Raw genomic sequence first — 217598 nt, 5'->3', positions numbered from 1 at the left:
GACACGATGCGGACCATCTTCTCCAGCGCGCGGCTGGTGGCTTCCTCGGCATCGATCCCGGGCACGCGGGCCGCGACCGAACGCACGACGTTGGGCCGGTGCACCACCCAGTCGTCAATCCGTAGGTCACCCGTCGTGGTCACGCGGTCTTGACCCCCTCTGCCCATAGTGTCCGGATTTGATGCGCTGGCCAATGATCGCACCACATCTCTGGTTTCGCGCAAGTGTTCGGGCTCTTCGGGAGCGGGTTCGGCGCTGTTCATCGGTGCTCACCTCCGGTTCGTCGCGAACGTGGTCGATACGGCGTCGAGACCCTGTGGGCCGGACGTGGCGTGGATGACCGCCAGCGCGACCTCACAGGTGGCGGCGATCAGGTCGCTCGCTCCCCACGCGTCGGCGAGGCGGTAGAGGTTGACGGCATCTCCCTCCGCGTACGCGCGCAGGTATTGGGCGCCCAGACGAACGAGTTCGGGGTGCTCGGTGTGTTCCATGCAGCCCTGACGCTCGACGCTCCCGGATGTCACAGCACTTACGGGATTTTCCTTCGATTTCTCCCGTGGCGTCCGATTCGGACCCGGACGGGGGCGGAACAGGTGCCCGAGGCGGCCGTTCGACGAGCGCCGTACGCCTCCGTCCGGTAGGTCTGTGAGCCAGAACACATGTCATTGCATCAAAAAGTGCTGTGACTTCCGGGATGTCTGCGCGTCCTAGGTACGACGCGGACGAAGTTCGGACCTCGCTGGGGGCGGGCCGAGCTCCGGCGCGTCGGCGGGAGTCGTGGCTCGGAGTGCGCTGGGGGCACGCCGAACCACGCGTTCCCGTGCATCGGCGCGAGCGCCGGTTCGGACCTCGCTGGCGGCGGACCGAGCCGGCGCTCGTACCCCCGTGGCCCGGCGACGTCCGGCCCGGGATCAGCCCGGACCTCCTTTACCGGGTTCGGCCGGCCCGCGTATCGTGGTGGCATGCGCAACGCACGCTCGCTGCTTACCTAGCCGCACCGGACCGCCCTCGATCGGGCACACCCGGTGCGGCCGCCCCTCCTGTGCGAGGGGCTTTTTCGTGCCCGGACCCGATCGACGTACCGGAGAGCGACAGCGATGAGCCAGCAGCAACGCACCACAGGTCCCGCAGGCGACGGTCCGGCCGGGGACCGTCTGTTCGAGGCGTCCGACGACGGCGTGCGCCCCCGCCGCTACCTCCTGACGATGTTCCCGTACCCGTCGGGGGACCTGCACATGGGTCACGCCGAGGTGTTCGCGATCACCGACGTCGTGGCGCGGTACTGGCGGGCCAAGGGTTTCGACGTGCTCAACCCGGTCGGCTGGGACTCGTTCGGCCTGCCCGCGGAGAACGCGGCGATCCGTCGGGGTGAGCATCCCGCGGTGTTCACGGAGGCGAACATCGCCACCCAGGCGGCGTCGATCCGACGCTACGGGGTCTCGTTCGACTGGTCGCGGCGCCTGCACACGCACGAGCCGGGCTACTACCGCTGGACCCAGTGGCTGTTCGCGAGGATGTACCAACAGGGCCTGGCCTACCGCGCCGCTGCCGAGGTGAACTGGTGCCCGAGGGATCGCACGGTGCTGGCGAACGAGCAGGTCGTCGACGGCGTGTGCGAGCGCTGCGGCACCACCGTCGTCCGCCGGGTGCTGACGCAGTGGTTCTTCCGGATCACCGCCTACGCGGATCGTCTGCTGGACGACATGACGCTGCTGGAGCCGGGCTGGCCCCCGCACGTGCTGGCCATGCAGCGCAACTGGATCGGTCGGCAGGAGGGGCCGGACGGCGTCCGCTACCGCCTGCACGACTGGCTGGTGTCGCGGCAGCGCTACTGGGGCGCGCCGGTCCCTGTCGTGCACTGCCCGGGATGCGGGGAGGTACTCGTGCCGGACGACCAGCTGCCCGTCGAGCTGCCCCACCTGGAGGGCGACCAGCTGGTCCCCGGAGACGTCTCACCCCTGGCCGGAGCGCACGACTGGGTGCGGACCACCTGTCCCCGGTGCGGCGGCCCGGCCGAGCGGGACACCGACACCATGGACACGTTCGTGGACTCGTCCTGGTACTTCCTGCGCTACCTGTCGCCGGGATACGAGGGTGGTCCGTTCCGCCCCGAGGACGCCGCCCGCTGGATGCCGGCCGCGCTGTACGTGGGCGGGGTGGAGCACGCCACGATGCACCTGCTGTACGCCCGGTTCGTGACCAAGGTGCTGTACGACATGGGCCTGGTGCCCTCGTCCGAGCCGTACGCACGCCTGATGAACCAGGGTCAGGTGGTCAACCAGGGCAAGGCCATGAGCAAGTCGCTGGGCAACGGTGTGGACCTGACGGCCGAGCTGGACCGGCACGGCGTGGATGCGGTGCGGCTGGCGATGCTGTTCGCGGGTCCGCCGGAGGACGACGTCGACTGGGCGGACGTGTCGCCGGAGGCGATGCGGAAGTTCCTGGGCAGGGTGCTGCGCCTGGTCCCGGCCGTGGAGGGCTCGACCAGCGGCTCCGACGGCCTGCGACGGGCGGTGCACCGGACGGTGCACGACATCGACGGTCTGGTGGAGGCCGGGCGGTTCAACGTCGCCGTCGCCCGGCTCATGGAGCTGGTGGGCGAGGTGCGGCGGAGGCTGTCGGACGGTGGGGCCGGTGCCCGCCCGGCCGCGTCCCACGAGGCGATCGAGGCCGTCGCGGTGCTGCTGAGCCTGTTCGCGCCGCAGACCGCTCAGGAGCTGTGGAAGAGCCTGGGGCACGCGACGCCGGTCGCGGCGCAGCCCTGGCCGGTCGTGGACCCTGCGCTGCTGGTGACGAGCGAGGTCGTGGCGGTGGTCCAGGTGGACGGAAAGGTGCGTGACCGGTTGACGGTGCCGGCCGACGTCACGACGGCGGACCTGGAGCGGGCGGCCCTGGCCCGGCCGGCCGTCGCGCGGGCCAGGGGTGACCGGACGGTACGGCGGGTGGTGGTGCGGCCGCCCCACCTGGTCAACGTCGTGCTGGGCGAGGTGAAGAGGCCGACGCGAGAGCTCTAGGCGGTGCCGTCCTCGTCGAGCCTCGCGCGCAGGGAGCGGAGCTCGGCGAGGATCTCGTGGTTCTGCGCGGCCAGGTTGTCGAGGCGCTCGTCCTTCTGCTCGTCGTCCTTGCGCTCCTCCTCGGACATCTCCTCCATGCCGTTGACGATGACGGCGATGAACAGGTTCAGCACCGCGAAGCCGACCACCAGGATGTAGAGCACGAAGAAGATCCACGCCCAGGGGTGCACCTCCATCACCGCGCGGGCGATGTCGGGCCAGGCCTCGCCCGTCATGGCCTGGAAGAGCGTGAACAGCGAGGTTCCGAGGTTGCCGAAGTACTCGTCGGAGGCCTCGCCGAACAGGCCCGTCGCGATGACCGCGGACACGTAGATGACCAGCACCAGCAGCGCGCCCACGGCGCCCATGCCCGGTACCGCCCGCAGCAGCCCGTCCACGACACGGCGCAGCGACGGCACGACCGTGATCACGCGGAGCACACGGAGGACACGCAGGGCGCGCAGCGCGGAGAGAGACTCGCTGGCCGGGAGCACGGCGACGCCGACGACGACGAGGTCGAACAGGTTCCACGGGTCCCGGAAGAACCGGCGGCCGTGGGCGACGATCCGCAGGAGCAGCTCCACGACGAAGAAGCCGAGCATGGCGTGGTCGATCGTGACCAGTACGTCGTAGGCCGGGCCCGTCACCAGGGTCTCCGCACCCAGGACCAGGGCGTTCGCCAGGATCACGACCAGCACGAGGTTGACGAACCACTTCTGGTCGAGGAAGCGGCGCAGCCGTTCCCGCCACGTGCGTGGCTCGATCCGTGGCCCGGCCGGTGTGCCGATCGCCTGTTTCATGCGGTCTCCTTGCCGTCTCGTGCCCGGAGTCCTTGCTCCGGTCCTGCTCAGGCCCTTGCCCGCGCGAACTGTAGCGCGGCCGCGTCCTTGAACTGCGTTGGGTGTAATGTCCCAATATGGGAGTGATTCGGCCGGTCCGGTGGCAAGTCGGTGGAATCAGTGCTGAGGTAGTCGCAAGCAAGCCACACCACTCTGGAGGAAACACATCATGGGTTTCTTTGCCTTTCTCATTCTCGGGCTGATCGCAGGCGTGATCGCCCGTATCGTCATCCCGGGCAAGCAGCCGGGGGGCTTCTGGCTCACGCTGCTCCTCGGTGTGCTCGGTGCCATGCTCGGTGGTTGGCTGGGCGGGCTGATCTTCAACGTCAGCCTGGACGAGTTCTGGTCCTGGGAGAGCTGGCTCTTCTCGGTGATCGGCGCGATCATCGTCATCCTGATCGTCCAGGCGATCTTCGGTCGTCGTAAGACCGCTTGATCGGTCGTCGTCGGACCGCTTGATCGCAGCATCCCGCGGCCGCGCCGTCACCGTCGTCCTCCTGACGTCGGTGATCGGCGCGGCCGCGGTCGCGTGTACGGCCGGTGGTGCCGCTCACGACCGGCGGATCAGCCGATGATCGGGGCGCTCTCCGGGAGGCGGTAGAGGCGACGTCGGGCGCGGAGCGCCAGGGCGGTGCCGAGCGTGATCGGTCCGAGCCGCCCGATGAACATGAGCACCACCAGCACCACCTGGTGGTACCAGGCCAGCTGCGCCGTGATCCCGGTGGACAGGCCGGTCGTGGTGAAGGCGGAGGTCACCTCGAACAGGATCTGGTCCACGTTGAACGGCGAGAGAGCGGTGATCCACAGGGTGGGCAGCACCACGATGGCCACCGCGAGCAGAGCCACCGTGAGCGCTTGCCGCTGGGTGGCGGCCGAGATCCGGCGGTCGAAGAGGTTCGCGTCCGGCTCGCCGCGCAGCTCGGACCAGATCACCACGGCGAGCACAGCGAACGTGGTGACCTTGATGCCGCCGCCGGTGCCGCCGGAGCCGGCGCCGATGAACATCAGGATGATGGTGCCGAGCCAGGTCTCGGTGTGCATGGCGCCCGTGTCCACGGAGTTGAACCCGGCCGTGCGGGCGTTGGCCGACTGCGTGAACGACGCCAGGATCCGGTCCGCGGTACCGAGGTTGCCCATGGTGGCGTCGCCCTCGGTGACGAGGAAGAAAGCGGCGCCGCCCACGAGCAGCAGCACCGTCATGAGCAGCGTGATCTTGGTGTGCAGGCTCCAGCGCGCCGGACGCCGACGCTCCCGCAGCACCTCCAGGACCACCGGGAGGCCCAGCCCGCCCACGATCGTGGCCACGGCGATCGGCACGCAGATCCACGGGTCGGACGCGAAGTCCATCAGCGAGCCCGAGAACAGGGCGAAGCCCGCGTTGTTGTACCCGGAGACCGCGTGGAACACCCCGTCCCACAGCGCTCGACCGAACGGTTCGTCATAGGCGACGGCGAACCGGACGGTCAGCACCGCCGCGACGGCGCCCTCGACCACTGCCGCAAGGACGACGACGCGGATCAGCATCCGGCGCACGTCGCCGAGGCTCACCGTGCGGGTCGAGGCCGCGGCGACCAGCCGGGAGCTCAGGTCCAGCCGACGCGAGACCAGGACGCCGAGCAGCGAGGCGACGGTCATGACACCCAGGCCACCGATCTGGATGAGCACCAGGATCACCGCTTCGCCGAACCCGGACCAGAACACCGGTGTGTCGGTGACGATCAGACCCGTCACGCACACCGCCGACGTCGCGGTGAACAGGGCCTGCATGAACGAGGCCGGCTCACCGGAGGCCGCGACGGGCAGCAGCAGGAGCAGCGTGCCCACCGCTATGGCGCCGAGGAACCCGGCGATGACGAGCTGGCCGGGCCGCCGCTGCAGTGCGACCCCACGGCTCCGGTCACGACCCGCGGGGCTGCTGAACCGCATCTGGCTCTCGTCCTTCGTCAATCGCACGGCGCGCTGTGGCACAGGCGCCGTCCGGTGCCCGTCGGTCACCGTAGCCCGTTATCGCGGCGGACACGCGAGAGGCGCCGCCTCGGCGTCGGGCGGGAGACCCGGCGCGGAGGCGGCGCCTCGCGATGAACTGCTGTGGTTCTGGCTCTCGGCTCAGACGACGCGGATGAACGTCGGGCTGTTCTGCCACATCTCGGTGTAGCGCACCGGCATGCCGGCGGCCCAGGCCTCGATGATCATGCCGTTGCCCGCGTAGAGGGAGACGTGGCCGGGCGTCCAGACGATGTCGCCCGGCTCGGGGTACGTGACCTGGTAGCCGGAGCTGAGCATCGCGCTCGAGGAGTGCGGCAGGCCCACGCCGAGCTGCGCGTACACGTACTGGATCAGGCCCGAGCAGTCCATGCCCTCGGCTGGCGAGTTGCCGCCGAGCACGTACGTGATGCCGAGGTAGTTGAAGGCGATGTTGATGGCCTGCTGGCCGACCGGCACCGGGTCCGGGGCGTCGACCGACACGACGGCGGGCCCTTCGCCCTTCTCGCCGTCGGCGCCCGAGGAGGCGCCGAGCACCTCCATCTCGATCGGCATCTTCGCGTCGCTCGGGACGGTCACGGTGGGGGCAGCGGCGACTGCCTGCTTGGCCACCGCGGTGAGGGAGTTGAGGTCGACCGTGTTCAGCTTCGCTGACTTCACATCGGTCTTGAGGTCCATCGCGGGGGCTGCGTGGGCCGTCGTCGCGATGGTCGAGATCAGAACGCCACCTGCTGCTGCGGCGATAGCGCCACGGCGGGCAACGGTGCCGGCGTTCTCCGTGGCGGTACGAGCGAGGATGGTCAGCGGTGTCATGGCCGGCCGGCTGTCACGATGCCGGCCGCGAAGGGAGTTCGTCACCTAATGTCTCCTGTACCGCCTGCGAGGTCAGCTGTCGGGTTCGGGTAGGAGTACACACCCGGCCGAACGGCTACTGGGGGGTTCCGTCCGGCTTCACCCCGAGGACGACGATCCTGCTGTCGCCCGGGAAGTGGGTCCCCCGCTCCTGTCTCGAACGTCTGGTCATGAGCCGGTGACAGGATTCGGCGTCCGGCTCACGACTCCACCGATGTGGGGGAGCAGAAGTCAAAGTACACACCTTCATCAAAAAAGTCACGATCAGGTCACGCATTCCGGTCTGACCCATCGAAGGCGCAGATTTGCGCCGTTTCGGTCTTCCGGGGTTATGACCGACATCACATACATCGGCTACCGTTCGGCGGCATGGCCGAAAGTGCATCTCGCATCTCCGCCTGGTGGGTGCTTCCCATCAGTGCCGTCGCCTGGTGGGTGTGCGGCTTCCTGCCCTGGCTCCTGCAAGCGTTGTACGAGGTCATCGGCCTGACCGAAGCCTCGGCGGCGCGGCCCGCCGGCTTCCTGCCGCTCCCCTTCACCGCCGACGACGCGGTCGTCGGCCTGGTCGTCATGGCCCTGATCGGGGGTCTTCTCGGCGGCCTCATGTCCGGGCTCCCGGCGTCGGCGCGGGCCGGCGCGGCCGCTGCGACGACGGGGACCTTGCTCGCCATGTCCGCGGTGGGTGGCGGCTCCTGGTGGCTCGCTGTCCGCGGCAGCGTGCCCGGCGACGCCGCACCGCTCGGGATGCTCGTCGTCGCCGGTGCTGCCGGCGTCGTGGGGCTCGCGGTGGGCCTCCTGGTGGCCCTCGGTCCGGCAGCCCTGCGCGGGCTCGCCCTCGCCCTACCGGTGGTGCTCGTGGACGGCTGGCTGTGGGGCCTCCTGCCCGGCAACCCGGTGTCCCCCACCGGTACGTGGTGGATCTTCGCGGTGGCGCTCGGCGTCGCGTTCGGCCTCGCCGTGGACAGCAGGCCCATCGAGCTGTTGGGCTGGCTGCCCGCCGCCGGCATCGTGTGGGTGCTCCAGGCGGCCGGCCCGGCACTCCTGACCGTGCAGGAGAACATCTGGCCCGGCTCCGCGCTCACCGAGGACCCCCTCTCGGCGGTGGCCATCGTCGGTCACGAGCTCGGGTCTGCGGCCGTCGCGTCCGACGGGCACCAGCTCGGCGCCTGGGTGGTCGCCCTGCTGCTCGGTGCGTCCATCGCGGCGCTCCGGCTCTCCCGGGAGGCGGCGGACGAGAGCGAGCTCTCCGAGGCCTGGGCCTGACCCGGCAGCTCGCTCCGCTACTGATTGCGATCAAGCCCGCCGAGGTAGAACCGGGGCCTGGTTCTACCTCGGCGGAGTGGGCTCGGGGTGTCAGTAAGGGCGGATGTAGACCGCGTAGTCCTGCCACTGGGCGGTGTGGCGCACGGGCGTGCCGTAGTTGGCCGCCTCGACGACCATGCCGTCGCCCGCGTAGAGCGAGACGTGGCCCTGGGTCCACACGATGTCGCCGGGGATGGGGGACGCGACCTGGTAGCCCGCGGCCACCATGGACGACGAGGAGTGCGGCAGCGTGACGCCGAGCTGCGCGTACACGTACTTGATCAGGCCGGAGCAGTCGAACCCGGTGCCCGGTGACTCGCCGCCGTACGTGTAGGCGATGCCGATGTACTGCATCGCGATCGCGACCGCCTGGGCGCCGATGGAGCCGTCGGAGGCGTAGTCCGGGGTAGCAGGCTCGACCTCCTCGGCCACCGCTTCCGTCACCGCCTCCGGCTCGGGGTGGGTGGTGGTCTCCACGACGGGCTCTGGCTCTGGCTCTGGCTCCGGCTCCGGAGCGGGGGTGACCTTGACGGCCTTGCTCTCGATGTCGAGCCTGGCGTCGTTCGCCACCTGTACGGCAGGCGCCGCTGCGAGCTCTTTGCGAGCCTCTTGCGTCAGTGCGGTCATGTCGACGCTTGCCAGGCGGTTCGACCCGTCTCCCATGACGGCGTGTGCGCTGGGTGCGAACGCCGTCGCGAGAAGTCCGGACGATGCCGCGATCAGTGCGCCCGAGCGGGCTGCTGTACGGGTCACGGTCATCAGGGGAGTGCTAGGAGCGTGATCGGCGCGGTGTCGGCCGCGTCGGACGGTGGTACTCACCGAAGTTCTCCAAGTCGCCGATTGCGCGAGCCCGTACCGAACTGGGGAATGGGGCCTGCGGTTGCGCCTCCGGTGGCGCAACGGGACCGACGCTACATACGGGTCACCACCTTGTCTCGATCAGATAACGGTTGTCGTGAAGTATCAACGTGTCCGAAACGCGCGTAACTTTTCGCCCTGATGCCTTTTCCCAGCCCAAGGGCCATTCTTCACACCGAAATGGGCCTATGGAGGGCAGGGAGAAACACAGGAAGAAATGATGCGACACGCCGGTCTCCGGCGGCGTGTCAGCTCTTGTCCCGGACGCGCAGCTCCGCCTCGGCCTTCAGCTCGGCCAGCTCCGTGTCCACGAGCTCCCGTGCTCGCGAGCCCAGCACGACGTTGGTCAGGCCGGCGAGCATCCCGCTCTGCGCGACCACCAGCGTCACCTCGCACGCGGCGTCGGACAGCGGCGCGATCTGGTGCGCCGCTCCCGATCTGATACCAGGGGTGCTGCTCGACCAGGAGAAACCGCGGCCCTCCGCCAGCCCGTCCACCTCCCACACGGACCGGGGCAGGCCGGGCTGCGTCATCTCGACGCGGGAGCCGAGGGTGATGGCCGGCTCGGGGCCGAGGATCGTCACGCTGGTCATGGAGCTGGTCCAGGTGGGCATGCGCTCGACGTCGGACAGGACCTGCCAGACGACGTCGGCGGGCGCCTCGACCCGGGTGCTGGTGCGGTAGGCATGGGCCACGGGCCCCAGGCTACGCCGGGCTCGAGAGCAACCGGCGTGGCCTGGGGCCCGTGGTGAGCTACCAGGTCAGGAACCCGTGGACAGCTGGAGCGTGACGACGGCACCCCAGCTGACGAGAGCGCCGGTCTCCGGGTCCGACGAGATGATCGTTCCCGCAGGGACCGTGTCCGACTCGGTGTCCTCGAAGACGCAGGTGAGGTGCGTCTGCTGGCAGACGACCCCGGCGTCCTCGACGGTCATCGCGGTGAAGTCGGGTATCTCGATGGTGCTGTCGGCGACCTCATCGGGGAGAGGCGTGAACTCGGTCGTGACGAAGGTGTTGACGGAGTGGATCTTGCCCATCGACTCCTCGGTCTCGAGCGGGACGTCCTGCTCCTCGTCGTAGATGTAGGTCCACGTCGCGTCGAACAGCGTGAACGTCGCGGCGGTGCCAAGCCGGTCCGCGGTGTCCCGTGCTCCCTGCTGCACCTCGACGCCGGGGAGCGTCTTGAGCAGCTCCCACGCGGCGGCGCGCAGCTCCGGAGCGCTCGGTGCCGCGTTGATCAGCCTCGAGGCCGCGTAGAGCACGGCCTCCTCGCCCTCGCCGGTCGGCTCGTAGGCGGTGCGCAGCGCGTCCTCGAGAGCGGCTGGTTCGGTGGGTAGCTCGGCGAGCTCCGCCCAGGTGAGGCTCACGTTGGTCTCGTCGTGCCCGAGGTTGAGGTACGTGGGCACGTCGAGCAGCGCCGGCCCGTTCGCGGTGAGCTCGAAGCTGACGCCGTCGCCGTACCAGCGTTCGATCCCGAACAGGGCGGGGTCGGTCGCCTCACCCTGCTTCGTGGTGTCGTGGCGCGTCACCACGTGGAAGTACGTCGCGTCGCGCCAGCCCTCGGGCGGCACGGTCGCGTTCTCGACGGGGTTGCTGGGTTCGCCGGTGAGCTCGTCGCCCGCGCCCGACGTCGCCGGCGGTCCGCTCGGCGACGGAGACGGCGACGCCGCTATCGTCATCGAACCGCCAGGGAGGGCGGTGCCCGGCGCCTCCAGGGTGGTGGCCACCCAGGCCCCTCCGCCCAGCGCCAGCCCCATGGCCAGGGTGACACCGCCCACCCGGGCGGCCCGCCGCCGCCGGGCGGCGGGGACCACCCGAGTGACGTCCACATCGATCGTCGGTGCGACCTGGGACACCTGGGTGCGCAGGTTCGCTGCGAACTGCTCGTCGTTGTTCATGACCCGCTCCGCTCGTCGGTGGTGCCTGTGGGGGTTGTCGTGGTGCGCACGGCGTCGGCCGCGTCCTCCGTCTGCAGGACCTCGCGCAGGCGGGCGATGCCGCGTGACGCGGTGGACTTCACGGTGCCGACGGAAACTCCGGTCGCGTCGGCGACCTCACGCTCCGACAGGCCCTCCAGGTGCCGGAGCACCACGATCCGGCGCTGCTTGGTGGGGAGTGTCAGCAGGGCGCGGCTGAGCCGGTCGCGCTCGGCGTGCCGGTCGGCCGGGCCGGGACTGCCGTCCGACCGGTCGGGCAGCGTGTCGGAGGCCATGAGGACCTCCCGCCGACGCCGGCGCCAGCGGTCGATCCGCAGGTTGGCCAGGACGCGGCGCGCGTAGGCGAGCGGTTCGCCCTGCCGTGCCTTCGGCCAGGCCAGGTAGGTCTTCATGAGGGCTTGCTGCACCAGCTCCTCGGCGACATGGGTGTCACCGCACAGCAGCCAGGCGGTGCGTGCGAGGGCTGGAGCCGACCGGGCCATGAAGCTGGCGAACTCGGCCTCCTTGTCCCCCACCACCACGACGTCGATCGCGTGAACCTTGTCGGGGCTCGAACGCCCCGCGACCATTGGCATGCTCATGCCTCCCTCACGGTCCAGCACGACAAAAGGTTGAGTGGACGGCTCGAAGGAGCATGTCGCTGTTCTTCCGTATCCTCGCGGCATGGCCACGCATCGGCTCACCGTGCAGCAGGGGCGGCGCATCGCCCTCCGCGCCCAGCTGCTCGACGCTCGCCGTCCGGTCGACCTGATCCAGCTGGTGGAGGACCTGACGTTCCTCTCGGTGGATCCGACGTCGGCCGTGGCGCCCGCCGTCGACCTCGTCGCCTGGTCCCGGCTGGGCAACGAGTACTGGCAGGGCGCCGTCGACGACGCGATCTCCGACCGCATGCTGTTCCAGCTGCGGGGCACCGTGCGGCCGATGGGCGACCTGGCCCTCTACCTGGAGCAGATGGCCCGCTGGCCGCAGAACGAGACCATGCGGCAGTGGCTCGCCGACAACGCGGAGTTCGAGCGAGAGGTGCTGGCGCTGATCGAGTCCGAGGGGCCGGTGCTCGCCAAGGACGTGCCCGACACGGCCCGCGTGCCGTACACGTGGGGGGCCGAGGGGTGGAGCAGCCGGCGCAGCGTGGCCGAGATGCTCGAGGCGCTGAACATGCAGGGCAAGCTCGCGATGGTCGGGCGCAAGGGCAGGCAGCGGCTGTGGGATCTTGCGGAGCGGGTGTATCCACAGGTCGAGCCGGTCCCCCTGGAGGAGGCGCTGCGGGAGCGGGTCGACCGGCGGCTGGCCGCCGAGGGCATCGCCCGCAAGCGGGTACAGGGCCGCGCGGGTGACAACGCCTGGTGGGTGGAGCTGCCCGGCGAGGTGGTCCAGGTCGAGGGGGTGGACGGCGAGTGGCGGGTCGACCGGGCGCTGCTCGAGCGTGCGAACGAGGAGTTCGAGCCGCGTACCGCCCTGCTGTCCCCGTTCGACGCGATAGCCGCCGACCGGCCTCGCCTGCTCGACCTGTTCGACTACGAGTACATGCTCGAGATGTACAAGCCGAAGGGCAAGCGTCGCTGGGGCTACTTCGCGCTGCCGATCCTGCACGGGGAACGGTTCGTGGGAAAGCTCGACGCGAAGGCGGACCGCAAGGAGGGCGTGCTGAACGTCTTCGCGGTGCACGAGGACCTGCCGTTCGACGGGGCGACGATGGACGCGGTGCACGCCGAGGTGGAAGGCCTCGCCGCGTGGCTGGGGCTCGGCCGCGTCGACTACGCCAGGGACGCGTGACCCACGCGGGCCTGCTCCTGACCCCGAGTCAGGTGGTTGAAAGTTTCACGACTCCCAAGGGGTCCGAAATGCGACTATCATCCGCGAGGTGACGTCGCAGATGATGGTCGACCTGGTTCCCGTGGACGAGGACGTGCTCGAGGCCCTCCTCGCCCTGGCCGTCGCCGAGGCCGAGCCCGGCGAGGTGATGCCGCCCGCCTCCGGCGAGTCGGCCACCGAGCCGCGCACGACCTGGACCGACCTCCGCAAGGGCGCGTTCCGGGAGTACCATCGTCGGTGCCGGGTGAACCGGCACACCCCGGTCCCCGAGGTGACCTGGGCGGTCAAGGCCAGGGGCAGGGTGGTGGGCGCCGCGCGCCTGGCGCTGGTCGACGGCGACCCGACCGCGCGGGAGGTCGGCCTCTGGCTCGGTCGGTCGTACCGCGGCCAGGGCATCTCCGGCGAGGTCGTCTACTGGGCGGTCGCCGCGGCGCAGACCATGGACGCCAAGCGCCTGGTGGCACGGTCGGCGACGCGCTCGCCCGTCGTCCGGAGGTCTCTGGAGCGCATCGGCTTCGAGGTGGTGGACAGCGGCGGTCAGCTGGTCGGCACCATCGGCGTGCCCTGACGTCCTGCCCTGACCCACGCGGCTCAGTCGAGGGTGAGCGCCTCGAGCTCGGCGCGGGTTCCCGCGAAGACGTTCATGTCGATGTACGGCTCGACGCCGTCGTAGCCGGGCAGCCGGTCGCGGTGCGAGTACTGCCAGATCGTCCAGTCGCGTCCGTCGGACAGCCGGGGCGTCCACCCGACCGACCGGATCCAGATCGGCAGGTCCGGGTAGCGGCCGGCGAGGTACAGGTCGTACGCCTCCTGCGTCGCGTACACGATCGGAGCGGCGCCGTAGTGCTCCGTGATCCCGGCGACGAGCGGGTCGAGGATCGCGCGCACCGTCTTCGGTGACGGGTGGTCCTCGTGGAACGCGCCGTAGAACTCCAGGTCGATCACCGGCGGGAGGGTCCCGGGGGTCGCAGGGACCTCGGCGGCGAGCTGCGCGGCCTGGTCGGCGCCCGGGCTCTCGAAGCTCATGAAGTGGTACGCACCGACGAGCAGGTCGGTCCGGGTGGCGGCCGCCCAGTTCGCGGCGAACCGCGGGTCGGTGTGCGAGGAGCCCTCGGTGGCCTTGATCCAGGCGAAGTCGAGGTCCTGCGCGGCCAGCACGTCCCAGTCGACCTCGCCCTGGTAGTGCGCGACGTCCACACCCCGTACGTCGTACCGGGCGGCGGGGATCCGGTTGGGCCAGACGACCCCGTTCACCACGAGCACGGCGAGCACCGCCACGACGGCGACCCCGGCCGCCGTCGTCCACACGGCTGTTCGGCGAGTGCTCATTCGCCTGTCGCACCGCCGGCCAGCTCCACGGAGATGTCCAGGTGACCCGCATGGCGGGCGTACTCCTGCAGCACGTGGAAACAGATCCACGCGAGCGTGGGCGGATCCTCGGTGAACCGACCGCCCAGCGCGCCCTGCTCGTCCAGCGCGTGGGTCGCGAGCACCTCGCTGGTCGTGGCGCCACCGGCGTGCAGGGCCTGGAGCAGCTCGTCCAGCCCGACGCCGTCGGGCACCGCCCAGGGTCCGTGCGGGTCCTGGCCCGCGTGGTCGTCCCACGGCCGCTCGACGGGCTCCGCCAGGAAGCCCCACCGGAACCAGCGCTGCTCCATGTGCACCAGGTGGATCAGCAGCTCGAGCGGCGACCAGCCGGACGGGAGGCGGGACGCACGCAGGTCGGCGTCCGACAGGCTGCGCAGCTTCCGGTCCACGGCCTGCCGGTAGTAGTCCAGGTAGGCGGTGAACAGGGCGGCCGGATCGGTGGAGCCGGGTCGCGGTTCGCTGTCGGAGAGGGGCACGCTGAGAGGTTACTGCGCGACACCGACAACTCGGTCGCCGAAGTGCTGTGACATCCGTGCGGCAGGCGCGTCTGTAGTGCATGACGCAGACCATGACCCAGACGAAGAGCAGGACCTACGGCCTCGCTTCGAACCCCTCGGAGTGGGCGGCGCACCGCCGTGCCGTCGTCTTCTCGGTGCGCCGGATGTTCCCCGGGGTCGATGCAGAGCGGGCCGCCACCGAAGGGCTGGGCGAGCTGTGCCGCCAGATCGTGGCGCACGGCGCCGTCGACCGGCCGGCCGTCGTGTGGTGCGAGGCGGCCGTCGCGGCGGCCGCACGCCTGCGGTCCGGGGCCGGTTCGCCGGCATGAACCGGCGGAGGTGCGTCCCGGCCCCGTCCGCACGACGGCACGTGCGGCTGTCGGACGCACAGGTCTACGGGACCTGTGCGCCCGACGCGTTCATCAGCGCGTGCTGCAGACCTCTGCGACGAACCGCGCGGCCCGCTCGCGCAGACCCGCGATGCGCCGGTCGGTGATCAGCTCACGCATGGCGGGGTCGTTGCCCGCCTCCGTGAACGTCGGCATGCGTCGCACGTTCCGCGAGCAGCCGAACTCGGTGCAGATCAGCGTGCCGATGGTGTTCCCGTTGCGTCCCGAGGCACCGCCGCGCCGGGCGACGTAGAGGGAGACGTCGTCCGTGACGACGACGTCCTCGCACCAGGCGCAGACGCCCTTGGTGCGTGCGCGGCCCGCCTTGGCGTCGGCGGAGCGCAGCAGCACGCCGGTCGGTTCGCCGTCGAGCTCGAGCACCACGTACGCGGACAGGGGCGCCTTGCGGTCGTGCCACCCGAGGTAGTCGAGGCGCTCCCAGTCGAGCGTGTCGAGGTCGGGAAGGGTGGCCTGCGCGGCCTCCCGCTTGCTCGCGTTCACGAAGGACGCGCGGATCTGCTTCTCGGTCAGAGGGTTCATGGGGTATCGGCTTCCGGTCGTTCGGAGGCCACCGGCCGGCATCGGCCGTCGCACGGGTGTGCACGACGGCGCCTCGGTCACCGACACGTTCGGGTCACCGGGCAGGCGGGCGGCAGGGCAGGGGACGATGCCGCGCCCGCCCTCCGACGTCCGGCCGCAGCGCGCGACCGTCGAAGCGGTCCGTGCGGGATGCTGCCGTGCGTGATCAGAGAGTCGTGACGCGGGTCCGGGAGCTGCCCGAGCAGGCCGCGACGGCCGCCCCGCATCCCGCGGTGAGTTCCCGCATCTCTCGCTCCTCGTGTGTTCCGTGAGGCCGGCCGGGCCAGATCGCCGCGCAGCCGACCGTTCGATGCTACGACACCGGCCCGGCGCGGTACACGTGGTTCTTGCCACAGGCCACAGCCGGCCCGCGCCAGGACGCATGCCGCCTCGGCTCAGGTCCAGGTCGCGGTCGCGGGGTCGACGCCGTGGGCCAGCGCGTTGGCGTCCACGATGTCGCGGAGCCAGCCGGCGAGGCCCACCTCGATGTCGTCGTAGAACGTCAGGAAGCCCGGGTCGTCGACGAAGGAGCGGGCCAGGCAGGCGTGCATCGAGCGGGTGCAGTCGAAGTAGGTGCTCATCGACGCGCGGTGCCGCTCGGCCAGGGCGTTCGCCCGCTCGCTCCCCGGCCGCACACCCTCGCGGACGGCCGTGGCCAGATCGCCGTGCAGCGCCTCGACGTCCGCCATGATCCGGCGCCAGTCCTCGGGGCTCCGGTCCGCGGCACGTTCGGCGTACTGCGCCCACTGCTCGCTGTCACCCCAGCGGTCCCTGGCCTGGAGCTGCTGGGACGGGTCCCACCGCTCGCCGAAGATCTCCACCTGTTCCTCGGGGGAGAGCAGGATGCCGGAGCGGCGAGCCTCGATCAGCCGGTCCAGTGCGTCCGCCGAGCGTTCCAGGCGCCTGATGTGCTCGCGCACCTGGTCCAGCTGCCTGCGGAGGGAGTCCTCCGCATCGTCGGTCGGCGCGGAGAGCAGCGCACCGATGTCGGCGAGGGGGACACCGAGCTCGCGGTAGAGGCGCACCCGGTGGAGCCGGGCGACGTCCGCGGCGTCGTAGAGCCGGTGCCCGCCCGAGGTGCGTTGCGACGGGCGGGCCAGGCCCACCTCGTCCCAGTGGTGCAGCGTCCGGACCGTGACGCCCACGACGGACGCGGCGCCGCCGACGGTCAGGCCGTCCGGCGGCACCGCGTCGGCCGTGCCCGGGTGCGTCATCCGGCCCAGTCTCGCAGCCGTCACGGTCACCGGGCGACCTCACGCGGAGGGCCCTTCGATGCCCAGGTCGTCGCGCAGGGCCTGGGCCTCGGCGCTGGCCGGGTCGTAGGGACGGGCAGCGGTCATGACCACCCGCATGTTCTCCGGGGTGACCACCTCGACGTCCACGGTGTTCCAGGGCGTCTGCCGCGGCCCGGTGGTACTGCCGGGCAGCAGCTCCGCGCAGGCCGCGGCGATCTGGTCCACCTGGCTCAGCACGCACGAGAAGCTCACGCTCACGGCGGTCGAGCCGTCCGCGGCGTCGCCCGGGACCAGCAGGACGTCCTGGAACGCCCAGCGCCGCAGGTGGGTGACATGGCCCGGGGCGGCGAAGAGCTCGAAGAAGCCGAGGCCACGCGTCCAGAACTCGACGGAGGCGGCCATGTCCCCCGTGGGCACGTTCACGAACATCGGCATGCCGTAGATGCCGCGAAACAGCTCGGGGGGTTCGGCGTCCGGTCCGGGAAGGGGGACGGGGCCCATGTCGAAGGCAGGAAACGTATCGGTCATGGCGCCAGCGTGGCCCCTCACGTGGCGTGAGGTTCAAGTCCGGACGGGAGCTCCGGCGAGCCGGTCCGCCTACTGCGTCTGCTGCAGGTCGGCCGTCGTCCGCGCCGCGGCTTCACGGTCGGCCGGGTCGGCGAGGTGGCCGGACCGCTTGAGCCACCACTCGGCGAGCAGCGTGGTCAGCGGCGGGATCGAGGAGGCGAGGGCGACGAAGGTACGGAACCAGCCCCAGCGCAGCTTGACCCCCACGATCAGCGTCACGACCACGAACAGCACGAACGCGCCGCCGTGGAGCCGGCCGAACAGCCACACCCCGGCCTCGGTGGTCTCGGTGACGTACTTGAGGAACATCCCGACCAGGAGTCCGGCCCAGGTGAACGCCTCGATCCAGGCGACGATGGCGAACAGGCGGCCGAGGCGAGACATCGCGGGCATGCGGAACCTTTCGGAGGCGAGGCGGGTCACCCCCAGTCTGCCTGACGCCGGACGCTGCTCCGGGCCGCCCGGCTACCGCAGCCGGGACCGTACGGCAGCGCCCGCGCAGGCGATCACCGCCGCCCCGCCGAGCACCGTCGGCCACGTGAGCTGCTCGTGCAGGAGCAGCGTGGCCCAGCAGATGCTGAGCACCGGCTGGACCAGCTGGACCTGGCTGACCTGCGCCATCGGGCCGATCGCGAGGCCGCGGTACCAGGCGAAGAAGCCGAGGAACATGCTCACCACCCCGAGGTAGCCGAACAGGGCCCAGTCGAGCGGGGACCCCGTCGGCGGGCTCTGCGCCAGCGAGACACCTGTGAGCAGCATCATCGGCACGCCGGCGAGCACGAGCGCCCACGAGATGGTCTGCCACGCGCCGAGCTCGCGGGCGAGCAGCCCGCCCTCCGCGTAGCCGACGGCGCACGCGACGACGGCGCCGATCAGCAGCAGGTCGGCACCGTGCAGCCCGCCGAGCCCGCCGCCCTGCACGGCGGCGAAGCCGACCGCCGCCACCGCGCCCAGCGCTGCCGTCACCCAGAACGACACCAGGGTCCGCTCGCGTCCGCGCAGCACGGCCAGCACCGCCGTCACGGCAGGGAGCACCGCGATGACGACGGCGCTGTGGCTCGCCGACGCCGTCGTGAGCGCGAACGAGGTGAGCACCGGGAAGCCGACGACCACGCCGCCCGCGACGATCGCGAGCCGCGCCCACTGCGCGCCCCGGGGCCGGCGCTGCCGGGTGACGGCCAGGGCGACTGCCGCGAGCGCCGCCGCGACGACCGCGCGGCCGCAGGACACGAAGAGCGGTGACATGCTGCCGTCGTCGACCACCTGGCGCGTGAAGGGGACGGTGAACGAGAAGGCCGCTACACCGAGGAGACCCCACCAGAGGCCGGCTCGGGCGGACGATAGCGGCGGTGCCGCTTGGAGAGTAGCGCTACTGTTGGCTGTCATGTATGACGATAGCAGTGCGCGCATCGTCGCCGGCCTGCACGAGTGGCTGGCCACCGCGCCCCCCGGAGCCCGCCTGCCGTCCAGCCGTGTGCTCGTGGCGCGGTACGGGGCGAGCCCGGTCACCGTGCAGAAGGCGCTGCGCACCCTCGCGTCGCAGGGCGTCGTGGAGACCCGGCCGGGCGTCGGCACCTTCGTCCGGGCGGTGCGCGTGCCGCACGCCCACGACTACGGCTGGCAGACGGCGGCCCTCGGCCCGCGCACCCGGCCCGGCCAGCAGCTGTCCCGGGCCCTGCACACCGCGCCGAACGACGTGATAGCGCTGCACTCGGGCTACCCGGACCGCGAGCTGCTGCCCGAACGCCTGGTCCGCTCCGCGTTCACCCGGGCCGCGCGCAGCGATGCCGCCGTCACCAGGCCACCGACCGCGGGGCTGCCCGACCTGCAGGCCTGGTTCGCCGCGGAGCTCGGCGGCGCGGCACCCGCCGGGGTCACGCCGCCGGCCCCCAGCGACGTCGTCGTCTTCCCGGGCAGCCAGTCGAGCCTCAGCACCGTCTTCCGCGCCCTGGTGGGCGCAGGCCGGCCCCTGCTCGTCGAGTCGCCCACCTACTGGGGCGCGATCCTCGCCGCGGAGCAGGTCGGCGTGCAGCTGGTGCCGGTGCCGAGCGGCCCGCGGGGACCGGACCCCGACGAGCTCGCACGCGCCTTCGACCGCACCGGGGCGCGCGCCCTCTACGCACAGCCGAGCTTCGCCAACCCGACCGGCGCCCGCTGGTCGCCGGACCTGGCCGACGAGGTGCTCCGGCTGGCCCGCGAGCACGGTGCCTTCGTGATCGAGGACGACTGGGCCCACGACTTCGGGATCACCCAGGACGTGGTGCCCCTCGCCGCACGCGACGACGGCGGGCACGTGGTCTACCTGCGCTCGCTGGCGAAGAGCGTCTCGCCGGCGGTGCGCGTGGCCGGGCTGGTCGCCCGCGGCCCGGCCCGCGACCGCATCCTCGCGGACGCGCAGGCCGAGTCCTTGTACGTGAGCGGCCTGCTGCAGGCGGTAGCTCTCGACGTCGTGACCCAGCCTGCCTGGCGCACCCACCTGCGCGGCCTGCGCCAGCAGCTCGCCGCGCGGCGCGACCTGCTGCGCGGCGCGCTCCGGGAGCACGCACCGGCCGCTCGTGTCGAGACGGTGCCGCAGGGCGGCCTGAACCTCTGGGTGCGGCTCCCGGACACCACCGACGTCGCACGACTGGTCGGGGACTGCGATGCGGCCCGCGTCGTCGTGGCCGCGGGCGACGACTGGTTTCCCGCCGAGCCGACCGGCCCCTTCCTGCGCCTCAACTACTCCGGGCCGAACCCCGGGGCGTTCCCGGAGGGCGCGCGCGTGGTCGGGGAGATGCTGGCGCGGCAGGCGGGGTGACGGCCGGGTGGGCGGGTCGGTGCGCCGATGCTCAGCGACTCTCGTCGCGAGCGGTCGCCTCGGCCAGCGGTTGCAGGCGGAACAGGCGCACGACGCGCCCGGAGTCCCGCTCGTAGCGCCGGTAGCCGGGCCACTGCTCCTCGATCCGGGCCCACGTGGCGTCCCGCTCGTCGTCGCCGATGAGCGTCGCGCGGACCGGCATGGTCCGGCCACGCACGCTGATCGTCACCTCCGGCTGCGCCAGCAGGTTGTAGGTCCATGCTGGATGCCGTTCCTGGGCGAAGGCGGAGCCGGCGACGATGGCGCGGCCCTGCCCGTCCGGTGTGTACATGAGGTACGTGTCACGCGGCTCCCCCGACCTCGCTCCCGTCGAGTGCAGGACGAGGGACGGCACCAGCAGGGCGCTGAACTGCAGCTTCCCGCCGGAGAGCCGGTCGAGCAGTCGCTCGACCGGCGGCAGCACCTTCGGACCGACGGTGCGGAACACGCGCGTGCGCGTCAGGGGGGCGACGGCAGATCGCAGGGCGTGGAGCAGGCTGGCCATCCGTTCATGATCCACCGGCCAGGTGCTGGGCGCAGGACCTACTCCCTCTTGGGTCCCACCCAGACCTGCTGGGCGTTCACGAACTCGCGGATGCCGTGCGGGCCCAGCTCACGCCCGTAGCCGGAGCGCTTGATCCCTCCGCTGGGGAGCCGCGGGTCGGACTTCACGATCCCGTTCACCGCCACCTGCCCGGCGAAGAGGTCGCGGGCCATCGCCTCTCCCCGCTCCCTGGTGGTCCAGACGCTCGCGGCCAGGCCGTAGGGCGTGTCGTTGGCGAGGGCGAGCGCGCTGTCCGCGTCGTCGGCCACCACGACCGCCGCGACCGGGCCGAACGTCTCCTCCCGGCACGCGGGCATGTCGGGGGTGACCCCGGTCAGCAGCGTCACCGGGTAGAACCAGCCGTCGCCGTCGGGCAGCTCCCCGCCGAGCACGCACCGGGCTCCTGCGGCGACGCTCTCGGTGACCTGGCGGTGCAGGTTGTCGCGCAGGTCCGACCGCGCGATGGGGCCGACCTGCGTGCTCTCGTCCCGCGGGTCCCCGACGACCAGGGCGCTCAGCCGCTCGGTGAGCAGCTCGACGAGCTCGTCGTGCACCGGCCGCTCGACGATGATCCGCTTGGCGGCGATGCACGACTGGCCGGCGTTGATGATGCGGGACAGCGCGATGACGTCCGCGGCCTGGGTCAGGTCGGCGTCGGCCAGGACGACGCAGGGGTCCGATCCGCCGAGCTCCAGCACGGTGGGCTTGATCTCGCTCGCCGCGATCGAGGCGACGGCCGCTCCGCCGCGCTCCGAGCCGGTGAACGACACCGCCTGGATCCGCGGGTCGCGGATCGCCTGCTCGACGTCGCCCGTCTCGGCCAGCAGGGCCTGGAAGATGCCGGGCGGAGCGCCGACCGCGTCGAAGGCGCCGGCGATCGCCTCGGCACAGCCGGGCACGTGCGGGTCGTGCTTCATCACGCAGGTGTTCCCCGCCATCAGCGCCGGGGCACAGAACCGGAACGCCAGCCAGAAGGGGGCGTTCCACGGCAGCACACCGAGGAGGGGGCCGAGCGGCAGGTACTGCACGTAGCTGGAGCTCGCGTCCGAGGCGATGACCTCGTCGGTCAGGTACGCGGCGGCGTGCTCCGCGTAGTGCTCCGCCGCCCAGGCGGCCTTGTTGACCTCGCCCCGCGACTCGGTCATGGGCTTGCCCATCTCCTCGGTCATGACCATGCCGAGCTGGTCCACGTTCTCGCGCATGTGCGCGGCCACCGCGCGCAGGACGTCGGCGCGCTCGTCGAACGACGTGGTGCGCCAGCTCTCGAACGCGGCCTGGGCCCGGTCGATGGTGGCGGTGATCTCCTCCGGTGTGGCGGCAGGGACCCGGCGCACGACGGCGCCGGTGGTGGGGTCGGTGGCGGTGAGGAAGCTCATGGTTCTCCTGTCCCTGCGGCAGCGGCCTGAGCGTGGGTCGGCTCGTCGGCGGCGGTGTCGGGCTCGAGGTCGGCCACCGACGTCAGGTTCGCGGCGTCGGTGGCGTGCACGACGAAGTCCTCGTCCAGGCTGAAGAACGACTCGCACCCGTCGTCGGTGATGCGGATGGTGTCGGAGATCCCGACGGTCTTGTCGCCGTCGACTCCCCACATCCACGGGATCACGTGGAAGGTCATGCCCGGTTCGAGCACGGAGAAGTCGCCGGGGTTCAGCGACAGGATGTAGCCCTCGTCCCACGACGGCGGGAAGGCGATGCCGATCGAGTACCCGGACCGGGTGACCAGCCGTGCGCCGACGTCGTTGTCCGAGATGATGCGCCGGACGATCGAGTCGGCGTCGGACACCGTCATGCCAGGGCCCATCAGGCTCTTGAGCTCCGCCAGCGCTGCCTTCATCCGCTCCTGCGACCGGTACATCGACCCGGACAGCTCGCCGGTGACCACCGTGCGCATCATCGCCGTGTGGTAGCGCCGGTAGCAGCCGCCGATCTCGAGGAGCACGTGGTCGTCCGGCTGGATCACGCGCCCCTCCCACGTGGCGTGCCCGATCATCGACCGCGGCCCCGACGCCACGTACGGCATCACCGACGGGAACTCGCCACCGGCACGGAACATGGCGGACGAGATGGCGGCGGCGACGTCGTTCTCGGTGGCGCCGGGGAGGGCGGCCGCGAGACCGGCGGCCATCCCTGCCTCGGTGGCGCGGGCGGCCCTGCGCATCACGTCGATCTCGACGTCCGACTTGCGGAGCCGGCCCGCCTCGACGATGCCGAAGCAGTCCAGCAGCACCCCGTGCTGGAACGACGTGTGGATGCGGTCCTGCTGGTAGGCGGGGAAGAAGTAGCTGTTGCGCTCGTAGCCGACCCGCTTGTTCCCGAGCCCGGACTGGTTCAGCGCCAGCACGAGCTCCTGGATGGCGTCACCGGTGTCGGGGTACGGCCGCGTGTGCTCCACCCAGGTGCGCTCGATGACGTTGGACTCCTCCATGGCCCGGGTGATCATCAGGGGCTCGCCGTCGAGCGGGACGACCAGCGCCTGGAAGAACGAGTACCCGGTGGTCTGGTAGTCCGTCAGGTACATCAGGTTCTCCGGGTCGGTGATGACCACGGCGTCCAGCCGCCGGGCCGCCATCCGCTCGCGCAGGTCGTGCAGCCTGCGCTGGTACTCCTCCGGCGGGAAGGTCATGTCGTCGCGGGCCCGCATCACGCCACCCCCAGCGCCGTCGCCACTGCCTTGTCGAGGATGTCCAGACCCTGGGTCAGGTCGTCGTCGGGAATGGTCAGCGGCGGGATCAGCTTGATCACCTGCCCGCCGGTGCCGCACGGGCCGATCAGCAGGCCCGCCTCGAAGGCTGCCTGCTGCACCCGCTTGGCGAAGGCCCCGTCGCCGGTGTCCAGCGCCTGCATCATGCCCCTGCCCCGGACGGTCCAGCCCTGGTCGGGGTGGGCGGCGGCGATCTGCTCCAGCCGGTCACGCAGCACGGCGCCCTTGGCCCGCACCTCGCTCATCAGCACGTCGTCGGTGAAGTAGTCCAGTGCGACGGTCCCCGCGACGAACGACAGGCCCTGGCCGCGGAAGGTGCCGGTGTGGGCACCGGGCGACCAGTGGTCGTCGACGGACGGCTTGTTCAGGTTCATCGCTATCGGGGTGCCGAACCCGCCGAGGCCCTTGGCCAGGTTGATGATGTCGGGCTCGAGGCCCATGCCGTCGAACGAGAAGTAGTCGCCGGTGCGGCCGCAGCCGGCCTGGATGTCGTCGATGATGAACAGCGCTCCGACCTCGCGCGCCAGGTCCTGGATCTGGTGCAGCCAGCCGGCGGTGGCGATGTTGACGCCGCCCTCGGCCTGCAGCGCCTCGACCAGGAACGCGGCGGGCGGCGTCAGCCCGCTCGACGGGTCGAGCAGCGCTGCCCGGTACTCCGCGATGGCGGTGTCGCCACCGGGGGCGGTCTCGAACGGCAGGCGCACGACGTCGGTCAGCGGCACACCGGCCCACTGCCGGAACGCCTCGTTCGCGGTGGCGGCCAGCGAACCGAGGGTCATGCCGTGGAACCCGTGGCTGAACGCCACGATCTCGCGCCGCCCGGTGGCCAGCCTGGCCAGCTTGAGCGACGCCTCGACCGCGTTGGTCCCGGTCGGTCCCATGAACTGCATGCGGTAGTCCATGCCTCGCGGCCTGAGGATCACGTCCCGGAACTTCTCGATGAAGTCGCGCTTGGTGGTCGTGTAGGTGTCGAGGCTGTGGGCCACCCCGTCGGCCTGGAGGAACGCGATCATCGCATCCTTCATCCGCGGGTTGTTGTGGCCGAAGTTCAGCACGCCTGCCCCGGCGAAGAAGTCGATGTAGGAGGTGCCGTCCTCAGCGGTCTGCCGGGCGTTGGAAGCGGACGCGAACACGGTGGGATAGGCACGGCAGTAGCCGCGGACGCTGGATTCGGACTGCTCGAACGGTGACATGTCCATGGCCGACACCTCTTTCAGGTCGTTCAGATCGTCGTGGTGGTCTCCTCGTGGCCGGCACGCTGCCGGGTGGTGAAAATGCGAAACTTCCCGCGGTCGAGATGCCGTCACCTCGAAGCAGGAAGCCAACACGTCCAGACTGAACCCTCGCCGGACGAGGGGCAACCCCTGTGATCGCGCTGGTTTTGCGCTCGTCGGGTCAGTACCGTCACGACCGGCGCCTTGCTTGCCCGCTTCCCCGTCCGACGCCGCCTGGAGGAGTCATGACCACCGCCCACGAGTCCGTCACCCCGCCGGACGGTGTCGTCGCCCCGCGATTCCGCCCCCCGGCCGGCGCGTCCGGCTCGGCCACGCTGTCGCTCGACGGGGAGTGGCGGTTCCGGCTGTTCCCGCATCCCGACACCGGGGTGGACCGTGCCGAGCGTGGCGACGACTGGGACCGGCTGACGGTGCCCGGGCACTGGCAGCTCGCGAAGGCCCCGCACGCCTGGCCCTACGGCGTGCCCGCCTACAACAACGTGCTCTACCCGTTCCCGGTCGACCCGCCGCACGTGCCCGACGACAACCCGACGGGCGAGTACCGCACGACCTTCCGGCTGCCCGCCGACTGGCCGGAGGGCGGTCGCACCCTGCTGCGCTTCGAGGGCGTGGACTCCTGGTTCCAGGTGGCCCTCGACGGCGAGCCGCTCGCCACGTCGCACGGCTCACGCCTGCCCACCGAGGTCGATCTCACCGGCCGGCTGACGGACGGCGAGCACCTCCTCGCCGTGCGGGTCACCCAGTGGTCGGCCATGTCCTACGTCGAGGACCAGGACCAGTGGTGGCTCTCCGGGATCTTCCGCAGCGTCACGCTGGAGCACCGGCCGGACGGTGCGCTCGACGACGTCCGCGTGCACGCCGGCTACGACCACACGACCGGTGTCGGCACGCTGCGGGTGGACGCCGCGACCGTGGTGGCGACGGCAGGCGCCGTACCTGCGCGGGTGACCGTGCCCGAGCTCGGCGTCGAGGCGGCGGCCGGCGAGGAGCTGCGAGCTCCCGTCGAGCCGTGGAGCGCCGAGCAGCCGCGGCTCTACGACGTCGTCGTGTCGACGGACACCGAGACGGTGACCCTGTCCGTCGGCTTCCGTACCGTCTCCATCGAGGACGGGGTCTTCCTCGTCAACGGCCGCCCGATCAAGCTCCGCGGCGTCAACCGGCACGAGTTCGACCCGCTGCGCGGCCGTGCCGTGACGCCCGAGCGGATGCTCGAGGACGTGCTGCTCATGAAGCGCCACCACATCAACGCCGTCCGCACGAGCCACTACCCGCCGCACCCGCACTTCCTCGACCTGTGCGACCGGTACGGCCTCTACGTGATCGACGAGAACGACCTGGAGACGCACGGGTTCCAGCCCGGCGGCTGGGTGGGCAACCCCGTGGACGACCCGGCCTGGACCGAGGTGCTGGTCGACCGCGTGACCAGGACGGTGCGCCGCGACGCGCACCACGCGAGCATCATCATGTGGTCGCTGGGCAACGAGGCGGGCGGCGGGTGCAACATCCCGGCGATGGTCGACGCCGTCCGGGCCCTCGACCCGAGCCGGCCCGTCCACTACGAGGGCGACTTCTCGAGCGACCACGTGGACGTGTACTCCCGGATGTACGCCGACAGCGAGGAGGTCGAGCTGATCGGGCAGGGCATCGAGCCGCCGCTGGAGCGCGCCGACGCCGACGCCCGCCGTCGGGCCATGCCGTTCGTGCTGTGCGAGTACGCGCACGCCATGGGCAACGGCCCGGGCGGCCTCGCCGACTACGACGCCGCCTTCGACCGGCACCCGCGCCTGCTCGGCGGGTTCATCTGGGAGTGGATCGACCACGGCCTGACCCGCACCGACGCCGACGGGAACCCGTTCTCGGCGTACGGCGGCGACTTCGGCGAGCGGTTCCACGACGGCACCTTCATCGCCGACGGCCTGCTCCTGCCCGACCGCACGCCGTCACCCGGGCTGCTCGAGACGGCGGCCGTGTTCGCGCCGGTCCGCATCGACGCCCAGGCCGACGGCACGCTCCTCGTCCGCAACCGCTACGCCTTCCGCGACACGAGCCATGCCGAGCTGCGCTGGACGCTGCACCGCGGTGCGGAGGAGCTCGCCACGGGCGTCCTGGACCTGGTGCTGGAGGCGGGGACCGAGACGGTGGTGCGCCCGCCGTCCGACCTGGTGCTGCCGGAGCCGGGCGACGCCCCGGTCTGGTGGACCGTGCGCGCCGTCCAGGCGAAGGCGGAAGCGCTCGAGGAGGCGTGGCTCGAGCCCGGCTTCCAGCTCGGCGCGGGCCAGCTCCTCCTCGTCGAGCCCGCGTCGCTCCCGGCTCCCGCCGGCCGGGTGTCCACCGAGGCCGACGGCGGGTTCCGCGCCGGTCCCGCCCGGTTCGACCGTCGAGGTGACCTCCGTACCCTCGCCGGCCGGGCGGTGCACGGCTTCCGGGTCGACGCCTGGCGGGCGCCGACCGACAACGACCGCCGCCCGGCGAGGTGGCGAGGCTCGGCCGACGCGGAGAAGTGGAGCAGCGCAGGCCTGAACCTGCTGGCCGAGCGCAAGGACGGTGTCGCCGTCACCGCCGACGGGGCGCTCGCGGTCGAGGCCCGGATCGCCGGCCCGGCGACCCGCGCCGGGTTCGCCGCGCGCTACCGCTGGCAGCCCGTCACCGACGCGCCGGACGCGGTGGACCTGGTCGTCGACATCCGGCCGGAGGGTCGCTGGCCCGACAACGTGGCCCGCCTCGGGGTGCTGCTCGCGCTCGACGAGCCGGCGGCCGCCGAGACCGGCGTCCGCTGGACGGGCCTCGGGCCCGACGAGTCGTACGCGGACTCCAGGAAGGCGGCGCTCGGGGGCTCGTGGCAGCACACCGTCGCCGACTGGCAGACGCGGTACACCCACCCGCAGGAGAACGGTGCGCGCCGGGGCGTCACGAGCGCGGTCCTGTCCTTCGCGGACGGCACCGGTCTGCGGATCGACGCCGGGGAGGTGACCGTCGGCGCCCGGTCGCAGCTCGGGATCGAGCTGTCGCTGCGCCCGTGGTCCGACGAGGCGCTGGACCGTGCGGCCCACCCGCACGAGCTCGTGCCCGACGGCAGGCTGTGGCTGCACCTCGATGCGGCCCAGCACGGTGTCGGGAGCGCGGCCTGCGGGCCGGGCGTCCTGCCGAACGCACAGCTGCACGCCGCTCCCGTCCGGATGCGGCTGCGCTTCACCACTCTGTGAAGGCGCACCACTCCGTGAACACGTGCCCGCCCCGTCGGCCGGGGCGGGCATGATGTATACAAGAACGGCTATACAAGGCCGGCAACCAAGGACGACGACGAGGAGCACCCCGTGAAGATGGGCTTCCGCTGGTACGGCGAGGGCAACGACACCGTGACCCTGGATCACGTGCGCCAGATCCCTGGCGTGGAGACCATCGTGTGGAGCCTGCACCACAAGCAGGCTGGTGAGGTCTGGGAGCAGGCCGAGATCGACGCCGAGGTCGCGCGCATCACCGGCCTGTCGGCCGCGGCGCGTGCCCAGGGCGTGACGCGGACGTTCGACGCCGAGGTGGTCGAGTCGGTCAACGTCCACGAGTCGATCAAGCTCGGGCGGACCGTCCTCGGGATGAGCCGGGACGAGGCCATCGCGAACTACATCACGACGATCGAGCGGCTCGGCCGCGCCGGCGTGAAGGTCGTCTGCTACAACTTCATGCCCGTCTTCGACTGGCTGCGCACCGACCTGTGGCACCCGCTGCCCGACGGCTCGACCGCGCTGTACTACGAGAAGGCTGTGGTCGACAAGATGTCGCCCGAGAGCCTCATCGCCGACATGGAGGCGAACACGCACGGGCTCACCCTGCCCGGCTGGGAGCCCGAGCGGCTGGCGAGCTTCCATGAGCTCAACGCTGCCTACGTGGGTGTCACCCACGACGACATGTACGCGAACTACCAGTACTTCCTCGAGGCGGTCATCCCCACCTGCGAGGAGTACGACGTCAAGCTGGGCGTGCACCCCGACGACCCGCCGTTCGACGTCTTCGGCTGGCCGCGCGTGGTCTCCAGCAAGGAAGGCCTGGCCCGGGTGCTCGACCTGCACCCGAGCCCGCACCACGGCCTGACGCTGTGCCTGGGCAGCTTCTCCGCCAACCCGGAGCACGACGCGGTCGACGCCGTACGCACCTTCATGGACCGCATCCACTTCTCGCACGTGCGCAACATCAAGCACTTCGCAAGCGGTGACTTCACCGAGGTGGCCCACCGTGCCTCGGAGGGCAGCGTCGACACGACCGGGATCATGAAGGCGTACGCCGAGGCCAACTACCAGGGCTACATCCGGCCCGATCACGGCCGCCACCTGTGGGACGAGAACACCACGAACAAGCCTCGCCCCGGATACGGGCTCTACGACCGGGCCCTCGGTATCCAGTACCTCCTCGGCGCGTGGGACGCGTTCCGGTACCAGCAGGGTTGAGCAGGGTTTGCCGGCCCGACAGGGCCGGCAACCTCACCCCCGCCGGACTACCTGCCGGAGCACGCTGTGCCCCGGCAGGTAGTCCGCCGTCACTACTGGAGAGGGATGTCCTCGTTCTTCCAGAACTCCACGCCTCGCTCGTGCTCGGGGCGTGGTCCGAACCAGCGGCGGTCGGCCTCCTTGATGGTGGTGTCGTTGATGCTGGCCTCGCGGCGGCGCATCAGCCCGGACTCGTCGAACTCCCACAGCTCGTTGCCGTAGCTGCGGAACCACTGGCCGGACCGGTCGTGCCACTCGTACTGGAAGCGGACGGCGATGCGGTCGCCAGCGAAGGCCCACAGGCTCTTCCGCAGCACGTAGTCCTGCTCGCGCTCCCACTTCGCGGTGAGGAGCTCGACGATCGCCGCACGGCCCGTGACGAAGGTGTCACGGTTGCGCCACACCGAGTCAGGTGTGTAGGCGAGGCTGACGCGCTGCGGGTCGCGCGTGTTCCACGCGTCCTCGGCGGCCTGCACCTTGGTCAGTGCGCTGTCGAGGTCGAAGGGCGGAAACGGTGGCCGGGACTCGGTCATCGTGAATCTCCTCGCGGGGTGGCCGGGGTGGTTCGGGGCGGGTGGAGCGGGTCGCGTCAGACGGCGACGCGCGGGGTGACGACCGGCCAGTCGTTCTCGACCTGGCTCAGCACGTTGAAGTAGTTGGTCAGCACGTTGAGCGCTATGTGACCGACCACCTCGCCGATCTCGGCGTCGGTCACGCCGGCCTGGCGCGCGGCCTCGAGGTCCGCGTCGTCGATGGCGCCCCGGGCGGCCAGGACCGCGTTGGACAGGGCGAGCAGCGCGGCGGTGTGCGGGTCGTTCGACTGCGCCGACCGGGCCCGCTCGAGCTCGTCGGCGTCGACATGGGCGATGTTGGCGCCGATGTAGGTGTGGGCCGAGAGGCAGTACTCGCAGCCGTTGGCCTCGGCGGTCGCCACGGCGAGGCGCTCGCGCACCGCCGCCGGGAGTGCGCCGCCACCCAGGGCTCCCGACAGGGCGAGGTAGCCCTGGAGCAGCGCGGGGCTGTTGGCCATCACCTTGGTCATGTTCGGCGTGACGCCGAGCGACTTCTGCACCTGCGCCAGGAGCTCGGCGGCTGCGCCGGTCGCGGTGGCGGGATCGATCTGAGGCAGCTTCGACATCGGGGTTCCCTCTCCAAGTTCTCACGGTTAGCGGGCTCGCTAACCGTGAGAGCATCCTGCACACACGCTCGGACATCTGTCAACGGTTAAAACCGCCTCTAACCATTAGGTGCGGTAGGATGGATGCATGGCCCCCACTCCTGAGCCGACCCGGGCACCGCTGCTCGGCGAGCTGCTTCCCGTGGAACTGATGAACACCGTCTGGGCAGGCCGTGGGCACGTCCACGACGCGCTCGGCACGGACGGCGAGGCGGTCGCGTGGCTGCGGGCGGTCGGTCCACGCCTCACGGAGACGGCCCCCGGCGTGGCCGCCTGGCTCGCGACCGACCCGCCCGCCGACCTCGGTGCTACGGCCGACGGTCTGCGCCGCCTGCGTGACGCGCTGCGCCGTCTGGCGGCCGACGCCACCCAGGACCCCCGGCCCGCCGCCGCGTCCGCGACCCGCGACCGGGATGCGGCACGCGCGGTGCTCAACGAGATCGTCGCTGCCGCACCGCCGTGGCCGGCCCTCGACTGGCCGCCCGGCGGCGAGCCCGCACGCACCCTGCACGTCGCACACCCGGCAGGTCCCGGCATCGCCGCACTCCTCGCGAGCGAGTCCATCGCCCTGCTCGCCGGCGAGGGGCGGTCCCAGCTCCGTGCCTGCCTCGCGCCCGGATGCGTCCTCTACTTCGCCAAGGATCACAACCGCCGCGAGTGGTGCTCCCCGGGCTGCGGCAACCGCGCCCGCGCCGCCCGGCACTACCAGCGGCGCAAGTCCGACCTGGCCGGACGCGACGGCGGTAACGTCTGACGCCGTGTCTCCCACCTTCGTGCTGGTCCACGGCGCCTTCGCCAACTCCTTCTCGTTCGCGCCGCTCCAGGCGGAGCTCGCTCTGCACGGCCACCGCTCCGCCGCCGTCGACCTGCCCGGGCACGGTTTCGAGGCGACCTACCCTGCCGCGTACCAGGCCCCGCAGGACGCCGCGGCCCTCGCGACGGCGCCCGGCGGCATCAAGGGCGTCACGCTGGCGGACAACGCGGCGCGTGTCACCGAGGTGCTCGAGCGGGCGAAGGAGCACGGGCCGGTGATCCTTGTCGCGCACAGCCGGGGCGGCGCCACGGTGACCGCCGTCGGCAACGCCCGCCCCGATCTGATCGACCGGATCGTGTACGTCTCCGCGTGGGCCCCGGTGGACCTCGACGTGGGCGACTACTACGCGGAACCCGAGATGGCGTCGGTCGACGCCGGAGCGCTCGCGGGCGCGCTGGCGGCCGACCCGGCCGCCGTCGGCCTGCTGCGGTGCAACTTCCGCACCGCCGACCCGGCCGTGCTCGCTGGCTTCAAGGAGGCGTTCCTGGCGGACGGCACGGACGACGAGCTCCGCACCTTCCTCAACACCTTCCAGCCCGACGAGAACCTGGACGCGGGCACGTCGGCCGACCGGGCCCAGGCAGCGACCTGGGGCACGATCCCCAAGACCTACGTGCGGCTCAGTGCGGACACGAGCATCCCGCTCGCGATGCAGGACCGGCTGATCCGGGAGGGTGACGCGCTCACGCCGGACAACCCGTACGACGTGCACACCCTCGAGTCCAGCCACCTGCTGTGGCTGGTGCGGCCGCACCTGGCGGCCGAGCTGCTGGCTGGGCTGGCGGACGGCGGGACAAGCTTGGCGTGATCCCCCCGGGGGGGAGTCCACGCTCACCAGGGCCGGTTCTTGGGCACGGCCTCAAGGTCGATGTGGCCCTGCCAGCCATACCGTACCGTATGGTACGGTCCATATCATGGTGACCAAGAGCGCATGGCTCGACAAGGGGCTGATGGTGATGGCCGAGGGGGGCGTCGGCGCGCTGCGTATCGAGCGCCTCACCGAGGCTCTCGGGGTCAGCAAGGGCTCCTTCTACCACCACTTCGGCGATGGGATGCCGAGCTACCAGCGGGAGCTCCTGGCGTACTTCGAGCAGCAGCACACCTTGCGCTTCATCGACGTCGTGGAGTCGCAGGACGACCGGACGCCAGAGGAAAAGCTGCGGCTGCTGCGCCGGATCGTGATCGAGGACGAGGGCAACCAGCCGCGGCTGGAAGCGAGCATCAGGTCGTGGGCGGCGCACGACAAGGAGGCCCGGCACACGCTGGAACGGGTCGACGCGACCCGGATCGACTATCTGCGGACACTGTGGGAGGCGATCAGCGGCGACGCCGAGCAGGCGCTGCCCATGGCCCGCCTCGTCTATGTGGTGCTGATCGGCTCCCAGCACGTCCTGCCCCAGCTCGAGCCCACGGACATCGACCGGTTGTACGACATCGTGCTGGGCCCCGTCATGAAGGAGCAGCCATGAGCACCGAGCCGTCGCTCGACCCACGCGACCGACGACCCAGGAGGCGCGCACTCGTCGGCCCCGCGCTGCTGGTCATCGCGGTGGTACACATACTCACCACACCGCTGTTCTACGGCGATTCGGTGGCCAGCATCATCGATGCGGGCGTGCTCGGGGCCGTCGACGCCGACCCGGCCCTCGTCGATCTCCGCAGTGCCAGCTTCTGGTACCTCGTAGCGGGGATCGGACTGGCCTTCGTCGGCGCAGACGTCACCTGGATCGAACGGCGCTGGGGGCAGGCGCCGCCCCACGTCGGTTGGCTGCTGCTGGTGCTGGGCTGTGTTGGTGTCGTGCTGATGCCCGTCTCGCCGTTCTGGCTCTTCTTCGTGGTGGCCGCCATGGTCGCGCACTCCCACCGCACCAGGCGCGAGGACGGCAGCGTGCGGACGTGACCCGGTGGGCCACGGGCGCTACTGCGGCCTGGTGCCTGCGGGCGGGGCGAGGTCGACGTCCGTCCACACCTCGGTCATGTCGACGACGAGGCCGTCACGCACGGTGAGGAACGTCGCCACCTCGAAGTGCTGCAGCTCGCCGTCGGCAAGACCTGTGACATGGGCACGGCCGGCGGCGCGCTCCTGGTCGGCTATGCAGTCGAGCAGCCGGAAGTCCTGGAACCCGGGATAGTCCGCGTTGATCCGTACCCAGGAATCCCGGTCGAAGGTCTCGCCGGTGTGCACGTAGCGGCACGAGAACTCGGGATGGAGCAGCGCCGGGAGGTCGTCCCACCGATGCCCGTCGATGACCTCTGCGAGCCGTTCCATCATCTGTTGTGCCGTCATCCGCGCAGGATGCCAGACATTCCCACGCACGTGGGGCTTTCCTGGGCCGGCGCCGCATGCGCTGCCATGCTTCGTCCATGTCCAGCAGCGAACGGTCCCGGCCCGACGGGGATCCCGTGTCCGGCGTCGCGCTCGCGCCGGACAGGGCTGTCCTACTGGCCGGCGCCGTCGCCCCGCCCTACGCCAGGTGGCTGCAGCGCGTGGTCGCGGCGGTCCTGGACAACGCGATCCTGGCGGGAGTCACCTGGCTGGCGCTCGGCGGGGGGTCCACCCAGCCCACCCTCACGCCTGGCTACGGTCCCGTCGGCGACGCGGCCTGGCCCGACGACCCGCTGGTCCTCGTGCCGATCGGCGCCGTCGTCCTCCTCCTGACCCTGCAAGCGCTCACCGGCTGGACCCCGGGCAAGCTGGTGGTCGGCATCCGCGTCGTCCGCGAGCGGTCCGGCGGGCCTGCCGGCTGGTGGACGACGCTGGTGCGCTGGGTGCTGCACCTGCTCGACGCCATACTGCTCATCGGTTACCTGCGGCCGTTGTGGCACGCGAAGCGGCAGACGTTCGCTGACACGATCGCGCACACCGTGGTGGTGCAGCACCTGCCCGACCTCTCGCGCCGACCGAGGATCGCGGTGTACTCGGCGGCGCTGGTCGCGGTGGTCCTGGGGCTCGCCTACGGGTGCGTGCCGATCAGCAGCAGTCGTTCGGAGCCCATGGCCGGCCTCGGCGAGTGCGGCGTCGACGGGGTCGGGCCGGCTCTGACCGGTGGGGACATCAGCCTGGGCGGGTCCGTATCGATCGAGCAGGATCGCCGGATGTGGACCGTCCGGGAGACTCGGACCGCCCGTCCGGCCGCGACGCTCTCCTGGGCGAGCGAACCGGCGGCGCGCGACGTCGACTACCGCATCGTCCTCTCCGCTCGGTCGCTCTCGGAGCGTGGGACACCGCCGGTCTCCCGGTCGTGGGAGGTCGGGGCCGATGACGAGGTGGGGTGGTCCACGGACGGGAGCATCACGCACACGCGCACGGTCTCGCCGGACGGCGACGTCCATGTGGCGGAGGTCGAGCTAACCGATCCGGAGGCCATGGCGGCCCTCGGTGCCGACCTCCTCGTCGACGTGCGGTTGACCGCCGACGGCGCGGCCGTCGCGGAGTGTGGCGGTTCGACCACCCGCTGAGCCGGCGCGGAGGTCCCTACCGGCGCGTGCCGCGTGCGGATTACTCTGAAATGCGCCAATGTGTACTGCCCCGCACACTGCGTGGTCTGACGGAGGTGCACTCGTGTCCAAGAACTCGTCCGCTGATGGCGCGGCCCGCCGCGCACAGAACAGTGGCCCTGTGCGCGTCCTGGCTCGAGGCGGTTACGTGGCCTCTGGAATCCTGCACCTCCTGGTCGCCTGGTTGGCCATCCAGCTCGCGCTGGGCCAGCCCGCCGGCCAGGCGAGCGAGTCCGGAGCCTTCAAGGCGATCGCCCAGATGCCCGGCGGCGACGTGCTGCTCTGGGCGGTCGCGGTGGGGTTCGCCGCACTCGCGCTCTGGCAGCTTGCGACGGCCCTCCTCGGCGTGCCGAACGCGGAGCACCAGGCCGGCGCGCGGGCCAAGAGCGCCGCGAAGGCCGTGCTGTACGGCGTGCTGGCGGTCACCGGCGTCCGGTATGCGCAGGGCACCGCTGGTGGCGGCAGCAGCGAGGAGGGCATGACGGCCGGTGTCTTCACCGTTCCGGGCGGCCGCTGGCTCGTGGGTGCCGTCGGTGTCGTGATCATCGCCGTCGGGGTCTACCACGCGGTCAAGGGTGTACGGAAGAAGTTCATGAGTGACCTCACCGGCACCGGTGGGGGCGCCGTCGGACCCGTGGTGCTGCGGCTCGGTCAGGCCGGATACGTCGCCAAGGGCATTGCGCTCGCCGTCGTCGGTGGACTCCTCGTGGCTGCCGCGGTGAGTGCGGACGCCTCGCAGGCGGGTGGGCTCGACGAGGCCCTGCACACGATCCGGGACCAGCCGTTCGGCACCGTGCTGCTCCTGGTGACCGGGCTGGGAATCGCCGCGTTCGGCCTGTACTCCTTCGCGCGCGCCCGGTTCGCGCGCCTCTGATCGGACCGCTGGCCGGACCGATGGTCCGGCTGGCCCGCACCCTAGACCTCCTCGGAGCGCTTCTTCCGGGCGAACCGGGCAGGCAGGTCGGGTCCGTCCCACACCTGGATGGCACGCCAGATCGACGCGGCGATCGGCACGGCGAGGACGGCACCGGTGATGCCGACGAGCACCGTCCCCGCGGTCAGCGCGAACAGGATGACGAGCGGGTGCAGTCGCAGGGTCCGGCCCATGACGATCGGCTGCAGGAAGTCGCCCTCGAGCTGGTTCACGCCGACGACGATCGCGACCACGATGAGCGCCTCGACCGGCCCCACGGCGACGAGCGTCACCAGGGCCGCGAGGATGCCGGCCAGGGTGGCGCCGACCAGCGGGATGAAAGCCAGGAGGAAGACGAGCACGGACAGCGGGATCACGAGCGGCACGCCGATGATCGCGAGGCCGATACCGATGCCTACCGCGTCGACGAGAGCCACGATCGCCGTCCCCCGCACGTAGCCGCCGAGCGTGCCGATGGTCGCGGCGCCGACGCGCCGCCCCCGCTCGTACCGGTGCCCCTCGAACGGGCGCAGCAGGAACTCCCACATGGCCGGGCCGTCCTTCAGGAAGAAGAACAGGACGACGATCATGATGAAGAAGCCCGCGACGAAGTCGGCCGTCTGGGAGACACCCGCGATGGCACCGGAGCCGATGGTGTCCGACTGCAGGAGGCCCATGGCGGACTCGCGCACCGACGCGATCTGCTCGTCGGTGATCTCGAAGGGGAGGTCCTGGACATAGGTCTGCAGGGAGTCGAAACCGTCGAGCGCCTGGGCCTGGAGCTCGTCCCACTGGTCCACGACGGCCAGCACGACGAGCCACACGATCGCCGACAGCAGTGCGATCAGGGTCAGGAGCGCGATCCATGTCGCAAGGAGCGACGGCAGGCCGCGGCGTCGCAGGAACGAGACCAGCGGGTAGATCGCTGCCGCGAGCACGAGCGCGATGAGGACCGGGATCACGACGAGCGTCAGCCGCGTGCCGACGAACCCGAAGACCGCGACCACCGCGACGACCGCGAGGATCTGGAGTGACCGGGTGCCGACGCGGCCGAAGCCGTCCGACCACAGCCGGGACGCCTCGCCGCCGCCGGATATCTTGCGCTCGCCGGGCGGTAGCACCTCGACGCCTGGGCGAGCGGTGGGCGGTGTGCGGCGGCCGAAGAGTCCCATCGCCTGTCCTCCTTGTGCTCGGGTCCGGCGTGCACCGGATGTGCCGACGCTATTGCGGTCGCGACCAGGTCGCGCGGTGACGTGCCTCTTCACCCCTGTACGGATGACCTCGCGCTACGCTCCGACGATGATCGAGTTCGAAGGCAACGGAGGACTCTACGCCGCTCTCGGCCTTTCGACGCTTGCCGCCGCGCTGCTGCCGCGGATCCTCGGCCGTGCACCGGTCTCGATGCCGATGGTGTTCCTCGTCGCAGGCTTCGCGGGCTTCTCCCTGCTACCGGCTCTGCCCGACCCCGACCCGCTCACGTACGGGGCCGTCGCCGAGCACCTGACGGAGATCTGCGTGATCGTCTCCCTCATGGGTGCGGGCCTCGCGGTCAACCGGCCGCTCGGTTGGCGTTCGTGGTCGACGACGTGGCGCCTCCTCGCGATCGCGATGCCCCTGTCCATGCTCGCCGTCGGACTTGTCGGCTGGGCCGCGCTCGGCCTCGGTGCCGCGAGCGCGCTCCTGCTGGCTGCCGCTCTTGCCCCGACCGACCCCGTGCTCGCGACCGAGGTCCAGGTGAGCGAGCCGGCCACGGAAGCAGAGTCCGCGGACGACGAGGTCCGGTTCGCGCTGACGTCCGAGGCCGGCCTGAACGACGGGCTGGCCTTTCCGTTCACGTACCTCGCCATCGCCGTGAGCGCGGCGGCCGCGGCGGGCGCCGGTCCGGGCGACTGGATCCTGGAGTGGCTGGCGGTCGACGTCGCGTGGCGGCTGGGCGTCGGCTTCCTCGCCGGGATCGCGGTGGGCTGGCTGCTCGGACGCGTCTTCTTCTCGCAGATCGGTGATCGCCTGGGCCTGACCGAGAAGACCGAAGGCTTCGTGGCGCTCGCCGCGACGTTCCTCGCCTATGGGGTCGCCGAGCTCGCCGAGGGCTACGGGTTCATCGCGGTGTTCGTGTGCGCGTGCACCGTGCGGAGGGTCGAGCGGGAGCACAGCTATCACTCGGTGCTGCACACGTTCGTCGAGCAGGTCGAGCGCCTGCTGACCGTGGCGGTGGTCGTCCTCCTGGGCGGCGCCGTGGCGCGGGGCCTGTTCGACGAGGTGCGGTGGTTCGACGTCGGGCTGGCGCTGGCCTTCCTGCTCGTGATCCGGCCCATCGCCGGGTGGCTTGCGCTCACACCAGGAAAGACAGGTTCGAGGGACCGCGCGGTCATCGCGTTCTTCGGGGTGCGTGGCATCGGCACGCTGTACTACGTGGCCTATGGCCTCGGCCACGCCACGTTCGCCGGCGAGGAGCGGATCTGGGGAATCGCAGGCCTGGTGGTCGTGGGTTCCATCGTGATCCATGGCGTCGGCGCAACCCCGGTCATGGCCGCGATCGACCGGCGGCGAGCACGAGCCGCTGACGGCAGGGACGAGACCACGATCGCCGAGACGCCGGTCTGACCGACGGCTCGCCCGGCGGCCGTCAGACCTGCATGTCGACGAACCGCTGGTAGTGGCCCTGGAACGCCACAGTGATGACGTCGGTGGGGCCGTTACGGTGCTTGGCCACGATCAGGTCCGCCTCGCCGGCACGCGGTGACTCCTTCTCGTAGGCGTCCTCGCGGTGCAGCAGGATCACGAGGTCGGCATCCTGCTCGATGGAGCCCGACTCACGAAGGTCCGACATCTGCGGCTTCTTGTCGCTGCGCTGTTCCGCGCCACGGTTCAGCTGCGAGATCGCGATCACGGGCACCTCGAGCTCCTTCGCGAGCAGCTTGAGCGAACGCGAGAACTCGGAGACCTCCTGCTGTCGCGACTCCACGCGCTTGCCGGACGACATCAGCTGGAGGTAGTCGATGACCACGAGCTTGAGGTCGTGCTTCTGCTTGAGCCGCCGGCACTTGGCACGGATCTCCATCAGCGACATGTTCGGCGAGTCGTCGATGAACAGCGGGGCGTCCGACACCTTGCCCATGGTGGCGGCGAGCTTCTGCCAGTCCCCGTCGTCCATGTTGCCGCTGCGCATCTTGGTCAGCGGCACACGTGCCTCGGCGGCGAGCATGCGCATGACGATCTCGTTGCGGCTCATCTCCAGCGAGAAGATGACGGACGCCATGTCGTGGTGGATGGCCGCGTGAGATGCGACGTTGATGCCCAGCACTGAGTTGTGCGTCGGGATCATCGACCGGCTCGCCAGGTACAGGTGCGACGGGTGCTCCACCTCGACGCAGCGCACCGGAACCGACTCGATCGGCCGGACCGAAGCGAAGCCGAAGACCCTGGGCGCGCCGGCATGGCCCGGTCCGATGAAGAGGTCGGTGCCGCCGCTCAGCTTCCCGACGATCTCCTCGGTGGTCAGGATCTGGGCCTCGTCAGCTGCGCCGACGCCCCACTGGTGCTGAGCATCAGCCACGATCACCGTGCCGTCGTCGAACTCCACCTCGTAGCAGGGTCGGCCCTGCATGACCTCGGTCGCTGCGACGACTCGTGTCGGGGTGCCGTCCGCGGCCAAGAGCGTGTCGCCGACCGCGACATCACCCATGGTCGTCCAGCCGGAAGGTGTCGGCAACGGCGTGTCGAGCGCGAGTGCCTTACCGACTGCAGGTCGGGCGGCCACGACGATCATCTGGCCGCCGTGCAGGCCGTTCGTCAGCCGGTCGAAGTCGGAGTAGCCGGTCGGCACGCCGGTAAGCCCTTCACCGCGGCCCTGCGCGGCGTCGATCTCGTCGAACGTCGGCCCGATGATGTCGGCCAGCGGCAGGTAGTCCTCCGACGCCCGGCGCTCGGTCACCGCGTAGACCTCGGCCTGCGCGTTGTTGACGACGTCGTCCACCTCGCCGCCGTCGGTGGCGTAGCCCATCTGCACGATGCGGGTGCCCGCCTCCACGAGGCGGCGCATGATGGCGCGCTCACGCACGATCCGGGCGTAGTAGCCGGCGTTCGCCGCCGTCGGCACGCCCGCCATGAGGTCGTGCAGGTACGGCGCGCCGCCGACGCGCGCGTGCTCGCCGCGGCGCTGCAGCTCGGCGAGCACCGTGATGGCGTCCGCCGGCTCGCCCCGACCGTAGAGGTCGATGATCGCGTCGTAGATGGCCTCGTGCGCCGGCCGGTAGAAGTCGTTGCCGCGGATCTGCTCGATCACGTCGGCGATCGCGTCCTTGGACAGCAGCATGCCGCCCAGCACGCTCATCTCGGCGGCGACGTCCTGCGGCGGGGTGCGATCGAGGCCCGGCCGTCCCGAATAGCTCGACTCGAGCTCCTCGATCGACATCCGCACCTCCTGCTTTCCACGTCTCATGACGCCTCGGCGCACGCTGCGCATGCGCTCTACCGACGTCCTACATCTGTTCTACTCTCCACCACCCACACGCCACGGGACTTCGGGCTCGACACGCCTTTGTGTCGTGCGACCACCCCGTGAGTACCTTGGTCGGCCGGTGAGTCCCGCTGACGCTAAGCCCCTGCGGACCCGAACGCAACGAGACCTGTGGACGAGCCTGTGTACAGCCATGTGGAAAGGTGGCCCAGGCTGTGCACAGCGGGTGGACAACCCTGTCCCCAGCTGTGGATAACCCCTGTGTAAAACATCACCATGGCCTCTGACCTGCATTGACGTAACCCCCAGCCTGTGGAGGAAAGAAAGTTGGGCGAGCCGCGCCACCCCCCGGGTTTTCGGCGGTCCATCGACCGGGAGATCCTCGTCCTCGCGGTACCAGCCCTCGGGGCACTCATCGCCGAGCCGGTCTTCGTGCTTGTGGACAGCGCGGTGGTGGGCCACCTCGGCACCGCCCAGCTCGCCGGTCTGTCGCTCGCGAGCAACGTGCTGCTCACGCTCGTCGGCCTGTGCATCTTCCTCGCGTACACGACCACGGCGTCGGTCGCCCGGCTGACCGGTGCGGGCAAGGAGCGGGAGGCGCTGCAGTCGGGCATCGACGGGATCTGGCTCGCGCTCGGGATCGGCGCCGTCCTGGTCGCCGTGCTGCTGCTCGCCTCCCCGCTGACGGTGACCGCCCTGGGCGCGCGCGGCGAGGTCGCAGAGCACGCGGTGACATACCTGCGGTGGTCGGCGCCGGGCCTTGCCGGGATGCTCGTGGTCCAGGCCGCGACCGGTGTCCTCCGCGGTCTGCGCGACACGCGCACCCCGCTGGTCGTCGCGGCCTCCGGCGCGCTCCTCAACACCGGCCTGAACATCGCGCTCGTCTACGGGGCGGGCATGGGGATCGCCGGCTCCGGCCTCGGGACGGCCATCACCCAGATCCTCATGGCGGTGGTGCTCGGGGTGATCGTGGTGCGCGGGGCACGGGCACGCGGCGCGAGCCTGCGCCCGCACCGGGCGGGCATCCTCTCGGGCGCGCGGGCGGGTGTGCCCCTGGTGATCCGGACCCTCAGCCTGCGCGCCGCGATCCTGCTCACCGTGGTCGTCGCGACCGACCTCGGCGCCGTCGCGCTCGCCGGGCACCAGGTCGTGAGCTCCCTGTGGGGCCTCGCCGCGTTCGCGCTCGACGCGCTCGCCATCGCCGCGCAGGCGCTGGTGGGCCACGGCCTCGGAGCCGGCGACGTCGGCAACGTGCGCCAGGTGCTGCGCCGCTGCCTGCAGTGGGGCGTCGGTGCGGGGGCCGTGATCGGCCTCGTCCTGGCCGCGGCCGGCTGGTGGATCGCGCCCCTCTTCTCGCCCGACCCGGACGTGCGCGTCGCCGTCGCCCTCGGCATCGCGGTGTGCGGCGTGCTCATGCCGATGGCGGGCTGGGTGTTCGTGCTCGACGGCGTGCTCATCGGGGCGGGCGACGGACGCTATCTCGCCTGGGCCGGCATGGCGACGCTCGTGGCCTACCTCCCGTTCGCCCTCGCGGTCTCCACCTGGGCGCCGGACGGCGCGTGGGGCCTCGCCTGGCTCTGGCTCGCGTTCGCCGGCGTGTTCATGGCCGCCCGCGCCGTGACGACAGGGTGGCGTGCGCGGGGCGACCACTGGCTCGTCACGGGAGCGTGACGCACCGTCACGGTCAACCGCCGCGGAGCGGACTAGATCCGTACCTTGAGCCGGTAGCCCACACCGCGCACGGAGGCGACCTCCACGTCGCGGACGGGCGCCAACCGTTTGCGCAGCCGCTTGACCGCCGACGTCACAGGGTCGGAGTCGCCGAGGTAGGGCAGCTGCCACACGCGCGCCGTGAGCTCTGCGAACGACCACACCCGCCCTGCCTCCAGGGCGAGCGTCGCGAGCAGGTCGAACTCCCGCGCCGACAGGTAGACGCGCCGGCCCAGCGCCGTGACCTCCCGTCCGGCCAGGTCCACGAGAAGCGGCCCGGCCACGAGAGGTTGCAGCCTGGGCGGAGCGGTCATCGGGACGGGCCCCGTGACGGTGGGCACCGCACCGGTGTCAGCACGTACGGTGCGGGGACCGCGGCCAGGTGCCGCGCGACTGCCTGGGGCACCGGTACCGGCTGTCCCTTCCCCCGACCATGGCTGCGCGGAGACGGTCGCGTGCGGGACGGGCTGCGCCAGCATGCTGCCCGATGCCGGCCGGAACCGACCGCTGCGACCGCTGGCTCCGGCGTCGGGCATGTCGGGTGATCGAGGACGTGCGACCGAGGACAGCGCTGTCGGCGTAGGCGCCGCGGCGGCTGCGGGAGCCTCGGGGAGGTTGCCGGACTCGGGAAAGTGCTCGGTATAGCGGTCGACGGGGTGCTCGGGCAGGTGCCGGCCGTAGGCATGGTCATCTACGGGGCCAGGGTTGTCGTACCGCTCGGCCTGCGCGCCGAGACCGCGCCAGGCAGCGGTGCCGTCGGGCCGGGGTGCGGCCTGGTTGTCGAGGACGGTACGGGCACCTTCCGCGTCGGAGGTGGCGAGCACCGTTGCCCGGCCGCGGAGGAGGTGCGCGATCTCGATGATCTGGTCCGGAGGGAGGCCTACGCAGACGACGAGGCCGAGGGCGGAACCTGGTGCGGGGTCGAGCGTCACGCGCGTCACTCTCCGTGGGTCGGCCGTTCGAGTGCGAACCGGGTTAAATCCGGCAGCGCGTGCCAGTTTGCCCCCGGACCGTACCAATCAGGTCAATTTTTGATTACCTTCCCGTTGCGTGCCGGAAAGGGCACACTCCCGAGCCGGTGGGTCTTTTTGCGCCGCATCGTCACGACGAGGGTGAAATTCCCGCACTGCAGGGTGAAATGTGAGGAGAACTCTTGACAGAGGCCGTCGGCGCACCCGCCGGAACGTTGACCGAAAGATGACCCTGAACTGACCGTGAACCGACCTTGTTCCGTTGCCCTGCGCAACCGACGGTGAGGGCTGGCCCACAACCGTGGTCCGTCCAAGCGCATCCGACAGTCGTGGATGCGCCGCGTACTGGAGGGTTCATGCAACGTCGAACTGCTCTCGCACAACGCACAGCAACCGCTACAGCGGTTCTCGCGCTTGCTGCGACATCAGCGCTGAGCGTCGCCCCGGCGGCGTTCGCAGGAACGTCACCGACAACAGCCACCACAACCACGAAGGCTGTCGCGGCAGACCCTGAGGACAAGTTCACCGACTTCGCCACGGAGATGCTGACCGAGCGCAAGACCGCCGACTTCTGGGTCGAGCTGGCCGACGAGGCGGACCTGACGGATGCCAGGGGCATCAGCAGCTGGGACGAGCGAGGCAAGTACGTCTACGACGCGCTCACCAGCACCGCGAAGACCTCGCAGGCGAGCCTGGTCAAGGAGCTCGAGGCCGCAGATGCCGACTACGAGAGCTACTGGATCAGCAACCGGATCCTCGTCGAGGACGGCACGCTCGCGCTGGCGAACAAGCTCGCGAAGAGTGCCGAGGTCCAGCGGATCAGCGAGACCGTGCAGCTGAACCTGGTCGACCCGGTCAAGCGCACCAAGTCCGGTGACAAGGGGACGCACGCCACCGAGTGGGGCCTGGACGCGATCAACGCGCCCGAGGTCTGGGAGATGGGCTACACCGGCGAGGGCATCGTCGTGTCGAACATCGACACCGGTTCCCAGTACGACCACCCGGCGCTGGCCGACCAGTACCGTGGCGCGCAGTCCGACGGCACGGCGGTGCACGACTACAACTGGCAGGACACCTCGGGCTCCGCGCCCGCGCCGTTCGACAACAACGGCCACGGCACGCACACCATCGGGACCATGGTGGGTGACGACGGCGCCGGCAACCAGATCGGTGTCGCTCCCGGCGCCGACTGGATCGCCACGAACGGTTGTGACAGCTGCTCGGACTCCGCGCTGCTCTCGTCCGGCCAGTGGATCATCGCCCCGACCAAGGTCGACGGCACCGACCCCGACCCGTCGATGCGGCCGAACATCGTCAACAACTCCTGGGGCCTCACCGCTGCCGGCAGCATCGACGACTGGTTCACCGAGACCACGGAGGCCTGGGAGGCCGCCGGCATCTTCGGCACCTGGTCCGCCGGCAACTCCGGGTCCGGCTGCACGACGACGTCGTCCCCCGGCGCGAACACCGGCTCCTACTCGGTGGGCGCGTTCGACTCCTCCGGTGCCATCGCCGGCTTCTCGTCGCGCGGTGCCGGCCAGGACGGCATGGTCAAGCCCAACATCGCCGCCCCCGGCGTGAACGTGCGCTCCTCGATCCCTGGTGACGGCTACGCCGCCTTCAACGGTACGTCCATGGCAGCCCCCCACCTCGCGGGTGCGGTGGCGCTGCTCTGGGGCGCCGCTCCGGCGCTCATCGGTGACATCGAGGGCACCGAGGCGCTCCTCAACGAGTCCGCCGTCGACACCGACGACACCACCTGCGGCGGCACCGCCGGCAACAACAACGTGTGGGGCGAGGGCAAGCTCGACGTCGCCGCGCTCATCGACGCGGCCCCGATCGGCGCCACCGGGTACGTCACCGGCACCGTCACCGACGCAGCCGGCGCCCCGATCGCCGGGGCCGACGTCACCGTCGACGGTGACCGGGACCGCACCGTCAGCACCGACGAGGACGGCACCTTCACCGCGCGCGTCGCCACCGGCGACTACGCGGTGTCCGCGTCCGCCTTCGGATTCCTGCCCTCCACGCCGGCACCCGCGGTCGTCACCGAGGACGGCACCGTCGACGTGCCGATCACGCTCGAGGCCGCTCCGTCGCACGCCGTGACGGGCACGGTCACCTTCTCCGGGTCGGATGACCCGGTCGCGGGTGCCCCGGTCAGCCTCGGCAGCCACTTCGAGGACACCACCACCGGCGCTGACGGCACCTTCGCCTTCGCCGACGTCCCCGAGGGCACCTACCCGCTCACCGTCCAGATGGGTGGCTGCGCCTCCACCTTCGAGGCCGACGTCGTGGTGGACGGCGCGAAGGACGTGCCCGTCGAGATCACTGCGGTGACCGACGACTTCGGCTACTCCTGCGCCACCTCGACCGGTGACTACCTGCAGGGCGACACAGAGAACTCCCTCACCGGCGACGACGCGCAGACGTCGCTCGACCTGCCGTTCGAGTTCCCGTTCTACGGCGAGGGCTACGACACCGCGTTCGTCACCTCGAACGGCCACGTCAACTTCCTGGCCGGCAGCACCAGCTACGCCAACGGCAGCATCCCGAGCAGCGCGGTGCCCAACGCCGCCCTGTACCCCTTCTGGGACGACCTCAACCTCGACGCCGACGCCGGCCTCTACACCGGCACCACGACGGTCGACGGTGAGGACGCGTTCGTCATCGAGTGGCGCGACGTGCGCAAGTACAGCCCCGCCACCGACCGGCTGAGCTTCTCGGTCACGCTCGTCGCCGACGGCACGGTGATCTACGGCTACGGAGACGTCACCGACACGGACACCGCCAAGGGCAGCTCCGCGACGATCGGCATCGAGAACGAGTCCGGCACCGTCGGCATGGAGTACTCCAACAACACGCCCGCCGTCTCCGCGGGCCTGACCATCACCTACACGGCTCCCGTCCTCTCGTTCCTCGAGGGCACGATCACCGACCTGAACACCGGTGAGCCGCTCGAGGGTGCCACCGTCACAGCCACGGCCGACGACGTCACCCGGACCGCTACCTCGAACGAGGACGGCACGTACTCGGCGATCGCCCTCCCCGGCGACTACACGGTCGGCGTGACGGCGCCGGACTACGAGTCGGCGTCAGGCACCGTCAGCCTCGAGCCGGAGGACACCGGTACGTTCGACGCGGCGCTCGCAGCGGGCATGCTCGCCGTCAGCACCGAGTCGATCGACACCACCCTTCCGCTGGGCAGCTCCACGACCAAGCGCTTCACGGTGACGAACGAGGGCACCGCGCCGGCGGACGTCGAGATGACGGGCACCGGCGGTGGCTTCGACATCCTGGGCATGGACGGCGCCGCCGTCATCCAGCACCCCCAGGGCAAGGCCACCGTGGCCGAGAGCACGGAGCCGTCTGCCAAGGTCGGCGGGTCGTTCGGTGGCGCGGGCTCGCGCTTCCAGGCTGCCGGCAATGGCGCAGCGGCTGAGAGCGTGACACCGGAGTCGATCCCGGTCTCGCCGAACGCCACGACCATCACCCACTCTGCGTCGCAGGAGATCACCGCGCTCAACTCCGCGTCGTGCGGTGGCCTGGCGGGGACCACGGAGAACCACTTCTTCCGGACGTTCACGCTGAGCGACTTCGGTATCGACGGCGACTTCGAGGTCTCGGAGGTGTCCTTCGGTATCGAGGAGGCCACGGCGCAGACCCTGACGGTCAACCTCCACACCCTCGATGGTGACCTCACCTTCGACAACCTGACCCAGATCGGTACGACGGAGACGAGCATCCCGGCGTCGACCCTGACGATGGTCTCGGTTCCCGTGACCGGCGAGGTGCCTGCCGGTTCCACGCTGGTGGTCGAGATCGTCTCACCCAACCAGCAGTCGAGCGGCGGCGTCTTCTACATCGGGTCCAACGGCGCGGGTCAGTCCGCGCCGTCGTACCTCGCGGCGACCGAGTGCGCGCTTCCGGAGCCGGCCACGACCGACTCCATCGGCTGGCCTGACATGCACATCGTCATGAACGTCTCCGGTGACACCGTCGGCGGCGGCAGCATGGACTGGCTGACCATGAACCCGACCGAGTTCACGCTCGAGCCGGGCCGGAGCAAGACGATCACGGCGGCCATGAGCGGTGTGGTGCCCCAGCCGGGCACGTTCACCGGCGCGATCGTGGCCGACGCGGAGACGCCGTACGCCGCCCCGTCGGTGGACGTGTCGATGAAGATCAACCCGCCGAAGAGCTGGGGCAAGCTCTCCGGCACAGTGGGCGGCGTCACTCCGGACGGCGTCGTGTCGCTCGGGGACGCGGTGGTCCAGGTCAACGGCAAGTTCTCGGCCGTCACCCTGGTCACTGGGGACGACGGCGTCTACGAGTACTGGTTCGACAAGTCGGAGAAGAAGGCGCAGCTCATCGCCACGGCCAACGGGTACGTCCCACAGGTCGGTTCTGCGACCGTGAAGGCGGGCACCACCGTGGTGACCGACTTCGAGCTGGACCCGATCAAGTAGTGAGCGCCACCTGTAGCTAGCAGCACCGGACGTGTCAGATCCTCAGCTCACTCGAAAGACCTGAGGCTCTGACACGTCCGGGCGAGGCTTGTCAGCGCTCGATGTCGCCGCGGATGAAGGCCTCCAGCCGCTCGCGCCCGGCGGTGTCCTCCATCTGCACGGGCGGGGACTTCATGAAGTAGGTCGCGGCCGAGTGGAGAGGGCCGCCGACCCCGCGGTCCTTGGCGATCTTCGCGGCCCGGACGGCGTCGATGATGATGCCGGCCGAGTTGGGGGAGTCCCACACCTCGAGCTTGTACTCCAGGCTGAGCGGGACCTCGCCGAACGCGCGGCCCTCGAGGCGCACGTACGCCCACTTGCGGTCGTCGAGCCACGCCACGTAGTCCGACGGGCCGATGTGGACGTTGCGGTCGTCCTTCTTGCCGGCCAGTGCGCCCGTCAGGTTGGACGTCACGGCCTGCGTCTTGGAGACCTTCTTCGACTCCAGGCGGTCGCGCTGCAGCATGTTCTTGAAGTCCATGTTGCCGCCGACGTTCAGCTGGTACGTGCGGTCCAGGAAGACACCGCGGTCCTCGAACAGCTTGGCCAGCACGCGATGCGTGATGGTGGCGCCGACCTGCGACTTGATGTCGTCGCCGACGATCGGCACGCCCGCGTCCTCGAACTTCTTGGCCCACTCGGGGTCGGACGCGATGAACACGGGGAGGGCGTTGACGAAGGCGACACCGGCGTCGATGGCGCACTGCGCGTAGAACTTGGCGGCCTCCTCGGAGCCCACCGGCAGGTAGCAGACGAGCACGTCGACCTCGGCCTCGCGCAGGGCCGCCACGACGTCGACGGCGTCCTTTGCCGACTCGTCGATCGTGTCGCGGTAGAAGTCGCCCAGACCGTCGAGGGTCGGCCCGCGCTGGACGATGACGCCCGTGGGCGGCACGTCCGCGATCTTGATCGTGTTGTTCTCGGACGCGGAGATGGCCTCGGCCAGGTCGAAGCCGACCTTCTTCGCGTCGACGTCGAACGCCGCGACGAACTCGAGGTCCGACACGTGGTAGTCGCCGAACTGCACGTGCATGAGGCCCGGCACGGTGCCTGCCGGGTCGGCGTCACGGTAGTAGTGCACGCCCTGGACCAGGGACGAGGCGCAGTTTCCTACGCCGACGATGCCCACGCGGATGGAGGTCATCCTCGCTCCTTCTTCGTTTGATCTTGCTGCGATGGGCGGGGCTGCACCGCGGCGCGTCCCCGTTCCGTGGAGATGAGGCTGTCGAGCCAGAGCACTTCGCGCTCGACCTTCTCGAGCCCGAACCGCTGGAGCTCGAGCGCGTATTCGTCGAGCCGCGAACGCGGGTGCGTCGCGGACTCCCGGAACGCCTCCAAGCGCTCGGTCAGCCGGGTGCGCCGGCCTTCGAGAACGCGGAGGCGGGTCTCGGCGTCCGTCTGCGCGAAGAGCGCGAACCGGACGTCGAAGTTGTCGTCCTCCCAGGCCGCGGGGCCGGCGGTGGCCAGAACGGTCTGGAGGTGCTCCTTGCCCTCGGCGGTCAGCTCGTAGACGACGCGACGTCGGCCGAGGGGCTTGGGCTTGGTGGTCCGGCCGGGGATCCCCGGCTTGGTCTTGCGGGGCGGGGGCGGCGGCGGGTCGCTCTCCGTCGTCACGATCAGTCCGCGCGCGACCAGGGCCTTGAGGGCCGGGTAGAGCGTGCCGTACGAGAAGGCACGGAACGAGCCGAGCACGAGGTTGAGGCGCTTGCGGAGCTCGTAACCGTGCAGCGGGGACTCGTTGAGCAGGCCGAGGACGGCGGTCTCCAGCACGTCGGACCGGCTGCGCACGGTGGCCTCCTTCCCGGACGGTCCCGGTTGCCCGGGCGAATCAGTAATGCACGATGTATCGAGTCGATACATCGAGAGAATAAGCACGTGGTCGGCGGTGCGCAATCCGCCGCTCCGCGGGGACCGGCGTCGGCCGGTTGGTGGATGAAATGTGAAGCAGAGGCAGACGGACTGGGCTGACCCTGGGGGAGATGCCCCGGAGCGGGGTCTTGTAACAGGTTGGGGCTACTAGCGCCTGCTGGAGATCCCCTATGGTTTCGGGTTGTCCGCAGTTGCATGTGCGTCGATCGCACATGGCGGGCGCAAGTCGAACCGAGGAAGAGGCTGACGTGTCGAACTGGAGTCCCCCTCCGATCTGGCCGCAAACTCCCCGACGGCGCCAGGGAATCTGGAACTACCCCCGTCCGTACCGCACCGGGATCCGTGCCTGGGTCCCGTCGTGGCGGTTCGTCGTGGGCGCGCTGCTGACCGGTACGTCGCTCGTGGCCGGCGTGCTCATCGCCGCCTGGGTGAACGTCGGCGTGCCGGGCGAGCTGAACACCGTCCGCGACGAGGCCACCACCGTGTACTACTCCGACGGCAAGCCGATCGGAAAGTTCGCGGCGCAGGACCGGACCATCGTGCCGCTCGACGAGCTTCCGCCGCAGGTGACGAACGCGATCATCTCGTCGGAGGACCAGTCCTTCCGCTCCCACATGGGCATCAACCCGTTGGGCATCGTTCGCGCCACGCTGAACAACGTGACCGGCGGCGACCGCCAGGGTGCCTCGACCCTGACCCAGCAGTACGTCGAGAACTACTACGTCGGTGTGGAGTACGCGACGTATGCGACGAAGCTCAGGGAAGCGATCATCGCCCTCAAGGTGACGCAGCAGCAGTCCAAGGACCAGGTGCTCGAGGGGTACGTCAACACCATCTACCTCGGACGCGGCGCGTACGGTGTCGAGGCGGCCTCGCAGGCGTACTTCGGGCACCCGGCCAAGGAGATGACCATCTCCGAGTCAGCCTTCCTCGCGGGGATCATCCCCAACCCCACGTACTGGGACCCGCGCCAGGGGGAGGATGCCGAGGCGCAGGCGAAGGCTCGCTGGGAGCGCACCCTGAACCTGATGGTGGAGCAGGGCTACATCACCGAGCAGGATCGTGCCGCCGCGGAGTATCCCGAGCTGGTCGAGTACAAGCAGGGATCCGGTGACAACAAGACCGCCTACCTGATGGAGCAGGTGGCCAAGGAGCTCGCCAAGCCGCGTCCCGAGGGTGCGGGCATCTCCGAGGACCGGCTGGCGACGAGCGGCTTCGAGATCCACACGTCGATCGACCGCAAGATGCAGGCTGCCGCCTACGAGACGATGAAGCTGCCGGAGGACGCGAACGACGACGTCCGGGCCTCGCTGACCTCGATCGACCCGCAGACGGGCGAGATCAAGGCGATGTACGGCGGCCCGAACTACTCGACCAACCCGACCAACGCAGCGACCTTCCGGGCGCAGGGCGCGTCGACCTTCAAGCCGTTCACGCTGATCGGGGCGTTGGAGCAAGACATCCCGCTCACCAAGCGGTACACCGCCGTCGACGGCACGGTGATCGAGGGCTGGAAGCAGGATCCGGACGGCCCCGACGTCCCGCTGTACAACTTCGAGAACCAGTCGTGGAGCAGCCTCGACCTGGCAGCCGCGACCGCCGACTCGGTGAACGTCGTGTACGGCCAGCTCAACAAGGAGATCGGGCCGGAGACGACGGCGCAGGTCGGTTACGACCTCGGCATCCCGAAGGCCGACGACGACCCGGACACCAACGACTGCTGCAGCATCGGGGGCAACCTCGCCAACGTGCTGGGCACCGCGTACGTGACCAACGTCGACCTCGCGCACGCCTACTCGACCATCGCCGCCCAGGGCTATCGCACGACCCCGCACCTGGTGACCAAGGTGATGAACGGCGAGGACCTCATCCACGAGGGGTCGACGACGCGACAGCAGATGTTCGACGAGGAGGTCATGGCCGCCGCGACCTACGCCATGACCAAGGTGGTCGAGGACGGTTCGGGTGCGCCGGCGCAGGATCTACTCGGCCCGGACGGTACCCAGCGTCCGGTCGCCGGTAAGACGGGATCCTCCAACGACAACATGTCGGCGTGGTTCGCCGGTTTCGTGCCGCAGCTCACGACGGTGGTCGGGCTCTACGAGTACGACATCAAGGCGAACAGGTACGAACAGATCAAGCCGTTCGGCGGTTACGAGCAGATCACCGGTGGTAGCTGGCCGGTGATGGCCTGGACCGACTACATGGCCAAGGCGACCGAGGGCATGGAGATCGAGGAGTTCCCGCAGTACACCCCGCCCGCACCGCCGGAGCCGACACAGTCGCCGTCGCCGTCCATCAGCCCGTCGGAGGAAACGGAAGAAGAGAAGGTGATGGTGCCGACGGGGCTGGTCGGCCAGCAGTACCCCGTCGCCGCGTCGGCGATCGCCGGTGCCGGGCTCGTGTCGCAGCAGGTGCCCGTGGACAGCGACCAGGCGGCCGGCACAGTGCTCGCGGTCGATCGTGAGGGCCAGGAGGTCGAACCCGGGGAGACCATCCGCGTCGAGGTCTCGAACGGTTCCCAGGTCGAGGAGGACGAGACGACCACCGTGCCCTGGGGCCTGACGAACCAGGATCGCGGCTATGCCGAGGGGCAGCTCCAGGCCGCTGACCTGTCGCCGGTCGTGCAGGAGCAGCCGTCCGACACCGTGCCGGAGGGCAAGGTGGTCGCGGTCGACCCGGGCGAGGGGTCGGAGGTGCCGGTGGGCAGCGAGGTGACGCTCGTCGTCTCCACCGGGCCCGAGGGCGGCGGCGGCGAACCGTCCGACGATCCGTCGGACGACGGGAACGGGATCTTCAGGTAGGCCTGCCCCAGGGAGGCCCTCGCGGGCGCAGGCTCCTGAGCAGCGGGACGACGGGCTCGGTCCAGTTCTGGCCGAGCCCGTCGTCGGTCCGGGTGAAAGCGGCCGAAACGGCCGTTTGAACACGGGGCGTCCACACAGAAACCGCGTTTGTGCTACTTCCCGTGAACATCGATCCTCTATCGTTTCGGGGTTCAGTGCGATCACTGGGCTGATACGAGGAACGAGGAAGACGTGGCGAACTGGAGTCCTTCTCCGATCTGGCCGCAGACGCCCCGGCGCCGACGGGGAATCTGGAACTACCCGCGGCCGCACCGCACGGGCCTCCGCGCTTGGGTGCCGTCGTGGCGGGTGGTCGTCGGCACGATCCTGACCGGAATGTCGCTGGTCGTCGGACTGTTCACAGCTGGCTGGATCGGCTGGGCGGTCCCTCAGGAGCGCCCGGAGATCGGCTCGGAGACCACGACCGTCTACTACGCGAACGACAAGGTGATGGGTAAGTTCGCCGCGGTGGACCGCACGATCCGGAGTCTCGACGAGCTGCCCCCGTACGTGGGTGAGGCCGTGCTGGCGTCCGAGGACCAGAACTTCAGGGACCACTTCGGGGTCGACCCCGTAGGTATGGTCCGCGCCCTGGTCAGCAACGTGACCGGTGGCACTCGGCAGGGCGCTTCCACCCTGACCCAGCAGTACGTCGAGAACACCTATTTCGAGCCGGGCCAGACGTCCTACGCGGACAAGTTCCGCGAGGTCATCGTGGCCGTCAAGGTGGATCGGGACAAGACGAAGGACGAGATCCTCGAGGGCTACGTCAACAGGATCTACCTCGGCCGAGGCGCCTACGGGTTCGAGGCCGCCGCGAAGGCGTACTTCAACAAGCCGGCGACCAAGCTGACGGTCTCGGAGACCGCGATGCTGGTGGGGATCATCCCGTCGCCGTCGTACTGGGACCCGCGCTTCGGTGAGGAGTCGCGAGCCGTCGCCGAGGAGAAGTGGGCCCGCGTCCTGCGCAACATGGCCGAGCTGGGGCACATCACCGAGGAGGAGCGTGCCGCCGCCACGTTCCCGGAGCCCATCGAGTACAAGCCGGTGTCCCGTGCAGGCCAGGTGGGGTATCTGCTCGAGGAGGTCCGTAAGGAGCTCGCTGGATTCGGCATCAGCGAGGAGCAGCTCATGACCAACGGGTATCGGATCAAGACGACCATCAACCCGAAGTGGCAGAGGGCAGCGGTCGAGACCGCGAACACCATCCCGTACAAGGGTGAGGGCGCCGCGTCGAAGAGACTCGGTGTGTCCATCGTGTCCGTCGACCCCAAGGACGGCGCCATCCGTGCGCTCTACGGCGGCAAGAACTACGAGGAGCGGCCGTTCAACGCCGCCACCGACGGCAAGGCGCAGCCCGGCTCCACGTTCAAGCCGTTCACCCTGGTCGGCGCACTCGAGCAGGGGCACGAGCTCAACGAGTACTACACGGGCAACAGCCCGATGCAGATCCCTGGCTGGACCGAGATGGTCAACGGCGTCGAGCAGGAGAAGGAGCTCACCAACTTCGGTGCTGCGGGCTCGGGCGGTGAGTCGTTCGGGGACATCGACCTGATCGACGCCACCGCGAACTCCGTGAACACGGTCTACGCGCAGCTCAACGTGGAGATCACGCCGGAGAAGTCGCAGGATGTCGCGATCCGCGCGGGGATTCCTCCGGAGTCCACGAACGCCGAGCTCTCGAACGTGCTCGGCACCGAGCCGGTGCGCGCCGTCGACCTTGCCGGTGCCTACGCGACCTTCGCGGCACAGGGCACGCGGAGCAAGACGCACATCGTGACCTCCGTCAAGGACGGCGAGCTGACCATCCACGAGTGGTCCGACGCGCCGGTCCAGGGCGCCATCGATCCTGATGCGATGGCCAAGGCCACCTACGCGATGCAGAAGGTCGTGGAGGAGGGCTCGGGTGCGCCGGCGCAGGAGCTCCTCGCTCCCGACGGCACCCCGTGGCCGGTGGCGGGAAAGACAGGTTCCACCAACAGGAACATGGCTGCGTGGTTCGCCGGTTACATCCCCCAGCTCTCGACTGTCGTCGGCCTGTATCAGGAGACACCCGAGGGCGGTCAGGCTCCGATCACTCCGTTCGGTGAGTGGGCGGGCGGCAGCCTGACCGGTGGAACGTGGCCCGTCTGGGCGTGGACCGAGTACATGAAGCAGGTGACCGAGGGCATGGAGGTCGTGGACTTCCCGACCTACGAGCCGCCGCTCCCGTCGCCGTCACCCTCTCCGTCTCCGTCGACGTCGCCGTCGCCGTCGGCGACCCCGGAGGACAAGGTGCTGGTCCCGTTCGGGCTCGTCGGGCAGCGGTACGACGGCGTCGCACGGGTGCTGGCCGAGCTCGGCCTGCGCCCCAGGATGGTGGAGGTCGAGAGCGATCAGGCCCCCGGGCTCGTGGCGGGAGTGCAGCACGAGAACCAGGAGGTCAAGCGCGGCTCGGACATCCGGGTCGAGGTCTCGACGGGCCCGGACGAAGACACGGTCCAGGTGCCCGGTGGTCTGGTCGGCGGTGACGAGAACAACGCCAGGAACCAGATTCAGCGTGCCGGTCTTCAGCCCGACATCCAGTACCAGCCGTCCCAGGAGGTCGGCCAGGGCGTGGTCATGGACGTCAATCCAGACGAGGGCGCCGAGGTGCCTTCCGGTAGCCCGGTGCAGGTGATCGTCTCGTCCGGTCCGGGCGACGTCGGTCTCCCGACCGATGAACCGACGGACGGGAACGGCAACGGGAACGGGAACGGCAACGGGGGCGGCAACCCATAGCGACCGCCGCCACGGGCGGAGCTTGCCTGTGAGAGGGCTCTCGGCCGTTCGATTCCGTCGTTGTCCACATGGCGGGTAGGCTTGGCCCTTGCTGTGAACCCTCCTGTCACGGAACGACCGTGACCGCTGAGACCAGAGGAGGTGGGTATACACATGCGTCAGTACGAAATGATGGTGATCCTGGACCCGGAGGTCGAGGAGCGCACCGTTGCCCCGTCGCTCGACAAGTACCTGTCGGTCATCACGACCGAGGGTGGCTCCGTCGACAAGGTGGACATCTGGGGGCGCCGCCGTCTGGCCTTCGAGATTCAGAAGAAGTCCGAGGGCATCTACGCCGTGGTCGACTTCACCGCGACGTCTGCCACCGCCAAGGAGCTGGACCGTCAGCTCGGCCTCAACGAGGTCGTGCTCCGTACCAAGATCCTGCGCACCGGCGACAAGTGAGTCGTCCGAACTGAACCCTCCTACGCCCGCGCGAGTGTCGGTGGCTCGTGGTTGCATTCACCACGGACTAGATGCCGCGTACGGAACGTCGACTGAATCGAGGAATTGGCATGGCTGGTGAAACTGTCATCACAGTGATCGGGAACCTGACCGGGGACCCGGAACTGCGCTTCACCCCTTCAGGTGCTGCGGTCGCCAACTTCACGGTGGCGTCGACCCCGCGTACCTTCGACCGCCAGAGCAACGAGTGGAAGGACGGGGAAACCCTGTTCATGCGCTGCTCGATCTGGCGCGAGGCCGCGGAGAACGTCGCGGAGTCGCTGACCAAGGGCACGCGCGTCATCGCGCAGGGTCGCCTGGTCCAGCGCTCCTACGAGACCCGTGAGGGCGAGAAGCGCACCGTCGTCGAGCTGCAGGTGGACGAGATCGGTCCGTCCCTGCGCTACGCCACGGCCAAGGTCACCCGGGCCCAGCGGTCCGGTGGTGGCGGCGGCTTCGGTGGTGGCGGCGGTGGTGGCTTCAACGGGGGCGGCCAGCAGGGCGGCGGCTCCGGTGGAGGATTCAGTTCTTCCGGTGGCGGTCAGAGCAATGACGACCCGTGGGCCACGGCAGGCCCGGCGTCGTCTGGCGGTTCGTTCTCGGACGACCCGCCGTTCTGATCGGCACCTCCCAGTTCATCTTTTTTGCTCGCACGGCCCGCCAGGCCTGGTGAGCAGCACCTGACAAAGGAGCAACACCATGGCAAAGCCTGTGGTGCGCAAGCCCAAGAAGAAGATCAACCCGCTCAAGTCGGCGAAGATCCACAACATCGACTACAAGGACACGGCGCTGCTGCGCAAGTTCATCTCCGACCGTGGAAAGATCCGTGCGCGTCGCGTCACCGGTGTCTCCGTGCAGGAGCAGCGCCAGATCGCGAAGGCCGTGAAGAACGCCCGCGAGATGGCCCTGCTGCCGTACACGTCCACGGCTCGCTGAGGAAGGGATCGAGAACAATGGCAAAGCTGATCCTGACCCACGAGGTGACCGGCCTGGGTGAGCCCGGCGACGTGGTTGAGGTGAAGGACGGGTACGCCCGTAACTTCCTCATCCCGCGTTCGCTGGCGACGCCCTGGACCAAGGGCGCCGAGTCCGACATCAACGCGATCCGCAAGGCTCGCAAGAGCCGCGAGATCGCATCGCTCGACGAGGCGAAGGCCCTGGCCGACTCCCTGTCCGCGAAGCCTGTCGTCGTCGCGGCGAACGCCGGCCCCGGTGGCCGTCTGTTCGGTGCGGTGACCACGGCGGACATCGCCGGTGCGGTTGCCGCTGCCGGTGGCCCGTCGGTCGACAAGCGCAAGATCGAGATCGGTCAGTCCATCAAGACGACCGGCGACTACACCGTGTCGATCCGCCTGCACCCTGAGGTGTCGGCCAAGATCGGCGTGAAGGTCGTCGCCGACTGAGCTAGCGCTCGGTCGATCGCCTGATCGCGAGAAGGCCCCGGTTCCCCTGTGGGGAGCCGGGGCCTTCTGCTGTCCGGAGCACGGCTACCGGCCAAGGTCGGCTTCGAGCAGATCCGGCCGGCCGCGCTGGGGCGGATGCGGTGCCTATCGGGCTGGCACCCGTCGCCGTCGACCACCGGTTCTCGGCCGAGGTGGTCGACGCTCGCCTGGGCCGACGGCTGACTATTGGAGGCGGCCTCAGTGCGGGTGATCTTCGTGGCTTTACTGAGTTGTGATCAATAGAAGCGTTCCGCAGGGCACCTGCCGCCGGTACCTTCAGCGCAGACGCCCGAGACGACGGGCTTCGTGCTCGCCAACGGCGGCGGGCCCGGCGGACAGTGGCGCCGGTTGGACAACTTTTTCGCGGGGCAGCGACGCCCGCGGAGCGAGAGGCGAACCGATGACGCAGTTGCACGCATCCCGAGCAGCACAACCAGGTCCAGCACCAACGATCCTGATAGCGGTGGGCCTGGCCTTGCTGCTGGTCGGTGCGATCTTGGCCACGGCCTTCATGCTTCTGTTCCAGGGTGAGGTGGCGTCCGGCGCGGACCGGCTGGCCGACGGTGCGGGGCAGCTGAACGACGGCGTCCAGTCCGACCTGGTCTCCGGCGTCGGAGAACTCAGCTCGGGCGCGACAGAGCTCAACTCCGGCGTGCAGGGCAAGGTCGTGCCTGGTGTCGAGGCACTTGCGGAAGGCGCTGGACAGCTCGACACTGGCGCCGGCGAACTCCGGGAAGGCGTGATCAAGCTGCACGACGGATCAAAGAAGATCGCCGACGGCACCGCCGAGACAGCGCAGGACGTCGCTGATCTCGCCGATGCGTCGCTGCTGCTCACCGCTGGATCCACGAAGCTGAACGACGGTCTCGGAACACTGAGTATCAAGGCGCCCGCACTGGCCGACGGCGCTGGGCGGCTGGCAGGCGGCTCGGCGCTGGTGCAGGCAGGTGTGGTCAAGGTCAGCAGCGGAGTAACTCCGCTCGATGCGGGTGCGCAGAAGCTGGCGTCCGGGTCAGGTAAGCTGCGGGCCGGTGTGGCCAAGGTCAGCGATGGTGTGACTCCGCTGGAAGCGGGTGCGCAGAAGCTCGCCTCGGGATCTCAGGAACTTGCGGCAGGAGCTGACCAGACTGACGCAGCCGTCACTCAACTCGCCAACGGCTCCTCGCAGGTCTTCGTCGGCAGCCGGACGCTGAACAGCGGGCTGTCGCTGCTGGCCGCGAACAACAGCGCCATCCTGGGTGGGATCTCTTCGCTCCAGACGGGCGCGGGCAACATCGCCGCTGGTGCCGCATCTCTGGACGCCGGAGCCGACCAGGTTGCGGGCGGGTTGCAGCAGCTCAACGCAGGCACGGGTGTTCTCGCTGACGGCGCTGGTGCCGCAGCTACCGGGGCCAAGCAGGTCGCCGACGGCGCGGCGGCCGTGTCGGGCGGTGCCGCTGAGGCGAAAGAGGGTGCGACCAGCCTGGTGGCCGGTATTGGTGGCCTCGCTGCGGGTGCACAGAAGGTGCAGGGCGGCAACCAGGCGCTTGCAGCTCAGCTGAAGGAACTCGCCGCTGCTACCGAAGACCCGACGCTCAAGGGGCAGCTCCGGGCGTTCGCCGAATCGGCGGACAATCTTGCTGTTGGTGCCGGGGATGTCGGGACCGGGGCTATGCAGGTGCAGGATGGAGCCGCTCGTCTCGACACCTCCCTCGGTGTCCTCTCCGCCGGTGCGTCCGACCTTTCGACCGGTGCGTCCACGCTGGCCGAAGGTACGGCCGCCGTGTCCGCCGGTGTCGACCGGGCCGCGCACACGATCGGGCAGCTCTCGGCCGGTGCGAACGGTGTGGCGGGTGGCGCGCAGGGCATCAAGGACGGCAGCGCGAACCTGCACGCAGGATTTGAACAGCTCGCCCCGCGGCTGGAGCAGTACGTGGGTGGTGTCGGTTCGGCTCACGAGGGCAGCGTGACGCTCGTGGCGGGCTCGGAGCTCGTCGCAGGAGGCAGCGCGCAGCTGGCCCAGAAGACGCCTGAGCTGGCCGCGGGTGCATCGCGTGTGGCGGACGGCAATGCAAACCTGGCGGCCGGCACTGGGAAGCTCAAGGGTCGCCTGCCGGAACTCCTTTCCGGCGCGACACGGGTAGCGGACGGCAGTGCGGACCTGGCGGCCGGGACCGGGAAGCTGAAGGGTGGCCTGCCCACTCTGCTCTCCGGCGCAACGCAGGTGGCCGACGGCAATGCTGAGCTGGCGTCCCAGACTCCGGCGCTCGTCTCCGGCGTCGGGCAGCTGCACAGCGGCTCCGGAAAGCTGGTCGACGGGATCATCGAGGTCCGCGACCGCGTCGTGCCGAAGGTCGGCAAGTCGCAGCAGCTGGCCGATGGTTCGGTCAAGGTGCGCGACGGGCTCAAGGACGCCCGGCTGGGCACCCGCACCCTCGTCGACGGCACGGGTGCTCTCGACGACGGCACCCGGACGCTGGCGAACGGGGCCGCTGATCTCGCCGACGGCACTGAGCGGCTCGCTGAAGGATCGGTGGAGCTGGCGACCGGCACCACTGAGGTGGCTTCCGGCACGTCACAGCTCTCCGACGGCACGGGCGAACTCCGCACCCGGGTGGACGGATCGCCGGCGGGCGCCGTGGGCATAGGCGTCATCCTCGCCGCGGTGCTTGGCCTCCTGGCGGCCCTCGCCGGTCTCATCCTGCTGAACCGGCGTCGCGCCTGATCAGCACCGGCCGGCGCTGAACGCCACAGGTCGCCACACGTCGCCGGGGCAGAGCCAACCGCTCTGCCCCGGCGATCGTACGTCCGACGACGGTCAGGCGATGCTCACAGCTCGGCCAGCATGTTCGACATCCGGTCGATCTCCGCCATCTGGTCGGCGGCGATGTTGGTGGCCAGCTCGAGCACCCGCTCCTCGCTGCCCGAGCCCGCGACCTCCTCGCACATGGTCAGCGCACCCTCGTGGTGCTTGATCATGCCCTCGAGGTACAGCCGGTCGAACTCCGCTCCGGACGCCTTCTCGAGAGACGCCATCTCGGCGTCCGTCAGCATCCCCGGCATGTCCTCGGCGTCGTGCTCGTGCTCCGGGGCGCGCGGGCCGGAACCGTCGCCGCCCTCGGCGGTCAGCGGCACGGGGTACTCGTTCTCCTCGAGCCAGCTGGACATCAGGTCGATCTCGCTGTCCTGCACCACGTCGATCCGGCTGGCGAACTTCTTCAGCTGCTCGGAGTCGCTCCGCTCGGGTACCAGGACGGACATCTCGATCGCCTGCCCGTGGTGCAGGATCATGTCGCTCAGGAAGTCGGCGTCGGCCTTCGAGAACGGCGCCTGGGCGGGCGGGCCCTCGTAGTCCTCGGGCGCGATCGTCTCGGCGTCCTCGCCAGGCCTTCCCGGCTGTAGGACGACGGAGCTGGGCGTCGACACGGCTTCGGGCTCTTCGCCGGGACTGCAGGCGGAGAGCGCGAAGGCTGGTGCGACCACGGCCAGGCCGAGTACGAGCGCCCGGAAGCATGATCGTCGTGTGGTACCTGTCAGCATCTCCACGGGTGGTCCTCTCGCGCGCTCTGTCACGACTTCGTCATCGGTTCGCCGGAATCTACCAATACGGCATGACCTGTGTGAGTCGCAGGATGCGCCATCGGCCCCAGTAGGTGGTGATTTGTGACCACCATGTTAAAGATTGCGAAACTCCTGGCCCTGAGAGGTCGCTGTGAGTGACACTGCCTCAACCGACCTAGGAGGTGTGACGCCAGTGCGTCGTCCAACCTTTACTCGATCTCGCGCCCGGGGCGCCACTGGTGTCGCCCTGACGGCGTTCTTCGCCGCGGCGGCCGTGGCACTCGCGGGGCCCGTCGCGGCATCCGTCGCGGAGCCGGACGTTCCGCCGGGCGAGGTTGCGTCCTCGAACATGACCCATCTCAGCAACCAGCCCAAGAACGGCGCGCTGAAGGGTACGGGCTCCGACATCGCGTTCCAGGGCAAGTACGCGTTCGCCGGCAACTACGACGGCTTCACCGTCTACGACCTGTCGGACAAGGAGAACCCCGAGCAGGTGGTGCAGGTGTCCTGCCCGGGCGCACAGAACGACATCTCCGTCTACAAGGACATCCTGGTCCTGTCCACGGACTCCTCACGCAGCGACGACTCGTGCCAGTCGACGCCACTGGACGCCACCAAGAAGGAGGCGTGGGAGGGCATCAAGATCTGGGACATCTCCAACCCGCTCGCCCCGGAGTACGTGAAGTCGATCGAGACCGCGTGCGGCTCGCACACGCACTCGCTGGCTCCGTCCAAGAACGGCCGCGACGTCTATGCGTACGTGTCGTCGTACTCGCCGAGCTCGGCGTTCCCGGACTGCCAGCCGCCCCACGACATCATCTCGATCGTGAAGATCCCGGTGAAGAAGCCGACGTCGGCGAAGCTCGTCGCCACGCCGAACCTGTTCCCGGACGGCGGCTACGAGGGTGACCCTGGTCGCCGCGCCTCCACCACGAGCGGCTGCCACGACATCACCACGTACGCCAAGTACGACCTGGCCGCCGGCGCATGCATGGGTGACGGCATCCTGATGGATATCAAGGACCGTGAGCGTCCCCGCGTGATCAGCCAGGTGCGGGACACGGAGAACTTTGCGTTCTGGCACTCGGCCACGTTCAACAACGACGCCACCAAGGTGGTCTTCACCGACGAGCTCGGCGGTGGCGGTCTCGCGACCTGCACCGGCGAGTACGCGCCGGAGCTGGGCGCCAACGGGATCTACGACATCGAGCGCAAGCGCCACGGCAAGACGGAGCTGGCCTTCAAGTCGTACTACAAGATCCCGCGGATCAACACGGCCGCTGAGAACTGTGTGGCGCACAACGGCTCGCTGATCCCGGTCAAGGGCAAGGACCTCATGGTTCAGGCCTGGTACCAGGGCGGCGTCTCGGTGTTCGACTTCACCGACTCGGCCAACCCCCGCGAGGTCGCCTGGTTCGACCGCGGCGAGGGTCTGAGCACCGGCGGTAGCTGGTCGACGTACTACTACAACGGGTACGCCTACTCGAACGACCTCGGCATCGGGTTCGACACGTTCGACATCGACGACTCGATCGACGGGCCGGCGGAGCGCGTGCGACAGAAGTCGCTCAACCCGCAGATGCAGGAGCCGTTCGGCCGCTGATCCGGCTCTGCGGCGCGACGGCGCCTGGGTCACCTTCCACATGGACGGTGACCCAGGCGCCGTCGTCTTACGCGCTCCCGCTGTGATCGACGCGCAGGTGGGAGGCGGCGACATCGGCTCGGCGGACCATCGTCGACGGCGACGTCGCGCCGACACAAGGAAACTCGCGGATGAGTGTGGGGACGGTGCGTCGTCCTGAGCGCGGCCCTGGCGTCCCAGGGTTTTGTATGGAAGCCTCCCGGACATGACGCCCCAGGACTCGACGATCGAGGAGAGCACCCCGCCGTCGGGCAGCGTGCCTGAGCAGGAGGCGACGGCGCCCGGGTACGACCTCCGGCGCCGCCTCCGGCTCATGGGGGCCGTGCTCGCCGGTGGGCTCGCCGTCGTGCTGGCCCTGCTGCTCTGGCTGGGTGTGCTGGTCCCGGCCAAGCAGGAGGCCGCCGGGTACTCGGACGCGGATGCCGCCTATGCCGCCGTGGCGATCGAGCACAACGCCCAGGCGGTCCAGCTGACGGCGCTCGCTCCGGGCCGGTCCACCGACGACGAGGTGCTCGCCCTGGCGGTCGAGGTGGGCGAGGCCTCCGCGGGCAGGGTCCGGGAGCTCGCCGACTGGCTCGAGGCGCGGGAAATCCCGGTACCGGCGGCGGGCCGCGAGGCGCTCGCGCTGGCCGAGGCCGGTCTGGACACCGAGCTGCCCGACGACGGCAGCGGTCCCCGGTCGGGCGCCACCGCGCACTCGCACGAGGGCGGTAACCACGGCATGCTCACCGACGAGCAGGTGAACGGGATCGCCGCACTCCACGCGCGGGACTTCGACATCGCACTGCTCGCGGCGCTCGTCGAGCACCACTACGGCGGGCTGCAGCCGGCCGACGAGGAGATCACCGAGGGCGAGGACGCCGAGGCGAAGGCGCTGGCGCAGGCCGAGGCCGACGCGATCCGCGTCGAGGTGGAGAAGGTTCGGGACGTGCTCGCTGACATCGGCGGCCCGGGCTCCAACGACGGCTCCTGAGTCCTCGGCCGCCGGTTACCGGTGGCATGGAGCGAAGGGACGGCCGGAGCGGCGCATGCGAGTACCGACGGTGCTCCGTAGCGTGGACCGCCATGGACGGGTCATCGGTGCAGGCGGAGCTGGGCCGGGGCCACCGGTGTGAGCTCGCGTGGCCCTGACCGGCGTGGTGACCGGGCTGATGACCGGCGCCGGAATCCTTCTCGTGCTCCTCGCGCTGCGGGACGTCTTCCACACCCTGCTGAACCCCAGCGGCCGCGGCCGCATCAGCGTCCTGGTGACCAGCCTCGTGTGGTGGGTCTGTCACCGCCTCGGGGCCCGCGCGGTCAGGACGAGCGGGCCGGCGGCCATGGCGGTCGTGGCGGTGAGCTGGGTGGGGCTCGTCGTCACCGGGTGGGCGCTGGTGTACTGGCCGCACCTGGAGACCGGGTTCTCCTACAGCACCGACCTCGAGCCGGCGCGGCGCAACGACGCCGTCGACGCGTTCTACGTCTCGGTCGTCACGCTGACGACGCTCGGCTTCGGTGACGTGGTGCCCACCACCACATGGTTGAGGCTGGCCGCGCCGGTCGAGGGCCTGATCGGATTCGCCCTGCTCACGGCAGGTGTCTCCTGGATCCTGGAGGTCTATCCCGCTCTGGCACGGCGCCGCGCGGTGGCGCTCCTTGTCGACGGGCTCCGCCGGACGCGGACGGCGGAGACCCTGGGCGAGCTGGAACCGGGTACGGCGGCACCGCTCCTGGGCGACCTGGCAGCGGGCATCGACCAGGTTCGGGTGGACTTCACGCAGTACGAGGTCATCTACTACTTCGCCGACCCGCGCCCGAGCATGTCCCTCGCCGCGATGGCTCCGTATGCGCTGGAGCTCTCCGCCGCCGCCCGGGAGGCCGGCTCGACGGGCGTCCGGCACGCCGGCGGGATGCTCGATGCGGCGTTGGACGGCCTCGCGGAAGCGCTCGACTCCGGCTACCTGCACACCGGTGGGACGACGGCGGAGGTACTGCTCGCCTACGGCGGGGCCCAGAGCGCCGGGTGAACGAGTCCTTGCCGGGTGGTGGCGGGTACTCAGGGCGCGGTGACGAAGATGTCGAAGAGCTCCGGGTGGTGGCCGTGCACCAGGACGGCGAACACGACGGCGTCGAACAGCAGGTGCACCGCCACGACGTAGCTGAGCGACTTGAACTTCGCGAAGATCCAGCCCTGGACCAGCGCGAACGGCACCGTGAGCAGCGGGCCCCACTCGCGGTAGCCGAGCTCCCACAGGAACGACACGAAGATCATCGACTGCAGGAGGTTCGCCTGCCACATCGGGAAGTGCTTGCACAGCAGGGCGAACACGATGCAGATGAAGAACAGCTCGTCCCAGATGCCGACGGCGTTCACCCCCACGAACAGCCGCCAGATGTCCTGCGACCCCTCCAGGTCCGGCCAGTTCAGGTACGCGCCGGAACCCAGGAAGTAGAACGGCAGCAGCACGTAGCCCAGGGCCACCACGGCGGCCAGATAGACCCACTGCCCGCGCGTCCAGCGGCGCCCGGTCAGCACGGGGAACTGGATGGTGTCCTGCTTCAGCACGAACCGGGACAGCGCCCACGGCACCATCACCGACCCGCCGAGCGCGAGCGTGAAGCGCAGCATCCCGGCGTCGGACAGGTCCGCCTCGAGCGAGATCATCGAGATGATGCCCAGTCCCACGCCGATCAGCGCCAGGTCGCGGCCCAGCGCGCGGTCGGCCCACAGGCCGAGCGCTATGCCCAGCACCAGCGGCAGGTACGCGATCGGCCGGATGTGGATGGCGAAGAGCAGGATCGCCGATGCCGACACGAGAAAGGCGGCGGTCAGACGCGCTGGGCCGACGAGCGAGGCCGGCAGAGTGGAGGTCACGTGGACGAGGCTCCCACATCCCGGACCTTCCGTGTGCCGGGCCGTGCTGTCACTACGTCAGGTGGTCGAAGTCGCCCCTCGTCCACGCCGCGTGCCGTTCCGCGGAGCGCAGCACGATCGCCCGGGCGTCGGTCGGGATGACGCCGTCGAAGTTGTTGTAGAGCCGGTCGAACCCGAAGCGCCCCACGTGGTGCGCCACCCGCTGGACCACGGGCCCGGAGAGCGGGATCCGGTTCGGGTAGCTGCGCATGAAGGACACCGACGTCCGGTCCGGGTTGGCGAAGATGGTGTCGCCGCTCAGCAGCACGCCCTTCCCCGCCGCGCCGGAGGACCAGTGGGCCACCGAGGAGCCCGGGAAGTGCCCGCCCGGCTGGCTCAGCGTGATGCCGGGCAGGATCTCGCGGTCGCCCTTCCACAGCTCGACGGCGTCGTCGGACCGGGCGAGCCAGTCGGCGTCGGCCTCGCTGACCAGTAGGGGGACCCCGCCGAGCCGGCGGCTCCACTCGACCTGCACGCCGTACATGTGCGGGTGGCTCGCCACGATGTACGCGAGGCCGCCGAGCTCGCGGACGGCGGCGACGGCGGTGTCGTCGAGGTAGCCCGGGACGTCGAACATGAGGTTCCCCGCTGCGGTCCGGGCGATCTTCGCGGTGGGCCCGATGCCGACGTCGGGCACCGTGGTGAGGCCGAACAGGTCGGGCTCGAGCTCCTTGATCTCGATGCTCTGCCCCTCGGCGGCGAGCTCATCCAGCGTCGTCCAGTGCTGCCCGTCAGCGGGTACCCACTGGCGTTCGTCGGCGCAGATCGCGCACACGTCGGGTCGGGACTCATGCTCCACGCCGCACGTGCGGCAGATCCAGAACGTCATGCGACAGCTTCCCCTCGTCAATTCCTGTCGTCGGCCGGTGCTCCGTCACGATGCGCCCGTGCGGCGGTCGTGTCCAGCAATTCCCGTGCGCACGCGAAAACTTTCGGTGGCCCGCTCGGCGTGGCGCACGGGCGTGTCCGAATGTGAATCGATTCAGATTCTCGCGGGGCCTGGCGTGGGGCAGGCATGGTCCCTACGCTCATGACCGCTCCTACAACGTTGTAGGAGTGTCGTTCTCAAGAAGGAGTGACCATGGCACCAACGTCACAGCGCCGTCCACGGCTTCTGGCCGCAGGGGTCGCAGCACTGTCCGTAGTCGTCTCCCTGCTCGCTGCGCCGGGGGTCGCGGCCGCGCCCAGCGGTACGGCGTCCGACAGCGCCGTGGCCGGCGCGGCGTCCCGCAGCACGACGGCGGCGGCCGCACAGGCCGCGGCCTGCGGTGACGGCGCCGATGCCCTCGTCACCGGGAGCCAGTCGTCGGGGTTCACCACCACCTATCGGGGCCGGACCGTCTACCAGGGCGAGTACTACGTCACCGCGATCTGGGAGGGCATCGGTGCGCTCACCCCGGGACGTACCAGCCAGGAGAAGGTGTCGGTCATGGCCAGCGCCTGGATCGGCAACAACACGATCGACCTCCCGAGCAACACGGCGTTCGAGGTGTGCGGCACCATGGACGTCGGCAATGTCTCCGGGCGGGGCGCGATCCAGGCCGTCGGGGTCCGCAACGTCTCCATACCGAACCTGAACATGACCGGAGCACCGTACTTCGGCATGCGCTTCGCCGACGTGCACGGCCTGCACCTGGGCCAGATCAACCTGCGGATGAGCGGTGGCCTCGGCATCCGGTTCGAGCGGGACCTGCCCGGCAGCACGGACGTGCGCATGGACAACGTCTACGTCTCGGGCACCGGCAACCACGGCGTCGAGACGTGGAACGTGGACGGATTGCGGATCGGCACCGTCACCGCCCGCAACGTGGCCTACGCGGGCCTCCTGTTGAACAACACCCGCAACGCGACCATCGGCACGGTCGACGGCGAGAACGTGGGCACCGGCACCGGCTACGCCACGTTCCGGATGGCCAACACGAACGGCCCGGGTATCACCGTGGACCGCGTGCGCTCACGCGGTGGTGCCCGAGGCGTGTTCTGCGTGTCCAACTCGCGAGGTGCACGGATCAACAACGTCGACCTCGCGAACAACGGCAACAACTCGATCCTCATCGAGAACTGCTCGGACATCACGATCGGTGGCGGCACGGTCAACGGGGGCGGCGAGGTGCGTCTGGCCGCGCGGAGCGAGTTCCCCAACAACCGCAACATCAACATCACGCTCCGGGTGGACAACACCTCCGTGCGGGAGTCGCCGTGCGGGGAGAACACCAACTGGTACCTGAGCGGGAACGGGTCACGCAACATCTGCTGAACCGCCGGACCGCTGTGATCGACTCCGCCTCGAGGCGGAAGCGGCCATGCCCCCGGAGTTCCTACTCTGGGGGCATGGTCACTGCCCCCGCCCAGCCCGACGCTCGGCAGCTCGTCGTCGGCCGGCCCGTCGCAACGCCTCGCTCCGCCGAGGGTGCTGCCAGCCGTGCGCTCGACTGGTTCGGCGTCGACTCCGACTGGGAGCGGGTGCCCGCAGGCCGCGACGCCTACCGGCGGGACCTGCTGCTCGGCGCGGGGTTCGCGGTGCTCGCGGCGATCTCCGTCGAGCTCGGGCGCAGCATGGGCATCTTCGAGGAGGTGCGCGAACCACTGTGGCTCGTCTACCTGCTCGGCGTGGCCGGTACGGTCCCGCTGGCGTGGCGCCGCCGCTATCCGCTCGCGTCGCTGGTGCTCGTGTACGGGTTCTTCCTCGGGCTGGGACTGACCATCCCGGAGATCACCGTGCTCATGCCGATGCAGGTGATGTACTTCGTCGCGCTGTTCACCGCAGTGGCCTGGGCGCGGGACCGGCGCGCGATGCTCGTGGTCGTCAGCATCTGCGTGCTGGTGATGTTCACCTGGCTGATCTGGATGTTCGCGGTCCAGCAGGGTATCGAGACGATCCTCCAGGAGTACCCCACCCCTGCGGACTGGCCGGGTCTGCTCGACCCGTACCTCGCCAGCAGCGCGTACCAGTTCATCATGAACATCGCGTACTTCGGCGGTGCCGTGGTCGCGGGCCAGATGCAGTGGAACGCGGCCCGGCGACGGCGGCAGCTCGCCGACCAGACGGTGACGATCGAGCGGCAGGGCGCGGCGCTCACCGACCAGGCGATCGTGGCCGAGCGGCTGCGCATCGCCCGCGAGCTGCACGACGTCGTCGCGCACCACGTGTCCGTGATCGGTATCCAGGCGGCCGCAGCCCGCAGGGTCCTGGACCGCGACCCGGCCCGCACCGCCGAGGCCCTGGTCACCATCGAGCGCGAGTCCCGTGAGGGCGTCGCCCAGATGCGGAACCTTGTCGGCACGCTCCGCTCGGTGCCCGACGGCGGCGGCCCGGGCGGGCCGGCCGGGGCGAACCCTGCCTCCCGGGCGCCTGAGCCAGGGCTCGCCGACCTTCCCGCCCTGACCGCCGCGGACCACGACGGCCTGGACACCACGTTTCGCCAGGTCGAGGAACCGCCGGGCGCGGCGGCCGACGTGCCGGACCCGATGGGACTCAGCCTCTACCGCACCGCCCAGGAGGCGATGGCGAACGTGCGGAAGCACTCGACGGCCCGGTCCGCGACGGTCACGCTGCGCGTGGTGCGCAACCCCGGGGCTCTGGACGGGCCGCAGTTCGAGCACGGCTTCGCCGAGGTGGAGGTGCTCGACGACGGGCGTCCGCGCCATGGGACGTCCGGTTCGGGCCTGGGGCTGCTGGGCATCCGGGAGCGGGTCGCGACGCACCAGGGCGCGGTCGAGATCGGGCCGCGCGCGACCGGCGGGTACCGGGTCCGGGTACGGCTGCCGCTGCCCGCACCCGCGCCCGATCCCGTCGCGGCGTCCGGTGCCGCAGCCACCGCGGCAGCGGCCCAGGTCGAGCCGGTGACCTCGGCCGCACCGGCCGCACCGTCGGAGGCGGCCCGATGACGCGCGTGCTGCTGGTCGACGACCAGGCGCTGGTGCGCTCGGGCTTCTCCCTCATCCTCTCGGTGGAGGACGACTTCGAGGTGGTGGGCGAGGCCGGCGACGGCGCCGCCGCGATCGAGCTGACGCGCGCCCTGCGGCCCGACATCGTGCTCATGGACGTCCAGATGCCCGTCATGGACGGCATCGAGGCCACGCGCCGGATCGTCGCGGAGAACCTCGCGAAGGTGCTCGTCCTGACCACGTTCGACCACGACGAGTACGTGTTCGACGGGCTGGCAGCCGGGGCGTCCGGGTTCTTGCTGAAGAACTCCGACGCGGAACACCTGGTCGAGGCGGTGCGGACGGTCGCGGCCGGCCACGCGTTGCTCGCGCCGCAGATCACGCGGCGGGTCATCGAGCAGATGGTCGCGGGCGAGCGACAGTCGCCGGTCGAGCGGAGCTCGTCGGTGGAGCGGAGCTCGCCGGACGAGCCTGTCGAGGCCCCCGTCGTGAGGCAGCTGACGGTGGCACCCGCCGGCCTCGCGCTCCTGACCCCGCGCGAGCGTCAGGTGCTGGAGCTCGTGGGGACCGGGCTGTCGAACGCGGAGATCGCCTCGACGCTGTACCTCGGTGAGGCGACGGTGAAGACCCACGTCTCGAACGTGCTCTCCAAGCTGCACCTGCGGGATCGGGTGCAGGCGGTGGTCCTCGCCCACCGGGTGGGCCTGGTCTGAGACGAGGGACCGCCTGGGGCGCCGGGTCAACGCTGTATAAAGGAATACCCGAAACCAGTAGGGTTACCCAGTCCCCCGTCGACGACGACTCTGGAGGCCCCCCGTGAACTCCCTCGTCCTGGCCGTCATCGGTATCGCGCTGATGATCGCCGGATACCTGCTGTACTCGAAATTCCTGGCGAAGAAGGTCTACCGGCTCGACCCCGCCTTCACGACCCCCGCGCACGAGCTGAACGACGGTGTGGACTACGTCCCCACCAACAAGTTCGTGCTCTGGGGCCACCACTTCACGTCCGTCGCCGGCGCCGCCCCCATCGTGGGCCCCGCCGTCGCCGTGATCTGGGGCTGGCTGCCCGCGGTCCTGTGGGTCACCATCGGCACCATCTTCTTCGCCGGCATGCACGACATGGGTGCCCTCTGGGCCTCGCAGCGCCACAAGGGCCAGTCGATGGGCATGCTCTCCGGCAAGTACATCGGGCCCCGCGGGCGCGCCCTGTTCCTCGTCGTGATCTTCCTGCTGCTGCTCATGGTCGTCGCAGCCTTCGCGGTGGTCATCAAGAACCTGCTGATCAACACGCCGTCGGCGGTCATCCCCGTCTGGGGCGCCATCCTCGTGGCCCTGGTGATCGGCCAGATGATCTACCGCTGGAAGATCAACCTGCTGCTCACCACGATCATCGGGGTGGTGGCGCTGTACACCCTGATCATCGTCGGCAACGCGAACCCGATCGTGCTGCCGGACCCGATCCTCGGCATGACGCCGGCGACGTTCTGGATCGTCGCGCTGTTCGTCTACGCGGGTATCGCGTCCCTGCTGCCGGTGTGGGTGCTGCTGCAGCCGCGTGACTACATCAACGGCGTCCAGCTCTTCATCGGCCTGGGCATCCTGTTCGGCTCGGTGCTGCTGTCGGCGCCGGCGATCGTGGCCCCGGCGATCAACCACAACGTCCCGGAGGGTACGCCGCCGCTGGTCCCGCTGCTGTTCGTGACGATCGCCTGCGGCGCCATCTCGGGCTTCCACGGCATGGTGTCGTCCGGCACGTCGGCGAAGCAGCTCGACAAGGAGACCGACGCACGGTTCGTCGGCTACTTCGGTGCGGTCGGCGAAGGGCTGCTGGCCCTCGGCGCGATCATCGCCGCCACCGCCGGCTATCGGACCCTCGCCGACTGGGAGGCCGTCTACACCGCGTTCAACGAGGGCGGCGTCGCCGCGTTCGTCGAGGGCGGCGGCAACATCCTCAACGCCGGTCTCGGCATCCCGCTGGGCCTGTCGGCCACGATCCTGGCCACGATGGCCGTGCTGTTCGCGGCGACCACCATGGACACCGGCATGCGCCTGCTGCGCTTCGTGGTCCAGGAGGCCGGCGAGCTGGCCAAGGTCCGGATCGGCGGCGCCGTCGGCACGATCATCGCGCTCGTCATCGCCGTCGGCCTGGTGTTCAGCCTCGGCGCCGACGGTGAGGGCGGCATGCTGATCTGGCCGCTGTTCGGCACGACCAACCAGCTGCTGGCGTCGCTGACGTTGTCGGTGATCGCGGTCATCCTCCTGCGCAAGCGGATCAACCCGCTGCCGGTCATGATCCCGCTCGCCGTGGTCATGGTGATGTCGATCTACGCCCTGATCATCCAGCTCGGGACGTTCTACGCCGAACAGAACTGGCTGCTGCTGGTCCTCGACGTCATCATCCTCATCGCCTCCCTCTGGGTGGCGCTGGAGGCGTTCATCGCCATGGGCAAGGCCCGCGGCGGTGTGGACGAGGACGCCGACGATCCGGTCGCCCGGGTCGAGGGCTGACCCGTGCTCAGCCGCCGGTTCGGCACCGCCCGCCGGCGGCTGAGCGCTGTCTCCGACGGGCTGCGCGAGTTCTACGTCGCGCCGTACCGCCGCACGTTCGGGCGTGCCCGACGGGACGAGGACGACCTGTTCATGCTCCTCGTCCTGAGCGAGGCGCTCGGGGTGCCCAACCCCGCGTCGTACTACACGGCGGAGCTGCTGCCGCTCGTCTACGAGCGGGTGCACGAGTGGCACACCCGGATGGGCATGGAGCGATCGCCGCTGGAGGACGTCTCGTGCTGCTGACCGACGTCGTGCGGGACCGGCGCGTCCTGTTCCTCGGCGGGAAGGGCGGCGTCGGCAAGACGACGACGGCGTCCGCGCTGGCGCTCGCCCAGGCCCAGGCGGGCCGCCGGGTGCTGGTCGTCTCGACCGACCCGGCGCACAACCTGGGGCACCTGTGGCAGCGGGAGGTGGGGGACGCCGTCGTACCGCTGTGGCGAGGCGGCGCGACCGGCTCCGGTCTGCTCGACGGGGTGGAGATCGACCCGCAGCGCACCACGGACGCCCACCTGGCCCAGGTCGGTTCCACGCTGCGCCGGCTGATGCCGGAACACCTCGCCGCAGAGGTCGACAGGCACCTCGAGCTGGCCAGGGATGCCCCGGGGACGCACGAGGCGGCGGTGCTCGAACGGATCGCCGACGCCGTGGAGACGGGCCTCGCGGACTACGACCTCGTGGTGTTCGACACGGCACCGTCCGGCCACACCGCGCGGCTGATGGCGCTGCCCGAGACGATGTCCGCCTGGACCGAAGGGCTGCTGCGGCGGCGGGACCGCGCCGACAAGTTCGCGGGTGCGCTCTCCGGGCTGGGCGTGCGCGACCCGAAGGCGGAGCGGGACAGCGAGATCCGGCGCACCCTGCTGCGGCGCCGGGAACGCTTCGAACGGTTGCGGGCGGTGCTCACCGATCCGGAGACGACGTCGTTCCTGCTGGTCCTGGCCGCCGAGCGGCTGCCGGTGCTCGAGACCGTCGAGCTGGCGGGGACCCTGCGCGGGCTCGGCGTGCCGGTGGGCGGTCTGGTCGTGAACAAGCGCTCGCCCGACGGCGCCGGCGGGCTGCTCGCCGCCCGGCGGGCGCACGAGGACGAGTGGCTGGCCGTGCTGGACGACGAGCTCGGCGACCTCCCGCGCGTCGAGTGCGAGCTGCTGCCGGGCGAGGTCACCGGGGCCGACGGGCTGGAGCGGTTCGGGGCGGCGCTGCGGTAGACCGGGCGACCGTCTCTGCCGAATGAACGAGCCGTGCGGATGATTCTGCCGACCGATACGCGGATCGGAGCCGCAATGACCGGAGCGGCACTACCGACGCTCGCCGCTGTTCATCGGATCGGGCGCGAACGGCCGGGAAAGCGTTGATTCTGCCGAATATCCGTTTTCTAGAGCGTGCCATGAAAGTGCGAAGAAGCGAGGCCCTCGGCAAAGGGCCTCGCTTCTCCGTGTTCGGTGATCTGGAATGCCGTCCAATAAACCGGACTATTCGGTCGGTTCCGTGGAGGGTTCCGGCGAAGGCTCGGTCGACGGGTCCGGAGACGGGTTCTCCGAGGGGTCCGGCGACGGCTCGGCCGGCGGCGGATCGGTCGGTTCCTGCGACGGCGGGTCCGTGGGCTCCTCCGACGGCGGGTCGGTCGGCTCAGGGGTGGGCGTCGGGGTCGGCGTGGGGTCCGGCGTCGGCGTCGGAGTCGGCGTGGGGTCCGGCGTAGGTGTCGGGGTCGGTGTGGGTTGGGGCGACTGCGCCGGCGGGTTGGCCGGCGGGTTGGCCGGCGGGTACGTCGGCGGTCGCACCGAGTCCGCCGGGGGCCGGCCGGGGGTGCTGGTCCCGGAACCGTTGCCGATGTCGACACCCGGCACGGGCGCGTTCGTGAAGCCGCTGCCTGGCAGGTCAGGGGACGGAACAGCCATGTGCCTGGGCGTGTACGTGGACGCGGGCGGCGGGGTGTACGTGAACCGGTTCGGCTGCTGCGGGCCCGACTGCACGTCGACCGTGCCCTTCTCCCCCGGCCCGGACGCGGGCTCGCGCTTCAGCAGCATCGGCGGCAGGCCCTGCAGCGCGTCGGGTGCGGACGCGGGTCCGGCCGACGTCTCCCGGTCCAGGTCCGTCCCCGCCGGTTGCACGGCTACGGCACCGACGATCCCCGCCGTCAGCACGAAGGCTGCGGCCGTTCCTGTGACGATCAAACGATTGCGCACGCTTAGCTCCCCCTGCGGGTTCAGATACTGCCTTGTGCCCTTCTGCCATGACGTTTCGGTAGCTGAGTACCGGACCGCGAAGCATCCGCCGGAGCACTGTGCTCATTTCTCCGTGGACGGGCCGACGAACCATTCAGTGCCGCTGTTCTTCATACGGCACTCCGGTCGGGACAATACGTGGCAGAACGCCATCGGCAACCGGTACGTGTAATACCAGGTCAGATGCGGGTACACACACCGTGGTCGGCAGAATGTCGCATGATCGGCAACTCGAAATGCCGATCTTCTGACACTTTGCCGACCACACTGGGGCTGGTGCCCACCCAGAGGGTGAGGCGGGTCCCTCTTGCGGCGGATCTCATCGGTGCCCGCGCCGCCATAGCGTGGCCGCCATGAGCGATCTGGAGGTGCGGGACCTGACCCGCGTGTTCTTGTCGGGCGGTGCGCCCCGGCGAGCGGTGGACGGTGTGAGCTTCACGGCGTCGTCGGGCCTGCTCACTGGTTTCGTGGGCGGCAACGGCGCCGGCAAGACGACGACCATGCGCATGATCATGGGTGTCCTGGCGATCACGAGCGGCGAGGTGCGGTTCGACGGCGCCCCGGTCACCCGGCACGATCGCCGAGAGTTCGGGTACATGCCCGAGGAGCGCGGCCTCTACCCGAAGCAGCCGGTGCTGGAGCAGCTCGTCTACCTGGCCCGCCTGCGCGGCATCGCCCCGTCCGTCGCCCGGCGGGAGGTGCTGGAGCACCTCGACCGCCTCGGGCTCGCGGACCGCGCGAAGGAGCACGTGGAGAAGCTGTCGCTGGGCAACCAGCAGCGTGTGCAGATCGTCGCGGCGATCATGGGCCAGCCGAAGGCGCTCGTCCTGGACGAGCCGTTCAGCGGCCTGGACCCGGCAGCCGTCGACGCGATGGCCGACCTCCTGCGAGAGCACACGCGGCGCGGCGTGCCCGTGCTGTTCAGCTCGCACCAGCTCGACCTCGTGGAGCGGCTGTGCGAGCGGCTCGTGATCCTCGGTGGCGGCCGGGTCCTCGCGAACGGCACGCCGGACGAGCTGCGGGCCCAGGGTGTCACGAGGCACCGGCTGGTGCTGTCGGGCGACGCAGGCTTTGTCCGCGGTGTTCCGGGCGTGCTGGCCGTGGACGTGGACGGCCCGTCCGCACTGGTCGAGGTGCACGACGACACCGCGGCCACCCGCCTCCTGGCCGCGGCCCTGGAACGTGGCGCAGTCCGCGAGTTCTCCCCCGTGAGGCCGACGCTGGCCCAGATCTACCGTGAGGTGACGGCATGAGCAACGCATGGATGGTGGTGGCGACCCGCGAGATCGTCGTGCGGGCGCTCAACAAGGGGTTCCTGATCGGCCTCGCGGTGACCGTCGCGATGATCGGCGGGCTGATCGGCTTCACGTCCTTCATGGAGGGCCGCACCCAGTCGTTCGAGGTCGCGGTGGTCGCCGGGGACGAGTCGGCGGTGACGGCGCTGGAGTCCGCCGCGGCCGACGCGGCGTCGGACGACCGGCAGATCGAGCTCAGCATGCTCCCGGTCGACGACGCGTCGGCCGCCGAGGCCGCGCTCGACGACGAGACCGCCGACGCGTGGCTCAGCTCCGGGGCAGCGTCCGGCACCGACAGCTGGACCCTGTCCGGCTGGCGGGAACCGGACCCGGATCTCACCCAGCTGATCGGGACCACGGTGCGGGACCAGGTCCTGGCCGACCGGGCGGCCGACGCGGGCACGAGCATGAACGCCCTGACCGCGGGCAGCGAGGTAGAGACCGAGCGGCTCGACGGCAACCCGGTGGACCCGCAGGTCGTGCTCGTGGCCGGGTTCGTCCTCGCGTTCCTGTTCTTCACGGGTGCCGTCGGCTCGGGCGCGATGATCGCGGGGAGCGTGATCGAGGAGAAGCAGTCCCGGCTCGTCGAGATCATCGCCACCGCGGTGCCGCTGCGACAGCTCCTGGCGGGCAAGATCATCGGCAGCTCCGTGATCGCACTGGGGCAGAACCTGCTGCTCGCCGGCGTCGGACTCATCGGGGTCTCGTTCACCGACCTGTCAGCGATCCTGCCCGCGATGACCGCCACCATGCTCTGGTTCGTCGTCTTCTTCACCGTCGGGTTCGTCGCGATGGCCGCCCTGTACGCGGTGGCCGGCTCCCTCGCGTCGCGGACGGAGGACCTCCAGTACACGACCAGCCCTCTCATGATGCTGCTCATGGGCGTCTACGTGGTCACGTTCTCGGCCGACGGCACGTTCGAGCGCGTCCTGTCCTACATCCCGCCGGCCTCCATCGTGTCGATGCCGGTGCGGGTGCTGAACGGCGACGCGCTCTGGTGGGAGCCGCTCGTGTCGCTCCTGATCCTCGTGGTGGCCACGCTCGGCGCGGTGCTCCTGAGCGAGCGCGCCTACCGCGGGGCGCTCATGCAGACCGGCGGCCGGGTCAGCTGGAAGACGGCCATGGCCGCGGAGCGGGGCACTACCCTCGGGGCGTGACCGAACGCACCGAGCACGACGAGACCGGGAACGGGACGCCCGAGCCGTCGAAGGTACACACCTTCGACCTCATCGACGAGGTCCCCGGCGTCTCCGACGCCGGTGGCACGGACGGCGCGGAGGGCCCGGACGGCGGCGACGGCGGCGGTCCGGACACGGTCGAGCCGGACGCCGCCGCGGACCGGGCCGACGAGCCGGCGCCCCGTGCACCTGGCCGGGTGGCGCCGGCGCTCACCGGTGCCCGGGCCGCGGTCGGGCGAACCGCGCGGCGGGGTGGGGCGGCCGTCCGACGGCGGCTGCCCAGCACCCGCCGCGGCAAGGTGCTGCTGGTCGGGAGCGCGGTGTCCGTCGTCGTGCTGGCGGTGGCGGCCGGGGTGCTCGTGGACGCACGGCTGCGCGAGCAGGCGCTCCTCGCCACGCCTGCCGGGGTGCGGAGCCTGGCGACGAAGCCCACCCAGCTGTGGTCGACGGACCTGGAGAACCCGATCGCCGCGACCCTCGTCGCGATGCCGGGTGTGCTCGCGATCGCGGGCGACGCGAAGGTCCGCGGCGTGGACCCGGCGTCGGGCGAGGACCTGTGGACCGTCGACCTCGAGAAGGACCTGAGCTGCGGTCCGACGACTCACCGCGGCACCGGAGGGCCCGCGTCCGGTGCGCCGGCCGACCCGCTGGTCTGCGTCACGTCGTCCGGTGACGGCGGTGAACGGGTGCAGAACGTCACGGTCGTCGAGGCCGACGGCGCCACGCAGACCCGCGAGCTCGACCCGGCCGCCCAGGTCATGCCCGCCCCCGGCGGCGGTCTCATCCACTTCGAGCCCCTGGGCGGCGAGCAGGAGCAGCGCCCCGTGGTGGTCGACAAGCTGGGCGCCCCGCATCTCCCGAAGGCCTTCGTCGGGCCCGATCTGACGGTCCGCGTGGAGGACGCCGCGACGGGCACGGAGCGCTGGAGCGACACGGTGGCCTTCGGGGCTCCACGCCCCGACAGCTGCCTCACCTACGACGAGACCGGCGCCCCGGTCCTCGACGTCGCCGGCGCGCTGGGCTGGGACCTGCACGGTGACGTGCTGGAGGTACAGGGATGCGGGGTCTCGGCGGCGTTCCTGCTCGACGGCACGCGGCTGGACGACCCGGAGAACGCGGACGATCCACCGGCCGACGGCGTGGACACCGCATCGTTCGCGTCCCTGCCCGACGGCGGCTGGGTCGGCCCCGACACGGCGGTCACCGGTGCCGCCCCCAGGGACGTGGTGCACCTGCCGCACGGCGCGACCGTCCCGCTCGAGGGGCAGGCCCTGGTGCCGTGGGCCACCGACGGCCGTGACCCGGGCATCCTGCTGGAGCGGGTGGGCGTCCACGCGGAGGCCAGGTCCACGGTCGAGGGCGATGCCGGGGCACGGCTCTGGTCCGCTCCGCGGCTCAGGGCCACCACGCTCCTGGCCCGCGTGTCCGGTACCGCCGTCGTCCTGGACGAGCAGGGCGCCGTGCGCGGCATCGACCTCGGTACGGGAGCGGACCGGTGGACGCTCGACCCCGAGGTCCTCTCGTTCGGCGACATGGCGTGGGCGGCGGAGTCGACGATCTTCGGGGCCTACACGGACGGCGACACCCTGCTGCTGCCGGTGAGCGCCGACCCGAGCGGCAGCGCGTCCGGCCTGCGGCTGCTGGCCGTGGACCTCCGGGACGGTGCGCTGCGCTGGGAGATCGAGCAGGAGACCCCCTACACCCAGCTGATCAGTGTCGACGGGTACCTGGCACAGGTCACGCAAGAGGGCGTGGTGGGCCTCGGCTGACCGCCGGCGGATCCTGCGCAGGGTCCACTCCGAGCGCACGGGTCACGCAGGTAGGCTCCCGCCATGGCCCGGCCCGACAAGCAGGATTCCGTCGTCTTCGACCTGGTCGAGGAGAACGGGCCGGACGGCGTCGGCGACGGACCGGGCACCCCTGTCCCGCCCCCGGATCGACCTTCGCTCCTGGTCAGGCTGTCGCGGGTGCCGCGCCGGACCTGGCTGCTCGTCGCCGCCGGCGTCACCGTCGTCGCGGTCACCGTCGCCGCCGTCGACCTGGTGCGGGACGATCGGCGCGAGGACCTCATGCGCACCTCGCCGGTGGGCGTCGCGTCGCTCGCGGCCCGGCCCACGGAGACCTGGACCGTGCCGTTCGACACGCTTGCCGAGCAGGTCCAGGGCATGCCCACGGAGCAGCAGGTGGTGACGATGGGCCGGCTGCTCGTGGTGCCACCGGCGAAGGCGCAGCGGCCGTGGTCGGCCCCATCGCCGGACCGGGGCGAGCCGGTCCTGCCGGGCTTCGAGGACGTCGTGGCCATCGATCCCGAGCGCGGCGAGGTGGTCTGGCGTGTTCCGCTGGGCGAGCGCGCCACCTGCGGCCCGACCGGCTACGACGCATCGACGTCGACCGAGGCGCTGGTGTGCGTGCACGGCGCGGACGATGCGCGCGAGGTGCTCACCATCGCCCCGGACGGGAGCACCAGGGCGCGGTCCGCGGACCTGGCACCGGGCGAGCAGGTGTTCCCGGGACCGGACGGGCTGGTCGCGCGGACCAGCCGGACCGGCGAGCCCGCCCGGGCGGTGCAGTGCGACCCGGCGGTCGGCTGCTCGCCCGAGGCCCTGACCACCGGCCGTGACCTCCTCGTCGTCGCGGAGGACGCCCGGACGGGCACCGCACGCTGGAGGGCCGTCGTCGAGTTCGACCCGATGAACTCGATGAACTGCCAGGCGGCGGTGGAGCCCGGCGACTGGCCGGCCGTCGGGTCGGCCGTCGACACCGACGTGGTCGCCGTCAGAGCGGGGGCCGAGACGGTGGTCGTCGACGGGTGCGGCGTGTCGGCGACCCTGTCGGTGTCGGGCACACGGCTCGACCTGGCCGCCGACGCGGACGGCTCCGTGCCGGCGTGGGTCACGGAGCTCGGTCCCGCCCGCTTCGCCCTGGAGGGCGAGGGGCCCGGCACGACGGTCGTGGACGAGGCCGGTGAGACCCTGCAGACCCTGGACGGCTCGGTGCGGGTCGGGCCGACGTCGCCCGACGCGCCCGACGACCTGTGGTTCGTCACGACGAGGACCGACGGATCGGGGTTCGAGGCGCAGCGCGAGGACGGCTCGGTGGCCTGGTCGGAGCGGTACGGCTGGAGCGTCCTGCTCGCCGGCCGGGACGTGGTGGTCGTGGACCGCGGGAGCTCGGTGGTGGGCCGGGACCGGTCCACCGGTAGGGAGCTCTGGACGTGGGGCCGGGACGACCTGACCGGGCTCACCCGCTACCGGACCCTGACCGACGGTGAGGCGCTGGCGCTCGCGCACCTGTCGCGGGACGGTGGCGGCGAGGGCCGGCTCGTCACTCTCGACCTGGACACCGGCAGGCAGCTCTGGGAGATGCCGATGACCGGCCCGGTGGTCGCCGTCGGCGGGCGCCTCGTCGAGCTCACCCGGGAGGGCCTGCGCGGTCTGGGGTGAGGCTCGCCGGACCGGTTGAACCGCCTGGCGCTACGCTCTGCCGCATGGCGCGCGGGCCGGACGAGGGCGATGCGTTCGTCTTCGACCTGGTCGACGACGACGTGGCCGCCCGCGATGCGCCGACGAGCCCGGACGGGGCGGGTGCGCCGGCCGGTCCGGCGCCCAGCCCTGGCCGGAAGCGGCGGGCGGCCGCACAGGTCGCGGCGGTCCTGGCGATCGTGCTCGGGACCGGGCTCGCCGTCGACGACGCCAGGGACCACGCGCGGAGCGAGCGGATGCGCGACCTTCCCCGCGGTGTCACCGACGTGTCGTCGCCCCTGGCGGAGACCTGGGTGTGGGGTGGCGCGGTCGGCCGCGGCGAGAGCACCACCGACGTCGCGGTGCTCGGCGGCGTGCTGGTGCTCGAGTCCGACGGCGAGCTCGTCGCGCTGGACCCGGCGTCCGGCGAGGAAGCCTGGAGCGTCCCGCTCGGCAGGAACGCGGACTGCGGGCCGATGGTCTCGTCCGTCCGGACCGGGCCGGGGTCGGCAGCGCTGGTGTGCCTGCAGGGGCACGGCGCCGAGCGCGAGGCCATCGCGGTGCGGCCGGGCGGGGAGACGTCCGCCCCGCGTGCCCTCGACGCCGCCGACGCGCGCCGGTACGGGCAGCCCCACGTCGGGCCGGACGGCACGGTGCTGCGCGCGAAGCGGGTGGGGCTGCTCTCGGCGATCGACGTCGGCGATGCCGGGTGCACCGACGTCGGCGAGTGCACCGGGACCGTCGAGGCGGGCCGGGACCTGGTGCTGCGTGCGGAGGACGCGGCAACGGGTGCGGAGCGCTGGACTGCGACCGTCCCGTTCCGGCCGGCGGACGCCACACAGTGCTCCCGCACGTTCGGCGGGTCCTGGGGCGGCTCGGCGAATCGCCTCGTCCTCAGCGGGCAGCTCGCCCCGGACACCTTCGGCGCGCGGGTCGGTGTCGGCCTCGTCGACCTGCAGGGGTGCGGCGTCCAGGCCTCCGTCACGCCGGACGGGGTGGTGCTCGGCACGGAGCTCGAGCCGGGCGGGGGCGGTGTCACCAGGCTCGGTGCGGCCGGATACGCCGCCACGAGCTTCGAGGGCGTCGCTCGCGCCACCCTGTACGCCGCGGACGGCCGGGTCGTCGGCGAGGTCACCGGCTATCCGCTCGGCCCGTGGACCACCGACGAGGCCGGGCCGGCGACGCTGCTCGCGGTGGACGAGCCCGCTCGACGGTTGCGCGCCTACGAGCCGGACGGCACGCCCCGGTGGGACATCGCGCTCCAGTCGGGCGGCCAGCAGTTCCTCGCGCAGGTGGGTGACACGGCGGTGGTGAGCACGGGCGCCGGGAGCGTGCGCGGGCTGGATCTCGCCACCGGCGCGGAGCGGTGGGTGTGGGACGGCTCGGCCCCGGCGTCGGCGGACGACGGCGGCTACTTCGGGAGCGCCCAGGTGGCCCAGGCCTTCACCGACGGCGAGTCGGTGCTGCTGCTGACCGAGGGCGAGGCCGGCGGGACACGAGGGCTGGTGGCGCTCGACGCGGCCTCCGGAGCGGTGGTCTGGGACCGGGCGGGCGGCGGGCCGCTCACCACGCTCGACCCGACGGCCGGCGACACCGTCGAGCAGGGAGTGGTCGGTGACCTGGTGGCCGTCGACGGCAACCTGCTGGAGGTCACCCCGCGCGGCGTGCGTGGTCTCGGGTGAGTGGGACCCGAGCGGCATACGCTCGACCGCATGGCACGTGATCGGGATCCGGGTGGCGCGTTCGTCTTCGACCTGATCGACGACGGCGCGGCCGACCCCGAGGGACCGCTCGCTCCGCCCGGTGCGGGTTCCGGGGGCGAGCAGGACGGTGCCGCGTCCGCGCCCGGCGAGTCGTCGTCGGGCGAGCTGGGCCGACGGGTGCGGGCCGTCGCACCGGCCGCAGCGGTCCTGGCGATCCTGTTCGGCACCGGGCTGGCGCTCGACGGTGCGCGAGACGGCGCACGGATGGACCGGATGCGCGACATGCACGGCGGTGTCGTCGACGTGTCCTCACCGCTCGTCGAGACGTGGAGGTGGGAGGGCGCCGTCGGTTCCCGCCGTGCCCTGGCCGAAGGGCTGGGGGCCGAGGCCGCGGTGCTGGAGGACGTGCTCGTGTTCGAGACGGGCACGGACCTGGTCGCGCTCGACGCGGCGACGGGCGTGGAGGCCTGGATGGTCCCGCTCGGGGCGGATGCCGACTGCGGGCCGATGGGCTCGGCGGGCTGGGGCGAGGTCACGACGACGGGCCTGGTGTGCCTGGTGGGCTCCGGCGCCGACCGGGCGGCCACCGTGGTGGGGCCGGACGGCGTGGTCTCGTCGGAGCGCGTCCTCGATCCGGCGGACGGCCGGCGCTTCGGTGCTGCCCGCCCCGGACCGGACGGCACGGTGCTGCGCGGGGAGCGGGTCGGGCGAGCGCCGACGTCGGGCCTCGGCGACGCGGAGTGCACCGACATGGGGGAGTGCACGGGCACGGTCGAGGCCGGCCAGGACCTCGCGCTCCGTGCCGAGGACGCCCTCACGGGCGAGGAACGCTGGCGGGTGACGATCCCGTTCCGGCCCACACCTGCGAACCAGTGCGCCAACTGGTACGGCACGTCCTGGGACGGGGGACGTACCGCGGTGGACCTGAGCGACATGCTCGACTCCGGCGCCTTCGGCGCGCGGATCTCCGACATGCTGGTCCAGCTGTACGGCTGCGGCATCGAGGCGGCCGTCACCGCGGACGGCGTGCTTCTCGGCACCGAGATCGAGCCCGGGGCAGGCGGCGTGGCGCGCCTCCGCTCCGGCGGGTACACCGGATACATGTTCGACGAGGAGGTGCGGACCGTCCTCTACGACACCGCAGGGGACGCCGTCGGCGAGGTCGACGGGTACGCGGCCGAGCCGGTCGCCGTGGACGGGTCCGGGCCCGACACGTTCGTCGGCGTCGGTGGGCCGGGAGCGCGGACGAGGGCCTACGAGCCGGACGGCACCCTCCGCTGGGAGGTCGAGGAGGGGACGGACAACCAGATGTTCCTCGCGCAGGTCGCGGGGACGGCGGTGATCCTGTCCAGCACCGGGTCGGTCCGTGGGCTGGACCTCCTGACCGGTGAGAAGCGGTGGACGTGGAACGGCTCGGGTTCCGACGAGACGGCCGTGTACGTGTCCCGGGCCTTCACCGACGGCCAGTTCGTGCTCCTGCTCACCGAGAACGGGTACGGCGGTACGGGGCTGGTGTCGCTGGACGCGGTCTCCGGCGAGGTGGCCTGGGAGCAGCACGACGACGCGGCTGACAGCGGGACGGGCGGGCGATTCGGCGGCACGATGATGTCGGTCGACGGCAATCTCGTGGAGGTCAGGCCGGACGGTATCCGCGGCCTCGGCTGAGCGGGCTGCCGGGCGGCCGTTTTCCGTGATGCGCCAGCCGGCCCGGCATACGCTCAGCCTCATGGGACGTGATCCGACGGAGGGTGACGCGGTCGTCTTCGACCTCGTCGAAGGCGACGCGGTCGATGTTCCGTCACCCGCCGTGGAGGGCTCGGGGAACGGTCCTGGCGGTACCCCTGCCGGGGACAGGGCCGGTGACGAGGTCGGTGACGGGGCCTTTGACGGGGCCGGGAGCGACACCCCCGTGGCCATGGCGCCGTTCGGACCGGTCAGGTGGCTGCGCCCGCTGGTTCCGATCGCCGCCGTCGTCGCGATCGCCGTCGGCACGGGATTTGCCCTGGAGGGAGTGCGCGACGCCGAGCGGATGGATCGGATCCGCGAGGTGAACGGTGGCGTCGTGGACCTGTCGGCACCGCTCGAGGAGGTGTGGCAGTGGGAGGGTGACGTCGGTTCCGGTGGTCCCGTCGACGACTGGGGCATGGCTCATGTCGCCGCCCTCGGCGGGCTGCTGGCGTTCGTGTCCGGGGACGAGCTGCTCGCGCTGGACCCCGCAACGGGCGCGGAGATGTGGGCGATCCCGCTCGGTGACGACCCGGACTGCGGGCCGGCCGGCTACCCGGGCTGGGATGCCGTGGACACCGAGACGGTGGTGTGCCTTCAGGGCCGGGGCGGCGAACGTGAGGTCATGACGGTGGGACCGGAGGGCGTCGTGTCCGGTTGGCGCCCCCTCGACGCCGCGGACACGCGCCGGTACGGCTCCGCCCGTCCCGGTCCGGACGGAACGGTGCTGCGGGCCGACCGGGTCGGCCCTGTCTCGGCGATGAACCTGGGCGACGCCGCGTGCTCGCCGTCCGGTGACTGCACGGGGACCGTCGAGTCCGGGCGGGACATCAGGCTGCGTGCCGAGGACGCGGCCACCGGCGCGGAGCGCTGGACCGTCAGCGTTCCGTTTCGCGCCACCGCGGCCGAGGGCTGCAACGTGTGGATGGACGGCGCCTGGGGCGGGGTCTCCGACCCCGTGACCGACGAGAACCTGCTGCAGCCGGACCTGTTCGGGGCTCGGATCGGCTCCGACGTCGTGGCACTGTACGGCTGCGGCGCTGGTGGATCCGTCACGTCGGACGGTGTGCTGTTCCACGGAGCCGACCAGCCAGCACAGAGCCGCGTCACCGGGCTCAGCACCGGAGGCTACGTCGCGGCGGGGCTCGACCTCACGACGTCCTCCGTGCTCTACTCCGCGGACGGTGCGGCGCTCATGACCGCCGACGGCAGCATGACCGAGGCATTGGTGACCACCGGGGCCGGCACCTTGCTGGGCTGGGACGACGGCGCACGCGGCGTGCGCGCCTACGCACCGGACGGGACGCTGCTCTGGGACCGCGTCCTGCGATCGGAGGTCGTTCTGTTCGCCGCCGAGGTCGGCGAGACGGCCGTCGTCCTGACCGACAGCGGTGCGGCACGGGGGCTCAACCTCGCCACCGGTGAGCAGCGGTGGACCCAGGAGCTCTCGGAGGGTGCCGACGAAGCGCCGTGGGGCGCCGGGTTGTTCTTGCTCCGGGCCTTCACCGACGGCCGGCACGTGCTCCTGCTCCTGTCCGACGAGGCAGGCTCCTTCGACCTCGTGTCGCTCGACACCGTGTCGGGCGACCTGGTCTGGGAGGAGCCGATGGCGGATACCGTCAGCCTGCGTCAGAGCGCCGCCCTGCTCGCGGTGGGCGGCCACCTGCTCGCCCTGTCGCCGTCCGGCGTGCACGGCCTGGGCTGACGTGGTCGGCCGTCGCCGTGTGGGTGAGCCGTCCTATGGTGGGGCCATGGTGAAGATCGGCGCGCACGTGGACCTGACCGACGCGATCGGTGCGGCGAAGACGCTCGGCGCGGACACGGTGCAGGTGTTCCTCAGCGACCCACAGGCCTGGAAGGTCCCGGATCTGCCGTACGAGGGTGGCGCGGAGGCGCTCCGGGCCGACGCCGCAGCGGCCGGCCTGGACCTGTACGTGCACGCGCCGTACGTGATCAACGTGGCGTCCACGAACAACCGGATCCGGATCCCGAGCCGCAAGCTGCTGCAGCAGATCATGGACGGCGCCTCCGCGATCGGCGCCAAGGGTGTCGTGGTGCACGGCGGGCACGTCACCGCCAACGACGAGCCGGCCAAGGGCTTCGACAACTGGCGCAAGGCCATCGACGCCCTGGAGACCGACGTCCCGGTGCTCATCGAGAACACCGCGGGTGGGGACTACTCCATGGCCCGGCGCCTGGAGCGGATCGAAGCGCTGTGGGCCGCCGTGACCTCGGCGAACGGTGGCGATAACGTCGGGTTCACGCTCGACACCTGTCACGCCTGGGCGGGCGGCATCGACCTCGCGACGGCAGTCGACCAGATCCGGGCGATCACCGGCCGCATCGACCTGGTGCACGCCAACGACTCGCGCGACGTGGCCGGGTCCGGGGCCGACCGGCACATCAACTTCGGCGCCGGTCAGATCCCCGAGGAGCTGCTGGTCGGGGTGATCGCGGCGGCGGGTGCCCCCGTCATCTGCGAGACCAAGGGTGACATGGCACCCGACATCGCCTGGCTGCGCGAGCGCCTGGGCTGACCCTCGCGGGCGACTCCCGCCGTACCGCTGGTCGAGCCTGTCGAGGCCACCTGACAGGATCGACCCATGGCAACGACGCAGCGAGCAGTGGTCACGGGGGCGAGCGGCAAGCTCGGCCGATTCGTGGTGGAGCACCTGGTGGAGTCGGGCTACGACGTGGTCGCGACCGACCGTGTGGCGTCGCCGCCCGGCAGTCCGGGCGACTTCACCGTCGCCGACCTGACGGACCTCGGCCAGGTGATCGAGCTGCTGTCCGGCGTCGACGAGGGGCGCGCGGCCGACGCCGTCGTGCACCTGTCCGCGATCCCGGCCCCGGGTATGGCGACCAACGCCGCGACCTTCCGCAACAACGTGCCCAGCACGTACAACGTGCTGCGCGCCGCGCAGGTGGTCGGCATCCGGAACGTGGTCACGGCGTCGTCGGAGACGGTGCTCGGGCTGCCGTTCGACGTACCGCCGCCGTACCTTCCGGTGGACGAGGAGTACGACGTGCTGCCGCAGTCCACCTACTCCCTCGGCAAGTCGCTCGAGGAGGAGATGGCCAAGCACTTCACCCGGTGGGACCCGGCGCTGAAGGTCGCCGCCCTGCGGTTCTCGAACGTGATGCGTCCCGAGGACTACTCCCGTTTCCCGTCCTGGCAGGACGACGCCGAGGCGCGGCGCTGGAACCTGTGGGGCTACATCGACGGCCGCGACGGCGCGCAAGCGGTGCGCCGCGCTCTGGAGGCGGACTTCACCGGGTTCGAGGCGTTCGTCATCGCCAACGACGACACGGTGATGGACCGGCCGTCGGCGGACCTGGCCGCCGAGGTGTTCCCGGACGTGCCGCTCCGCCGTCCGCTCGTGGGCCGGGAGACGCTGCTGAGCATCGACAAGGCCCGACGCCTCCTCGGCTACACCCCGAAACACTCCTGGCAGGACAACCCCTGACCCCCGCCGAGGGGGAGGGTGATCTGGTCGCGGGTTCGGATCTCGGACCAGGCTCGGGCTCGCGGGAGGCGGTGGATGGTGATGTCCGTCGGCCGGCTGCCCGACGGCGCCCGGGGCGGCTCCGCGAGCACGTCCGCCCCCGGGAGCGGGCCGAGGCCCAAGCGGGTCAGCGCGGCGACGTCGGCAACCGGCACCTGGTAGGTCCGGAACGGGCCCAGCGGCGGGATGTCGTCCCGGGCCAGGGCCTGGGCGGTGATCTCGTAGAGCTGGGCGTCGTCGAGCTGGGGCGTCTGGTCCAGCACGAACCCCGTGGCCTGCAACGCGTCGCCCGGGCCGACCCACGCCACGATCTTCCAGAACAGGCGCGGGATGCGGACGCCGCGGTAGAGCGGGTCGTCGGCCGAGAAGACCGGTCCGGTCTGCACCGCGATGCGATGGTCATGGGCCGCGGCGTACCGGAGCACGTGGTCCTCGAGCCCGTTCCACAGCTCCTTGGACTGGTTGAACCTGTTCACCTGCGGCGCGGCGTTCGTGTAGGTGAACGTGTCGTGGTTGGCCCGTGCCGCGGTCTCGGCGTCGCCCCAGACCGGGTCGAGGCGCCGGACGAGGTGGCCGCGGTCGAGGGGGTTGCCCGAGTAGAGCTCGCCGCCCGCCTGCTCGGCGGTCGGGACGCGGCCGTCCAGCCGCCACCGGCCCGTGCGGCGCAGGGCAAGGAGCGCGGCGCCGTCGACGACGCACGCTGTCGCCGAGGCGAGCCGACGGCGCGGGTCGAGCAGCACCGAGAAGTGGGTGTAATGGAGGACACGTACCTCGACGGGCGAGACCGGGAGCGGGACGGTGAAACCGAGGAACTCTGCGTCATAACCGGTCACAGGTAGACAGCCAACCAGAGTCGGACTGGTCATGGCCAGACCAACAACCGGACAGGGTGAACGGGCATTGGCAATCTCGTCCTAGGCTCTAGCCCGTGAGTGAATCAACTCAGACCGTTCGCGGCAACGCCCGGCACGAGGTACCCGATCCGCTGCGCGAGGATGTACGCCTTCTGGGCGGACTTCTCGGCAGAATCCTCCGAGAGGACGGGGGCCAGGATCTGCTGGACGATGTCGAACGCCTTCGTGAGCTGACCATCCGTGCCTACGGTGACCCGTCGCCCCGTGCCCTCGACGAGGCGGCGGACCTGGTGGCGTCCTTCACCGTCGAGCGTGCCGAACAGGTCGCTCGTGCCTTCACCTGCTACTTCCACCTCGCCAACCTCGCCGAGGAGTACCACCGCGTCCGCGTGCTGCGCTCCCGCGAGGCCGAGACGACCACCGGTCCGGCGGTCATCGAGGACACGATCCCGGCCGCGTTCGCGCAGCTCACCGAAGAGGTGGGGCGGGAAGAGGCGCTGCGCAGGCTGGGCGAGCTGGAGTTCCGGCCGGTGCTGACGGCACACCCCACCGAGGCACGCCGTCGGGCCATCAGCGGGACCATCCGCCGCGTCTCGGATCTCCTGGCCGAGCGGGACACCCGCCGCCCTGGTGGTGTCACCCTCGTCGAGAACGAGCGGCGCATGCTCGCCGAGATCGACACCATATGGCGCACCGCCCCCGTGCGGACCAGCAAGCCTTCGGTGCTCGACGAGGTCAAGACGGTCATGGGCGTGTTCGACGCCGTGCTCGTGGACGTCTTCGGTGACGTCTATCGGCGTCTCGACGACTGGCTCCTGGCCGACGAAGCGGGTCGTGCCATGCCGGTCGCGAAGCCGTTCGTGAAGCTCGGGACCTGGATCGGCGGCGACCGCGACGGCAACCCCAACGTCACCGCGGAGGTCACCCGGCAGGCAGCGTCCCTGGCGGCGGACCACGCCCTGGCGGCGCTGGAGCGCCTCGCGGTGGAGACCGGACGCAAGCTGACGCTCGACGCCGAGGGCACGACGCCGTCGTCCGACCTCAATGCGCTCTGGCAGCGACTCCGCCAGATGTCCGAGGAGACGGCCCGGCGGGCCGAGGCGGCATCACCGAACGAGCCGCACCGGGCGGTCATGCTGGCCCTCGCGGAGCGGGTCGCCGCCACCCGGACGCGCAATGCCGACCTCGCGTACGCGAACGCCGAGCAGTTCGAGGCCGACCTGATGGTCGTGCAGGACTCGCTGGTGGCCGCCGGCGCGGCCCGCGCCGCCTACGGGGACCTGCAGCGGCTGGTCTGGCAGGTGCAGACCTTCGGGTTCCACCTCGCGGAGCTCGAGGTGCGGCAGCACTCACAGGTGCACGCGGCAGCGCTGGACGAGATCCGCGAGCTGGGTGTCAACGGAGCGCTGAGCGACAAGACCCGTGAGGTGCTCGACACCTACCGCGCGCTCGGCGCCATCCAGCGCCGGTTCGGTGAGCGCGCCGCGCGCCGCTACATCGTCTCGTTCACGCAGGCGCCGGAGCACCTCGCCGCCGTCTACGAGCTGGCGTCGTACGCCTTCGCCGACGACCCCGAGGCGGGGCCCGTGATCGACGCGATCCCGTTGTTCGAGACCTTCGCGGACCTGCAGAACTCGGTGCCGATCCTGGACTCGATGCTGACGCTGCCCGCCGTGCAGAAGCGGCTGGCCGAGAACGGCCGACGCGTCGAGGTGATGCTCGGCTACTCGGACTCGTCCAAGGACGTCGGTCCCGTGGCGGCGACGCTCGCCCTGCACGACGCCCAGTCGCGGATCGCCGAGTGGGCACGCAACAACGACCTGAAGCTCACCCTCTTCCACGGGCGCGGCGGCGCGCTCGGCCGCGGCGGCGGCCCCGCCAACCGCGCGGTGCTCGCCCAGCCGCCGCACTCGGTGGACGGCCGGTTCAAGCTGACCGAGCAGGGCGAGGTCATCCTCGCCCGGTACGGCGACCCCGTCATCGCGTCCCGGCACATCGAGCAGGTGGCCGCGGCGACGCTGCTGGCCTCCGCACCGTCGGTCGAGGAGGTCAACGAGAGCGCCACCGCGAAGTTCGCCCCGCTCGCGCAGGACCTCGACGCGACGTCCCGCAAGCGTTTCCACGAGCTGGTGAAGGCCGACGGGTTCCCGAAGTGGTTCGCGCAGGTCACGCCCCTGGAGGAGGTGGGTCTGCTGCCGATCGGGTCGCGTCCCGCCAAGCGCGGCCTCTCGGTCAACTCGCTCGACGACCTGCGTGCGATCCCCTGGGTCTTCTCCTGGTCCCAGGCCCGTATCAACCTGGCCGGCTGGTACGGCCTGGGCACGGCGCTCGCCGCGTGCGGCGACGTCGAGCTGCTGCGGTCGGCGCGCAACGAGTGGCCGCTGTTCGCGACCCTGCTCGACAACGTCGAGATGTCGCTCGCCAAGACCGACGAGCGGATCGCCGCGCAGTACCTCGCGCTGGGTGACCGCGACGACCTTGCCGCGATGGTGCTGGACGAGCTGCGGCTGACCCGCGAGTGGGTGCTGAAGATCAGCGGCAACGAGTGGCCGCTGGCCTCCAAGCGCGTGCTCGGCCGTGCCGTGCAGCTGCGGTCGCCGTACGTCGACGCCCTCTCGCTGCTGCAGGTCCGCGCACTGCGCGGCCTGCGCACGGGGTCCGACGGTGGCTCCGCGGTCGACGGCGACTACGCCGGCCGGCTGCAGCACCTGTTGCTGCTGACGGTCAACGGTGTCTCGGCGGGTCTGCAGAACACAGGGTGACCTGAACGGCCGATCTCGGCGGTGGCAAGGACCGGTGGACCGATGGGAGAGACGATGGGTGCGGTACTGGTCGGGACGTCGCACGGGACCGACGATCCTGCGGGTCAGGCGGCGGTCCGTGCGCTGCTCGACGGCGTGCGCGCGGCTCGGCCCGCGCTCGACGTGCGCGAGGCGTTCGTGGACGTGCAGCAGCCGGAGGTGGGTGAGGTCCTGGCCGGTGCGGTCGGTGACGCGGGTTCCGCCGTCGTCGTGCCGCTGCTGTTGTCCACCGGGTACCACGTGCGGCACGACATCGCGCAGGCCGTCACCGCGGTCAACGCCTCCGGCGCGGGCGCGGCGGTCGCTGCGGAACCGCTCGGGCCGCACCCGCTGCTCGTCGACATCCTCGCCGACCGGTACGCCGCCGCTGAGGCCGCGCACGGCCCTTTCCGGTCCGACGACGCGGTGGTGCTCGCCGCCGCCGGCTCCTCGGTGGCAGCGGCCGCCACCGCCGTCGAGGAGGTCACCAGCGCGCTGGCGCAGCGTCTGGGGCGACCCATCACGCCGTCGTACGGGGCGGGCGCAGAACCGCGCGTGCCGGCGGCGGTGACCGCCGCCCGAGCCGCCGGCGCCGCGGCCCGGGTCATCGTCGTGTCCTACCTGCTGGCGCCCGGGTACTTCCTGGACCGCGTGCTGGAGGCGGGCGCCGACGTCGTGACCGACCCGGTCTCCGGCTCGGCCCGAGCCGAGAAGGCCGACCCCCGCCTCGTCCAGGTGGTGCTGGACCGCTACGACGACGCCGTCAGTCCCTGAAGCCACATGTCGGACGCGCAGGTCACTCCCGGTGACCTGAGCGTCCGACGGTGCGCTCAGTCCCAGCCGAAGGCGGTGCGTACCCGCTCGACGCTGGACCTCAGGCCCCACCGGGCGGTCAGCGCTTCCAGCGCCTCCGGGTCGGCGGGAGCCTGGGGCACCGCCGGGTCGAACGCCGGCAGCGGCACGTCCCGTGCCACCTGCACCACGATCGGTGCCACCTGCAGATAGGCGTCGGCCTCCAGCAGGCGACGGCGCTGGGTGGTGGTCAGCCCCTTGTCACCGGCGTCACGGGCCGCAATGATCCCGGCCAGCGTGCCGTACTGGGCGAGCAGCTTGGCGGCCGTCTTCTCGCCGACCCCGGGCACGCCCGGCAGGCCGTCGCTCGGGTCGCCCCGCAGCGTCGCCATGTCCGCGTAGGCCTGCCCCGACGCGACGCCGTACCGCTCGGCCAGGCGCTTCTCGTTCACCACGTCGGGGTCACGGATGCCACGCGCGGGATACAGCACACGCACCCCCGCGCCGTCGTCGACCAGCTGGAACAGGTCGCGGTCTCCCGTGACGATGTCCACCGGGCCGGTGTTCTGCTCGACGGCGCGGGTGGTCAGGGTGCCGATGACGTCGTCCGCCTCGTAGCCGGGTACGCCGACCCGCGCGATGCCGAGCGCCGCGAGCACGTCCACGATGATCGGCACCTGGGCGAGCAGCACCTCGGGCACCTCCTCGATGCCGGTGGTGCCCGGGACCTCCTGCGCGACGCGGTGCGCCTTGTAGCTCGGGATCGCCTCCACGCGGAAGGCGGGGCGCCAGTCGTCGTCCCAGCACGCGACCATCCGGTCGGGACCGTGCGTGGTGGCGAGCCAGGCGACGGTGTCCAGCAGACCACGGACGGCGTTCACGGGCAGGCCGCTGGGCGCTCGCAGCGAGTCGGGGACGCCGAAGAACGCGCGGAAGTACAGCGAGGCGGTATCGAGGAGCATCAGGCTCATGCAGCGAAGCCTGCCACGGCACACCGACACGCGTACGGTGAGCACGCTGGAGGCGCCGTAGGCCGCAGTACGGGAACAATCTGGGGGAAATGGCGCCCGAGCGCCGGTTCAGGCCTGGAGTGCCCGTAGTGTCCGACCATGGAGAGCAAAGAACAGCAGGTGACCGAGGTCATCGAGGGCCTCGGCCTTGGCCTGGCGGCGATCGGCGAGACGCGAGTGACCTCTGCGAAGGCGGACCTCGAGCGTGCGCTGAGCTACGCGTGGTCGAGCTGGGAACACACCAGCGACTACCCGTTGATCGAGCGGGTGCAGAAGCCGGAGAACGAGCTCCGGGCCGGGATCAGCGGGTCGAGCCGGCGGACGAACGCCGCGGTCGTCTGGCGGGAGGGCGACGGCTCGTTCGTCGTCGACATCGCGCTGGTGAACCGGACGCCCGAGGAAGCGGCGCGGTTCGTCGGCGACCGACCGCTCAAGGAGTGGACGCTCCTGGCCGAGCTGTTCCTCGGTGCGATCACGCCTGGCGAGGCGCCGGCCTGAGGGACGACTGTGTGGAGGATGCCCGAGTAAAGAATGCGGAGCGCCGCCGGCGGCGATCGGCGGCGCTCTCGCGTGGGTCAGCCGAACAGGCCGCCCACCGCCATGCCCAGCCCGGCGGCTGTGACGGTCACGGCGAGGGTGCCCAGCGAGTTGGCCAGCGCGAGGCGCAGCCGACCGGACTGGGCAAGGCGCACCGACTCCATGGTGGCCGTGGAGAACGTGGTGAACCCGCCGCACAGTCCCACCGTGAGGGCGAGCAGCAGCACGGAGGCGACGTCTTCCGGGGCGCCCCGCTCGACGAGCGCGAAGGTCAGCGTCGCGAGCACCCCGATGAGGAACGAGCCCACGACGTTCACCACGAACGTGCCCCACGGGAACCCCCCGCTGTGCCGGGCGCGGATCTCGCCGTCGACCATGAACCGGGCAGCGGCGCCCACGCCGCCGCCGGCGGCCACCACGAGCAGCTCGATCATGGGCGTGACCTCTGCTCTCGGTGCCGGTCGGCGCGTGCGGCGATCGCGATCCCGCCGAGGCACGCCGTCGTGCCGCCGACGAGGGTGAGCACGACGTACAGCAGGGCCAGCCCGGCGGCGCCCTGGGTCAGCAGGTGCTGTGTCTCCAGCGCCAGCGCCGAGTAGGTCGTGAACCCGCCCAGGACGCCGGTGCCGATGCCGAGCCGGATCTTCCGCCGCCGGACGGTCTCGCGGCCACGCCGCGAGAGCGCCTCCAGGAGGTAGCCCAGGGCGAACGCGCCCACGAGGTTCACGACGAACGTGCCGACCGGGAACAGGAGCAGCACCGGGACGGCGCCACCGGGCGTGACGGACACCAGGTTCAGCGGAGCCGTCGACCAACCGCTCACCAGGTGGCGGGCGGCCGAGCCACCTGCTCCGCCGAGCGCGACGAGACCGATGTACCGCCAGTCGCGATGTGGCGCTCGCGTCACTCGGTGTGCCCCTTCGTGAACGGTCGACCAGTTGTGGAAGAACCTATCGCTCACGACGTCGATCCCGTCCCGGGAAGGACCACGACGGGGCGCGGCTGGTTGTGAATGAGCCGCCCGGCGACCGTTCCGCCCACGATGTTCGTGGTCCAGCCGCGCAGGCCGGAACGCCGTGCGCCGACGACGATCATGGCGGCCTCCACCTCGTCGGCCACCCGGCCCAGCTCTGCGGCCGGGTCGCCGGCGCCCCGGAGGGCGCTCCACGGCAGGCCGACATCAGCCATCGCCCGGTTCAGCCCCGCCAGGACGTCCGCCCCGTACGCGTCCGAGGACACGGCGATGTCCGGGTCCACCGACACGGTGAACCCTCGTGAGTCCGAGACGGCGGTCTCGTCGACCCACACACATACGAGCTCGATCAGGCTTCCACCCAGGGACTGGACGAGCGACGCTGCCCGCCGAGCCAGGTCCGGGTGCTTGTGGTCAACGCCGACCACCACGGATCGCACAGTCACCCTTGTGAGGGTATGTCCAAACGCCTAGTCGAGGTGGTCCGGCAGGCCGAATCGGGAGAACCACTTCTCCGTGTCGAGAAACGTGGTGATGCCGGTGACGTGCTTGCCGTCGTTCTCCAGCACCACGATCCCCCACGGGAAATGACCGCCCTTCGGGTCCGGCCGGTACTGGGCGAACCCCGGAGTGCCGTTGACGTGGATGGGCACACAGCGGGATCCCTCGCACTCGTGGCCGGGCCCGGTCATCCACGCCTGGATGTTCTCGATGCCCTCCAGCCACATGGCGTACGGCGGCATGTTCATGACCGCGTCCTCGCGGAGGAGGTTGGCCAGCGCCTTCATGTCGTAGCGCTCGAAGGCCGCGACGTACCGCTCCAGCAGCTCGGACTCGTCCGCCGACGGCGGCGCCGAGGGGCCCGACCTGTCCGGCGCCTTGTCGGCGAGCGTGGCGCGTGCCCGCTGCAGCGCACTGTTCACCGAGGCCACCGAGGTGTCGAGCAGCGTCGCGACCTCGGTCGCGGGCCAGCGCAGCACCTCGCGGAGGATGAGCACGGCGCGCTGCTTGGCCGGCAGGTGCTGCAGCGCTGCGACGAACGCCAGGCGTACCGACTCGCGCGCCACGGTCGTGTCCGCAGGGTCGCCGGCACCGGGCAGGACGTGCTCGGTCGGTACGGGTTCCACCCACGCGTACTCGGGCAGCACGGTCGCGAGGCTCTCCTCGACCGGTTCGACCGCGGCGCCGAGACCCATGGGCCGCTCCCGCTTGGCCCGGCTGGAACCCAGCTGGTCGAAGCACACGTTGGTGGCGATCCGGTACAGCCAGGTGCGCAGCGAGGAACGGCCCTCGAACCGCTCGTAGGACCGCCACGCACGCAGGAGGGTCTCCTGTACCGCGTCGTCGGCGTCGAAGGCGCCGCCCAGCAGTCGGTAGCAATATCCGGTGAGCTCGCGGCGGTAGACCTCCAGCTGCGCGGAGAGCTCGTCCGCGGCCAGGGTCTCACCTGTGCTCTGCCGAGGATGTGACGCTGTCTGTGCCATGGATCACACGGTACGCGGCACCACTGACACGCTCCCGTGGATTCGACCGTGGCCGAAGCCACCGGCCGAAAATCACCCGGCAGAGCCGCTCGGAGCCGTTCCGATCCCCGTAGAGCCGCCGATCCAGCGATCCCGGCCGGTCTACCTCAGGTCGAGCTCGAACCACACGGTCTTGCCGGTCCGCCGGCTCTCCCGCTGCCCGGTCCGCCGCTGCGTGGTGCTGGACTCGCCGTGCCGGTCCACACCCCAGCGGGACGCGAGCCGCTCGAGGAACTGCACGCCCCGCCCGCCGAAGTCCGTGACCGTCGGGTCGCGGAGCTCGGGCTGCGCGGTCGAGGAGTCGCGCACCCCGACACGCAGGCGTCCCATGTCCACCTCGACGGTGGCGGTGAACGGCGCCTGCCCGTGGTCGACGGCGTTGGTCAGCACCTCCGACGTCAGCAGCATCACCGTGCGCCGCAGCGGCATCGGCACGCCGCAGCTCTCCAGGACGTCGTCGACCCAGATGCGGGCGGGGCCGACGTCGCACAGCGACGGGGCGAGCTTGCGTTCCGCGGTGGCGGGACGTCCGGGCGATGGCGGCCCCGACGGCGCTGCCGCCCGCACCCGCACGGCGAGCACGGCGACGTCGTCGCGCTGGTCGTCCGACGCGAGGCGGCGCACGAGCGTGACGGGCAGCGCGGCCGTGGCGGTGTCACCCAGCACGCCGAGCGTCTTCTGCAGGCGGTTCAGCCACTGGTCGGGTGTCGTACCGCGCTGCTCGGCGAGGCCGTCGGTGTAGAGCAGGAGCGTGTCGCCGGGGTGGAGGGCCGCGACATGGTCGGTGCGTTTGGCCGTCGGTCGCACGCCCAGCATCATGTCCGGCAGCACCGAGAGGCGCTCTACCGTCCCGTCCTCGCGCAGCACCAGCGGCGGGGGATGGCCGGCGGTGGACCACGTGAGCTGGTAGGCCCCCGCGACCCGCTCCAGCCGGGCCACCACGGCGGTCCCGCTGGCGAGCAGCCCCAGACCCGAGTTGGCCTTGTCGAGCAGGGTCAGGAGGGCCGACGGCGACTCGTCGTGGCTCCACGCGAACGCGCGCAGCAGGGACCGGAGCTGGCCCATCTTCGCCGCGGCGCGCATGTCGTGGCCGGTCACGTCGCCGATCATGAACATCGTCGCGTCGTCGTCCACGGCTACCGCGTCGTACCAGTCGCCACCGATCTGGTCGGAGCGCGTGGCGGGGGAGTACGTGGCTGCCATGTCGAGGTGCGGCACCTCGGGCAGGCGGCTGAGCATCGCCCGCTGCAGCGTCTTCGCCGACTCCCTGCGCTCCTCCAGGAGGCGCGCTCGTTCGAGTGCGTGCCCCGTGTAGTGCGCAAGGCCGGTCTGGAGCGCGTACGAGTCCTTGTCCGGCCCACGGTCCCGCTCCCACGCCAGCACGATGACGGCGACCACGGCACCGGCCGTCACCACCGGAAGGAAGGCCCGGGCCCCGACTCCCGGGTCGCAGAGGTCCCTGACCTCGGGGAAGGCGGAGAACAGCTCCTCGCCCGTCCGGAAGAACAGGGGACGTCCGGTGCGGGCCGCCTCCGCCAGCGGTCGCTGGTCGTCCAGCTTGGCCTGCCGCAGGCGCTGCGGGAACTGCGGCTCCGCGTGGACCAGCGACCGGTAGGTGATGCCCCGCCCGTCGGCGTCGGTCACGGCGAACGCGCAGTACCGTGCGCCGATCCCTGCGGTACCGACCTCGACGATCACCTCTTCGACCTGGTCCATGGTGTTGGCGTTCGCGAACGCCTCGCTCAGGGAGAGCAGGAACCTGCTCCGGCGGTTGGCCCGGACCGCCGTCTGCTGGATCCGGCGCGCCCGCTCCCGCTCGGCCCGGAGCCGTAGCTCGGCGGTGCAGGCTGCGGCCAGGTCGGCGAGGGAGGCCAGGTCGTCCTCGGACCACTCGCGGGGCTCGTCCACCACCGCGCACAGCGCGCCGACGGCTCGACCGCGGAGGTCGAAGACCGGGTAGCCGGCCATGGCGACCAGGCCCATCTCACGGACGAGATAGTTGTCGCGCAGGAGCGGGTCCAGGCGGGCGTCCGACGACACGACCGGCTCACCGCGCGTGGCGATCATGTTCGTGAGCGTGCCTGGATACTGCAGCAGGCGGTTCGACTGCATCGGCTCCGGCATACCGGAAGCGCCGGCGAGCACCTGGCCCTGCGGGACCACGAAGTAGACGACAGCGGCCGGCACCTTCAGGTGGCGGCGAACCAGGCGGGCGAACCGGTCAAAGGCCTCATCAGCAGTGGGAGCACCGAGACCGACGTGCTCGAGGTCTCGCAACGCCTGGAGGTCCGTCGGCATCTCCTCAGTATTGCGAGAGAAGGGCGTGTGCGCGACAGATGTACCGGATGTGTCCCTTTTGCGCCGGGCAGGTAGCCTGCCGCGTTCGTGGTCAGACTTCGAGCAGACCACGCTGGTGCGCGAGGCTCACCGCTTCCGCCCGCCCCGACGCGCCGAGCTTGGCGAGCAGGTTGGACACGTGCACGCTCACCGTCTTGGTGGAGATGAACAGCCGCTCGCCGATCTGCCGGTTCGACAGGCCCTGCGCGACGAGACCGAGCACCTCCTCCTCGCGGTCGGTCAGGGTCGACGCGGTGGCACGACGTACCCCGGGCAGGTCGAGCCGGGCCCGCCGGGCCAGCGCGCGGACGGCGTCGGCCAAGGGCCTGGCGCCCATGTCCTGCGCCTCCGAGAGCGCCTCGGCCGCCTCGACCTCGGCGGCCTCCCGCTCACCGGCCCCCAGCAGGGCCTCGGCCCAGCGATAGCGGGAACGCGCCACCTCGTAGCGGTAGCCGAAGTCGAAGGCGTTGACCGTGTCCTGCCACGCCGCGGCGGCCGTGCGCCACAGCTCGCCCGCCGCCGGTGCCTCGCCCTCGGTGCCCGTCGATCCCGGGACGTTGCCGACCACGGCGTGCAGGCGGGCGTTCTCCGCGGTCGCCCGCTGCAGCCAGGCTCGGCCCTCGGGCCCGAGCACACCGCCGCGGGGGCGGCCACGCTGTGCGGTCTCCCTCGCGATGGCGAGGAGCGAGTCTCCGCTGTCGATCCGGGCGGCTGCGCGAGACCCCACGGCTGTCGCCGCGGCAGATCCTGGCGCGCCGGCGCGCCCGGCGGACCGGTCGGCCTCCGCCGCGTCGGCCAGCGCGGCGATCGCCAGCGCGGACAGCCAGATCCGGCCGAGGAACACCTCGGTCCACACCTCGCCGAGGTGGTCGGTGATGCGTACGGCCAGCGCCGCGGCGTCGTCGTACCGGCCGGCCCAGGTCAAGGCGTCCACGAGGCTGCCGCCACCGATCAGGGCGATCTGGCCGTCGCTCTGCCAGTGGTCCAGGAGGGCCTCGCCGCGCGTGATCACGTCGTCGTCGCCGCGCGCGACCGCCGCGTACATCCGGGTCGCGTCCATGACGTGCCTGGCGGTGCTCGGCACGCCCGCACTGTTCCGCTCCGCGAGGTCACCGCGGAAGTAGAGCATGACCTCCTGCAGGATCCGGAGGTTGAGGGTGGGTGTGCTCCAGGCCAGTCCCAGCTCCTCCGCCCTGGTCAGCGCGTGCTGCACCCGCTGCTCGGCGGCCTCGAGCTCCCCCGCGTAGAAGCGGTTGGCCGCACCGCTGTACAGGGTGCGCATCTCGGTGAGCACGTCGCCGGCCTCGGCGGCGGCCGTCCGGGCCTCGTCGAGGAGTGCCGAGGCCCGGTCCGGGTCGGCGACGTCCAGCACCGCGAGGGTGGACAGTGCCCAGGCGAGCGCGCCGGACTGGCCCGTGGCACGCGCCTCCTCGATGGCACAGTCGGCATGCACGCGGGCGTCGTCGTCCTGGTCCACGATCATCGCGATCCGAGCGAGCAGGGCGTTGGTCCAGATCCGCTCCGGGCTGCGCTCCGGCAGGATCTCCAGGGCGGCCCGCAGGTCCGCGATCGCCGCTTCGACCTGGCCCGGTGTCTCGTCCCAGGTCGGCAGGTCGAGATAGCGGTGCACGAGCACGTGCTGGATGCCGGCGCGTCGCACGGGGTCGTCGACCCCGTCCACCGCGCGCCGGGTCAGCTTGACCGCGCGCACCGGGTCGCCCGCCCGCGCGGCGGCCTCGCCCGCGGACAGCGCGACAGCGACCCGGTCGCTGCCGATCCGCTCCTCGGCGTCCGGGACGGACTCCCAGAGGGCCAGCACCTGTTCCCAGTGCTTCAGCTCTTCCTCGGGAGCGAGCAGCCGGCGGGCGCGCAGGGCGGCGTCACGGGACGCGCTCAGGGCGGCGGGCAGATCGTGCCCCTCGAAGGCATGGTGCGCACGCTCGGCCGCGCTGCCGATCGGCATGCCGTCGGGCCCGTCCTGCTCGATCACCGCGAGGTAGGCGCGGTGTACCGCCGAGCGTTCGCCCGGCAGGAGGTCGGCGTAGAGGGCCTCGGCCAGCAGGGCGTGGCGGAACTCCAGGTGTGCCCCGGACACCACGAGGACCTGCTGGGTCACGGCCTCGCGCAGGGCGGTGTCGACGTCCAGCGCACCCCAGCGGGCGGCGGCGGACCGCAGCAGCTCCTCCCGCACACGGCGTCCGGCGACCGACGCGATGCGCAGCACCTGCTGCACCTCGGGGTCCAGCCGTTCGAGCCGGGTGCGGAGCACCTCGGTGAGCGTCCAGGGCAGGCCCGCCGAGGACGGCCCGGCATCCAGGAGCTCCTCGGCGAAGAAGGCGTTTCCCTCGGACCGGTCCAGCACCTCGGCGAAGCTCCCGGCCGCCAGGGGCCGGCCGGCGAGGGCGGTGGTGAACTCGCGCAGCTCCTTCTCGTCGAACGGCTGGAGATCCATCCGCTCGACGTGCTCCAGCCGGGACAGCTCGGCGAGCAGGGGGCGCAGCGGATGACGGCGGTCGACGTCGTCCGACCGGTACGTCACGACGATCAGGAGGTTCTCCGAACGAGCGCGGGCCGCGAGGAAGCGCAGCACGTCGCGCGTCGAGGCGTCGGCCCAGTGGGCGTCCTCGACCACCAGCACCAGTGGCCGCTCGGGCTCGCCCGCCACCGCGAGGCTGCGCACGATGCCCTCGAACAGCTGGAGCCGCTCGTCGTGGTCGGCGTCACCGCTGCTGCCGGGTTCCAGGAGCCGCCACAGCGCAGGCCGCTCGGCCACGAGCTCCGCCACCCGGGCGGCGGCATCCGGCCCCGCGGCCCCGGTCTGCAGCTGGGTCAGCGCGTCGGTGAACGCGAGGTACGGGATGCCGACCTGCCCCAGGTCGACGCAGTGCACGACGACGGCGCTCGCCCCCGCCTGCCCGGCCGCCTCGGCGACATGACTGATCAGCCGGGTCTTGCCCACGCCGGCGTCGCCGCCGACGAGCACGAGGCCGGGCCGGCCCGCGGAGGCGCGCCCTACCGCCAGCAGGAGGGAGGCAACCTGCTCCTGCCGGGAGACCAGGGGGACCGTCGTGGAGCGTCGCACCTGCACATCGTGCCACCGCTCACCGACAGTCCCCCCAGGCTTTTGCGCCCCGCCGCCCACCTCGATCACGCGAACAGGCCGCGACGTCCGGTGGACGCCGGGCGCATGCCCGCTATGCCCTCCCTGATCTGCTCGGCACGGTCGGCGCGCACCTGGCGTTCCGAGCGACGCTCGACCGTGCGCTCCGCCCGGCGCGCGGCCCGGCGCTCCGCCCGGCCGGCACGGTCCGCACCGCTCGTTCCTCGGCCGCCCCAGGCCTTCCTGGCCTCGGCCTGCCGGTACTCGATCTCCGCCTCGACGGCGGGTCCCCACAGCGACATGATTCCTCCGGATGTCCCCGGCGGGCCGTGCGCCCGTCCGGCTGATGAGGAAGACACTCGTCCTGAGGCCGGGCCCGCCGGATCGGGCGGTCGGGCAGTCCTGGCGGGCGGGCTACCTCAGACACGCGTCTGAGGTAGCCCTGATGCCGTCTGAGGTACCCCTGAGGTGGCCGGAGGCACAACGCCGAAGCAGCTCAGGACTCCGGGCGGGACCCTGCGACGCACTGGATTCAGTGGGTTCACAGGCTCTCTATTGCGATCTACGTCACACCGGACGCACACTGGAGCAAGTAGCGAACCCAATTCGGGGGTGGAATCGTGACCGGAACCGAAGCTGGAACGTACGACATCTTGCCCATGCTGGGTCGAGGAAAGCACCGCAACCCCAAGAAGGGCGCGTGCTTCATGGAGCTCGCATCCTTTCTCGCAGGCGAGAAGTGGAGCGACCACCCCGCCTGCACACACCCGCTGATCGCCATGCTGGCCCGTGCGGTGAACGACCTCACGGCGGACCACGCCCGTCCGCAGCTCGCTCCGCTCATCCCGTCGGTCATCGGCCTGACCAGCACCGACCCGCGCTGGGACGTGCGCATCGCGCTGCGTGCCGCGCAGACGGCGCTGCCCGTCTCGCCCGCCGACCGGCAGCAGACGCTGGCCGTGGCGATCCTCGGCTCCGAGCGCATGCTCGACGTCCTGGAGGACCGGCCCTCCGGCACGCTGGCACCGGAGAGCAAGGACGCGCTCGCGGCCGTGCCGAAGACGGCAGCCTGGGCGGAGCGCTTCTGCGCCGGCACGAGCGTGCGGCCCAAGCGGTTCGTCCGTGACGCCGCACCGAGCGTGGTCTCCACCGCGGTGCAGGGCATCTCGGAGGCCTTCGTGCCCGACGTCGACGCTCGGCTGCGCGACCTGCTCGCCGCCACGATCGACGATGCGCGCCGCTGGGCCGGCAACGCGGACGACGACGCCCGCTCGCTCGACCCGCTGGCCTGGGGTCCGGTGGTGAAGGCGGCACCGACCGCCTGACGAACAGGCTGAACAGGGGGAACGGGCCGGGGCGTACCAGGGGGTCGCCCCGGCCCGAGTCATGTCCCCGCGCCGTCTCCGGCGAGTTTCCCGAACCTGTCGATCGGGTGCCCGCGAGATCGTCACCCCGGTGTCAGACAGACATCGACCGGAGGACAGAACCATGCGCTACACGTTCCTGCTGCACTACCCGGAGATGACGGCCGACGAGCTCGGCGCCGGCCAGGAGGAGGGCCAGCGTGCCTTCCACGCCTACGCCACGGCGCTCGACCAGGCAGGGGTGCTCGTCTCGGCCGAGGTGCTGCAGCCGTCGTCGTCCAGCACGACCGTCGCCGTGCGCGACGGTGAGCTGCGGATCCAGGACGGCCCGTTCGCCGACACGAAGGAGCAGCTGGGCGGCACGTTCGTCGTCGACGTGCCTGACCTCGACGCCGCGCTGGCCTGGGCGCAGAAGGCGCCGTCGGTCCAGTGGGGCACCGTGGAGGTGCGCCCGTCGGCCACTCGCTTCGAGAACGGCGCGTGGACGCGCTGACCGGGCACCCGGACGTGCGGGCCGCCGCGGAAGCGGCGGCCCGCACGTCGTACGGCCGCCTGCTCGCCCTGCTCGCGGCCCGCGACGGCGACATCCAGCGGGCCGAGGACGCCCTCGCGGACGCGTTCGAGCGCGCCCTGCGGCACTGGCCCGAGGACGGGGTGCCGCACAACCCGGACGGCTGGCTCCTGACCGTGGCCCGCAACCGGATGCGGGACCTGTACCGCTCAGCCGCCCACCGCACCGCGGCCGGGACCGACACCGGACCCGAGCCCGGGGTCCCACCCGAGGACCCCGACCCGGGCCAGATCGGCGACCACCGCCTGGAGCTCATGTTCGTCTGCGCCCACCCCGCGGTCGAGGCAGGCATCCGTACACCGCTCATGCTGCAGACGGTGCTGGGCGTCGAGGCACGGGACATCGCGGCGGCGTTCGCCGTGCCGGCGCCCACGATGGCGCAGCGGCTGGTCCGGGCCAAGCGCCGCATCCGTGACGCGCGCATCCCGTTCCGCGTCCCCGCCCGCGACGAGGTGCCCGCGCGGCTGTCGCCGGTACTGGAGGCGGTGTACGGCGCGTACGCGATCGACTGGCGCGGAGCCGCGCCGGAGGTGCGCGGCTCGCTCACCGGCGACGCACTCACCCTCGCCCTGCTGCTCGCGCACCTGCTACCCGAGCCCGAGGTGCTCGGCCTGGCCGCGCTGCTCTGCTTCTCCGTCGCCCGCGCCGACGCCCGTGAGGCCGACGGCGCGTTCGTGCCCCTCGACGAGCAGGACGTCGCCCGCTGGGACGCCGGTCTGATCGAGCGCGGGGAGGCACTGCTCCGGCGCGCGCTCGCCGGCTCCGGTCCTGCGCCCGCCGGACCACCCGGCCGGTTCCGGCTCGAGGCCGCCGTCCAGTCCGCGCACTGCGCGCGGGCCCGCACCGGACGGACCGACTGGCCGGCGCTGCTCACCCTGCACCGGGCGCTGCTCCACGTTGCTCCGATGCTCGGGGGACGGGTGGCGCTCGCAGCGGTCCTCGGCAGGGTCGACGGTCCGGAGGCCGGGCTCGCCGAGCTGGACGAGGTCGCGGCGTCGGACCCGGCGTCGGGCAGGTTCCAGCCGTGGTGGGCCACGCGGGCCCACCTGCTGGCGGAGTCCGGTGCGGCGGCCGCCGCCCGCGTCGCCTACGCCAAGGCGCGTTCGCTCACCACCGACCCCGCCTTGCGGGTCTTTCTGGCCGACCGGGCGGCCGCCGTGGCCGGGTGAACTCTGTCGCCGCGGTCACAAATCTCGGGTCAGGGCCTCCCTACCAACGAAACGAGCTCCTGGTGCGTCCTGTCCGACTGAGGGCGCCTACCGCGAGGGGCCAAGGAACGGGGATCGACCATGACGACCAGCACAGCAGCGCTCACGGGCACCGATGTCGCCGCGAGCGAGCGTGACCTGCGGCGCATGGAGCTGCTCAACCGGCGCGAGCACAGGCTTCGTGCCGCCGGTCGTGCGGTGCCGGCGATCTCGTACCTCAAGCTCGCCACGCGCCCCCGTGACCGCTGGCGGTTCCCGGACGCGTGACGTCCCCGGGCGGGGCCGCAGATCCAGGGGGTTCGGCGGCCCCGCCCACTTTCACCAGGACCCACCCCATTTCACCCAGGAGATAACACGTGCCGATCATGGCCGGGCCCTTAGGCTCCAGGGCATGAGCGGACACTCTTCACCCCATGGACCTGCGGATGGTCATGCGCCGGTCCCGCCTCCGCCAGGTGGGTATGCAGAGGTCGGGTACGCGCAGGTGCCGCCGGCAGCCGGCCCACCGCCCACCGCGCCGGCGCCCCGGCGCACGGGCAGGCTGGCGCTGATCATCGGCACCGTCGTCGTCCTGCTGCTGGCGGTCGGGTTCGGCCTGTGGTTCCTGTTCCGGGAACCGCCGATCCCCGACCCCGAACCCGCCGCCGAGGAGCTCGCGGCAGCGCTCCAGGAGGGCACGCCCGCTGACTTCCCGCTCGCGATGGACACGTCGGCGTCGCCGGACGAGCAGTACGCCCAGGTGTTCGAGCAGCTCCTGACCGCCGTCGGCGAGGACTCCGGGACCGTGGCGGTCAAGAGCGTCACGCCGGTCCAGGAAGGTGACGGCGGTACCGCGACGGCCACCGCGACACTCGCCTGGACGTGGCCCGTCGCGACGACGGCCGCCTGGGAGTACGAGACCGTCGCCCAGCTGACCTATCCCGGTGCGACGGACGGTGAGGCCGGGGAGTGGGAGGCCGCCTGGAACACCGGCGTGATGGTACCGGGCCTGGAGCCGGGTGAGCGGCTCGCTGTCGAGCGCACCGAACCGGCGCGTGGCGAGATCGTCACGACCACGGGCGAGACGCTCGTGGGCCTCACGCCCGTGCACCACGTGGGCATCGACAAGACCCGTCCGGGCTGGGACACCGCTGCCGAGAAGCTCGGGAACGTGCTGGAGTTCGACAGGGCGACCACCGACGACATCGCCGCGCAGGTCGACTCGGCCGGGGAGAAGGCGTTCGTCGAGGTCATCACGATCCGCGACAACGACCCCGAGTACGACTTCCAGGCCGCCATGGCGATCGACGGCGTCGTCGGGATCCCCGACGAGCTGCCGCTCGCGAGGGACCGCGACTTCGCGCGGCCCCTCCTCGGGTCGGTGGGTGAGGCCACCGCGGAGATCGTCGAGGAGTCGGAGGGCACCATCAAGCCCGGCGACATGGTCGGGCTCTCCGGCCTGCAGGCCGCCCACGACGAGCAGCTCCGCGGGGTGCCGGGCCTGGCCGTGACCATCAAGCCCACCGAGGGCGGTGAGGACCGCGAGGCGTTCACCATCGAGAAGAAGGACGGCGAGCCGGTGGCGATCACTCTCGACCCGGAGACGCAGCTCCGGGCCGAGGCAGCGCTGGCCGACCTCGACAACCTGGCGAGCGCCATCGTCGCGATCAAGCCGTCGACCGGTGAGGTGGTCGCGGCGGCGTCGGGCCCGGGCTCCGAGGGGTACAGCACCGCGACGCTGGGGCAGTACCCGCCGGGGTCCACGTTCAAGATCGCGACGTCCCTCGCGATGCTTCGCTCGGGCATCACGCCGGAGACCCCGCTGCCCTGCACGGCGACCATCAACGTCGAGGGCCGCCAGTTCCAGAACGTGCCCGGGTACCCCGAGTCCGCGATGGGTGACGCCGTGCCGTTCCGGACGGTGTTCGCCAACTCGTGCAACACGGGCTTCATCTCGCAGCACCAGGAGATCTCGCAGCAGCAGCTGCACGACGCCGCCGCGTCGCTCGGCCTGGGCGTCGACGCCACGGCCTTCGGTGCGGCGGCCGCGATGGGCGACGTCCCGACGGAGGCGGAGGGCACCGAGCACGCCGCGTCGATGATCGGCCAGGGTCAGGTGCTGGCCACGCCGCTCGCGATGGCGACCGTCGCGGCGAGCGTCTCCGCAGGTCACACGGTGTCACCGTGGCTGGTGGAGCCGACCGGCGAGGAGGCCGCCGACGAGGCGCCGGCGGGCGACCTGACGGCTGACGAGGCGGCCACGCTGCGCAGCCTGATGAACGGCGTGGTGCAGGAGGGCTCGGCGACCGCGCTGCAGGACGTGCCCGGGATCGCCGGCGCGAAGACGGGCACCGCTCAGTTCGGGGACGGGAACAAGGCCCACGTCTGGATGCTCGCGATCACGGACGACCTCGCGGCGGTCGTGTTCATCGAGGAGGGGGAGCTGGGCTCGACCACGGCCGGCCCGGTGATGCACGAGTTCCTCACGGGCAGGTAGCCGGCCGGTCCCCGGTCGGCTCGTCCAGATCCGACCAGCTCGACCGGGGATCGCCGGATCAGCCCGTGAAGCCGGCCTCGGTGCAGGCGGCCTTGTAGGACTTGACGGCCGCGGTGACCGCCTTCGGGCGGGCGATGGAGCCGTCGAGGGCCTGGTCGAACGGCGCGCGGACCGCCTCGAGGTGGGCGATGCTCACCTCGTCGGCCTTACCGATCAGCAGGCCGAGGGACTTGCTGATGGTGCTGAAGGCGCCGGTCCGCTCCTCGTCGAGCGGGGCCGCGACGGCCGGGGCGACATCGGTGATGTCCGAGACCAGCCGGGTGGAGAAGAAGGCGTTGCAGGACTCGACCAGGTCGTACTCGCCCGTGCTGACGGGAGCCTCGACGACGGGCGACGGGGCGCTCTGCGCCACCTCCTCGCCCGAAGGCGTGAAGTCGCTGGCCATGTCCTCGAGGGCCGCGCATCCGGACAGCAGGAGTGCGCAGGAGACCAGTGCGGCGGTCACCCAGTTCTTGCTGGTGCTCACGATCTACTTCCCTCACGTCATCGGGTCAGAAAAGTGCGTTCGGTCGCACTCGACCGCGAGTCTAGCGTCCCGGCCGCAACAGAAGACCAATCGTTGCCGTACGACGAGAAGGCTCCGAGCCTCGTACCGCCCGGATCGGCCGGGCGTGCCCCGGACGCCCCGGTCACCGAGGTGACCGGGGCGTCCGGGGCCTGCTCCGACGGCTGCACCAGGAGCCGAGCGGTGACCGTCAGCGGCCGTCAGCGGTCGCCGTCGGCCGGCGGCTGGTCCTGCGACGTCGTGGCGGCGGGCGGAGCGTCGGTCGCCGTCGGGCCGGTGCTCGTACCGGCGGCCGGGTGAGCGGTCGGGTACGGGTCCGCCGAGCGGAGCACGGTGAGGCGCGAACGGTACTCGGCCTCGTCGATCTCCCCGCGGGCGAAGCGGGTGCCCAGCAGCGTCACCGGGTCGGTGCCGGCGGCGGAGTGCGCCGCCCAGGGACCGCCCCAGCCGGCACGCGGCCCACGCCGGGCTCGCCGCGCGATCAGGATGATCACCGTGAGGAACAGCAGGAACCAGAGCAGGGGCAAGATGAAGAAGAACGGGCCGGGTCCGCCCCAGCCGTAGTGCGGCCCGTCGGCGAGGACCTCCGTCGTCGCGGTGAGCATGTCGACCTCCAGCATTCGGTTCGGCCGGTCGTTCCGGCTACGGCACCAGGCTGTCGCCGTCCGACGCCGGGGTCGTCACCCCCGCGTACCTGCTCCCCTACACCCGTGGTGCCGCCCGTCGCGGTGCGGTGTCAGCGGCCCCCACCCTGCGCTGCACCTCCGGCCCAGTTCTGCTTGTTCCGGCTGGGCCTGCGGTTCCGCTCCGGGCGGGTGCCTCGTTCCTCAGCCCCCACCCTGCGCTGCGCCTCCGGCCCAGCCGGGGCGGACGAGGCCCGCCTCGTACGCGAGCACCACGAGCTGCGCGCGGTCGCGCGAGCGAGTCTTCATCAGCACCCGGGAGACGTGCGTCTTCACCGTCGACTCCGAGAGGTACAGCCTGCGGGCGATCTCGTCGTTCGCCAGCCCGCCCGCCACCTCGACGAGTACCTCACGTTCGCGCGGGGTGAGCTCGGCGAGCGCGGGCACCGGCCGGACCGCGCGCGTCGCCTCCGCCACCTTGGCCAGCAGCCGCCGGGTCACGGTGGGTGACAGGAGCGCGTTGCCCGACGCCGCCACCCGCACCGCCCGCACCAGCTCCGCCGGCTCGGTGTCCTTGACGAGGAAGCCGGAGGCGCCCGCGCGGATGGCCTCGGTGACGTATTCGTCGAGCTCGAACGTCGTCACCACGACCACGTGCACGCCCGCCGCCCGGGGCTCGGCGATGATCCGCCGTGTCGCCTCGAGCCCGTCCAGGCCCGGCATCCGGATGTCCATGAGCACCACCTGGGGGAGGTGCTCGAGAGTGAGCGCCACGGCCTCGCTGCCGGTGGCGGCCTGGGCGACGACGCGCATGTCGTCCTCGGAGTCGATCAGCGCGCGGAACCCGCCGCGTACCAGGGCCTGGTCATCGGCGAGCAGGACGTCGATCATGCGGGTTCTCCGGTCTCGGTCGGTGCTGTCTCGCTCCTCGTGCCCGCCTGCCTCGGCGCCGGCAGCGTAGCCCGGACCTCCCAGCCGGTGCCGTCCGGGCGTGGGCCGGCGGTGAGCGTGCCGCCGGAGCCCTCGACCCGTTCGCGCATCCCGAGGAGCCCGTAGCCGGGCTCGACCGGCCCGCCCGCCGGGACGCCGTCGTCGGTCACGACGACCTCGACGCCCTCGCCCCGGGTGACCCGCAGGGTCACGCGGCGGGCCGACGGCGCGTGCCTGCGCACGTTGGTCAGCGACTCCTGCACCACGCGGTGCACGACGCCGGCTACGTGGTCGGGCAGGTCGTCGACGTCGGCGGCGAGCTCGACGGTGACGTCGAGGCCGTCGGCCCGCGCCTGGTCGGCCAGGTCCCGGAGCCCGGTGAGGTCCCAGGTGGGGGCGAGCGGGGCGGCGGCGTCGGGCAGCGCGTCCAGGGCGGGTGGGGAGGCGCCCTCGCGGACGATGCCCAGCACCGTGCGGACCTCCGCGAGGGCGTCCTTGCTGGTGTCACGGATGTTGGTCAGCGCCTCGCGGGCCTGCCCGGGATTCTTCTCGAGCAGGTGGAGGCCCACTCCGGCCTGGACGTTGATGGCCGACAGGGAGTGGGCGAGGACGTCGTGCAGCTCGCGGGCGATACGGAGGCGTTCCGAGGCGACGGCGGTGCGTTCCCGCTCCGCGGCCGTCGCCTGCGCCGCGGCCCGCGTTGCCACGCGTCGTGTGATCCGGTCCCGCGCGGCGCTCGCCATCAGCAGCACGACGGCGAGCCACGCGGCCGCCGCGATCAGAGCCGACGGGGTGAGGAACCAGGCGCTGTCCCCGCCGCTCCACCTCGGACCGCCGGAGCCCGGCCCCCAGTCGTCGTGCGGCCACTGCGGCCGCTCGACCACCAGCTGCTCGACGCGCGGTGCGATCAGCGAGGCCGCGGCGCCGATGCCCCCGGCGAGCAGGGCGGCGCCCGACCACGCGATCAGCCGGGCCCTGCGCATCTCGCCGCTGAGCATGACTGCGGCGAGCACGGCGAGCGGGCCGAGGAACACCGGTCCCCACGGGAACCCGAGCAGCAGGAACGTGACGGTCGCCGCGACCGAGAGCACTGTGGCGAGCGCCGGCCGTAGCGGCAGGAGAAAGAGCAGCGCCGCGGGCGAGACCAGCAGGAGGAGGAACCCGACGAGGCCGGGTTCCGCAGCCCAGGTCTGACCGTGCGCGGCACCGATCGAGCCCAGGTTGGTGGCGAGAACGGTGGCGACAGCGACGAACACGCGGGGCCGCGCGCGGTCGAACGGACCGGGGGCGTGCGGGTCGGTAGGGACGTCGCTCGTGGGACGGGGGGTGCCCAGCATGCTCGCACGCTACGCCGCGCCGCTCCCGAACGCCTCGGCCTCCGGTACCACCTCACCCGGCACCGGGGTGCCCGCCCGAGCAAGGTTCTACCGACCATCTGAGGTTCTGGCGGCCCGGAGAACCGCGGTGGGTACCGCAGACCGGAGGCGAGGTCGGGGGGTCTGCACTACCGCTTTGTGCACCCGGTGCTCCCTAGGCTCGCAACGACAACCAGCGCCCGTACCTGAGGAGTCCCTGTGACCACCGCACCCCCAGCCGCCGTCGCCGGGCCGCCTCGAACGCCAAGGCCGATCACCAGGTCCGAGCGCTCGCTCGCCCCCGACATCGCCCGGGGCGGGATGCTCCTGTTCATCGCGCTCGCCAACGTCCCGCTCTACCTGTGGGGCAGGGAGTCCGACGCCTACGGCCACCTCTCCGGCCTCGGCACCGCCGACCACATCGGACTGTTCTTCGAGCAGCTCATCGTGGCCGAGCGCTCCCGTCCGATGTTCGCCGTCCTCTTCGGCTTCGGCATGGCCGTCATGGCCTCGCGCATGTTCACGCGGGGCATGGAGGTCAAGGACGTCCGCACGGTGATGCGGCGCCGCTCCTGGTGGCTCGTGGCCTTCGGCCTGGTCCACGCCACCTTCCTGTTCGACGGCGACATCCTCGCCCGCTACGGCGCCACCGCGCTCGTCGCCCTGTTCTTCCTGCACCTCTCCACACCCGCCCTGAAGCGCTGGCTGATCTGGAGCTCGGTGTACGTGCTCGTGATCACGGTGCCGGTGATGAGCTGGGTCACCGCGAGCGAGGGTGGCGAGTCGCCGGCCCCCGCCGAGCTGCACCCGTACCTGGAGCAGCTCGCCTTCGGGCCGCTCTCCTCGCTCATCAACATGGCCGGGGCGCTCGTCCTGGCGGAGTTCATCCCGATGATCCTCGTCGGCATCCTGCTCCAACGCTCAGGCTGGCTCGACCGCCCCGAGGAGCACCTGCGCCGACTCAAGCTCGTGTTCCTCACCGGCATGGCCGTGAACCTCGCCAGCTCGCTGCCGGTCGCCCTCATCGGCCTCGGCGTGTGGGACCCGGCGGGAGGGACCCACACGGTCGCGGTCGGGCTGACCCTCCTGGGTGGCATGTACGCCGGCATCGGGTACATCTGCGGCTTCGCGCTCCTCGCCCACAAGCTCCGCGGCTACGGACGCCGCGGCGTGCCGGGAGCACTCGCGGCAGTCGGCGAGCGCTCGCTCACCTGCTACCTGCTGCAGTCGATCATCATGGCGCCGCTGCTCACCGCCTGGGGCTTCGGCCTCGGTGACGACATGGGCTACCTGACGGCGTTCGGGTTCGCGTTCGGGACCTGGGTGCTCACCGTCGTCGTCGCGGTCCTGCTCGACAAGGCGGGCAAGCGCGGGCCGTTCGAAGTCCTGCTGCGCCGACTCACCTACGGACCCAGGCTGCTGGATGAGGGGGCCGGACCGCCCGGTGGGGCGGTCGGCAGAACGTCAGGTGATCGGCATTCCGGGGTACCGACCACCTGACGTTCTGCCGACCATGCGACGTTCTGCCGACCGCGTGGGGTCAGGCGAAGCGGGTTGAGCGTTCCAGGACGCGGCCGGCTCCGCGGCCGGCTTCCGCGGCGGGGTCCCAGGTGTAGACCTCGGTGCCTGTGATGAAGACGCGCTCGGCGCGCGCCGTCGTGTCGAGCGGGTCGCCGGACCAGAGCACGACGTCGCCGTCGAGCCCTTCCTTGATGGCGCCCACCCGGTCGTCCAGGCCGAGGAACGACGCCGGGTTGGTGGTGATCGCGGCCAGGGCCGTGGCCCAGGGCAGGCCGTCGCGCAGGGCGAAGGTCGCCTGGTGCACCAGGAAGTTGATCGGGATGACGGGGTGGTCGGTGGTGATCGCGACACGGACGCCGGCGTCGGCCATCTTGACCAGGTTGAGGATCGAGCGGTCGCGCAGCTCGACCTTGGAGCGGGACGTGAACATGGGGCCGTAGATGACCGGGATGTCCTTCTCGGCGAGGACGTCGGCGACCTTGTGACCCTCGGTACCGTGGTTGATGACGAGGCGGTAGCCGAACTCCTCGGAGAGCCGGATCGCCGTCGCGATGTCGTCGGCGCGGTGGGTGTGCTGGTCCCAGGCGAGCTCGCCGGCCAGGACGCGGGCCAGGGTCTCCTTGGCGAGGTCGCGCTCGAACGGCTTGCCCTCGGCCGCCGCGGCGTCACGCCTGGCGATGTAGTTCTGGGCGTCGACGAACGCCTTGCGGATCACCGCGGCGACGCCCAGGCGGGTCGACGGCAGCTGCTTCTTGTCCCCGTAGACGCGCTTCGGGTTCTCGCCGAGCGCGCTCTTGACCGACACCGAGTCGCTGAGGACCTGCTCGTCGACGGTACGGCCGCCCCAGGTCTTGATCGCGACGGTCTGGCCGCCGATCGGGTTGCCCGACCCCGGCTTGATGACCGCCGTCGTCACGCCGCCGGCGAGAGCGTCACGGAAGCCCTCCTCGTCGATGTGGATGGCGTCGAGGGCGCGCAGCGCGGAACCGTCAGGATCGGTCATCTCGTTGGTGTCGTTGCCGGCCCAGCCCTCGCCCTCCTCGTGCACACCGAGGTGGCCGTGGGCCTCGACGAACCCCGGCAGGAGCCACCGGCCCTGCGCGTCGATGGTCCGGATGCCGTCCGGGACGGCCACGTCCGGCCCGACGGCGGTGATGACGCCGTCCTCGATGAGGACCGTCCCGTGCTCGATCGCCTCGGTGGCGACGGGGACGACGTGGGCGTTGACGATGGCGATGGTGGAGCGGGTTGTCATGGGTACATCATTACCCGAGGTAACGAGGCGTCAGGACACCCGGCCCGGCCGGCCACTCAGCCGGACGCCGCCGGGTTGGTCGCCTTGCCGTCGAGCCAGAGGGTGTCGGACTCGTCGCGGTGCGTCCCGGCCGTGCCCACGTGCTTGGTGCTGATCTGCGGGCCCTTGGTGATGACGTGGACCATCGCCATGCCGTGCCCGCGGCCCAGACCGTAGTCCTCCTTGAGCCACTCGAGGATCGGACCGGCCTTGGTGGACGCGTCGAACCCACGCTCCTCCGCGAGCCTGATGAGCTCGCGCGGGGTGTGGCCGGTCTTGGTCTCGACGGCGTCGAGATAGGCCTGGAATGACATGGAGACTCCCTTTCACATGGACGTGCGGTACCGGCGGGCACCGCGTTCTGGCAGGACAGACGCCGCCCGACGGCGGATCTCATCGGTCGTCGCGCGGGCTGCCGCACAGCGCTCGGCCGGACGGCTCAGGCGTCGGAGGCAGCGATGAAGTAGTCGGTGAGGATCCCCATGGCCGGAAAGGATGCCAGCCACCACTGACATCGACGGTGCACGAGCTCGTGCGACGACGGGCACCCTGCGCCCGCATCCATAGACTCGAACCCGTGGACTTCTACAACGCCTACGCCCACGGGTTCGCCCGGGTCGCGGCCTGCACCATCCCCGTCGCCGTCGCCGATCCCGCGGCCAACGCCGCGATGGTGGTCGAGCAGGCGCGCCAGCTGCACGACGACGGCGTCGCCGTCGCGGTGTTCCCCGAGCTCTGCCTGAGCGGTTATGCGATCGACGACCTGCACATGCAGGACACGCTGCTGGAGGCCGTGCTCGACGCGCTCGCCGACATCCGGCAGGCCAGCCTCGACCTGACGACGATGCTCGTCGTCGGGGCACCGCTCCTCGTGGGCAGCCGCCTGCTGAACACCGCCGTCGTCGTGCACAGGGGCCGGATCCTCGGCATCGCGCCCAAGTCCTACCTGCCGAACTACCGCGAGTTCTACGAGAAGCGGCAGTTCGCGCCCGGCGACGAGCACCGCGGCACCCTCACCCTGCTCGGCGAGGAGGTGCCGATCGGCGCGGACCTGATCTTCCGGGCCGACGACGTGCGCGGGCTCACCATCCACGTCGAGGTCTGCGAGGACATGTGGGTGCCGGTGCCGCCGAGCGCGCTCGCGGCGCTCGCGGGCGCGACGGTGCTGCTGAACCTTTCGGCGAGCCCCGTCACCGTGGCCCGCGCCGAGGACCGCCGCCTGATCGTGCGCAGCGGGAGCTACCGCTGCAACGCCGCCTACGTCTACACGGCAGCGGGCCAGGGCGAGTCCAGCACCGACCTGTCCTGGGACGGGCAGACCATGGTCTACGAGGCGGGGGACCTGCTCGGCGAGACCGAGCGGTTCCCGGACGGCGCACGTGCCACCGTGGTCGACGTCGACCTGGACCGCCTGCGCCAGGAACGGCTCCGGCAGGGCACCTTCGACGACAACCGGCGTGGACTGGGGATGGTCGCGACCGGGGCCGCGACCGGCTCGACCACCGGGAGCGGCTCGGTCGGCGGAGGTGAGGTCGGCGGCTTCCGGGAGATCACGTTCAGCGTCCGGCCACCGCAGGGCGACATCGGCCTGCGCCGCAAGGTGGACCGCTTCCCGTTCGTGCCCGACGACGCCGACCGCCTCGCCCAGGACTGCTACGAGGCGTACAACATCCAGGTCACCGGCCTCGAGCAGCGCCTCCGCGCGATCGGCCAGCCGAAGATCATGATCGGTGTCAGCGGCGGGCTGGACTCGACGCACGCGTTGATCGTCGCGGCCAAGGCCATGGACCGGCTCGGCCGGCCCCGCACCGACATCCATGCGTTCACGATGCCGGGCTTCGCGACCAGCGAGGAGACCAAGGACCGCGCGATCCGGCTCGCCGAGGCGCTGGGCGTGACTTTCCAGGAGCTCGACATCCGGCCCGCCGCCGAGCAGATGCTGCGCGACCTGGACCACCCGTACGCCGACGGGACCAAGCAGTACGACGTGACCTTCGAGAACGTCCAGGCCGGTCTGCGCTACGACTACCTGTTCCGGCTCGCGAACCACCGCGGCGGGATCGTGCTCGGCACGGGCGACCTCTCCGAGCTCGCGCTCGGCTGGTGCACGTACGGCGTGGGCGATCAGATGTCGCACTACGCGGTGAACACCGGCGTGCCGAAGACCCTGATCCAGCACCTCATCCGGTGGACGATCGACAGCGGCCAGTTCGCGCCGGAGAAGGACAGCCCGGTCAACGCGGTCCTGTCCGAGATCCTCGAGCAGGAGATCACTCCCGAGCTGATCCCCACCGAGGAGGGCGAGACGCCGCAGTCCACCGAGGCGACCGTCGGCCCGTACGCCCTGCAGGACTTCACGCTGTTCCACGTGCTGCGGCGCGGCTACCGGCCGTCCAAGATCGCGTTCCTGGCCTGGCACGCGTGGCACGCGGTGGACGACGGCGAGTGGCCGCCCGGGTTCCCGTCGTCGGGCCGCACGCAGTACGACCTGGCGACGATCCGGCGCTGGCTCGACGTGTTCGTGCGCCGCTTCTTCGCCTCGCAGTTCAAGCGGTCGGCCCTGCCCAACGGCCCGAAGGTGTCCCCGGGCGGCACGATGTCGCCGCGCGGCGACTGGCGGATGCCGTCGGACGCGACGTCGGCGGCCTGGCTGGCAGAGCTGGAGAACAACGTCCCGAGAGCGTGATCGGGCCGGGTCGCGGGCGCGGTCGTCACGCTCGTGGCGGACAGACCGCGGCGACGCTCACGCCCCGGACCGGGGCAGGTAAGGTGCCACGTATGCCTGCCGTCTCCGTTGCCCTGGCTCGGCCCGGGAACCGTCGCCTCGTCCGCGTGATCACTCTGTTCGCGGCGGTGCTCACCTGTGCGGCACTCCTGCTGGTGGGCGGTCCGGCGAGCGCTCACGACCAGCTCCTGTCGTCCGACCCGAAGGACGGCGCGACGCTCGACGAGCACCCGACGAGCATCTCGCTCACCTTCAGCGCGGCGCCCCTCGACACGGGCATCGAGATCGCCCTGGTCGGCCCCGACGGCGCCACCGCGCAGGGCCAGGACATCCAGGTCGACGACAAGGTGGTGACCGCCCAGATCGCCGATGACCTGCCCGCCGGCAGCTACGACGTCGCGTGGCACGTGGTCTCCTCCGACGGCCACCCCATCGACGGCGAGTTCAGCTACGTGGTGGAGGGCGCCGCCGAGCCCACCGCGACCCCGAGCGCCGAGTCCACCGAAGAGCCCGAGATGTCCACCCAGGAGGCCGAGCCGGCCGAGGCCGGCACGTCGGCCCCCGACGGCGTCGAGCAGCCGACCGCGCCGTCCCAGCTGGCCGGTGCCGGGGACGGCGCCGGTGTCAGCGGCCTGGCCGTGACCGGTGGGATCGTCGCCGCGGTGCTGGTCGTGCTGGGGGTCGTGGTGATGATGCGCCGCAAGATCCTCGAGAACGACCGGCTGCGCCAGGCCAACGAGCCCGACCCGGACGACCTGGACGGCGAGAGGCACAACGCCAACCCGGACGACAAGCCGAAGGGCTAGCGTGCCGGGTCGTCGGCGGTCCGCGGTGTCCTCGCCGCTCGGACCGCCAGGACCACCGTCACGACGGCCGGCACGAGCAGGATGGCGCCCGCCGTGTTGACCGCCTGGAACCCGCCCCAGGCCAGGAGCGGGCCGGCGAGAGCGGCGGAGCCCGCGCCGAAGTAGTTCATCAGCGCGTCCGTCGCACCCTGCAGGGGCAGCTTGACGTGCGGCTCCGCCACGGAAGCCAGCACCGCCGACGACGCGATCACGCACGCCGACCAGCCGAGCCCGAGCAGCACGAGCGCGACCGCCGTGAGCACCTCCGTGTCGAGTGCCGGCCCGGCGCCGCCGTGCCCGGCGTGCGCACCGGCCGCCGTACCGGATTCGGGCACCAAAGCCGCCGCCGTGAAGCCCAGGACGACCGCCGCACCCTGGAGCACCATCCCGCCGACGGCGACCCGCAGCGGGCCGAACCGGTCGGCCAGCCACCCGAACACCGGGCTGAACGCGAACATCCCCAGCACGTGCAGGCTGATCACGATGCCGACGAGCTGCAGCGACATCCCGCCGTGCTGCATGTGCACCGGCGTCATCACCATCACCATGATCATCACGCCGTGCGCCACGGCGGTGGTCACCACGGCGAACCGTGCCCGCGGGTGGGCCCACGCCCACCGCAGCGCGGCCAGGGCACCGGTCCGCCGGGGCTCGGCGCGCGCGGCGCCGTCGTCCTGCGTCCTCGGCCGCCCGGCGGCGGTGGTGGCGGCCGCCACCGCGACGCTGCCCACCGGGTCCCGGTACAGCACCGCGAGCACGAGCCCGGCCAGCAGGTACGCGACGATCGAGAAGAGATAGGGACCGCCGAGCGCGGGCACGCCGAGCCCGCTGCCCACCACCGCACCGGGCGCCGCGAGGTTGGGCCCGACCACGGAGCCGACCGTGGTGGACCACAGGACGACCGACATGGTCCTGGCCCGGGCCCCCGAACCGACGTTGTCGGCGGCCGCGTACCGGGACTGCAGGTTGGTCGCGTTCGCGACGCCGTACAGGGTGAGGCCCACCAGCAGCACGACGAGCTGCCCCACCACCGCCGCCGTCACGATGAGCAGCGCGCCGATCGTGGACAGGGCGTAGCCGAGCGACAGCGCCCACCGGCGTCCGCGGACCTGCGCGAGCGTCGCGAGCGGGATCGAGGCGACCGCGGCGGCGAGCACGCCGACGGCCTGTGCCAGGCCGGCCATGGACGTCCCACCTAGGCTCTCGGCGAGCAGCGCGCCGACGGCGGCACCCGACGCGACCCCGACCCCCGCCAGCAGGTTGCTGAACACGAGCACGACCAGGTTGCGGCGGGCGTGCGGCACGTCCGCGGGAGCGGGAACGCCGGGTTCCGTGGCGTCCTGGGAGCCGTTCACGGCGCCTTCGACGGTGGCTGGGACCTCGGGCGGCGGTTTCTCCACGATTTCCTCTCATTGGCGTAGCAGTACCGGAACGGTAGACCGCTATGGGTTGCGGAAGTCATCGGATAGTGCGGGGTGACACTGCCTCGGAGGCCCTTCACCGTCGTCGTCCACAGGCTCGTACACAGGTTCGCGTCCTCTGAGAGCAGAAAGTTACCCACGACTCGCCGTAGAAGTGCCCGTTCTCCGCGAATTCCTGCCGATCTGCTGGCAGTATGGGGCCTCGTCGTCGGGCGGGTACCGCCGCACGACGTGACCGAAGAAGGGAACCGCATGTCGCTCAACAAGTCCGAGCTCGTCTCGGCCATCGCCAACAAGGCTGAGATCAACAAGACCGAGGCCGAGGCCGCGCTCAACGCCTTCCAGGAGGTGCTGATCGAGTCGCTCGCCAAGGGCGAGGCCGTCAAGGTGACGGGCTTCCTCTCGGCCGAGCGCGTCGAGCGTGCCGCCCGCACGGGTCGTAACCCGCGCACCGGCGAGGAGATCCAGATCCCGGCGAACTTCGGTGTCAAGATCAGCGCCGGCTCGCTGCTGAAGAAGGCCGTCGCGAAGTGACGCTTCGCCGCTGATTTTTACAGCGACGCGAAGGCCCGGCTCCCCACCAGGGGGTCGGGCCTTCGCACGTCCGGAGCGCGGCGCGGTCGGCGTGCGGTCAGAGGTCGCCCTTGCGCTCCAGGTACTTCATCGCGACCCAGCCCATCGGCACGCGGCCCCAGTAGGTGCACAGGCGGTACAGGATGGTCGCGGAGAACGCGATGGTGGCCGGCACGCCGGCGGCCGTCAGACCGGCCGTCAGGGCGCCCTCGACACCGCCCAGGCCGCCGGGCGTCGGGATGAGCGCACCCAGCGCGTTGCCGACGAGGTTGACGAGCGCGATGTCGACCAGCGAGAGCGACTCCCCGAAGGCTGCGAGGCAGCACCACAGCGCGACGATGTAGCCGAGCGTCATGATGAGGTTGCCCGCCACACCGAGCGCCAGCCGGCCGGGGTGGCTCAGCATCTGGGCGAGCCGGGGCCACACCTGCCGCAGCCGCGGCCCGATGTACCCCATGCCCCAGCGCCGCACGGGCGGCACCATCAGCGTCGCGACGACGACGAGCGCGACGCCCGCCAGCGTGAACAGGACCGCCGGTGACGGCAGCTCGACGAGCGCACCGGACCCGGTGAAGATCGACAGGGCCACGAGCAGCAGCACCGTGACGACGAACTGCGAGACCTGCACCAGCGCCACGGTGGCGACCGCCATCGACATCGAGACCCCGCGCTGGGTCAGGAGCCGCAGGTTCAGGGCCGCCGGACCGATCCCGGCCGGGGCCGCCAGCGCCACGAACGAGCCCGCCGCCGCAGTGAGCGTGGCGCGCCCGATCGGCACGCGGGCCGGCGAGAACGCGACGAGCGTGAGGCCGGCGCCGAACCAGGTGGTGATGGCGAGAGCGAACGCCACCGCGATCCACCAGGGGTTGGCCTCGCGCACGGCCTGCGCGATCTCGTTGAAGTTGATGGTGGTGACGATCACGGCGACCGCGATGATCATCAGCGTCGTGGTGAACACCGTGCGGGCGCTGAACCGGGAGATGCGCTGCGGCTGCACGCTGGCCTCGGGCAGCCGCTCCACCAGCGCGTCCCGCAGCTCTCCGAGGAGGCCCTTCGCGCGGCGCACCTCCTCGCGGGTGGTGCGCGGCAGGGCGATCGACTGGATCAGGGGCCCGATGGCGGCGATGTCGGCGTCGGGCAGGGCGCGGACCGCCGAGGCGACGGCGCGGCGCGGGCCGACCCGCAGCCCGATGAGCGCCAGCATCTGCACGAGGTCGAGGCGCCGCGACAGCGGTGACGACGCGATGTCGCCCTGCTCCCAGCCGGTGATCCACACGTGCGGGCCGCCGTCGGGGTCACGGTGCGTGAGCAGGACGTCCTGCGTGAGGGCACGGTGCGTGAGCCCGGTGCCGTGGGCCCGGCCGAGCTGTTCCCAGGCCTCGGCGAGGACGTCGTCGTGCACCTCGTCGTCGGGCAGGTCCCGGAGCGACCGGGCGGGGGAGGCGTGCTCCAGGACGAGTGCGATCGAGTCGCCGAACTCGCCGATCCCCAGGAGCCGGGGGGTGCGGACCCCGGCAGCGGTCGCGGCGAAGGACAGGAGGGCGGTGCGCTCGGCGACGGCCTTGAGCGAGATGGCGGCCCGGCCCTCGATGCCGCGCAGCCGCAGGGCCCGCCAGAGGCGCGTGATGAGCCCGACGACCTGACGGTCGCCGTCGAGCACCACGACGTCGCGGCGCACGTCGTCGTCGCAGTAGAGGGCGTACACGCGGTGGTCGCCCGCGCGGCTCAGCGCGAGGGCTACCGGGTCGGCCGGCGCTGCGTCCGGGGCGGCGCTCCGGGCGGCCTGGGCGGACGCCGTGGCCGGGTCGCCGGCCTGCTCCGGCTCGGCGTGCACGCGGGCCAGCGATGTCGGCACGAAGCCCGCGCGCCGCACGGCCGCCACGAGGTCCGCCCCGTAGGCCCGCTCGCTGCGGGTGCCCGAGACGTACTGCACCGACGAGCCGGCGAGCCGGCCGAGCAGCAGGGCGACGAGCACGCCCGGCAGCGACACCTGGCCGGTGATCAGCACGATGAGCAGGGCCGCGAACATCAGGTTCCACGAGATGCGGACCGTCCGACGCCGGGTGGCCGGGCCGGCGACCGTGAGCATCGCCGTCACGGCTACCGCGTACTCCGGGATGGCCAGCACGTAGCCGGTCCCGCGTTCCCACACCGACATGCCCCGCACGAGCTCGTCCGAGCCGAACTGGTGCAGCAGGACGGTGGTGAGGACCCCCAGGAGCAGGCCGAGGACGGCACCGATGATCGACTCGACGATCTGCCGGCCCAGGCGGCGGACCCCCAGCTCGATCATCACGGCGACCGGGGCGAACAGGCTGACCAGACCCTGCAGCACCGCGACGGGCACGAACAGCAGCGTGGCCAGCAGGTCGTTGAAGCTTCGGACGTCCTCGGTGACGCCCGCCGTGGTGCCGTGCGCGGCCACCGACAGGAACATGACGCCCGCGACGCCGAGCGCGCACCCGATCATCCACACCAGCGCGCGGGGGTGCCGCACGCGCTCTTCCGGCGTGTCGACGACGCGAACGAGGTCGGAGGCGGCCGGTGCGGTGTGCGGTGCGTCGGTCAGTTCGGCACCGGCGTCAGCACGGCCGGTGCGCGAGGTGGACATGAATCGGATTCTAGGGGCGTTGGGCCGCGCATGACCGGAGGTGCTGGAGTGACACCCGTTATATCCGGGTCAGGTCCGTGACGTTCTTGGTGTCTGCCTGCCCTCGTTCACCGGATCCCCAGGGCCTCTCGCCACTCGGCGGGTACGAGCGCGTAGCCGACGAACGCCACGACGTCGAGCAGGGTATGGGCGACGACCAGCGGGATGACACGGCGCCGGCCGTCGGGCTGGAACCTCGGCGAGGTGTAGAACCACGAGAAGACGACGCCCATCACCACGTTCCCGAGGAACGGCCCGATGCCCTGGTACAGGTGGTACGAACCGCGCAGGAGCGAGCTGGCGACGATGAACTTCACCCGGTTCCAGCCGAGCTCCCGCGTGCGTTCGTAGAGGTAGCCGACGGCGATCACCTCTTCGAGCAGCCCGTTCTGGAACGCGCTCAGCAGCAGCACCGGGACCGTCCACCAGTGGGTGTCCAGGGCGCTGGCCTGCACCTCGACGGTGATGCCGAGGGCGCGGCCGAGGACATAGAACGCGAGCCCCGGGATGCCGATGGCAGCGGCCAGGGCGACACCCCAGCCGAGGTCCCGGGCCGGGCGGGACCGGTCCAGGCCCAGGCTGCGGACGGCGCTGCGGCCGTGCTCGCTGAGCAGATAGAGGGCCAGGGCCACCGGGACCAGCGCGAAACCGATGCTCAGCAGCTGGTAGACCAGGTCGAGGTACGGGCGCTCGGACTGGCTCGCGTTGAGCGTGGCGGTCTGCTCCGCGAGGGGGGTCTCGGCAGTGAGGCGGGCCGCGATGTTGACGAGGGCGTACACCGCGGACTGGCCCAGGCTGAGCCCGAGCACGATCCACACCTCGGCGGCGACACGACGGCGGAAGACTGGCTGCTGGCTGACGCTCACGCCAGGAAACTTACCCGCTGGTCCTGGCAGCTCGTCGCCGGTCGGCAGGACGTCAGGTGATCGGCAGCTCGAGGTGCCGAACACGTGACGTCCTGCCGACCACCGATCAGCGGTTGGAGGCGCGGCGGACGAAGTCCGCGAGGTCCGCGGCCTGCGCCACCCGGGACTCGGGGTGGATGTACATCATGTGGCCCGCCGGGTACACCTTGGTCTCGACGCGGTCGCGGTAGGACGCCGGGATCGCCATCTGGTCGAGGCTGTACTCGATCGCCTCGACGGGCACACCGCCGTCGTAGCGGCCCATGGCGATGTGCACCCGCAGGTGCGGGTTGATGATCATCGCCGTGGCGAGCTTGTCGGCGACGTCGACCGCCTGGCCCTCGAACTCCTTGTACGACCAGGGGTGCACCTGACGGGACAGCACCTCGTAGATCGCGTCGTGCTCGTACTCCAGCTCGCCGCGCAGGTAGTGGTGCAGCGCCGCGGTGTACGGCCCGGAGATGGCGGTCATGAACGGGTCGTACGGCATCTGCTCGTGGATGTAGTGGTCGGCGGGCCCGGTGAACCGGGTGTCGAGGCGCCCCGTGACGAGACGGCGTGAGCGCAGCAGCTCCGCGTAGACGCGGGTGTGCTCGAGCCGCAGGTTGGCGCGGTCGACGTAGTCCTCGCTGAGCCCGGTCAGGGACGCGATCTTCGTGACGGCGGCGGCGCGCTCGTCGTCGGGCACGCGTGCCCCGCGAGCGAGGATGGAGGCGTAGGTCTCGGCCCAGTCCTTGGCCTCGGCGACGACGTCGTCCAGCGTGCGGTCGCCGAGGAGGCCGTGGTACTGCGCGGTCGCGGCGTAGAGCGGGAGGAACAGGGGGTGCGGCAGGTTGGAGTGCTCGCCGTCGAACAGCGCCTCCAGGTTCAGCGCCGGAGCCACGAGCATGACGCCGTTGAAGAACATGCCGAAGCGCTGCTGCAGGTACTCCGCGAGGGCCGCGCCGCGGGTGCCGCCGTACGACTCGCCGATCAGGAACTTGGGGCTCATCCACCGGTCGTTGCGGCTCGTCCACAGGCGGATGATCTCGCCGACGGACTCGAGGTCGCCCGTGAACCCGTGGAACGGCTTGGCCTGCTCGCCCTCGGTGGCGCGCGAGAAGCCCGTGGAGACGGGATCGATGAACACGAGGTCGGAGACGTGCAGCAGCGTCTCCAGGTTGTCGACCAGCCCGTACGGCGGTGCGGTCAGGTTGCCGACGTCGCCCGAGTCGACCCGGCGGGGCCCGAGCAGGCCCAGGTGCAGCCACACCGACGACGAGCCGGGGCCACCGTTGAACGCGAAGGTCACCGGCCGGTGCGTCACGTCGGTGTCCGCTGTCCTGAGCCTGTCGAGGGGTCGAGCGTGTAGTACGTGATCGAGACCTCGGCCTTGGGCTTGCGGCCGTCGTACTTGTCGTCGGTGAGGACCTCCTGGCGCAGCACGATCCGGCCGGTCGTCGCGGTGTAGGACAGGTCGCCCTGCGGCGTGCTCAGCGTGTGCGCCGTGGTGACGAGGTCGTCGGTGGGCTCGGACTTCGCCGGTCCCGGGGCGCTCGTCGCCGTGGTGTCGGTCTGCTTCGTCTTCTCGTCGTCGGTCACGCCCGGGAACCTACCCCGCCCGAGGAAGCGGCCTCCAGGGGATTCCGCGGGTGGCGTAGGCCGGGCACACCCGAGCGGAAAAGTGCTTGCGCTCGAGGGCGGCGTCCGGCAAACTGGTTTGCAGTACAAACCAAACGACGAGGCGGAGACGATGACGGACGACATCCCGGCGAGCGAGCCGGCACGAACGAGCGACGACGGCGCGGCGTCCTCCACCGGTCTGAGCCCTGCCGAGACGCTGCGGATGATCCGGCAGCAGCAGGAGGCCGCGCGGGACGCGGTCGAGCCGGACGGGCGCCTGCTGTTCGGGGCGTGGGGCCTCGCGTGGCTGATCGGCTACCTCGCCCTGTGGACGACCGCGCGCGACACGGGTCTGCCCGAGCCCTGGGCCGGCTGGGTGCTCGCCGGCTGCATCGTCGGCGCCATGGCGTTCACCATCGTGCACAGCATCACCCGGACCGCTGGGACGCGTGGCGCGAGCGCCCGGGTGGGTGCGACCTACGGGTGGACCTGGTTCCTCGCGTTCACGGCCTTCGGCGCCCTCGTCGGTGCGATGGGCGACGCCGGTGCCCCGCCGGAGGTCATGGCGATCGCCGCCAACGGCTTCGCCTGCCTGATCGTCGGGCTCATGTACATCGCGGGCGGTCTGCTGTTCGGCGAGAACCGCATGGCCGCCGTCGGCGTGTGGATGCTGGTCACCGCGGTGCTGGCCGCGTTCGCGGGCATGCCGAACACCTACCTGGTGATGGCCGTCGCGGGCGGTGGCGGGTTCCTGGCCATGGTCGCGGTGGAGCAGTGGTTCCGTGCCCGACGCCGGTCACCCGGGTCCGCCACGCGCCGGACGGAGGGCGGTGGGCGGGGTGCCTGAGGAGCTCGACCCCGTCATCCACGCGCCCGCACGACTGCGGGTGGTGGCGTCGCTCGCGGCTCTCGGCCACGGGGACGAGGTGGCCTTTCCCAAGCTGCGGAAGCTGCTCGACATGACCGCCGGAAACCTGTCCACCCACCTGCGCAAGCTGGAGGACGCCGGCTACGTGCGGGTCACCAAGACTCATGAGGGCCGGATGCCGGCGACGTACCTGGCCCTCACCGATACCGGCCGCACCGCGTTCGCGGACTACCAGGCGGCACTGATGGAACTGCTGAAGGGAACACAGGGATGAGTGCGGTAGAGGTCAGGGGGGTGACCCGTCGCTTCGGCGACGTCGTGGCCCTCGACGACGTCTCGCTGGAGGTGGGGCACGGCGAGCTGGTCGGCATGCTCGGTCCCAACGGGGCGGGAAAGTCCACGCTGTTGTCGCTGGTCAGTGGCCAGCGGCGGCCCGACGCCGGGGTGGTGCGCCTGGACGGCCGAGACCCGCGGGAACCCGCGACGCGCATGGTGCTCGGCCTCACCCCGCAGGAGACCGGGCTGCCCGCGACGCTCCGCGTGCGCGAGGTGATCGACTTCGTGGCCGGGCACTACCCCGACCCCGTGCCGACCGGCGAGCTGCTCGAGCAGTTCGGGCTCGCCGACCTGGGCAAGCGCCAGACCGGCGCGCTGTCCGGCGGGCAGAAGCGGCGCCTCGCCGTCGCGCTGTCCCTGGTGGGCAGGCCGAGCGTGGTGCTGCTCGACGAGCCCACCACCGGGCTCGACGTCTCCGGGCGCACCGCCCTCTGGGACGCCATCCGCCAGTACCACGCCGACGGGGGCACGGTCCTGCTGACCTCGCACTACCTCGAGGAGGTGCAGGCGCTCGCCGAGCGCGTGGTCGTGGTCGACCGCGGGAAGGTGCTCGCGGACGACTCCCTCGAGACCGTGCTGCGCCACGTGGGCGTACGCCGGGTCCTGCTGACGGACGCCGCCGGCACGCGTCAGGAGCACCTCGTCCCGGACTCCGACGCCTTCGTCCGCGACCTGGTCACGTCCGGGACCGTGTTCCGCGACCTGGAGATCCGGGGCGCGTCGCTCGAGGAGGCCTTCGGGCAGCTGGTCAACCACGACACCCCGGAAGGAGCAGTGCGATGAGCGCGACGGACCGGACCCGGACCCAGCCCTTCCTGGCGCTGTCCTGGCTGCACCTCAAGTACCAGTTCCTCGAGACCGTCCGCATCCCCATTGCGGTGCTCGGGAACATGCTGTTCCCCTCGCTGACCATGTTCTTCTTCGTCGTGCCGCAGACGGGCGTCGCAAACAACCCCCTGTTCGCGACCACCGCCGTCGCCGGGCTCAGCCTGTTCGCCGTGTGCTCGGCCAGCCTGTTCACCTACGGCCTCGGCGTGGCCGAGGACCGGCAGCTGCCGTTCTACCCCTTCCTGCGCTCGCTGCCCGCCGGGCCTGGCCCGCAGATGGTGGCGCGTGTGCTGAACGGCGGGATCTTCTCCCTGTTCGGCCTGCTGCCGCTGATCATCATCGGCTGGCTGTTCACGTCGGCGACCGTGACCTTGGGACAGCTGCTCGCCGGCATCGGCACCATCCTTGCCGTGTCGGTGCCGTTCGTGCTGCTCGGCATGACCATCGGGTACTCGTTGTCGGCCAAGGCCGCGCTGCCCGTCGTGCAGATCGTCCTGTTCCCGATGGCCTTCGCGGGCGGGCTGTTCCTGCCGCCCCAGATGTTCCCGGGCTGGCTCGACGCGATCTCGCAGGCCACCCCGACCCGAGCGGGCCGGGACCTGCTGGTCCAGGCCACGACGGGGGCGGAGGCCTACGCCCTGGCGCTTCCCGTCCTGGCGGGCTGGACGCTGCTGTTCGTCGTGCTGGCGACCGTCGCCTACCGCAACGACGAGGGCCGCCGCTTCCGCTGACCGCTCTCTGGTCGTGGGCGTGATCGTCGCGGCTCCGTGCCCGTTCGACGCGCAACGATCCCGCCCACGACCAAGAGGGCTACTCCGCGCGGCGGAGGCGGAGGGAGTTGGCCACCACCAGGACGCTGCTCGCCGCCATCGCACCGCCCGCGATCATCGGGCTGAGGAGGCCGGCCGCCGCCAGCGGGATCGCCGCGACGTTGTACGCGAACGCCCAGAACAGGTTCTGCTTGATGACCCGCAGAGTCTTCCGGGACAGGCGTACGGCGCTCGCGGCGGCCCGCAGGTCGCCGCGGACCAGCGTGATGTCGCTCGCCTCGATGGCGACGTCGGTGCCCGTGCCCATCGCGAGGCCGAGGTCGGCGGTCGCGAGCGCGGCGGCGTCGTTCACACCGTCGCCCACCATCGCCACCGTGCGCCCCTCGGCCTGGAGCCGGGCCACCACGGCGGCCTTGTCGGCGGGCAGCACCCGGGCGAACACGTCCGCGTCAGGGATGCCCACGGCCTGCGCGGCTACCCGGGCGGCACCCTCGGAGTCGCCGGTCAGCAGGTAGGGCCGCAGACCCAGCTCCCGGAGCTCCGCGACGGCCGGGGCCGACGTCGGCTTGGCCGGGTCACGCAGCGCGATCACCCCGCCGGCGGCCCCGTTCCAGGCCACTGCCACGGCGGTGGCTCCGGCCCGCTCCTGCTGCCCGACGGCGGTGCGCACCTCCTCCGGGACCGTGATTCCCTGCTCGGTGAGCCAGTCGACACGTCCGACCAGCACTCGGCGGGTGTTCAGCGCTCCGCCGAGAGCGAGGCCGGAGTGCGCCCGCCGGACCAGTCCTTCGACGCCGCCGCCCGGGTGCGCGATGAAGCCCGTGACCTCGAGCGGCGTCTCGGTGTCCGGCTCGCCGCCGGCTCGTCCGGCCGCCGCGATCGCGCTCGCGATCGGGTGCTCGCTCAGCGACTCGACGGCCGCCGCGTACCGCAGCACGTCGGGCGCGTCGGTGAGGTGGTTGGCGTCGTCGGTCTCGACCGGCTCGACCGGCTCGACCGGCTCGGCCTGCGGCTGCCGGGTCCCGGTGCTCCACACGTCGACCACCCGCATGCGGCCCTCGGTGACCGTGCCGGTCTTGTCGAGCACCACCGTGTCGACGCGGCGCGTGCTCTCCAGGATCTCCGGGCCACGGATCAGCACGCCGAGCTGGGCGCCGCGGCCGGTGCCGACCAGGATCGCGGTGGGTGTGGCCAGCCCCAGCGCACAGGGGCACGCGATGATCAGCACGGCGACGGCGGCGGTGAACGCCGGCTCGACGTCCCCCGTGACGGCCAGCCAGCCGGCGAGCGTGAGCACGGCGAGCACGAGCACCACCGGTACGAACACCGCGGAGATGCGGTCCGCGAGCCGCGCCACGGGGGCCTTGCCCGTCTGGGCCTGCGCCACGAGCCGCCCGATGCGGGCCAGCATCGTGTCCTCGCCCACGCGGGTGGCTCGCACCAGCAGGTGGCCCGAGGTGCTGACCGTGCCGCCCACGACGTCGTCGCCCGGTGCCACGTCGACCGGCACCGGCTCGCCGGTGACCAGGGAGGTGTCGAGGGCGGAGGTGCCCTCCAGCACGGTCCCGTCGGTGGCGACGGTGCCGCCGGGGCGCACCGCGAACACGTCCCCGAGCTGCAGTGCGGTGACCGGCACGGGGGTGGTGCGCCAGCCGCCGTCGGGCAGCCGTAGGGGGGTGCCGTCCGGGCCGAGCGCGATGCGCTCGGCATCCTTGGCGCCCAGGTCGAGGAGCGCGCGCAGGGCATCGCCGGCGCGGCGCCGCGACCGGTGCTCGGCGTACCGCCCGGCCAGGAGGAAGGTGGTCACCACTGCGCCGACCTCGAAGTACAGCCCGTGCCCGGCGCCGGCGTCCGTGGGCGAGAACGTGCCGGCGACCAGCACCCACAGCGACCACAGGGTCGCCGCGATGACCCCGATCGACACGAGCGTGTCCATCGTGGAGGTCGCGTGCCGCGCCGCTCGGGCGGCAGCGGTGTGGAACGGCCAGGCCCCCCACGCGACGACGGGGAGCGCGAGCGCGGCGAGCGCCCACTCGCTGCCCGGGAAGGACAGAGCAGGCACCATCGACAGCAGGAGCACCGGGGCGGTCAGCACCGCCGAGACGCGCAGGCGGCGGAGCAGGTCCTCGCCGCGGTACTCGGCGTCGGCGGGTGTGCCGCGGGCCTCGTCGGGTGCGCCGTCGGCGCCGGTCCCGGTCCCGGCCGCGTTCGCCGTTCGGCGCCGTGTCACGTGCGCCGTGTACCCGGCCGACTCGACGGCGCCGACCAGGTCCTGGTCGGTGACCTGCGACGAGAGCGTGACGTGCGCCGACTCCAGGGGCAGGTTCACGGTCGCGGCGACGCCGTCGAGCCGGTTGAGCTTGCGCTCGACCCGGGCCACGCACGAGGCGCACGTCATCCCGGACACGGCGAGCTCGACCTCGCCGACGGGGTACGGGGCCTCAACGGTGGTCACGGTTCTCCTTGTCGTGGGGTGGGTGCTGACCGAGACCTCTTCGAGGTCTAAGTTTCTCCGTCTTGAATCGGTTCAGAAGCGAGAAACTTAGGCCTCGAAGAGGTGTGGCGGCGGCCGGCCGGACCCAGGATCACCCGGCGGCCGGCCCGGAGCCGGGACGGTCAGGACGAGACGATCGGAAGAGTGCGGTTCGCCTGGCGGGCCGGGGCCTGCGCCGCGGACTCGGCGGCGACCGCGTTCTCGAGCACCTCGACGTCGGTCACGTCGTAGCCGGCCTCGTCGATCGCGTCCCGCAGCGGTGCCTCGGCGAGGGGCAGCCTGGAGATCACGCGGACCAGCGAGGTCTCACCGGCGTGCAGCTCGACGCTGACGTCCTGGACGTCGCGGACGCCCTTCAGCTCGTTGGTCACGGCGGACACGCAGTGCCCGCAGGTCATACCGGTCACGGCCAGCTTGGTCACGGTGGTCATGTCGTCTCCTCGGATGGCGGGCTCGTTGGCGTTCACATGCGGACGAGGCGGGCGATCGCCTCGGAGGCTTCCTTCACCTTGGCGGCGCCGCCGTCGTCGGACGCCTTGGCGGCGTCCACCACGCAGTGCCCCAGATGATCCTCGACGAGCGCGAGGCTCACGGCCTGCAGGGCCTTGGTCACGGCACTGACCTGCGTGAGCACGTCGATGCAGTAGGCGTCCTCGTCGATCATGCGCGCGATCCCGCGTACCTGCCCCTCGATGCGGCGCATCCGTTTGAGGTACGCGGGCTTGTCGGACGCGTAGCCGTGCGGCCCGTCGTGCGCGCCGTCCGTGTCATGGTGGTCATGCTGCTCGACGGCGACCACTGCCGCCTCGGTGGTCTCCGTCGCCTCGGTCATCTCTCCATCAGATACCCCGAGGGGGTAGAGAGTCAAGTGTCCAGGCTCCACGCTCCAGGGTCCATGGCGCCGAGGGGTCAGTGGGTAGCCGCCGCAGCCGCCCTCGCGGCCGCGGGGAGCGCCTCCAGGATCCGGTCCACCGCGGCGTCGTCGTGCGCCGCGGACACGAACCAGGCCTCGAAGACCGACGGCGGCAGGTTGACCCCGGACTCCAGCATCGAGTGGAACAGAGCCGTGTACCGGAAGGTCTCCTGCGCCTGGGCCTGCGCGTAGTCGCGCACCCCGGACGCGGCGGCCAGCGGGCCGAAGAACACCGAGAACAGGGACCCCGCCCGCTGCACCCGGTGCTCCACGCCCTCGGCGCTCAGGGCCGCGCCGACGGCGTCCGACAGCGTGGCGGCCACCTCGTTCACCCGGGCGTACACGGCGTCGTCGGCCAGGCGGAGGGTCGTGAGGCCCGAGGCGACCGCTACCGGGTTACCGGAGAGCGTGCCGGCCTGGTAGACGGGCCCGAGCGGCGCCAGGTGGTCCATGATCGCCGCCGGCCCGCCGAGCGCCGCCACGGGCATGCCGCCGCCGATGACCTTGCCGAACGTGAACAGGTCGGGCGTGTAGCCCTCGCCACCGGCGGCGCGGATCGCGTCGTTCTCCAGCCCCCACCAGCCGGACGGCCCCACGCGGAAACCGGTGAGCACCTCGTCCATGACGAACAGCGCACCGTGCCGGGCGGTGATCCGCCGGAGGCCCTCGTTGAAGCCCTCCACCGGGGGCACCACGCCCATGTTCGCGGGCGACGCCTCCGTGATGACCGCCGCGATCTCGCTGCCGCGCTGCGCGAACGCCGCCTCGACGGCCGCGAGGTCGTTGTAGGGCAGCACCAGCGTCTCGGCGGCGGTCGCCTCGGTCACACCGGCCGAACCCGGCAGCGCGAGCGTCGCGACGCCCGAGCCGGCCTCGGCGAGCAGGGCGTCCATGTGCCCGTGGTAGCAGCCGGCGAACTTGATGACCAGCGGCCGGCCCGTGACCCCGCGGGCCAGCCGGATCGCGGTCATCGTCGCCTCGGTGCCGGTGGAGACGAGACGCACCCGCTCGGCGGGCGGCACCCGGCGTCGCACCTCCTCCGCGAGGTCGACCTCCGCGAGCGTCGGGGCGCCGAACGACAGCCCGCGCGCCGCAGCCTCCTGTACCGCCGCCACGACCTCGGGGTGCGCGTGGCCGAGCAGCGCGGGACCCCACGAGCACACCAGGTCCGCGTACTCGCGCCCCGCCACGTCCGTGACGTACGGGCCGCGGGCCGAGGCGAGGAAGCGGGGGTCGCCGCCCACGCTGCGGTACGCCCGGACCGGCGAGTTCACGCCGCCCGGGATCGCGCCCTGCGCGCGCAGGAACGCCGCGTGGTTCGCCTCGGGCTCCCGACGCAGCCCCTGGCTCTCGATCGCTTCGCTCATGCCCGTCCTTCTCGTTGAGTGCTGGGTATCTGTGGTCTGAGTGGGTGCGGGGCAACAAATACCCAGCACTCAGCGGAGGTCAGCGGAGCCAGTCCGCCAGCTCCAGGGCCCAGTACGTCAGGATGACGTCCGCGCCCGCCCGCTTGATGCTCGTCACCGACTCCATGACCGCCCGGTCGCGGTCGATCCAGCCGTTCGCGCCGGCCGCCTCGATCATCGCGTACTCGCCGGACACCTGGTACGCGGCCACCGGCACGTCGCTCCGGTCGGCGACGGCGCGCAGCACGTCCAGGTACGACCCGGCAGGCTTCACCATCACCATGTCCGCGCCCTCGGCGAGGTCCAGGTCGGCCTCGCGCAGCCCCTCGCGGGCGTTCGCGAAGTCCATCTGGTACGTCTTGCGGTCGCCCGTGAGCTCCGAGTCCACGGCTTCCCGGAACGGGCCGTAGTACGCGCTCGCGTACTTCGCGCTGTAGGCCAGGATGCTCGTGTCGGCGAAGCCGGCGTCGTCCAGGGCATCCCGGATCGTCGCGACCTGGCCGTCCATCATGCCCGACGGCGAGATGACGTCGGCGCCCGCCTTCGCCTGCGCCACCGCCATGGAGGCGTAGCGCGTGAGCGTGGCGTCGTTGTCCACAGCCCCTGTGGACGTGAGGACGCCGCAGTGGCCGTGGTCGGTGAACTCGTCGAGGCAGGTGTCGGCCATGAGCACCGGGGTGGCCGTGCCCGCCGGGACCTCGTCCAGCACCGTGCGTGACGCCCGCAGCGCCCGCTGCAGGATCCCGTCCGCTGCGTCACCCTGCGAGCCGTTCGCGTCCTTGGCCGCGGGGATGCCGAACAGCATCACGCCGCCCAGGCCGGCGTCCCGCGCGGCGCGCACGGCCTCGACCAGGGAGTCCTCGGTGTGCTGCACCTGCCCGGGCATGCTTGCGAGCGGCGCGGGCTCGGTCAGCCCTTCCTTGACGAAGAGCGGCAGCACCAGGTCGGCGGCGTGCAGCCGGGTCTCCGCGACAAGGCGGCGCATGCCCGGTGTGGCACGCAGACGACGCGGTCGGTACACGATCCCGGTGGAGCTCAAGGTGTCCTTCTCTCTGTTCTGACGATGGAGCCTGTGCTGTGCTCAGGTCCTGACGAGTGCCTCGGTCACGGCGTCGGCCAGGGCCTCGTCCGTGGGTGCCGCGGCGACCGCGAGCACCGTGTGCCCGGCGGCGCCCGCTGCGCGAGCCGACGGCTCCCCGATCGTGACCACCCGCTGCGGGCCCAGCTGGGCGGCGACCTGGCGGGCCGCCGAGCCCGAGGCGACCACGACGACGTCGTACGGTCGCCGAAGCTCGGCGGGCAGCTCGCGCGTGACCGTCCGGTAGGCCGTCACGACGTCGACGGCCCACCCCTTGGCCTCGAGGCCGGTCCGGAGGGTGCCCGAAGCCAGGTTGCCGAGCGGGAGCAGCACGCGCGGCTGGGTCGTCGGGCCGACGTCCGAGCTGCCGGCGGTGCCGGGTGCCTGAGGGAAGGCCTCGGCGAGCCCCGCACCGGTGGCGATGCTCGGGACGAGCTCGACGAGGACACCACGCTCGGTCAGTGCGCGCCGCGTCGCGGGTCCGACGGCGGCCCACCGGGTGGTGCCCGGCGTGTCGGGGGAGGTGTCGTGGGAGGCGTCGCCGGAGGTGCGGCCCTCTGCCGGGGGCTGTGTTGCCTCCCGAGCAGCCGCGTCGCTCGGCGCCGGTCCGAGCAGTGCGTCCGCCGCGTTCACGCTCGTGATCGCCACCCAGGCGTACCTGCCCTGGGCGAGGCGGGAGCGGGCGGCATCGAGCTCCGCCGGATCATCGACGGCCGCCCGCTCGATCACGGGTGCCGCCACCGGGTGCAGACCGCGCTCACGAAGCAGTGTGAGGAGCCCGGCGGCCTGCTCCGGAGCCCGCGCGACCAGCACGTCGGGCTGGTCGTCCGCCCGGGGACGTCCGGCCGTACGAGGGTCCGGCTCGGTCACGCCTTCTCCGGGACGGTGGCGCTGAGCGGGGCGAGCCGCTCGGCGCCGTCGGCCAGCAGGTCCTCGGCCACGGAGGTGCCGAGCGCGCGCGCCGTGGCGTCGATCACGTCGGGTGCGACGTCCTGGGAGAGCAGGGCCTCGCCTGCGCTCGACATCTGCTCCGAGCCGTCCACGGCGGCGACCACCGCCCGCAGCCGGAGCACGGTGCCGGACACCGTCGCATGGGCGCCGACGGGCGCGGCGCAGCCGGCCTCGAGCCGGGCCAGGACCGAGCGTTCGGCGAGGACCGCGAGGCGGGTCGGCCGGTGGTCGAGCAGGTGGATCGCCTCGGCGAGGTCGGGCACGCGAGGTGCGGTGCCCTGCTCCTGCCCCGTCGACGGGCCGGCCACGATGTCAGCGGTCCGGACCTCCACGGCGAGGGCGCCCTGGCCCGGTGCGGGGGCGACGACGTCGACGTCGAGCACCTCGCTGATCACCTCGGTGCGGTCGAGCCGTGCGAGCCCGGCGTACGCGAGGACGACGGCGTCGAGGTCGGCGTCCGGACCGAGCGCGCGGTTGAGGCGGGTGCCGACGTTGCCACGGATGTCGACGACGTCCAGGTCCGGCCGGGCGGCGCGGATCTGCGCTGCCCGCCGCGGCGAACCCGTACCGACCCGTGCGTTGTGCCCGAGCGTCGCGAGGGTGAGGCCGTCGCGGGCGCACAGGGCGTCGCGCGGGTCGGCCCGCTCGGGGGTCACGAAGGTGAGGTCGGGCGCCGGAGTGGTCGGGAGGTCCTTGAGCGAGTGGACGGCGACGTCGCAGCGGCCGTCCAGCAGGGCTTCCCGCAGGGCCGTCACGAACACACCCGTGCCGCCGAGGCTGGCGAGGCTGCCGGTCTTCACGTCGCCCTCGGTCTTGATGTGCACCAGCTCGACCGGTCGGCCGGTCAGCTCCTCGAGGCGCTTGGCCACCAGGCCGCTCTGGGTGGTGGCGAGGGCGCTCGCGCGCGTACCGAGACGGATCGGCACGGGGTCGCCCGGTGTGCTTCCGGAGGTGCTGACGGCGAGGGGGGTCGGGGTCACTATCCCAGTCTCTACCCGAACCCCCGTCGGGGGGAAACCCGAGGGCTCATCTCACAACGTTGCTGGCGGGCTGTCAGAACGTTGGGCCAGAACCTGGCGGTCCGGCTCCCTCTCCCCGGCCCTCAGCGCCCGTCCGGTGCCGGATCCCCGAGCCGTTCCGCCGTGCGCCACGCGTGGCCGACGATCGCCGCGAGGCCTGTCCCCGCGATCCAGCCGCCCGTGACGTCGAGGCCCGGCTCGGCCCGTACTGCCTGCTCGAACTGCTTGATCGCGGCCCGGTAGGCAGGGGTCGGCGGGGGCAGCGACCCGTCCCACCGCTGGTGCAGGCTGTCGTGCACCCGGCCGGCCAGCTCGACGCCGAGCAGGGCAGACGCATCGCGGGCGGCCTCCTCGGCGGTGGGTTCGGGCGTCGGCTCGCCGATGCGGCCGTAGCTGAGCCGCACCACGTGCCACCCCGGCCCGAGGGTGGCGCGCACCCGCCGGGCCAGCCACGGCCACTTCGCCGTCGCGTGGGTCAGTGCCTTGGCGCGCACCGTGCCCGGCGCCGTGCCGGGGGCGACGAGCATCCCCGAACCGCGTGGGGCGGTATCGAGCTCGGGAGCCTCCAGGAGCAGCGTCACGAGGCGGATGTCCGCGCCGCGCTCGGGCGCCGGCGGCGGGATCAGGTCGCTGGACGGCGGCTGCGCGTCCTTCGTTTCGACTTCGGTCGGTCGCTCTGAGATCGGTCGTTCGATTGACCGATCTCGAGGCAACCGACCGAAGTCGCGATCGGCAGTCAGCAAGGGACCGAAGTCGGGGCGCGTCGCGAGCACCAACCGTGCTGCGAGTACCGCCTCGCTCCCCTCGAGGCGTACCAGCCAGCTGGCGCCACCCGGTCCGGCCAGACCGGGATCAGCGGTACCCGTTCCGGCGCCTGCTGCGGCGTCACCGGGCGCCCGCTCGACCGCCGGCACCCGTTCCACACCCACCACACGGGTCCCGAACCGCACGTCCAGCCGCTCCACCAGGGCATTCACCAGCGCGTGGATGCCGCCGTCGATCCCGCGCACGGCCGACCCCGCCGGAGCCGCCGCCCGCAGGGACGCCACCGCTCGCGAGAGGGACCCGGTCCGTGTGTACGCGTCGAGCAGCCCGGGCGCGACGGCGGCGACGTCGAGCCGGTCGAGCGGCGCCGAGTGCACGCCGGCCGCGACGGGGGTCACCAGCCGGTCCGCCACACGCGACCCGAGCCGCGACCGCGTGAGCGTCCCGAGGTCGGTGGTGTCGACGAGCCGCGCGGGCAGCACGCGGTCCAGCGAGCCGCGCAGCACGCCCGGCCAGCCGACGGCACGCCGCACGTCCGGGGCCCACGGCCGCGACGGGATGCCCAGCACCCCGGCGGCGGGCAGCGGGAACGCCCGGCCGGCCGCGTAGCCCCAGGCCGGGAGCCCGGCGGGCACCTCGACGGTCAGGCCGAGCTCCCCGGCCAGCCGCTCGACGGCGCCGCCCCGCACCGCGAACGACTCGGCGCCCAGGTCCAGCGGCACGTCCGGCAGCGAGTCGAACGCCCCGCCCCGGATCGGCCCGCCGGCCCGGTCGGCGGCCTCCAGCACGACGACGCGCAGCCCGCGGGCGGCGAGCGTGTGCGCGGTGACGAGCCCGCCGATCCCGGCCCCGACGACGACGGCGTCGGCCTGCTCGACCGCCGGACCGGCAGGATCTGTCACAACGCGTGCACCAGCTCGACCACGCGGGTCAGCACCGTCGGGTCGGTCTCGGGCGGCACACCGTGGCCCAGGTTGACCACGTGCCCGGGCGCCGTGCGGCCGCGCGCGACGACGTCGCGCACGTGCGCCTCCAGCACGTCCCAGGGCGCGCCCAGCAGGGCAGGGTCGATGTTGCCCTGCAGCGGCACCCCGGGCAGCAGGGCCGCGGCCTCGTCGAGCGGCGTCCGGTAGTCGATGCCGACGGCGTGGTCGGTGATCCCGGCCGAGACCAGCACGGACCGCATGGCGGGCAGCAGGTGCCCGGTGCCGGTGCCGAAGTGGATGCCCGGCACCCCGGTGTCCGCCACGTAGGCCAGCGCCCGGGTCGACGAGGGGGCGACGCGCGACGTGTAGTCGGCGAGCGAGAGCGAACCCGCCCAGGAGTCGAACAGCTGCACGGCGCTCGCGCCCGCCTCGACCTGCGCCCGGAGGAACGCACCGGTGAGGTCGGCGGTCCACGTCACCAGGGCGTCCCACGTCGCCGGGTCGGCGTGCATCAGGGTGCGCGCGGCCAGGTGGTCGCGCGACGGCCGGCCCTCCACGAGATAGGCGGCGAGCGTGAACGGCGCGCCGCCGAAACCGAGGAGGGGCGTCGAGCCCAGCTCGGCGACGGTCAGAGCGACGGCCTCCCGGATCGGCTCCAGGGCCGCGTCGTCGAGCGACCGGGAGACGAGCCGCGCGACGTCGTCGGCGGTGCGGTACGGCTGGTCCATCACCGGGCCGACACCCGCCTTGATGTCCACGCCGACGCCGGCGAGCTTGAGCGGCACCACGATGTCGGAGAAGAAGACGGCGGCGTCCACCCCGTGCCGGCGGACCGGCTGCAGGGTGATCTCCGACGCGAGCTCCGGTCGCAGGCAGGCCTCGAGCATGCCGGTGCCCTGGCGCACCTCGCGGTACTCGGGGAGGGAGCGGCCGGCCTGGCGCATGAACCAGACGGGCGTGTGGCCGGCACGTTCACCCCGGAGGGCCTGCACCAGGGGTGCGGCAGAGGTCCGCCCGTCAGCGAGCGGATGAACAGGGGCGATCGTGGTGGACTTCACGCTTCAAGATTCTGCCCTGCCGCGCCGGAATGCATAAAGTTGGAGCACTGTGGTTCTCCTCTCCCTCACCGCCAGCCACCGCGAGCTCGATCTCGACGCGCTGGAACGCCTGTCCACGGGTTCGTCGTCAGTGGGCCGTGTCGTCGTGGGCTCGTGCGGCCCCGTCGCGGGCGCCGTGATCATCTCGACGTGCAACCGTTTCGAGCTCTACCTCGACGTCGACGCGCCGCTCAGCGGCGACAGCGTGCGGCACGCGACGCGGCACGTGGCCGAGCTCGTGGCCCACGCCTCCGGCGTCACGGGCGACGTCGCCGCACGCAGCTTCACCGTCCGGACCGGGCCGGAGGTCACCGAGCACCTGTTCGCCGTGGCGTCGGGGCTGGACGCCATGGTCGTGGGCGAGCGTGAGATCGCCGGCCAGGTCAAGCGGTCGCTGGCGGTGGCGCGTGAGCAGGAGACCACGTCCAAGACGCTCGAGCTGCTCTTCCAGACGGCGTCGCGCACCTCGAAGCGGGTCGGCACCGACACGGAGCTCGGCGCGGCAGGCCGGTCGGTCGTCGCGCTCGCCCTGGACCTCGCCGAGCGCGAGCTGCCTCCGTGGGACGGCACCCGTGCCGTCCTCATCGGCACCGGCTCGTACGCCGGCGCGTCCGTCGCCGCCCTCCGGGCGCGCGGCTGCGACGACATCCGTGTCTACTCGCAGTCCGGCCGCGCCGAGGCGTTCGCCGAGTCGCACGGCGTGCAGCCGGTGGAATCACTCGTCGAGGCGCTGGCGGACGCCGACCTCGTGGTCAGCTGCAGCGGCGCTCGCGGCCGCGCGCTGGCCGGCCGGCCCGAGCTCGCCGACCTGGTGGTCGAGCCCGCCGAGAACCACCTCCCCGGCCTGGTCGGAGAACGTGGGCCCGAGGCGAGCCTCGGTCACGTGCTGGACGCCGCCGCGCTCGTCCGCGCGCGGGAGCGTGCCGCCGACCGGGCCGGCGACGAGCCGGAGCCCCGGCCGCTCGTGATCCTCGACCTCGCGCTGCACCGCGACGTCGACCCGGGCGTGGCGGACGTCGAGGGCGTGCTGCTCTTCGACCTCGCCACGCTGAAGGCGCACGCGCCCGCCGTGGCGCACGACGTCGTCGCGCAGGCGCAGCGGATCGTGGACGCGGCCGCCCGGCGCTTCGAGGAGACCCGGCTGGGCCGCGAGGCCGACGCCGCGGTGATCGCCCTCCTGGACGAGGCGGAGGTCCGCGTGGCCGCCGAGATCGCCGACTCCGTCGACCGGCTCACGGCCGAGCTGGCCGCGCGCGGCGAGCCCGCCCCGGACGAGGCCGACGTCGACGTCATCGCACGTCAGGTGCGCAAGCGGGTGCACGCCGAGCTGCACGACAAGATCGTCGAGGTCCGGGCGAAGGCCACCGCCGAGGCGCGGGCCGCCGAGGCCGCCCTGGTCCAGGGCGCAGAGGCTCTGACGCTGGAGGCGTCCGCACAGCGAGACGCCGATCCGTCCCGCCGCCGATAACACTTCTGGCGAGAACCGGCGGAACAAGCCGGACGGACCGGCTTCCAGGGTCCAATTCGGCCATCGTTACCTAATCGTAACAAGGGTGATTTTATTCACCCGGGGGTGAAGACTAAGTTCGGGGGCTCAAGGACCGAACGCGCTTATGCGCAACGAGATGCTGGAGCACCTTTTGAAGCACGCAGCACCCAAGAAGAAGACCGCATCGGCGGGCGCGCGGACCATCGCGACCGTCGCCATCGCGACCGCGGCCACGAGCATGGCCGCCCCGGCCATGGCCGCCGAGGCCTCGTCGCTGGACTCCCTCGGTGACCTCGGCACCACCGCCGAAGGCCTCAAGGCGGGTCTCCCCGCCCTCTCGTCGACGTCGATCGACCTGAACGAGCTCACCGCCGCCGTGCCCGCGGCCGACGCGGTGAGCAAGGCGACGAAGGCGACCAAGGCGGCCAAGGAGCTTCCCGCCTCCATCGCTCCCACCACGGCCCTCGCCCCGAACTACGAGCCGGCCCAGTTCGTGTCGGGTGCCCTGCAGGGCGCCGCACCGCAGGTCGTCTCGGGCGCCGTGGGCGGCGTGACCAACGGATCTGCCGTCTCCGGTGCGACCGGCACCGCCCACTCGGCTCTCGCGAACGTGCTCGGCGGCAGCGTCGTCGGCACCGCGACCGGTGCTGCCGGCACCGCCACCGGCGTGGCCGGCGGGGTCGTGAACGGCGCGAAGGGCGCCGCCTCGGGCGTCGTCGCCGGTGTGGCCTCCGGTGACATCGTGTCCGGCGCCACGGGCACCGTGACCGGCGTCGCGGGCGGCGTGGTCGAGGGTGCGCCCTCCACCGTCGCCGACGTGATCCGCAACGTGCCGAACGTCCTGGGCGGCGTGACCGCTCCGGTCGCCGGCCTCACGGCCAACCTGCCGGGCGTGCTCGGTGGCGTGGGCAGCGTGGTGAACAGCGTCGTGTCGCAGGTGCCCGGCGTGGTCGCCGGTGTACCGGGTGTCGTGGCCAAGGTCACCACCCCGGCCGCCGGTGCGGTCGAGACCGTCGTGGGCGACGTCGCCGTGGACGGCGTCGTCGAGCCGGTCGCCACCCAGGTGGTCCCGGGCGCCGTCGGCTCCGTGCAGGGCACCGTCGTGCCGGGCGCCACCGCGGCCGTCGGCAACGTGGCGGGCTCCGTCGTGCCGGGTGCCGTGGGCACCGTCGCGGGCGACGTCGTCCCGGGCGCCGTGAACGGCGTGGCCCGACCCGTCGTCGAGGACGTCGTCCTCGACGGTGTGGTCAAGGGTGCCGTCAAGGACAACGCGGTCGACAAGGTCGTGAAGCCGGTCGTGAAGGACACGGTCGTGGACAGCGTCGCCAAGCCGCTGGTCAAGGACGTCGTCGTCGACGGCGTCGCGAAGCCGGTCGTGAAGGACGTCGTCGTGGACGGCGTCGCCAAGCCGGCCGTGGACGCGGTGGGCGGCACCGTCAAGGGTGTCGCCGGCGGCGCCGTGACGGACACCGTCGGCGGCGTCACGGACACCGTGGACGGCCTGACCGGCGGTGCCGTGAGCGGCCTCACCGGCGGCCTGCTCGGAGGCAACTCCTGATCTGAGACCACCAAGAGGACCCCAGCCTCTTCGGACTTGACGTAGCAGGGTGGAGCGCCATTGGCGCTCCACCCTGTTTACGTTTTCCAGGGCTTTGTCAAGGTTCCATTGTTTCGACCGTTGTTATCGGATCGTTACCATCGGAACAGGTTTTTCCGATGTACCCCTTTTTCCTTCTATTCCCGATCCGGTAACGTCGTCGCGTCCCCGGGTTCCGGGCCGTTGTAGCCGATCAGCTGGAGCAGCTCCCATGAAGCACGCCGCAGTCAAGCCTTCGTCCGTCGCCAGGTCCACGGCCTCCCGTGTCGTGGCGACGATCGCGCTCGCCACCGCAGCGACCGCTGTCGCCAGCCCGGCGATGGCCCACGAGGGTGGTGGCCACGGTGGCCACCACGGCCACTCCGGGGGCAACGGCCACGGCTATGACCGTGGTGAGGGTCGCTCTGACCACGGTGACGGTCGCGGTGACGGTCGCGCCCAGGGGCACGGTGGCAACCACCGGTCCGCCGAGGCCCCGCGCTCGTACGAGCCCTCGAGCTACGCGGAGCCGAACTACGACATGCCGCAGTACGGCTCCCAGCAGGACGACTGCGACCGCGGCGCCCGGACGCAGAGCCAGGACCAGAGCGACTGGCAGGGTGAGTGGAAGGGCGACCGGCAGGGTCCCGGCGAGTGGGACGAGGCAGACCGCGAGCGGGTGCGCGAGGCCGTCCGGGAGCACCTGAACGAGGCAGCCGCCCCCGCAGCCGAGCCGAAGCCGAAGCCGGTCGAGACCGCCACGCAGCCCGCCGCGGCACCCGTGCAGGAGGCGGCCCCCGCAGCGGAGGCCGCGCCGGTGGTGGCCGAGGTCGCCGCTCCCGCGCAGGAGGCCGCGCCCGCCGCGGCTGCGAGCCGGGAGCCGGCGGCGGTCCAGGCCCCCGGCCAGCAGTGGCAGGGCAGCCCGACGGCGGCCGACACCGCCGGGGCCGAGCTCACCGCCTACGTGCCGTCCGAGGGTGGGAACGCCGATGGCATCGGGCAGGAGGCGTCCGCCCTCACCGAGGCCACGCTGGACGCCCCGGTCCGGCTCGCCACGACGGGCGCCGAGGCGGCTGCCCTGACGGCAGCGGCCGGCGCCCTGGTGGTCGGTGGCGCGGGCTCGCTCCTGCTCGCGCGCCGCAGCCGCGTCCAAATCTGACCTGCGGTCGGCCCGCCACCCGGCTGACTAGCCCGGCCGGCCGGCGAGCCAGGACGGTGCGTCCCGTCCCCAGGGGTGCGCCGGGTGCGGGTAGTCGTCGTGCCCCGGCAGCGCCGGGCGTGCGGTGGTGACCCGGTCGTGCGTCACCGTCTCGTTCCCTGGCGCCGGCGCCGCGGCCGGGTGCTGCGGGTCGCGCCCCGGCAGGTCCAGCAGCCAGGTGGCCGTGCGCGCCAGCGACACCGAGACGTCGTGGCCCGGCCCGTCGCCGCGGCGGGTGAGCGCGTCGACGATGCCTGCCGCCAGCAGATAGCCGGACGCGTGGTCGAGGGCCTGGGCGGGCAGCGCTCCTGGCGTCCCGTCCTGGCCCTCCAGCAGGGCGATGCCGCTCGCCGCCTGCACGATCGAGTCGAACCCGCGTCGGTCGGCCCACGGCCCGCTGGCGCCCCATGCGGAGACCCGGCCCGTCACCACGTCGTGCGGCACCTCGAGCCCGAGCGGGTCGATCGCGCCCGGCCGATAGCCGGTGACCAGCACGTCGGCCGCGTCGAGCAGGTCCTGGGCGGTGCGGCGGTCACGGGCGTCCCGGAGGTCCAGGACCGTGCTGCGCTTGCCCTGCCCCGTGTCGAGGTGCTGCCACTCGATCTCCGCGGGGTCCGGCGGGTCGACGCGCAGCACGTCGGCGCCGAGCAGCGCGAGCGTCCGGGTGGCGACGGGGCCCGCGATCACCCGGGTCAGGTCGAGCACCCGGATGCCGGCCAGGGGCGCCGTCCCGCCGTGCGCGGCGTCGATGGCGAGGGGCCGTCGCGCCGGGGACCCGGTCCTCGGGGCATCCGCCGCGGGCGCGGGCCGCGGCCCGGTCCGCACCAGAGGGCCCGACGCTGCCGCGCGTCCAGGCTCCGACGCCCGCCACTCCTGCTCGGTCCGCACGCGCGCCACGATCGCGCCGATGTCTGCCGCGAGGTCCTCGAGCTCCTGTCCCGGCAGCTCGGTGAGCCGTTGGGCGAGGACGGGGCGCGCGACGTCGTCGGGCAGATCGACCAGGGCGGTCAGCCGCTCCCGGTGGTGCGGGTAGTTCGCATGGGTGCGGACCCAGCCGTCGGCGGTGCGGAAGAAGCCCGAGAGGGGCGCGAACCCGTCCACGGCCCGCCCGCCGAGCGCGAAGACCCGGTCGGAGGCGAAGGCCGCGGCGAGCCGGGCTGGTTCGGGGTCGGGGGGATCGGGCCGGGCCGGATCGATCCCGTCCGCCGGGCGGCAGGCTCGCGCGGACGCGCGCTGGACCGCCCGGACGGCGTCGAGGGCGAGGTCGAGGACGGGCAGGTGTGCGGCGAGCCAGGGTTCCACCGCTCCATCATCGGCCCGGCCCGTCGGCGAGGTCTGCGTCGCGCCCCGGTCACGACGTGCTTCAGGGACCGCGACCGACCGCTCCCGAAAACATCACCGGCCGGACAGATCTGTGACCATGCGCGCGGATACACTCGCCGCATGGCCAAGAACTCCTCCCCCGACTTCGTGCTCCGGCCCTTCGAAGGTCTCCCCGGAGAGACCGACTGGGTCGCGATGCGCGAGATCGTCCCGTCGGCGACCGCGACGGCTCGCACGACCGCCGAGTACGGATCCCGCGACGTGACGATCGTGACGCTGCTGCCGGGGGCGTGGACGGCTCTGCACCGCGCCGACGGCACGATCCTGCTCGCGGTGCAGGGAGTCCTCAGCACGGGCGACGTGAGCCGTGACCTCGCCGCGGCCCTCCTCGAGGCGCTGGAGCTCGAGCCGGGCACGGCCGTCGAGTCGGGCGAGCTGCCCGGTACGGGCCCGCGCCTGCAGGACGTGCTCGACACGAGCGTCCCGTTCGAGGTCACCGTGCACGACACGTTCGACTTCTGGCTCGACCCGAGCGCCGAGATCACGCCGGAGCTCAAGGAGAACCTGGAGGACGCCGCCGACGGCGCCATCCCCACGGTCAAGGTGTCCTCGGTCGAGTCGGCGTACTGGTGCCGCATGACTCGCGAGTTCCTCCGCTGGGCGCGTCCCGAGCCGGAGGACGACCTGATCGACGCACTCTCTCGGCTGCACGCAAAGCGCGAGTCAGGGCTAGCAGGTGGGAAGTTCGTGGGAGCGTTTCGTGCGTCAGGGCTGGTCGTGCCCGTCTGGGAGCTGCCGAAGGGCACCGAGGCGGCCGATCTGGAAGGCCCGGCGACGGAGCTCGGCGAGAGGCTCACGAAAGCACTTTCCATCAAGGAGCCGCTTGATGCGAACGAGCGACGCGCAAGAGCAGGTATCGTCTCTCGGCAGGTCACCCTGCGTTAGTCCGGACCCCCTGGCTGGTCGGGCGCGAGCGACCCGGAACGCGTCGGCAGTCACCGAAGATCGCCACGAGCGGTCCAGGTTTCGGCAACTAGCGGACCAAGGGAGTAGGATTCCAGGGGTAAACCTTTGCACTCACCAAGCAAAGGGCTATCCGGTCACCCACCAAGGCAAATCGACGCTTCAGGCAGGACAGGTGTGAACGCTCTCCCGGTCGCGAAGACCACGCGTCCCGGCAATGCTCAGACAGGCAAGAACGTCCAGCGGGTGGCGGCAGTCATCCCCGCCAAGGACGAGGCCGAGCGCATTGCCGCTACCGTGCGCTCTGCGCGTGCGATCCCTCACGTCGACCTCGTGCTCGTGGTCGACGACGGCTCCGAGGACGAAACGCAGCATGTTGCGCGTGCCGCCGGGGCCGTCGTCGTGCGCCACTCGCACAATCGTGGCAAGGCCGCCGCGATGGAGACGGGCGCTGCGGTCGTGGCGATGCGCGACGCCGACGGTCGTCCTCCGCGCCTGCTCATGTTCATCGACGGTGACCTCGGCGACACCGCCGTGAACACGGCGCCGCTCGTGCGCCCCGTCCGCGAGGGTGTGGCCGACCTCGCGATCGCCCTGCTGCCCAAGCAGGCCGGCGCGGGTGGCCGCGGCATCGTGGTGGGTGCGGCCCGTCGGGCGATCGAGGCGATGACGGGCTGGAGCCCGTCGCAGCCGCTCTCCGGCATGCGCTGCCTCACCCGGGAGGCCTTCGAGGCAGCGACCCCGCTCGCCCGCGGGTGGGGCGTCGAGACGGGCATGACCATCGACCTGCTGCGCAAGGGCTACGTCGCCGTCGAGGTGCCGTGCGATCTCAAGCACCGCGCGTCGACGAACGATCTCAAGGGGCAGATCCACCGGGCGGCGCAGTACCGCGACGTGCTGCTGGCGGTGAACGCGCGCAAGATGCGTGGCGCCGTGGACGCGGTGCGGCACGCGGGCTCGAACGTCCGCAGCTGATGGGCGGTGCCACCGCACCAGCCCCGTACCCTGATCCCATGGGGTGGCAAGTCTGGTTAGGGATTGCCGCGATCGTCGTCGCCGTGCTGGCACTTGCCGTCGCCATCGGGGTCTGGACGCAGCAGGCGCGGATGCGGCGACGCGACCCGCATCGGGCGACGCCCCAGAGCGTGCAGGCCGCGCCGCAGCTCGCCGTGGTCGTCAACCCGTCCAAGCACGGCGCGAGCGGCCTGCGGATCCAGGTCCGCGCCCACTGCAGCGCCCACGGCCTCCCGGAACCGCTCTGGTACGAGACCACCGTGGACGACCCGGGCAAGGGCCAGGCCCAGCAGGCGCTCGACGACGGCGCCGACATCGTCGTCGCGGCGGGCGGTGACGGGACGGTGCGCGCGGTCGCCGAGACCATGGTCGGCTCGGACAGGCCGATGGGCGTGCTGCCCGTCGGCACCGGCAACCTCCTGGCCCGGAACCTCGAGCTGCCGCTGGCGAGCGTGGACCACGCTCTCGACGTGATCGTGCACGGCCGCACCCGCGCCATCGACGTCGGCTGGCTGCGGGTGACCGAGTTCGCGGACTCGCCCCGCAACGGGGACCACCCCAACCAGCCCGATCACGAGCCCGACACCGCACGCGAGCACATCTTCCTGGTGATCGCGGGCCTGGGTTTCGACGCCGCCATGGTCGCCACCGCCGATGCCGGCCTGAAGAAGCGGGTGGGCTGGGTCGCCTACTTCGTGGCGGGCCTGTCGCACATGCAGGCCCGGCGGATGCGCGCCACCCTCCAGCTCGACGACAGCCCGCCCGTGGAGGCCCGCGCCCGCTCGATCATGGTCGGCAACTGCGGCATGCTCCCGGGCGGCGTCACCCTCCTGCCCGACGCCGTGCTCGACGACGGCGTGCTCGACGTGGCCGCCGTCGACGTCCGCGGCGGGGTGTTCGGCTGGGCCCAGCTGACGCTCGAGATCGCCATGCAGGGCGTGGGGGTGCGCAACGACCTGCCGGAGAAGCTGGGCCGCATCGACCACACCAAGGCACGGCGCGCGCGGATCCGAGTGCCGGCGGGCGAGGAGGCCCAGGTCGACGGCGACCCGCTCGGGCGGGCGGTCGAGATAGACGTCCACGTCGAGGCGGGCGCTCTGCTGGTCCGCGCACCGTGACGGCTCGGGCCATTTACCCTGGGCGGGTGAATCCCCGTCCCACACGAGCTCTGGCCGTGCCCGCAGTCCTGGCCATGCTCGTGGCGGTCCTGCTGAGCCTGCTGGGCCCGACGACCGCGTCGGCGGCGTCCCGGACCGGCGCGGCAGGAGGGGCCGGACCCACCGCCTCCGGCTCCACCTCGACGCCGCACGCCGCCGCGCCGGTGGTCGTGGTCGGCGTGGCGGGCCTGCGGTGGACCGACGTGTCCCGCAGCACCACCCCGAACCTGTGGCACATGATCGGCGGCGGTTCGGTCGCCTCGATCAACGTCCGTACGGCGGATCCCGCGACGTGCCCGCTCGACGCGTGGCTCACGCTGTCCGCCGGCAGCCGGACGGTCTCGGCCGGCAGTGCCGAACGTGCGGAGGAGCCTGCCCGCGAGCGAGAGGACGGCCGGACGCCCGAGGCGCGCGGGGCGACGTCGTGCACACCGGTCCCCCGGGCGGCCGGCGGGGGCGCCGAGCCGGGCCCTGCGACGGTGGACCGCTGGGCGCAGCTTCCCGAGCAGGAGGAGGACCCGGACGAGGAGGAGGCCGCCGAGGCCTCCGGGACCCCGGCACCCGGGCTCCTCGGCGAGATGCTCGCCGAGGCCGACACCTGCTCGACGGCGGTCGGTCCGGGCGCCGCCGTGATGCTCGCCCGTGAGGACGGGACGGTGGGCCGGTACGTCCCCTCGCTGGACGCGCTGCTGGCGACCGACGCGCCGGGGTCGGACGAGGCACCCGGCGACCCGGCCTGGAGAGGCGTCCTCGCCGAGTGCCCGGTGACCGTCATCGACGCCGGGAGCCTTCCGGAGGGTCCCGAGCGGGCCGACGCGCTCGACGCCCTGGACAGCACTCTCAGCACCCTGCGCACCGGACTGCCGACCGGCACGCGCGTGCTCGTGGCAGGCATCGCGGACACCCCGCTGACGCAGCAGGGGCTGCAGGTGGTCGTCGACTGGGTGGTCGACGTGCCGCGCGTGCGCTGGCTGACGTCCGACGCCTCGCGCAGCACCGGGTTCGTCCAGCTCACCGACCTGACGGCGACCGCTGCCGAGGCCGGCGGCGCCCTCCCCGGCCCCGAGGCGGAGGAGCCCGACGAGGGTCCCGCCGTCGAGGAGCCGGAGATCGACGGCATGCCCATCGTGGTGGGGGAGCCGCGCCGGACCACCGTCGCCCGCACCGTCGAGAACCGGCAGTACGTCAACGTGCTCGCCGACACGATCCCGGCACAGGTGCCGGCGTTCGCGGGCGCGATCGCGCTGTTCCTGCTGATCGCCGTGCTGGTGCTCGTCCTGCCCCGCCGCACGGGGCGGCCACGCCGTGAGCCCGGTCCCTACCGCCAACGGCTCGCGCTGAGCGCCCTGCTCCTCGCGGTGTCGGCCCCGGCTGCCGCCGCCCTCGCGACCCTGACCCGCTGGTGGGTGTGGCCCGCGCCCGAGTTCGGTCTGGCCCTGTCGCTCACCGCTGCGACGGTCCTGGTCGCGCTCACGGTGCGCGCCGTGTCCCGCCTGCTCCCCCCGGCCCCGTGGCGCAACGCCGTCGCGGCGGCGGGGGTCACCTGGCTCGTGTTCACCATCGACGGCAGCACCGGCTTCACGCTGCTGCAAGGTTCGCTGCTGGGTTCCTCGCTCGCTACCGCCGACCGGTTCTACGGGTTCTCCGACGTCGCGTTCCTGGTCTACGCCGTGGCCGGGCTCGTGCTCGCCGGTGGCCTCGCGGCCTACGTGGTGCGGAGCCGTACGCGGCCCGGAACCGGCGCGGCGCCGGGCGGCGGCACGCGAGCCCCCGGTACCGAGCGGCAGTCCCGGCCCGTGTGGCGCGCGGCCGGCGTCGTGGCCGCCGTGGCGCTCGTGACGGTCGGGGTCGACGCGGCGCCCTTCCTGGGTGACCGCCTGCGCGGGCTGCTCCTGCTGGTGCCGTTCGGGCTGGTCGCGCTGCTCGCGGTCCGGTCCGACCTGCTCACCCGGTTCCTCGACGCGCGCGGCTGGCTGCCCTCCGGCAGACAGACCGAGCCGGTGCGCCGCGTACCGTCCGCCGTGCTCGGCCTGTCCGGCGCCCTGCTGCTCAGCCTGCTGTTCGCTGCGGCGGTCTTGCCGGTGCCCGGGGCCGACTCGGCGGGCGAGGAGTCCGGCTCGCTCAGCACCGCGGCACCGGTCGTGCCGCCGGGCGGCAGCGTCATCGTCGTCGGCACCCAGGGGCTGCGCTGGACCGACGTCCAGCCGTCCCTGGACACCGGCAAGGCGCCCGCACCCACCCTGTACGGCCTCCTGGCCGGAGGTGCGGACGCCGCGGGCCTCACCCTGCCCAACGGGCGTGCGGCGCGCTGCCCGGACAGCGGCTGGCTCAGCCTGTCGGCGGGCCGGCTCGCCGAGATCGCCGACGAGCGCGACGCCGACAACCACTGGATCTGCGACGACGTCTCCGTGACGCCGGCGCGGGGCGACAGCCCCGCCGTCGTCGACCAGTGGGACCGCTTCCTGGAGCTGCAGCGCGGATCGGGCTACGCCGCCCACCCGGGCACGCTCGGCGAGGCCCTGGCGGACGAGTGCACGACGGCGGTCGGGCCGGGCGCTGCGGTGGCGCTCGCCGACCGGGACGGCAGCGTGGGCCGGTACTTCGACTTCGACACGGCGGTGGCCGAGGGGTCGGGCGCGTGGGAGTGCCCGGTCACCTTCGTGGACGCCGGGTCGGCGCTCCTCGACGTCACACAGCGTGCGGAGCTGGAGAAGGAGCCGGACGGCAGGGAGCAGGTGGCGGCCCTCCGCGCCGACCTGGTCTCCGACGTGGACCTCGCGGTCTGGCGCGTGCTCGATGCCGCGCCGGCGGACACGACGGTGCTGGTGATCGATGTCGCGACCGTGCCGGAGCACGCGCTCGAGCTCGGGCTGGCGATGACGCGGCCGTCCGCGGCGAACGAGGGACTTCCCCGCTACCTGGCCAGCACCGCCACCCGCACGGAAGGCGTGGTGCGGCTGATGGACGTTCCGGCCGCGGTGCTCGACGCCGTCGGCGTGGACCTGCCCGCCGACGTCGACCCGACGCCGCTGCTGCGTGGCGGTGAGCGGCCCGCCTCCGCCTGGCTCACCGCGGACGAGCTCGCCGACATGACGGCCCGTGACCACGTGCGCCGCGACGCCTACATCTGGCTCGTGGACGTGCCGTTCTGGTTGGGTCTCGCACTGGCCGCGATGTGCTGGTGGGTGCCGCGCCGGCGCCGGGCACGCGGGCTCGGTGACGTCCCCGGCACGTGGCGGCGCGCCGCCGAGGTCGCCGCCACCGCGCTCGCCGCGCTCCCGGCCGGCGGGTTCCTGGCCTCGCTGACGGGCTGGTGGCGGTTCGACCTGCCGGGGCTCGCGATCGTGGGCGCCACGGCGCTCGTGACGGCGGCCGTGGCCGGGCTCAGCCTGCTCGCCCCGCGACGACCGCTGTGGGCCGCCCCGGCCGTGGTCGCCGGCATCACGTTCGTCGCGCTCACGGTGGACGCGCTGTTCGGCACGCCCCTGAACCGGGCGGCGCCGCTCGGCTCGGCCCCGACCTACGGCGCCAGGTTCTACGGCTTCGGCAACCCCACGTTCTCCGTGTACGCGGTGGCGGCGATCGTCCTGGCGGCGGCGCTCGCCCAGCTGCTCGTGACCCGGGGACGCCGGGTGCTGGCCGCGCTCGCGGTGACCGCGGTGGGGGTGATCGCGATGGCGATCGTCGTCTGGCCGACCCTCGGCGCGGATCTCGGCGGCGGGCTGGTGCTGGTCCCGGCGTTCGTGGTGGTCGGCATGGCCGCTTCCGGGCTACGGCTCACCCTCTGGCGGTTCCTCTGGGTAGGGGCCGCCGGCGTCGGTGTGGTCGCGCTCGTCGGGGTCCTGGACTGGTTGCGGCCACCCGAGGCCCGCTCGCACCTCGGCCGGTTCGTGGGCCAGGTGATCGACGGCGAGGCCGTGTCGACCGTGCTGCGCAAGGCTCTGTACGCGCTGAACTCGATCACCGGTGGGCCTACCGTCTGGGTCACGGTGCTCGTGCTCGTGCTGGTCGGGCTGGTGCTGTACGGCCCGGCGGCGTGGCGGCAGCGACTGACCCCCGGCTGGTTCGTGCGCGCACAGGAGCGCTGGGAGTTCTTCCGGCCTGCGCTCGTGGCGATGTGGGCGATGGCCGTGCTGGGCTCTCTGGTCAACGACTTCGGCCTGCGGATCGCGATGATCGCGCTCATCCCTGCGGTGCCGCTGCTCACGCTGGTCGCGCTGCGGACGAAATCGACGGGACAGCCCCGATAGGCTCGGGTCGTGATCGATCTCCGACTTCTGCGCGACAACCCCGACGTCGTCCGAGCGAGCCAGGTGGCTCGCGGCGACGACCCCGACCTCGTGGACGTGGCGCTCGACGCCGACGCGCGCCGCCGCTCGTCCCTGTCCGAGTTCGAGAGCCTGCGCGCGGAGCAGAAGTCCCTGGGCAAGCAGGTGGCCACGGCGCAGGGCGACGAGAAGCAGGCGCTGTTGGCACGCACCAAGCAGCTCGCCCAGGACGTCAAGAGCCACCAGGCCACGGCGACCGAGGCCGAGCAGGAGCTCGACCGCGTGCTGTACTCCATCGCCAACGTGATCGAGGGCGCGCCGGCAGGCGGCGAGGAGGACTTCGTCGAGCTCCGGCAGGTGGGCGAGCGTCGTGACTTCGCGGCCGAGGGCTTCGAGCCGAAGGACCACCTGGAGCTGGGCGAGGGACTGCGCGCCATCGACACCAAGCGGGGCGCCAAGGTGTCCGGTGCGCGGTTCTACTTCCTCACCGGGATCGGTGCGCGCCTGGAGCTCGCGCTGCTGAACATGGCGATGGACCTGGCCGTGCAGGAGGGCTTCACGCCCATGATCACGCCGACCCTCGTCAAGCCCGAGACCATGCAGGGCACCGGCTTCCTCGGTGCGCACGCCGACGAGGTCTACCGCCTGGAGAAGGACGACCTGTACCTGGTCGGCACCTCCGAGGTGGCCCTCGCCGGGTATCACAGCGACGAGATCGTCGACCTGTCGGACGGGCCGATGCGCTACGCCGGCTGGAGCGCCTGCTACCGGCGCGAGGCCGGCTCGGCGGGCCGCGACACGCGCGGGATCATCCGCGTGCACCAGTTCCACAAGGTGGAGATGTTCAGCTACTGCGCCCCGGAGGACGCGGAGGCGGAGCACCAGCGCCTGCTGGGCTGGGAGGAGGCCATGATGGCCAAGGTCGAGCTGCCCTACCGCGTCATCGACACGGCAGCGGGCGACCTCGGCTCGTCGGCGGCCCGCAAGTTCGACTGCGAGGCGTGGCTGCCCACGCAGGAGCGCTGGCTGGAGCTCACCTCGACGTCGAACTGCACGACGTTCCAGGCCCGCCGCCTGGGCATCCGCGAGCGGACCGAGGACGGCTCCACCCGGACCGTCGCCACGCTGAACGGCACGCTCGGTACGACGCGCTGGATCGTCGCCCTCCTGGAGAACCACCAGCAGGCCGACGGCTCGGTGTACGTCCCGGAGGCCCTGCGCCCGTACCTGGGCGGCCTGGAGCTCCTGGAACCCACCAAGTAGCCCCTTGGGCCGTGAGCACGACCGTTGCGCCTGTCGCGGACGCGTAGGCGCAACGGTCACGCTCACAACCATGGCGATCATCTGACATTTCGCCGATCTCGGGGCCCTGGTCGGTTGGCGTTCATGTTCGTGTCGGTAGGCTGCGATCGTGCCCAGCGACATCGACCGAAAGCTCCTCGTAGCCCTCGACATCGACGGCACGCTCGTCACCTATGACGAAGTGCTCTCCGATGCCGCGCGGGACGCCGTAGCCGCCGTCCGAGCGGCCGGGCACCACGTCGTGCTGGCCTCGGGGCGGTCGCTGATCGCCATGACGCCCATCGCGGCGGAGCTCAAGATCGAGGACTCCTGGATCGTCGCGTCGAACGGCGCGGTCACCGCGCGCCTCGACGCGTCCGCCGACATGGGATACACCCTGGAGCGTGTCGAGATGTTCGACCCGCAGCCGGTGCTCCGCATGCTCAAGGAGGAGCTCCCGCACGCGCGCTACGCGGTCGAGGACGTCGGTGTCGGCTTCCGGATGACCGAGCTCTTCCCGGACGGGGAGCTGAACGGTGAGCATCGCGTGGTCGACTTCGAGGACCTCTGGGCGGGGCACGTCACCCGCGTGGTGGTGCGCAGTCCTGGCGAGACCAGCGAGGAGTTCCACGAGATCGCCGCGCGCCTCGGGTTCGACGACGTGACCTATGCCGTCGGCTGGTCCGCGTGGATGGACATCGCCCCCCAGGGCGTGACCAAGGCGTCCGCGCTGGAGGAGGTACGCAAGGAGCTCGGCGTGGCCGCCGAGAACACCGTCGCCGTGGGCGACGGCAGCAACGACATCGACATGCTCCGCTGGGCCCGCCGAGGTGTGGCCATGGGCCATGCGTCGGACACTGTTCAGGCTGCTGCGGATGAAGTGACCGGCTCTATCGAGGACGATGGCGTTGTAGAAGTGCTCAGATCTCTGCTTTGAGGGTAAAAATAGCCAACGGCTGACGCCGTGGGTGAAAGATATCCGTGCAAAGGTATGGATCACTAGCCGAATGCCTGTACATTTGGGCGCGATCCGTCGAAGGGTGACGGCGCTCACGGTGCCATGGGGGTACGTGATGATCCTGGACGACCAACCGGTGTCCATGCGTGTGCGCAACGATGCGCCTCACCTGGTCGCTCTCGACATCGACGGGACCCTGTTGGTGACCGGGCAGCGAGTGCCCGAGCCGACGGTTCTGGCCGTGCAGCTCGTGCGCAGCCGGAAGCATCACGTGGTCCTGGCGTCGGGTCGGTCGTTGACGGGAATCCTGCCCGTGGCCAAGGAGCTGGGGATCACCGACGGCTGGGTGGTCGCCTCCAACGGAGCGGTGACGGCGCGGCTGTGCGACACCTGCGCCAACGGCTACATGCTCGAGGACGTGCTGACGTTCGACGTCGGCCCGGTCGCCCAGATGGCGCTGAGCCGGTTCCCCGACGTGCAGATCGGCGTCGAGGAGATCGGCGTCGGCTACCGCGTGAACCGGACGTTCGCTCCCCACGAGGTCAACGGCGCGCAGCGGGTGGTGCCGGTCGGCGGGCTGGGCGTGCTGCCCGCGTCGCGCGCCATCCTGCGCGGCCCGGACGTGCTGGACCTGCTCGAGCCGCTCCGCCGGCACGGCGTCACCGCCACACAGGCCGGTCCGGACTGGATCGACGTGACACCGCGGCACCTGAGCAAGGCGACGTCGCTGGAGACCATCCGTGCCACGCTCGGCGTCCCGCAGCTCAACACGTTCGCCGTCGGTGACGGCCTGAACGACATCGAGATGCTGAGCTGGGCCGCTCGGGCGGTCGCGATGGGGCACGCCCCGGAGGCGGTGAAGGCGATCGCCCACGAGACGGTCGGCGACATCTCCCAGCACGGCGTGATCCAGGCGCTCAAGACCCTGATCTGAAGTGCCGAGGTAGAACCCCAGCGGGTACTGGCGCCCGCTGGGGTTCTGTCACGCCAGGGTTCTACCCCGGCACGGGTCAGTCGCGCGCCGTCAGGACCAGCGGGCCGTCCTCCGTGATCGCGATCGTGTGCTCCGAGTGCGCGCCCCGGGACCCGTCCGCGGAGCGGAGCGTCCACCCGTCGGCGTCGGTGTAGATCTCGTCGGTGGTCTCGAGGAACCACGGCTCGACGGCGATGACGAGGCCCGGCTTGAGCGGGAAGCCGCGGCCGGCCCGCCCGTTGTTCGGCACGTGCGGGTCGCCGTGCATGGTGCGCCCCACACCGTGGCCGCCGAAGTCGGTGTTGATCGAGTAGCCGGCGGCGTGCGCGACCTCCGCGATCGCCGCGGAGATGTCGCCGACCTTCTTGCCCGGCTGCGCGGCGGCGATGCCGGCGTCGAGCGCGACCTCGGTCGTGCGGATCAGCTTCGCGTCCGCCTCGGCGCGGCTCGGGTCGGGTGTGCCGACCACGAACGACATCGCCGAGTCGGAGACCCAGCCGTTCACGGACGCGGCGAAGTCGATCGACAGCAGGTCGCCGTCCTGCAGCGTGTAGTCGTGCGGCAGGCCGTGCAGCACGCCGTCGTTCACCGAGGTGCAGAGGGTCTTGCCGAAGGGCATGGCGCCGAAGGACGGGTGGTAGTCGATGTAGCACGACTCCGCGCCGCGGTCGCGGATCATCTTGTGCGCGACCTCGTCGAGCTCGAGCAGGTTCACCCCCACCTCGGCGGCAGCGCGGACCGCGAGCAGCACGTCGGCGACGAAGCGTCCTGCCGGGCGCATCTCCTCGATCTCGCGCGGCGTCCTCAGCTCGATCATGTCCGTCCTTCCGTAGGGGCACCAGGGAACTGGCGGCACAAGCCTACGTCGCGCCGGCGACCCGCGAGCCGACGTGCTCGGCGGGCATGCTCCCGGGTTTCACCCGACGTCGGCAACTCGGGCGATTGCAACGGTTTCGTAATGCAAGGTGCTGCTGTATGGGCTTGCATTGGACGGTGAACCACGGTTGCGTTGAGGAAGGGCAACCTGGCGGTCCGCCGGGCCGTACCCGCACGTCAGAGGGTTCTGAGCCCACGAAGCAGTGGAGGAGTACGAGATGACTATCCGGACAGCTTCCAGACGTCGAGCGGTCGCCCTGGCGGCGACCGGCGCGAGCCTGGCCTTGGTCCTGTCGGCCTGTGCCGACACCGATGACGGTGCAGGCGACGGGGGCGACGGCGGCAACGCGGCCGCGCCCGAGCTCGACTGCAGCGTCTTCGAGGAGTTCGGCGACCTCGACGGAACGACGGTCTCCGTCTACACCACGATCGTCGAGCCCGAGGCGGAGACGCAGCAGGACTCCTACAAGCCGTTCGAGGACTGCACAGGCGTCACCGTCGAGTACGAGGCCTCACGTGAGATGGAGGCTCAGCTTCCGGTGCGCGTCCAGGCCGGCAACCCGCCGGACATCGCGATCCTGCCGCAGCCGGGTCTGCTGAACACCCTGGTGACGCAGTACGACGCCGTCCTTCCTGCCCCCGAGCAGGTCGAGGCCAATGTCGACGAGTACTGGTCCGAGGACTGGAAGGAGTACGGCACCGTCGACGGCACGTTCTACGCCGCCCCGCTGGGCTCGAACGTGAAGTCGTACGTCTGGTACTCCCCCACGATGTTCGAGGAGGCCGGCTACGAGGTCCCGGAGACCTGGGACGACATGATGACGCTCACCGAGGAGATCGCCGCGGACAACGAGGGCGCGACGCGCCCCTGGTGCGCGGGTGTCGAGTCCGGTGACGCCACCGGCTGGCCGGGCACCGACTGGATCGAGGACGTGGTGCTTCGCACCGCCGGGCCCGAGGTCTATGACCAGTGGTACACCCACGAGATCCCGTTCAACGACCCGCAGATCGTCGAGGCATGGGACGCCGCGGGCGAGATCCTCAAGAACCCGGACCACGTGAACGGTGGTCTGGGCGACGTCGACTCGATCGCGACCACCCCGTGGACGGACGCCGGGTACCCGATCCTCGACGGCAACTGCTGGATGCACCGCGCGGCGAACTTCTACCAGACGCAGTGGCCCGAGGGCACCAACGTGGCGCCGGACGGCGACGTCTACGCCTTCTACCTGCCGGCCGAGACGACCGACGAGCGGCCGACCCTGGTGGCCGGTGAGTTCATCGGTGCCTTCACGGACCGCCCCGAGGTGCAGGCCTTCCAGACCTACCTGTCGAGCCCCGACTGGGCCAACGCCAAGGCGGCGGCGACGCCGGCCGGTGGCTGGGTGAGCGCCAACTCCGGGCTGGACGCGGAGCTGCTGGCGACGGACTTCGACCGGCTGTCGGCCGAGATCCTGGCGGACCCCGCCACGGTCGCCCGCTTCGACGCGTCCGACCTGATGCCGTCCGAGGTCGGCACCGGCTCCTTCTGGGCCGGTATCACCGAGTGGTTCGCGTCGGACGCCAGCAGCCAGGAGGTCACCGACGACATCGAGAATTCCTGGCCGAAGAACTGATCAGCAGCAATCGGTCCTGAGTGACGCGCGGAGGCGCGGGACATCCTGTCCCGCGCCTCTGCGGGCCTGAGGACCCAGAATTCGGCCCGGGCGACGACGACCGGACCCGACAACCAGGATCTGGAGGATCCATGGACTGGCTTCTGAGTGCCGGGGACGACCCGGTGCACAAGTTCTTGCTGATGATCATCGCGATCGCGCTGTTCGTCGCGGTGATGGCCCTGATCCTCGTGGTGGTGGACCGGCGACGGAACCCGTCGAAGTGGTTCGTGGCGGGGGGATTCGTGGGGCCCGCGCTCGTGCTCCTTGCAGCCGGCTTGTTCTACCCGGCCGGCGGGACCATCGTGAACTCGTTCCAGAACCGCAACGGTTCCGAGTTCATCGGGCTGGACAACTACGCCAGGGCGTTCTCCGAGCCCGCGTTCCTGCTCGTACTGGGGAACACGGCCCTGTGGGTGCTGGTGGCGCCGGCCCTCGCCACGTTCATCGGCCTGGTCTACGCCGTGGTGGTGGACCACAGCCGGTTCGAGAAGTTCGCGAAGGCCCTCGTGTTCCTGCCGATGGCCATCTCCATGGTCGGCGCCAGCATCATCTGGCGGTTCGTCTACGAGTTCAAGCCCGAGAGCGTCGAGCAGACCGGCCTACTGAACCAGATCATCGTCTGGCTGGGCGGCTCGCCGGTGCAGTTCCTGCTGGAGCGGCCGCTCAACACCTTCCTGCTCATGGTCGTGCTCATCTGGATCCAGACCGGTTTCGCCATGACCTTGCTCTCGGCGTCGATCCGGGCCATCCCGACGGACATCGTGGAGGCTGCCCGCCTGGACGGCTTGTCCGGCCTCGGCATGTTCTGGCGCATCACGATCCCGAGCATCCGACCGGCGCTCGTCGTGGTGCTGACGACCATCGCGATGACGACCCTCAAGGTCTTCGACATCGTCCGCACCATGACCGCCGGCCGCTACGGCACCTCGGTCGTGGCGAACGAGTTCTACGAGCAGAGCTTCCGGCAGAACAACGCGGGCCTGGGTGCCGCGCTCGCGGTGCTGCTGTTCGTCATCGTGATCCCGGTCATCATCTACAACGTGCGCCAGATGCGACTGGCCGAGGAGGTCCGATGAGTACCACCCAGCCGGCCGTGGCGCCCAAGGCGGTTCCGCCGCCGTCGAACCTCCAGCAGCGAGCGCGCACGGCGAAGAAGAAGCTCACCTCACCGTGGGCGAGCATGATCGCCGTCGTGATCGCGCTCGTGTGGACGGTGCCGACCTTCGGGCTGCTGATCACGTCGTTCCGGCCCGAGATCGACATCCGGCGCAGCGGCTGGTGGACGGTCTTCGCAGACGCGTTCGCGGGAGAGGGCGTGTTCTCGTTCCGCAACTACGAGATCGCGCTGTTCGACAGCTCGACCAGCCTGATCGACTTCTTCGTGAACTCGTTCGTGATCACGTTGCCCGCGGTGTTCATCCCGATCACCGTCGCGCTGCTCGCGGCCTACGCGTTCGCGTGGATCGACTTCAAGGGGCGCGACATCCTGTTCGTGGCGGTGTTCGCGCTGCAGATCGTGCCCATCCAGATCACCCTCATCCCGCTGCTGCGGGCGTACGTGGGCACCGGGATCAACGGCACGTTCTGGCCTATCTGGCTGTCGCACTCGATGTTCGCCCTGCCGTTGGCCATCTTCCTGCTGCACAACTTCATGCGGGACATCCCCTCCTCGCTCGTCGAGGCGGCCCGGGTGGACGGAGCGGGGCACGTGAAGATCTTCTTCCGGGTCATCCTGCCGCTGCTCACACCGGCCATCGCCGCGTTCGCGATCTTCCAGTTCCTCTGGGTGTGGAACGACCTGCTGGTGGCGCTGGTCATGGGCGGTCCCCAGACCTTCCCACTGACGGTGCGGATCGCCGAGCTGGCTGGTTCCCGAGGTGGCGACTGGCACGTGCTGTCCGCCGGGGCGTTCATCTCGATCATTGTGCCGCTGATCGTGTTCCTGAGCCTGCAGCGCTACTTCGTGCGTGGCCTGTTGGCGGGCTCCGTCAAGGGCTGACCCTCACCCCGCCGAGGTAGTCAGCTGGCGACTACCTCGGCGGGGTCGTTTCGCGGGCCAGCAGGCTCTGCTTGATCGGCAGCCCGTAGCGGAACCCGCCCAGCGTGCCGTCGGTGCGCAGGATGCGGTGGCACGGCACGAACAGCGCCGCCGCGTTCATCGCGCACGCCCCGGCAGCCGCACGCACCGCCGCGGGCCGGCCGGACCGCACCGCGTACTCGCTGTACGTGATGCGCTCGCCGGCCTTCACCTCGCGCAGCACGTCCCAGGCGTGGGTCCGGAAGGGACCGCTCACCTGCCGTACCGGCACCCGCCCGGGCGCCCCGTGGTCGCCGTCGTAGAAGGCGCGGACGGCGTCCGCTGCCTCGGCGAGCACACCGCCCGACGGCGACGTCGCGGCGAGCCGGCCCGGAGCCGTACCCGGCCGGAGGGTCGGATGGACGAGGGCGAGCAGCGCGTCGAGGTCGGCGGTCCAGCCGGCGGCCAGCACCGCCTGCTGCGCCGGAGCGACGGCGGTGCCCGATGCGTCGGGCACCTCGTCGACGAGGATGCTGAAGGGGCCGTCCGGGGTGGTCAGCGTGGTCGCGTGCATGGTGTTCCTCTCGTGGGACAGGTTGTCGGACGCACGGGTCACTCGGGTGACCCACCGGCCTGACGTGTCAGGCGGAGCGCCAGAGGTGCATGGCGGCGTACGAGCGCCAGGGCGCCCAGACCGCGCCGCGTCGGGCGAGCTCCTTGAACTGGTGGGGCCGCGGGTCTTCCGGAGAGACCAGGCCGAGGTTGCGCGCACCGGCGAGCAGGGCGACGTCGCCGTCCATGAGGACGTCCGGGTCGCCGAGCACCCGGAGCGCCACGTAGCCGGCGGTCCAGGGGCCGATGCCGGGTCGGGACACCAGGCGCCGGCGTAGGTCGTCGGGTTCGTCACCGACGCTGAGGATGAGGGTCCCGTCCGCGAGGTCACGGCCGGCAGCGACCACCGTCGCCAGGGTCCGGGCGGGCAGGCGGAGGTGCGCCGGTGCGCCGTCGGCCACCTGGGCGGAGCTGGGGAACAGACGTGCGAGGCCCTCGAACGCGGAGGCGTACGGGGTGCCGACGCCCGTCGCGAGGCGGGACAGGTGGGTGCGTGCCGCGGCGACGCTGATCTGCTGACCCACGATCGCGCGGACCAGCAGCTCCGCCGGGTCCAGCGTGCCCGGTACACGGATGCCCGGGACCGCGGCGACGGACGGTGCGAGCACCGGCTCGGCGGCAAGCGCCGAGTCGACGGCGACGGGGTCGGCGTCGAGGTCCAGCAGACGCCGGACCCGCGCGACGGCGACCGGCGCGTCCGCCAGGTCGGTGAGCTCGAGGTCCAGGTCGACCCGGCCGCTGCCCGGACGCGGCACACGCACCTCGAACGCGCCGGGGCCGTGGGGCAGGGCGACGGTCCGGGCGTACCGGAGGACGCTCAGGTCCGCCGACTCCACGCCCTCGACCGAACGGACGGCGAGGAACTCCAGCACGCCCCGCGCGTCGAACGGCTCCCGGACGGGCAGGGCGAGCGAGATCCGCACGGGCTCGCCGGCCGTGGCGCCGGTCTCGCGGGCCGGGTCCTTGACCGTGCGCCCGGACCGCCGGGCCCGCGCCCGCAGCTCCGACGGCGTCGCGCCGAACACCTCGGCCACCGTGTCGTTGAACTGCCGGATGGAGCCGAACCCGGCGGCGAAGGCGACGTCGGCCAGCCGGAGGGAGGTGCCGACCAGGAGCGCACGGGCCGTCTGTGCGCGCTGCGCCCGGGCCAGCGCCAGCGGCCCCGCGCCGAGATCCGTGACCAGGAGGCGGTGCAGCTGCCGTTCGGAGTACCCCAGTCGCGTCGCCAGCCCGGAGACGCCCTCGCGGTCCACCACGCCGTCGGCCACGAGGCGCATGGCGCGGCCCGTGAGGTCCCGTCGCAGGTCCCACGCGGGCGTGCCGGGGGCCGCCTCGGGCAGGCAACGCTTGCACGCTCGGAAGCCTGCCTCGTGCGCGGCGGCCGACGTCAGGTAGAACGCGACGTTCTCCGCCTTCGGCGTGCGGGCAGGGCAGGACGGCCGGCAGTAGATACCGGTGGTCCTGACCGCCGTGTAGAACTGCCCGTCGAAGCGGGAGTCGCGCGCGGCGATGGCGCGGTAGCGCTCGGTGAACGCGGGGCCGCGGAGCTCGACGTCGGTCATGTCCACCATCCTGCGCCCTGTCAGGAGCCGACGGCTAGCGGGTTTCGGACACGGCGGTGGATGCCCGGGCGCGGGCGCTCGCCCGCCCCTCGGACTCACCCTGTGGATAGATAGCGCGCTCGCTGTCGACTCCGCCAGGATGGCGGGCATGCCTCCGACCTGGGCCGGCGACGTCGTCGCCCGCCTCACCGACACCACGAGGTGTCCTGCCTGCGGGGAACACCTCACGTCCGTCGTCTGCGATGCCTGCGGGCTCGATGTCTCCGGACGACACGCGCAAGAGGTATGGCGGTTGTCCGTCGCCGCGGCGGACACGCTCCGGGACCGAGAGGCGGCGCTCGACGCGATGCGGCGGGCGCAGGTCGTCGCGACCGGCGGTGAGGTCGACCCGGACGCGCGAACGGCCGACGGCCTGGGCCGTCCGGCCCGCGGGGACGGTGCCGTGACCGCGCCGGCGCTCGCGTCGCCGTCCGCACCGTCGCCGTCCGCGCCTTCGGTACCGGCACCAGTGCTCGTGCCGCCCGCGCACCGTCCGCCGGCGCCCGCCGTGCCGCTACCCGTACCCACCTCGCCCGCACCAGCGGTGCGTCGAGCGGAATCGGCACGACCGACCGTGGCCGGCCCGCCGCAGCCCGCCGGCCCGGCTGGCGCGGCCGACCAGGACGCCGCACCGTCGTCGCGCCCGTCCGGGCCGGGCATCTCGCTGCAGCCGATCCTCGCGGGCGCCGGAGCGGCGCTGCTCGCCGTGTCGGCGGTGGTGTTCGTCTTCTTCACGTTCGGCGACAACCTGCTGCTGCGTGCGGTCGTCACGGGGATCGTCACGGCCACGGCGGTGACGGTCGGGGCCCTGCTGCGCCGAGCCGGGCTGCGCACGACGAGCGAGGCCGTCGCGGCGCTCGCGGTGGTGCTGGCGTGGGTGGACGTCGAGCTCGGCATGCAGGCCGGCCTGCTCGGCGGGCTCGACCCGGCGCTGGCTCGGGCAGCGGTGCTCGCCGTCCTGGCACCCGGGTTCGTCGCGCTCGGAGCATGGCTGCGGGTGCGCTCGTGGGTGTCGGCGGGGCTGGTGTCGGCACCCGTGGTGCCGGCGCTGGTGGCCATCGGCCTGCCTGCCTCGACGTGGTCGATGTGGTGGTGGGTGCCCGCGCTGCTGCTGGTCGGCGTCGTGGCATGGGCGGCGATGCGGGTGGCGCAGCTGGTCGGCGAGCGCTCCGGCACCCGGTTCGTCGCCGAGACGCGGGTGCTGCGGGTGGTGCGAGCCGCGGGGCCGCCGTTCGCCCTGCTGGCTGCGCTCGGCGCCGAGGCCGTGTGGCCCTCTGCCGTGCCGGGCGCGGCGGCGATCCTGTGGTCCGGCGTGGTGGCGTTCTCCGTGGTGTTCGGATCCTGGCTGCGGGTGCGCTCGTGGGCTTCGGTGGGGCTGGTGTCGGCGCCGGTGGTGCCGGTCCTGGTCGGGCTCGCCCTCCCGGGGGCCGCCGGGTCCGCGCGGTGGTGGGTGCTCGCGTTCGTCCTCGTCGCGGTGGTCGCCTGGGCGGCGATGCGGCAGCTCCCGGTGCTCGTGCGGCGGCTCGGTGCCGACGTCACGTTCGACCTCGAGGAGAGTGTCCTGCGCTTGCTCCGCGCCGCAGGACTACCGCTCGCCCTGATCACCTCGCGCGGGGCCGAGGCGGTGCCACCGCTGACGGGGCCCGGTGCGACAGCGGTCCTGTGGTCCGGGGTGGTCGTCCTCTCCGCGCTGCTCGGGTACCGGCTGCGCGTCCGCTCCTGGACGACGACCGCTCTTGTCGCCGCGCCGGTGGTGCCCGTGGTGGTCGCACTGGCTCTGCCTGCTGCTGTCTGGTCGGCGTGGTGGTGGGTGCTCGCCCTGATGCTGGTGGGGCTCGTCAGCTGGGCGGCGGGGCGGTCGCTGCCGAAGCTCGCGGAGCGGCACGGCACGGAGTTCGGCATCGAGGCGACCACGTTGCGGATGGTGCGCGCGGCAGCCTTCCCGCTCGCGCTGGCGGCATCCTTCACCGCGGAGGCCGTTCCGCCCCTGACGCGGCTGGGCGCGGCGACGGTGCTGTGGTCCGCGGTGGTGGTCCTCGCCGTGACACTCGGCTACCGGCTCCGTGTGCGGTCCTGGCTGTCGGCCGCGGTGCTCGCCGCACCGGCGGTGCCGGTGCTGGTGCTGCTGGGCCTGCCCGCCTCCGCGTGGTCGGCGTGGCGGTGGGTGCTGGCGATGGTGCTGGTCGCGGTCGTGGCGTGGGCGGCGATACGACTGCTCCCGGCACTCCTCCGGCGTCTCGACGCCCCGCCCGGGTCGCTGTTCACCGTCGAGGCGCGGGTGCTGCGGGTGGTGCGCGCGGCCGGGCTGCCCGCCGCCCTGGGGGTCTCGGCCCTGGCTGTCCTCACGGTGCCGGTCGCACCCCTGACCCCGCTGGGGACCACCGCCGCGCTGTGGTCCGCCGTGGTCGTCACCGGGGCGGTGCTCGGCCACGTCCTGCGGGTTCGGGCATGGATGTCCGCAGCGGTCCTCGCGGTCCCGGCCGTCCCGCTGCTGCTCCTCGGCGCCGGCGACCCGCCCGACGGCTCGTGGCTGCCCGCGGTGGCCCTCCTGGCCGCGGCGCTCGCCACCCTGCTCGGGCGTGCCGCCCGCCTCGTCTCCGGACCACGGATCAGGTCCCGGCTGCGGGCCGAGATCGCGGTGCTCGACGTCGGCGCGCTCGTGGCGGTACCGCTTGCCGTGCTCCTGTCGTTCGTCGTCCGCCAGCCTGAGGCGCTGCCGGGCCTCGGCGGCACCGCCCTGCTCCTCGCACTCACGGCGGTGACCGTCGCGCTCCTGCGGCGCGCCACCCACCACCGGCACTGGACGGTCTTCGGCGGTGTGCTCGCCGTCGCGGCAGGCGGGCTGCTGGGTTGGGTCGGTCAAGGGGCCGGAGCGGGCTGGGTCCCCTTCGGCGCGGCATGCGTGTGGGCGGTGCTCGCGCTCCTGACCGCTCCGCGCCTGCTGCGCGCGGCGGGCGTCGGCTCCGTCCGCGGGGCCCTGGCCCCGACCACCCGGGACGACCTGCTGCTGAGCGGCTGGATCGTCGTGGCGGCCTCCGCGGTCCCGGCGATCATGCTGGTCCTGGCGCGGGTGGCGGACGCCTGGGCGGCCGCCTGGTCGGCGCGGGATGCCGCGTGGACGGTGCCCACCGGTGCGCTGGTTCCCACGGCGGGGGCCGGCGAGGTGGTCCGGGGCGCAGGGACCCTTTTCAGCCCGGACCTCCCGTGGGCGCACCTGGGGACCGTGGCCCTCGTCGTCGTCACGCTGCTGGCGGCACGGCTCGCCCCGCGCCGGCGGCGGGCCGAGGCCGTCGTCGCCCCCGTGGCCGCGCTGGTGGCCGCCGTCGGGCTGGCCCTCGACCCGCGCCTCCTCGCGGCGGTGTCCCTCACCGCCGTGGCGCTGCTCGCGTCCACCCTCGTTGCGGCGACGGCCGACCGGTCTGCGGCCTGGCGCGTGCTGCGCCCGGCCGTCGCGACCGTGCAGGGCGCGGTCAGGGCACTGGTCCGCGCGTCGGGGCGGCTGCGCGTGATCGGCGGGACCGGCACCACGGGCGCCGACCTGCGTCTCGCGCGCGCCACGGCCCTGGCCGGGGCGTTCACCGCGACCGGGATGCTGCTCGCCTTCTCGTGGGTGTCGCGGCCCACGGCGGCGGGCGGCGCCCTCGCCGTCTGCGCGCTGCTGCTGTCGCTGCGCGGCGTGCTGCGGCCGACGGCGCACCCGTGGCTGGTCGGGGCCGGGTACGCCTACCCCCTGGCCGTGCTCGGGGTGGTCCTCAGCTGGCTCGATCTGTCCACCGTCGCGGCGATCTGCACGGTCTCGGCCGTCGCCTCGCTGGTGACCATCGCGGTCACCCTCGGGGCACGCACCTCGCGGAACGAGTGGTACGTGGTGCTCGGTGTCACCGCCGGGCCGTTCGCGGCGGGCGTGGTCACCGTGGTGCTCGAACGCACCTGGTGGTCGGCGGGTGCCGCCGCGGCCATGCTGGCGCTCGAGCTCGTGCTCCTGCTCACCGCCCGGGTGGGCCTGGCCCGCGTCGTCCGTGCCGGAGCCGCCTTCCTGCTGCTTCCCACGGCGTCCGTCATGGTCACCAGCGCGGGAGCGATGATCCTGGAGGTCTCGGGGTCCCCGTACGTCCTGCCGGCCATCGCGGCGTTCGTGTCGGCGGTCGCGGGCGGAGCGGCTCGCGTCGCGGACCGGATCTCGACCCGGGTGCCGGACGGCGGTCCCGGGCTCGCCGCGGCGATACGCCGGAGCCTGGAGCGGTCCGCGCTGCTCACGGGCGCCATCACTGTCGTCCTCGCCTACGCGCGACCGGCGGCCGGGTCGGACGTCGCGGTCGCCGTGCTGCTGCTGCTCATGGCCGGCACCGTGCTCGTCGCGCGCGAACCCGGGCGTCGCCACGTCTGGCCGCTGGCCGGTGCGCTCGGACTCGCCGCGCTCTGGACGGCACTGGGTGGTGGCGACGTGCGGCTGGTCGAGGCCTACACCCTCCCGCCGGCACTGGGCGCCGTGGCGGTCGGCGTGCTCGTGGCCTGGCGCGTGGGCCGCTCCGAGCCCGGCGCCGCGGACGCGGCGACCACGAGCGCCCCCGGTCCGGTCACCGCCGCGACGCATGCGTGGCGGCTCGCCGCCGTCGGCGCCGGGCTCGCCGTCGTGCCGAGCCTCCTGGTGCACCTGACCCGCGCCGAGCCCGCCGACTGGCGGGCGTTCGCCCTGGTGGGCGGCGCCGCGATCGCACTGGCGGTGGCGTACGCCCTGGACCTGCCGGCGGTTCGCCGGCGGGTCGCGTTCCTGCGCGACTCGTGGACACGTCCCGTGCGGCGTGGACTGGTCGCGGTGGGTGCTCTGGCCGCACTCAGCGGCGTGGTCGAGTCGCTCCATGTCGCACGCGAGCCGGTGAGCTGGTTGGGGTCCGACGGTGAGCAGCCTGGCCTGTCCCGGCTGACCTGGTACGACGGCGCCCCGTTCGGGGTACCGGTCGACGCCGGCTGGGTGTTCGCCGCTGGACTGGGCTGGGCGCTCGTGGCCGGGCTGCTCCTGGTCGCGGCGGCCGCTCTGGTCCGCCGGCCGGCGCGCGGCAGGACGGCAGCGTGGCTCGACCGCTGGGGCATGGCACCGGGCCTGGTGCTCGTGACGCTGGGCGCGGTGGCCAACACCCGCCCGGTGTGGGGCTCGATAGTGCTGCTGCTGGCCCTGGAGCTGGCGCTGCTCGCCGTGCTCGTGCTGGTCACGCGGCGGGCGGGACGCGCGGGAGTCGGAGCACCACCGTGGTTGGTCTGGCTGTGCGCCACGGCCGTCGCGATCGCTGCCTGGTCGCCGCGCGAGCTGCGCGTCGAGGCGTTCTCGGTGATGCTCGGCGCCGGCCTGATCTGGTCGGGTGCGGTGGCGCTGCGCCGCTGGGTGGCAGCCGGCGCACCGAAGGAGACGTCGGGCACGCTCATGACGTGGCCCCTCGGCCACGGCGGTTCCTGGCGCACCATCGGTTGGGGCATCGCGGCCCTCGTCGGCCCCTCGGTGCTGTCCACCGCCACCGACCCGTTGACGATCCGTGCGTCGTGGGTGGTGCTCGCCGCACTCGCGGCGGTCCTCGTCGGGTCACGGCTGCGCCTGTCGGCACCGTTCTGGATCGGCGTCTGGACGCTGGCCGTCGAGGTGGTCGTCGTGTTCGCCAAGCTGGGCGTCGGCGTCTCACCGCTGCCGTGGATCCTCACCCTCGTCCCGGCCGCCGTCGTGCTGCTCATCATCGCGACGCTCGACGAGCGCAGGACGGCGGCCTCGGGAGGTACCGCGGCATATCTGCGCGACCTGCGCTGACCGGCCGACGTCCGGCGGCGAGCTAGCGGGGCTCGGGCACGGCGGCCCCGGCCGTCAGCCGGGCCTCGAGGCGGTCGCGGACGCCGGGCCACTCGTCGGACAGGATCGAGAAGTACAGGGTGTCGCCCTCGGAACCGTCCGCCGCCACGCGGTGCGCGCGCAGCCTGCCCTCTTCCTGGGCGCCGAGCCGCAGGATCGCGGCGCGCGACCGGTCGTTCCGCGCGTCGCAGCGCAGCGCGACCCTGCGCAGGTCGAGCACCTCGAAGGCGTGCCGCAGCAGCATCAGCTTGGCCGCCGGGTTGGTCGCGCCGCCCCACCAGGCCCTGCCGTAGAACGTCGAGCCGATCTCGACCCGGCGTTGCCTGGTGCTGAGCTCGTAGAACCGCGTGGTGCCGCGGACCTCGCCCTCGGGGCCGAGCACGGCGAACGGGAGGTGGTCGGGGGCCGCGAGGGCGGCGTCCACGTAGGTCTCCATCGCCGGGGCGGTGTTCGGGGGAGCTGTGGTCATGCCGGCCCAGAGCTGGGCGTCGACCAGGCCGGCCAGCGCAGGAGCGTGGGCGTGCGAGAGCGGCTCGAGGCGGACGCCGTGCGCGCTGAGACGGAGATCGTGCTGCATGGCGTCATCCCACCACGACCTCAGACCGTCGCGTCCAGCCAGTCCAGAACCGTGGTGAGGTACTTCTCGCGGGCCTGCTTCGGGGACAGCGCCAGGTCGTGGGCGCCGCCCTCGATGATCGCCACGTCGACCGTCTCGCCCAGCTTCGGGGCGCGGGCGTGCATGTGCGCGACGTCGAGGATCGCGTCGGTGCTGAGCATGACCGCAGCCTCCCCGCCGTCGGGCCCTGTCCTGTCACTGGTGCACAGGAGCGTCGGGCACTGCACGGCGAGACCGCGAGCCAGCCTGCGGTGCCCGCGCCGGATCGCCGCCAGCCATCCCGCGCGGACGGGGAACCCGGCGTACGGCTTCCACCGCAGGTCGTACTCCCACTCGCCGCCCGTGGCGTGGTGCAGGGCACGACCGTAGTCCCCGCCGAGCGTGGTGAGCACGGTGCGCGGCGCTATCCGCCCGAGCACGTACACCGCCTGGGTGACGATCGTCCGGTCGGACCACGTGCCCCGCAGGTCGAACCACGGGCTGTTCAGCACCAGTGCCGTCACCCGGTCCGGCCGCGCGTTCGCGTACATCGAGGTGATCAGACCGCCGGTCGAGTGCCCCATGAGCACCAGCCCGGCGTGGCCGTCCTCGGTGATGGCGTCGCCGGCGGCGTCGAGGTCCTGCTGGTAGAGCCGCAGGCTGTTGACCATGTTCGGATCGCCACCGCCCGCCGTCCACGCGTCGATGGAGCGCCCGTGCGCGCGCAGGTCGATCGCGTAGAACGGGTAGCCCCGACCGGCGACGGCCTCGGCGAGGTGCCGCTGGAAGAAGTAGTCCGTGAACCCGTGCACGTACAGCACCGGCGGGCGGCCGACACCGGGACCGTCCTCGGGCACGTAGCGGACGAGGGTCGCCTCGGCGCCCTGCGGCAGCCGCAGGGTGCGGGCCTCGAAGCCCTCGCCCAGCACGTCCTCGGTCCAGTCGGTCCCGCTGTCGTCCATGGCACGGTTCACCGGGCCAGTCTGCCCCAGGTCGTGACCGGTCAGAATCCCGGCGGAAAGCTCGGCGGCCGGTTCGGGTCCGGCGGCGTCGCCTGCTCCTGCGGGTGGGTGGGAGCCGCGCCGTACTGCGCCGGGCCGGCCCCGTACGGCTGGGACGAGGGGTACGCCACGGGGGCCGCCGGCTGCTGCTGGGGGAGTAGCTGCTGCTGGTGCGGGACGTGCGGCTGTGGGAACGGAGCGCCGACCGGCTCCGGGCGCCGGTCCCGTACCCGCAGCATGGCCTGCCACACGATGATGCCGATGAGCAGCAGGATGACCAGCCCGCTCAGACCGAGCACGAGGACCATCCACTCGGGCACGACGGGCAGGGTCACCACCTCGGAGGCGCCGGCCGCCTCGTCGGCGAGCTGGTCGGTCGGGCCGGTCGCGGCACCTCGTGCCCGGATCTCGACGGCCTCGCCCACCGTGGGCTCCCAGCGCACGGTGTTGCCGTCGACGGTGCCGTTCGAGCTCTTCACCTTGCCCGGGAACGTGAGGTCGACGGTGACGCTCAGATTCTCGATGGAGGCGCCGCCTCGGCTCCTGAGGCTCTCCTCCGTCAGGTCGAGCGTGCCGGACACCACGTAGTCGCGGCCTTTGCGCACCACCTCGATCGGCCAGCCCACCTGGGCACCGACGTCGCCGATCGCCACGTCGGGGTAGACGTACCGGGTTCCGGTGTAGCCGTCCTGCTGGAAGTTCTCGGTGCGGACCGCGTCCTGCGCGGGGTCGTCCTGGCCCTGGGTCAGGGCGTCGATGACGCTGTCGGGCGACTGCCCGGTCTGGTCCAGGTACTTGTCCTCGACGGCCAGCACCACGCTGGACGCCGCCGCGTCGTCGGCCTTCAGGTCCACCTCCACACCCATGCGCACGCACCCGGACAGAGTCAGGGTCAGTACGGCGAGGGAGGCGGCAGCCAGGACGCGGGAGCGGATCACCCAGACAGCATGCAGGTCGTCGCCCGGTATCGAAAAGCCTGATTGAGGGGAGTTGTCCCCATGGGCGGGACGTCGGGTAGCCGGTATGGGACGGGCTCGGTGGCCCGGTCAGGCGGCGGTGGGCGTGACCGGAGTGGCGGCTGCGGGATCGGCGTCGGGGCCTGCGGCTGGGCCGGGGCCCGGGCCCCGGGGGCCGCCCGCAGCGAGTCTCCGCTCCCGGCGCAGCGCGGGCAGGAAGCAGGCAGCGCCGAGAGTGCTGAACGCGCCCGCGAGCACCATGGCCGCCTGCGTGGACAGCAGGTCCGCCGCCCAGCCGAGGGCGGGAGCGGCCAGGGAGAACGCCGCGAACGAGAGCATGGACGCCATCGACAGGACCGTCGAACGGTTCCGGGACTCGGCCTCGCGATGCAGCAGCGCCTGATAGGCGGGCCCGCACGCGCCGTGCAGGCTGTAGGTCACGAGGTAGGCGGCGACCAGGCCGACCGGACCGAGCGCCAGGCCCATCCACACCGCCCCGAGCCCGTTGAGCAGACGAGCCAGGATCGCCGTCCGGGCGACGCCGAGGCGAGGCGTGGCAAGGCCGGTGAGCGCCGCCCCTCCGGCGAACACCGCCCACCCCGCCGCGGCGGCCGGCCCGGCGACGGCCGCGCCGGCGGTGGTGCCGCCCAGCAGCTCGGACAGCCGGATCGGCTGGAACGTCTCGAACACCACCATGCCGACGCTCCAGAACACCTCGACGAGGAGCAGCCAGCGCAGCACGCGGTTGTCGCGCGCGAGCCGCAGACCGTCGCGGACGATGCCCGGTGCCTGGCGCGCCGACGCGAGCACCTTGCTGCCCGGCCGTGCGACGTCGGCAGCGGGTGCCGGGCCACGGGGTGCCTCCCGTACCAGGACCGCCACGGCGACCAGGTGGATTATCGCGAGACCGGCGTACACCGCGTAGGGGAGCGCCAGAGCCGACCATGCGTCGAGCGGGTGCCACCAGACGAGCCCGCCCGAGACGAGGGCACCGGCGGCCATCGAGACCCCCAGCACGGTGCCGTGCGCGGCCAGCGGCCGGTCGACGTCGGCACCGGGCTCGGTGGCGTGCACGGTGTCGACGAACCACGCCTCCAGGGGTCCGGAGTCGAGCGCTCTGAAGGCGCCGGTGACCGTCGCTGCCAGGGCGAACGCCCAGAAGTTCTGCGCCGTGAGGAACAGGACGGCCGCCGCCACCTGGAGCACGGCGGCGACGACGAGCAGCGGACGGCGGCCCAGCGCGTCGGCCAGGCCGCTGGTGGGCAGCTCCAGGAGGAACACGGTGAGCCCGGTGACGGAGAGCGCCGTCAGCGCCTGGGTGACCGACAGCCCGCGCTCGAGCGGCAGCAGCGTGGTCACGGTGACGATCAGTCCGACGGGGAACCACCGGGTGAGGGTCAGCAGCAGGAAGACACGCCGCGCCCGGGCCGGGGTCATCGGGATCACGGCTGGTCCGTTCCGGTGTCCGTGTCGGCGTCGGTGTCCAGGTCCGGGATGTCGTCCGGCTCCAGCGGGAAGGCCGCGGTCCAGAAGGTCACGCGGCGCCCGTCCGGGGCGGGGTCGGCGTCCCGGTAGCGTTCGAGGACCTCGTCCAGCTCCCGGCGCAACGCCTGGAGCTGCGCCGGGTTGACCGTGACCCAGGAATCGCCCATGCCCGCCGCGTCCTGCCACTCGTCCGGCCACGCGTCGGCGACGTCGAGCCAATGGCCGAAGTCGGTGCTGAACAGGCGCAGGTAGTCACGTTCCAGCCAGCCGAGCGCGGTGGCGGCGTCCTCGTCGTGCGCCAGCTCGGTGCGTTCCCAGCTGTGCGAGCTCGTGGCGGCCCGCCACAGCCGCTGCTTGCCGGTCCCCTCGCCCGTGTCCGCCACGAAGCCGACGGACTCGAGCTTGCGCAGGTGATAGCTGGTGGCCCCGGAGTTGGTGCTCAGCGCCGTCGCGAGCGTGGTCGCCGTCGCCGGACCGCCGCGCCGCAGGGTGCCGAGCAGGCGCGAGCGCAACGGGTGAGCGAGAACCTTGACGGCCTCGGGAGTGAGGCGGAAGTCGTCGTGTGCAGCAGGCATGCATGCACAATAACTGTGCACAGTGATCGTGCACAATAGTTGTGCACCAGCGGATGCGCCGGCCCGCAGCTTGCCCGCTGCGTGATCCGCCGAGCCGCAAGGTGTGTGTCGATACCGGCGCTGATCGACACCCTGGTATCGGTTCGGCGCGCGACGAGGGGGTCAGCTTGCGGTTCGGCACGGCTGCGTGCGGAGCGGTCAGGCGTCACGATCCTGTTGAAACAGCGGGATCGGAGGAGCGGGATCAGAAGAGCCGGTTCAGAGCAGCATGAAGGTCGCGGTGCCCACGCCGGCCACCACCACGAGCACCCGGAAGACGGCCGGCGGCATCTTGCGGCCCAGGCGCGCTCCGACGTACCCGCCCACCACGGACCCGGCCGCGAGCAGCCCGATCGCCAGCCAGTCCAGGTCGGCGACCACCACGAAGATGAGAGTGGCCACGACGTTGGCGGCCAGCACGGCGAGGGTCTTGAGCGCGTTCACGATCCGCACCGGGAAATCGGTCCCGAGCCCGAGCACCGCGGCCATCATCACGCCGGAGCCGGCCCCGAAGTAGCCGCCGTAGGTGCCGGTGAGCACGGCGAGCACCACGGTGGCCGGGGACATCTCGTGGCGCAGCCGGGTGGGCTCGTTGCGGGTGCGGCGCAGCCACGCGCTGATCCACGGCTGCGCGCCGACGAGCAGGCAGGAGAGCAGGATCAGCCACGGCACGACCGCCTCGAACACCCCGGGTGGCAGCGCGAGGAGCAGGATCGCCCCACCGACCGACCCCGCCGCACAGGTCGCGAGCACGACGGCCGTCGCACGGGGGTGCTCGCGCAGCTCCTGCCGGTAGCCGAACGAGCCGCTCAGCCCGGCGGGCACCAGTCCGACGGTGTTCGACGCGTTCGCGACGACGGGCGGCAGCCCGACGGCGAGCAGCACGGGGAAGCTGAGGAGGGACGCGACGCCGACCGTCGAGGTCAGCACCCCGGCTCCGAGTCCGGCGCCGAGGACGGCGAGCTGTTCCCAGCCGGTCACCGCTCCTGGCCCCGGAGGAGCGCTACGTCGCTCACCATCTCGACGTGCGCGTGCATGGCCGCAGCGGCAGCCTCCGGGTCGCGGGCCCGGATGGCGTCCGCGATGGCCCGGTGCCCGTTCAGAGAGTTGCGGGGACGCCCCGGCTGGGAGAGCGACTCGAGCCTGCTCTCCCGGATCAGGCTGGCGATCTCCCGCATGGTCTGGGCCAGGAGGTCGGAGTGGGCGGCGGTGGTCACGGCCCCGTGGAACTGCTCGTCGGCCTCCACGCCCCGGTCTCCGTGGGTGATGGCCTCCTCCATCGTGTCCAGCGCCGCGTCGATCGCCGCCAGGTCGTCCTCCGTGCGGCGCTCTGCGGCCAGGGCGGCGATCTTCGTCTCCAGCGCGTCCCGGATGTCGATGATCTCGGGCATCCGGTCGGCGTGCGCACGGATCGCCTCAACGATCCGGCTCTCGCTGTGCTTGCCGGTCAGGATGGTGCCGTCCCCGTGCCGCACGACGACGACGCCGACCACCTCCAGCGCGACGAGCGCCTGGCTGAGGGTCGCCCGGCTGACCCCGAGGCGGGACGCGAGCTCGCGTTCGGGCGGCAGCCGGTCCCCGGCTTCGAGCCCGTTCTGCCGGATCCAGGCGGTGATCTGCTCCGCCACCTGCTCGTAGAGGCGCGTGCGGGTCAGCGGTGTCGGCAGTTCGGCGGAAGCCTTGGGGGTCACCAGCCGAGAATACTTGACAGAACCGCCACTGGACTATTGGCTAGGCCACTGATCCATCGTGCCTCGTCGGTCAAAGGTGACTGCCGCGATGGGAAGAGGAGTTCTCATGGGTCCTGAGTGGATCGCGATCATCGCGCTGGTCGCGTTGTTCGTGGCCGGGACAGTCCTGCCGATCAACATGGGCGCGCTCGCCTATGTGGCGGCCTGGTTCGTCGGCGTCTTCGCCCTGCACATGGATGAGAAAGAGGTTCTGGGCGGTATCAGCGCCGACCTCGTGCTGACCCTTATCGGGGTTACGTATCTGTTCTCCATCGCCAAGAACAACGGCACCGTCGATCTCATCGTTTCCAAGGCGATCCAGGCCGTCGGGGGCCGGGTGGCACTCATCCCCTGGGTCATGTTCGGCGTGACGGCCCTCCTCACCGCGATGGGCGCCGCCAGCCCCGCGGCCTGCGCGATCATCGGCCCCGTCGCCCTCGGCTTCGCCCGCCGCTACCAGATCAACCCGCTCATGATGGGCATGTTCGTGGTGCACGGCGCCCAGGGCGGCGGGTTCTCCCCGATCAGCATCTACGGCACCATCACCAACTCCGTGATGTCTGATGTCGGCTACGAGGGCACCGAGATGGCGGTGTTCATCGCGTCGCTCGCCGTCAACACCGCGATGGCCGTGATCCTGTTCCTCGCGCTCGGCGGACGTCAGCTGATGCAGCAGCGGGTCGACCCCGCCGAGGCCTCCGAGGCGGCCGACCACGTCGTCGACGACCTGCACACCGGGGGTGCGTCCGTGACGGCCAGCGGCCAGGGCGCCGGCGTCTCGACCACCACACGCGGCACCGGTGTGCGCCGGGACCACGTGCTGACGCTCGTCGCGTTCGCCGCGGTGGCGACCACCGCCCTCGCCTTCGACATGAACATCGGCTTCGTCTCGATCACCGCCGCGGTGGTGCTCGCCATGCTCTCGCCGCAGCAGCACAAGGACGCCGTCAAGCAGATCGCGTGGCCCACGGTGCTGCTCGTGGCCGGCGTGAGCACCTACGCGACGATCCTGACCGAGGCAGGCTCTCCCGAGTACATCGGTAACTGGGCGGCAGGCCTCGGCATCGCCGCCATCGGCGCGCTGGTGCTCTGCTACGTCGGCGGCATCGCCTCGGCGTTCGCGTCGTCGACGGCGCTGCTGCCGGTCATCATCCCGATCGCCGTGCCGCTCATCGCGGGCGGCGGCGTCAGCCCCTGGGCGATGGCGGCGGCCCTGGCCGTCTCCTCGACCATCGTCGATGTCAGCCCCTTCTCCACGAACGGAGCCCTGATGCTCGCCAACCGCCCGGACACGATCTCCGAGCAGGCCTACTACAAGCAGATCCTCAACTACGCCATCATCGTCACCCTCGTGGGGCCGCTGCTGGTCTGGGGCATCCTCGTCCTGCCGGGCTGGTGAGCACCATGACCGGCCCCTTGGACGACGTCGTCGTCGTCGACCTCTCCCGGGCCCTCGCCGGGCCGCACGCCACGATGATGCTCGGTGACCTGGGGGCGCGCGTCGTCAAGGTGGAGGTGCCTGACCGAGGCGACGACACCCGCAGCTGGGGTCCGCCCTTCGTCGGTGACGAGGACGCCCGCGAGTCGACGTACTTCCTGTCCGCGAACCGGAACAAGGAGTCGATAGCGCTCGACCTCAAGGCCGACGCCGACCGGGCGACCCTGCTCGAGCTCGTCGACCGTGCCGATGTGCTCGTCGAGAACTTCCGGACGGGCGTGCTGGAGCGGCTCGGCCTCGGCGTCGAGTCGTTGCTGCAGCGCAACCCCCGCCTGGTGGTGCTCTCGATCACCGGGTTCGGGCACGACGGTCCTGAGGGCGGTCGTGCCGGGTACGACCAGATCGCCCAGGGCGAGGCCGGCCTGATGTCGCTCACCGGGTCCGGTCCGGACGACCCGCAGCGCGTCGGCGTGCCGATCGGCGACCTGCTGGCCGGGATCTACGGCGCGTACGGCGTGCTCGCGGCGCTGCACGAGCGGCACACCACCGGCGTCGGACAGGTCGTGCGGACGTCGCTGCTGGCGGCGGTCACCGGCGTGCACGCCTTCCAGGGCACCCGGTGGACGGTCGCCGGGGAGGTGGGGCACGCGCAAGGCAACCACCACCCTTCGATCGCGCCGTACGGTCTGTTCCGCTGCCGTGACGGCGCCGTCCAGATAGCCGTCGGGTCCGAGGTGCTGTGGCAGAAGTTCTGCCTCGCCTTCGGGCTGGACGCCGACGCGGAGGGCATGCGGAGCAACCCGGAACGGGTGGCCCGCCGCGACCAGGTCATCGAGGCCGTCGAGGCCGCGTTCGCCGACATGGACGCCGACGCGCTGCTCGAGCGGCTCGCCGACGCCGGGATCCCGGCGGGCCGGGTGCGTACGCTCGACGAGGTGTACGCATGGGAGCAGACGGCGAGCCAGGGGTTGCTCGTGGACGTCCAGCACAGCAGCCTCGGCACGATGACGCTGCCCGGCCCGCCGCTGCGGTTCTTCGACCCGTCCGGCGCCGAGGTCACGCACCGGGACCACCGGGCGCCCCCGGTGCTGGACGAGCACGCCGCCCGCATCCGGGCCTGGCTCGACACGCCCCGGCCGGGGACCCCGGGCACGGAGGCTCAGGGCGCGGAGACACGGGATCCGGAGGACGACCGGTGACGCGCCGGTGGACCGCGCGCGAGCTGCTCGACCTGGTCCTCGACGCGGACAGCTTCGAGTCCTGGGACGAACCGGTCGACACGTCGGAGCATCCCGCGGAGTACCGGGCGGTGCTGGCGGCGGCCGCGGACAAGGCCGGGACCGACGAGTCGGTGCTCACCGGCCGCGGGAGGGTCCGGGGCCGGCCCGTCGTGGTCGTCGTCAACGAGTTCCGCTTCCTCGGCGGCTCCATCGGCCGGGCCGCCGCCCGGCGGATCACCGCCGCCGTCCGGCGCGCGACGGCGGAACGACTGCCTCTCCTGGCGACCACGGCGTCCGGCGGCACCCGGATGCAGGAGGGCACTCCCGCGTTCCTCCGGATGGTCGAGATCTCCCGCGCCGTCATGGACCACCGCGACGCCGGCCTCCCGTACCTCGTGTACCTGCGGCACCCCACCACCGGTGGCGTGTACGCGTCCTGGGGCTCGCTCGCTCACCTCACCGTCGCCGAGCCGGGAGCCCTCATCGGGTTCCTCGGACCGCGTGTCGTCGAGGCGCTGACAGGCACGGCGCTGCCCGACGGCGTCCAGTCCGCCGAGAACCTCGCCGCCAAGGGCGTGCTCGACGGCGTCGTCGCCCCCGAGAACCTCCCGGCGCTCGTCGAGCGGGCGCTCGCGGTGCTGGTCGACCCACCGACGCCGTCGAACCTGCCGCGCCGGGAGGGCGAGCCCTCGGGCACGACGTCGGCGTGGGACTCCGTGCTGCGGACCCGTGCCGATGACCGGGTGGGCGTGCGGGACCTGCTGCGTTACGGCGCGTCGGGGACGGTGCGGCTGTCCGGCACGGAGGAGGGCGAGCGGGACGAGTCGATGCTGGTCGCGCTCACGCGTCTCGACGGCCGGCCGTGCCTGGTCGTCGGGCAGGACCGGACCCGGCAGAGCGACCGCACCCCGATGGGCCCCGCCGCCCTGCGCGTGGCGCGGCGTGCGATGGGTCTCGCCGAGGAGCTGCGGCTGCCCCTGGTCGCGGTGATCGACACACCGGGTGCGGAGCTCTCGCAGGACGCCGAGGAGGGGGCGCTGGCGGGCGAGATCGCGCGCTGCATGGCGGCGCTGACCCGGATGACGGTGCCGACGCTGTCGGTGATCCTCGGCCAGGGCTGCGGCGGCGGCGCGCTCGCGCTGCTCCCGGCACAAGTGGTGATCGCGGCGGAGCACGCCTGGCTCTCCCCGTTGCCGCCGGAGGGCGCGAGCGTCATCGTGCACGGGGACACGGCGCACGCCGCGCAGATGGCCGAGGCGCAGCACGTGCGCGCCGTCGACCTGCTCGCGGAGGGTGCGGTGCAGCGGGTGGTCCCGGAGCACGACGGCGACACCGCACGGGACGTGGCGGTCGCCGTGGCCGCGGAGTGCGCGGCGGTGCTGAACCGGATGGCCTCGTCCCCCGGAGGCGCTCTCTCCTTCGAGGCTTAGGTTTCTCCGCTCTGAACCGTTTCAGAACGAAGGAACTGAGGCCTCGAAAGGGATGGGCCCGCGTGCCTAGCGCTTCTGCTTCTCCAGCGCCTTGCGGACCTGCTGGATCAGGGCGAAGACCAGGAGCGCGGCGAAGGTGATCGACGCGACGTCGTCGGGCATCACGACCGAGAGGCTCGCGCCGCCGAACGAGAAGCCCGACGCCACCAGGCCGATGATCGCGGCGGTCTTCAGGCGGACCAGCCGGTTGCGGGCGTTGACCCAGGTCCCCGAGATGGCGGTGGGGATCATCGCGACCAGGGACGTGCCCTTGGCCAGGGCCGGGGCGAAGTCGAACAGGGCGGACAGGCCCGGGACGGCGAGCTGACCGCCGCCGATGCCGAGCAGGCCGGACGCGATACCCATGACGAGGCCGAGTCCGATCATCCCTGCGCCGTCGAGCACGCTGGGCAGCCCTTCGGGGGAGTCGACCGACGGCGGCTCGCCGAACCCGTCCAGCAGGGACCGCACGATCCCCGCGACGAGCACCCCGACGAAGAGCCAGCGCAGCAGGGTCTCGGGGACCCTGGCCAGCAGCCGCGCCCCGACCACCGCCCCGATCACCGAACCCACAACGAGCAGCCCCGCGGCGATGAGGTCCACGGCCTCGTGCGTCAGGTACGGGATGGATCCGACGATCGCCGCGGGCAGGATCGCTGCGAGCGAGTAGGCACTGGCACGGCGCTGCGTGAGGCCGCCGAGCGAGGTCAGGAGGGGCACCATCACGATGCCGCCGCCCAGGCCGAACAGCCCGGAGAAGGCTCCACCGACGATCCCGACGAGGACGGCGCGAGGAAGTGTCAGGGATGCGTCAGTCTGCTCGGTCACCCCGCGATGATCTCAGGTGCGCTGCGATGGTCCGGGCGCAGTCCGTCGACGCCCTGCGCGTGGTGTCGACCTCGAGGTCGTAGACGACGCCCTCGTGGACCATGTCGGCCTGCTTGGCGGCCATGCCCGCGACGCGGTCGCCGCGAGCGGCCTCGCGCTCCTCGGCGACGGCGGCGTGGCAGCGCACGCCGACCCACAGCGTGGGCACGTCGCCCAGGGCGTCGAGCCAGCGGCGCTGCGACACGGCGCCGCCGAGGAACACGTCGTCGACGACGATGTGCGCGCCCGCGCGGGCCATGGCGACGAGCCCCGTGATCCAGGCGTCCTGCAGCACCATGAAGTCGTGCCCGACGGCGACGCCGCCGTCGTCCGCGAACCCGATCCCGTCGCCGCCGGTGGTCAGGCGGGCGGGCATCGCCTCGACGAGGGTGTCGATGCTGAGGGACAGCCAGGCCTCGGGGAGGACGGTCTGCAGGCTGCGCGCGATACCTGACTTGCCGGAGCTCGAACCACCGTTGAGGACGATCACCTGGGTGCCCATGCCGCAACGGTACGAGTGTGGGTGGCGCACGCTACAGTGAATTCCAAGGTTGAGCGGAGTAGACTCAACTTTGAGCGTGACCGGCATCTCCCTGAGGAGCTGGTCGTGCGCAGACTTCAGCATCATCGTGGGAGGCCTCATGGACACCAAGTTCACGACCATGTCGCAGCAGGCGATCGGCGACGCGATCCAGTCGGCGTCAGCGGCCGGCAACCCTCAGCTCGAGCCGGTCCACCTGCTCGCCTCGCTGCTCCAGCAGGAGCGTGGTGTCGCGACCGGGCTGCTCGACGCGGTCGGGGCGAACGTGCAGGCCATCGGCCGGCAGGTGCGCGCGGCCCTCGTCGCGCTGCCGCAGGCCAGCGGGGCGAGCACCGCCCAGCCGAGCGCGAGCCGGGCCATGGCCACGGTCCTGGACCTGGCGTCCAAGGAGGCACAAGGGCTGGGTGACGAGTACGTCTCCACGGAGCACCTGCTCATCGCCGTCGCGTCCGGTCAGTCGCCCGCCGCCCAGATCCTGTCCGACGCGGGGGCCACCGCTGACGCCCTGCGCGCGGCGCTGCCCGCCGTGCGCGGGTCCGGCCGGGTCACCAGCCCCAACCCGGAGGGCACGTACAAGGCTCTCGAGCAGTACGGCACGGACCTGACGCAGCGCGCCCGGGACGGAAAGCTGGACCCGGTCATCGGTCGTGACTCGGAGATCCGCCGCGTGATCCAGGTGCTGAGCCGCCGCACCAAGAACAACCCCGTGCTCATCGGCGAGCCCGGCGTCGGCAAGACCGCCGTCGTCGAAGGGCTGGCCCAGCGGGTCGTCGCGGGGGACGTGCCCGAGTCCCTCAAGGGCAAGCGGCTCGTCGCGCTGGACCTGGCCTCGATGGTGGCCGGGGCGAAGTACCGCGGCGAGTTCGAGGAGCGCCTCAAGGCGGTCCTGGAGGAGATCACGGCGTCGGACGGCGAGGTGGTCACCTTCATCGACGAGCTGCACACGGTCGTCGGCGCGGGCGCCGGCGGTGAGGGAGCCATGGACGCGGGCAACATGCTCAAGCCCATGCTCGCGCGCGGTGAGCTGCGGATGGTGGGCGCCACCACGCTCGACGAGTACCGCGAGCACATCGAGAAGGACCCGGCGCTGGAGCGCCGGTTCCAGCAGGTGTTCGTCGGCGAGCCGTCGGTCGAGGACACGGTGGCGATCCTGCGCGGCCTCAAGGAGCGCTACGAGGCGCACCACAAGGTGACCATCGCCGACTCGGCGCTGGTGGCGGCCGCGTCGCTCTCCGACCGGTACATCTCCGGGCGTCAGCTCCCCGACAAGGCGATCGACCTGGTCGACGAGGCCGCCTCCCGGCTGCGCATGGAGCTCGACTCGTCCCCGGTGGAGGTCGACGAGCTGCAGCGTGCGGTCACGCGCCTCGAGATGGAAGAGGTGGTGCTCTCCGAGTCGGAGGACGCGGCTTCCACGGAGCGCCTCCAGCGCCTCCGGGCCGACCTGGCGGACCGCCGCGAGGCCCTCGCGGCGCTCACGGCGCGCTGGGAGTCCGAGAAGGCCGGCCACAACCGCGTCGGTGACCTGCGCGCTCGTCTCGACGAGCTGCGCACCGACGCCGAGCGCAAGCTGCGCGAGGGCGACCTCGAGGGCGCCGCACGGATCCGGTACGGCGAGATCCCGGTGGTCGAGAAGGAGCTCGTGGCGGCGGAGGAGGCCGAGGCCGGCTCGGAGGACGGGCCCGGTCCGGACGGGCTGGGCCCGGAGCACGCCGAGCCGCCGATGATCGCCGACAAGGTGGGCGCCGACGAGATCGCCGAGGTGGTCGCCGCGTGGACCGGCATCCCGGCCGGGCGGCTGCTGCAGGGCGAGTCCGAGAAGCTCCTGCACATGGAGGACGTCCTGGGGCAGCGTCTCATCGGCCAGAAGGCCGCGGTGGCGGCGGTGTCCGACGCCGTGCGGCGCACCAGGGCCGGCGTCTCCGATCCCGACCGGCCCACCGGTTCCTTCCTGTTCCTCGGTCCCACGGGTGTCGGCAAGACCGAGCTCGCCAAGGCGCTGGCCGACTTCCTGTTCGACGACGAGCGCGCCATGGTGCGGATCGACATGTCCGAGTACGGCGAGAAGCACTCCGTCGCCCGGCTCGTCGGCGCGCCGCCCGGCTACGTCGGGTACGAGGAGGGCGGCCAGCTCACCGAGGCGGTCCGGCGTCGGCCCTACTCGGTGGTGCTGCTCGACGAGGTGGAGAAGGCGCACCCGGAGGTCTTCGACGTCCTGCTCCAGGTGCTCGACGACGGCCGCCTCACCGACGGCCAGGGCCGCACGGTCGACTTCCGCAACACGATCCTGGTGCTGACGTCGAACCTCGGCTCGCAGTTCCTCGTGGAACCGATGCTGTCGGACGAGGAGCGGCGCGAGTCCGTGATGACGGCCGTACGCGCCGCGTTCAAGCCCGAGTTCCTCAACCGGCTCGACGACGTGGTCGTCTTCGACGCGCTCACGCTGAACGAGCTGGGCCACATCGTGGAGCTGCAGGTCGGCGCCTTCGCGAAGCGGCTGGAGGACCGCCGCATCACGCTCGACGTGACGGAGGCGGCGCGCGAGTGGCTCGCACTGGAGGGCTTCGACCCCGCGTACGGCGCCCGGCCGCTGCGCCGTCTGGTGCAGCGTGAGATCGGCGACCGCCTGGCACGGCTGCTGCTCGCGGGCGAGGTGTCCGACGGTGACACGGTGGTCGTCGACCGTGCGGACGGCGAGGGCCTGACTCTCGACCGCAAGGTGCTGACCGCCTGATCCCCGTCCGGCGACCCGGTGTACGTCGTTCGACGTACACCGGGTTACGCCGATCGAGCGATGTGAGGTGCACGGTCCGCCTGCGATCCTGGGGAACGAGGGAACAGCCGCGTGGGGGCGGGCGGGGTGAGCGACACCAGGGAACAGCACAGTGTGATGGTGTTGTGAAGGTGAGTGCCCGACCGCCCAGAACCTGAAATCTCGCACGTCCCTCTGTGTGTGCGGGGTGAAACCGTGCGCGGCATGCCGCACACGGTCCCACACGGTCAGGGCGCGCGGGGGGCGAGCCGACGGGGGCCACGGGAAGGGCAGACGGTCAGGGAGGGCCTGATGCTGCGGTTCCACTTCACTTCGGATGATCTTGCCCGGGTCCGGATCGCTCCGGGCCCGGACCCTCTGTGGGAGGTGCTGCTCAGTGCGCACGTGGTGAACCAGCGTTCGGGCACGGTGCTGTTCGGGCGCTGGCGGGAGCGGGTCGTCTCCGGTCTGTCGCCGGCGGCCCGGATGCTGCTGCGGCTGACGCCTCCGCGGGGATACTCCCCGGACTTTCTCACGCCGGTGACGGGTACCGACAGCTTCGAGACAGGGCTCGACGCGGTGCTGTCCACCCCGAGGACACAGCTCCGCCACGACATCTCGGTGCTGGCACGCGAGCACCAGCCGCGCCTCTGGATGCGTGATCTTGCCGACGGCTCCGCACCCGCCGTGCGGGGGCTCGGCGTCGCGATGCGCTCCTACTACCAGCAGGCCGTCGAGCCGTACTGGAACGACATCCGCGCCGCCGTCGACATCGACCGTGCGGCGCGCACCCGCGCCTGGGTGGAGGGTGGCACGGAGCACGCGCTACGGACGCTGCACCCGTCGGTGCGCTGGGAGTACCCCGTCCTGTCGGTGTCGACGGCCGCCGACCGGGACGTCCACCTGGCCGGCCGTGGCCTGCTGATCATCCCGTCGTACTTCTGCGTCCGGGCCCCGATCACGCTGGCCGACGCCGAGCTGCCCCCTGTGCTGCTCTACCCGATCGTGCACGAGCCCACCGCCACGGACCGGAGCTTCGAGGGCAGGACCGACAGCGGGCGACAGCTCACCGCGCTCCTCGGCCGCACCCGGGCGGCGGTGCTGCGGGCGCTCGGCACCGGGGCCACGACCAGCGAGATCGCGCACCGCCTGGCGATCTCCCCGGCCTCTGCGTCAGAGCACGCCACTGTGCTGCGCAACGCCGGCCTGATCGCCAGCGCACGCGAGCGCAACACGGTGATCCACGCGCTGACGCCGCTGGGCCGGACCCTGCTGGACGGATGTGTCGGGCGGGGACCGGCGAGGCCGGCGGCTGTCGCCATCGCCGGCGTTCCTGCTACTGCAGGAGATCCTGCGTGATCGGCTCGCCCGTGGTGGCGAGGCACAGGCCCACCCGGTCGCCGTCGGCCCACGACTCCTCGCTGGGGCCCCAGACCACGTAGCTCACGGAGCTCGCGAGCTGGCTGGTGCGCGCGGTCGGGCCGAGCTGCTTGGTGCCGCACACCAGCGCCACCCGCTTGTCGACCTCGTCACGACCCGGCCACACGGCGGCGTCGGCGAAGTCGGTGCGGCCCACCACCTGTGCGGTGTGCGAGGTGTCGCAGGGAACGGCGAGCACCTCGGTGACCTCGCCGTCCTCGGGGACCGTCTCCAGACAGGACCCGAGCACGAGCTGGAGCGGGTGAACCTCGCGAGGCTCCGCGATCATCGCCTCGATCGGCTCCCACTGCTGCTTGCTCACCATGTTCACGACGAGGGCGATCACCGCCACCACGGCCGCCAGCGCGACCACCGCTCCACCGATCATCGCGAACCGGCGCCGCTTGGCGGCATCGTCGGCGGCGGTCGCCGGGCGCCAGCCCGCGTAGGTGGTTTCGGGCGCGTAGCCCTGTACGGCCGGGAACGAGTGAGCGGAGCCACCGCGCGGCGACGGGAACGGTGACGGCGGCTGCTGCGGGCCATCGCCCCGGGGCTGGCGCGGCGCACCCGGCTGCGGCTGGTGCTGGGGCGGGCCGGCGGGCGTCGGGAACGGGCTCGGCGGCGCGACAGTCGGCGGGATGCGCGTCGTGGGCGACGCGAAGAGCTCGGGCGCCTCGGCCGGAGCCGGGTCCACGGTGGACGGCTCCTCCTCCGCGGGCGCCTCCGGCTCGGCGGACGCTTCCGTCGTCCCGTCTCCCGGCGGGTCCGCGGCGGCGGCGTCAGCCGTCTGTACCTCGGGCGCATCGCCCTCGCTGACCACCGTGCGTGGTCCGAGCGCCTTCTTGTGCGCTTCGGAGATCGCGGCGAAGGAGAGCGCCTTGAAGTCGAAAGTCTCGTCGATGACGGGTGCTGCCGCGCTGCCCGACGCCGTCCCCGAGCCGGGCTCGCTCGTGCCGGAGGCCTTCGACGTGGTGGGCTCGCTGTCGGCCGTGTCGGGCGTCTCGCCCGGGTCGCCCGAGCCGGGGTCGCTCGGGCTGGTGGTGCTACCGGTGCCACCGTCGGCGTCCGCGCCGGCCGGTTCCCCTGACTCCGCAGAGACTTCGGGTGCCGAGCTCTCGGCATCCGGGGCCGGAACGACCTGCGTCGGGGCGGGAACGGGCGGGACCCGCTTCGGCAGTGCGACCGGGAGCACGACGTTGATCTCCTCCGTGGGTACCGCGTCAGGCGCGGTGCGGCTCGGAGGCTCCGGCGCGGTCTCGGCCGGCTGTGCGGCTTCGGCCGCGGGCGCAGGTCCGTCCGCCGGAGCGCCGGGCTCTTCCTCCGCGGCAGGATCCTCCACAGCAGGGTCCTCCGCGGTGCGGGCCTTCACCACAGGGTCCGCTGCGACCGGGTCTGCTGCGGCCAGGTCTGCTGCGGCGTGGTCCTCCGCTGGGAGGTCTTCCGCGGCGGGCGCGGACGCGTTCTCCTCCGCAGCGGCTCCCTCGGCCTTCGCGTCGGCCTCGGCCTCAACGGCCGGGGCCTCCACAGCCGGGGTTTCCACAGCCCCGGTCTCAGCGGGTACCTCGGGCTCAGCACCATCGTCGGCCGTGTCCGCGGCGTCGTCCGCGCTGCCGGCCGCGCCGTCGTGCGGGTGCTCGGTCCCCTGCTCGGGCGACTCCGTGCCGTCCTCGGAGCCGCTGTCGCCGGACGTGCCGAGTGCGGGGTCCTGCTCCGCCTCGACCACGGACGCCGAGTCGACCGGATCCGTGGCAGGGACCTGGGCGACTTCGGTGGCGGCCGGGAACTGGTCGGGCGTCGACGTCATGCAGGTTAACTTACCGACATTCGGCAACGACCTTGTCACGAGGACGACGGACGCAGGGCATGCGCTCCGTTTATGGACAGTTTCACCCGCTGATTTCCTCATCGACGGCGGAACCTCGGCGCCTCCTGCGCCGTACGCGGGGGCGTCAGTCGGCCAGGTCGACGATCACCGGGACGTGATCGGACGCGCCCTTGCCCTTGCGCTCGTCCCGGTCGATGACGGCGTTCGTCGCGCGGCCGGCGACGGCCGGTGACGCCCAGCAGAAATCGATCCGCAGCCCCTTGTTCCGCGGGAAGGCGAGCTGTTGATAGTCCCAGTAGGTGTAGGTGTGCTCGTCGGGGATGAACTTCCGCGTGAGCTCCGTGTATCCCGCCTCGCCGAACGCGTCGAAGGCGTCCCGCTCGGGCTGGGACACGTGCGTCTTCCCGGCGAAGTCGGCGGCGGCGTACACGTCGGTGTCGAGCGGGATGACGTTCCAGTCGCCCAGGAGGGCGACGGCGTCACCGGCGTCGGCCCAGGTCTGTGCCGAGGTGCGCAGGGCGTCCAGCCAGGCCAGCTTGTAGGTGTAGTGCGGGTCGCCGAGCGCCCGGCCGTGCGGTACGTACAGGCTCCAGACGCGGACGCCGCCACAGGTCGCACCGATCGCTCGCGCCTCGATGGGCGGGACGACGTCGAGCAGCGGGTCAGGGCCGTCCTCGATGATCGCCTTGGTGAAGCCCGGCTGCCCCGGGAACTGGGTGGCGACGTCGTCCAGGCCGACCCGTGACACGATCGCCACGCCGTTCCACTGCGAGAGCCCGAAGTGCGCGACCTCGTACCCGGCGGTCTCGAAGGCCGCCGTCGGGAACTGGTCGTCCCGGCACTTGGTCTCCTGGATCGCCAGGACGTCTGCCTGGGACCGGTCGAGGAAGGCGAGCACGCGGTCGACGCGCGTGCGGATGGAGTTGACGTTCCAGGTGACGAGGCGCACCTGGTCAGCGTACGTGGGACAGCAGCATGTCCGAGCGGTGCAACCGACCGAAGTCGGTGCCCTGACACCACCGGCGCCAGGACGGCGTAGCTGTGATTCCCGCCGCACTTCTCGGGCCCTGACAACCGCGAGGTTCACCCCGACTACGCTGGCTCCGTGCAGATCCTCACCAGGCGTCGTGCCGTCGGCGCCGTCGTCGCCCTCACCACCGCGGCCCTGGTCGCGGCATGCTCGGCAGGCTCCGGCGAGGACACCGGAGGAGCCCGCACCGACGTCGTCGTCGGCCTGACCGGCGAACCGACCAACCTCGACTTCACGACGACGTCGGGCTCGGCCATCCCGCAGCTGCTGATGAACAACGTGTACGAGGGCCTGGTGACGATCGACCAGGAGGGCGAGGTGCAGCCTCAGCTCGCCGAGTCGTGGGAGGTCAACGGGGACCGCACCGTCTACACGTTCACGCTGCACGACGGCGTGACGTTCTCCGACGGCTCGTCCTTCACCGCAAACGACGTCGTGGCGTCGATCGACCGGGTCAAGGAGGACTGGACGCTGAGCCTGAAGTCCAAGATGGACGTGGTGAAGAAGGCGGAGGCGACGAGCGACACCGAGGTCGCGGTCACCCTGAAGCACCCGAGCAACGCCTGGCTCTTCGACATGGGCACGTCCGTGGGCGCCATGTTCCCGGACGACCTGTCCGCTGACCTGGCGACGGAGACGGTGGGTACCGGCCCCTACACGGTCGAGGAGGTCGCCACGGGTGAGCACATCAGGCTCGCGGCCCGCGACGACTACTGGGGCGAGGCGCCCGCGATCCCCGAGGTCACCGTCCGCTACTTCGCCGACGCCAACGCCCAGGCCAACGCCGTCCGGGCCGGCGACATCGACATGGCGTACAACCTGCAGACCCCCGACCTGCTCGACGGTCTGGAGCAGGACGAGAGCCTGCAGGTGATCGACGGCACCTCGAACGGTGAGGTGCTGCTCGCCCTGAACAACGCGGCCCCGCCCTTCGACGACCTCCGGGTCCGCCGCGCGATCCTGTACGCGATCGACCGGAAGGCGGTCCTCGACACCGCCTGGGCGGGGCACGGCGAGCTCGTCGGCTCGATGGTGCCGCCCACCGACCCGTACTACCAGGACCTGACCGACGCCTACCCGTACGACCCGGACAAGGCCCGCGAGCTGCTGGCGGAGGCCGGCGCCGAGGACCTGAGCATCACGTTCGACGTCCCGACCCGCCCCTACGCGGAGGCCGTCGCCCAGGTGGTCGTGTCGCAGCTCGCGGACGTCGGCATCGACGCGACGATCGTCCCCGCGGAGTTCCCGGCCGTCTGGCTGGACAAGGTGTTCACCGAGCACGACTACCAGATGTCGGTGATCCTCCACACGGAGGCCCGGGACATGCTGACGATCTTCGGCGACCCCGACTACTACATCGGCTACGACAACCCGCGGCTCGCCCAGGCCGCCGAGAAGGCAGACCAGGCCAGTCCGGACCAGTACGTGGCCGGCATGCAGGAGGTCGCCCGGATGATCGTCGACGACGCCGCGAGCGCCCCCCTGTTCCTCTTCCCCAACACGGTGGTGGCGGCGGCCGGTCTCGAGGGCGTCGCCGCGAACGCGACCACCGAGTCGATGGACCTGACCGGCCTGCGCTGGTCCGACGGCTGACCCGGCCTGACGCCGGACACCACTCGTGGCCAGACATCTCGCCTCGCACGTCGCCCAGCTCGTCGCCACGCTCCTGGTGGCGACGGCGGCGATCTTCGTGCTGCTGCGCGTGCTGCCCGGAGACCCGGCGGTCGTCGCGCTCGGGATCGAGGCGTCCCCCGAGGCGCTGGCGGCCTGGCGCGCCGAGCACGGCACCGACGGCACGCTCGTCGCGCAGTACCTGGAGTGGGTGGGCGGCCTGCTCACGGGGGATCTCGGCACGAGCTACGTGACGTCGCAGGAGCTCACCCCGCTGGTCGCGGACCGCGTCCAGGTCACGGGCATCCTGGTGCTGCTCGGCATGCTGATCGCGCTGGTGGTGGCGGTGCCGGTGGGCACGCTCGCCGCCGTCTGGCACCGGAACGCGGGTGGTGTGACCCTCTCCACGGTGAGCCAGGTGGGTGTCGCGGTCCCGAACTTCCTGGTGGGCGTGCTGCTCGTGGCGCTGTTCGCCGTGCGGCTGGGCTGGTTGCCCTCGGGCGGCTGGGTGGCGCCCGTCGAGGGGTTCGGGGAGTTCTGGCGGCACGTGCTGCTGCCCGCGGTCGCGCTGGGTTCCGTGCAGGCGGCGATCATCACGCGGTACGTGCGCAGCGCTGTTCTGGAGATCATGCGTGAGGACTTCCTGCGCACAGCCCGCGCCAAGGGGCTCACGTTCACGGGCGCCCTCGTCCGGCACGGGCTGCGGAACGCCGGCGTGCCGATCGTGACGGTGGTGGGCGTGCAGATCGCGTCGATGCTGATCGGCGCCGTCGTGATCGAGCGCGTGTTCGCCGTGCCCGGTCTCGGCAGCCTGCTGCTGGACTCGGTGGGCAACCGCGACCTGCTCGCCGTGCAGTCGATCGTGGCGGTGCTCGTCGTCCTCGTGGTGCTGCTGAACTTCCTCGTCGACCTCGCCTACACGCTGCTCGACCCCCGGCTCAGGAGGGCGTCATGACCGACCCGGCCACGGTCGCCGTCGGGCAGCCGCCGCCCGACCCCCGGACCCCGACAGGAGCCCGCCGGCAACCTGCGGGACCGCGGCCCGAGGCCCGTCGTCCCGGCGTGCACCCCCAGCTGGTGATCGGCGCGGTGCTCGTGGGGCTGGTCGTCGTCACGGCCCTGGTCTCCCTGGTCTGGACGCCGTTCGACCCGGAGCACGCGGGTGCCGAGCGACTCCTGTCGCCGGGTGCCGAGCACTGGCTCGGCACCGACCGGTTCGGCCGTGACGTGTTCTCGCAGGTGATGGCCGGTGCACGGATCACGCTGCTCGTCGGCCTGGTGGCGGTGGGCATCGCGGCGGTGGTGGGCGTGCCGCTCGGCGTGCTCGCGGGGATGCGCGGCGGGCGGCTCGGTGTCCTCCTGATGCGCGGCAGCGACATCCTCCTCGCGTTCCCCGGCCTGCTGCTCGCGATCGTGCTGGGCGCCGTCTACGGCGCGGGCACGGTGACGGCGATGGTCGCGCTCGGCATCGGCTCGATCCCGGCCTTCGCCCGCGTCGCGCGGAGCGGCACGCTGCAGGTCATGCGGTCCGACTACGTGGTCGCCGCCCGGGCGGCGAACCGCGGCGAGCGCGCGATCGCCGCACGGCACGTGCTGCCCAACATCGCAGGGACGGTGCTGGTGCAGTGCTCCGTGAACTTCGCGATCGCCGTGCTCGCCGAGGCCGGGCTGTCCTTCCTCGGCCTGGGCACGCCCCCGCCGACGCCGTCGTGGGGTCGCATGCTGCAGGAGTCGCAGCAGTTCCTCGGCGTCGCCGACCACCTCGCGATCGTGCCCGGCGTCGCGATCGCCGTGGCGGTGCTCGGGTTCAACCTGCTGGGCGACGGGCTGCGCGACGTGTTCGACCCGCGGCTCTCCGCCGTCGGCCCGCATGCCCCGGCGGGCGAGCGCCCGTCGAGCGTGAGCGCCGAGCCCGTCGGGACCACCCGCCCGTCCGTCGAGACCCCCGCCCTCGACATCCGCGACCTCACCGTCCGCACCGACAGCGGCCGCGCCCTCCTGTCCGAGGTCTCCCTCCGCGTAGGCCCCGGCGAGCGCGTCGGCCTGATCGGGGAGTCCGGCTCGGGCAAGACCATGACGGCGCTCGCGGCGCTCGGCCTGCTGCCCGACGGTGTGGTGGCCACCGGGCAGGTGGGCCTCGCCGGGGTGCCCGGGAACCTTCTGGAGCGGGGCGAGCGTGCCCTGGCGGGACTGCGCGGCGAGGCTCTGTCGATGGTCTTCCAGGAGCCGATGACCGCACTGAACCCCCTCCTGCGCGTGGGTCGCCAGGTCGCCGAGACGATGACCCTGCACGGGGCCACGAGCCGGACGGCGACCAGGCGTGCCGCCGAGCTCCTGGCCGAGGTGGGCCTGCCCGACGGCGCCGCACGGCGCTACCCGCACGAGCTGTCCGGCGGGCAGCGGCAGCGGGTGGTGCTGGCCATGGCCCTGGCCAACGACCCGGCGGTGCTGGTGGCGGACGAACCGACGACGGCCCTCGACGTCACGGTGCAGCGCCAGATGCTGGACCTCATGGTGCGGCTGGTCGAGGACCGGGGAGCCGGCCTGCTCTTCATCACGCACGACCTGGCGGTGGTGTCCCAGGTCTGCCAGCGGGTGGTGGTGCTGCTCGACGGCGTGGTGGTCGAGGAGGGCACCGTCGCCCAGGTGTTCGCGCACCCCCGGCACGAGTACACGAGGCGCCTGCTGGCGGCGTCGACCCTGGAGCCCCGCACCACGTCGTCGGTCAGGTCCGAGGACCGGGTCGCCGAGCCGCTGATCCGCGTCGAGGACGTGACGCGGACCTACCAGAGCCGGGGCCAGGCGGTGCACGCGCTGGGTGGCGTCTCCCTGGAGGTCCAGGAGGGGCAGCGCTTCGGGATCGTGGGCGAGTCGGGCTCGGGCAAGTCGACGCTGCTGCGGATCGTGGCGGGGCTGGACCGCGCGACGTCGGGCCGGGTCACCAGTGCCGGTGTGCACCTGCCGGCCGCGCCGCACGAGCTGGGCGACCTGCGTGCCGCCCTGCAGCTCGTCTTCCAGGATCCGTACGGCTCGCTCGATCCCCGCATGACCGTGGGCGACATCGTGGCGGAGCCGCTCCTGAACCCCGCGAACGTCCGGGTCGGTGGCCCGCGGACGGCGTCCGCCCGCCGTGACGCCGTGCGCGAGATGCTCGATGCCGTCGGCCTCCCGCTCGATGCCACCGAGCGGTACCCCCACCAGTTCTCGGGCGGGCAGCGCCAGCGCATCGCCATCGCGCGCGCCCTGGTGTGCCGGCCGCGCATCCTCGTGGCGGACGAGCCGGTCAGTGCGCTCGACGTCTCCGTCCGGCGACAGGTGCTGGACCTGCTGGCCCGGCTCGCGGACGAGCACGCCCTGACGCTGCTGCTCGTGTCGCACGACCTGGGCGTGGTGCGGCACGTCTGCGACCACGTGGCGGTGATGCGTGACGGCCTGATCGTGGAGCAGGGGCCCGCCGACCAGGTCTACGACCACCCGCAGCACGAGTACACGCGCACGCTGCGCGACGCGACACCGGTCCTCCGGCGCTGAGCCTGGCGTTCGCCCCAACCCCAACCTGCCGGCCTCTCTGTTCGTCGGCCCTCGTGCGGTGGCACTCAGCGGACGACACCGTGCCGTGTAGCCTCTGCGCGACATGAGCGAGCAGACGACCAGCGGCGACAGTGATCTTCCGGGGCTCGACGCCGCAGCCCGGCGCGTGGTCGGAGCCACCGGGAAGGCGCCGATCCGCGTGATCTTCGTGCCCGGTCTCGGCGACCGGCTGCCGCCCCTGGTGCACCTGCAGCGCGAGGCGCTGCGCACCTGGCAGGCCCTCGGTGTGCGCACCACCATGTTCCGCGTCCGCTGGTCCTCGGACGTGTCGTTCCAGGACCGGCTGGACCGGCTCGACCAGATGATCGAGTACTACGAGCAGCGCGGCGAGCGCGTCGCGCTCATGGGTGCGTCCGCCGGCGCGGGCGCCGTGCTCGCCGCGTACGCCCGACGCCGTTCGGTCGTCGCCGTCATCATCATCGCCGGCAAGTTCCTCGAACCCGAGGACATCATCAAGCCGGTCCTGCTGCGCAACGCCCCCTTCGCGCAGTCGCTCTCGACGGTGCCGAAGCTCCTCGAGGACCTGGGCCCGGACGACCGCGCAAGGATCCTCAGCCTGCGGTCGGCCCGGGACGGCGTGGTCGACGACGAGGACACCCTGCTCGAGGGCGCGGTCAACGAGACGATGCGGGTGGTGGGTCACGTGATCGCGATCGGCTATGCGCTGATGTTCCGTGCGCGACGGGTCGTCCGCTTCCTGCGCGAGGCAGTGACGGACTAAGGCACCGCCCACCATAGGATCACAAGTTCAATTTGGCATGTTGTATTTGCCAATCTAGGCTTGTAATATGAGTACGGAACTGGTCATCATCGACAGCGCACGCAAGCGCGGCTATGCCGACGACGACCTTCTGCACGTGATCGCGAAAGCGATCCGTGTGATCGTGCAGTCGGATGGAATGACCATGTACATCGGTCCGGACCGGGCCGGACGGATCATTGAGGTGGGCACCATCCAGCGCAACGGGCGCGAGATCGTTGCGCACGCGATGTACCCGGCCCGGGAAAAGTACCTCGCGGAGAAGCCGCGGCGACGCAGGAGGTGAAACCTATGTCTGAACTTACGCCCAACGAGCTTGCCGAGATCGAGCGCCGCTTCGAGGATTTCGACATCGACACGGCCGAGGTCTACGACGTCGGAGTCGACGAGCTCCCGCCGCAGGTCGTGCTCACTCGGGCCATGGCTGAGCGTGAACTCCTGCTGCAGCAGGCCGACGAGGTGATGCACGATGCGATCGGCACAGCTCGTGCAGCGAAACTTTCGTGGCACAAGATCGGCATCGTGCTGGGCACGACGGGGGAGGCCGCCCGGCAGCGTTACACGAAGCGCAACAGTGGCTCGGGTGCTGCCCGCTTGAAGAACAGTGGGAGCGCCCGCGCGGCGAAGGGCCGCCTCAACGCCTGACCAGGGGTGATCGCGTCCTCACGCTGCGGGAGTACCAGACCACCGCACCGCTCTACGACTGGCGTGGGACCTGGAGTCAGGCGTAGCGGGACCCCAAGGGTTCGTCGGCCTCGGCGTAGCGCGGCTTACGCATGCTTCAGAGACCGTGGGGATCCGCCCTCTTGTCGCCGGTGCCGTCGCGTCCGCAGACTCGGCCCATGACGATCTCTCACGACACCTCCGCCGCCGTCGCGCACTTCGCCGGGCGGCTCGCCTTCGAGACGGATGTCGCCGACGTCCACGCCGGGCTCGCCGGCAAGGACCCGGCGGACGCCCCGTTCACCCTGGTCGACGTCCGGTCCCAGGAGTCGTGGGACCAGGGCCACGTGCCCGGTGCGGTGCACCTGCCCAGCGGCAAGGTGCGGCTCCGCGCCGAGCAGGCCGTCGACCGGGGCAAGCCCGTCGTGACCTACTGCTGGGGCCCGGGCTGCAACGCGGCGACCAAGGCCGCGCTCGAGCTCGCGAAGCTCGGCTACGACGTCAAGGAGATGATCGGCGGCTTCGAGTACTGGGTCCGGGAGGGCTTCGCGTACGACACGGCGAGCGGCCCGGTCCAGCCGGCCGCGGACCCGCTGGCAGCTCCGCTCTGACCCTCCGCCAGAGGACCGCCTTCTCGGAGCGAACCTCTGTCTGGCCGGCGGGTCACACCGGGCGGTAGCGGTTCTCCGGGCGGCCCGTCGCCCCGTAGCGCGGGCCGACCTGGGCCTGGCCCTCGGTGACCAGGTGCTCCAGGTACCGGCGGGCGCTGACCCGTGACATCCCGACCGCCTCGGCGACCTCGGCCGCCGAGGCGTCGTCGGCCGGGCCGCACAGCCGCGTCAGCGCCTCCTGCACCAGGGTGCGGCTCCGCTCGGACAGCCCCTTGGGCGGCAGCGTGGTCGCGGACCGCGGCCCGGCCAGCAGCTGGTCCACCTCTTCCTGGTCGAGGGTGGTCTGCGCCCGCCGGACGTCCTCGCGCCGCTGCCACACCTCGTCGAGGCGCTCGCGCAGCGTGGCGGACGTGAACGGCTTGACCAGGTAGGCGACCACGCCCCCGGCCATGGCCTGCCGCACGCTGTCGAGCCCGCGTGCGGCGGTCGTGGCGACGACGTCGACGGGCGGGCCCGGCAGCAGCCGCAGCCGCCGGAGCACGTCGAGCCCGCCGATGTCCGGCAGATGCAGGTCGAGCAGCACGAGGTCGGGTCGCAGCGCGGACGCCAGGTGCAGGGCGTCCGCGCCGTTCCGGGCCTCGCCGACCACCACGAACCGCGGGTGGCTCTCCACGAACCCCCGGTGCACGACGGCGACGGTCGGGTCGTCCTCCACGATGAGCGTCCGCGCCTGCCCGGTCATGGCGCCGCCTCTCCGGCGCCGGCGACCGCTCGGGAGCGCCCGCCCGACCCCGACGCCGGTACGGGCAGCTCGACGGTCATCCGCGCGCCGCCGAGGTCGCCGGTGCCGATCACCACCTCGCCGTCGTGCCGGTCCACCACCCGTCTGACCAGTGCCAGACCGATGCCACGGCTGTGCTCCCGGTCGCCGGGCACCTTCGTGGAGAACCCGGCCTTGAACACCTGGTGACGCAGGTTGGCGGGTACGCCGGGGCCGTCGTCGTCCACCCGCAGGCGCAGGTGCGCACCGTCCGAGTGCAGCAGCACGCGGACCCGTCCCTCCGGGGCGGCCGCGTCGACCGCGTTGTCGATCAGGTTCCCGAGCACGACGAGCGCGTCCGTGTGCAGGGACGAGGCGTCCGGCGTGGTGGGCGGGTCGAGGGCGGACGCGTCGTCGACGTCGAGCGTGACACCGCGCTCGCGCGCCGTGATCGCCTTGACCAGGAGCAGGGCCGCGAGCTCGGGGGACCGCACGCCCGGCGCGACCGCCGACGCCGTGAGCAGCCCGCCGTAGCCCGACCGCTCGATGAACGCGACCGCCTCCTCGGTGCGGCCCAGCTCCAGCAGGCCTGAGATCACGTGCACGGTGTTGGCGAACTCGTGCGACTGGGAGCGCAGCGCGTCGGTGAGGCCGCGGGTCTCCAGGAGGCCCGCGATGTCCTCCGGCTCCAGCAGGTAGATCCGGCGACGGACCAGGCGGGTCACCCACGCCGCGCACAGCACGCCGACCACCGCGGCGGCCGCGAGCGCCGCGAGCAGCCAGCCGAGGTCCTCGGTCAGGTCGGCGCGGAGCTCGGACTCGAGGATGCCGACGCTGGCGGTGCCGATGACGGGGGCGGGTGAGGCGTCGTCGGCGGCGTCGCCGTAGACCGGGACCTTGACGCGCCAGGACGTGCCGAGCGTCCCGGTCTGGGTGCCGGTCCAGACCTGTCCGGACAGCGGCACGGAGGGGTCGGTGGAGACGGGCCGCCCGATCTGCCCGGGGTCGGGGTGGGAGTACCGGACGCCGTGCTCGTCGGTGACGACCACGTACGTCACCCCGGACGCCTCGCGGATGACCTCGGCGATCGGCTGGATCGTGGCGGAGGGCTCGTCGTCGTCGAACGCGTCGTGGATGGCGGGCAGGCGCGCGACCGACTGCGCCACCCCGGTCATCCGGTCGACGTAGGCCTCACGGAGCTGCCGCTCCTGCAGGGCGACGGCCACGAACCCGGTGGTGCACACGAGCACGAGCACGATGACGACCTGCAGCACCAGCAGCTGCGCCCGGAGCGTCATCGCTCTTCTCACGGACGCCAGTGTGCACCGCGTGACGGCAGGTGCGGTAGCCGGGCGGCCGCGATCAAAACGACCACAACCTTCGTTGCGACCACAACCCGGCCCGCGGGCTGGCCGCTCCTTACGCTCGCGGCGAGACGGGCCGAGGGCCGGCAACGCAGCCGGCCCGGGCCCCATCAGCCGCATTCGCTCAAAGGAGAAGACATGCGCATCATCCGAACCGGGGCCGCCCCCGTCGGGGTCGTCCTGGCACTTGCGCTGGCGGGCTGTTCCAGCCTGGCGGCGAACGGTGGCGGCGGCAGTGACGCCGCCATCGACGAGCTCAGCATCGTGGTTCCCGCGGGGCCGGGCGGCGGCTGGGACCTCACCGGCCGCTCGATGCAGGCGGACATGCAGGAGGAGGGCCTGGTCGGCACCGCGACGGTGACGAACGTCGACGGCGCGGGCGGCACCGTGGGACTGGCGAACATCGCCAACGCCACCGACCCGAACACGCTCCTGGTGATGGGCCTGGTCATGGTGGGCGCCGTCGAGACCAACGAGTCCCAGGCCCGGATCGAGGACACGACCCCGATCGCGCGCCTCACCGAGGAGCAGGAGGTCATCGTGGTCCCGGCGGAGTCGCCGTACGAGACCATCGACGACCTCGTCGAGGACATCAAGGAGAACGGCAAGGACGTGTCGATCACCGGCGGGTCCGCCGGCGGCACGGACCACATCCTCGCGGGCATGCTGCTCCAGGCCGCGGGCATGCCCTCGGAGCACATCGTGAACAACCTGAACTACATCGCGTACTCGGGCGGCGGCGAGTCGCTGGCGGCGCTGCTCGGGAACAACGTGAGCGCGGGCATCTCGGGTGTCAGCGAGTACGCGGAGCAGGTCCAGGCGGGCGAGCTGCGGGCGCTCGCGGTCTCCGGCGAGGAGCGTGTCGATGCGCTCCCGGACACCCCGACCCTGACCGAGGCGGGCTACGACGTGGTCCTGACGAACTGGCGCGGCGTGGTCGCCCCCGGCACGATCGACGAGGCCGAGAAGGAGGCGCTGACCGCCGCCGTCACGGAGCTCGCCGAGTCCGACGCGTGGCAGGCGACGCTGGAGGAGAAGGACTGGGACGACGCCTTCCTCCCCGGTGACGAGTTCGACACGTACCTCGACGAGAACATCGCGGAGATCCAGGTGGTGCTGCGGGACATCGGTCTCGTCCGGTGAGGCCCGACGACGCGGCGCCCGAGGCGCCCACCGCACCGGGTGAGCCGACGGCGGAGGCGGGCCCTCCGCCGTCGGACGACCTCGAGCCGGGACCGGCGGAGCGGCCGCGCCGCCGGTGGGGCGAGCTCGTGCTGGCCCTGGCCACCGCCGCCCTCGGGGTGTACGTGCTGGTGGCCGCCGGGAGCATCACGGTGCCGGGCTCGGCCAACACGCTCGGTCCGCGGGCCTTCCCCTACCTCGTGGGCGGCATGCTCGTCGCTGCGGGGGTGGCGCTCGTCGTCCTGGTCCTGAGCGGCCGGGCCGGTGAGGAGGAGGGCGGCGAGGACGTCGATCCCACCGTCCGGACCGACTGGCTGACGGTGGTGCTGCTCGTGGTCACGCTGGTCGTCCACGTGTTCGCGATCAACGTCATCGGCTGGCCGTTCGCCGCGGCGATCCTGTTCGGCGGCGCCGCGGTGATCCTGGGGGCGCGCCCGTGGTGGCGTGCCGCCCTGGCCGGGCTCGTGCTGGGCCTGGTCGTCCAAGTGATCTTCGGCGGGCTGCTGGGGCTCTCGCTCCCGGCCGGCCCGCTCCTGGAAGGGGTGCCGTTCCTCCGTGGATAACTTCTCCGCACTGCTCGAGGGGTTCGCCACCGTGCTGCACCCCGTGTACCTGCTGTGGGCGCTGTTCGGCGTGTTCATCGGCACGGCGGTCGGCGTGCTGCCGGGCATCGGCCCGGCCATGACGATCGCCCTGCTCCTGCCCCTGACCTACTCCCTGGAGCCGACGGCGGCGATCATCGTCTTCGCCGGCATCTACTACGGCGGCATGTACGGCGGGTCGACGACGTCGATCCTGCTCAACACCCCCGGTGAGTCGGCGTCTATCGTCACGGCGATCGAGGGCAACAAGATGGCCCGTGCCGGGCGCGGGGCGGCGGCGCTCGCCACCGCCGCCATCGGCTCGTTCGTGGCGGGCACGCTCGCCACGGTGGCCCTGACGTTCATGGCTCCGGTGGTCGCCCGGCTGGCCGTCCAGCTCGGCGAGCCGGACTACTTCGCCCTGATGGTGGTCGCGTTCGTCACCGTGGGCGCCCTGCTCGGCTCGTCGGTGCCCCGCGGCCTCGCGTCGCTCGCGCTCGGCCTGTTCCTCGGCCTGGTCGGCACCGACACCCTGACCGGCCAGCAGCGCTTCACGTTCGGCGTGCCCAACCTGGCGGACGGGATCGACGTCGTCGTCGTCGCCGTCGGGCTGTTCGCCGTCGGCGAGGCCCTGTACGTGGGTTCCCGGATGCGGCACGGGAAGATCCAGGTGATCCCGGTCGAGAAGGGCTGGCGCACCTGGATGAAGCGCGACGACTGGCGCCGCTCCTGGAAGCCGTGGCTGCGCGGCGCCGCCATCGGGTTCCCGGTCGGCACCATCCCCGCCGGCGGGGCCGACGTCGCGACCTTCCTCTCCTACGCCTCCGAACGCCGGCTCGCCGGCAAGGAACGGCGCAAGGAGTTCGGCAAGGGCGCCATCGAGGGCGTGGCCGGGCCGGAGGCGGCGAACAACGCGGCGGCGGCGGGCGTGCTGGTCCCGTTGCTCACCCTCGGCCTGCCCACGACGGCGACCGCGGCGATCATGATCGTCGCGTTCCAGTCCTACGGCATCCAGCCCGGCCCGATGCTGCTGCAGAACGAGTCCGCGCTCGTGTGGGCGCTGGTCGCGAGCCTGTACCTCGGCAACCTCATGCTCGTGGTCCTGAACCTGCCGCTCGTCGGCATGTGGGTGCGCGTGCTGCGCATCCCGCGGCACTACCTGTACGCGGGCATCATCCTGTTCGGCGCGCTCGGCTCGTACGCGCTGAACTTCTCGCCCGTCGACGTGCTGCTGCTGGTGCTCATCGGCCTGGCCGGGTTCTTCATGCGGCGGTACGGGTATCCCGTGGCGCCCCTGGTGGTCGGCATGATCCTCGGCCCGATGGCGGAGGACCGGCTGCGCCGCTCGCTCGCCATCAGCCAGGGCGACCTGAGCTACCTGGTCGCCAGCCCGTTCGCCGCCACGGCGTACGCGGCCATCGTGGTGCTGCTGGCCGTGGGCATCTGGCTCAAGCGCAGGGAGCGCGCAGCGGCCTAGGCTGCCGGCATGAGCACAGCGCTGATCACCGGCGGGTCCGCCGGCCTGGGACTCGAGTTCGCGCGGCAGCTGGCCGCGGACAGGCACGACCTGGTGCTGGTGGCCCGCAACGAGGAACGGCTGAAGCAGGTCGCCGAGGAGCTCCGCGCCGCCCACGGCGTGGCGGTCGAGGTGCTCCCGGCGGACCTCTCGCTGCCCGACGACGTCGAGCGGGTCGCGCGGCGCCTCGCCGTCGTCGGCGGCCGGCCCGGCGAGGAGGACCTGCGCCCCGTGGGCCTGCTCGTCAACAACGCGGGGTTCGCGACGAGCGCGAGCTTCGCGACGGGCCGCGTCACCACCGAACGCCGCGGGATCGACGTCATGGTGAAGGCGGTGGTCGAGCTGACGCACGCCGCCGTCGGGCAGATGCTCGAACGGGACCGCGGCGCGATCCTCAACGTCGGCTCGGTGGCCGCCCTCACCGCGGGCGGTACGTACGCCGCGGCCAAGGCGTACGTGCGGACCTTCACCGAGTCGCTGGCGGTCGAGCTCAAGGGCACCGGCGTGACCGCCACGCTGCTGTCGCCGGGCTTCACGCACACCGAGTTCCACGCGCGGGCGGGCATCCCCGAGTCGGCGATCGTGCCCGGGTGGGGCTGGCTCGACGCCGGGTACGTGGTCCGGACCGCCCTGGCCGACGCGCGCCGGGGCGTCGTCCTGTCCACGCCGTCGGTGCGCTACAAGGTCGCGGTCGCCGTGCTGCGGTCCGCGCCGCGCTGGGCCGTCCGCGCCGTCGGCAAGTACCGCTGAGCGACGGGGCGCCACGTACCCTTGCACCGTGAACGCTGACTTCTCCCCGACCCCGCGCGAGCAGCTGGCCGAGCTCATCAAGGAGCTCGCCGTGGTGCACGGCACGGTGACCCTGTCCTCCGGCAAGGAGGCCGACTACTACGTCGACCTGCGCCGGATCACGCTGCACCACCGGGCGGCGCCGCTCGTCGGGCACGTGCTCCTGGACCATCTCGAGGAGGTCGGCCTGGGCACCGCCGAGATCGACGCCGTCGGCGGGCTCACCCTCGGTGCCGACCCGATCGCCGACGCGCTGCTGCACGCCGCGGCGTCGCGCGGCCAGGACCTGGACGCGTTCGTGGTGCGCAAGGCGGCGAAGGCGCACGGCATGCAGCGCCAGATCGAGGGGCCCGACATCGCCGGGCGCAAGGTGGTGGTCGTCGAGGACACCACGACCACGGGCGGCTCACCGATCGCCGCGATCGAGGCGGCCAGGGCCGCCGGTGCTGAGGTGCTCGGCGTCGCCACGATCGTGGACCGCGCGACCGGCGCCGGCGAGAAGATCGAGGCCCTCGGTGTGCCGTACCACTACCTCTACGGCCTGGAGGAGCTCGGCCTCGCCTGAGCCCTCCGACTGGGCTCCGCTATACCGTAATCTGGCCGTCTCGATATCACTTCCTGTGGAGACTTTTGCCTAGCCCTACGGTATCTTGGGATTCATGGGGACATTTGTCGCTTTAGTCCTGCTCGTCACCGGAGTGGTGGCGTTCACGATCGCCGCTGCGCGGGTCATGAAGCGCGGCCGTACGCAGGACATCGCCCAGTGGGCGGAGGCGAACGGCTGGGAGTACTCCGCCAAGGACCCGGTCCTCGCCCAGCGCTGGAGCGGCCGGCCGTTCGGCATCGGCCTGGACCGCGAGGCCCGCGACGTCCTGCGCGGCAACGTCGACGGCTACGACGTCGTCTCCTTCACCTACACGTGGCGCTCGGGTTCGCCCGACGCCGACGCGCGCCGGGCCGGTCTGCGCCGCACGGCGCACGTCGTGGCGCTCGACGCGCTGCCGGGCGAGCCGGTGATCGACCTGTCACCCGAGGGGATCCGGGAGAAGTGGCAGAAGCTCTTCGGCGCCCAGGACGTCCAGATCGACAACCCGGCGTTCGACGGGCAGTGGCTCGTGCGCGCCTCCGACGAGTTCTTCGCGCGCCGCGCCCTCGACGCACGGCTCGCGAACATCGTGATGCTGCCCGACTTCCACGGCTCCAGGCTGCGGATCGAAGGACCCTCGGTGCTGCTGTGGCGTCCGGGCCGCACCGACGTCACGAGCCTGACGGAGCGGGCCAAGCTGGTGGCCGACGTCGCGCGGATCGTGCTGCCGCTGGAGAAGGGCGGGCCGCGCTTCGAGAGCGGTGGCGGTATCGACGGGTTCGGGATCCCCGGCCTGACCTGACCGCTGGATCCCTGCCGGGGCCTCAGACCAGGTCGACGATGTCCGCTATCGAGTTCACCACGTGGCTCGGGCGGAACGGGTACTTCTCGACCTCGTCGACCGACGTCGACCCCGTGAGCACCAGGAACGTCTCCAGGCCGGCTTCCATGCCGCCCAGGATGTCCGTGTCCATGCGGTCCCCGACCATGGTCGTGGACTCCGAGTGCGCGCCGATCAGGTTGAGCGCCGACCGGAACAGCACCGGGTTGGGCTTGCCCACGTAGTAGGGCTGGCGGCCGGTCGCCGCGGCGATCATCGCGGCCACCGAGCCGGCGGCGGGCAGCAGCCCTTCCTGCGACGGCCCGGTCACGTCCGGGTTGGTGCAGATGAAGCGGGCGCCGCCGACGATCAGCCGGATGGCCTTCGTGATGGCCTCGAACGAGTACGTGCGGGTCTCGCCGAGCACCACGTAGTCCGGGTCCGACTCCGTGAGCGTGTAGCCCGCCTGGTGCAGCGCCGTCGTCAGGCCCGCCTCGCCGATCGCGTACGCGCTGCCGTTGGGGATCTGGTCCGCGACGAACTGGGCGGTGGCCAGGGCCGACGTCCAGATGTTCTCCTCCGGGACCTCGATCCCGCTGTACGCGAGCCGGGCGCGCAGGTCGCGCGGCGTGAAGATCGAGTTGTTCGTCAGGACGAGGAACGGCAGCTCCTTGTCCCGCAGTGCCTTGATGAACTCGGGGCCGCCGGGCAGGGCGGTTCCTTCGTGCACCAGCACGCCGTCCATGTCCGTGAGCCAGGCTTCGGTGGTCCGCTCGATCATGGCCGTCAGCCTAGCGCCCGGGAGGTGGCGGTCGCGGGCGTGGGTCGAGCACTGCGGTGGGCCGTAGGCTTTCGCGCGTGACCAACCTGTCCCCAGACGACACGCTGCCCCACGACGACGACGCCTCGCCTCAGGGCGGCACCGCGCGCCCCGGTCCGGTCCGCCGCCACGCCGCCCCGTCCACCCGGACGCCGTGGTCCGCCGCGCTGGGCAACGGGCTCCGTGGCGGGATGGTGGGTGCGGCCGAGTCGGTGCCCGGCATCTCCGGCGGGACGATCGCCCTCGTCGTCGGTCTCTACGACGGGCTGCTCGGCGCGGCCAGCCAGCTCGTGCACGCCGCGCGCGAGCTCGTCCAGGGTGTCGCCGGACGCCGCGGCCTGCGGCCGGCCGCCACCGCGCTGCGCCAGATCGACTGGCCGTTCCTGCTCCCGGTGCTCGCGGGGATGGTCGTGATCCTGCTCGTCTCGCTGAACACGATCGCGCCCCTGCTCGAGTCGAACCCGGTGCCGATGCGAGCGCTGTTCTTCGGCATGATCGCCGTCTCCGTCAGCGTGCCGCTGCGGATGATGCCGCACCGGTTCCGGCCGCTCGACGTCGTGCTGCTGGCCGGCGGCGCGGTCGGTGCCTTCTTCCTCACCGGCCTGCCGGCGGCCGAGATCTCGGACCCGCCGCTCTGGCTCGTCTTCGGCGGAGCGGCGATCGCCATCAACGCGCTGGTGCTGCCCGGTGTCTCCGGGTCCTTCGTGCTGCTGGCCATGGGCCTGTACATCCCGGTCCAGGAGGCCCTGCACGACCGCGACCTCGCCTTCATCGGCACCTTCATGCTCGGTGCCGCCGTCGGGCTGGGATCGTTCGTCAAGGTGCTGCACTGGCTGCTGGAGCACCGCCGCCAGGGCACGATGGCTCTGCTCGCCGGCCTCATGCTCGGCTCGCTGCGCGCGCTGTGGCCGTGGCAGGACGAGGCGGGCGGCCTGCTGACCCCGCCCGGCGACATCGTCGTCCCGCTGCTGCTCGCCCTCCTGGGCGCCGCCGTCGTCGCCGTGGCGGTCTGGTGGGAGTCCCGCCGGGCGCCGGTCCCGGCCGCGCGGCCGGCCGCGACGACGGAATGACAGGGACACCGGAATGACGGAAGAGCCCGTCGAGACCCAGGTCGGCGTCGGTCCCTGGTCCGGTCCGCTGCCCGACGACCCGCGCTACGACCCGGAGCTGCTGGCCGACGGCGATCGCCGGAACGTCGCCGACCAGTACCGGTACTGGTCGGTCGAGGCGATCGTCGCGGACCTGGACACCCGCAGGCACCCGTTCCACGTGGCCATCGAGAACTGGGCGCACGACCTCAACATCGGCTCCGTGGTCCGTACGGCCAACGCGTTCAACGCGGCAGGCGTGCACATCGTGGGCCGACGCCGCTGGAACCGTCGCGGGGCGATGGTCACCGACCGGTACCTGCACGTGAGCCACCACCCGGACGCGGCGGCGCTGGCCGGGTGGGCGGCGTCGGCCGGGCCGGCAGGCGGGCGCCTCCCCGTCGTCGGCATCGACAACGTGCCCGGCTCCGTGCCGATCGAGGGTTACCGGCTCCCGCCCGAGTGCGTCCTGCTGTTCGGCCAGGAGTCCACCGGCCTGACGTCGGAGGCGCAGGCGGCCTGCGACGTCGTCCTGCACATCACGCAGTACGGCTCGACCCGGTCGATCAACGCGGGCGCCGCGGCGGCCATAGCGATGCACGCGTGGGCGGTGCGGCACGCGGGGTAGTCCGGCCGACAAAAGTCGTGGCGGTCTGGACTCCACATCAGGCGGGGTGAGCGACGTCTTAAGAGGGCAAGCACATCCCACGCACCTGGAGGTCCACGTGACCAGCAGCACCCGCACCTTCCGCTCGAAGACCCTCCGCCTCACCGCGATCGGCGTCGCGGCCACCGGCCTGTGCGTCGTCGGTGCCGGCATGGCAGCCGCGGCCAACCCGACCTCGGCCTTCGGTCAGGTGGTCGGTACCACCGTGCACGCCGTCGGCGTCGACTGGTCCGACATGCCCGCCGGCTACACCCAGGCGCAGTACGAGGCCTTCTGGGCCGCCGAGTACAGCGGCGAGGACCTGATCGAGCTGCAGGAGCTGTGGTCGCTCGACGAGACCGAGACCAAGTCCCGCGCCGGTCAGATGCTCCTGGACGGCGAGGCACTCCCGTTCGCGCCCGGCACGCACACCACCCCCGAGCTGCCGGCGAACGAGCAGACGGCGATCGCGGCGTTCCTCGACGCCGGTCACACGGCCGAGGACGTCGAGACCCTGAGCGCGCTGTGGGACACCGAGTTCGTGGAGACGAAGGCCCGCGCCGGCCAGATGGTGCTCGACGGTGAGGAGCTGCCCCTGGGCTCCGCAGGCTCGGCCACGCCGGCCGACAGCTGATCCGTGCGCCCGGCACCGCTGACGACTCGCCAGGAGGCGACCATCAACACCCTCACCTCGCGCATCGGCTTCGAGATCGAGCTGCTCGCGCCCGCCGGCTCGGACCGGCAGACGCTCGCGGACGCCGTCGCCGCTCGCGGTGGCGGCCGGGTGCACCGGTCCTTCCACACCGACAGCGAGCCGTCACCGGTGCCGGGCGTCGGGGTGTTCCGGCACCTGTCCCCCGCGTTCGACGTGGTGGACGGTGCCGGTGCACCCGTGGCGCGGCTCGTGGACGACATCACCCTCGTGTCCGACCTGACCGGCACCACCGCGCGGCCCGGGCACAGCGGCTGGTACCGCGTCCTGTGCGACGAGCCCCGCCTGCTGCGCCTGATCGAGCGGTGCGCGGACCCCTACGCGGCGCTGGCCGACGTCCTGGCGCCGGTCGCCGAGCTGTTCGGCACCCAGGTCGAGCTGCGGGGCGGGTCTGCGCGGGTGAACGATGCCACGGGTGCCACCGTCGCCGTCGTGATGCCCTTGCCCGCAGGCCGGGAGCGCCCCTGCGAGGTCATCACGCCACCGATCACCACGGACCACGGCCGGCGGCTCGACGAGCTGCTGACGCCCGCGCGCGACCTCGGGTTCACGGTTCCTGCCGAGGCCGCGGTCCACCTGCACCTGGACGGCGCGTCCTTCCGGCGGTCCCCGGCGTTCGCCAACCTGGTCCGGCTGTTCGGCCACTGGCGTGAGCCGCTGTGGGAGGCGCTGGGCACCAATGCGGCGTGCCGGCGTCTGGCGCCGCTGCCCGGGGAGCTCGTCCGGCTCGTGGAGCGGGAGGACCAGTCCTGGGCCGAGCTGCGTGCTGCCGCGCGCGGGCTCGGCCTGACGAAGTACGCCGACGTGAACCTCACGCAGCTGGTCGCCGCGAGCCCCGTCCGCGACACCGTCGAGGTGCGCCTCCTGCCCGGCGCGCTGGACGCGTCGGACATCGTCGGGAGGGCCGTGCTCGTCGAGCGTCTGCTGCTGCGGTGCCTCGACGACACGCCGATACCGCGACCCGACGGAGCGGCGGCGCACGACCCGGAAGAGGCGCTGCTGGCCCTGACGACGGCGGGGGCCGGGCGATGACGACCTGGTTGCAGGCCGTCGGCCCGAGCAGCTCACCGACACCACGGGTGGAGGCGCAGGTGCCCGCAGGCGGTGCCGACGAGGGCGACCCGGCCCGAACGCTGGACGAGCTGGTGCGGACGCACCTGCCCGGGCTGATCCGCTACGCGACGGTCCTCGTCGGGGATCAGCACACGGCCGCGGACCTGGTCCAGGAGGTGCTGCTGCGTGCCCACCAGCGGTGGCGCCGGATCGTCCTGACGGATCGCCCCGACCTGTACCTGAGGCGCATGGTCACCAACGAGCACCTGTCGTGGCGTCGTCGCTGGCACGTGCGCATGATCCAGCCCACCGGCGACGAGGTGCTGGCCCGGCACGGAGGCGCCGCGGGTGACCCCGCTGAGGGGCATGCGGAGAAGGACGCGATGTGGCACCGCCTCGCACAGCTCCCTCCGCGGCAGCGCACGGTGCTCGTGCTGCGGTACTACGAAGGGCTGGCCGACGCCGAGATCGCGACCGTGCTCGGCACGTCGCCGGCCACCGTCCGCTCCCACGCCGCGCGCGCCCTGGCCACTCTCCGGCGCACCACCCCGACCCACCTGGAGAAGCGATGAACCAGTACCGTCCCGACCGGCCGGAGGGTGAACCCGGCCACGACGAGCTCGCCGAGCAGATCGGTGCGGCCCTGCGCGCACGTGAGCCCGACGCCGCGGCCACCGCCGCCACAGCTCAGCGGATCGCCGCCACGATCGCCGTGGCGGCCGACGGCCGGAACGCCGTGGTGACCCCGTTCGTGCGGCGTGCGGGCACGTTCGCGCTCACCGGTGTCGTCGCGTCCACGCTCGGCGTGGTCGGTGCGGGCGCCGCGGCGGCGGCGAACCCCTACACGGGCTTCGCGGCCGCGGTCGACGGTGTCGCACAGGCTGTCGGCGTCGAGTGGTCCGCTATGCCGGACGGCTACACCCGCGAGCAGCACGACGCGTTCTGGGGCGCCGAGTACACGGCGGGGGACCTGGTGGCGCTCCGCGACCTGTGGAACGTCGACTCGTTGGAGGCCAAGGCGCGCGCCGGGCAGCTGATCCTCGACGGTAACGCCGTCCCGGTGGCGCCGGGCTCGCACGGGTCGGACGAGGAGCTGCGCTTCCCCACCGTGGCGGAGCAGGACGCGTTCCGGGAGGCCGGGTACACCTACGAGGACGCCAAGCGGCTGGCCGACCTGTGGCAGGTCGGCGCGGACGAGGCGAAGGCCCGAGCGGGGGACATGCTCCTCGACGGCGAGACGCCCCCGCTACCCTGAGCCCTGGTTTCCGGGGGGTCCGCAGGGCGCCCGACGGCGACGGACCGACGAAGACCACAGTGTTTCGGCCGTTCGACTGTCGAACGGCCGCACACGGCTGCCTGTGGATCGTGGCAAGATCGATGGTGCATACCCGGGCGGCCTCGGACACTCTTGCGACCGCCCATCTCACCAGTCGTTTGGAGTTTCGCAGATGCCCATCGCAACCCCTGAGGTCTACGCCGAGATGATCGACCGGGCGAAGGCCGGCAAGTTCGCCTACCCCGCGGTCAACATCACCTCGTCGCAGACCGTCACTGCCGCACTTCAGGGCTTTGCCGAGGCGGAGTCCGACGGCATCATCCAGGTCTCCGTGGGCGGCGCCGAGTACGCGTCCGGCTCGACGGTGAAGGACCGGGTCTCGGGTTCCCTCGCGCTGGCGGCCTACGCCACCGAGGTCGCCAAGGGCTACGGCGTCAACATCGCCATCCACACGGACCACTGCACGGCCGACAAGCTCGACTCCTGGGTCAAGCCGCTGCTCGCGATCGAGGCGGAGCAGGTCAAGAACGGCGGCCTGCCGACGTTCCAGTCGCACATGTTCGACGGCTCCACCGTGCCGATCGAGGAGAACCTCGTGATCGCGGCCGAGCTGCTCGAGCTGTCGCAGGCGGCGCGCACGATCCTCGAGATCGAGATCGGCGTCGTCGGTGGCGAGGAGGACGGCCACATGGCCGAGATCAACGACAAGCTGTACACGACCGTCGAGGACGGCCTGGCCACGGTCAAGGCGCTCGGTGCCGGCGAGCGCGGCCGCTACCTGACCGCCCTCACCTTCGGCAACGTGCACGGCGTGTACAAGCCGGGCTCGGTGAAGCTGCGTCCGGAGATCCTGCTCGACATCCAGAAGGCCGTCGGCGCCGAGATCGGCAAGGAGATGCCGTTCGACCTGGTGTTCCACGGTGGTTCGGGCTCGACGGCGGAGGAGATCTCCGCGGCCGTCGACAACGGCGTCATCAAGATGAACATCGACACGGACACGCAGTACGCGTTCACGCGCCCCGTCGTCGAGCACATGTTCAAGAACTACGACGGCGTCCTGAAGATCGACGGCGAGGTCGGCAACAAGAAGGCCTACGACCCGCGCGCCTGGGGCAAGACGGCGGAGGCCGGCATGGCCGCCCGCATCGTCGAGGCCTGCCAGCAGCTCCGCTCGGCCGGTCACAAGATGTGACCCGACCGCTTGGATGATCGGTAAAAGGTCAGGTGATCGGTAGTTCTAACTACCGATCACCTGACCTTTTACCGATCATCACGGAAGGCGTCAGCCGCCCACACCCGCAGGGGTCGGAGCGCCGCCCGACGGCGGGCCGGACGGGCCGTCGTCGTCCAGCTCGAAGCCCGGGTCCTCGTCCACGATGTCGAGGAGGTCACCGATCCGGGTCACCTCCAGCAGGAAGCGCACCGTCGGCGGTGCGCGCAGCACGCGTACTCGGTGCGGGCTGCGGCTCGCGAGGCGCGCGAGGAACGCGACGCCCGACGAGTCCATGAAGGTCACATGGTGCGCGTCGATCTCGACCGGGAGACGTGACTCCTCGGCCGCGGCCGTGGCCTCGTGCAGATCACCGCCGATGTCGGCGTCGATCTCCCCGGAGAGCACGATCCGAGCACGTGAGCGACCCACGATGACGTGGATGCTCGCGGGATCGCCGATCTCGGGGGTCTGATGGCCGGGGTCCTGGGGGCTCCCGCCCTGCGGACCGCGCGGGGGGTCGTAAGTTCCGTCCTGCACGGTTCTCCTTCCGGGAGCAGTGGTCGTGCCGCTGTGTCGGTCCGATGATAGAGGTTGAGGTTCAGATCTCGGACCGTCCCAATCTACGGTTGAATGTCCTGCTGGAACAGCACCTCGAGCAAGAGATACCGTTGGGAGGGCATTTTGACCGATTCATCCGGTCTACCACCGTCCTCTCCGCCGCCGCGGCACCCCGGCCTCTCCGTATTCGGCCTCGGTCCGATCCAGGGCGAGGCGTCGAACGGCAGGGCCGACGGGACGTCGAACGGAAGGGCGAACGGGACGGCGAACGGGAACGGCTTCGACGCCGGCCGGCCCGTGACCCCTGCCGCGAGCGTGCCCCCCAGCATCCCGCCGAAGAACGCGCCGCTCGGCGCCTACCGGACGCCCGCTGCCGAGGCGCGCCGGCACACGTCGGGCACCGGCATCCCGCGCACCCTGCCGCCGTCGATCGGCGACGTGATGCTGCGCGCCGCGGTGAACGTAGGCATCCCCGTCTTCCTCACCGGGCCCACGGAGGACGGCATGCCGATGCTCTGGGCCAACAGCGCCTTCGAGCACTACGCCGGCGTGCGGTTCACCGACTTCGCGGGGTACACGGTGCGCAGGCTCGGCGAGATGCTCGTCGAGCCGCAGGACCTCGAGCGCATGACCGAGCTGGTGAACGCGGGCCAGGAGGTGCACGCGACGGTTCGGTCGCACCTGCGCGGAGGTACCCACGGCTGGGCCCAGCTCACGCTCACCCCGGCCCGCGCGGGCCACAGCGACCGCATCACCCACTGGGTCGGGTTCAGCGTGGACGTCTCCGACCACATGGAGCGGCACGCCGCGCAGCTCGCGAGCCTCGAGGTCGAGCGGCAGCAGCGCGAGGACCTCGACCTCATCGCCCAGACGACCGAGATCCTGACCGACCTCGAGTACCCGTACGCCCTGCGCGACATCGCGGAGCTGCTCCAGTCGATGGTGCGCTGGGCGGGCTTCTACGTGAACGACGACGGCCTCAAGCACGCGGCGGGCGTCGACGTCGCGGCACCGCCGAGCGGGCGCGGGCGCCGCCATGCCCGGTACATCGAGGGCGACAACATCGCGGACAAGACCGCGCGCCGCAGGCCGCAGACCGATGCGCTGGGCGACTCGGTCACCACGGGCCCCATGCCGATCCTCGAGGTGGTGGACTCGGTGCAGGACGTGCTCGACGGCGTGCTCGACGGCCCCGTCACCCTGCACCTCGACATCCCGCACGCGCCGCACTCGGCGTCGGGCTGGCTGCAGCGTGACCTCACGCTGCGCCTGGCCGACGATCTCGGCAAGGCGCCCGACTCGGTGGTGGTACATCCCGTCGCCGGACGGCGGGACGTGCTCGGGCTGGTCGTGATCGTCCCCGACGAGGACGAGCCAGGGGACTACGTCGAGGCCGACGAGCCCGACACGCTGCGCACGGTCGTGGAGGTGGTGGCCCGCCGCGCGGGCAGCGCCATCGACAACGCGCGCATGTACGCCCGCGAGCACCGCCTCGCCGAGACCCTGCAGCGCGCCATGCTCCCCGAGCAGGCCGACGTCGCCGGGCTCGACGTGTGGACCTACTACGCGCCGAACGCCGAGCACGCGCAGGTCGGCGGCGACTGGTACGACGTCCTGCAGATCTCGCCGGAGCTCGTCGGCCTGGTCATCGGCGACGTGGTCGGGCACGACGTCGAGGCCGCCGCGACCATGGGGCAGCTGCGGTCGGTGGTGCGCTCGTACGCCTTCGAGCTGTCGACGCCGAGCCGCGTGCTCGAGCGGGTGGACCAGCTCGTGGCCGGTATGGGCATCCCGCGCTCGGCAAGCATGGTGTACGCCTCTCTGAAGCGCGAGGAGGAGCCGGACGTCTGGACCATCGGCTACTCCCGTGCGGGGCACCTCCCGCCCCTCCTGCTGCGCGCAGGCGAGGTGATCAAGCTGGACGAGGGCGGTGGCGCGCTCGTGGGCTTCGGCTCGCGGGAGCGGACCACGGGCGAGGCGCGCCTCCGGCCGGGCGACACGCTGCTGTTCTACACGGACGGCCTGATCGAGCGGCGCGACCGCTCCCTGCGCCTGGGCCTCGAGGCGCTGCTGGAGACGGCGTCGGCCATCACCGCGCGCGACGCCGCCGGAGTGGGCGAGGAACTGCTCTCGCGGCTGGCCGACGCGCCGGAGGACGATGTGGCGATCGTCGTCGTCCGCATCCCCGACCCGACCGGTGATGCCGGGGAGACCGCCCTGTCGCCGCGGTGGCGGCGCTGGATGCTGCCGAGCGAGCCGTCCTCGATCGGCCGGGCCCGCCACGCCGTGCTGCGCACCTGCCAGGCGTGGGGCATCGAGGAGTCCGCGCAGGCGGAGCTCGTGGTCTCCGAGCTGGTGGCGAACGGTGTGCTGCACGGCTGGGGCCACATCGCGCTGCGCCTGTACGACACGGGCGACGGCCTGCGCATCGAGGTCGAGGACAACAACCCGGCACCGCCGGTCGCCACCGACGGGCACCCGAACCGCCTGGGCGGGTTCGGCATGCAGATCGTGGACCGGCTGGCCGAGTGGGGCTGGCGCCCGTCCGGCTCCGGCAAGCTGGTCTGGGCGAAGCTCCGCCGCCAGCCCACCCCGCCGAAGTAGCCCGCCGAGGTAGTCATGTAGCGAGGTAGTCACCCAGCGTGAACTGAGTGACTACCTCGCCAGATGACTCCCTCGGCAGAGGCGTGGATAACGTTTTACGCGGTGGACACGTCGCGGTGCGATAACGGCGAGGTGTCGTCATCCCGCGGTGTCATGACCGCAAAACCCGAGTCAGGGGCGGAGGGCTCGCACGAGTGCTCGTCGTCGACGCGGAAGAGCTCCATCGCGCCGCACACCTCGAGCACGAACAGGTCGCGCTCGTCGGCGCCGCGGATCACGGTCGCGCCGCCCCGCTTACGGCCGGCGTCGGCCAGCGAGATGAGGAACGCGGCGCCGGTGGAGTCCATGAACGTGACCCGGCACATGTCGATGACGAGCAGCTGTCGGCGCAGGCCGACGACGCGCGCTGCGATCTCCGGGAACTGGTCTCGTTCGGCGAGGTCGAGGTCGCCGGCGATCACGAGCGTCGTCGTCGTGGGAGACGTCGCGATCTCGATCATGTGTCGAGCGTAACGACTGTTGCCCGATCGCACCGGATGAAAGGCAAAATTCACCGTCTGAGCGGCCGCCCAGGGCAATCCGGTGCGATCCTCTTTGTCCATCTCTGCCCCGCAAGTGTGAGAATTTGCGCATGAGCACCCACGAAAATCTGCTGCAGGGTCCGGCCCCCACTCTGCTTCCCGACGACTTCCCGGCCGCCCGTGAGCGCCTGACCAGCGGCGACGACCCGGTCGCCGTGGTCGCGTCGGCCCCGGCGTCGTCCCTCGTGTGGGCGGTCCTCGCAGAGCGCGCGCTCGCGGCCGACGCCGCCGCCGGCAACGTCGAGGCCTACGCCTACGCGCGCGCCGGCTACCACCGCGGGCTCGACGCGCTGCGCCGCGCCGGCTGGCGCGGGCAGGGCCCGATCCCGGCCGACCACGTGCCGAACCAGGGCTTCCTCCGGTCGCTCCTCGCGCTCTCGCAGGCGGCGCACCTCATCGGCGAGGAGGATGAGGCGGAGCGTTGCGCGAAGTTCCTCGGGGACTCCGGCACGTCGGTGGACGAGGTACGCGCCCTGGCGTCCACCACGAAGTAGACTCGGGCGCGGCCCGCGGGCGCCATCGGGCGCACCACGCGGAGCAACTCAAGCAATCCGAGAAGGTGGAGATCCATGCCAGGCGTCGTGCTCGTCGGGGCCCAGTGGGGCGATGAGGGCAAGGGAAAGGCGACGGACCTCCTGGGCTCCCGCGTCGATTACGTGGTCAAGTTCAACGGTGGGAACAACGCGGGGCACACGGTCGTCATCGACGACGAGAAGTACGCGCTGCACCTCCTGCCGTCCGGGATCCTGTCGCCGGGCGTGGTGCCGGTCATCGCCAACGGCGTGGTCGTCGACATCGAGGTCCTGTTCCAGGAGCTCGACGCCCTGATCGAGCGCGGTGTGGACGTGTCCAGGCTGCTCGTCTCGGGCAGCGCGCACATCATCGCCCCGTACCACCGCACCATCGACAAGGTGACCGAGCGGTTCCTCGGCAAGCGCCGTATCGGCACCACGGGACGGGGCATCGGCCCGTCGTACGCCGACAAGATCAACCGCGTCGGCATCCGCATGTGGGACCTGTTCGACGAGAAGATCCTGCGCGCCAAGATCGAGGGTTCGCTCGACCAGAAGAACCACCTGCTCGTGAAGGTCTACAACCGGCGCGCCATCACGGTGGACGAGACGCTCGACGAGCTGCTCCAGTACGCCGACCGGCTCCGGCCCATGGTCACGGACACCGCCGTCGAGCTGGACAAGGCCATCCAGGCGGGCAAGACCGTCCTGTTCGAGGCCGGCCAGGCGACGATGCTCGACATCGACCACGGCACCTACCCGTTCGTGACGTCCTCCAGCGCGACGGCGGGCGGCGCGGTGACCGGGTCCGGTGTCGGGCCCACGCGGATCGACTCGGTGATCGGCGTCATCAAGGCGTACACGACCCGCGTCGGCGAGGGGCCGTTCCCCACCGAGCTGTTCGACGACAAGGGCGAGTTCCTGCGCAAGACCGGCGGGGAGTACGGCGTCACCACCGGCCGCGCGCGCCGCACCGGCTGGTACGACGCCGTGATCGCCCGCTACGCGACCCGCATCAACGGGCTCACCGACATCGTGCTGACCAAGCTCGACGTGCTCACCGGCATGGAGAAGGTGCCGGTCTGCGTCGCGTACGACGTCGACGGCGTCCGCTACGACGAGATGCCCACCGACCAGACGGCGTTCCACCACGCGAAGCCGATCTACGAGGAGCTCGACGGCTGGTGGGAGGACATCTCCAAGGCCCGTGCCTTCGAGGACCTGCCGCCGAACGCCCAGGCCTACGTGAAGACGCTCGAGGAGATGTCCGGCACCCGGATCTCCGCGATCGGCGTCGGCCCGAAGCGTGACGAGATCATCCCCGTCCACGACCTCATCCACCCGCGCTGAGCCCGCACCCACCTAGAGAGCCCTCTGCCACAGTGAAGATCCTCGTCATCGGGACCGGTGCCCGCGAGCACGCCATCATCCACTCCCTGCACCGGGAGACCGCGTCCGGGGCCGCCGCCCACGAGCTTCACGCGGCGCCGGGGAACCCGGGTATCGCCGGGCTGGCGACGTGGCACACGGTGGACCCGCTGGACGGGACGGCGGTCGCGGCGCTGGCCGAGGAGGTGGGCGCCGAGCTGGTCGTCGTCGGGCCCGAGGCGCCGCTGGTCGCGGGCGTGGCGGACTCCGTCCGCGCGGCGGGCGTGCCCGTGTTCGGGCCGTCCGGCGAGGCGGCCCGGCTCGAGGGCTCCAAGTCGTTCGCCAAGGAGGTCATGGCCGCCGCGGGCGTGCCGACCGCCATGGCGCACGTGTGCACGGACGCCACGGAGGTCGCCGCCGCGCTCGACGCGTTCGGCCCGCCGTACGTGGTCAAGGACGACGGGCTGGCGGCCGGCAAGGGTGTCGTCGTCACCGACGACCGCGAGGCCGCGCTCGCGCACGGCGAGGCCTGCCTGTCCCACGAGAACGGTCGCGTCGTGGTCGAGGAGTACCTCGACGGTCCCGAGGTCTCCCTGTTCTGCGTGTGCGACGGGGTGACGGTGGTCCCGCTGGTCCCCGCGCAGGACTTCAAGCGCGTCGGGAACGACGACGAGGGCCCCAACACGGGCGGCATGGGCGCCTACACCCCGCTGGGCTGGGCGCCGGCGGGCCTCGTCGACGAGGTCGTGAGCCGGGTCGCCCAGCCCACGATCGACGAGATGGCACGCCGCGGCACGCCGTTCTCCGGCGTCCTGTACGTCGGGCTCGCGCTCACCAGCCGGGGCACGCGGGTGGTCGAGTTCAACGCGCGCTTCGGCGACCCGGAGACCCAGTCCGTGCTGGCCCGGCTCATGACTCCGCTGTCGGAGGTCATGCTCGCCGCGGCTCGTGGGAGGCTCGCCGAGCTCGAGCCGCTGCGCTGGCGTCCCGAGGCCTCGGTGACGGTGGTCGTCGCGTCCGAGGGCTACCCCGAGCTGGCCCGGTCCGGTGACCCGATCACGGGCATCGAGGACGCCGAGTCGCTCCCCGGGGTGCACGTGCTGCACGCCGGTACGGGCCTCTCGACCGCCGACGAGCTGGTCAGCGCGGGCGGGCGCGTGCTCTCCGTCGTGGCGCTCGGCACCGACCTGGCGGACGCCCGGCGTCGGGCCTACGAGGGTGTCGCGAAGATCGGCCTCAAGGGCTCGCACCACCGCACGGACATCGCGCTCCGGGCGGAGCGCGGCGAGGTCACCGTCCCGTAGGACGGCGCCCGCGCCGCTCGCCCCAGCACGACGGCCTCGCCCCGCCGACGGCGCTCAGCGCGCCACCCCCCGGCGTTCCCGGGCCGGCATGCCGGTGACGTCCATGAGCACGCCGATCATGCGCGCGCGGACGCCGGCGTCGTCGGTCACCGTGGTGGCCCGGCAACGGACCCACATCTCGCGACCGTCGGCGGCGATCAGCCGGTGCTCCAGGTCGAGCGGCTCGGCAGCCCCGGCGAGCTGCCGGGCGATGGCCGTCTGGACGGCCCGCACGTCCTGCGGGTGCACCCGTCCGGTCCACTCCTCGATGCCGGTGCACGAGGCGTCGTCGGGCAGACCGACCAGGGCGCGCCAGGTGCGGGAGTAGAAGACCTGGCCGGTGGCGATGTCCCAGTCCCACGTGCCCTCCAGCGCCACGTCCTGGACCAGGGCGTTGCGCTCGACCTCCGTGCGCAGGTCGAGCACGAGCGCCCGCTCCCGGCTCGCGGCCTCCGCGAGCGCGGCCTGCTGCCGCTGCAGCGACGTGAGGCGGTCCTCCCGGTCGAGCGCGACGGCGACCATGGCCGCCCAGTGGTCGTACTTGTCGCGGGAGCTCGTGGCATGGATGTCCACGCCGCCGCCGATCGCGAGCATGCCCCAGTCGCTCTGGTCGAACGTCACGGGCACCACGAACACGACGCCCTCGCCGGCCAGCGCGGGGGGCGGGAACTCGCTCACCGGCACGTGGGTGCCCACCAGAGCCGTCGCCTTGCGGGACACCGCCGTGGTGCCGACGATCTCGAGCGTCCGCGCGCCGTTGATCCGGGCGGACGCCGGCGCCGTGCCGGGCACCGGCGCACTCTCGGCGTCGGACCACAGGGCGAGCGTGGCGGGGCCGGGGTGGCCGCGCGGGAGCCAGGTGAGTGCCCGGATCGCCCGGCCGTCGGCGTGCAGGAGGTCGAGGTCGAGCTCGTACTGGTCGGTGATCGTCCGTTCGAGCCTGCCGGACCGGGCGAGCAGGGTCTGTGTGCATCCCGCGCTGAGGGCGACGAGCACGTCCGTGGCGGTGTGCGTGACCGCGCGGGCGCGGGCTGCGCGGCTGGGAGCGCGCGCAGCCTTCGTCGTGGGGTCGCTGCCGGCGACGACGCCCGGCGGACCGGCGCTCCCGGGCTGGCCCGTGGCCCCGGCAGTGGCCCCGGCCACGCCGACGGCGTGCGGCCGCTCCGCGGGGACGGTCGGCACCTGGCCCCGTCTGACCTGCTCGCGGAACTCATCCTCGACGGACCGCAGCGCGGGGATGAGCTGTTCGAGGGCCTCGGGGTGCGGCCGCAGCGCACGAGTGCTCTCGGCGAGACTGGTGAGGGTGGCCTGCGTGGGCGGCTGACCCAGTGCTGCCGCGCTGCGGAACACGCGCTGCACGCCCCGCAGCCAGGAGTCGAGGTCGGCGCCGAGCCCGAGGCGGGCCTCCGCCCCGTCGAACGTCGCGCGTGCGACCTCGCCGAGCCGTCGCCAGGCCGTCGACCCCTCCTGTGCGGGCAGGCCCCCGACGAGCGCCCCGGCCCGCGCGTCGAGGCAGCCGCACGACTCGCGGGTGACGAGGGTCGAGCGCGACAGGTGCTGGCCCGCCACGCGTTCGCCCCGGATCCGGGCGAGCAGCAGCGAGACCGCGAGCTCCCCGACCTGGTCGTGGTGCGGGTCCACCGACGCGAGCCGGGGCCGCACGCGCGCGCCCGCCTCGGAGTGGTCGAAGCCGACGATCGCCTGGTCGCCCGGGAGGGACAGCCCCTGGACGCGCAGCGCGCGGGAGAACCCGATCGCGTTGCGGTCCGTCGCGGCGACCGTCGCCGTCGTGGGCAGTCCCGGGCCGCCGACGAGGGCCTGCGCGACGGTGGCCGCGCTCGCCTCCTGGTTGTCGGCGGTGCGGTAGAGCCACTCGGGCCGTGGCGTGATGCCGTGGGCGAGGAGCGTGGCGAGGTACGCCTCGTGGCGCTGGACGATGTCGGCCTGCCGGAGGCTGCCGAGGAACCCGATCTCCCGGTGCCCGTGCGCGATGAGGTGTTCGACGGCCGCGCGGGTGCCGCCCTCGTTGTCCGGGGTCACGACCGGGGCGTCGACGCCCGTGGCGCGCCCGCTGATGAGCACGATCGGCGTGCCGTCGTCCTCGATCCGGAGCAGTGTCGCCTCGTTCACCGCCGAGGTGATGACGATGACGCCGTCGACCTGTCCGAGGCTGACGGACGCCGTGCCCGGCGGACGGTCCGGGAACTGCTCGCGTTCCAGGTCCGCCGGATAGGTCTGGACGGCGACCACGCGGTGCCCGTCCGGTCGGACGGTGCGCGCGATCCCGGCGAGCACCCGCCCGAAGTAGTAGCCGCCGACCACCGGGGACAGCACCCCGATCACATACCTGCGCTTTCCAATGAGCATGCGAATACACCCGTCTTCGTTGACGCTGTGCAAAATTCACCCGAGGGTGCATGCTACGTGGTTATGGTCCCAACGTCGCGACCGAATGATCCCGAACTGTCAGATTGCCCGCCACATCAGCGCCGACCGACGATTGTTGACGTCGCCAGGGCCGCAGGCGTGTCCACGGCGGTCGTCTCGTACACGCTCAACGGGCGCAGCGGGGTCTCCGCGACCACCCGTGAACGGGTGCTCCGGGTGGCGGACGAGCTGGGCTGGCGACCCGCCACCGCCGCCCGCTCGTTGCGCAGCGGCCCGGCGGCGGCAGCCCTCGTCGTGGTGCACGACCAGCCGTTCGGCACCCGCGCCGCGTTCCCGCTCGACCTCGTGACCGGGGCGCTGCAGACGCTCGGCCCGGACACGCTCACGCTCGCCGTGCACGTCGCGGAGTCGCCCGCCGGCGCGGCGCAGCTCATGGACCGCTGGTGGACGGAGCGCCGCTACGCGGCCTTCGTCGTCACGGGCGTCCGGGTCGACGACGCGCGGCTCGCGGCGCTGCGCACCCTCCCCGCACCGGCGGTGGTGGTCGGGGCCGTGGTCGACGGCGCGCCCGCGACGTGGCAGCACGTGGTGCTGGACGACGGCGACGCCTTCGCGCAGCTGGGCGCCTTCCTCGCGGAGCTGGGGCACCGTCGGATCGCGATGGTCGCCGGGTCGGAGCATCACGTCGCACCGGTCCGCCGGTCCGCCGCCCTGGCAGCGGCTCTCGTCCCCTTCGGCATCGAGCTGCGCACCGTGGCGGGTGACGGTCCCGAGCGGGCGGCGGCGGCGCTGCGCCCGCTGCTCTCGGCGAGCGACCGTCCCACGGCGATCGTGACCGACGACGACGCCACGGCCGGCCTGGTGCTCGACGTCGCCCGGCGGCTCGGCCTCGGCGTTCCGTGGGACCTGTCGGTGGTCGCGGGGACGGACTCGCCCGCGTGCTACCTGACGACGCCGTCGCTCACCGCGGTGCCCTATCCCGTCGAGGAGCTCGGCCGGGCGACCGGCAGGGCCCTGCGTGCGGCGCTCAGCACCGCGGCGTCCCGGCGTGCCGTGGGGGTCGACCCGACGGAGGGCGAGGCCCCGCCGTCGGGCACCGTGCCGGTGGGCAGGCTCGTCGTGCGTGGTTCGACCGCACCTCCGGCCGGGGGCTAATCGTTTAAGACGGTTCTGCCGAAGCCAAACGGTAGGCAAAGTTGCGTCATGCCACGGCGGAACGAGCCGCCGCGGTGCGTGTGCCGTCCCTCGGCCTGGAGCCGGTGCGGTACGCGCTCGGTACGGCCAATGGAGGTCACCGTGTCTACAGCACAACGCCGCTCACGCGGCACGTCCCCTCGCCGGTCACGCACTGTGGCGGCGGCCGCAGTGGGCGCACTTCTCGCCGCTCCCGCGCTGGTCGCCGTGAGCGCGCCGGCCGTCGCGCTCGAGGACAACCCGTTCGTCGGGGCCGGGCAGTACGTCAACCCGGACTGGGCGGCGTCGGTCGAGGCGGCCGCCGACCAGGTCGGCGATCCCGGCGTGGCCGCCGACATGCGGGCCATCGCCGACGAGCCGACATCGGTCTGGATGGACCGCATCGCGGCCATCGAGGGCACCGAGCGGCAGCACGGCCTGGAATGGCACCTCGACCAGGCGGTCGCCCAGTCCGGCGGCGCGCCGCTGGTGTTCAACGTGGTCATCTACGACCTGCCGGGCCGTGACTGCCACGCCCTGGCGTCCAACGGTGAGCTGCCGGCGACCCCGGAGGGGATGCAGCGGTACAAGACCGAGTACATCGACCCGATCGCCGCGCTGCTGAACCAGCCGGAGTACGAGAACCTGCGGATCGTCGCCACCATCGAGCCGGACTCGCTGCCGAACCTCGTGACCAACCAGTCCGACCCGGACTGCGTCACCTCGGCGCCGTACTACCGCGAGGGCGTGCAGTACGCCATCACGGAGCTGTACGAGGTCGGCAACGTGTACTCCTACATCGACGCCGCCCACTCGGGCTGGCTCGGCTGGCCCGACAACTCCAGCGGTGCCGCGCAGGAGTTCGCCAACGTCATCGAGGGCAGCACCTACGGCTGGGACGCCGTGTCCGGGTTCGTCACGAACACCGCGAACACCACGCCGCTGGAGGAGCCGTTCCTGCCCAACCCCGACCTCCAGGTCGGCAGCGGCCAGGTCAAGTCGGCCAACTGGTTCGAGTGGAACCCGGACTTCGACGAGGTCGACTGGACGGCACACCTCTACGACCTGATGGTCGCCCAGGGTGCGCCGTCGAGCATCGGCATGCTGATCGACACGTCGCGCAACGGCTGGGGCGGCTCGGCACGGCCGACGGCGGTCAGCACCTCCAGCGACCTCAACACCTACGTGAACGAGTCCAAGGTGGACCGCCGGAACCACCGCGGCGCCTGGTGCAACCCGTCGGGTGCCGGCATCGGTGAGCGGCCGACCGTGACGCCGTCGGGCTACCCCGAGTCGCACCTCGACGCCTTCGTGTGGGTCAAGCCCCCGGGGGAGTCGGACGGCTCGTCGGTCGAGATCCCGAACGACGAGGGCAAGCGCCTCGACCGCATGTGCGACCCGACCTACCAGTCCAGCGAGCTGGGCGGAAACTACACGGGAGCGCTCGCGGGCGCGCCGCTGTCGGGCCACTGGTTCCAGGCCCAGTTCGAGATGCTGGTCGCCAACGCGTACCCGGCCATCAACCCGACGGACCCGACGGACCCGACCGACCCGACGGACCCGACGGACCCGACGGACCCGACGGACCCGACG

185 protein-coding genes, 2 pseudogenes and 1 riboswitch are annotated in these 217598 nt (G+C 71.8%); of the genes and pseudogenes, 106 read left to right on the top strand and 81 right to left on the bottom strand.

What is annotated here, in order from left to right; translation table 11 throughout:
* Positions 1–269: 269 nt before the first annotated feature.
* Positions 270–491, bottom strand: a complete 222-nt coding sequence (locus LUM46_RS02460; protein WP_274992041.1) for a hypothetical protein — start codon at positions 489–491, stop codon at positions 270–272.
* Positions 492–1097: 606 nt separating this feature from the next.
* Between LUM46_RS02460 and LUM46_RS02455 the strand changes: the two genes are divergently transcribed.
* A complete protein-coding gene (locus LUM46_RS02455; protein ID WP_274992040.1) occupies positions 1098–3014 on the top strand; it encodes a class I tRNA ligase family protein in 1917 nt (638 codons plus the stop codon).
* Here LUM46_RS02455 and LUM46_RS02450 read toward each other — a convergent pair.
* Positions 3011–3853, bottom strand: a complete 843-nt coding sequence (locus tag LUM46_RS02450; protein WP_274992039.1) for an ion transporter — start codon at positions 3851–3853, stop codon at positions 3011–3013. The genes LUM46_RS02455 and LUM46_RS02450 overlap by 4 nt on opposite strands.
* A gap of 208 nt (positions 3854–4061) precedes the next feature.
* On the opposite strand from LUM46_RS02450, the gene LUM46_RS02445 reads away from it, so the two are divergent.
* Complete coding sequence (locus LUM46_RS02445; RefSeq protein ID WP_116673091.1) at positions 4062–4328, top strand: GlsB/YeaQ/YmgE family stress response membrane protein; 267 nt, start codon at positions 4062–4064, stop codon at positions 4326–4328.
* Between the two features lie 128 nt (positions 4329–4456).
* Here LUM46_RS02445 and LUM46_RS02440 read toward each other — a convergent pair whose 3' ends face one another.
* Positions 4457–5818, bottom strand: a complete 1362-nt coding sequence (locus LUM46_RS02440) for a TrkH family potassium uptake protein (protein WP_274992036.1) — start codon at positions 5816–5818, stop codon at positions 4457–4459.
* Positions 5819–5998: 180 nt separating this feature from the next.
* The gene (locus tag LUM46_RS02435; RefSeq protein ID WP_274992035.1) at positions 5999–6733 is read right to left on the bottom strand and encodes a C40 family peptidase; all 735 of its coding nucleotides are present in this window, start codon (positions 6731–6733) and stop codon (positions 5999–6001) included.
* Position 6734: 1 nt separating this feature from the next.
* Positions 6735–6931: riboswitch (cyclic di-AMP (ydaO/yuaA leader) on the bottom strand.
* Positions 6932–7096: 165 nt separating this feature from the next.
* On the opposite strand from LUM46_RS02435, the gene LUM46_RS02430 reads away from it, so the two are divergent.
* Entirely contained in the window at positions 7097–7990 is an 894-nt protein-coding gene (locus LUM46_RS02430; RefSeq protein WP_274992034.1) for a hypothetical protein, read from the top strand.
* A gap of 90 nt (positions 7991–8080) precedes the next feature.
* Here LUM46_RS02430 and LUM46_RS02425 read toward each other — a convergent pair whose 3' ends face one another.
* From LUM46_RS02425 to LUM46_RS02410, 4 genes are all read right to left on the bottom strand, one after another.
* Positions 8081–8782, bottom strand: a complete 702-nt coding sequence (locus LUM46_RS02425) for a C40 family peptidase (protein ID WP_274992033.1) — start codon at positions 8780–8782, stop codon at positions 8081–8083.
* A gap of 353 nt (positions 8783–9135) precedes the next feature.
* Entirely contained in the window at positions 9136–9582 is a 447-nt protein-coding gene (locus tag LUM46_RS02420; RefSeq protein ID WP_274992032.1) for an SRPBCC family protein, read from the bottom strand.
* 66 nt (positions 9583–9648) lie between these two features.
* Positions 9649–10785, bottom strand: coding sequence for a PASTA domain-containing protein (locus LUM46_RS02415; protein WP_274992031.1), 1137 nt, complete (start codon positions 10783–10785; stop codon positions 9649–9651).
* Entirely contained in the window at positions 10782–11405 is a 624-nt protein-coding gene (locus tag LUM46_RS02410) for a SigE family RNA polymerase sigma factor (RefSeq protein WP_310243027.1), read from the bottom strand. Before LUM46_RS02410 ends, LUM46_RS02415 begins: the two co-directional genes overlap by 4 nt.
* 82 nt (positions 11406–11487) lie before the next feature.
* On the opposite strand from LUM46_RS02410, the gene LUM46_RS02405 reads away from it, so the two are divergent.
* Both LUM46_RS02405 and LUM46_RS02400 read left to right on the top strand, forming a co-directional pair.
* Entirely contained in the window at positions 11488–12597 is a 1110-nt protein-coding gene (locus tag LUM46_RS02405) for a DNA glycosylase AlkZ-like family protein (RefSeq protein ID WP_274992030.1), read from the top strand.
* 88 nt (positions 12598–12685) lie between these two features.
* Positions 12686–13204 carry a GNAT family N-acetyltransferase gene (locus tag LUM46_RS02400; RefSeq protein ID WP_274992029.1) on the top strand — a complete coding sequence of 173 codons (519 nt, stop codon included), beginning with the start codon at positions 12686–12688 and terminating at the stop codon, positions 13202–13204.
* Positions 13205–13227: 23 nt separating this feature from the next.
* Here the strand turns inward: LUM46_RS02400 and LUM46_RS02395 are convergent, their stop codons facing one another.
* Positions 13228–13965 carry a GH25 family lysozyme gene (locus LUM46_RS02395; RefSeq protein ID WP_274992028.1) on the bottom strand — a complete coding sequence of 246 codons (738 nt, stop codon included), beginning with the start codon at positions 13963–13965 and terminating at the stop codon, positions 13228–13230.
* The gene (locus LUM46_RS02390; protein WP_274992027.1) at positions 13962–14480 is read right to left on the bottom strand and encodes a DinB family protein; all 519 of its coding nucleotides are present in this window, start codon (positions 14478–14480) and stop codon (positions 13962–13964) included. Before LUM46_RS02390 ends, LUM46_RS02395 begins: the two co-directional genes overlap by 4 nt.
* A 92-nt stretch (positions 14481–14572) precedes the next feature.
* Here LUM46_RS02390 and LUM46_RS02385 point away from each other — a divergent pair, with 92 nt between their 5' ends.
* Positions 14573–14830 carry a hypothetical protein gene (locus tag LUM46_RS02385; protein ID WP_274992026.1) on the top strand — a complete coding sequence of 86 codons (258 nt, stop codon included), beginning with the start codon at positions 14573–14575 and terminating at the stop codon, positions 14828–14830.
* Positions 14831–14923: 93 nt separating this feature from the next.
* On the opposite strand, the gene LUM46_RS02380 is transcribed toward LUM46_RS02385, so the two are convergent.
* From LUM46_RS02380 to LUM46_RS02360, 5 genes are all read right to left on the bottom strand, one after another.
* A complete protein-coding gene (locus tag LUM46_RS02380) occupies positions 14924–15430 on the bottom strand; it encodes an FBP domain-containing protein (protein ID WP_274992025.1) in 507 nt (168 codons plus the stop codon).
* 434 nt (positions 15431–15864) lie between these two features.
* Positions 15865–16707 carry a MerR family transcriptional regulator gene (locus tag LUM46_RS02375; RefSeq protein ID WP_274992024.1) on the bottom strand — a complete coding sequence of 281 codons (843 nt, stop codon included), beginning with the start codon at positions 16705–16707 and terminating at the stop codon, positions 15865–15867.
* A 15-nt stretch (positions 16708–16722) separates the two neighbouring features.
* Entirely contained in the window at positions 16723–17232 is a 510-nt protein-coding gene (locus LUM46_RS02370) for a VOC family protein (RefSeq protein WP_274992022.1), read from the bottom strand.
* A 69-nt stretch (positions 17233–17301) separates the two neighbouring features.
* Entirely contained in the window at positions 17302–17664 is a 363-nt protein-coding gene (locus tag LUM46_RS02365) for a DUF3817 domain-containing protein (protein ID WP_274992021.1), read from the bottom strand.
* Between the two features lie 72 nt (positions 17665–17736).
* Positions 17737–18657 carry a DMT family transporter gene (locus tag LUM46_RS02360; RefSeq protein WP_274992020.1) on the bottom strand — a complete coding sequence of 307 codons (921 nt, stop codon included), beginning with the start codon at positions 18655–18657 and terminating at the stop codon, positions 17737–17739.
* Between LUM46_RS02360 and LUM46_RS02355 the strand changes: the two genes are divergently transcribed.
* The gene (locus tag LUM46_RS02355) at positions 18656–20068 is read left to right on the top strand and encodes an aminotransferase-like domain-containing protein (RefSeq protein ID WP_274992019.1); all 1413 of its coding nucleotides are present in this window, start codon (positions 18656–18658) and stop codon (positions 20066–20068) included. The two genes, LUM46_RS02360 and LUM46_RS02355, sit on opposite strands and share 2 nt — an antisense overlap.
* A gap of 31 nt (positions 20069–20099) precedes the next feature.
* Here LUM46_RS02355 and LUM46_RS02350 read toward each other — a convergent pair whose 3' ends face one another.
* The 4 genes from LUM46_RS02350 to LUM46_RS02335 are packed head-to-tail and all read right to left on the bottom strand — an operon-like array spanning position 20100 to position 24548.
* Positions 20100–20612, bottom strand: coding sequence for a nitroreductase family deazaflavin-dependent oxidoreductase (locus LUM46_RS02350; protein WP_274992018.1), 513 nt, complete (start codon positions 20610–20612; stop codon positions 20100–20102).
* A 38-nt stretch (positions 20613–20650) separates the two neighbouring features.
* Complete coding sequence (locus LUM46_RS02345) at positions 20651–22027, bottom strand: NAD-dependent succinate-semialdehyde dehydrogenase (RefSeq protein ID WP_274992017.1); 1377 nt, start codon at positions 22025–22027, stop codon at positions 20651–20653.
* Entirely contained in the window at positions 22024–23289 is a 1266-nt protein-coding gene (gene doeA / locus LUM46_RS02340; protein WP_274992016.1) for an ectoine hydrolase, read from the bottom strand. The genes LUM46_RS02345 and doeA overlap by 4 nt, the downstream gene beginning before the upstream one ends.
* A complete protein-coding gene (locus tag LUM46_RS02335) occupies positions 23289–24548 on the bottom strand; it encodes an aspartate aminotransferase family protein (RefSeq protein ID WP_274992015.1) in 1260 nt (419 codons plus the stop codon). Before LUM46_RS02335 ends, doeA begins: the two co-directional genes overlap by 1 nt.
* A gap of 260 nt (positions 24549–24808) precedes the next feature.
* Here LUM46_RS02335 and LUM46_RS26680 point away from each other — a divergent pair.
* From LUM46_RS26680 to uxuA, 3 genes and pseudogenes are all read left to right on the top strand, one after another.
* A pseudogene (locus LUM46_RS26680) lies at positions 24809–26509 on the top strand (glycoside hydrolase family 2 TIM barrel-domain containing protein); the annotation flags it as partial.
* Between the two features lie 60 nt (positions 26510–26569).
* Positions 26570–27787 (top strand): beta-galactosidase small subunit-related protein, encoded by a 1218-nt coding sequence (locus LUM46_RS26675; RefSeq protein WP_374727012.1) that lies wholly within the window; start codon positions 26570–26572, stop codon positions 27785–27787.
* A gap of 117 nt (positions 27788–27904) precedes the next feature.
* Positions 27905–29023 carry a mannonate dehydratase gene (uxuA, locus tag LUM46_RS02325; RefSeq protein WP_274992076.1) on the top strand — a complete coding sequence of 373 codons (1119 nt, stop codon included), beginning with the start codon at positions 27905–27907 and terminating at the stop codon, positions 29021–29023.
* 92 nt (positions 29024–29115) lie between these two features.
* Here uxuA and LUM46_RS02320 read toward each other — a convergent pair whose 3' ends face one another.
* Positions 29116–29595, bottom strand: a complete 480-nt coding sequence (locus LUM46_RS02320) for a nuclear transport factor 2 family protein (protein ID WP_274992012.1) — start codon at positions 29593–29595, stop codon at positions 29116–29118.
* A gap of 56 nt (positions 29596–29651) precedes the next feature.
* A complete protein-coding gene (locus LUM46_RS02315) occupies positions 29652–30200 on the bottom strand; it encodes a carboxymuconolactone decarboxylase family protein (RefSeq protein WP_274992011.1) in 549 nt (182 codons plus the stop codon).
* Between the two features lie 127 nt (positions 30201–30327).
* On the opposite strand from LUM46_RS02315, the gene LUM46_RS02310 reads away from it, so the two are divergent.
* The 4 genes from LUM46_RS02310 (at position 30328) to LUM46_RS02295 (ending at position 32953) form a co-directional block, all read left to right on the top strand.
* Positions 30328–30993, top strand: a complete 666-nt coding sequence (locus LUM46_RS02310) for a CGNR zinc finger domain-containing protein (protein WP_274992009.1) — start codon at positions 30328–30330, stop codon at positions 30991–30993.
* A gap of 4 nt (positions 30994–30997) precedes the next feature.
* Positions 30998–31861: an alpha/beta fold hydrolase gene (locus tag LUM46_RS02305; RefSeq protein ID WP_274992008.1), complete on the top strand. Its 864-nt coding sequence runs from the start codon at positions 30998–31000 to the stop codon at positions 31859–31861.
* A 106-nt stretch (positions 31862–31967) separates the two neighbouring features.
* A complete protein-coding gene (locus LUM46_RS02300) occupies positions 31968–32522 on the top strand; it encodes a TetR/AcrR family transcriptional regulator (RefSeq protein ID WP_274992007.1) in 555 nt (184 codons plus the stop codon).
* Positions 32519–32953, top strand: coding sequence for a DUF6463 family protein (locus tag LUM46_RS02295; protein ID WP_274992006.1), 435 nt, complete (start codon positions 32519–32521; stop codon positions 32951–32953). Before LUM46_RS02300 ends, LUM46_RS02295 begins: the two co-directional genes overlap by 4 nt.
* 18 nt (positions 32954–32971) lie before the next feature.
* On the opposite strand, the gene LUM46_RS02290 is transcribed toward LUM46_RS02295, so the two are convergent.
* On the bottom strand, positions 32972–33340 hold the full coding sequence (locus LUM46_RS02290) for a nuclear transport factor 2 family protein (RefSeq protein ID WP_274992005.1): 369 nt from the start codon (positions 33338–33340) through the stop codon (positions 32972–32974).
* Between the two features lie 77 nt (positions 33341–33417).
* Between LUM46_RS02290 and LUM46_RS02285 the strand changes: the two genes are divergently transcribed.
* Complete coding sequence (locus tag LUM46_RS02285) at positions 33418–34512, top strand: RDD family protein (RefSeq protein ID WP_274992004.1); 1095 nt, start codon at positions 33418–33420, stop codon at positions 34510–34512.
* Between the two features lie 187 nt (positions 34513–34699).
* Positions 34700–35425, top strand: a complete 726-nt coding sequence (locus tag LUM46_RS02280) for a DUF1206 domain-containing protein (RefSeq protein ID WP_274992003.1) — start codon at positions 34700–34702, stop codon at positions 35423–35425.
* Positions 35426–35466: 41 nt separating this feature from the next.
* Here LUM46_RS02280 and LUM46_RS02275 read toward each other — a convergent pair whose 3' ends face one another.
* Complete coding sequence (locus LUM46_RS02275) at positions 35467–36636, bottom strand: AI-2E family transporter (RefSeq protein ID WP_274992002.1); 1170 nt, start codon at positions 36634–36636, stop codon at positions 35467–35469.
* A 127-nt stretch (positions 36637–36763) separates the two neighbouring features.
* Between LUM46_RS02275 and LUM46_RS02270 the strand changes: the two genes are divergently transcribed.
* On the top strand, positions 36764–38068 hold the full coding sequence (locus tag LUM46_RS02270) for a cation:proton antiporter (protein WP_274992001.1): 1305 nt from the start codon (positions 36764–36766) through the stop codon (positions 38066–38068).
* A 22-nt stretch (positions 38069–38090) separates the two neighbouring features.
* Here LUM46_RS02270 and dnaB read toward each other — a convergent pair whose 3' ends face one another.
* The gene (dnaB, locus tag LUM46_RS02265; RefSeq protein WP_274992074.1) at positions 38091–39878 is read right to left on the bottom strand and encodes a replicative DNA helicase; all 1788 of its coding nucleotides are present in this window, start codon (positions 39876–39878) and stop codon (positions 38091–38093) included.
* Between the two features lie 372 nt (positions 39879–40250).
* Here dnaB and LUM46_RS02260 point away from each other — a divergent pair, with 372 nt between their 5' ends.
* Positions 40251–41594, top strand: coding sequence for an MATE family efflux transporter (locus LUM46_RS02260; protein ID WP_274992000.1), 1344 nt, complete (start codon positions 40251–40253; stop codon positions 41592–41594).
* Between the two features lie 32 nt (positions 41595–41626).
* Here LUM46_RS02260 and LUM46_RS02255 read toward each other — a convergent pair whose 3' ends face one another.
* Positions 41627–42565 carry a winged helix-turn-helix domain-containing protein gene (locus LUM46_RS02255; RefSeq protein WP_274991999.1) on the bottom strand — a complete coding sequence of 313 codons (939 nt, stop codon included), beginning with the start codon at positions 42563–42565 and terminating at the stop codon, positions 41627–41629.
* 581 nt (positions 42566–43146) lie between these two features.
* On the opposite strand from LUM46_RS02255, the gene LUM46_RS02250 reads away from it, so the two are divergent.
* Positions 43147–47073, top strand: a complete 3927-nt coding sequence (locus tag LUM46_RS02250; protein WP_274991998.1) for a carboxypeptidase regulatory-like domain-containing protein — start codon at positions 43147–43149, stop codon at positions 47071–47073.
* A 91-nt stretch (positions 47074–47164) separates the two neighbouring features.
* Here LUM46_RS02250 and LUM46_RS02245 read toward each other — a convergent pair whose 3' ends face one another.
* Both LUM46_RS02245 and LUM46_RS02240 read right to left on the bottom strand, forming a co-directional pair.
* Positions 47165–48256 carry an inositol-3-phosphate synthase gene (locus LUM46_RS02245; protein ID WP_274991997.1) on the bottom strand — a complete coding sequence of 364 codons (1092 nt, stop codon included), beginning with the start codon at positions 48254–48256 and terminating at the stop codon, positions 47165–47167.
* Positions 48253–48900, bottom strand: coding sequence for a PadR family transcriptional regulator (locus LUM46_RS02240; RefSeq protein WP_274991996.1), 648 nt, complete (start codon positions 48898–48900; stop codon positions 48253–48255). Before LUM46_RS02240 ends, LUM46_RS02245 begins: the two co-directional genes overlap by 4 nt.
* A 329-nt stretch (positions 48901–49229) precedes the next feature.
* Between LUM46_RS02240 and LUM46_RS02235 the strand changes: the two genes are divergently transcribed.
* From LUM46_RS02235 to LUM46_RS02205, 8 genes and pseudogenes are all read left to right on the top strand, one after another.
* Positions 49230–51785 (top strand): transglycosylase domain-containing protein, encoded by a 2556-nt coding sequence (locus LUM46_RS02235; RefSeq protein WP_274991995.1) that lies wholly within the window; start codon positions 49230–49232, stop codon positions 51783–51785.
* A gap of 231 nt (positions 51786–52016) precedes the next feature.
* Positions 52017–54584: a transglycosylase domain-containing protein gene (locus tag LUM46_RS02230; protein ID WP_274991994.1), complete on the top strand. Its 2568-nt coding sequence runs from the start codon at positions 52017–52019 to the stop codon at positions 54582–54584.
* Positions 54585–54737: 153 nt separating this feature from the next.
* A complete protein-coding gene (rpsF, locus tag LUM46_RS02225) occupies positions 54738–55028 on the top strand; it encodes a 30S ribosomal protein S6 (protein WP_207775488.1) in 291 nt (96 codons plus the stop codon).
* A gap of 110 nt (positions 55029–55138) precedes the next feature.
* The gene (locus LUM46_RS02220) at positions 55139–55687 is read left to right on the top strand and encodes a single-stranded DNA-binding protein (RefSeq protein WP_274991993.1); all 549 of its coding nucleotides are present in this window, start codon (positions 55139–55141) and stop codon (positions 55685–55687) included.
* 79 nt (positions 55688–55766) lie between these two features.
* Complete coding sequence (gene rpsR / locus LUM46_RS02215) at positions 55767–56003, top strand: 30S ribosomal protein S18 (RefSeq protein WP_116673133.1); 237 nt, start codon at positions 55767–55769, stop codon at positions 56001–56003.
* A 17-nt stretch (positions 56004–56020) separates the two neighbouring features.
* A complete protein-coding gene (gene rplI, locus LUM46_RS02210; RefSeq protein ID WP_274991992.1) occupies positions 56021–56470 on the top strand; it encodes a 50S ribosomal protein L9 in 450 nt (149 codons plus the stop codon).
* 439 nt (positions 56471–56909) lie between these two features.
* Positions 56910–57095 (top strand): annotated as a pseudogene (locus LUM46_RS26670) (hypothetical protein); the annotation flags it as partial.
* A gap of 66 nt (positions 57096–57161) precedes the next feature.
* Positions 57162–59213 carry a YhgE/Pip domain-containing protein gene (locus LUM46_RS02205; protein ID WP_274991991.1) on the top strand — a complete coding sequence of 684 codons (2052 nt, stop codon included), beginning with the start codon at positions 57162–57164 and terminating at the stop codon, positions 59211–59213.
* A gap of 104 nt (positions 59214–59317) precedes the next feature.
* Here LUM46_RS02205 and LUM46_RS02200 read toward each other — a convergent pair whose 3' ends face one another.
* On the bottom strand, positions 59318–60028 hold the full coding sequence (locus tag LUM46_RS02200) for a DUF305 domain-containing protein (protein WP_274992073.1): 711 nt from the start codon (positions 60026–60028) through the stop codon (positions 59318–59320).
* 370 nt (positions 60029–60398) lie between these two features.
* Here LUM46_RS02200 and LUM46_RS02195 point away from each other — a divergent pair, with 370 nt between their 5' ends.
* From LUM46_RS02195 to LUM46_RS02185, 3 genes are all read left to right on the top strand, one after another.
* The gene (locus LUM46_RS02195) at positions 60399–61652 is read left to right on the top strand and encodes an LVIVD repeat-containing protein (RefSeq protein WP_274991990.1); all 1254 of its coding nucleotides are present in this window, start codon (positions 60399–60401) and stop codon (positions 61650–61652) included.
* 244 nt (positions 61653–61896) lie between these two features.
* Positions 61897–62664 carry a DUF305 domain-containing protein gene (locus tag LUM46_RS02190; protein WP_274991989.1) on the top strand — a complete coding sequence of 256 codons (768 nt, stop codon included), beginning with the start codon at positions 61897–61899 and terminating at the stop codon, positions 62662–62664.
* Between the two features lie 148 nt (positions 62665–62812).
* Positions 62813–63697, top strand: coding sequence for a potassium channel family protein (locus tag LUM46_RS02185; protein WP_274991988.1), 885 nt, complete (start codon positions 62813–62815; stop codon positions 63695–63697).
* A 29-nt stretch (positions 63698–63726) separates the two neighbouring features.
* Here the strand turns inward: LUM46_RS02185 and LUM46_RS02180 are convergent, their stop codons facing one another.
* Both LUM46_RS02180 and LUM46_RS02175 read right to left on the bottom strand, forming a co-directional pair.
* The gene (locus LUM46_RS02180; RefSeq protein WP_274991986.1) at positions 63727–64545 is read right to left on the bottom strand and encodes a CPBP family glutamic-type intramembrane protease; all 819 of its coding nucleotides are present in this window, start codon (positions 64543–64545) and stop codon (positions 63727–63729) included.
* 52 nt (positions 64546–64597) lie between these two features.
* Positions 64598–65413, bottom strand: coding sequence for a hydrolase (locus LUM46_RS02175; protein WP_274991984.1), 816 nt, complete (start codon positions 65411–65413; stop codon positions 64598–64600).
* A 252-nt stretch (positions 65414–65665) separates the two neighbouring features.
* On the opposite strand from LUM46_RS02175, the gene LUM46_RS02170 reads away from it, so the two are divergent.
* From LUM46_RS02170 to LUM46_RS02145, 6 genes are all read left to right on the top strand, one after another.
* Complete coding sequence (locus LUM46_RS02170; RefSeq protein ID WP_274991983.1) at positions 65666–66841, top strand: hypothetical protein; 1176 nt, start codon at positions 65666–65668, stop codon at positions 66839–66841.
* A gap of 74 nt (positions 66842–66915) precedes the next feature.
* Positions 66916–68472 carry a sensor histidine kinase gene (locus LUM46_RS02165; RefSeq protein WP_274991981.1) on the top strand — a complete coding sequence of 519 codons (1557 nt, stop codon included), beginning with the start codon at positions 66916–66918 and terminating at the stop codon, positions 68470–68472.
* Positions 68469–69185, top strand: a complete 717-nt coding sequence (locus LUM46_RS02160) for a response regulator (RefSeq protein WP_274991980.1) — start codon at positions 68469–68471, stop codon at positions 69183–69185. The genes LUM46_RS02165 and LUM46_RS02160 overlap by 4 nt, the downstream gene beginning before the upstream one ends.
* 103 nt (positions 69186–69288) lie before the next feature.
* Positions 69289–70980, top strand: a complete 1692-nt coding sequence (locus LUM46_RS02155) for a carbon starvation CstA family protein (protein WP_274991979.1) — start codon at positions 69289–69291, stop codon at positions 70978–70980.
* A 3-nt stretch (positions 70981–70983) separates the two neighbouring features.
* Complete coding sequence (locus LUM46_RS02150) at positions 70984–71265, top strand: cory-CC-star protein (RefSeq protein WP_274991978.1); 282 nt, start codon at positions 70984–70986, stop codon at positions 71263–71265.
* On the top strand, positions 71259–72227 hold the full coding sequence (locus LUM46_RS02145) for an ArsA family ATPase (RefSeq protein ID WP_274992072.1): 969 nt from the start codon (positions 71259–71261) through the stop codon (positions 72225–72227). The genes LUM46_RS02150 and LUM46_RS02145 overlap by 7 nt, the downstream gene beginning before the upstream one ends.
* A gap of 264 nt (positions 72228–72491) precedes the next feature.
* On the opposite strand, the gene LUM46_RS02140 is transcribed toward LUM46_RS02145, so the two are convergent.
* Positions 72492–73205, bottom strand: coding sequence for a hypothetical protein (locus LUM46_RS02140; protein ID WP_274991977.1), 714 nt, complete (start codon positions 73203–73205; stop codon positions 72492–72494).
* 392 nt (positions 73206–73597) lie between these two features.
* Between LUM46_RS02140 and LUM46_RS02135 the strand changes: the two genes are divergently transcribed.
* From LUM46_RS02135 to LUM46_RS02095, 9 genes are all read left to right on the top strand, one after another.
* Positions 73598–74497, top strand: coding sequence for an ABC transporter ATP-binding protein (locus LUM46_RS02135; RefSeq protein WP_274991975.1), 900 nt, complete (start codon positions 73598–73600; stop codon positions 74495–74497).
* On the top strand, positions 74494–75696 hold the full coding sequence (locus tag LUM46_RS02130; protein WP_274991973.1) for an ABC transporter permease: 1203 nt from the start codon (positions 74494–74496) through the stop codon (positions 75694–75696). Before LUM46_RS02135 ends, LUM46_RS02130 begins: the two co-directional genes overlap by 4 nt.
* A complete protein-coding gene (locus LUM46_RS02125) occupies positions 75693–77486 on the top strand; it encodes an outer membrane protein assembly factor BamB family protein (RefSeq protein WP_274991972.1) in 1794 nt (597 codons plus the stop codon). Before LUM46_RS02130 ends, LUM46_RS02125 begins: the two co-directional genes overlap by 4 nt.
* A gap of 63 nt (positions 77487–77549) precedes the next feature.
* On the top strand, positions 77550–79160 hold the full coding sequence (locus tag LUM46_RS02120; protein ID WP_274991971.1) for an outer membrane protein assembly factor BamB family protein: 1611 nt from the start codon (positions 77550–77552) through the stop codon (positions 79158–79160).
* Between the two features lie 44 nt (positions 79161–79204).
* Complete coding sequence (locus LUM46_RS02115; protein WP_274991970.1) at positions 79205–80860, top strand: outer membrane protein assembly factor BamB family protein; 1656 nt, start codon at positions 79205–79207, stop codon at positions 80858–80860.
* Between the two features lie 30 nt (positions 80861–80890).
* Entirely contained in the window at positions 80891–82546 is a 1656-nt protein-coding gene (locus LUM46_RS02110; protein ID WP_274991969.1) for an outer membrane protein assembly factor BamB family protein, read from the top strand.
* 61 nt (positions 82547–82607) lie between these two features.
* Positions 82608–84311: an outer membrane protein assembly factor BamB family protein gene (locus tag LUM46_RS02105; protein ID WP_274991968.1), complete on the top strand. Its 1704-nt coding sequence runs from the start codon at positions 82608–82610 to the stop codon at positions 84309–84311.
* Positions 84312–84357: 46 nt separating this feature from the next.
* Complete coding sequence (locus LUM46_RS02100; RefSeq protein WP_274991966.1) at positions 84358–85143, top strand: deoxyribonuclease IV; 786 nt, start codon at positions 84358–84360, stop codon at positions 85141–85143.
* Between the two features lie 66 nt (positions 85144–85209).
* Positions 85210–86073, top strand: a complete 864-nt coding sequence (locus LUM46_RS02095; protein ID WP_274991964.1) for an NAD-dependent epimerase/dehydratase family protein — start codon at positions 85210–85212, stop codon at positions 86071–86073.
* Here the strand turns inward: LUM46_RS02095 and LUM46_RS02090 are convergent.
* Positions 86037–86945 (bottom strand): DNA/RNA non-specific endonuclease, encoded by a 909-nt coding sequence (locus LUM46_RS02090; protein WP_274991963.1) that lies wholly within the window; start codon positions 86943–86945, stop codon positions 86037–86039. The two genes, LUM46_RS02095 and LUM46_RS02090, sit on opposite strands and share 37 nt — an antisense overlap.
* Before the next feature lie 95 nt (positions 86946–87040).
* On the opposite strand from LUM46_RS02090, the gene LUM46_RS02085 reads away from it, so the two are divergent.
* Positions 87041–89728, top strand: a complete 2688-nt coding sequence (locus LUM46_RS02085) for a phosphoenolpyruvate carboxylase (RefSeq protein WP_274991962.1) — start codon at positions 87041–87043, stop codon at positions 89726–89728.
* Positions 89729–89770: 42 nt separating this feature from the next.
* A complete protein-coding gene (locus LUM46_RS02080) occupies positions 89771–90520 on the top strand; it encodes a sirohydrochlorin chelatase (RefSeq protein ID WP_274991961.1) in 750 nt (249 codons plus the stop codon).
* 56 nt (positions 90521–90576) lie between these two features.
* On the opposite strand, the gene LUM46_RS02075 is transcribed toward LUM46_RS02080, so the two are convergent.
* A complete protein-coding gene (locus LUM46_RS02075; protein ID WP_274991959.1) occupies positions 90577–91509 on the bottom strand; it encodes a 5'-3' exonuclease in 933 nt (310 codons plus the stop codon).
* Between the two features lie 138 nt (positions 91510–91647).
* Here LUM46_RS02075 and LUM46_RS02070 point away from each other — a divergent pair, with 138 nt between their 5' ends.
* Positions 91648–92046: a hypothetical protein gene (locus LUM46_RS02070; protein WP_274991957.1), complete on the top strand. Its 399-nt coding sequence runs from the start codon at positions 91648–91650 to the stop codon at positions 92044–92046.
* A gap of 77 nt (positions 92047–92123) precedes the next feature.
* Here LUM46_RS02070 and LUM46_RS02065 read toward each other — a convergent pair whose 3' ends face one another.
* From LUM46_RS02065 to LUM46_RS02035, 7 genes are all read right to left on the bottom strand, one after another.
* On the bottom strand, positions 92124–92519 hold the full coding sequence (locus LUM46_RS02065) for a fluoride efflux transporter FluC (protein ID WP_274991955.1): 396 nt from the start codon (positions 92517–92519) through the stop codon (positions 92124–92126).
* Positions 92516–92992, bottom strand: coding sequence for a fluoride efflux transporter FluC (locus LUM46_RS02060; RefSeq protein WP_274991953.1), 477 nt, complete (start codon positions 92990–92992; stop codon positions 92516–92518). The genes LUM46_RS02065 and LUM46_RS02060 overlap by 4 nt, the downstream gene beginning before the upstream one ends.
* A 50-nt stretch (positions 92993–93042) precedes the next feature.
* A complete protein-coding gene (locus tag LUM46_RS02055; RefSeq protein ID WP_274991951.1) occupies positions 93043–93504 on the bottom strand; it encodes a universal stress protein in 462 nt (153 codons plus the stop codon).
* A 24-nt stretch (positions 93505–93528) separates the two neighbouring features.
* Positions 93529–94542 carry a sigma-70 family RNA polymerase sigma factor gene (locus LUM46_RS02050; RefSeq protein ID WP_274991949.1) on the bottom strand — a complete coding sequence of 338 codons (1014 nt, stop codon included), beginning with the start codon at positions 94540–94542 and terminating at the stop codon, positions 93529–93531.
* A gap of 141 nt (positions 94543–94683) precedes the next feature.
* Positions 94684–96879, bottom strand: coding sequence for a SpoIIE family protein phosphatase (locus LUM46_RS02045; RefSeq protein ID WP_274991947.1), 2196 nt, complete (start codon positions 96877–96879; stop codon positions 94684–94686).
* A gap of 91 nt (positions 96880–96970) precedes the next feature.
* Positions 96971–100000 carry a helix-turn-helix transcriptional regulator gene (locus tag LUM46_RS02040; protein WP_274991945.1) on the bottom strand — a complete coding sequence of 1010 codons (3030 nt, stop codon included), beginning with the start codon at positions 99998–100000 and terminating at the stop codon, positions 96971–96973.
* A 65-nt stretch (positions 100001–100065) separates the two neighbouring features.
* On the bottom strand, positions 100066–100320 hold the full coding sequence (locus LUM46_RS02035) for a hypothetical protein (RefSeq protein WP_274991943.1): 255 nt from the start codon (positions 100318–100320) through the stop codon (positions 100066–100068).
* A 318-nt stretch (positions 100321–100638) separates the two neighbouring features.
* On the opposite strand from LUM46_RS02035, the gene LUM46_RS02030 reads away from it, so the two are divergent.
* The 5 genes from LUM46_RS02030 (at position 100639) to LUM46_RS02010 (ending at position 105637) form a co-directional block, all read left to right on the top strand.
* Complete coding sequence (locus tag LUM46_RS02030) at positions 100639–101343, top strand: hypothetical protein (RefSeq protein WP_274991941.1); 705 nt, start codon at positions 100639–100641, stop codon at positions 101341–101343.
* Between the two features lie 163 nt (positions 101344–101506).
* Positions 101507–101875, top strand: a complete 369-nt coding sequence (locus LUM46_RS02025; RefSeq protein WP_274991939.1) for a YciI family protein — start codon at positions 101507–101509, stop codon at positions 101873–101875.
* A complete protein-coding gene (locus LUM46_RS02020) occupies positions 101863–103122 on the top strand; it encodes an RNA polymerase sigma factor (RefSeq protein ID WP_274991937.1) in 1260 nt (419 codons plus the stop codon). Before LUM46_RS02025 ends, LUM46_RS02020 begins: the two co-directional genes overlap by 13 nt.
* Positions 103123–103242: 120 nt before the next feature.
* Positions 103243–103428, top strand: coding sequence for a hypothetical protein (locus LUM46_RS02015; protein ID WP_274991935.1), 186 nt, complete (start codon positions 103243–103245; stop codon positions 103426–103428).
* Between the two features lie 124 nt (positions 103429–103552).
* A complete protein-coding gene (locus LUM46_RS02010) occupies positions 103553–105637 on the top strand; it encodes a penicillin-binding transpeptidase domain-containing protein (RefSeq protein WP_274991933.1) in 2085 nt (694 codons plus the stop codon).
* Between the two features lie 58 nt (positions 105638–105695).
* On the opposite strand, the gene LUM46_RS02005 is transcribed toward LUM46_RS02010, so the two are convergent.
* From LUM46_RS02005 to LUM46_RS01990, 4 genes are all read right to left on the bottom strand, one after another.
* Entirely contained in the window at positions 105696–106163 is a 468-nt protein-coding gene (locus LUM46_RS02005; RefSeq protein ID WP_274991931.1) for a hypothetical protein, read from the bottom strand.
* 239 nt (positions 106164–106402) lie between these two features.
* Positions 106403–106807 carry an SHOCT domain-containing protein gene (locus tag LUM46_RS02000; protein ID WP_274991929.1) on the bottom strand — a complete coding sequence of 135 codons (405 nt, stop codon included), beginning with the start codon at positions 106805–106807 and terminating at the stop codon, positions 106403–106405.
* Between the two features lie 222 nt (positions 106808–107029).
* Positions 107030–107716 carry a response regulator gene (locus LUM46_RS01995; protein ID WP_274991926.1) on the bottom strand — a complete coding sequence of 229 codons (687 nt, stop codon included), beginning with the start codon at positions 107714–107716 and terminating at the stop codon, positions 107030–107032.
* On the bottom strand, positions 107713–109092 hold the full coding sequence (locus LUM46_RS01990) for a sensor histidine kinase (RefSeq protein ID WP_274991925.1): 1380 nt from the start codon (positions 109090–109092) through the stop codon (positions 107713–107715). Before LUM46_RS01990 ends, LUM46_RS01995 begins: the two co-directional genes overlap by 4 nt.
* 237 nt (positions 109093–109329) lie before the next feature.
* On the opposite strand from LUM46_RS01990, the gene LUM46_RS01985 reads away from it, so the two are divergent.
* Positions 109330–110610, top strand: a complete 1281-nt coding sequence (locus LUM46_RS01985) for a DUF418 domain-containing protein (RefSeq protein ID WP_274991924.1) — start codon at positions 109330–109332, stop codon at positions 110608–110610.
* A gap of 40 nt (positions 110611–110650) precedes the next feature.
* On the opposite strand, the gene LUM46_RS01980 is transcribed toward LUM46_RS01985, so the two are convergent.
* Positions 110651–111886 carry an amidohydrolase gene (locus tag LUM46_RS01980; RefSeq protein ID WP_274991922.1) on the bottom strand — a complete coding sequence of 412 codons (1236 nt, stop codon included), beginning with the start codon at positions 111884–111886 and terminating at the stop codon, positions 110651–110653.
* 56 nt (positions 111887–111942) lie between these two features.
* Entirely contained in the window at positions 111943–112239 is a 297-nt protein-coding gene (locus tag LUM46_RS01975) for a DUF4287 domain-containing protein (protein ID WP_274991920.1), read from the bottom strand.
* 263 nt (positions 112240–112502) lie between these two features.
* Between LUM46_RS01975 and LUM46_RS01970 the strand changes: the two genes are divergently transcribed.
* Both LUM46_RS01970 and LUM46_RS01965 read left to right on the top strand, forming a co-directional pair.
* The gene (locus tag LUM46_RS01970) at positions 112503–114611 is read left to right on the top strand and encodes an NAD(+) synthase (RefSeq protein WP_274991918.1); all 2109 of its coding nucleotides are present in this window, start codon (positions 112503–112505) and stop codon (positions 114609–114611) included.
* A 92-nt stretch (positions 114612–114703) separates the two neighbouring features.
* Entirely contained in the window at positions 114704–115456 is a 753-nt protein-coding gene (locus LUM46_RS01965) for a copper resistance CopC family protein (protein WP_274991916.1), read from the top strand.
* Here LUM46_RS01965 and LUM46_RS01960 read toward each other — a convergent pair.
* Positions 115453–116895, bottom strand: a complete 1443-nt coding sequence (locus LUM46_RS01960; RefSeq protein WP_274991914.1) for an MFS transporter — start codon at positions 116893–116895, stop codon at positions 115453–115455. The genes LUM46_RS01965 and LUM46_RS01960 overlap by 4 nt on opposite strands.
* A 273-nt stretch (positions 116896–117168) precedes the next feature.
* Between LUM46_RS01960 and LUM46_RS01955 the strand changes: the two genes are divergently transcribed.
* Entirely contained in the window at positions 117169–117450 is a 282-nt protein-coding gene (locus LUM46_RS01955) for an HU family DNA-binding protein (RefSeq protein WP_253872310.1), read from the top strand.
* 97 nt (positions 117451–117547) lie between these two features.
* Here the strand turns inward: LUM46_RS01955 and LUM46_RS01950 are convergent, their stop codons facing one another.
* The 4 genes from LUM46_RS01950 to LUM46_RS01935 form a co-directional block, all read right to left on the bottom strand.
* Positions 117548–120100: a lysylphosphatidylglycerol synthase transmembrane domain-containing protein gene (locus LUM46_RS01950; RefSeq protein WP_274991911.1), complete on the bottom strand. Its 2553-nt coding sequence runs from the start codon at positions 120098–120100 to the stop codon at positions 117548–117550.
* A 107-nt stretch (positions 120101–120207) separates the two neighbouring features.
* Positions 120208–121005: a CPBP family intramembrane glutamic endopeptidase gene (locus LUM46_RS01945; RefSeq protein WP_274991909.1), complete on the bottom strand. Its 798-nt coding sequence runs from the start codon at positions 121003–121005 to the stop codon at positions 120208–120210.
* 106 nt (positions 121006–121111) lie between these two features.
* Positions 121112–122350, bottom strand: a complete 1239-nt coding sequence (locus LUM46_RS01940; protein ID WP_374726956.1) for a S10 family peptidase — start codon at positions 122348–122350, stop codon at positions 121112–121114.
* The gene (locus LUM46_RS01935; RefSeq protein WP_274991907.1) at positions 122347–122625 is read right to left on the bottom strand and encodes a hypothetical protein; all 279 of its coding nucleotides are present in this window, start codon (positions 122623–122625) and stop codon (positions 122347–122349) included. Before LUM46_RS01935 ends, LUM46_RS01940 begins: the two co-directional genes overlap by 4 nt.
* 151 nt (positions 122626–122776) lie before the next feature.
* Between LUM46_RS01935 and LUM46_RS01930 the strand changes: the two genes are divergently transcribed.
* The 4 genes from LUM46_RS01930 to LUM46_RS01915 are packed head-to-tail and all read left to right on the top strand — an operon-like array spanning position 122777 to position 125409.
* Positions 122777–123493: a hypothetical protein gene (locus LUM46_RS01930; protein ID WP_274991905.1), complete on the top strand. Its 717-nt coding sequence runs from the start codon at positions 122777–122779 to the stop codon at positions 123491–123493.
* Positions 123486–123788: a transcriptional regulator gene (locus LUM46_RS01925; protein WP_274991904.1), complete on the top strand. Its 303-nt coding sequence runs from the start codon at positions 123486–123488 to the stop codon at positions 123786–123788. The genes LUM46_RS01930 and LUM46_RS01925 overlap by 8 nt, the downstream gene beginning before the upstream one ends.
* Positions 123785–124633, top strand: a complete 849-nt coding sequence (locus LUM46_RS01920) for an ABC transporter ATP-binding protein (RefSeq protein WP_274991903.1) — start codon at positions 123785–123787, stop codon at positions 124631–124633. Before LUM46_RS01925 ends, LUM46_RS01920 begins: the two co-directional genes overlap by 4 nt.
* Positions 124630–125409 carry an ABC transporter permease gene (locus tag LUM46_RS01915; protein WP_274991902.1) on the top strand — a complete coding sequence of 260 codons (780 nt, stop codon included), beginning with the start codon at positions 124630–124632 and terminating at the stop codon, positions 125407–125409. Before LUM46_RS01920 ends, LUM46_RS01915 begins: the two co-directional genes overlap by 4 nt.
* A gap of 79 nt (positions 125410–125488) precedes the next feature.
* Here LUM46_RS01915 and LUM46_RS01910 read toward each other — a convergent pair whose 3' ends face one another.
* From LUM46_RS01910 to hemE, 9 genes are all read right to left on the bottom strand, one after another.
* Positions 125489–127903: a heavy metal translocating P-type ATPase gene (locus LUM46_RS01910; protein WP_274991900.1), complete on the bottom strand. Its 2415-nt coding sequence runs from the start codon at positions 127901–127903 to the stop codon at positions 125489–125491.
* Positions 127904–128064: 161 nt separating this feature from the next.
* Complete coding sequence (locus tag LUM46_RS01905) at positions 128065–128373, bottom strand: heavy-metal-associated domain-containing protein (RefSeq protein WP_274991899.1); 309 nt, start codon at positions 128371–128373, stop codon at positions 128065–128067.
* Between the two features lie 32 nt (positions 128374–128405).
* On the bottom strand, positions 128406–128774 hold the full coding sequence (locus tag LUM46_RS01900) for a metal-sensitive transcriptional regulator (RefSeq protein ID WP_374726955.1): 369 nt from the start codon (positions 128772–128774) through the stop codon (positions 128406–128408).
* 77 nt (positions 128775–128851) lie between these two features.
* On the bottom strand, positions 128852–130222 hold the full coding sequence (gene hemL, locus LUM46_RS01895; protein ID WP_274991898.1) for a glutamate-1-semialdehyde 2,1-aminomutase: 1371 nt from the start codon (positions 130220–130222) through the stop codon (positions 128852–128854).
* 79 nt (positions 130223–130301) lie between these two features.
* Entirely contained in the window at positions 130302–131246 is a 945-nt protein-coding gene (gene hemB, locus LUM46_RS01890; protein WP_374727011.1) for a porphobilinogen synthase, read from the bottom strand.
* A 96-nt stretch (positions 131247–131342) separates the two neighbouring features.
* Complete coding sequence (locus LUM46_RS01885) at positions 131343–132209, bottom strand: uroporphyrinogen-III synthase (RefSeq protein WP_274991896.1); 867 nt, start codon at positions 132207–132209, stop codon at positions 131343–131345.
* On the bottom strand, positions 132206–133270 hold the full coding sequence (gene hemC, locus LUM46_RS01880; RefSeq protein WP_274991895.1) for a hydroxymethylbilane synthase: 1065 nt from the start codon (positions 133268–133270) through the stop codon (positions 132206–132208). Before hemC ends, LUM46_RS01885 begins: the two co-directional genes overlap by 4 nt.
* A 122-nt stretch (positions 133271–133392) precedes the next feature.
* Positions 133393–134976, bottom strand: a complete 1584-nt coding sequence (locus LUM46_RS01875; protein WP_274991894.1) for a protoporphyrinogen/coproporphyrinogen oxidase — start codon at positions 134974–134976, stop codon at positions 133393–133395.
* Positions 134973–136058, bottom strand: coding sequence for a uroporphyrinogen decarboxylase (gene hemE / locus LUM46_RS01870; protein WP_274991892.1), 1086 nt, complete (start codon positions 136056–136058; stop codon positions 134973–134975). Before hemE ends, LUM46_RS01875 begins: the two co-directional genes overlap by 4 nt.
* A 49-nt stretch (positions 136059–136107) precedes the next feature.
* On the opposite strand from hemE, the gene LUM46_RS01865 reads away from it, so the two are divergent.
* From LUM46_RS01865 to LUM46_RS01855, 3 genes are all read left to right on the top strand, one after another.
* A complete protein-coding gene (locus LUM46_RS01865; protein ID WP_274991890.1) occupies positions 136108–137565 on the top strand; it encodes a glutamyl-tRNA reductase in 1458 nt (485 codons plus the stop codon).
* A gap of 145 nt (positions 137566–137710) precedes the next feature.
* Positions 137711–139144 carry a hypothetical protein gene (locus LUM46_RS01860; protein ID WP_274991888.1) on the top strand — a complete coding sequence of 478 codons (1434 nt, stop codon included), beginning with the start codon at positions 137711–137713 and terminating at the stop codon, positions 139142–139144.
* A 250-nt stretch (positions 139145–139394) separates the two neighbouring features.
* Entirely contained in the window at positions 139395–140321 is a 927-nt protein-coding gene (locus LUM46_RS01855; protein ID WP_274991886.1) for a hypothetical protein, read from the top strand.
* Between the two features lie 27 nt (positions 140322–140348).
* Here the strand turns inward: LUM46_RS01855 and LUM46_RS01850 are convergent, their stop codons facing one another.
* Positions 140349–141662, bottom strand: a complete 1314-nt coding sequence (locus LUM46_RS01850) for a CoA transferase (RefSeq protein ID WP_274991885.1) — start codon at positions 141660–141662, stop codon at positions 140349–140351.
* A gap of 141 nt (positions 141663–141803) precedes the next feature.
* Between LUM46_RS01850 and LUM46_RS01845 the strand changes: the two genes are divergently transcribed.
* From LUM46_RS01845 to LUM46_RS01815, 7 genes are all read left to right on the top strand, one after another.
* On the top strand, positions 141804–142628 hold the full coding sequence (locus LUM46_RS01845; protein ID WP_274991884.1) for a DUF5926 family protein: 825 nt from the start codon (positions 141804–141806) through the stop codon (positions 142626–142628).
* A 195-nt stretch (positions 142629–142823) separates the two neighbouring features.
* Positions 142824–143621: a glycosyltransferase family 2 protein gene (locus LUM46_RS01840; RefSeq protein ID WP_374726954.1), complete on the top strand. Its 798-nt coding sequence runs from the start codon at positions 142824–142826 to the stop codon at positions 143619–143621.
* A gap of 38 nt (positions 143622–143659) precedes the next feature.
* The gene (locus LUM46_RS01835; RefSeq protein WP_274991882.1) at positions 143660–144778 is read left to right on the top strand and encodes a diacylglycerol/lipid kinase family protein; all 1119 of its coding nucleotides are present in this window, start codon (positions 143660–143662) and stop codon (positions 144776–144778) included.
* A gap of 26 nt (positions 144779–144804) precedes the next feature.
* Positions 144805–149067 carry a hypothetical protein gene (locus tag LUM46_RS01830; RefSeq protein ID WP_274991881.1) on the top strand — a complete coding sequence of 1421 codons (4263 nt, stop codon included), beginning with the start codon at positions 144805–144807 and terminating at the stop codon, positions 149065–149067.
* A 9-nt stretch (positions 149068–149076) separates the two neighbouring features.
* The gene (gene serS / locus LUM46_RS01825; protein ID WP_274991880.1) at positions 149077–150348 is read left to right on the top strand and encodes a serine--tRNA ligase; all 1272 of its coding nucleotides are present in this window, start codon (positions 149077–149079) and stop codon (positions 150346–150348) included.
* Positions 150349–150496: 148 nt separating this feature from the next.
* Positions 150497–151303: an HAD family hydrolase gene (locus tag LUM46_RS01820; RefSeq protein ID WP_274991878.1), complete on the top strand. Its 807-nt coding sequence runs from the start codon at positions 150497–150499 to the stop codon at positions 151301–151303.
* Positions 151304–151406: 103 nt separating this feature from the next.
* Positions 151407–152258: an HAD family hydrolase gene (locus LUM46_RS01815; RefSeq protein WP_274991877.1), complete on the top strand. Its 852-nt coding sequence runs from the start codon at positions 151407–151409 to the stop codon at positions 152256–152258.
* 76 nt (positions 152259–152334) lie between these two features.
* Here the strand turns inward: LUM46_RS01815 and map are convergent, their stop codons facing one another.
* Positions 152335–153114, bottom strand: coding sequence for a type I methionyl aminopeptidase (map, locus tag LUM46_RS01810; protein WP_274991876.1), 780 nt, complete (start codon positions 153112–153114; stop codon positions 152335–152337).
* 277 nt (positions 153115–153391) lie between these two features.
* On the opposite strand from map, the gene LUM46_RS01805 reads away from it, so the two are divergent.
* The 3 genes from LUM46_RS01805 (at position 153392) to LUM46_RS01795 (ending at position 156830) form a co-directional block, all read left to right on the top strand.
* On the top strand, positions 153392–154789 hold the full coding sequence (locus tag LUM46_RS01805; RefSeq protein WP_274991875.1) for an ABC transporter substrate-binding protein: 1398 nt from the start codon (positions 153392–153394) through the stop codon (positions 154787–154789).
* 131 nt (positions 154790–154920) lie between these two features.
* On the top strand, positions 154921–155907 hold the full coding sequence (locus LUM46_RS01800; protein ID WP_274991874.1) for a carbohydrate ABC transporter permease: 987 nt from the start codon (positions 154921–154923) through the stop codon (positions 155905–155907).
* Positions 155904–156830, top strand: a complete 927-nt coding sequence (locus LUM46_RS01795) for a carbohydrate ABC transporter permease (RefSeq protein WP_274991873.1) — start codon at positions 155904–155906, stop codon at positions 156828–156830. The genes LUM46_RS01800 and LUM46_RS01795 overlap by 4 nt, the downstream gene beginning before the upstream one ends.
* 31 nt (positions 156831–156861) lie before the next feature.
* On the opposite strand, the gene LUM46_RS01790 is transcribed toward LUM46_RS01795, so the two are convergent.
* The gene (locus LUM46_RS01790) at positions 156862–157422 is read right to left on the bottom strand and encodes a methylated-DNA--[protein]-cysteine S-methyltransferase (protein ID WP_274991871.1); all 561 of its coding nucleotides are present in this window, start codon (positions 157420–157422) and stop codon (positions 156862–156864) included.
* A gap of 67 nt (positions 157423–157489) precedes the next feature.
* On the bottom strand, positions 157490–159022 hold the full coding sequence (locus LUM46_RS01785) for an AlkA N-terminal domain-containing protein (RefSeq protein WP_274991870.1): 1533 nt from the start codon (positions 159020–159022) through the stop codon (positions 157490–157492).
* Positions 159023–159170: 148 nt separating this feature from the next.
* On the opposite strand from LUM46_RS01785, the gene LUM46_RS01780 reads away from it, so the two are divergent.
* The gene (locus tag LUM46_RS01780; RefSeq protein ID WP_274991869.1) at positions 159171–164855 is read left to right on the top strand and encodes a hypothetical protein; all 5685 of its coding nucleotides are present in this window, start codon (positions 159171–159173) and stop codon (positions 164853–164855) included.
* Positions 164856–164877: 22 nt separating this feature from the next.
* Here the strand turns inward: LUM46_RS01780 and LUM46_RS01775 are convergent, their stop codons facing one another.
* The 7 genes from LUM46_RS01775 to LUM46_RS01745 form a co-directional block, all read right to left on the bottom strand.
* The gene (locus LUM46_RS01775) at positions 164878–165471 is read right to left on the bottom strand and encodes a GNAT family N-acetyltransferase (protein ID WP_274991868.1); all 594 of its coding nucleotides are present in this window, start codon (positions 165469–165471) and stop codon (positions 164878–164880) included.
* A gap of 20 nt (positions 165472–165491) precedes the next feature.
* Positions 165492–166463, bottom strand: coding sequence for an alpha/beta hydrolase (locus LUM46_RS01770; protein ID WP_274991867.1), 972 nt, complete (start codon positions 166461–166463; stop codon positions 165492–165494).
* 29 nt (positions 166464–166492) lie between these two features.
* Positions 166493–167428: an LppM family (lipo)protein gene (locus LUM46_RS01765; protein ID WP_274991866.1), complete on the bottom strand. Its 936-nt coding sequence runs from the start codon at positions 167426–167428 to the stop codon at positions 166493–166495.
* 108 nt (positions 167429–167536) lie between these two features.
* Complete coding sequence (locus tag LUM46_RS01760; RefSeq protein WP_274992067.1) at positions 167537–168883, bottom strand: MFS transporter; 1347 nt, start codon at positions 168881–168883, stop codon at positions 167537–167539.
* A gap of 5 nt (positions 168884–168888) precedes the next feature.
* The gene (locus tag LUM46_RS01755; protein ID WP_274991865.1) at positions 168889–169506 is read right to left on the bottom strand and encodes a winged helix-turn-helix domain-containing protein; all 618 of its coding nucleotides are present in this window, start codon (positions 169504–169506) and stop codon (positions 168889–168891) included.
* A 258-nt stretch (positions 169507–169764) separates the two neighbouring features.
* Positions 169765–170526 carry a sulfite exporter TauE/SafE family protein gene (locus tag LUM46_RS01750; RefSeq protein ID WP_274991864.1) on the bottom strand — a complete coding sequence of 254 codons (762 nt, stop codon included), beginning with the start codon at positions 170524–170526 and terminating at the stop codon, positions 169765–169767.
* Positions 170523–171239 carry a FadR/GntR family transcriptional regulator gene (locus tag LUM46_RS01745; protein WP_274992066.1) on the bottom strand — a complete coding sequence of 239 codons (717 nt, stop codon included), beginning with the start codon at positions 171237–171239 and terminating at the stop codon, positions 170523–170525. The genes LUM46_RS01750 and LUM46_RS01745 overlap by 4 nt, the downstream gene beginning before the upstream one ends.
* A 103-nt stretch (positions 171240–171342) precedes the next feature.
* Between LUM46_RS01745 and LUM46_RS01740 the strand changes: the two genes are divergently transcribed.
* Genes LUM46_RS01740 through LUM46_RS01730 form a run of 3 tightly spaced genes read left to right on the top strand, consistent with a single transcriptional unit; the run spans position 171343 to position 175363 of the window.
* On the top strand, positions 171343–172674 hold the full coding sequence (locus LUM46_RS01740; RefSeq protein ID WP_274991863.1) for an SLC13 family permease: 1332 nt from the start codon (positions 171343–171345) through the stop codon (positions 172672–172674).
* Between the two features lie 5 nt (positions 172675–172679).
* Positions 172680–173912, top strand: a complete 1233-nt coding sequence (locus LUM46_RS01735; RefSeq protein WP_274991862.1) for a CaiB/BaiF CoA transferase family protein — start codon at positions 172680–172682, stop codon at positions 173910–173912.
* Positions 173909–175363: a carboxyl transferase domain-containing protein gene (locus tag LUM46_RS01730; protein ID WP_274991861.1), complete on the top strand. Its 1455-nt coding sequence runs from the start codon at positions 173909–173911 to the stop codon at positions 175361–175363. Before LUM46_RS01735 ends, LUM46_RS01730 begins: the two co-directional genes overlap by 4 nt.
* Positions 175364–175429: 66 nt before the next feature.
* Here the strand turns inward: LUM46_RS01730 and LUM46_RS01725 are convergent, their stop codons facing one another.
* Together LUM46_RS01725 and cpt are read right to left on the bottom strand one after the other, a co-directional pair.
* Positions 175430–176230 carry a sulfite exporter TauE/SafE family protein gene (locus tag LUM46_RS01725; RefSeq protein WP_274991859.1) on the bottom strand — a complete coding sequence of 267 codons (801 nt, stop codon included), beginning with the start codon at positions 176228–176230 and terminating at the stop codon, positions 175430–175432.
* Positions 176214–176771 (bottom strand): chloramphenicol phosphotransferase CPT, encoded by a 558-nt coding sequence (gene cpt, locus LUM46_RS01720; protein WP_274991858.1) that lies wholly within the window; start codon positions 176769–176771, stop codon positions 176214–176216. The genes LUM46_RS01725 and cpt overlap by 17 nt, the downstream gene beginning before the upstream one ends.
* A gap of 139 nt (positions 176772–176910) precedes the next feature.
* Between cpt and clpB the strand changes: the two genes are divergently transcribed.
* A complete protein-coding gene (clpB, locus tag LUM46_RS01715; protein ID WP_274991857.1) occupies positions 176911–179544 on the top strand; it encodes an ATP-dependent chaperone ClpB in 2634 nt (877 codons plus the stop codon).
* 330 nt (positions 179545–179874) lie between these two features.
* Positions 179875–180921: a winged helix-turn-helix domain-containing protein gene (locus LUM46_RS01710; RefSeq protein ID WP_274991856.1), complete on the top strand. Its 1047-nt coding sequence runs from the start codon at positions 179875–179877 to the stop codon at positions 180919–180921.
* Here LUM46_RS01710 and LUM46_RS01705 read toward each other — a convergent pair.
* Positions 180899–182785, bottom strand: coding sequence for a septum formation family protein (locus tag LUM46_RS01705; protein ID WP_274991855.1), 1887 nt, complete (start codon positions 182783–182785; stop codon positions 180899–180901). The two genes, LUM46_RS01710 and LUM46_RS01705, sit on opposite strands and share 23 nt — an antisense overlap.
* A 145-nt stretch (positions 182786–182930) precedes the next feature.
* The gene (locus LUM46_RS01700) at positions 182931–183755 is read right to left on the bottom strand and encodes an exodeoxyribonuclease III (RefSeq protein WP_274991853.1); all 825 of its coding nucleotides are present in this window, start codon (positions 183753–183755) and stop codon (positions 182931–182933) included.
* 156 nt (positions 183756–183911) lie between these two features.
* Here LUM46_RS01700 and LUM46_RS01695 point away from each other — a divergent pair, with 156 nt between their 5' ends.
* The 7 genes from LUM46_RS01695 to LUM46_RS01665 all read left to right on the top strand — a co-directional run bounded on the left by LUM46_RS01695 (position 183912) and on the right by LUM46_RS01665 (position 191072).
* The gene (locus LUM46_RS01695; RefSeq protein WP_274991852.1) at positions 183912–185429 is read left to right on the top strand and encodes an ABC transporter substrate-binding protein; all 1518 of its coding nucleotides are present in this window, start codon (positions 183912–183914) and stop codon (positions 185427–185429) included.
* Positions 185430–185454: 25 nt separating this feature from the next.
* Entirely contained in the window at positions 185455–186402 is a 948-nt protein-coding gene (locus LUM46_RS01690; RefSeq protein ID WP_274991850.1) for an ABC transporter permease, read from the top strand.
* Positions 186399–188978, top strand: coding sequence for an ABC transporter ATP-binding protein/permease (locus LUM46_RS01685; RefSeq protein WP_274991849.1), 2580 nt, complete (start codon positions 186399–186401; stop codon positions 188976–188978). The genes LUM46_RS01690 and LUM46_RS01685 overlap by 4 nt, the downstream gene beginning before the upstream one ends.
* Positions 188979–189081: 103 nt before the next feature.
* The gene (locus LUM46_RS01680) at positions 189082–189759 is read left to right on the top strand and encodes an alpha/beta fold hydrolase (RefSeq protein WP_274991848.1); all 678 of its coding nucleotides are present in this window, start codon (positions 189082–189084) and stop codon (positions 189757–189759) included.
* Between the two features lie 67 nt (positions 189760–189826).
* Positions 189827–190084, top strand: a complete 258-nt coding sequence (locus tag LUM46_RS01675) for a hypothetical protein (protein WP_274991847.1) — start codon at positions 189827–189829, stop codon at positions 190082–190084.
* Positions 190085–190089: 5 nt separating this feature from the next.
* The gene (locus LUM46_RS01670) at positions 190090–190443 is read left to right on the top strand and encodes a hypothetical protein (RefSeq protein WP_274991846.1); all 354 of its coding nucleotides are present in this window, start codon (positions 190090–190092) and stop codon (positions 190441–190443) included.
* A 197-nt stretch (positions 190444–190640) separates the two neighbouring features.
* Positions 190641–191072 carry a rhodanese-like domain-containing protein gene (locus LUM46_RS01665; protein ID WP_274991845.1) on the top strand — a complete coding sequence of 144 codons (432 nt, stop codon included), beginning with the start codon at positions 190641–190643 and terminating at the stop codon, positions 191070–191072.
* A gap of 52 nt (positions 191073–191124) precedes the next feature.
* On the opposite strand, the gene LUM46_RS01660 is transcribed toward LUM46_RS01665, so the two are convergent.
* Entirely contained in the window at positions 191125–191814 is a 690-nt protein-coding gene (locus LUM46_RS01660; RefSeq protein ID WP_274991844.1) for a response regulator, read from the bottom strand.
* On the bottom strand, positions 191811–193142 hold the full coding sequence (locus LUM46_RS01655; RefSeq protein ID WP_274991842.1) for a sensor histidine kinase: 1332 nt from the start codon (positions 193140–193142) through the stop codon (positions 191811–191813). Before LUM46_RS01655 ends, LUM46_RS01660 begins: the two co-directional genes overlap by 4 nt.
* A gap of 192 nt (positions 193143–193334) precedes the next feature.
* Between LUM46_RS01655 and LUM46_RS01650 the strand changes: the two genes are divergently transcribed.
* The 6 genes from LUM46_RS01650 to LUM46_RS01625 all read left to right on the top strand — a co-directional run bounded on the left by LUM46_RS01650 (position 193335) and on the right by LUM46_RS01625 (position 198652).
* Positions 193335–194339, top strand: coding sequence for a Bug family tripartite tricarboxylate transporter substrate binding protein (locus LUM46_RS01650; protein WP_274991841.1), 1005 nt, complete (start codon positions 193335–193337; stop codon positions 194337–194339).
* The gene (locus tag LUM46_RS01645; RefSeq protein ID WP_274991840.1) at positions 194336–194941 is read left to right on the top strand and encodes a tripartite tricarboxylate transporter TctB family protein; all 606 of its coding nucleotides are present in this window, start codon (positions 194336–194338) and stop codon (positions 194939–194941) included. The genes LUM46_RS01650 and LUM46_RS01645 overlap by 4 nt, the downstream gene beginning before the upstream one ends.
* On the top strand, positions 194934–196436 hold the full coding sequence (locus LUM46_RS01640) for a tripartite tricarboxylate transporter permease (RefSeq protein ID WP_274991839.1): 1503 nt from the start codon (positions 194934–194936) through the stop codon (positions 196434–196436). Before LUM46_RS01645 ends, LUM46_RS01640 begins: the two co-directional genes overlap by 8 nt.
* A gap of 9 nt (positions 196437–196445) precedes the next feature.
* Positions 196446–197225, top strand: a complete 780-nt coding sequence (locus LUM46_RS01635) for an SDR family NAD(P)-dependent oxidoreductase (RefSeq protein WP_274991838.1) — start codon at positions 196446–196448, stop codon at positions 197223–197225.
* 28 nt (positions 197226–197253) lie between these two features.
* A complete protein-coding gene (gene pyrE / locus LUM46_RS01630) occupies positions 197254–197829 on the top strand; it encodes an orotate phosphoribosyltransferase (protein ID WP_274991837.1) in 576 nt (191 codons plus the stop codon).
* Between the two features lie 94 nt (positions 197830–197923).
* On the top strand, positions 197924–198652 hold the full coding sequence (locus tag LUM46_RS01625) for a type III secretion system chaperone family protein (protein WP_274991836.1): 729 nt from the start codon (positions 197924–197926) through the stop codon (positions 198650–198652).
* 22 nt (positions 198653–198674) lie between these two features.
* Here the strand turns inward: LUM46_RS01625 and LUM46_RS01620 are convergent, their stop codons facing one another.
* Positions 198675–199451, bottom strand: a complete 777-nt coding sequence (locus LUM46_RS01620; protein ID WP_274991835.1) for an HAD-IIA family hydrolase — start codon at positions 199449–199451, stop codon at positions 198675–198677.
* 77 nt (positions 199452–199528) lie between these two features.
* Here LUM46_RS01620 and LUM46_RS01615 point away from each other — a divergent pair, with 77 nt between their 5' ends.
* The 7 genes from LUM46_RS01615 (at position 199529) to fbaA (ending at position 205457) form a co-directional block, all read left to right on the top strand.
* The gene (locus tag LUM46_RS01615) at positions 199529–200560 is read left to right on the top strand and encodes a DUF368 domain-containing protein (protein WP_274991834.1); all 1032 of its coding nucleotides are present in this window, start codon (positions 199529–199531) and stop codon (positions 200558–200560) included.
* A gap of 13 nt (positions 200561–200573) precedes the next feature.
* Complete coding sequence (locus tag LUM46_RS01610) at positions 200574–201206, top strand: TrmH family RNA methyltransferase (RefSeq protein WP_274991833.1); 633 nt, start codon at positions 200574–200576, stop codon at positions 201204–201206.
* A gap of 97 nt (positions 201207–201303) precedes the next feature.
* The gene (locus LUM46_RS01605; protein WP_274991832.1) at positions 201304–201858 is read left to right on the top strand and encodes a hypothetical protein; all 555 of its coding nucleotides are present in this window, start codon (positions 201304–201306) and stop codon (positions 201856–201858) included.
* 3 nt (positions 201859–201861) lie between these two features.
* Positions 201862–202968 (top strand): amidoligase family protein, encoded by a 1107-nt coding sequence (locus LUM46_RS01600; RefSeq protein WP_274991831.1) that lies wholly within the window; start codon positions 201862–201864, stop codon positions 202966–202968.
* Positions 202965–203561, top strand: a complete 597-nt coding sequence (locus LUM46_RS01595) for a SigE family RNA polymerase sigma factor (RefSeq protein ID WP_274991830.1) — start codon at positions 202965–202967, stop codon at positions 203559–203561. The genes LUM46_RS01600 and LUM46_RS01595 overlap by 4 nt, the downstream gene beginning before the upstream one ends.
* Positions 203558–204244, top strand: coding sequence for a hypothetical protein (locus tag LUM46_RS01590; RefSeq protein WP_274991829.1), 687 nt, complete (start codon positions 203558–203560; stop codon positions 204242–204244). The genes LUM46_RS01595 and LUM46_RS01590 overlap by 4 nt, the downstream gene beginning before the upstream one ends.
* Before the next feature lie 193 nt (positions 204245–204437).
* The gene (gene fbaA, locus LUM46_RS01585) at positions 204438–205457 is read left to right on the top strand and encodes a class II fructose-bisphosphate aldolase (protein ID WP_274991828.1); all 1020 of its coding nucleotides are present in this window, start codon (positions 204438–204440) and stop codon (positions 205455–205457) included.
* A gap of 90 nt (positions 205458–205547) precedes the next feature.
* Here fbaA and LUM46_RS01580 read toward each other — a convergent pair whose 3' ends face one another.
* Complete coding sequence (locus LUM46_RS01580) at positions 205548–206015, bottom strand: STAS domain-containing protein (RefSeq protein WP_310243018.1); 468 nt, start codon at positions 206013–206015, stop codon at positions 205548–205550.
* Between the two features lie 462 nt (positions 206016–206477).
* Here LUM46_RS01580 and LUM46_RS01575 point away from each other — a divergent pair, with 462 nt between their 5' ends.
* Positions 206478–208640, top strand: coding sequence for a SpoIIE family protein phosphatase (locus tag LUM46_RS01575; protein ID WP_274992064.1), 2163 nt, complete (start codon positions 206478–206480; stop codon positions 208638–208640).
* 95 nt (positions 208641–208735) lie between these two features.
* On the opposite strand, the gene LUM46_RS01570 is transcribed toward LUM46_RS01575, so the two are convergent.
* Positions 208736–209140 (bottom strand): STAS domain-containing protein, encoded by a 405-nt coding sequence (locus LUM46_RS01570; RefSeq protein WP_274991827.1) that lies wholly within the window; start codon positions 209138–209140, stop codon positions 208736–208738.
* Between the two features lie 131 nt (positions 209141–209271).
* Here LUM46_RS01570 and LUM46_RS01565 point away from each other — a divergent pair, with 131 nt between their 5' ends.
* From LUM46_RS01565 to purD, 3 genes are all read left to right on the top strand, one after another.
* Positions 209272–209715 carry a DUF3151 domain-containing protein gene (locus tag LUM46_RS01565; RefSeq protein WP_274991826.1) on the top strand — a complete coding sequence of 148 codons (444 nt, stop codon included), beginning with the start codon at positions 209272–209274 and terminating at the stop codon, positions 209713–209715.
* A gap of 75 nt (positions 209716–209790) precedes the next feature.
* Positions 209791–211083, top strand: coding sequence for an adenylosuccinate synthase (locus LUM46_RS01560; protein ID WP_274991825.1), 1293 nt, complete (start codon positions 209791–209793; stop codon positions 211081–211083).
* A 32-nt stretch (positions 211084–211115) separates the two neighbouring features.
* Positions 211116–212405 (top strand): phosphoribosylamine--glycine ligase, encoded by a 1290-nt coding sequence (purD, locus tag LUM46_RS01555; protein WP_274991824.1) that lies wholly within the window; start codon positions 211116–211118, stop codon positions 212403–212405.
* 54 nt (positions 212406–212459) lie between these two features.
* On the opposite strand, the gene LUM46_RS01550 is transcribed toward purD, so the two are convergent.
* Complete coding sequence (locus tag LUM46_RS01550) at positions 212460–214811, bottom strand: substrate-binding domain-containing protein (RefSeq protein ID WP_274991823.1); 2352 nt, start codon at positions 214809–214811, stop codon at positions 212460–212462.
* A 63-nt stretch (positions 214812–214874) separates the two neighbouring features.
* Between LUM46_RS01550 and LUM46_RS01545 the strand changes: the two genes are divergently transcribed.
* Positions 214875–215987 (top strand): LacI family DNA-binding transcriptional regulator, encoded by a 1113-nt coding sequence (locus tag LUM46_RS01545; protein ID WP_274991822.1) that lies wholly within the window; start codon positions 214875–214877, stop codon positions 215985–215987.
* A gap of 210 nt (positions 215988–216197) precedes the next feature.
* Positions 216198–217598, top strand: a 1401-nt coding sequence (locus LUM46_RS01540; RefSeq protein WP_274991821.1) for a glycoside hydrolase family 6 protein, incomplete at its 3' end; no start/stop codon positions are given.

It is taken from the genome of Promicromonospora iranensis (assembly GCF_028994805.1).
In the GTDB taxonomy this organism is placed as follows: domain Bacteria; phylum Actinomycetota; class Actinomycetes; order Actinomycetales; family Cellulomonadaceae; genus Promicromonospora; species Promicromonospora iranensis.
This window is presented reverse-complemented; position numbering and strand designations above follow the sequence as displayed.

Excerpts from the sequence above, each read along its gene's own strand:
- LUM46_RS01995 (WP_274991926.1), bottom strand. The coding sequence starts at position 107,716 with ATGATCGACGTCCTGCTCGCCGATGACCAGGCCCTGGTACGCGGCGGG.
- LUM46_RS01575 (WP_274992064.1), top strand. The coding sequence starts at position 206,478 with ATGCTGCGCGCCGCGGTGAACGTAGGCATCCCCGTCTTCCTCACCGGG.
- LUM46_RS02105 (WP_274991968.1), top strand. The coding sequence starts at position 82,608 with ATGGGACGTGATCCGACGGAGGGTGACGCGGTCGTCTTCGACCTCGTC.
- LUM46_RS01710 (WP_274991856.1), top strand. The coding sequence starts at position 179,875 with ATGCTGCGGTTCCACTTCACTTCGGATGATCTTGCCCGGGTCCGGATC.
- LUM46_RS02300 (WP_274992007.1), top strand. The coding sequence starts at position 31,968 with ATGGTGACCAAGAGCGCATGGCTCGACAAGGGGCTGATGGTGATGGCC.
- LUM46_RS01950 (WP_274991911.1), bottom strand. The coding sequence starts at position 120,100 with ATGTCCACCTCGCGCACCGGCCGTGCTGACGCCGGTGCCGAACTGACC.
- map (WP_274991876.1), bottom strand. The coding sequence starts at position 153,114 with ATGATCGAGCTGAGGACGCCGCGCGAGATCGAGGAGATGCGCCCGGCA.
- LUM46_RS02120 (WP_274991971.1), top strand. The coding sequence starts at position 77,550 with ATGGCCCGGCCCGACAAGCAGGATTCCGTCGTCTTCGACCTGGTCGAG.
- rpsF (WP_207775488.1), top strand. The coding sequence starts at position 54,738 with ATGCGTCAGTACGAAATGATGGTGATCCTGGACCCGGAGGTCGAGGAG.
- LUM46_RS02195 (WP_274991990.1), top strand. The coding sequence starts at position 60,399 with ATGACCCATCTCAGCAACCAGCCCAAGAACGGCGCGCTGAAGGGTACG.
- LUM46_RS02045 (WP_274991947.1), bottom strand. The coding sequence starts at position 96,879 with ATGCCGACGGACCTCCAGGCGTTGCGAGACCTCGAGCACGTCGGTCTC.
- LUM46_RS02380 (WP_274992025.1), bottom strand. The coding sequence starts at position 15,430 with ATGAACCCTCTGACCGAGAAGCAGATCCGCGCGTCCTTCGTGAACGCG.
- LUM46_RS01755 (WP_274991865.1), bottom strand. The coding sequence starts at position 169,506 with ATGCCTGCTGCACACGACGACTTCCGCCTCACTCCCGAGGCCGTCAAG.
- LUM46_RS01955 (WP_253872310.1), top strand. The coding sequence starts at position 117,169 with ATGTCGCTCAACAAGTCCGAGCTCGTCTCGGCCATCGCCAACAAGGCT.
- LUM46_RS01610 (WP_274991833.1), top strand. The coding sequence starts at position 200,574 with ATGACGGAAGAGCCCGTCGAGACCCAGGTCGGCGTCGGTCCCTGGTCC.
- LUM46_RS01990 (WP_274991925.1), bottom strand. The coding sequence starts at position 109,092 with ATGCTGGGCACCCCCCGTCCCACGAGCGACGTCCCTACCGACCCGCAC.
- LUM46_RS02445 (WP_116673091.1), top strand. The coding sequence starts at position 4,062 with ATGGGTTTCTTTGCCTTTCTCATTCTCGGGCTGATCGCAGGCGTGATC.
- LUM46_RS01670 (WP_274991846.1), top strand. The coding sequence starts at position 190,090 with ATGTCTGAACTTACGCCCAACGAGCTTGCCGAGATCGAGCGCCGCTTC.
- LUM46_RS01560 (WP_274991825.1), top strand. The coding sequence starts at position 209,791 with ATGCCAGGCGTCGTGCTCGTCGGGGCCCAGTGGGGCGATGAGGGCAAG.
- LUM46_RS01920 (WP_274991903.1), top strand. The coding sequence starts at position 123,785 with ATGAGTGCGGTAGAGGTCAGGGGGGTGACCCGTCGCTTCGGCGACGTC.
- LUM46_RS01650 (WP_274991841.1), top strand. The coding sequence starts at position 193,335 with ATGCGCATCATCCGAACCGGGGCCGCCCCCGTCGGGGTCGTCCTGGCA.
- LUM46_RS02160 (WP_274991980.1), top strand. The coding sequence starts at position 68,469 with ATGACGCGCGTGCTGCTGGTCGACGACCAGGCGCTGGTGCGCTCGGGC.
- fbaA (WP_274991828.1), top strand. The coding sequence starts at position 204,438 with ATGCCCATCGCAACCCCTGAGGTCTACGCCGAGATGATCGACCGGGCG.
- LUM46_RS02385 (WP_274992026.1), top strand. The coding sequence starts at position 14,573 with ATGACCCAGACGAAGAGCAGGACCTACGGCCTCGCTTCGAACCCCTCG.
- LUM46_RS02460 (WP_274992041.1), bottom strand. The coding sequence starts at position 491 with ATGGAACACACCGAGCACCCCGAACTCGTTCGTCTGGGCGCCCAATAC.
- LUM46_RS01680 (WP_274991848.1), top strand. The coding sequence starts at position 189,082 with ATGAGCGAGCAGACGACCAGCGGCGACAGTGATCTTCCGGGGCTCGAC.
- LUM46_RS02410 (WP_310243027.1), bottom strand. The coding sequence starts at position 11,405 with ATGAGCATGCCAATGGTCGCGGGGCGTTCGAGCCCCGACAAGGTTCAC.
- LUM46_RS01905 (WP_274991899.1), bottom strand. The coding sequence starts at position 128,373 with ATGACCACCGTGACCAAGCTGGCCGTGACCGGTATGACCTGCGGGCAC.
- LUM46_RS01785 (WP_274991870.1), bottom strand. The coding sequence starts at position 159,022 with ATGACCGACGTCGAGCTCCGCGGCCCCGCGTTCACCGAGCGCTACCGC.
- LUM46_RS01795 (WP_274991873.1), top strand. The coding sequence starts at position 155,904 with ATGAGTACCACCCAGCCGGCCGTGGCGCCCAAGGCGGTTCCGCCGCCG.
- LUM46_RS02275 (WP_274992002.1), bottom strand. The coding sequence starts at position 36,636 with ATGGGACTCTTCGGCCGCCGCACACCGCCCACCGCTCGCCCAGGCGTC.
- LUM46_RS01590 (WP_274991829.1), top strand. The coding sequence starts at position 203,558 with ATGAACCAGTACCGTCCCGACCGGCCGGAGGGTGAACCCGGCCACGAC.
- LUM46_RS02295 (WP_274992006.1), top strand. The coding sequence starts at position 32,519 with ATGAGCACCGAGCCGTCGCTCGACCCACGCGACCGACGACCCAGGAGG.
- LUM46_RS02135 (WP_274991975.1), top strand. The coding sequence starts at position 73,598 with ATGAGCGATCTGGAGGTGCGGGACCTGACCCGCGTGTTCTTGTCGGGC.
- LUM46_RS02440 (WP_274992036.1), bottom strand. The coding sequence starts at position 5,818 with ATGCGGTTCAGCAGCCCCGCGGGTCGTGACCGGAGCCGTGGGGTCGCA.
- LUM46_RS02415 (WP_274992031.1), bottom strand. The coding sequence starts at position 10,785 with ATGAACAACGACGAGCAGTTCGCAGCGAACCTGCGCACCCAGGTGTCC.
- LUM46_RS01980 (WP_274991922.1), bottom strand. The coding sequence starts at position 111,886 with ATGACAACCCGCTCCACCATCGCCATCGTCAACGCCCACGTCGTCCCC.
- hemL (WP_274991898.1), bottom strand. The coding sequence starts at position 130,222 with ATGAGCGAAGCGATCGAGAGCCAGGGGCTGCGTCGGGAGCCCGAGGCG.
- LUM46_RS01805 (WP_274991875.1), top strand. The coding sequence starts at position 153,392 with ATGACTATCCGGACAGCTTCCAGACGTCGAGCGGTCGCCCTGGCGGCG.
- LUM46_RS01975 (WP_274991920.1), bottom strand. The coding sequence starts at position 112,239 with ATGTCATTCCAGGCCTATCTCGACGCCGTCGAGACCAAGACCGGCCAC.
- LUM46_RS02270 (WP_274992001.1), top strand. The coding sequence starts at position 36,764 with ATGATCGAGTTCGAAGGCAACGGAGGACTCTACGCCGCTCTCGGCCTT.
- LUM46_RS02355 (WP_274992019.1), top strand. The coding sequence starts at position 18,656 with ATGTATGACGATAGCAGTGCGCGCATCGTCGCCGGCCTGCACGAGTGG.
- LUM46_RS02110 (WP_274991969.1), top strand. The coding sequence starts at position 80,891 with ATGGCACGTGATCGGGATCCGGGTGGCGCGTTCGTCTTCGACCTGATC.
- LUM46_RS02285 (WP_274992004.1), top strand. The coding sequence starts at position 33,418 with ATGTCCAGCAGCGAACGGTCCCGGCCCGACGGGGATCCCGTGTCCGGC.
- LUM46_RS01545 (WP_274991822.1), top strand. The coding sequence starts at position 214,875 with ATGGTCCCAACGTCGCGACCGAATGATCCCGAACTGTCAGATTGCCCG.
- LUM46_RS02170 (WP_274991983.1), top strand. The coding sequence starts at position 65,666 with ATGGCACCAACGTCACAGCGCCGTCCACGGCTTCTGGCCGCAGGGGTC.
- dnaB (WP_274992074.1), bottom strand. The coding sequence starts at position 39,878 with ATGTCGATCGAGGAGCTCGAGTCGAGCTATTCGGGACGGCCGGGCCTC.
- LUM46_RS02100 (WP_274991966.1), top strand. The coding sequence starts at position 84,358 with ATGGTGAAGATCGGCGCGCACGTGGACCTGACCGACGCGATCGGTGCG.
- LUM46_RS02250 (WP_274991998.1), top strand. The coding sequence starts at position 43,147 with ATGCTGACCGAGCGCAAGACCGCCGACTTCTGGGTCGAGCTGGCCGAC.
- LUM46_RS01965 (WP_274991916.1), top strand. The coding sequence starts at position 114,704 with ATGCCTGCCGTCTCCGTTGCCCTGGCTCGGCCCGGGAACCGTCGCCTC.
- LUM46_RS01705 (WP_274991855.1), bottom strand. The coding sequence starts at position 182,785 with ATGACGTCGACGCCCGACCAGTTCCCGGCCGCCACCGAAGTCGCCCAG.
- LUM46_RS02035 (WP_274991943.1), bottom strand. The coding sequence starts at position 100,320 with ATGTCGCTGTGGGGACCCGCCGTCGAGGCGGAGATCGAGTACCGGCAG.
- LUM46_RS02245 (WP_274991997.1), bottom strand. The coding sequence starts at position 48,256 with ATGACCTCCATCCGCGTGGGCATCGTCGGCGTAGGAAACTGCGCCTCG.
- LUM46_RS02395 (WP_274992028.1), bottom strand. The coding sequence starts at position 13,965 with ATGAGCACTCGCCGAACAGCCGTGTGGACGACGGCGGCCGGGGTCGCC.
- LUM46_RS01595 (WP_274991830.1), top strand. The coding sequence starts at position 202,965 with ATGACGACCTGGTTGCAGGCCGTCGGCCCGAGCAGCTCACCGACACCA.
- LUM46_RS02010 (WP_274991933.1), top strand. The coding sequence starts at position 103,553 with ATGAGCGGACACTCTTCACCCCATGGACCTGCGGATGGTCATGCGCCG.
- LUM46_RS02095 (WP_274991964.1), top strand. The coding sequence starts at position 85,210 with ATGGCAACGACGCAGCGAGCAGTGGTCACGGGGGCGAGCGGCAAGCTC.
- LUM46_RS02130 (WP_274991973.1), top strand. The coding sequence starts at position 74,494 with ATGAGCAACGCATGGATGGTGGTGGCGACCCGCGAGATCGTCGTGCGG.
- hemB (WP_374727011.1), bottom strand. The coding sequence starts at position 131,246 with ATGCGCCGCCTTGTCGCGGAGACCCGGCTGCACGCCGCCGACCTGGTG.
- LUM46_RS02365 (WP_274992021.1), bottom strand. The coding sequence starts at position 17,664 with ATGCCCGCGATGTCTCGCCTCGGCCGCCTGTTCGCCATCGTCGCCTGG.
- LUM46_RS01665 (WP_274991845.1), top strand. The coding sequence starts at position 190,641 with ATGACGATCTCTCACGACACCTCCGCCGCCGTCGCGCACTTCGCCGGG.
- LUM46_RS02200 (WP_274992073.1), bottom strand. The coding sequence starts at position 60,028 with ATGCTGACAGGTACCACACGACGATCATGCTTCCGGGCGCTCGTACTC.
- LUM46_RS02080 (WP_274991961.1), top strand. The coding sequence starts at position 89,771 with ATGGGAGAGACGATGGGTGCGGTACTGGTCGGGACGTCGCACGGGACC.
- LUM46_RS01570 (WP_274991827.1), bottom strand. The coding sequence starts at position 209,140 with ATGATCGAGATCGCGACGTCTCCCACGACGACGACGCTCGTGATCGCC.
- LUM46_RS01775 (WP_274991868.1), bottom strand. The coding sequence starts at position 165,471 with ATGCAGCACGATCTCCGTCTCAGCGCGCACGGCGTCCGCCTCGAGCCG.
- LUM46_RS02360 (WP_274992020.1), bottom strand. The coding sequence starts at position 18,657 with ATGACAGCCAACAGTAGCGCTACTCTCCAAGCGGCACCGCCGCTATCG.
- LUM46_RS02350 (WP_274992018.1), bottom strand. The coding sequence starts at position 20,612 with ATGGCCAGCCTGCTCCACGCCCTGCGATCTGCCGTCGCCCCCCTGACG.
- LUM46_RS02290 (WP_274992005.1), bottom strand. The coding sequence starts at position 33,340 with ATGACGGCACAACAGATGATGGAACGGCTCGCAGAGGTCATCGACGGG.
- LUM46_RS02320 (WP_274992012.1), bottom strand. The coding sequence starts at position 29,595 with ATGACCGAGTCCCGGCCACCGTTTCCGCCCTTCGACCTCGACAGCGCA.
- LUM46_RS01685 (WP_274991849.1), top strand. The coding sequence starts at position 186,399 with ATGACCGACCCGGCCACGGTCGCCGTCGGGCAGCCGCCGCCCGACCCC.
- LUM46_RS02370 (WP_274992022.1), bottom strand. The coding sequence starts at position 17,232 with ATGACCGATACGTTTCCTGCCTTCGACATGGGCCCCGTCCCCCTTCCC.
- LUM46_RS02220 (WP_274991993.1), top strand. The coding sequence starts at position 55,139 with ATGGCTGGTGAAACTGTCATCACAGTGATCGGGAACCTGACCGGGGAC.
- LUM46_RS02405 (WP_274992030.1), top strand. The coding sequence starts at position 11,488 with ATGGCCACGCATCGGCTCACCGTGCAGCAGGGGCGGCGCATCGCCCTC.
- rpsR (WP_116673133.1), top strand. The coding sequence starts at position 55,767 with ATGGCAAAGCCTGTGGTGCGCAAGCCCAAGAAGAAGATCAACCCGCTC.
- LUM46_RS02175 (WP_274991984.1), bottom strand. The coding sequence starts at position 65,413 with ATGACGTTCTGGATCTGCCGCACGTGCGGCGTGGAGCATGAGTCCCGA.
- uxuA (WP_274992076.1), top strand. The coding sequence starts at position 27,905 with ATGGGCTTCCGCTGGTACGGCGAGGGCAACGACACCGTGACCCTGGAT.
- LUM46_RS02015 (WP_274991935.1), top strand. The coding sequence starts at position 103,243 with ATGACGACCAGCACAGCAGCGCTCACGGGCACCGATGTCGCCGCGAGC.
- LUM46_RS02075 (WP_274991959.1), bottom strand. The coding sequence starts at position 91,509 with ATGAGCCTGATGCTCCTCGATACCGCCTCGCTGTACTTCCGCGCGTTC.
- LUM46_RS02165 (WP_274991981.1), top strand. The coding sequence starts at position 66,916 with ATGGTCACTGCCCCCGCCCAGCCCGACGCTCGGCAGCTCGTCGTCGGC.
- LUM46_RS02310 (WP_274992009.1), top strand. The coding sequence starts at position 30,328 with ATGGCCCCCACTCCTGAGCCGACCCGGGCACCGCTGCTCGGCGAGCTG.
- LUM46_RS01930 (WP_274991905.1), top strand. The coding sequence starts at position 122,777 with ATGACGGACGACATCCCGGCGAGCGAGCCGGCACGAACGAGCGACGAC.
- LUM46_RS01915 (WP_274991902.1), top strand. The coding sequence starts at position 124,630 with ATGAGCGCGACGGACCGGACCCGGACCCAGCCCTTCCTGGCGCTGTCC.
- LUM46_RS02025 (WP_274991939.1), top strand. The coding sequence starts at position 101,507 with ATGCGCTACACGTTCCTGCTGCACTACCCGGAGATGACGGCCGACGAG.
- LUM46_RS01565 (WP_274991826.1), top strand. The coding sequence starts at position 209,272 with ATGAGCACCCACGAAAATCTGCTGCAGGGTCCGGCCCCCACTCTGCTT.
- LUM46_RS01760 (WP_274992067.1), bottom strand. The coding sequence starts at position 168,883 with ATGACCCCGGCCCGGGCGCGGCGTGTCTTCCTGCTGCTGACCCTCACC.
- LUM46_RS01735 (WP_274991862.1), top strand. The coding sequence starts at position 172,680 with ATGACCGGCCCCTTGGACGACGTCGTCGTCGTCGACCTCTCCCGGGCC.
- LUM46_RS02430 (WP_274992034.1), top strand. The coding sequence starts at position 7,097 with ATGGCCGAAAGTGCATCTCGCATCTCCGCCTGGTGGGTGCTTCCCATC.
- LUM46_RS02050 (WP_274991949.1), bottom strand. The coding sequence starts at position 94,542 with ATGGCACAGACAGCGTCACATCCTCGGCAGAGCACAGGTGAGACCCTG.
- rplI (WP_274991992.1), top strand. The coding sequence starts at position 56,021 with ATGGCAAAGCTGATCCTGACCCACGAGGTGACCGGCCTGGGTGAGCCC.
- clpB (WP_274991857.1), top strand. The coding sequence starts at position 176,911 with ATGGACACCAAGTTCACGACCATGTCGCAGCAGGCGATCGGCGACGCG.
- LUM46_RS02345 (WP_274992017.1), bottom strand. The coding sequence starts at position 22,027 with ATGAGCTTCCTCACCGCCACCGACCCCACCACCGGCGCCGTCGTGCGC.
- LUM46_RS02190 (WP_274991989.1), top strand. The coding sequence starts at position 61,897 with ATGACGCCCCAGGACTCGACGATCGAGGAGAGCACCCCGCCGTCGGGC.
- LUM46_RS02315 (WP_274992011.1), bottom strand. The coding sequence starts at position 30,200 with ATGTCGAAGCTGCCTCAGATCGATCCCGCCACCGCGACCGGCGCAGCC.
- LUM46_RS01800 (WP_274991874.1), top strand. The coding sequence starts at position 154,921 with ATGGACTGGCTTCTGAGTGCCGGGGACGACCCGGTGCACAAGTTCTTG.
- LUM46_RS02070 (WP_274991957.1), top strand. The coding sequence starts at position 91,648 with ATGGAGAGCAAAGAACAGCAGGTGACCGAGGTCATCGAGGGCCTCGGC.
- LUM46_RS01780 (WP_274991869.1), top strand. The coding sequence starts at position 159,171 with ATGCCTCCGACCTGGGCCGGCGACGTCGTCGCCCGCCTCACCGACACC.
- LUM46_RS01900 (WP_374726955.1), bottom strand. The coding sequence starts at position 128,774 with ATGACCGAGGCGACGGAGACCACCGAGGCGGCAGTGGTCGCCGTCGAG.
- LUM46_RS01860 (WP_274991888.1), top strand. The coding sequence starts at position 137,711 with ATGCGCAACGAGATGCTGGAGCACCTTTTGAAGCACGCAGCACCCAAG.
- LUM46_RS01620 (WP_274991835.1), bottom strand. The coding sequence starts at position 199,451 with ATGATCGAGCGGACCACCGAAGCCTGGCTCACGGACATGGACGGCGTG.
- LUM46_RS01740 (WP_274991863.1), top strand. The coding sequence starts at position 171,343 with ATGGGTCCTGAGTGGATCGCGATCATCGCGCTGGTCGCGTTGTTCGTG.
- LUM46_RS01550 (WP_274991823.1), bottom strand. The coding sequence starts at position 214,811 with ATGCTCATTGGAAAGCGCAGGTATGTGATCGGGGTGCTGTCCCCGGTG.
- LUM46_RS02450 (WP_274992039.1), bottom strand. The coding sequence starts at position 3,853 with ATGAAACAGGCGATCGGCACACCGGCCGGGCCACGGATCGAGCCACGC.
- LUM46_RS01660 (WP_274991844.1), bottom strand. The coding sequence starts at position 191,814 with ATGACCGGGCAGGCGCGGACGCTCATCGTGGAGGACGACCCGACCGTC.
- LUM46_RS01675 (WP_274991847.1), top strand. The coding sequence starts at position 189,827 with ATGAGTACGGAACTGGTCATCATCGACAGCGCACGCAAGCGCGGCTAT.
- LUM46_RS01790 (WP_274991871.1), bottom strand. The coding sequence starts at position 157,422 with ATGCACGCGACCACGCTGACCACCCCGGACGGCCCCTTCAGCATCCTC.
- LUM46_RS02065 (WP_274991955.1), bottom strand. The coding sequence starts at position 92,519 with ATGATCGAGCTGCTCGTGGTGGCCGCCGGCGGCGGCGTGGGCGCCGCT.
- LUM46_RS01625 (WP_274991836.1), top strand. The coding sequence starts at position 197,924 with ATGGGGACATTTGTCGCTTTAGTCCTGCTCGTCACCGGAGTGGTGGCG.
- LUM46_RS01845 (WP_274991884.1), top strand. The coding sequence starts at position 141,804 with ATGGCCAAGAACTCCTCCCCCGACTTCGTGCTCCGGCCCTTCGAAGGT.
- LUM46_RS02000 (WP_274991929.1), bottom strand. The coding sequence starts at position 106,807 with ATGCTCACCGCGACGACGGAGGTCCTCGCCGACGGGCCGCACTACGGC.
- LUM46_RS01855 (WP_274991886.1), top strand. The coding sequence starts at position 139,395 with ATGAAGCACGCCGCAGTCAAGCCTTCGTCCGTCGCCAGGTCCACGGCC.
- LUM46_RS02335 (WP_274992015.1), bottom strand. The coding sequence starts at position 24,548 with ATGGACATGTCACCGTTCGAGCAGTCCGAATCCAGCGTCCGCGGCTAC.
- LUM46_RS01635 (WP_274991838.1), top strand. The coding sequence starts at position 196,446 with ATGAGCACAGCGCTGATCACCGGCGGGTCCGCCGGCCTGGGACTCGAG.
- LUM46_RS01835 (WP_274991882.1), top strand. The coding sequence starts at position 143,660 with ATGGGGTGGCAAGTCTGGTTAGGGATTGCCGCGATCGTCGTCGCCGTG.
- doeA (WP_274992016.1), bottom strand. The coding sequence starts at position 23,289 with ATGCGGGCCCGCGACGACATGACCTTCCCGCCGGAGGAGTACCAGCGC.
- LUM46_RS02455 (WP_274992040.1), top strand. The coding sequence starts at position 1,098 with ATGAGCCAGCAGCAACGCACCACAGGTCCCGCAGGCGACGGTCCGGCC.
- cpt (WP_274991858.1), bottom strand. The coding sequence starts at position 176,771 with ATGGGCACCCAGGTGATCGTCCTCAACGGTGGTTCGAGCTCCGGCAAG.
- LUM46_RS02115 (WP_274991970.1), top strand. The coding sequence starts at position 79,205 with ATGGCGCGCGGGCCGGACGAGGGCGATGCGTTCGTCTTCGACCTGGTC.